This is a genomic window from Campylobacter hepaticus (assembly GCF_001687475.2).
GTDB lineage: Bacteria > Campylobacterota > Campylobacteria > Campylobacterales > Campylobacteraceae > Campylobacter_D > Campylobacter_D hepaticus.
In genome coordinates this window covers 1,038,086-1,268,771 of record NZ_CP031611.1, presented here as the reverse complement: position 1 = coordinate 1,268,771, position 230,686 = coordinate 1,038,086, and the positions used below count along the sequence as shown (strand labels likewise).

Below are 230,686 nucleotides of genomic sequence, written 5' to 3'. Positions count from 1 at the left end.
AAAATAAAAATGAAGTGAATGTGAATTTGATATAAATCTGTATAAATTTTAAAAAGTCCTATAGATATAGGACTTAAAAATGATTTTTAATCTAGTATTTTATACTCATAAGGTGTAAGCTTTTTATCATATTCTAAAAGTTCTTTTGGTGGCTTGATGTTAACTTTTTCATCTATATAATAACGTTGTTTTGCCTTATATCCATTCATATCAAATTGATAATAAAGCTCTCCAGGATTTAATTTTTGCATGTCTTTAAAACCTAAATGAGAAGTTTTAAAATTAGCAATATTATTAGCATTAGCAAGTTCTATAAGTTTAATTTGTCCTGTTTTAGCCATATCTATAGCTTGTAAAAGTATTCTTGAAGATTCACGCGGATTATGAAAACCTGTTGAATTTTCTGCATTTACAAAATCTACTCTCATTTGAGATTTACGGTGTAATGATAAAATTTCTTTAAGTTCTTCATTGATTTTTTTATCATCAATTTTTCCTTGAGTTTGAAATTTTTCCATGCTGGCTAATTCATCACGCAATTTTTTAATATCTATAATAAAGCTAGCTAAAGCATATTCAGCAGTTCTTTGTTTATATGCGATTGATTTTTGTATATCATGTACTTGCGCTTTTAAGTATTCTTCACTTTGTTGATGGCAAGCTTTGCAAGCAGCATTGATGTTTTTTAAAGGTGAGCTAAGATTATGCAAAGAAATTTTTTTAGCCCCTTGTCTAATATAGGGCATATGACAATCAGCACAACTTACTCCATTAGCAGCATGTACACTACCACTATAAAGTTCACTTTCTGGATGTTGAATTTTAATAATTTGAGCCTTTGTTAGTTTATGGATAAAATCTGCACTAAAAATATCATAAATTTTATCATAATAATCATCTAGCATTTCTATTCTAAAAGGCTTGTCTTTTTTCCGTTCATTCCAAGGAAATGTTAAAATGATACCTTTAGTTTGTATTTGTTTAGCTTTATTAGCATCCCTCCAAAATTCATGCTCATCATAAGTTTTATAAGTACCATCCCACCATTTTTTAGAACTATCATCCATAATGCTTTCTCCCATTACATTAACTTGCTCTTGAGTTGGTTTAAAATAGTATTCAACATGGCATTGTGAGCATACTAAGGTTCTCATTTCTTCTCTACTAGCTTTAATACCATAAATAGGATCTTTTTCATAGCCTCTAGCAAGCAAAGCATTAATGGCTGCTACACGGCTAATCCTTAAACCCATATCACCACTATTGTGACAATCAGCGCAAGTTATACCCATTTTTTTACCTCCATGAGCTTGTGCATGTATTAAAGAATTTTTTGTTTCATCTTTTAAATCGTGGATATTTTTAACCATGGTCCAATAATTAGTAGAATTAAAAGCCACAAAATCACCCTTAGCAATATTTTTTATAAGCCATGGAGCCCATCCACTATGACAATTCATACAAGCTGCTGGTTGAGCTTGAAAAGTAACTCCATGAGAATTTAGAAAATCTTTATGATTTCTTGCTGTGTCCATTTGATCTATGAAGCTATAAAAATGCCTGCGTTCTTCATTAAAATCTATACTAAAAGCATAGCCTGCCCAAAACAGACTTAATTGAGGAAAACGAATAAGTTTTGAATAAGACAAATTGCCCCCAAACTCTGTAGCTTGAGCTTGTTCTTCTTTATTTTCTAAATACATTTTAAGGTGATCTGGAAAGACTTTTCCCCATTCTTCAAAACTAGGATTATCATCACTAAGTAAAGAAAAATCAGCACTTGCTTGAAGAATGTTTTTATTTATTTGATCTTGTTTTTTTAAACTAATATCATGATTAAGCCATACAAGTGCCCCTATAAATAAAAATACCATAACAATACCCAAACGCAAAATATTTTTTTTCATATTCTCTCCTTAGTTAAAATCCATGCTTATGTCCAACATCTTTATGACAAGAAGTACAATTTAGTGATTTTTTTACATGTTGATTTGTTGTAGGATTGATCGCTGTTTTAGCAAAATCTTCATGACAACGCATACAATTTTCTTGTATCATTTTTTTACTTTTTGGACTTGCACTTAAATGAGTAGGAAGTTCATCAAGTTTAAAAGTAAAAGCATAAGCGTGCTCTAAACCACTTTATGCTTTTGCTATCCACTTAGAAAAAACACTATGTGGCAAATGACAATCAATACAAGTTGCCCTAACTTTTAAATCATTTTTATAAGAGTGTGGTGAACTTAAGTATTGATTATAAACTTCGTTCATAATATGACAATTGTTGCAAGATAAACTTGCATCACTTAAATAAGAAAAACCTTTAGCATTGTAAAAGGTATAAAAAGCTAACACAAAAAAGACAAAAAGTAGAATAAAAAAATATTCAAAAGATTCCAAGATTTTTTCAAAATCATCCTCCTTAGCTGTTTATTTTTAAACCCTAAATAAGACTTATATAAAATTTCTTAAAAAATCACTTTTTTATAATATTAACACAGATAAATTTAATAAAATTTTAAAGATATATTTACTCTTAATTAACCAAAACAAATAAAACTGTTGCTTTATACTTTGATAAAATAACGATAGAAAAGGAAATAAATGAATGCAAACAAGTCCTGATATGTTTATAAATCGTGAACTTTCGTGGCTTCGCTTTAATTCTCGTGTTTTAGACCAATGTTGTAAAGATTTACCTTTATTAGAGAAACTTAAATTTATAGCTATATATTGTACTAATTTAGATGAATTTTACATGATACGTGTGGCTGGCTTAAAACAACTTTTTTCAGCTGGAGTTAATGCAAGCAATAGTGATGAAATGACTCCTTTACAACAATTAAAAGCTATAAGAAAATATTTGCATGAAGAAAAAACATTAGTGGAGTATTTTTTCAATAAAATCACAAATCAATTAGAAAAAGAAAATCTTTTTATCAAACATTATGAAAAACTAGATTGCAATTTAAAACGCAAATGCGATGAGTATTTTTTTTCCAATATCTTTTCAGTCATAGTTCCAATAGCTGTTGATGCAACTCATCCTTTTCCACATTTAAACAATCTTTCTTTTTCTTTAGCAGTAAAAATTTGTGATAAAGCCCATCCTGAACTTGTTAAATTTGGTATGGTTAGAATACCAAGGGTTTTGCCACGATTTTATGAGGTTAATCCTAATACTTATGTACCTATAGAAAGTATAGTTCATCAACATGCAGAAGAAATTTTTCCTGGTTATAAACTTCTTGCTTCAGCTGCTTTTAGAGTAACTAGAAATGCTGATATGGTTATAGAAGAAGAGGAAGCAGATGATTTTATGATGATTTTAGAGCAAGGTTTAAAACTTCGTAGAAAAGGAGCTTTTGTAAGATTAGAAATCCAACAAAACGCAGATGAACAAATCGTAGAATTTCTTAATACTCACATGAAAATTTTTCATAAAGATGTTTATGAGTACTCTATTTTACTTAATCTTGCTGGTCTTTGGCAAATCGTAAATAACAAAAGCTTTACTCATCTTTTAAATCCTCTTTATACACCTAAAACTCTACCTCCTTTTGATAAAAATTTATCTATTTTTGATGCAGTAGAAAAAGAAGATATACTCATTATACAGCCTTTTGAAAGTTTTGATCCTGTTTATAAATTCATAAAAGAAGCAAGCAAAGATCCTGAAGTTATTTCTATAAGGATGACACTTTATAGGGTAGAAAAAAACTCTAATATAGTCCAAGCACTAATTGATGCAGCAAGCGATGGAAAACAAGTTACTGTTATGGTAGAGTTAAAAGCACGTTTTGATGAAGAAAACAATCTTCACTGGGCAAAAGCTTTAGAAAATGCTGGGGCACATGTGATTTATGGTATTACAGGTTTTAAAGTTCACGCTAAAGTTTCTCAAGTTATACGCAAACAAGGGGATAAACTTAAATTTTATATGCATTTAAGTACAGGAAATTACAATGCAAGCAGTGCTAAAATTTATACTGATATAAGTTATTTTACAAGTAAAAGCGAATTTGCAAAAGATACAACAAGTTTCTTTCATATATTATCTAGTTTTAGTAAAAACCGACGTCTTCAAACCCTTTGTATGAGTCCAAATCAAATCAAAGAAAAAGTTTTAGAAATGATACATATTGAAACAAGTAAGAAAAATGAAGGTGTAATTATTGCTAAAATGAATTCTTTAGTAGATAGTGATATCATACAAGCTCTTTATAAAGCAAGTATGCAAGGAGTGCAAATTGATCTTATTATACGTGGAATTTGTTGTTTAAAACCTGATGAAAAATACAGTAAAAATATACGTGTTAGAAGTATTATAGGAAAATACTTAGAACATGCTAGAGTGTTTTATTTTAAACATACTACGCCAAATTATTTTATTTCAAGTGCAGACTGGATGCCAAGAAACTTAGAACGCCGTTTAGAATTAATGACGCCTATATATGATGAAAGAAGTAAGGCTAAATTAGCACAATTTTTACGTTTACAACTTAGTGATAATGTTTTAGCTTACGAACTTAAAAACAATGCACAATACAAAAAAATACCTCTTTTAGATAAAAGTATCAATTCTCAAAAAATTCTAGAAGAATACGTAAGCCAAATTTACAAAACTTTAAAAAAAGATACAGATCAAAGTCGTGCAACACATTTAGCTTCTAAGCTTTTTAAGGAAAATTAAAAAACAAAGCATAGCTTTTAAAGCTATACTTTATTCTTTTAATACCTTATTCTTTTACCACAAATAACTAAATTGAGCATAAGCAGTATGAGTAGTAGCATCTTTACTATTTTGAGCATTATAATTCATACTCATAATAAAGCTTTGATTTAAAGGCAGTATTAAAGAAGCATTTGCAAATCTTTGTATTCTTGCTAAGTTTATTTCATCTTCTACTTTAATAGTACCAAAGCGTGCTTTAGTATGTATAGTAGTATTCATATAAAGTTTAGCTCCTAATTCTATAGAAGTCTTTAAATAAGGTAACCAGTCTTTAAAATAAGCAAAGCTAGCCTTAGTAGAAAAAAGATTATTGATATTTTTATATATTCTTTCTCCTTTTTGTACACTAGCCCTACCTTTAATATCTTTTATACTATAAGCTTGCATATAAGATCCTTCATAACCTAAACCTATTTGAGGAGTAAGCATATGAGATCCTAAGATAAAATTCATTCCTAAATCTATACCTCCTCCATAAGTATAAGCATTAGGATTAGCACTAGCTTCATTATTGGCTATTTTCTTTAAGAACTCATTTTTAATAAAAGCTGCTTTAGCTTGAGCTTTAATATAGACTTCTTGATTATTGTCTGTATAAAATAAGGTATTAAAATATTTTATACCTGTATAATAAGTACGGTTTTTTACATCAAAATAATAAGAGTTCATCTTAGTATCTTCATAACCTGCATAAAAACTATAAGTTCCACTTTCTTTTAAGGTAGAATAAGCAAGTATATTACCTTTAATATGTCCTTTACTTTTTTCATTTAAAGAAAGTTCTACACTTTGAGAAGAAAAATAAGGTAGTATAACTAAGGCATGTTCTTTAATATTATCATGAGTATAAGTTTGTATATCACTTTGTATATAATCATTAATACTAGCATATAAATTATCTTCATTAAAAGTAAGATTAGTATTAAGATTAAAATGATTAGGATTAAAAGTTAAACTTAAATTCATATTATTCATTAAGCCATCTACAAAAGCATTTCTTTTAATGCTAGAAGCATTTAAAGATCTAAAGCTTGCTCCTATAATAGAAGCATTAAGATTAAAGTCTGTAGAGATTTTTCCACTTAAAGCATCATAGTTTAATATCATTTCTCCACCACCATTAGTTTTTATTTTTTTTATATTATTTAAACTTACTCCCTTAACAAGATTTTTAATATCATTAAGTTCATCCATATTAAGATTACCTTGATCAACTATAAGGTTTCCAACCATAACAGAATTAGCACTTTTTCCTCCTACTGTAAGGGTTTGGAGTTTATTATTACTTCCTGTACGTATAGTCCAAGAAGTGATATTAACACTACCACTTCCTTCATTGCTTATGTTATAGCCATCAGTATTTGTTCCTATAGAGCCAAAGTTATTAAGCATTAGGGTGCCTGAGCCAGAGTTTGTTATACCTCCACTTATGGTGGCACCATTTTGATTATCTAGGCTAATGGTATTTGAACTTTTGCTTATGATATTACCTTCTATTTTTCCTTTATCTTTGTTTATTATGCCAGCTTTACCACTAGTTGAAGTGATTTGTCCTGATTCTTTTATAAGAATAGCTGCTTTGCTTTCTTCATCACTTTGTTGGCTTTCATCAAGGGAGCGGCGTTTTCTGCTTTTACCATTAGCATCAGCTTTTATGGTGCCTTCGTTGACTAATTGTCCTTGTATTTGAGCGTCATTTTGTATTGTTATGCCAGATGTTATAGTGCCTTTGTTTTGAATATCACCTATAATTTTGGTATTTGTTCCACTTATGGTTATTTTATCGATAGTTCCTAAATTACTTATAGCTGTATTAGAATATGATTGAATTAATGCTCCATTATTTACATTTATATCTGCTATTTTACCTTTTGCGTTTAAAATAGCTTCTTGTCCTGATTTTATTGTTGAGTTATCAATGTTAAGTCCGCTTAAATTAGCTTGATTTTCTAATTTAATCGCATTTTGTTTTGCTTGAACTACAGCTTGATTTTTTAGTTCTATTTTAGAAGCTTGAGATCCTGTGCCTAAAAAAATTCCATAATGATTACTATAAATTCCACTAGCTATTTGAGAGCTTCCAACTATAATAAGTTCATCTAAATTTTGCCACTGTGCTATGCAAACACCAAAATGTTCTCCATAAACTATACTACCTTCTTCTAAAGTAATGGTACCAAACTTACCATAAGTTACAGAGATGCCAGCTTTTTTGGAGGCTATAAGACCTGTATTGGTTATATGTTTTATGGTTCCACCATTTTCTAATTTTATAGCAGCACCGTAATTTACAGTTTTATCATTGGCAATGATGCCTTTATTGACAAAATGATCAATATTGCCACCATATACATGTACACTTGTGTTGCCACCATATATAATACTTGTATTATAAACATAATTAATTTTTGCTGTTTTGTTAAATCTAATAGTATCATTACCATAAATAGTCCCACTATTAATGAAATTGTTAATAGTTCTATTACCATTTACTTCTATAGCATTACTTTGATCGTTATTAGTACTCTTAATAGTCCCACTATTGATAAAGTTTTTAACATTTGAACCATTAAAAATAATAGCTTGTTTTTTACCTTCTATATTTCCTGTATTAAGAATATTATCAATAATTGAATGTGCAAACTTAATAGCTTCTTGACTTGAACTCTCACTTTTTATAGTCCCAGCATTAATAAAATTAGTAATTCTTGTTTGTTTTAAAGTTTCTATGGCTTTGCCATTTTCAGCTTTAATAGTATCCATATTTAAGAAATCAGTAATAGTAGTATTACTTAAATGCAATGCAGTGTCTTTAGCTTGTATGGTAGCAGTATTGATAAAATGTTTGACTGTAGCTTTGTGACGATTGTTATTGCCACCATTGCTATCATTACCACTATCAAACTTAACCCCATACTTAGCCATATTACTTCCTATTAGACCCTCATTTAAAAAAAGATCTATAGTAGTATTACCATGGTTTTTATCAGGTCTTCCTATAAGTACACTAGCATTATTAGAACTATTACTATGATTACCTACAATAATACCTGTATTAATGAAGTTTCCTATTTGTGTATCTTTGCCTTCAAATAAAATACCATCACCATTTGAAGCATATATAATACCTGAGTTTTTAAAAGAATCTAATTGTATCTTTCCATTATTTTCTCCTTGAAAATAGATTCCATAATTTTCATTTGAATTTGATGATTGTGAATTATGAAATATAAGACCTTCATTGGTGAAAGTATTTATATTAGTTTTATCTTTAAAATTAATACCTGAATTATTTTCACCTCCTATAATGCCTTTATTATTAAAAGTATCTATATTAGCTTGATTAATAACTAAACCTCTTTGTTGTCCAAATATGAGACCTTGATTATTAAAATGATTAATATTTACATTAGGTGCTATCCATATACCGTTATTGGTAGAAGCATAAATATATTGTTCATTATTAAAAGTATCTATATTAATTCTAATCAATATTCCTGCTTCATTTCCTTGTAATACACCTTCATTAGTAAAAAGATGTATTGTAGCTTGTTTTGGGAATTTATCATAAAGAGCAAGACCAAATTTACTTCCTCCTATAGCTCCTGCATTATAAAAGTACTTTATTGTGGCATTATTTAATTCATTATCCATTCCTATTTGTATACTAGAATAATTTCCTTGAGCTTGAATGATTCCTTGATTATAAAAAAGGTAAATATTAGCATCTTTTTCAATATTTATAGCTGGTGAGTTATTAACTCTTATATTGGCCATTTTTTCTATCCAAATAAGACCAGATTTGTCTTGACCTTTACCAGAACTTATGGTTTTTGAATTTGTTTGATGAGAATTAATATGAGTGTAACCTTCATAAATTTGAGCTAGGGCTAAAGAGCTTAAACAAGAAATAGTAGCTAAAGATAAAATAAGTTTTTTGGAAGAAGCCATTACCCCCCCCGTGTTGTATACACTAGACTTTAAATATAATTTTTTCATAAAATATTATCCTTTATTTTAAAAAAATACAAAAATTGTAAAAACTAAAATATTATAAAAACTAGATATTGATTTTTAGTGTTTAATAAATTATTCAAACACAAACTTAAATGAATCAATTTATATAAAATGTTTCATCTTAAAAGTAAGATAAAATACATAAAGTAAATAAGCAATAATAAGTAATTTTGTTTTAAAGGAAGGTTAATAAAAGCATAGAAAAATAGTTTTTTAATACCATAATGTGTTTCCAAAAAGTTTCCAACTTATGATTTAATTTTTAAAAATATAGGAGCTTAAATATGTTAAAAATTAAAAATCTTAATAAAAAATTTGGAAATCATGAAATCTTAAAAAACATCAATCTAAATATCAAAGAAGGTGAATTTTTAACCCTAGTTGGAGAAAGTGGAAGCGGTAAATCAACTCTTCTTAGAATTATAGCAGGTCTTGAAGAACCAAGCAAGGGGGAAATTTTAAATCTTAACAATCAAGATATAAGCAAACAAAGTCCAAAAGATAGAAATTTTTCCATGGTTTTTCAAAACTATGCCCTATATCCGCATTTAAGCGTAAAAGAAAATCTTGCCATGCCTATAAAAGCTAGGGCTAAATTGATGCATAAACTTCCTTTTGCATCTTTATATGTTAAATCTTATAAAAATTTCAAAATGCATTTAGAAGAAAAAATTGAACACGTGGCAAAAAAACTCAAAATCTCACATATTTTAGATAAAAAACCCAAACAGCTTTCTGGAGGGCAATGTCAAAGAGTTGCTTTAGGTAGGGCTATTATAAGAAAACCGAGCATATTTTTAATGGATGAACCTTTATCTAATCTAGATGCTAAATTACGCATACACACAAGAGCTGAACTTAGTGCTATACACAAGGAATTAAATAAAACTTTTATATATGTTACCCACGATCAAAGTGAAGCTATGACTATGAGTGATAGAATAGCTTTTTTAGTAGATGGTGAACTTTTGCAAGTTGGAAGTCCTGATGAAATGTATAATAATCCCAATCATTTAAAAGTCGCTCAATTTATAGGGACACCTACAATTAATACCTTATCTATTGAACTAAAAAGCTTTGGTTTTTCTTTAAGTAAAAAATATAAAACAAAAATTTTAGCTATAAGGGCTGAAAATTGTTTTATAGATCCTTATTCTAAAATTCAAGCTAAGATTTATAATATTGAAAATATGGGAAATGAATATTTAATTTATACCAAACTTCTAGAAAATGATAATGACTTTATTTTAAGTGTAAGTACACAAGAAGGCAAAAAACTTGAAATAAATTGTATTATAAATATTAATTTTGATTATCAAAAATCATTTATATTTGATGAAGAAGGCAAAAGAATGGATATTAAGCCTTATATTTTAAGTTTTGCAGCATGAAAAATTCACTTAATATTTTTTGCTACCTATCTCCTGCTGTTTTATTGATGATTTTATTTTTGATTTTTCCTATTGCATGGGTAATAATTTTAAGTTTTAGTGATTATCAACTTGGAAATGCTAATTTTCATTTCATAGGGCTAAATAATTATATAGCCTTGTTTAAAGATCCTGTTTTTTTATTTCAATAAAAATACTTTTATTTATACCCTCATAGTCTTACCTTTAAGTATTTTAGGTGGTTTAATTTTAGCCTTGATTATAGAATCTAGCAATAGTGCAAAATCATTTTATAGGGCTATATTTTTTTTACTTGTCATGGCAAGTTTAATAGCTATGAGTATAGTTTGGGAATACATTTTACATCCAAATATAGGAATTTTTAATAAATTCCTTGCTTTATTTGGAATTGATGCGATCAATTGGCTCTCAAACAAGGATACTGTTTTATATACACTTGCTTTTATTGGTGTGTGGCAACAACTAGGTTATAATATGATTTTATTTATAGCCGGGCTAATAAACATACCTACTTCAGTTTATGAAGCTGCAAAACTTGATGGCTTAAACTCGGTTCAAATTTTATTTAAAATCACTTTACCTCTACTTATGCCGGTTTTATTTTTTGTTTTAATTATAAGCTCTATAAAAGCTTTTCAAGTTTTTGATACCGTACAAATTTTAACGCATGGGGGACCAAATCACTCCAGTGAAGTTTTGTTATTTACCATTTATCAAGAAGCTTTTATATTTTTTAGAACAAATTATGCTAGTGCTATTTCTGTAATATTTTTATTTTTTGTTTTAGTTTTAACTCTGATTAAAATTAGATTTTTAGACAAAAAGGATTAATTCATGTTTAAAATTTTACGCCATGTTTTTTTAAGTATATTATCATTGTTTTTTATTTTTCCTTTTTTATGGATGCTTATAAGTAGTTTTAAACCTGAAAACGAATTTTTTCTAGTACTTTTAATTTTTTTCCACAGAATTTTTCCCTAATTGAAAACTATACAAAAGCTTTGGAAGAAAACAATTTATTGACTCTATTCCAAATGATATAATTTATGCTGCAAGAATGGACAGTTTAAGTGAATTAGGCATACTTTTAAAAATCATATTGCCCTTAAGTACGCCTGCTTTAATTTCCTTTGGAATTTTTTCTATAGTTGCGCATTGGAATGATTATTTTTGGCCTTTAATTGCTATAAGCTCTCCACAATATTTCACCCCAACTCTTGGAGTAATTTCTTTTAAAAATAACGAAGCGGGGACAGATTATGGTGCTTTAATGGCTGCATCAACAATAATAGTAACTCCTTTAATAATAAGTTTTTTAATCGTGCAAAAGAAATTTATACAAGGTATTGTAAATACGGGCATGAAATAACTTATTAAAATTTATTAAAATATTTTATTCTAATAAATTTTAATAATTTTTAAGGATTTATCATGAAAAAGACATTTTTGGCCTTAGCTATTTTTGGAGTTTTAAATATAGCCTTAGCAAAAACAGAACTTGTTGTCTCTTATGCCTATCCTTGGTTTAAAGATTTACACGAAAAACTTAAAGAAGATTTTGAAAAACAAATCAAGATATTAAAATAAAATTTCTAACACCAGCACAAAATTATGAAGATCAAAGTGCTAGACTTTTAAGAGAAAAAATAATCAACAAACTTCCTGATGTAAGTTTTAACAGTTATAGCTATCTAGCTACCCTAGTTAATAAAAATATCCCCAAAGATTTAACACAAAATCTTATCAATAAAAAAGAATTAGGATTTAATGATAATGCTTTTAAAGCAACGACTCTAGAAAATAAAATTTATGCTATTCCTTTTGCAAGTTCTTTACCTGTTGTGTATTACAATATGGACTTAGTCAAACAAGCAAAATGGAACAAAGAACTTCCTAAAACCTGGGAGGAAATTTTTGATTTAGCTCAAAAAATCAATTTACTGGAAGGGAAAAATGGGGTTTATTTTGGAGAAACAGATACTTGGCTTATTTTAGCCTTGAGTCTTCAAAGAGGTGGAAAGCTTATTAATGAAAAAGGTAAAGTAGATTTTAGTCAAGAGGCATGGCAAGAAACCTTTAAGCTTTTAAGTGATTTTCATACTTTAGCAAAGATGCCAGCTATAAAACGATCTGAAGCTATAAGTGCATTTTACGCAGGAAATTTAGGCATACTTATACAAACTTCAGCGGCTTTAAGTCAAACAGAAAAAAGTATCAATTTTCCCTTAAAAATTTCTCAATTTCCAGGGATGAAACCAGGAGGAGAATTACCAGTGGGTGGTTCTGTAGTTATGCTAACTAACGATAAAAATAAAGAAGCAGCTTTAAAATATATTCACTTTGTAACAGGAGAAGCTAATGCTTATGTACCTCAATATACAGGCTATATGACTAGCAATTTCTTAGCTAATGCTAAATTACAAGACTTTTACGATAAAAATTATAACCATACAATAGCTCCTTCTCAGATCAATCTAATGGGATATTGGCCTTCATTTCCAGGAGATAATGCACTAAAAGCCACAAATACTTTATGGAATTATGCTCAAAAACTTCTTATGGGAATAAGTATTAATTACCGTGATATTGCACAAGAAGCTCAAGAAGAAATTAATTTATTACTACCTTAAAAGAAAAATGCAAATGATATTTTTTGATTTTGATGGAGTTTTAATTGACAACTTAAAACTATGGGAACAAGCTTGTGAATTTAGTGCAAAAAAACTAGGTTTTAAAGGAATATTTCCTCAAAAACCTTATGCTAAACTAAATCCTGTTGCTCACAAAGAGATTGGTAAATTATTGGGCTTTGATGCTTTAGAATTTGAAAAAATAGCAGATAAATATTTTTTAGATCATATTCATACTTTAAATTTTTTGACAACATAAAAGAATTATTAAAAGATTTGAGTTTGGATTTTAAACTTTCTGTATTAAGCGCTAGTAATGAAAATTTAGTTCAGATTCTCCTTGAAAAAGAAAATATTTTACAATATTTTACAAATCTTCATTGTACTAGTTTAATACCAAAAGCACAAACGCTTAAAAATTTTAAACAAAAAAATTCTATTATGATAGGAGATTGTATTAGTGATATAGAAGCAGCATTAGAAGCTAATGTTTATTCTATAGGGGTTTTATGGGGATGGCAAGATAAAAACATGCTTAAAAAAGCTAATATTTTAGTTAAGGATACTGTTGAATTAAAAAATGCTATAAGGAACTTTTATGAAATTCATTCATTTAACTGATATACACTACGGGAATAAAAAAGAAGCTATTTACTCAAGAGAACCATCGGCCATGATGCGTTTAGCTATACAAGATATTAATCAAAATCACAATGATGCTGATTTTGTATTTATCACTGGAGATTTAACTCATAAAGGAAGCTTAGAGTCTTATGCGTTTTTAAAAAAGGATTTAGATACATTGCAAATTCCTTATTACTTAACTTTGGGCAATCATGATAATAGAACCAATGCTTTAACAATTTTTAAAAATTTAAAACAAGATGACAATGGTTTTATACAATATGAAATACAATGCGATAATAATAATGTTTTTTTAGTATTAGATACCATAAAACTTAAAAGTCATGGAGGAGAGTATTGTCAAAAACGTCAAATTTGGTTAAAAAATGCTTTAGAAAAAAATCTAAACAAAAATGTATTTATTTGTTTGCATCATGCTCCTTTTAAAACAGGTCTTAAAGCTATGGATCTTATAGGGATTGATGAAAAACATTCTTTAGATATTTATAAATTATTTAATTCATATAAAAATGTAAAACATTTATTTTTTGGACACTACCATAGTACTCTTTGTGGAAGATGGAAGGACATTTCTTTTTCGACTCTTAAATGGATTAATCATCAAGTTAAATTTGATTTAAATAGCCATAAAGTATTGCTAGAATTTAGAAGGCCCAGAATATGCTGTTGTTTTGCTTAATGATGAAGTTTTAAATATACATTATAAAGATTTTACTTTTGGTAAAAATTTGATTTTTTGTGAAAAATGAAAAACAAGTTATCAAGTAGAAAAATATTTTTCTACTTGAATAATTTTACAAGCCTATGGCATTTAAAGTTTGGTATTTACTCATATAAATTTGAGCTTCAATTTTTCTCATGGTATCAAGGGCAACTTGCACTACAATAAGAACTGAAGTGCCTCCAAAATGAAAAGGTATACCCATAAATTTAACCAAAACCCAAGGCAAGGTTGCAACAAGTCCTAAATAAATAGAACCTGATAAAGTCAAGCGTGAAGCTATATCATTAAGATAATTAGAAGTTCCTTCACCAGGACGAATTCCAGGGATAAAACCTCCTTGTTTTTTTAAATTTTCAGCTATATCTTTAGCATTAAAAACTATAGAAGCATAAAAATAAGCAAAGAAAATTACAAATAAGAAAGTTAACACATGAAATAAATAGCCATTAGGATTTAAAAAATCATTAATAGCTTGCAAATAAGGGTTTGTACTAGTTTGTAAAATGGTTGTTGGGAACATTAAAATCGCACTAGCAAAGATTGGTGGGATAACTCCACTAAGATTTAATTTAATAGGAATATAATTCATAATGCGTTTATTTTGATTTTGCATAACAACCTTACGAGAATAAGAAACAGGAATTCTTCTTTCTCCAAGTTCTACATAAATAATAATACCTATAGTAAGTAAAATCAAAAGTAAGATAGCAAAAGCGGTTAAAAAATTCATTTCTCCTGAATTAATCTGTCCTACAGTTCCTAAAATTGCTCTTGGAATACCTGAAACTATACCTGCAAAAATGATTAAAGAAATACCGTTGCCTATACCCCTTTGTGTGATTTGTTCTCCAAGCCACATTAAAAGCATAGTTCCTGCAAGCATAGATATGGCACAAAGAGCAATAAAGGTATTTAAATCTTCCACCATAATAGCTTGTGTACCCCCACGACCGTGTAAACTTTGCAAACCTATAGAAACTCCTATACTTTGCACTAAGGTAATGGCAATGGTTGCATAACGGATAATTTGCATATATTTTTGCATACCATCACGTTCTTTTTTCATTTTACCTATATTTGGGAAAGTTGCTGCAAGAAGCTCCATAATAATAGAAGCTGTAATATAGGGCATAATACCCAAAGAAATAATAGAAAAACGTTCAGCTGCTCCCCCGCTAAAAACATTGAACAAACCTAAAGCATTGTTTTGATTATTGTTAAAAAATTCTGCAATCACTTCAGCATTGACGCCAGGAACTGGTACATAAGCCAGAACCCTATAAGCAAACAAGAATGCTAAGGTGATTAAAATCTTATTCGTCAATGCTCTATTCATTATTTTAACCCGGTGACGCTAATATTTTCGTCTTTAATTTTTGAAGCTAAATCTTTTGCACTCGCACCGATTAATTTAATTTTACTTACAGATTTTGAAATTTTATGAACAGTTTTGATGCTTTCAAAACTTATTTCGCTTAAATCTTTTAAGGCTGTAATTTTTTCAACATTAATGATATAAGGTTTTGAAATTTTAGAAGTAAAACCTATTTTAGGCAATCTTCTTTGAAGGGGTTGTTGTCCTCCTTCAAAACCTCTTTTTTCATTATAACCTTTTCTAGCAGTTTGACCTTTACCGCCTCTAGTAGCAGTCTTACCCATACCACTGCCTTGACCACGACCTATTCTTTTAGTTTTGTGCGTTGAACCCGCTGCTTTTGTTAAATTCATATTTTATCCTTTTAGCATTGTTAAAGCTTTGATTGTAGCACGCACCACATTAGCTGAATTGTTTGATCCTAAAGATTTAGTTAAAATATCTTTAATGCCTGCAAGTTCAACAATAGGACGTGTAGAACCACCAGCGATAACACCTGTACCTTCGCTAGCTGGTTTTAGCAAAATTCTGCTTGCATTGTATTTGACTTCTACATCATGGGCTATAGTTGAACCTTTAATTTTGACTTCAACCATATTTTTAAATGCATCATCAACTGCCTTACGGATAGCATCTGGGACTTCTTTAGCTTTGCCATAACCAACACCTACTAAACCTTTACGGTTTCCAACTATGACTAAAGCAGTAAATCTAAATCTTCTACCACCTTTAACAACCTTAGTAACTCTACCTATATCAACGATTACTTCTTCAAATTCTTCTCTATTATATTTTTCCATCGATTTACCCCTTATAGCCTAATGCCATTTTCTCTTAAAGATTCCGCTAATGCTGCAATAACACCATGATACACATAGCCATTTCTATCAAAAACAGCTTGTTCTATATTTTTAGCTTTTAAAGTTTTAGCAAATTCAGCAGCGATTTTTTTAGCCCCTTCTTTATTTGCTTTAATACCGATTTTACGTCCATCAAGCGCTGCTAAAGTTATAGCTTTTGTATCATCAATCGCTTGGATATATAGAGTTCTGTTTGATTTAAATACAGAAATTCTTGGGAAATTTTCACATCCTGAAATTTTTGCTCTAATTCTTTTTTTTCTTTTGATTCTTAAAGTGAGTTTTCTTTTTAATACATTTGCTCTCATATTCTACCCTTACTTCTTAGATGTCTTACCAGCTTTGCGGATAATACGTTCATCAGCATACTTAACGCCTTTTCCTTTATATGGCTCTGGTGGTCTAAATTCGCGAATTTGAGCAGCTACTTGACCCACAACTTGTTTATCACTTCCTTTTACTATGACAGTATTTTTATCCACTACGATTTCAATTCCTTCTGGAATATCATAATTTATAGGATGTGAAAAACCAAGACTTAGTTCTAAAACTTTACCTTTTAAAGTTGCTTTATAACCTACACCGTTGATTTCAAGAGTTTTAGAAAAACCCTGAGTTAAACCTATAACAACATTATAAGCTAAAGCTCTATAAGTTCCCCAATACGCTCTACTTTGTCTATCTTCACCTTTTGGAGAAAAAACAATATTATTGTCTTTAATCTCAACATTAACATTTGCTTTTGTATCAAGCTCTTTTACCAAATTTCCTTTTTTAAATTGAAGTAAATTTCCTTCTAATTTTACTTCTACTCCTGCTGGAATAGTGATGGGTTGTTTACCTATACGAGACATGTTTTTCCTTTTTATTTGTCTAGGATATTTCTACTTTTTTTATAAAGAATGCATACCCAATGCCATAAAAAGCAGATTTTTTACCAAATAGTACATAAAATTTCGCCGCCAACACCTGCTTTATAAGCTTCATCATTAGCTAAAACGCCATGACTGGTGCTAACTACTATAGTACCATAACCATTTTTGAAACGTTTGATTTCATCTTTACCTTTATAAACACGACGACCTGGCTTAGAAATTCTTTTAAGCTCGTTGATAACACTTTTACCTTTTTCGTCGTATTTTAAAACCACATTGATAAATTTCTTTTTATCTTCTTGGGTAACATTAAAACTTTCAATATAACCTTTAGCTTGAAAAATTCCTACTAAAGCTTCTACAACTTTAGAATGTAAAAGTTTGGTTGTTTCAAGCTTTCTCATTCCTGCATTTCTAATGCGAGTGAGTGAATCTGAAATAATATCATTTATCATAGTTTATCCTTACCAACTTGCTTTTTTAAGACCTGGAATCAAACCTTCATTGCCCATTTTTCTTAAGCAAACTCTACAAATTCCAAAATCTCTATAAACTGAATGAGGACGCCCACAAATTTGGCATCTTGTATAAGCTCTAACTTTAAATTTAGCTTTACGCGCCGCTTTTGCAATCATTGATTTTTTAGCCATATTATTTTCCTTTTGCAAATGGCACACCCATAAGTTCTAATAACTTTTGTGCCTGTTTATCATTTTGTGCTGTTGTAACTATAGAAATATTCATACCGTGAGTTCTTAAAATTTTATCATACTCGACTTCTGGAAACATTAATTGTTCATCAAGTCCAAAATTATAATTTCCACGTCCATCAAAACCATCTTTGCTTAAACCTCTAAAGTCTTTAACCCTTGGCAAAGCAATAGAAATAAGCTTATCAAGAAAAGCATACATATTGTCTTTTCTTAAAGTTACCATTACGCCTACAGGAAAACCTTCGCGGACTTTAAATCCTGCAACTGATTTTTTTGCCTTAGTAATTACAGCTTTTTGACCTGCGATCAAAGAAATAGTATCTGCAATATTTTGCAATATTTTTTGATCTTTGGCTAATTCACCTGCTCCTACGCTAATGACTACTTTTTCTATTACAGGGATAAGTATAGGATTTTTAATATTAAATTCTTCAAGCAATGCAGTTTTAATGCTTTGATTGTATTTTTCTTTTAATCTCATCATGGCTTACTCCTGAATTTTTGCCACATTGGAAATATCCATTGGCATTTCTTTATTAATAAAACCACCGTTAGGATTTTTTTCACTAGGCTTAATAGCTTTTTTAGCAATCTTACACCCTTGAACAAGCACTTTAAGAGTTTTTGGATATACTGCTAAAACTTTGCCTGTTTTACCTTTATCATCACCTGTAATAACCTTAACATTATCACCTTTTTTGATTTTTAATTTAAGTGCCATTATAATACCTCCGGTGCTAGTGAAACGATTTTCATAAAACCACCATATCTAACTTCTCTTCCCACTGGTCCAAAAATACGGGTTCCTATAGGTTCTCTTTTGTTATCAAGTATAACAGCAGCATTTTCATCAAAGCGAATCAAAGATCCATTATCTCTATGAATTTCTTTTTTAGTTCTAACAATAACTGCTTTAACTACTTGACCCTTTTTAACTTTTCCATTTGGTAGGGCTTTTTTAACAGATGCAACAATAACATCACCTACAGTAGCATATCTTCTTTTACTACCGCCTAAAACTTTAATACACATTAATTCTTTTGCACCGCTATTATCAGCAACTGCAAGCCTTGTAAAACTTTGAATCATTACTCAACTCCTGTAGCTAATACAGATTTTAAGCGAAATGATTTTCTTTTTGAAAGTGGTCTACACTCTACTGCAACGATAGTATCACCCACTTTAACTTCATTTCTCTCATCATGAATTAGATATTTTTTAAAGCGTTTAACAATTTTTCTATATCTTGGATGAACCACTTTTCTTTCAACCAAAATACTTACGGTTTTTTCACCAGCGATTTTAACAACAACGCCTTGAATTTCTCTTTTAAATGCCATTTTTCATCCTTATTTTAAAGCGTTAATTGCTGTGTTGATTCTAGCAATATCTTTTCTAACTTGACTGATCTCTTTTGGATTAGTAAGCTGCATAGTTTTTAGCTTTTGTTTTAAAGTGAATAAAAGCACCTTTTTTTCTTTTAGCATTGTTGCAAGCTCAGCTGCTGTTTTATCTTTAATCTCAGTATATTTCATTTTGGCTCTCTCTTGTAATAAACTTAGTTTTAAATGGAAGTTTATGCATAGCTAAAGTCAATGCTTGTCTTGCAATTTCTTCATTTACTCCTGCCATTTCATAAATAATACGACCTGGCTTAATATTCATTACCCATTCTTCAACAGCGCCTTTACCTTTACCCATACGTGTTTCTAAAGGTTTTTTTGTTAAAGGTTTATCTGGAAAAACTCTAATCCAGGTTTTGCCTTGTCTTTTAACAAAACGGGTTAAAGCAATACGTGCTGCTTCAATTTGACGCGAGTTAATACGTCCTGCTTCGGTTGCTTTTAAAGCAAAATCACCAAAAGTAAATTCTGTTCCGCGATTAGCATAACCTCTGTTACGCCCTTTCATCATTTTACGATATTTAGTTCTTTTTGGCATTAACATGATTATTTACTCCTTCTTGTACGTCTTGGCTTTTTAGCTGGAGTATTTTCTTCAGTTTTTTCAGTTTGCATACCTTTGTGCAATACTTCTCCTTTAAAGATCCAAACTTTAACACCTATATTTCCATAAGTTGTTCTAGCTTCTGCAAAACCATAATCGATTTTTGCTCTTAAAGTATGAAGTGGAACACGTCCTTCAAGATACCATTCTGTTCTTGCCATTTCAGCACCACCTAAACGTCCAGAAACTGAAACTTTAATACCCTTAGCACCTGCTTTTTGTGCACTTTGAATCACTTTTTTCATTGCTCTTCTAAAAGCTATTCTTTTTTCAAGCTGAGTTGCAACACTCTCAGCAGCAAGTTGGGCTGAAGCACCTGCTTTTCTTTCTTCTTTGATATTGATATTTACGTCTTTATTGATTAAATCTTGTAATTCTTTTCTTAAATTATCAACATCACTACCTTTTTTACCTATAATAATACCAGGTCTTGCAGCTACAACAGTTACACGCAATTTTTTAGCAGTTCTTTCTACTAAAATTTGACTGATTCCTGCATAATAAAGCTTTCTTTTTAGAAAAGCTCTGATTTTATAATCTTCACCGATATTTTCTACTAAATTAGCTTTAGTTGGAAACCATCTTGATTCCCAGTTTCTATTGATTCCTAGTCTTAGACCAATTGGATTAACTTTTTGTCCCATTAGCTTTCCTTTTTCGCTCTTGTTTTTTTAGCTGCTGCAGTAGTTTTTACTGTTTTTTTCTCATCAGGCTTAAGTTCTACTTTTGCTACTTCTACTAAAATATGTGAAGTAGGTTTTCTAATACGACTTGCACTTCCTCTAGCTCTTGGTCTAAATCTTTTTAAGACAGCACCAGCATCAACACGACAACTTTTTACTACCACTTCATTAGCTTCAAATCCACCATTAGCTACGGCACTTGAGATTGCATTTGCAATGTATTTTGCACCTTTATTTGGCATGAATTTTAAACTAGCCATAGCTAATTCTGCGTTCATTCCTTGCACTTCTTTAGCAATTAATCTTGCTTTAGTTGGAGACAATCTTATAAATTTAATCAATGCTTTACTCATAAATATCTCCTACTTACCAATTTTCTTTTGCACAGAACCTTTATGGCCTTTAAATGTGCGGGTTGGAGAAAATTCTCCGAGTTTATAACCTATGTGATTTTCAGTTATATAAACTGGAATAAAGCTTTTGCCATTATGGACATTAAATGTAAGTCCTATCATATCAGGAATAATGGTACTTCTTCTTGACCAAGTTTTAATAGGTTTATTATCATTAGCCTTTTTAGCAGCGATAACTTTTTTCATTACATGATCGTCGACAAAAGGACCTTTTTTCAGTGATCTAGCCATCTTATTTTCCTTTTCTTCTTGAAATTATTAGCTTATCGCTAGCTTTTTTACGACGCGTTTTAGCTCCTTTAGTAGGTTTACCCCATGGAGTTACTGGATGACGGCCTGAATTTTTCTTACCTTCACCCCCACCATGTGGATGGTCTACTGGGTTCATAGCAGAACCTCTTGTTTGTGGACGAATACCTCTGTGACGGTTTCTTCCTGCTTTACCTATGGTTACATTTGCCCATTCTTCATTGCCAACTTCACCAATACTTGCCATACATTCAGCTAAAACTTGTCTCATCTCTCCGCTTGCAAGTCTTAAAATAACGTATTTTTCTTCTTTACCCATAAGCTGAGCATAAGATCCTGCAGAACGTATCATTTGGCCGCCTTTGCCTGGTTTTAACTCAACATTGTGAACTATACTACCTACTGGAATATTTTTAAGTTTCATTGCATTACCTGGCTTGATATCAAGTCCACTTTCAGCAGATGCAACAATATCTCCAACACCTAATCCACGTGGTTGAAGAATGTATCTTTTTTCACCATCTTTATAAGCAATTAAAGCTATTCTACAATTTCTATAAGGATCGTATTCAATAGCTTCTACCTTGCCTTCTATACCAAATTTACGACGTTTAAAATCGATGATTCTATAAAGTTTTTTAGCGCCTGATTCTTTATGACGACTTGTAATTCTTCCATAACTATTGCGACCTGCATGAGCTGGAAGTTTAACAAGCAAAGAACGCACACTTGGTTTAGCTGTAATATCTTCAGAACTTAAACCTGTGATATATCTTCTACTTGGAGTATATGGTTTATAAGTTTTAATTGCCATTTTAAGCCTCCGTATTTTCTAAGCTAACACCTTCAGGTAGCTTAACATAAAATTTTTTATAATCGTTTCTTTGACCTAAACGACCTCTAAAACGTTTAACTTTACCATCCATTCTTAAAGAATTAATACTTTTTGGAGTTACACCAAAATATTCTTTTAAAACTGCTTTTAAACCTGTTTTAGTCATTTTTGGTGAAGTTTGAATAACTACGACACCTTGCTCTTGCAAATTCAAACTTTTTTCTGTGTAAAGTATAGTCTTTATATCAGTAATATCTGCCATAATTATCCCTCTTTTGTAATAGATTCTAATGCTGATTTTTCTATAATAACAGCATTAAATACAGATACTAAATAAGCATTAACCTCACTTACATCAACCACATAAGAATTAGCTAAATTTCTGTAAGCTAGAAGGGTTTTTTCATCTAGTAAATCTTTAACAATTAAAACATCTTTCACGCCAAGCTTTTTAATGACAGCGTTTGCATCTTTTGTTTTACCGCTTTGAATGGCTAAAGAATCAGTAGTAAATAATACACCCTTAGCCGCTTTATCTGCTAAAGCCCTTTCAAATGCTAATCTTTTTTGTTTTTTATTAACTTTTTGAAAATAATTTCTTTCATTTGTTGGACCAAAAGCAACAGCACCACCTACCCAAACATTTGTCCTGGTTGAACCTGCTCTAGCACCACCACGACCTTTTTGTCTCCAAGGTTTTTTACCACCACCACTTACATCACTTCTACCTTTAGTATGAGCAGTATTTGCTCTAAGACTTGCAAGGTAAGATTTTACGTATAAATAAAGATTGTGTGGATTTACTTGTGCGTATTTTGAAGGTAAATCAAGTTCACCTGTTTTTTCTAATTTATCATTTAAAACAATTACTTTACTCATTTTGCGATCCTTATTCTACCCATAGCACCGTTATAACCTGGTACTGCACCTTTAAGTACTAAAATTTTATTTTCAGCATCATAAGAAATAACTTCGTTTTTAACACTTACTTTTGTATTTCCATAGTGTCCTGCCATTTTCATACCGGGTTGGACACGACCTGGCCATTCTCTATTACCTATAGATCCGTGGCGTCTGTGAAATCTTGAACCGTGGCTTGCTGGCCCTCCTGCAAAATTGTGTCTTTTCATAACACCACTATAACCTCTACCCTTAGTGTTAAAACTTACTTTTAAAATTTTTGCTTCGTTTAAAGGGCTTTCATCTAAATCTCCTGCCTCAGTATTTGCCACTTCTAAAGTTACAAATTTATTGTATTGTGCAGAAAGATTGTATTTTTTTTGTTGACCTGCAATGCATTTGTTGATTTTTTTACCTTTTGGATATGCTACTAAAGCCTTTCCATCTTGAACTTCACATACTTTTGCACTCACAACCCTTAGTAAAGTTACAGCAGTACTTGGATTAGTAATGGTTCTACTCATTCCAATTTTTTCTACAATATATTCCATGTTTTATCCTTATTTGCCCATAGCTCTTACTTCAACATTTACTTCTGGTGCTAAATCAAGCTTAGTTAAAGAATCAACTGTATCTGGAGTTGCTGCTACTATATCTAGCATACGCGCATGAATTCTGATTTCAAACTGCTCACGAGAATCTTTGTTAATATGTGGAGATTTTAAAACTGTATAGCGTTTGATTTTAGTAGGCATTGGTATAGGACCTCTAATATCCGCACCTGTTCTTTTGACAGCTTCTACTATTGCTGCAACTGTTCTGTCTAGTACTCGATGGTCATAAGCTTTTAACTTAAGCCTTATTCTTTCCATAATTTTTCCTTTAAAAAGAACTCGTTAGTTTTTAAATAACTAACCAAATAATTAAAAATTTAATAAAAATTGAAATGAGAGTATATAAAATCTTATTTTGAAAGTCAAGGAATTTTATCAAATTTTTATATTTTTTTCCTTTTAATAAGGACAAAAATATAAATTTTTATTTATTCGCATAAAATAAGAAATGATAAAATAAATAAAAATATTTCCTTGTGTTTATTTTGATTTTAAAAAATTATTTTGTTATAAATTAATATCTAATTTGATTTGATTTTAAAAAGTCTCTTAATTTTTCATATTCTGCATTTTCTAAATAACGGTATTTGCCTGCTTTTGAAAGACCAAGTTCTAAAACTCCAAAAGCAACGCGTTTAAGATCCATTACTTCAAGATCAAAATAAGCAAAAAAACGTCTAAGTTCTCTATTTTTACCTTCGTTAATAACCACTCTAAGTTTAGTATAACCCCCACTTGATCCAAAAATTTCAAAGTCTAAAAAAGGAGCAAAACTCATAGAAGTGATTTTTGTTTTTGCATGCGCACCTTTAGTTGCATTCTTAATTTCAAGCCCATTTTCCATAGCTTTTATAACTTGCTTATTTACAAGACCTTTGATTTTAAGATAATATTCTCTTTCTAAATCACTATGCATTAAAGCATGAGCAATCACAGGAGAATCAGTAAGCAAAAGCAAACCTTCGCTCGCATAATCAAGCCTTCCTATACTCAACCAAGTACTAAAAGATTTTGGCAAACTATCATAAATCGTTTTTCTTCCACGATCATCTTTTTTGCTAACAATTTCACCTTTTTGTTTATGATAGATTATAACGCTAAATTGTGTTTTCTTGTGTATTTTTTTACCCTTGATAAAAATCTTATCTTCATCTTTTATAGTATCACTTAAAAGGGCTATTTTATTATTTATCTTAACCAAACCTTGTTTAATAAGTTCATCAGCTTCACGACGAGAATAAGTGGTATTGTGTGATATGAATTGATTGATTCTCATTTAATTTTCCTAGATAAAGGTGCAAAAGCACCTTTTTTTACATCATAAAAATGGTTGGAACTATAGTTGGGTATTTTTTAATCTTTCTAAAAATATGTTTTCTTAAAACTTGACGTATTTGATTTTCTAAAAATTTTGGATCATTTAAAACTTCATCTTTAATATTAATAAAAAATTGCCCTAAAACTTCTGCCATATCTTTACTAAAAGCATGGTCGTGTTTATCAGCCACAAGACCATAACTAAATACCCTAGGCTTATTAATTAATGTTTTTGTAGCTTTATCAAGTTGAGCAATAATCACAACTATACCACTATCTGCAAGTTTTTGACGATCAATAACCACATCATCGGCAATTTGTTTATTGATTTGATTATCTACAAAAACCTTACCTGTTTTAACAGTTTTAACTCTTTTAATGTATTTTTGACAAAGTTCTACTTGATCTCCATCACTCATAAGATAAATATTTCTTTCAGGAACGCCACATTTTATAGCTGTTTCTTTATGTTTGTTGATATGGTTATACTCTCCATGTACAGGTAAGAAAAATTTTGGTTTAGTAAGAACAAGCATAAGTTTTTGCTCTTCTATACTTGCATGACCACTTACATGAATTTCACTAAATTCTTGATAAGCAACTTTAGCACCTGCTTTTAAAAGATAATCAAGCACCGCAGAAACACTTCCTTCATTACCAGGTATGGCTTTAGCTGAAATGATAATTTGATCTGTAGGTTTTATTTTTATAAATTTGTGCTCATCTGTAGCCATTCTATAAAGTGCACTCATGGTTTCACCTTGACTTCCTGTAGTCACTATAAGCACTTCATTATCTTTATACTTACTTACCTCATCTGCATCAATAAAAATTTTCCTATCAAGTTTAATATAACCTAACTCCATAGTAGTGTATAAATTTCTTTCCATGGATCTACCAATAACACATACTTTTCTACCGTATTTTAATCCATAGCTAATGGCTTGATAAACGCGGTGGATATTAGAACTAAAAGTACTCATAATCACTCTGCCTTTAGATCGCGAAAAAATCCGATCAAAAGTTGGTCCTACAGAACTTTCACTTTTAGTATAACCTTCTTTATAAGAATTAGTACTATCACTTAAAAGGCATAAAACTCCTTCTTCTCCATAGTGAGCTAAGCGTCCTAAATCTGTTGGATAGCCATCGATTGGGGTTTGATCTATTTTAAAATCTCCTGTGTGGATAATAGTTCCTGCTTTTGTTTTAATAGCCAAAGCAGAAGCATCGATAATAGAATGAGTAATATGCATCCATTCTATATCAAATTCTCCTATTTCATAAATACGGCGTTTTTCTACAGGACGAAACCATTTGCGTTCTGTTTTTAAACCATGTTCTTCAAATTTATTTGAAATCATACCCAAAGCTAAAGGGGTTGCATAAATAGGGAATTGGAATTCTTTAAAAAAATAAGGCACTGCACCTATATGATCTTCATGCGCATGGGTAATAACAATACCACGAATTTTATCTTTGATCTTTCTTACATAATCAAAATCAGGTATGATAATATCAACCCCATGCATTGTTCCATCTGGAAAACTCATACCAATATCTATAATAATAGCATCTTTATTAGTTTCAAAAACAGCAATATTTCCACCGATTTCACCCAAACCTCCAAGAGGAGTAATACGAATTTTATGTTCGCTAGAATTATTGTATTTTAAAGGGTGCAAGCGGTTTTCATGTGAAACACGATTAGCTTCTATAGACTCTGCAAGAGCGATTTGCCAGTCTTCATTTCCTGTAAGCTTAGAAGGAAGATTGCGATTTTTTTTCTTTTTTTTCTCGCTTTTATTTTCAAGATTTTCTTTATTTGCATTTTGAGCTGCATGAATTTTTGACTTATCGTTTTCATTTTGTAAAGAATCGAGTATTTTTTTTCTATGGTTTTTGTATTTATAACGTCTGTTGTTCTTTGAACTTGAGTTTGGATTTTGTTCGTTATTTATTTTTTTATTCTCGTCCATATTCATCCTTTAATTTATCATAAATTTTAAGGTATGAATCAACGCAAATTTCATGTGGTCTGATGTTTTCTTTTAAGCCAAGAGTGCCTAAAACTTCTAAAACTTTGCTTTTATGCATTTTTAAATTTCTTACAATCTGCTTCCTAGGCATACTAAAACAAGCTCTGAGAAATTTCTTAAAACTTTTCAACTCGCAAAGTTCATCAAAATCCCTAGTTTTAATCAAACTCATCACCGCTGACATAACTTTTGGCGGAGGAGTAAAACACTGAGGACCAACATCAAAAAGTATTTTTCTTTCACAAATCATCGCACTTAAAACGCTTAAGGAAGAAAAATCACTACTTCCTTCTTTAGCGCAAAATTTTTCAGCCATTTCTTTTTGCACCATCACAATGAGTCCTAAGCAATTTTTATCCTCTAAAGCTTTTAGTATAATATGACTTGCAACATAATAAGGCAAATTTGCAACTAAAAAATATGGTTTTTCATCAAGAGTATATTTAAAAACTTCATTTACATCTTGATGAAATAAGTTAAATTTTCCACATTCAAGTTCTTTTTGAAATTTCTTTTTTAAAATGGGTATGAGATCGCTATCGATTTCATAAGCTTTTACTTGAGAAATTTTTAAAAGTTCTTGCGTTAAATCACCTAAGCCAGGCCCAATCTCAATAATATTGTCTGCTTGTTTGGGTATGGCTTGGATGATTTTTACTAATACGCTTTTATCAATTAAAAAATTTTGTCCGTATTGCTTTTTTGCTTTAACCATAGAAAATAATTTTACCTAAAAATTCTTAATTAAGTCTTTTTGGGTAAAATTATTTTGTAAATTTTATAAGGATGAAGATGATTGTTTGTGCTGGTGGAAATGAAAATTTCTCTTTTGCAAAACCTATAGGCATAGGACTTGTAGAATCTGCCTTTCATTTAACACAACTATGTTTAAAAGAACAAGTTTTTAATATAATATTTATTGGAACTTGTGGTCTTTATAAAGAAGGAAAGATTTTAGAAATTTATAAAAGCTCACATGCTTTTAATATAGAATTTTCTCAAATTTCACATGCTTTTTATACCCCAACAAAAAATGAAATTGATATAACAAATAAAAATGTTTCGCGTGAAACTATTAAAATCAATTCATCAAATTATATTTGTCAAAATTCAAAAGCTGCAAAACAATTTGCAAAATTAGGCTTTTTTGCAGAAAATATGGAAGCTTTTTCAGTTTTAAGTGTAGCTCAAAATTTAGGCATTGAAGCAGAATGTATTTTATGTGCTACTAATTTTTGCAATGAAAATGCTCATAAAGATTTCATTAAAAATCATGAAAAAGCAAAAGAAAAATTAACAAATTATCTTAAAGAAAAGCACTATATTTAAAGGAAAATATTGAAAAAACTTATAAATATTTTAGATTTTTTACCTCAAGAATTAGAAGAAAAAATCAAACCCATGTTTCGCGTGAAACAAATTTATCAATGGATTTATCAAAAATATGCTGATGATTTTTCCCAAATGTCAAGCTTACCCAAAACTTTACGTTTAGAATTAGAACAAAATTTTCATTTTAAACCTTTAAAATGCATCAAAAGCGAAGAAAGTAAAGATGGAAGCATAAAATACCTTTTTGAGCTTATGGATGGTTTAAGAATAGAAAGCGTGCTTTTACCTATGAAAGAAGAAAAAGTAAATGAAGAAGGCAAAAGGATTGCCCATGCAAGATTTACTATTTGTGTTTCTTCTCAAGTAGGATGTAAAAGTGGTTGTAGTTTTTGTCTTACTGCTAAAGGGGGTTTAAAAAGGAATTTACAAGTAGGAGAAATAGTTGGACAAATTTTATGGATCAAAAAACACAATAACATTCCTTATGAAAGACGTGTAAATATAGTTTATATGGGAATGGGAGAACCTCTTGATAATCTTAAAAACGTTTCTAAAGCTATAAAAATTCTTTCACAAAATGAAGGACTTGCTATAAGTCCTCGCCGTCAAACCATAAGCACAAGTGGACTAGCAAAACAAATTGAAGAATTAGGAAAAATGAATTTGGGCATCTTACTTGCTATCTCACTTCATGCAGTCAATGATGAGCTTCGCACAGAATTAATGCCTATTAATAAAGCCTATAATATAGCTGCTATCATGGATGCTGTTAAATCTTTTCCTATAGATCAAAGAAAAAGGATAATGTTTGAATACCTTTTAATCGACAGTGTCAATGATAAAATAGAACATGCTAAAGAACTAGTCAAACTTTTAAACGGTATCAAGGCTAAGGTAAATTTGATACTTTTTAATCCTCACAAAGGAAGTATATATCAAAGACCTAGTTTAGAAAATGCTATTAAATTTCAAGATTTATTAAGCTCTAAAGGCATAACTTGTACTATAAGAGAAAGCAAAGGACTTGATATTTCAGCAGCTTGTGGACAACTTAAAGAAAGGATGAAAGATCAATGAGTGCATTGGATATTTTTGAAATTATTTTTATATCTATTGTTGTACTTGCAGGGTTTGGTGGGATTATTTTTGTTTTAAAAGAAGAAAAAAATAAAGATATTTGATATTTATTGTTGATATTTGAAAATTTAATTATAAAAGAATGTATTAGCATAAATAAAGTATTTTAAATATTTGATTTTCATAAAAGTATATCTAGCATATAATAAAAATTGCTTTTTAAATAAAAATCAGCATTTTATAAAATCAATGCTAAGCCATATAAAAATAAATTTAAAAAATGGTTTTAAAAAGCTTATAACCCTACATAAAATCTTGTTCTAATTTTTTATATTGATTATAAAGCCTTTTAACTGTAATACTTTAAAATAAAGATTAAGCAGTTATGAAATAAAAAGATATAAAAGCTATAAATAAATATATTTTAGCTTTTATATCTTGTATACCTTAATATGTTTTTCCTTTAGGTCAAGCAAATTTTATTCAAATCAATAAAAATATCTGTAGTAAATTAAAAATAATATAAAGTAATCACATATTTTAGTATTTTTGTAGCCAGAATTAGCTTTTTTACTTTGGCTACATAAATGGCTACACAATTATAAAAAATACAAAAAATTTCAATTATAATGAAAAATTTTAATGTAGAAAAGTTGTTAAAATAGTGTATTTTGCGTCTTAATATTGCTTAATGAATTACTACTTGGTGTCAAGAGGGAGACTTGAACTCCCGACCTCCGGCTTATGAGACCAGCGCTCTAACCAGCTGAGCTACCTTGACTTATAAAAAAGAAAAGCAATTATATTATTTTTTTACTAAAATTTTTCTGATTTTAAGAAAATATAATTTAAATTTTAAATTTCTTTATTTTTAAAGCTTTTATTAGGTATAATAATTTCTTTTTAGACAGGTGTCCGAGTGGTTGAAGGAGCACGCCTGGAACGCGTGTAAAGTGCAAGCTTTCGAGGGTTCAAATCCCTTCCTGTCTGCCATAATTAAACTTTTGATTTTATATATGGCAAATTTTATAAAAACTTAGAAAATAAATTTATTTTATAGGTTTAAAGTATGCTTTAATATAAAATATTTTTTAAGCCAAACTAAGTTATAATTCTATTTTTGGGGCATTAGCTCAGCTGGGAGAGCACAACGCTGGCAGCGTTGGGGTCAGCGGTTCGAGCCCGCTATGCTCCACCATAAGGTTCCGTAGCTCAGTTGGTAGAGCACTACCTTGACATGGTAGTGGTCGTTGGTTCAAGTCCAATCGGAGCCACCATGTTTTATTTCTTTGGATTCTTTAAGTTCTAAAAAATGCTTTAAAATACTATAAATTAAATGATTTTTTTAATGAATTGCTTTTTATGATTATTTTCAATTAAGAATTAAAATCTAACAAGATTCTTTAAAAGAAAATATTTGTGCTTAATATAAAGCAGACTTTTTTTAAAATGAAATATTAGTAAAAAAGCAAAGTATTTTACACGCAAAGAACTTAATCAAATCAATTTCTTATAAAAAAGGAATTTACATTCATTTTTGTCCAAACGTACATCAAAATCAAAACTTGTTCTTTTATAAGTCATAACTGATATTTTCAAAACTTCTGTTTTATTTTTTGCATTATCGATAAGTTTTATTAGAAAATCTGCATTTTCTTTTTCTAATATGTCATTACTTGCACGATCTAAAATTTTATTTTTTCTTCTTTTAATTCTTGTAAAATTTGTAATTTATTTCTTTCTATTTTATGCCTTTTTTAAATTTATTATCTAATAAATTAGTATTCATTTGTTGAGTAAAATCATGATATTTATTTTGTAAAATTATAATAAAAATACAATAAGATAATTATTTAAATATTTTTAGATATGCATAAAAAATTAATCTTAATTTTTATATTTATAAAAAATGCTACTCATCTACATAAAAAAACAAATTCATTTTCTATTTTTCGAAAAAGCTTAAAATGTTATGCGATAAAAATTAATTAATAATAAATTATTGATTAATAAACTATAGAATACACAAGGCTTGAAAAAATACCTATGAAAATCAAGATATTATAACCATAAAATAGAGTTTTATTCTCTTTTTATAAAAATAAAAATAATATAAAAATATATAAAAAATAAAATAAATTTCTTTTTATTATTAAATTATTAGAATAAAAAGCTATAATAAGCTCATCAAAGAAGGATAATAAAAACTAAGCCTTTTTTGGGTTTATTTAAAAAACATAAAAAAGTATAAATGCTTAAAAATAAGCATTTATATATGAGTTAACCCAAAATGAACTGCCATTTTTGGATTAGACGTTAATTTTATTTTAAAGTTAAAATACCTTTTTATATGTTTAAACTTATGGTTTTAATATAACTAAATGCAAATGAGGTAAAATGCAGACTTTAGATTTAATGTATAATATTATTATCGTTATTTGTATTATAGGATGCGTAGTTTTATATTTTTGGCCCAAAAAATACTGATTTTATGAGCCATTACAAAAAATAGCTTCAAACTAAGAAATTTTTTGAATTTCTTTCATAAGCTTTGATTTGATCTTGGTATTGCAAAGTTAAAGCTATATGATCAAGACCTTCTAAAAGACAAGTTCTACGAAATTCATCCAAATCAAAAGAAAAAACTTTATCTTTAAAAAACACCTTTTTTTCAAGTAAAGAAATTGCTATATTTTTATCTTGAGATTTTTTTAATTCATCAATAATGCTTTGAATTTCATCTTTAAGAAGCTCTATGGTAAGCAAACCATTTCCTAAAGCATTATTTTTAAAAATATCCGCAAAAGAAGGTGCAATAATAACCCTAATACCATAATCAACCAAAGCCCAAGGCGCATGTTCTCTTGAAGAACCACTACCAAAATTTTCATAAGTCAATAAAATAGAAGCATTTTGATATTCTTTTTTATTGAGATTAAAGTCCATATTTAAAACACTTTCTTTATCATCTAAATAACGCAAATCATGAAATAAATGCTTTCCAAAGCCCTGCTTTGAAACAGCTAATAAAAACTGTTTAGGAATGATTTGATCAGTGTCAATATTTGCATATTCTAAAGGGCAAGCTATACCCTTGTGTATAGTAAATTTTTGCATAATTAAACTCCTAAATATTTTCTATTATCACAAATAGCACCTTCTATGGCACAAGCAGCTGCACTTGCAGGACTCATTAAATGAGTAATGGATCCTTTGCCTTGTCTTCCTACAAAATTACGATTTGAAGTTGAAGCCACTCTTTGCCCAGGACCTGCTTTATCATCATTCATACCAAGACACATAGAACACCCTGCATACCTCCATTCACAACCTGCATCAATAAAAATTTTATCAAGCCCTAAATTTTCAGCTTCTTTTTTTACCTGCATTGAACCAGGAACAACTAAAGCTTTTATGTCTTTGTGAATTTTACGTCCTTTTAAAATATCAGCAGCAATTTTTAGATCTTCTAAACGCCCATTTGTACAAGATCCTATAAAAACGATATCAATTTTTACCCCTTTTAAGCTTTGATCTTGATTTAAATTCACATAAGCTAAAGCATCAAGCAAAGACTTTTGCTCGCTTTGATTTTTAAAATCACTCATTTTTGGAATATTTTCATCTATAGCAATCACTTGAGAAGGATTGGTTCCATAGCTGATTTGAGGTTTGATTTCACTCGCATCAAGAACAATAACTTCATCGTATTTTGCATCTTTATCGCTTTTTAATTTCTTCCATTGCTCGCAGTATTGATCAAATTCTTGTGCCTTAGGTGCAAATTCTCTATTTTTAATATATTCAAAAGTAATCTCATCAGGCGCTATCATACCCACTTTAGCTCCAAATTCTATAGCCATATTACAAAGTGTCATTCTAGCTTCCATACTTAAATTTTCTATCAATTCTCCGCAAAATTCTATAGCATAACCTGTACCTTTAGCTGTGCCGTATTTTGCTATTAAATACAAAATCAAATCTTTTGCATAAACCCCTTTTTGAAAACTACCTTTGCATTCTATTTTCATGGTTTTAAGCTTTGCTTGTTTTAAGGTTTGAGTTGCCATAACATGCTCAACTTCACTAGTACCTATACCAAAGGCTAAAGCCCCAAAAGCCCCATGCGTTGCAGTATGTGAATCCCCACATACTAAAGTAATGCCTGGTAAAGTAAAACCAAGTTCAGGGCTTACTATATGAACTATACCTTGATTTTTATCACCAAGACCTAAAAGTCTTATTCCAAATTCCTTAGTATTTTGCATTAAAGTTGTAATTTGCTCTTTAGCCATATTTGAACAAGCATCTAAATGCGTACTTTTAGTAGAAACATCATGATCTATAGTTGCTAAAGTCAAATCTGCTCTTGCCATTTTACGTTTAGCTGCTTTAAGACCCCAAAAAGCTTGAGGGCTTGTTACTTCATGGATTAAATGCCTATCAATGTAAAGGGTAGGCAATTCATTTTCAGCTTGATAAATCACATGAGAATCAAATACTTTTTCATATAAAGTCTTAGCCATTTTTACTCTCCTTTAAAAGCTTTAATATATAAGTACCCATTTCATCAGTATTTAAATACAATTTAGGGTTTAAATCTTTAGTCATTTTTCCATGTTCTAAGGCTAAAGCAACAGCATCTTGTATATCTTGTGCTGCTTTTTCTTCTTTAAAGGTATATTTTAACATTAAAGCTGCACTTAAAATTTGAGCTATGGGATTGGCTATATTTAAATGGGCTATATCAGGCGCACTTCCTCCTGCTGGTTCATAAAGCCCAAAAGCTTTATCATTTAAACTTGCAGAACAAAGCAAACCCAAAGATCCACTAATAGCAGCTAATTCATCGCTTAAAATATCTCCAAAAAGATTAGAACAAAGCATAACATCAAACATACTAGGATTTTTTATAATTTGCATGGCTGCATTATCTACATACATGTATTCTAAGCTAATATCTTCATACTCTTTAGCCACTTCTTTAACCACTTCACGCCATAAAATAGAAGTGGATAAAACATTTGCTTTATCGATTAAGTGTACTTTTTTTCTTCTTAATCTTGCACTTTTAAAAGCAACATGAGCTATTCTTTTTATCTCTTCTTTAGAATAACTTTCTGTATCATAAGCACTTTCTTGATTTAATTCTTGCTTACCAAAATAAATTCCTCCTGTAAGTTCTCTAACACATAAAATATCTATATCTTTTTGGATGATTTCATCTTTTAAAGGCGAAATATGTTTTAAACTTTTATAAATGGTGCAAGGACGCAAATTGGCAAATAAATTAAAATGTTTTCTTAAAGGCAAAAGTGAAGATCTTTCAGGTCTTTTATCTATAGGTAAATTATCCCACTTAGGTCCACCCACACAACCAAATAAAATCGCATCACTTTGCTCGCAAAGTTTTAAAGTTTCATCGCTTAAAGCTACCCCATAAGCATCTATACTTGCCCCGCCTATTTTAGCATGGTTTAATTCTAATTTAAAAGCATATTTGTCTGCGATAAAATCTAAAATTTTTAAAGCCTCTTTCATGATTAAAGGTCCTATGCCATCGCCTGCTAAAACTGCTATTTTATAGTTTTTCATGCCATTTTTCTTTCTTGTACTTTTAAAGAACGATAAATCGCATTATAAGCACTAATAAAAGCTTGCGCTGAAGCTTCTATAACATCTGTTGAAATGCCTTTGCCATGGAATTTTCTCCCTTGAAATTCTAAATCAACATCCACTTGACCTTGAGCATCTACACCTGAACTTTTAGCATTAATAGTATAAGCTTTTAAAACAGATTCTAAATCAGTAAGCTTAGCAATACAATTAAACACAGCTTCAATAGGTCCATTTCCTATACAAGCTTGAGTTTTTAACTCTTCTTTTATACGCATACACACACAAGCAGTAGGCATGCTTCCGCTAATAACATTTAATTTTTCAAGTTTAAACTCATGTTCTTCTTCATTTTCACAACTTAAAAACATTAAAGCTTCTAAATCATAATCATACACTTGCCCTTTTTTATCTGCAAGTTTTAAGAAATTTTCATAAACATCATCTAAATTATAAGTTTTTTCGCTATAACCTAAATTTTCAAGACAGGTTTTTATCATAGCCCTACCACTTCTTGCTGTCATTAACATACGATTTTCATGAAATCCTATACTTTTAGGATCTATAATCTCATAAGTTTTTCTATTTTTAAGTACCCCATCTTGATGAATACCTGAGCTATGAGAAAAGGCATTGCTTCCAACTATAGCCTTGTGTGATGGTATGCTTTCATTAGTAATAGCTGAAACTAATTTTGAAGTTTTAGCAATATTTTCACATTTAATATCAGTATAAAAACCCTTTAAATAATCTTTTCTAACTTTTATAGCCATAACCACTTCTTCTAAAGCACAATTTCCTGCCCTTTCTCCAAGTCCATTTATAGTACATTCTATTTGCCTAGCACCTTCTAAAATAGCACTTAAGCTATTACCTGTTGCCATGCCTAAATCATTGTGACAATGCACAGAAATAACTGCTTTATCTATATTTGGAACCCTATTAAATAAATTTTTTATAATATTTGCAAACTCAGCTGGTAAAGTATAACCTACTGTATCTGGGATATTTATAGTTGTAGCTCCTGCTTTTATGGCATTTTCAACCATAAAACAAAGATTATCTATAGAAGTTCTTCCTGCATCCTCGCAAGAAAATTCTACATCATCTGTATAAGATCTTGCCCTAAGTATAGCTTTTTTAGCCATATTTAAAATTTCATCAAAATCTTTTTTTAACTTATCTTGTATGTGCAAATTTGAAGTGGCGATAAAAGTATGAATTCTAAAATGAGAAGCCACTTTTAAACTTTCATAAGCTGCATCTATATCCTTATCTAAAGCCCTACAAAGTGCACAAACGGTAGAATTTTTCACCTTTGAAGCTATATTTTGTACGGCTTTAAAATCGCCTTGTGAAGATACAGGAAAACCTGCTTCTATAACATCAACCCCTAAATTTTCAAGGGCTAAGGCAATTTGTAATTTTTGATTCATATTTAATGAAGTGCCTAAAGCTTGTTCACCATCACGTAAAGTAGTGTCAAAAATAATAATTTTGTTATCTTTCATAATTTAATCCTTTTTAAAAAATAAACTTAATGAATTTAAAAAATTCAAAAACTTAAAATCAATGATAAAAAATATAAAAATTTAATGATAAAAATAAAAGTTTAGTTTAGAGTAGAAAGTTGCAGCAGTAGGTTAGTATGTTTACTTTGTTGTTTTTTAGTATAAGCTGAATTTGGAATTTTATAATTGTTTTGTTTCATCTTTTTTATCCTCCTTGTTTTAAGTGTTATAAAAATGTACTTTTAATTTAACATACTTTTAGTAAACGTGTTTACAAAAAATTCATAAATTAATGAAATATTGATATAATTGTTATTTTAAGTAACAAAAAAAGGATCTTTAATGCTAAAAGAACTCTTAGAAATTAAAAAAGAAATGGAACCTATTATCCATGAAGCTAATGTAAAATTAAATGTCTTAGCTCGTGAAGTAATAGTCCGTAAAAAAGAATATGAAATTTATGGTCCTATGGTAGATCGTGTTTATCTTGATAATGCCATTTATGTTAAGGTTATGGCAAGTGGACGCGACACGAAAAGTGATAATATACCTATAAAAAATGGTTTTTATATGGTATTTATAGCACCTGAAAAAGAAAGTGCAAAAGATATTAAAAATAAATTAAAACTTGCTTATGAAGAACTTGATAATAAATTCATTTCTACTCTAATTCGTTCTTGCCAACGCTTTAAAGAAATCACAAATAAAACCCAAGCCACTTTAGCTAAAGCATCTAAAATGAATGTCAATATAAAAACCAATCTAGGCGAAGCAAGTGCTTCTCTTAAATTTAATATCACTATAGAATACACTAAAGAAAATCAAAAATTAGATCGCGAAAATTCAAAATCAGCAGGAAGCTTTAGAGATACTAAAACCAATATCAATCTTGTAGTAGAAAAAACCACAGATTCTCAAATTTGTGAAAAATTACTTGATGATGTAGAAAAGTATTTTATAGGAGGAAGTTAAGATAATGCAAGTTAAACTTGCATTAGAATTTGTAATTATAAGCTAAATATACTCCATAATTTCTTTGGGTAGGATTATAAAAATTCGATCCCACTTCTTTTTGATAAAAATTCTTAGAATTATAACTTATTTGTTCTGCTTTAAAGCCTAGTTCTACTTCATTGTTTTGATTTAACTCATACATTGCACCTGCTTTAAGCCCATATACAAAACCATCAAAATTTCTACCTAAAGATGAAAAAGAAGTTTTTAAATCAATATTAGTTTTTGCATAACCTAAATACCCACCTAAAACTGCTCTTGTGCTTTCAAAAAGCTTAGGAGTAAAATCATAACCTAATAAAAACTTATGCGTAGTAAAATTACCCTGTATTTCAAACGAAGGTACTTTAATCAAATCGCTAAATTCATCTGAATAATTATAAGCAGAATAAATCCTATGAGTTTGATTTAAACGATAGCCTATTCTTAAGCCAAATACAGGAATATTCCCTGAAACATCTCCATTAAAGATAGCAGCCTTAGCTAAACCTCCTTTATGATCAAGATTACTTTTTACTTGAGCATGCATCCAAGCCGCATCAGCACCTATAAAAAAACCAGAATTTTCATCAGCTAAAGCCAAATTCGTAAATAAAAAAAGACTAGAAAACGCACTTAATAATTTTTTATTCATAAATTATCTCCTTCAAAACATTATTTAATTAAGATTTTTAAAATCTTTACATTATATACCTTTTAGAAAAACCTATGCTTTATTTATCCAAAAAATTTTATTTTTTAAATAAATATGCGAATATTTTACTCACTTTTTGGAATTACAATATCACTACGACATTCTATAAGGGTGTGAACATTTCCGCGTGGATTAAAATCTCCTACAACTTTGATCCATTTTGGTTTTAATTTTTCTTTTAAAGTAGTATAAATTTCATTAATACTTGCTTCATGTGAAACATTTTTATGCATGAAAGTATTAATGTATAATTTTATAGCCTTAAGTTCAATAACAAATTGATCAGGTATGTATTCAAGATAAATCTTTGCAAAATCAGGATAACCCGAACGAGGACAAAAACACATAAATTCAGGCAAAGTGATTTTTATAATATAATCATTTTTAGCCTCATTGGGCCAAATTTCCATATTCTCTACATCAAATTCTTTGATTTCTTTTTCTCCATAAAGCATGAAATTTCCTTATTAAAAATTTTTACAAATTATATAAAAAATTGCTTTTAGAATAATTGAAAAAGCAAGCTTTATTATAAGTTAGCTTTATCAAAGCACAAAAGGAGTACTTTGATAAACATCATAATTTAACCAATTAGAAAAAATGGTATTAGCATTTGAACGCCAATGATATTTTATATTGCCATTTTTATCATAATAATTTTTGGCTTTTTGCATGAAATTATCTCTTATGTATTCTTGATGCAAGGTATCTTTAAAATACTCTAAATGCCCTAAAATAAAAATATCCTTCTCATCTCTTAATAAGGCTGAACCTATTTTTTTATTTTTAAGTAAAACTTTTATTTTTCCTTGCTTTTGTAAGGATAAAATTTGTGCTTCATCCATACTAGAATGCCTTGAATGAGGCATTAAAACTTTTTCATCTAAATTAGTCAAAAGCAAATCAGGTACAATTTTATCATGTTTATAAACCCCAAAAATTTTCTTATTTAAAATAACTTTATCTATACCATAAAAATGCTTTAAAGCAGCCATAGCACCCCAACAAATATACATGGTACTTGTAACATTTGATCTTAAAAAATCAAAAATTTCTAGTAATTCTTCCCAGTAAGCAACTTTTTCAAATTCCATTTGTTCTACAGGAGCTCCAGTAACAATAGCACCATCAAATCTATATTTTTTACATTCTTTAATGCTTTTATAAAATTTTTCCAAATGCGTTATAGAAGTGTTTTTACCTATATAAGTAGCAGTAGCTAAAAGGGTAATATTTACTTGCAAAGGAGAATTTGCAAGTAAACTTAAAATTTGATTTTCTGTTTCGATTTTTTTTGGCATGAGATTGATGATTAAAATTTCTTGTGGACGTATATCTTGATGCTTTGCCCTCCTTGATCCCATGATAAAAGCATGATCTTTTAAAAGCTCATAAGCAGGTATATTTTCTGGAATAATAAGTGGCATTTTTTCTCCTTTTAAATTAATTACCATAAAATTTCAAAAATTCTTTGCCTAAAACACAAAAATTAAGCTTAAAAAATTTTAATCTTTTATGGCTTGTTTTAAATCCTGTATTAAATCATGAGCATTTTCAAGTCCTATACTCAAACGTAAAGTAGCCTTACTTATGCCTGCTTTTTTAAGTTCTTCTTCACTAAGTTGTGAATGAGTGGTTGAGGCAGGATGTATGATTAAAGACTTGCTATCGCCTAAATTTGCAGCAAGCAAAAAGAGTTTGGTTTTATTGCAAATGCTTTTAGCATGTTCATAATCTTTAGCTTCAAAACTTAAAAGACCACTAGCTAAATTTTTATCAAAATACTTTTTAAATAAATGATAATAAGCATTATTTTCTAAAGCAGGATAATTTACCCCTTTAATATCAGGATGAGAATTTAAAAAATGAGCAATTTCTTGAGCATTTTTACTGTGCTTTTCTATGCGTAAAGCTAAAGTTTCAAGTCCTTGTAAAAGCAACCATGCATTTTGTGGAGCTAAACTAGCTCCTAAATCCCTAAGATAAGTAATCATGATTTTAATGCTAAAAATAGGCAAATCAAGAGTGTTTAAATTTAATCCATGATAACTAGGATCAGGGGTATTAAAGGCTTGATATTTTTCATTGTTTTTAAGCAAATCATTTAAATTATTTCTTTCTATAAGCACCCCACCTAAAGCACTGCCTTGCCCATTGACATATTTGGATAAACTATGCACTATAATATCTACTCCAAATTTAAAAGGTTGCAATAAATAAGGGGTTGCAACAGTATTATCACATATGGTAAGGATATTATGTTTTTTTGCTAAATGGGTGATTTTTTCTATATCGGCTATAGCAATTTGAGGATTTGAAAGGCTTTCAAAAAAAATGGCTTTTGTGTTTTGATCTATAATTTTTTCTAAAGTCTTTATATCATCTATATCAAATTCTCTTGCTTGTATACCAAAATTTTTAAGAGTATGAGAAATCAAAGTTTGGGTTCCCCCATAAAGCTTGTTTGAATAAGCTATATTATCCCCACATTTTGCTAGATTAATAAGAGCATAAAAACAAGCTGCCATACCACTAGAAACAACAACTCCAAAAGCCCCACCTTCAATACTAGCAAGTCTTTGTCCTAAAACATCGCTTGTAGGATTACTTATCCTTGAATAAATATTGCCTAATTCTTTAAGATTAAAACGTGCTTGAGCTTGAGCTAAATTTTCAAAATTATAAGCAGTATTTTGATATATAGGCACACTAATACTTCTTTGAGTATCAAAATCATAAGATCCATGTAATGCTAAAGTTTCTTTACTAAAATTCATTTTTATCCTTTGTATAAATTAAAAAATATAAAAAAAGCTTTGTGCTTTAAACTAAAATATGAAGAATTTATATATAATAAGATTAAGTAAGATTAAGCGTGCCAAGCACGCATATAAAAAGGAGAAAGTATAAAAGTGATATAAGACATTTTTTCTCCTTTCTATAAAAATATTGACTATTTTATCTTTAAAAAGTAAAAGTAAAGTTAAATTTGCATTATTTATGAGGATTTTTACATTTTTATCGCAACTCACTTCCTTAATAGAAGCGAGTTAGCAATAAATTGAAGGCAGTTCAAGTCTAAGCCTAGTATTACAAAGCTACCAAGATAGACTTGTAAAACAAGGCTCTCCCTTTTAAGGGAGAAAAAACAATATTTTATAAATTCTAAAGCTTATTGTTTAAGCTGTATTAAGGTTTGTAACATTTGATCACTTGTTGAAATGGTTTTAGAATTTGCTTGATAACCTCTTTGAACTATGATAAGTTGGGTTAAAGAACGGCTTAAATCCACATTTGACATTTCAAGGGCTGCAGTTTTCATTTCACCCCTACCTCCTGTTCCTGCTTCACCTACTACTATATTGCCACTATTTGCAGTTACTTTAAAAAGATTGCCACCTATTTCTTCAAGACCTGAGTTATTTGCTACTGAAGCCATGGCTATTTTTGCTACGGCAAAGGTTTTGCCATTGGTAAACTCACCTAAGATATTTCCTTTATCATCCACACGTATGGCATCTGGTTTTAAATTTCCTGAAGGATAACCATCAGTTGCTTGACCTGTTAGGGTTGAAGCAGAATTAGAACTTACAAGACCATCATTGCTTCCACTAGTTCCAAAAGAAAGCTTGATTTGTTGGTTTGGAGCAGCTCCGTTATTTGGAGAAAAACTTATAGTTTTTGGACTATAACTTGCTAAAGATCCATCATTGTTAAATCTTGCTGTTCCTACTACTATGTTATTTGGACCTTCTCCTGTGGCATTGATTTCTGCAGGTTCAGGCACACGGATAATCATTTGCCATTCATTACCCCCATCTTGAGTAGTGCTTTGCTTAACAAATTGTACTTCTAAGGTATGTTTTGTACCTAAAGAATCATAAATTTCAAGCCCTGCTGAAAAAGCGCTGAGTTTGAGTTGTTCACTTTCTTTAATAGAAGCTCCTGTTACTAAAGGACCATCCCAAGCCTTAAATATAGCTGTAAAAGCATCATTTCTGCTTACTGTTCCTTCTTTGTTGGTATAAGCAGTAACGCTAAAATTCATATTTTTTGGTCCAACAAGAGTATCATTTGCTGGAATAGGATTATTGCCAACTCCATTTACACCTTTTCCACCAGCTGGTATGGTAGAGCTTTCTTTAGTATTAGAGATGGCAAAATGTCCGTTTTCATTAACCACAACCTTTACGCCTTGATTTACATCTTCATTAAGATCTAATTTACCATTACCACTATAATCTACCCCATATCTAGCATCTCTTTGTAAGAGCTCTCTTAAATCCTCTGTGGTTCTAAAAGTTCTTGCATTTGTATTTAAAAGTCCTCCATTAAGAGCATCTCTATAATTTTTAGATGCAGGATCGGTTAAATTAGCTCCTCCTGCGGTACTAAAAGAAGGACCCCCATCAGGATTATACATAGGAGGCAAGCTCACAGGGCTTGAACTATAAATATATTTATGGGCTGTAATGATTTGCACACTATTTCCATTATTTTGATTTGCTTGAGTCTTAACCCAATTGCTATTTCCATTAATAGGTGTTAATTGTACATTATCCCAATCAAATTCATCATTATTGCCATTTTTCATATTAATAGTAGCAAGCTCACCTGCTGTATTTCCATTATTTACAGTTAAATTAATATTTTTCATATTGTCTGTGGTGCCATTGCTATTATCATTGATAAATTCTATGCCTGAACCATCAGCCTTTTTAACTGCTCTTACCCCTGTTCCATCCCTAGTATCAGTTGGAGCGGTGAAAGTATTGATATAAGCTATAGCTTCATCTAAACTTGCAATACTATCATTTTGAATTTTTACCCCATTTAAGGTTATATCTAGGGTTACTTTTTTATCTTTATTACCCCAAAAAATTACATTAGTTTGTGCTTTTTTATCATTCTCATCAAAAACTGTTCCTGTTTGATTAGTAGTAAATTTTGCATCTGCAAAACTTACCCAAATACCTTGTCCATCTCTTAGATTTAACCCTTGTCCTTTAGCATTAAAAAGCGATCCTGCATCCACTCCTTTTTCAGTTACTTCTACAGAATTTTTAGAAGTAGTGTAAAATTGTGTTGTTCCTGGATCGTTTTCATCTTCAGCTTTGCTTATTCTTTTATTCCAACCATGTACTGAATCAAGAGCATAAAGATTTCTACTTGAAGTTCCTATGTTAAGCCCGCTATTAAGATTGGCTTTAATGGCTACTTCAGTAGATTTTGCCGCAGGGATATGCATACCAGGATCTATAAAAATATTTTGTGGGCTTCTTGAACTGTCTATGGTTTGATCATCCCAGTTGATATTCCAACCTTGTACAACAAAGCCTGCATTGTTTACAAAATTCCCATAAGCATCAAGTTTAAAATCCCCAGAACGCGTAAGATAATTAGTAAGGCCCCCATCATCACTTACCATAAAAAATCCATCCCCATTAATAGCCACATCAGTATTTTTATCCGTAGTTTGTACTGAACCTTGAGAATGTATTCTAGTCGTTGAATTAACTGAAGTTCCAAGTCCTATTTGAAGGGGATTTTGCCCTCCTCTTCCATCAGTTGGAGCCGTAGCGATTTTAACAGTTTGACTAAACATAGTGCCAAAGTCTGCACGAGAGTATTTAAAACCTGTTGTATTTACATTTGCGATATTATTACCCTCAACATCCATTGCAACTTGGTGTCCTTGTAGTCCACTCACACCCGACCAAAGTGATCTCATCATTTTTAATCCTTTATAAAATATTGCTTTTTATGTTTTAAACTTAAAAAAAGCTTTTACGTTTGAGGATTTAAAAGCAAATTCTGTTCCAACTTAAAAAAATTAAACTTTGATTCTTAAATTGGCTGCGTGAGTTAAAGCTATAGCAATAGCATCAGTAATGTCTAAAGGCTTGATATCCTTACTAAGTCCTAAAAGTCTTTTTACCATAAAAGCAACTTGTTCTTTACTTGCTTTAGCCTTACCTGTAACGGCTTTTTTAACTTGTAAGGGAGTGTATTCTTTAAAGTCTCCATGAATTTGTAAAATTTTTAAAGACAAAGCTCCGCGAAATTGTGCGAGTTTTAAAACACTTTTTGGATTGTAAGCAAAAAAGATATCTTCTATAGCCACCTCATCAAAAGAATGGTTTTTAAAAATAAGATCTAAGCCTTCACAAAGCTCTGTGATTTGGTATTGTAAAGTGCTAGGTTTTATCTTTATAAGTCCTGCTTCTATAAGGGTTTTTTTAGTTTTATTAAGCTCTATGATAGCATAACCACAATTTCTTGATCCTGGATCTATACCTAAAATCTTCAAATTTGATACCTTTAAACAATAATAAAAACAAATTTTAATCTTTTTTTATAAAATTTAAGATAAAATTTTTAAGTAAAAATTTTAAAGAGAGTTTATGGATCCAAGTCAAATACTTGAAAATTTCAAAAAAGAATTAAGCAAAAACGAATACGAAAATTATATTTCAAGTTTGAAATTCAATGAAAAACAAAGCAAAGCAGATCTTTTAGTTTTTAACGCTCCTAATGAACTCATGGCCAAATTCATACAAACAAAATACAGTAAAAAAATCGCCTATTTTTATGAGGTACAAAGTGGGAATAAAGCCATCATTAACATACAAGCACAAAATAATAAATCAAGCAATAAAAACTCAAAAATCGATATAGCACATATTAAAGCACAAAGTACTATTTTAAATCCTTCTTTTACCTTTGAAAGTTTTGTTGTGGGAGATTCTAATAAATACGCTTATGGATCTTGCAAGGCCATCACTCATAAAGATAAGCTTGGAAAACTTTATAATCCTATTTTTATCTATGGTACAACAGGACTTGGAAAAACACATTTACTTCAAGCAGTAGGGAATGCAAGTTTAGAAATGGGAAAAAAAGTTATTTATGCTACAAGTGAAAATTTTATCAACGACTTTACTTCAAATTTAAAAAACGGATCCTTAGACAAATTCCATGAAAAATACAGAAATTGTGATGTTTTACTCATAGATGATGTACAGTTTTTAGGAAAAACTGATAAAATTCAAGAAGAATTTTTTTTCATCTTTAATGAAATCAAAAACAATGATGGGCAAATTATCATGACCTCAGATAATCCACCCAATATGCTAAAAGGCATAACAGAACGTTTAAAAAGTCGCTTTTCACATGGCATTATAGCTGATATCACCCCTCCTCAACTAGACACAAAAATAGCTATCATTAGAAAAAAATGTGAATTTAATGATATTAATCTTTCTAATGAAATTATAAATTATATAGCCACTTCTTTAGGGGATAATATAAGAGAAATTGAAGGTATTATTATAAGTTTAAATGCTTATGCTACCATACTAGGACAAGAAATCACCCTAGAACTTGCTAAAAGTGTGATGAAAGATCACATTAAAGAAAAAAAAGAAAATATCACTATAGATGATATTTTATCTTTAATCTGTAAAGAATTTAACATTAAACCAAGTGATGTGAAATCAAATAAAAAAACGCAAAACATAGTCTTAGCAAGACGTATTATCATATACTTAGCAAGAACGCTAACTACTTTAACTATGCCACAACTTGCTAATTATTTTGAAATGAAAGATCATACTGCTATTTCACATAATGTTAAAAAAATCACAGAAATGATAGAAAATGATTCTAATTTAAAAACAAAAATCGAAGAATTAAAAAATAAAATTCTTGTAAAAAGTCAAAGTTAGGTGAAAAAATGTGAAAAATATAAAAAGCGATGTGAAAAAATAGAATTAAGCAAAGTATGATAAAATACAAATTTGATTATTTTGCTTTGAAAAATTTCACAATTTCAATAAGCTTATTATTACAATGAAATTTAAAATTAAAATAAACCAAGGAGAAAAAATGAAGTTAAGTATCAATAAAAATACTTTAGAATCTGCAGTAATTTTATGCAATGCTTATGTAGAAAAAAAGGACTCTAGTACCATTACTTCTCATCTTTTTTTTCATGCTGATGAAGATAAACTTATCATAAGAGCAAGTGATTATGAAATAGGGATTGATTATAAAATAAAAAAAATACGCATAGAATCAAATGGTTTTGCAACTGCAAATGCAAAAAGTATTAGTGATGTGATTAAAAATTTAAATAATGAAGAAGTAATCTTAGAAACCATAGATAATTTCTTATTTATAAGACAAAAAAGCACTAAGTATAAACTTCCTATGTTTAATTATGAAGATTTTCCTAACTTCCCTAATACAGAAGGTAAAAATCAATTCAATATTGACTCAAATGATTTAAGCAGATCTCTTAAAAAAATATTACCAAGTATTGATACGAACAATCCAAAATACTCTTTAAATGGTGCATTTTTAGATATAAAAACCGATAAAATTAACTTCGTAGGAACTGATACAAAACGCCTTGCTATTTATACTTTAGAAAAAACAAATAATCAAGAATTTAGCTTTAGCATTCCTAAAAAAGCTATCATGGAAATGCAAAAACTCTTTTATGAAAAAATAGAAATTTTTTATGATCAAAACATGCTTATTGCTAAAAATGAAAATTTTGAATTTTTCACTAAACTTATCAATGATAAATTTCCTGATTATGAAAAAGTAATTCCAAAAAATTTTAAACAAGAACTTAGTTTTTCAACAGAAGACTTTATAGATTCTCTTAAAAAAATTAGCGTTGTAACTGAAAAAATGAAATTGCATTTTAATAAAGATAAAATTATTTTTGAAGGTATAAGCTTAGATAATATGGAAGCAAAAACAGAACTTCAAATTCAAAGTCCTATTGATGAAGAATTTAGTCTTATTATAAAAATCAAATATTTACTTGATTTTTTAAGTTCTATAGAAGAAGAAAAATTTACCCTAGGTGTAAATGAACCTAATTCAGCATTTATAGTTAAATCTCAAGGGCTATCAGTAATTATCATGCCTATAATTTTATAAAAATTAAAACAAAGGAAGAATATGCAAGAAAATTATAGTGCTAATAATATTAAAGTTTTAAAAGGTTTAGAAGCAGTTAGAAAACGTCCAGGTATGTATATAGGGGATACAAACATAAATGGACTCCATCATATGATTTATGAAGTGGTTGATAATTCTATTGATGAAGCTATGGCAGGGTATTGTGATACTATAGATATAAAACTTACAACTCAAGGAAGTTGTATAGTTAAAGATAATGGTAGAGGTATTCCTGTTGATATACATCCAAGTGAAAATATACCAACTTTAACTGTTGTTTTAACCGTACTTCATGCAGGAGGAAAATTCGATAAAGACACTTATAAAGTTTCAGGGGGTTTACATGGTGTTGGAGTATCTGTTGTAAATGCTTTATCTAAAAAACTTGTAGCTACAGTTGAAAGAAATGGAGAAATTTATCGTCAAGAATTTTCAGAAGGTAAAATTACAAGTGAATTTGATACTATAGGAAAGAGTAAAAATACAGGAACTACTATAGAATTTTGGCCCGATGATAAAATTTTTGAACTTACTGAATTTAATTATGATATTTTAGCAAAAAGATTTAAAGAACTTGCATATTTAAATCCAAAAATCACTATAAATTTTGAAGATGAACGTATAGCTAAGAGTGAAAGTTTTCACTTTGAAGGAGGAATTTCACAATTTGTAAGCGATCTTAATAAAAAGCAAGCTTTAACTAAGGCTATTTTTTTTAGTGTAGATGAAGAAGATGTTAATGTTGAAGTAGCTTTGCTTTATAATGATACTTATAATGAAAACTTACTTTCTTTTGTTAATAATATTAAAACTCCAGATGGTGGAACACATGAAGCGGGTTTTAGAATGGGTTTAACAAGGGTAATTAGTAATTATATAGAAGCTAATGCTAGTGCTAGAGAAAAAGATAATAAAATCACTGGTGAAGATGTACGTGAAGGACTCATTGCAATAGTTAGTGTAAAAGTACCTGAACCTCAATTTGAAGGTCAAACTAAGGGAAAACTTGGATCAAGTTATGTAAGACCTATAGTTTCAAAAGCAAGTTTTGAGTATTTAAGTAAATATTTTGAAGAAAATCCTATAGAAGCAAAAGTTATTATGAATAAAGCTTTAATGGCAGCAAGGGGTAGAGAAGCAGCTAAAAAAGCTAGAGAATTAACGCGTAAAAAAGAAAGTTTAAGTGTAGGAACCTTACCAGGAAAATTAGCTGATTGTCAAAGTAAAGATCCTAATGAAAGTGAAATATATTTAGTAGAAGGAGATTCTGCTGGAGGTTCTGCTAAACAAGGTAGGGAAAGATCTTTTCAAGCTATTTTACCTTTACGCGGTAAAATTTTAAATGTTGAAAAAGCAAGATTTGATAAAATTTTAAAATCTGAACAAATTCAAAATATGATTACAGCTTTTGGTTGTGGTATAGGAGATGATTTTGATCTTTCAAAATTAAGATATCATAAAATTATCATTATGACTGATGCTGATGTAGATGGATCACACATACAAACCTTGCTTTTAACTTTTTTCTTCCGTTTTATGAATGAACTTATTAGTAATGGACATATTTATCTAGCACAACCGCCTTTATATCTTTATAAAAAAGCTAAAAAACAAATTTATTTAAAAGATGAAAAAGCTTTAAATGAATTTCTTATTGAAACAGGTATAGAAGGTTTAAATTATGAAGGAATAGGTTTAAATGATTTAAAAGATTATTTAAAAACTGTTGCATTATATCGTAGTGTTTTAAAAGAACTTGAAAAACGTTTTAATGTAATTTCTGTAATACGTTATATGATAGAAAATTCTCATTTAACTAAAAATAATAATGAAGAATTATTCCATCATATCAAAGAATTTTTACAAACAAAAGGGCATAATATTTTAAATTTCACTCTTAATGAAAATGAAATTCGAGCTTTTATCCAAACTCAAAATGGTTTAGAAGAACTTGTAATTAATGAAGATCTTTTTACTCATCCTTTATATGAAGAAGCAAATTATATTTTTGCTAAAATCAAAGACAGAGGTTTAGAATTTAATAAAGACATTTTAGAAGTGCTTGAAGAAGTTGAAATTAATGCTAAAAAAGGTGCTATTATACAACGTTATAAGGGTTTAGGTGAAATGAATCCTGAACAACTTTGGGAAACAACTATGGATCCAAGTGTAAGAAGACTTTTAAAAATCACTATAGAGGATGCACAAAGTGCTAATGATACCTTTAATCTTTTCATGGGTGATGAGGTTGAACCAAGACGTGATTATATCCAAGCACATGCTAAAGATGTTAAACATTTAGATGTTTAATCAAATATATAAAGTTATATTAAGATAAATAAACTTTTTATAACTTTATATTTTTTTTAATAAAATTAATTTTTTAAATGATTTAAATTTTGTTACTATTTTTCTCAAATTTATATTAAAGTGATAAATTTTCCCAATATTTTTTTACATAAATACACAAATTTCTTATTTTTAAAGCAATGCTTTTAAATTTTTCTTTAAAATACCTTTCAATTTATAGTATACTTAATTCCAAAAAGGTTACAAATTGAAAAGAGAAGAACAAATAAAAAATTTAAAAGATTTTTATGATCTTGTTATTATAGGTCGAGGTTCTACTGGGCTTGCTTTAGCACTTGATTCATCAAGTAGGGGTTATAAAACCTTACTTTTAGAAAGATATGATTTTGCTAAAGGTACTTCTAGCCGTTCTACTAAACTTTTACATGGAGGAGTAAGATATTTAGCTCAAGGTAATCTTACTTTAGTTTATGAAGCTTTACATGAAAGAAATCAATTATTAATTAATGCTTGCAATTTATCTAAAAAATAAAAATTTATCATACCAGCTAAATCTTTTTTAAGGCTTGTTATTATTTTATAGGTTTAAAATTATATGATTTTTTAGCAGGTAAATTTAATATAGGTAAAGCTAAGTACTTAAATAAAAAACAAGCAAAAAATTCTCTTAAAAATATCAAAAAAGAAGAATTACAATTTGGCGTAAGTTATTATGATGCTTGTTTTGATGATGCTAGAATGGCTTTTTCTTTAGCAAAAACTGCTTATGAATTTGGTGCTTGTGTTTTAAATTACATGAATGTGACTCAATTTATAAAAGATGATAAGGGTATTTTAAAAGGACTTTATGTTTTTGATGAATTAAATCAAAAAGAATTTAAAATTAATGCAAAATGTATTATTAATGCTACTGGAGTATTTAGCAGTGAAATTTTAAGAATGGATTCAAGTCCTAGTGATATAGTACCAAGTCAAGGAATTCATATAGTAGTAAATAAAGAATTCTTTCCTAATGAAAACGCTTTAATCATACCAGCTACTTCAGATGGGCGCGTTCTTTTTGCTATTCCTTGGTATGATAAAGTTTTAATAGGAACTACTGATACTAAAATAGAAAAAGTTACTTATGAACCAAAAGCCTTAGAAGAAGAAATAGAATTTATCTTAGAAAATGTAGCCAAATATTTTGAAAAAAAACCTAAAAGAGAAGATATTAAAAGTATTTTTGTGGGTTTAAGACCTTTAATTAATGATGCTAATAAAGATACTAAAAATCTTTCAAGAAGTCATAAAATAGAAGTTTCAAAAAGTAATTTAATAAGTATTAATGGAGGTAAATGGACTACTTGTCGTATTATGGCTGAACAAACTATAAATAAAGCTATTGATTTGGCTTTATTAAGTGATAAAAAATGTAAAAGCAAGGATATAAAACTTAGTACTTATGATAAGAACTTAACATTTGGAGAAAGATTAAGTGTTTATGGTTTAGATGCAAAGGCAATTTTAAATTTAGAAGTAAAGGGCTTAGATAAAAAAATACATAAAAATTATCCTTATACCTATGCTCAAGTATTTTGGGCTTTAGAAGAAGAAATGGCTCAAAAAATAGAATATGTTTTAGCTAGAAGAATGCGCTAGAGAACTTGGAGAATATTTAGGTAATTATTTTAAATGGAATAAAGAAAAAATAGAAAATGAAATTAATGAATTTATACATTTAACTAAACAATATCAAATTTAAGGAGAAAAATGAAAAAATATATCATGTCTTTAGATCAAGGAACAACTTCTTCAAGAACTTTAATTTTTGATGAGAATTCAAATATTATTTCTATAGCACAAAAAGATTTTACTCAAATTTATCCCCAACCTGGTTGGGTAGAACATGATCCAAAAGAAATTTGGAGTTCTCAAATTTCTACACTTACAGAATCTTTAGCAAGAGCTAATTTAAATGCTAAAGATATTGCAGCTTTAGGCATTACAAATCAAAGAGAGACTACTATTATTTGGGATAGAAATACTTTAGAACCTATATATAATGCCATAGTTTGGCAAGATAAAAGAACGGCTGATTTTTGTCAAGAACTTAAAAAAGATAAATTCGATTTAATACAAGCTAAAACAGGTTTGGTTATAGATGCTTATTTTTCAGCTACTAAAATAAAATGGATATTAGATAATGTAGAAGGTGCAAGATTAAAAGCTAAAAAAGGAGAATTGTGCTTTGGGACTATAGATACTTGGCTTATTTTTAATTTAACTAAGGGGAAAATTCATGTAACTGATGTAAGCAATGCTAGTAGAACCATGCTTTATAATATCCATACTTTATCATGGGATGATGAATTACTTGAATTATTTGATATACCAAGATCAATACTTCCTGAAGTTAAAAGTTCTAGTGAAATTTATGGGTATACAGCTACTAGATGGGTTGATAGTGAAATTCCAATAGCAGGTATAGCCGGAGATCAACAAGCTGCATTATTTGGTCAAATGTGTACTGAAAAAGGCATGATGAAAAATACTTATGGAACAGGATGTTTTTTATTGATGAATTGTGGTAAAACTCCTGTTTTAAGTAAAAACAATCTTTTAAGCACTATAGCATGGCAAATTAATGATGAAATAACTTATGCTTTAGAAGGTGGGGTTTTTATAGGTGGGGCTGCTATACAATGGCTAAGAGATGGACTTAGGCTTATAAGAACCTCAGCTGATATTAATACTTTAGCATCTACAGAAAAAGATAATGGTGGGGTATATTTTGTACCTGCTTTAGCTGGATTTGGAGCGCCTTATTGGGATCAGTATGCAAGAGGGGCTATTTTTGGTATAAGTAGGGCTACTACTGATGGGCATCTTGCTAGAGCTGTTTTAGAAGGAATAGCTTTTCAAGTTTATGATATAGTAAAAGAAATGGAAAAAGATTTAGGGTGTTCATGCACTGAAATTCGCGTAGATGGAGGTGCTAGTGCGAGTGATTATTTGATGCAAATTCAAGCTGATTTATTTGGTTTTGATATTAAAAGACCAAAAAGTGTTGAAACTACAGCACTAGGTGCAGGTTATTTAGCAGGTTTAGCTGTTGGGTATTTTAAGGATATAAAAACTATTAAAGAACAATATCAAATAGCTAAGATTTTTACTCCTAGTAAAAATAGTTTTGAAATAGAAACTATGTTTAAGTATTGACATAAAGCGGTTAAGAGAAGTTTAAACTGGATGGAGTAAGTCATGGGAATAATATTGGCTGAATTTATAGGCACAGCTTTACTCATACTTTTGGGAAATGGTGTGGTTGCAACTTGTTTGCTTAAAAATACTAAATGTGATTTTGGTGGATCGGCTCAGTGGCTTGTTATAACTACTGCTTGGTCTTTTGCTGTTTTTGTTGGAGTAACAGTAGCTGGACCTATAAGTGGGGCTCATTTAAATCCAGCGGTTACTTTAAGTTTAGTTATTACCCAAAAATTATCTTTAGCCTTAGTTCCTTCTTATTTACTTGGACAATTTTTAGGTGCTGGATTTGGAGCCTTGCTTGTATACATTTTTTATTATGATCATTTTAAAATCACTGAGGATGAGGGTTTAAAAAGGGCATGTTTTTGTACTGAACCTGCTATTAGAAATTATAAACTTAATTTTTTAGTGAATTTTTAGGCAGTTTTGTTTTGATTTTTGTTATTTTGTATATTACAGGGGCTAATATAGTTTTTCCAGATATAGAAGATGTTAAAATAGGTCTTGGTAGTATAGGGGCTTTACCTGTTGCTATTTTAGTGTGGGCTATAGGATTAAGTCTTGGATTTACTACTGGTTATGCTATAAATCCTTGTAGAGATTTATCTCCTCGTATAGTTTTAAGTATATTGCCTATGAAAGTAAAATGTGATTGGTCTTATGCTTGGATCCCTGTTTTAGGACCTATTTTTGGTTCTAGTGTAGCTTCTATTTTATATCTTTATTTATTAAAGGGCTATTTAGCCCTTTAATGCTTTATAGCTTCGCTTATATCTATACCGCTTTGTGCTTTAAAATCTTGTGCTTTAAAACCTTCTTTGTCTTTTTTAGCTCTTTTAGAATGATCAAGTTTTGAAATGATATAAATTAGTAAAAAACTTAAAGGCATTGAAAATAAAGCAGGATGATCATAAGGAAAAATTGCTTGATTAAAGCCAAAACTTTTAACCCATATACTAGGGCTTAAAATAACAAGGGAAAGAACAACGATAAGTCCTATAAGTCCACCCCAAAAAGCACCTTTTGTAGTAAGATTTTTCCAATAAATACAAAGTAAAAGTATAGGAAAATTTACACTTGCAGCAATAGCAAAAGCTAAGCCTACAGTAAAAGCAACAGCTGAAATAAAGCCTAAAAATATATCTCCACCTAAAACATCGGCTAAGGTTATAGCTATCATATTAGTAGATCCGTTAAAATTCCCATTACTTGTAAATTGAGTGTTTCCAAGTAAAAGTGCTATAGCTCCAAAACCTATAATAAAAGTAAGTATATAAAAATATCCTATAAATCCTGTTGCATAAAATACAGATTTTCTAGCTTCTTTAGCATCTTTTACAGTAAAAAATCGCATTAAAATATGTGGCAATCCTGCAGTTCCAAACATTAAAGCTAGTCCTAAAGAAAGAGCTGAAATAGTATCGGGTAAAAATGTTCCAGGTTTCATTATATTTTCACCTTTTGGATGATAAGATATGGCTAAATCAAAATAATATTTTAAATCAAATTTTGTAAGGTATAAGATCATAATAGTCATAAAACTTGCTCCTGATAAAAGTAAAATAGCCTTTATAATTTGCACCCAAGTGGTTGCATGCATTCCTCCAAAAGTTACATAACAAATCATTAAAATACCTACTAAAACAACTGCAAAAGTATAAGGTAAACCAAAAAGCAATTGTATAAGTTGTCCTGCTCCTACCATTTGAGCTATAAGGTAAAAAAATGATAACACTTAAAGCAGAAATAGCTGAAATAATACGTATAGGTTTAGCTTCTAAACGATAAGCAGTAATATCTGCAAAAGTAAATTTACCAAGATTTCTAAATTTTTCTGCAATTAAAAATAAAATAATAGGCCAACCTACTAAAAAACCTATAGAATAAATAAGTCCATCAAAGCCATTTGTGAAAACTAAAGCAGTGATCCCAAGAAAGCTAGCTGCACTCATATAATCCCCAGCTATAGCCATACCATTTTGTATACCTGTAATATTACCACCAGCTGTGTAAAAACCACTTTTAGATTTAGATTTTTTATTAGAATAATAAGTAATCAATAAAGTAGCTAAAACAAAGATTAAAAACATGCTTACTGCAGTTATATTTATAGGTTTTTGTTTAATATCTTCTAAATTAAATCTAGCACTAAAAGCTAAATTAAAAAATAAATTTATGAATATAAAAATTTTCATATTATTTCCTTATAATCGATTTTTCCGTTTTTTAATGCTTCAATTAAACCTTCATTTTTTAAGTTTTGAATGATGATTTCTTGTTCTTTATCTAAAAAATAATTTGCAATAAAAGTGTAAATTCCTGTAGATAAAATGCATAATAAAATCAAAGCTATACCTATTATAATACCAAGTGTTATACTACTAGGACCAAGTTTGTATCCTAAAATTTCTGGCATAAGACCTATACCTAAAATAAATATATAATAACAAATGATGATTATTAAAGATAGGTAAAAGCATATTTTGTTTCTAAAAGAAATAAAATTTTTAAACTTTAAAATAGAATTTTTTTTGTTTAGCGTTTAAATTCATATATACTCCTTAAATATTTATAAAAAATATAACAAAAAAATAATAATTTTTAAGATTTTAATTGAAAACAAAAAAGAATTTTTATTTTAAATATATAAAAAAGTAACATAGATTTAAAAATGTTACTAAAATTTACATTTTAAAGGGGTTTGAATTTTTATTACATTTTAACAAAAAATTATTTAGAATTAAAGCTTTACTAAATTTATTAAGGAAAAATTTTGACTTTACTTACAAATCCTATTATGATCAGTGTTGTTTTAATGACTTTACTTTGTTTATTTCGTTTTAATGTACTTTTAAGCCTTTTAATTTCAGCCCTTGTTGCTGGATTTTTTTCTCATCTTGGACTTGTAGATACTATGAATATACTCATAAATGGAATGAAAGAAAATCTAAAAACAGCTCTTAGTTATATACTTTTAGGAGCTATAGCAATAGCCATTTCAAAAACAAATTTAACAGCATATTTGATTAAATTAGTTAGTCATTTTATTTCACAAAAGAAATATTTATTGCTTTTATTTATTGCTTTAATTTCTTGTTTTTCTCAAAATTTGATTCCTATACATGTGGCTTTTATTCCTTTATTAATTCCCCCACTTTTAAGTCTTTTTAATAAATTAAAAATAGATCGTAGAGCAGTTGCTTGTGCTTTAACTTTTGGACTTACTACACCTTATATGGTTTTACCAGTGGGTTTTGGGCTTACTTTTCAAGATCTTTTAAAAGATAATTTAAACGCTAATGGTTTAAATGTAACTTTAAATGATGTTACAAGTATTATGTATTTAAGTGCTATTTGTATGTTAAGTGGGCTTTTTTTAGCTCTTTTTGTTTTTTATCGTAAACCAAGAACATATCAAGAAATAAAAGTATCTCAAACAAATTTAAAAGAACTTAAGATGACTTATAAGGAATGGGGTGTTTTAGCTGGACTTGTTTTAACTTTAGTTTTGCAAATTATTACTATGAATTTGCCTTTATCAGTACTTTTAGGCTTTATTTTGATGGTGCTTTTAAGAGGAGTTGAATTTTCTAAAGTTAATGAAGTGTTTGATGAAGGTCTTAAAATGATGGGTTTTATAGCCTTTGTTATACTTGTTGCTGCTGGGTATGCAGAAGTTTTAAAAGAAAGTGGTGCGGTAAAAGAACTTGTAAATTCATTGCTTCCTTGGATAGAACAAAATAAATTTTTATCTGTATTTTTAATGCTTTTAATAGGATTAATTATTACTATGGGTATAGGGACTTCTTTTGGGACTATTCCTATTATAGCTGCACTTTTTTGTCCTATTTGTTTGGAATTAGGTTTTAGTACAGCGCTTATTATATTTATCTTAGGTGTAGGTGGGGCTTTAGGAGATGCAGGAAGTCCAGCTAGTGAAACAACTATGGGGACAAGCATAGGTTTAAATGCTGATAAACAACACGATCATATTAAAGATACTTGCATTCCTACTTTTATTTTTTATAATGGATCCTTGCTTATTTTAGGAAGTTTTATCGCTATGTTTTTATAATTTTTATATAATTTATATAAATCTATTAAAATATTTTTTAATTTATTTATTTTTAAGATAAAAATTACATTGATTTTAAAAAATATTGTATACTGTAATTTTTATAAAGTTAATAGGATTTAAAATCAATCCTATTTAAGGAGATTAAGATGAATTTAGAAAATAGTCAAAGTATAGGTTTATATAATCCAAACAATGAACATGATGCTTGCGGTATTGCTGCACTTGTTAATATACGTGGCATTGCTTCTTATAAGATTATTTGTGATGCTTTAGAAATTTTGATGAATCTTGAACACCGAGGGGGTGCAGGAGCTGAAGAAAATTCAGGTGATGGAGCAGGAATTTTAATCCAAATTCCACATGATTTTTTTATGACTCAAGAATTAGGTTTTAAACTTCCTAAAAAAGGTCATTATGCAATAGCCCAAATGTTTTTATCGCCCAATAAAGATGCAAAAGAACAAGCAAAAGCGATATTTTTACAAGGCTTAAAAGATAAAAAACTTGAATTTTTAGGTTTTAGAGAAGTGCCTTTTAATCCTAGCGATATAGGTGCGAGTGCTTTAAAAACCATGCCTTATTTTTTGCAAGCTTTTATAAAAAAACCAAATGAAATAAGCGTTGGATTAGAATTTGAAAGAGTGCTTTATAGTGCACGCCGTCTTATAGAAAAAAGAGCTTTAAATATACCAAAATTTTATTTTTCAAGTTTTTCTTCACGTACTATAGTTTATAAAGGAATGCTTCTTTCAACTCAATTGAGTGATTTTTATCTTGATTTTAAAGATGTTAATATGAAATCAGCTATTGCCTTAGTGCATTCTCGCTTTTCTACTAATACTTTTCCAAGTTGGGAAAGAGCCCATCCAAACCGTTATATGGTCCATAATGGAGAGATTAATACTATACGTGGAAATGTTGATAGTATAAGGGCTAGAGAAGGTTTGATGAAAAGTGAGTATTTTGAGAATTTAGAGGAAATTTTTCCTATTATAGCAAAGCCTAGTAGCGATTCTGCTATGTTTGATAATACTTTAGAATTTTTAGCTCTTAATGGTCGTACTTTAGAAGAGGCTTTTATGATGATGGTGCCTGAACCTTGGCATAAAAATGAAAATATGGAAAGTAAAAAACGTGCGTTTTATGAGTATCATTCTTTATTGATGGAGCCTTGGGATGGACCTGCAGCTATTATTTTTACTGATGGAGTAATTGTAGGAGCGAGTTTGGATAGAAATGGTTTTCGTCCTTCAAGATACTATCTTACAAAAGATGATGTGCTTATACTTTCAAGTGAAACAGGAGTTTTAAAATTAGATGAAAAAAATATCAAAGCCAAAAAACGTTTAGAACCTGGGAAACTTTTACTTGTTGATACTGCACGTTCTAGGCTTATAGCAGATCAAGAAATTAAAGAACATTATGCTAATGCTAAACCTTATAAGATGTGGCTTAAAAATTTAGTAGAACTTGAAAAAGAGCATACTCAAATTTATAAGCATGAATTTTTAAAAGAAGATGAGGTTTTAAAACTTCAAAAAGCTTTTGGATGGAATTATGATGAACTTCAAATGAGTGTAAAAGATATGGCTCAAAATGCTAAAGAGTCTATTGCAGCTATGGGAGTTGATACACCTTTGGCTATACTTTCTAAAACTTATCAACCTTTATATAATTATTTTAAGCAACTTTTTGCACAAGTAACTAATCCACCTCTTGATGCCATAAGGGAAGAAATTGTTACTTCTACAAGAATTTATTTAGGAAGTGAAGGGAATTTATTAAAGCCAAATGAAAATAATGCAAAGCGTGTAAAAATTGCTTTGCCTATAATAAGCAATGAAGAACTTTTTGAACTTAAAAATTTAAGTAAATTTAAAGTTAAAGAATTGTCTATACTTTATGATTATTCTCAAAATACTTTAGAAAAAGCTTTAGATGATCTTTGTATTAGAGTGGAAAAAGAGGTTAAAGAGGGTACTTCTATCATGATTTTAAGTGATAAAGGAGTAGATGAAAAAAATGCTTATATCCCTGCTTTACTTGCAGTTTCTGGAGTGCACAATCATTTAGTAAGAAAAAATTTAAGAACCCACACAAGTCTTATTATCCAAAGTGGTGAGCCTAGAGAAATTCATCATTTTGCTTGTCTTTTAGCTTATGGTGCAACAGTGATTAATCCTTATTTGGTTTATGAGAGTATACAAAAACTTATAATGAATAAAGAGCTTGATTTAGCTTATGAAAAAGCAGTGCAAAATTTTATCAAAGCTTCTTCAAAAGGTATAGTAAAAATTGCTTCAAAAATGGGAGTTTCTACCTTACAAAGTTATAATGGATCAGCACTTTTTGAATGTTTGGGTTTAAGTTCTAAGGTGATTGATAAATACTTTACTTCTACAATTTCACGTATTGAAGGTATAGATTTAGAGGATTTTGAAAAAGAACTTATCAATTTACATAAAAATGCTTTTAATGATACGCATAAAGTTTTAGATTCTAAAGGAATTCATGGTTTTAGAAGTGCAAAAGAAGAGCATTTAATTGATCCTTTAGTGATTTTTAATCTTCAAGAAGCTTGCCGCAATAAAGATTATAAAATGTTTAAGAAATATTCAGCTTTAATCGATGAAAAGCAAATAAATTTACGTTCTTTAATGGAATTTGATTTTAGCGAAGCCATAAGTATAGACAAAGTTGAAAGTGTTCAAAGTATAGTAAAACGTTTTAAAACAGGGGCTATGAGTTATGGATCTATTTCTAAAGAAGCGCATGAGTGTTTAGCTTTAGCTATGAATAAAATAGGTGCTAAATCTAATTCAGGTGAAGGAGGAGAAGATGAAGAGCGTTATGAAATCAAGGATGGTTTAAATAAAAATTCTGCTATTAAACAAGTTGCAAGTGGACGTTTTGGTGTTGATTTAAATTATTTAATTCATGCAAAAGAAATTCAAATTAAAATTGCTCAAGGTGCAAAACCAGGAGAAGGTGGTCAATTAATGGGTTTTAAGGTTTATCCTTGGATAGCAAAGGCTAGACATTCTACACCAGGAGTAACACTTATTTCTCCACCACCTCATCATGATATTTATTCTATTGAAGATTTAGCCCAGCTTATTTATGATTTAAAAAATGCTAATAAAGATGCTAAAATTTCAGTCAAACTTGTAAGTGAAAATGGCATAGGAACCGTTGCTGCTGGTGTGGCTAAGGCAGGAGCTAATTTAATTCTTGTTTCAGGATATGATGGAGGAACTGGAGCAAGTCCTAGAACTTCTATAGCTCATGCAGGAATTCCTTGGGAATTAGGTTTAGCTGAAACGCATCAAACTTTGATTTTAAATAAACTTAGAGATAGGGTAAAATTAGAAACTGATGGAAAATTAATGAATGGGCGTGATTTAGCTATAGCTGCACTTTTAGGGGCTGAGGAATTTGGTTTTGCTAGTGCGCCTTTGATTGTTATGGGATGTACTATGATGAGAGTGTGTCATCTTAATACCTGTCCTTTTGGTATAGCTACTCAAGATAATAAACTTAGAAATCGTTTTAAAGCTAAAGTAGATGATGTGGTTAATTTTATGTATTTTATAGCTGAGGAACTTAGAGAATATATGGCAAAACTGGGTTTTGAACGTCTTGATGATATGATAGGGCGTGTGGATAAGCTCCGCCAAAAAAGTGTGCAAGGTAAAGCAAGAAAGCTTAATTTAGATAAAATCTTAAAATCCTTACCAACCTATAATAAAACGGCTATACATTTTAAAGATTATAAAGATAATAAATTAGAAAAAACCATTGATTATAGGGTTTTGCTCCCACTTTGTAAAAATGCTGTAGAGAAAAAAGAACCTATTAAGCTTTCTTTAGAAGTAGGAAATCAAAGCCGAACTTTTGCAACCATGCTTTCAAGTGAAATTTTAAAAACCTATGGAAAAAATGCTTTAGAAGAAGATAGTATTTATATCAAAGCTATAGGCAATGCGGGCAATAGTTTTGGAGCATTTTTATTAAAAGGTATTAAGCTTGAGATTATAGGTGATAGTAATGATTATTTGGGTAAGGGCTTAAGTGGGGGTAAGATTATTGCTAAAATTTCAAATGAGGCTACTTTTTCATCTGAAGAAAATATTATTGCAGGAAATGCGTGTTTATATGGTGCTACTGAAGGAGAAGTTTATTTAGATGGTATAGCTGGAGAAAGATTTTGTGTAAGAAATTCTGGAGCTCATGCTCTTGTTTTAGGAACAGGTGTGCATGGATGTGAATATATGACAGGTGGGCTTGTTGTTGTGCTTGGGGATGTGGGTGCTAATTTTGCTGCAGGTATGAGTGGAGGAGTTGTTTATATCTTTGGAAGACATAATGAGACTAATGTTAATAAAGAACTTGTTGATATTAAAGAACTTAATATTGAAGATGAAAAAGAATTAAAAAATATGATAGAAAAGCATATTTTTTATACAGATTCTAAAAAAGCTAAAGATATATTAGAAAAATTTGATAAAAAAGATTTTTTTAAAATAATGCCAAGAGATTATGAAAAGATGTTAAAAATGCTTGATCTTTGTAAAAATGAAAAAGATCCTAATTTAGCAGCTTTTTTGAAAATCACACAAGATAAGGAGTAAAAATGGGAAATATAAGAGGTTTTTTAGACTTTAAAAGAGTAGATTTTAAAAAACTTGCTCCTAAAGAAAGGGTCTTAAATTTTAAAGAATTTATAACACTTTTAGATAAAAAAGAACAAGAAATTCAAGGTGGACGTTGTATGAATTGTGGAGTAGCTTTTTGCCATAGTGGGGTAGTAAGTGAAGGTAAAGATGTGGGTTGTCCTTTAAATAATCTTATTCCTGAATGGAATGATTTAATCTATCGTTCTTTATGGGAAGAAGCTTATGAAAGGCTTAATCTTACTAATCCTTTTCCTGAATTTACAGGTCGTGTTTGTCCTGCTCCTTGTGAGGATTCTTGTGTGTGTGCGATTAATGATATTAGTGTAAGTATTAAAAATAGTGAATTAGCCATTATAGAAAATGCCTTTAAACAAAATTTAGTTCATTTAAATAAACCTAAAAAATATAATGGTAAAAAAATTGCCATTATAGGAAGCGGTCCTTCTGGACTTGCTTGTGCTAATACTTTAAATTCTTTAGGATATAAAGTAAGTGTTTTTGAAAGAAGTGATAAAATAGGTGGGCTTTTAATGTATGGAATTCCTGATATGAAACTTGATAAAAGCATAGTAGATAGACGTGTTGCTTTGCTTGAAAAAAGTGGTATTGAATTTAAAGTAAATGAAAATATAGATACTAAAAATAAGGTTTCAAAGCTTTTAAAGGAATTTGATGCTTTAGTTCTTTGTACTGGTGCTAACAGACCTGTAGATCTTGATATAGAGGGTAGAGAATTAAAAGGGATAGAATTTGCACTTGATTTTTTAATACAAAATACTAAGAGTTTATTAAAAACTGGTAAGGGCACAGATAAGGCTAAAGGGAAAAATGTTTTAGTTATAGGAAGCGGGGATACAAGTGTTGATTGTATTGGTGTTGCAATAAGGCAAGGAGCTAAATCTGTACTACGTTTACAAAGAAGCCCAAAAAGAGCCTTACAAAGAACTAAAGATAATCCTTGGCCTTTAAAAGCTGATATTTTTACAAATGATTATGGTATAGAAGAAGCTATTGCTATATATGGTAAAGATCCTAGAGAGTATCAAAAAATAGTAAAAAAATTCTTAGGAAAAACTCATATAGAAGGTGTTCAAACAAATGATTTAAGATGTGAATTTAAAAAAGGGCAATCTTTAGTTGTTTGGGCTATAAAAGATGGTATAGAATGCGCTTTAGCTTTACATAAAAAATTAATCATTTAATCATAAAAGCTTAAAGCTTGTACGGTGTAATTTGCAAATTCCAAATTGTGCTATGAGTGCTTTATGTGCTTTAGTACCATAGCCTTTGTTTTTTTCAAAATGATAATGAGGAAAGTCTTTAGCTAAATAGTTCATTATATTGTCTTTGCTAACTTTTGCAAGTATGCTAGCTGCACTTACTTGCAAAATATTTGTATCGGCTTTAACTTGTGTTTTAATTGCACTAATATTAAAATTTGTATTGCCATCATATAAAAAATTATTTTGTGTTTTAAAATGTTTTTTGATAAGGATTAAGCCTGTTTTTAAGCAAGCACTAAGTCCTAAGGTATCAATTTGTTGTGAAGAAAAAGCAAGTATAAGATAGTTTGAGTTTTTTAAAATAAGCTTATAGTATTCTTCGCGTTTTTTTTCACTTAGTTTTTTAGAATCACAAAGTCCGTGAAGTTTTTTATGCAATTGACAAGCTGCCATTACCATGGGTCCTGCTAAAGCACCTCTTCCTGCTTCATCAATTCCAATAAGATTGATATTAAATTCTTTTAAAAGTTCATCTGTATTAAATAAAGTTTTCAAATTTTACTACTTTTTTATATAGTTTAAAAATAATTATAATACTAGCTTAAAAAATCAATATTTGCAATATTTTTGCAGTTAAGAATAAGCTTAATATTCTTAATTTTAACCTTAAGATTAAGTTTTGCTAAATATAATATTAAAAAATAATAAGGAGTTTATTAATGAGAAGTGATGCTATAAAAAAAGGGCATTTAAAAGCACCTAATCGTTCTTTGCTTAGAGCTTGTGGTTTAAAAGATGAAGATTTTGATAAACCTTTTATAGGTGTAGCAAACAGTTATATAGATATTATTCCAGGTCATTATTTTTTAAATGAATATGCTAAAATCATTAAAGATGAAATCCGCAAAAATGGTTGTGTGCCTTTTGAATTTAACACTATAGGAGTAGATGATGGTATAGCTATGGGGCATGAAGGCATGCTTTATTCTTTACCAAGCCGTGAGCTTATTGCTAATTCTATTGAAACAGTTATGAATGCGCATCAACTTGATGCTTTAATTTGTATTCCAAATTGCGATAAAATTACCCCTGGTATGCTTATGGGGGCTTTAAGGGTAAATGTTCCAACTGTGTTTGTTAGTGGGGGACCCATGCGTTTTGGTGTAAGTAAAAAAGGTGAAAAAATTAGTCTTAGTTCTGTATTTGAAGCTGTAGGTGCTTATGAGGCTAATAAAATAAGTCAAGAAGAACTTAAAGATATAGAATGTTCAGCTTGTCCAAGTGGTGGATCTTGTTCTGGAATGTTTACGGCTAATTCTATGAATACCTTATGCGAGGCTATGGGTATAGCTTTAGAAGGAAATGGGACTATTTTAGCTTTAAGCAAAGAAAGAGAGGAGCTTTTAAGAAAAGCAGCGCGTCGCATTTGTGAAATTGCTTTAGATCAAAGATTTAAAATTCGTAATATTATCACTAAAAAGGCTATTTATAATGCTATGGTAGTAGATATGGCTATGGGTGGGAGTACTAATACTATTCTTCATATGCTTGCTATTTCTCATGAAGCAGGAGTAAAACTTGATCTTAAAGAACTTAATTTTATTTCAAGCAAGGTAGCGCATATTGCTAAGATTGCCCCATCGTTAAATACAGTTTATATGGAAGATATTCATAAAGCAGGAGGGGTAAGTGCTGTAATGGCTGAAATTGCAAGTAAAAAAGAGCATATTTTAGAACTTGATGCGCTTATGATTACAGGAGAAAGTTTAAAAGAACGTCTTAAAAATGCTAAAATTAAAGATGAAAATATTATTCGTAAGATTGATAATGCTTATTCAAATGTAGGTGGACTTGCTATTTTATTTGGTAATTTGGCTAAAGAAGGTTGTGTGGTAAAAACAGCTGGAATTACTGGGAGTAGAAAATTTATAGGTAAAGCAATTTGTTTTAATTCTCAAGATGAAGCTATTGAAGGTATTATTAAGGGCAAGGTAAAAAAGGGTAATGTATGTGTAATACGTTATGAAGGTCCAAAAGGTGGTCCAGGTATGCAAGAAATGTTAAGTCCTACCTCTCTTTTAATGGGAATGGGTTTAGGAAGTGAAGTGGCTTTGATTACAGATGGGCGTTTTAGTGGTGCAACAAGGGGTTTGAGTGTGGGACATATTTCTCCTGAAGCAGCTGAAGGAGGCTTGATAGCTCTTTTAAAAGATTCAGATTTAATAGAAATTGATGTTGATGCTTATACTATTAATGTGCTTTTAAGCGAAGAAGAGATTGCTAAACGTCAAGAAGAATTTGTTTTACCTAAAAAGGAAGTATCTTCTAAATGGCTTAAAATGTATCAAAAACTTGTTACAAATGCTAGCAAGGGTGCGATTTTGGATGTAGAATAATTTTTAAATCCACTAAGAATAATTTCTTAGTGGAAAGATTAAATTTTAAAGTATTCTTTAAATTCTTTACAAATATCAAAGAAATTTACTCCATCTATAGTAGGGTTTTCTTTAAAAAAATCATACATGCCCAAAAAACCATTTTCAAGTTCTTTAGATTTTACTCCATAGCTTATACTAAGTCCTGCTTCTATAAAAGCTGCTATTTTATCGCAATATTTCAAGGCTTTTCCATCAATAGCATTAAATTCATTAGTATTAAAAGAACTTAAACTCCCACTACAAAGTTCTATTTTAGCGTTTTTATAAGTGCGGTTTTCAAATTCATTTTTAACAAAAGCTGCTTCTTCATTTCTGCCTTCTCTAATACCTAAAATATAAGAAAATTCTGCTTTTAAATTTTCAGGTACAAAGGGTAAAATTCTTTCATTAATGAGTTTCATTTCATAATCATTGATAATATCATGAAGTCCATCTATGCCATATTTTACAGGGCTTATGATATCACGTGTTAAAGATTCTGGTAAATCATGAAATAAAGCACAATAAAAATTATTTTCAAGTCTTTTATCACAAGCTTTGATTTTTAGTGAATAAAAATACGCTAAAATGGCTACTACAAGCATATGTCCTAAAACAGCCGTTTCAGGTATACGTGGGGTTTGTGCCCAGCGTTTTTGAAAACGCAATCTTCCGCTTAAATCAATAATTTTGGCAATTTTTTGATTTAAAGCTATTTTTCTAGCACCTATGAGTTCATAATAATCTTCTAGTTCTTCTTCAACTTTGTTTTTAATCTCTTCTATATCATTTAAAAAAGCTGAGGTTTGATAAACTATATTAAATTCCCATTTTGTTGCAAAATAAGATGCTGCTTTTAAAATAAGTCTTTCTTTAGCATAAGTATTGCCTTTTAAGTATTCTTCAAAACGTTTTAAAAAAGCACCCTGTTCTATATCTTCTATCATGGGCTCTATTTTGCTTAAAACCCAAGCATTAACTTGATCTTTTTTTTGACGTACTATTTCATGATAGACATCAGGGCGTATATCAGTTACTACAACACGGCTTAAAAATTCAAAAATTCCTCCTTCTATAATAATTTTCATATCTACATTTTTTTCTGTTTTAGCAATAAAATAAGCAATAATAAATTTATGTGCTTGTTTATCAAGTTCAACTAAATTAGCCATTCTTGGATAATCATTCCAGCGACTAATAGAAGCAGCTTTAAAAATATGTTCTATAAGTTTTATATTAATCATTTTTTACCTTTTTTGGATTTAAATTTTAAAAAATTCGTTAAAATTACTAAATTATAGCAGATTTTAAGGATAAAAATGAATAAAAAAGCACTTTGTATCATTAGTGGAGGTATGGATAGTACGGTGTGCGCTTATTTGGCCAAAAAAGAAGGTTATGAAATCATTGCTTTACATTTTGACTATGAACAACGCACTCAAGTAAAAGAAAGAGAATGTTTTAGGCAAATTTGCAAAGCTTTAAAAGTGGAAAAATCTTATATCTTAGATGTAAGTTTTATTAAAAATATAGGAGGCAATGCTTTAACTGATAAAAGTATTCATATACCTAAAAATCAGCTTTGTTTAAGCAATGCTACCCCACCTATTACTTATGTGCCTTTTCGTAATGGAATTTTTTTAAGTATAGCAGGATCTTTGGCTGAAAAAGAAAATTGTGAAAGTATTTTTATAGGTGTTGTAGAAGAAGATGGAAGTGGTTATCCTGATTGTACAAGTGATTTTATAAAAAAAGCTCAAGCATTTATTAATGAGGGTACAAGTAATAAGTTTAAGGTTTGTTTAAAAGCTCCTCTTCTTCATTATAATAAAAGTCAAATTGTTCATATTGCTTTAGAAGAAAAAATACCTTTAGAATTAACTTGGTCTTGTTATGAAAATGAAAATGAAGCTTGTGGAGAGTGTGATAGTTGTTTATTGCGTTTACAAGGTTTTAAAAAAGCTGGATTTAAAGATAAGATTAAATATAAGTCCTAGTTTTATCTAGGACTTAATATTTAATTTAAAGTATAAAGTTTATTAGCCTTATCTTGATATGAAAGAATATTGATTTTTCCATCTTTAAAGAAAATACTTCTTGCATTTGTGATAGAGCTTGGGAAAGCGATAGTTTTTACTATTTCTTCTTTAAGTGGGTCAATTACTGCAATAACATTATGATTTTTGCTAAGCGCATAAATTACTCCATCTTTAAAAGTCATAGAAGTGATATAAAGATCACCTAGTGTTTTGCCTTCTTTAAGATTTGCTTTTGGAGTAAATTCTGCTGAAAGCATACGATCTTTTAAAGAAAATTTAGAAATTACAAAAGTTTTAGCATCCTTATTATTTGGAACAGTTGCAAGATAAAGATAATTTCCATCTGTACTCATGCTAGCTACATGATTAAATTTAGATCTTACTGTATCTAGTCTTCCTCGACCTAGATCCTCCCCTTGGCCTTTGAATTTATCATTACCTTTTATAAAATCAGCATATTGTTTGGCTATATCTTCTTCGCTTGCATTAGGATTTTTTTCAAATCTCAAGAAAGATTTATTTGAACCCATAAGGATGAATTTATCATTCATATAAGGAATAATTCCTATAATTGGATCAATAGTAGCTGAAAAATAAGGATCTAATTCAAAACTTTCTTTGACATTAAAATTTTTATCTAAAAATGCTACATCCCATTTAGAGCTTGCTATGAATTCTTCATTAATAAAATCAAGAGTGTTGATAGCTTGATCAAAATTAATGGTTTGTTCATTAATGATTTTAAGCTCTTCATTAATGTTTGTAAATGGAGAGTTGCTAATATCATTATCAAATTTGATATTTAATTTTTCACTAGCAGGTTTAAAAGCATAATCAGGAGCTTTAACATCACGTTTACCTAAGAAAGAGATATTTTGCCATAATCCATTCCAACCATGGGTGCTCCAAATGATGTATTTTGAATTTAAACTAAATCTTACAGGATCACTTTGTCCAACATAAGGAGGAACTCCTGTGCTCACAAAAGCTTGAAAAACATTTGATGCTACAATAATAGTACTAATAAGAACTGCAGCAAAAGAAAATTTAGTATATTTTCTAAATTTTTCACCATTTAGCTCAGCTTCAAAAGCATTGAATTTAGGAGCAAAAGCAAAAATAACGCCTAAAAGTAGTACAACAGCCCAAAATATTACTTCAGCCCAAAAATAAGTGTGAATACCAAAAACTGCTAAACCAAAACCTTGATCTAAGTCTCTATGAGCGTGATTACCATAATGAGCAAAAGATTGATAAAGACCTACAGCAGTCATGATTAAAAGAGCTGCAAGATATTTTCCTTTTACCCCATAGCGTACAATAAAAAGTGCCATTACACCAATAAAAATCATTGCTTGTCTTTGTCCCCAACAAAGTACACAAGGACTATCACCTAACATATAACCAAATATAAAATTTGCTATACCTACAGGTAAAAATATGATTAAAAAGCCTGCTAAACACATAAGAGTGTAGAAATTTTTTGTTTTATTGATTTCGTTCATTATAGCCCTTTCTTACAGATTCATTATTGTTAAAAGTGCGCCTGTTTTGTGGCCAACATAGAAAAAAACCATTAAAAGCCAAGCTACCATTACCAAACCAAAAGCTAAATTTTCTTTTTCTGGTTTTTTGATAATTAATATCAAGGCGATTAAAACTAATAAAAGCTCAAGAAACTCCATAGTATCTCCTTACAAAATAAAAACTTTCAATTTTACTTTAAAAAATATAAATTAAAAATAAATTTTTATTGAATTTGCATATTAGTTAATATAATTGTAAAAAAAAGTTACTAAAATATACTTAATTTATTTATGCATTTTGTGAAAATTTTTTATGATATTATGATAAAAATTATTATTTTCAATAGTAAGTTTTAAAGCTTTTATTGAGCATATTAGCTCTAAATTTATTTATTATTAAAAAAATATTGCTTTATTTTTGTGATCAATTTTTTATTTTTTTGTAATTATTTTCATTATGATAAAATCATTTAATTTAATCACTTTTTATTAAGTAATTTTTTTGTATTTTTTAAACTCATAACTAATTATTTCTTTTTTAGTGCTTGGGCAAAAATATTTTTTATGTTTATTCTTGAAGCAATATCGAAATTTTCCCCTTTGTATTGAAATTTTAAACGATAAGAATGTAAACATAAACGTTTAGCTTTAGTCAGGTTTATGCGTTGTTCTAAAGTTAATTTTTGATCCAATATATTTTTTATTTGATTTGTTGAAAGCCCATAAAGAGGATCTCCTAAAATAGTATGGTTTTTATAATGCAAATGTACTCTAATTTGGTGTTGTCTGCCAGTAAGAGGTTTGCAAAGTAAAAGTGTAATATTAAATAGATGAAAATATTTTATAGGTTCAAATTTGGTAAAAGCTTTTTTACCTTCTTTGCAAATTTGCATTCTAATTTTTATATCATCATAATTTTTTACTAAGTCTATGGCTTTATCCACACTAAAATTTTCTTTGACTTCTCCTTTTACAAGAGCTAAATATTCTTTTTGTATTAGTTTTTTTTCAAACATGCTTTTAAGTTCAATTTGTGCTTTTTTATGCTTAGCTACTAGTATAATCCCGCTTGTTTCTTTATCAAGTCTATGTGCTACACAAGCATCTTTACCCCAAAGATGCCAAATTTCATCGCTTAAACTGTATTGACAGTTTCTACCATTTGGATGAGTTAAAACACCACTTTCTTTTTCAAGTACCGCAAAGTCTTCATTTTCAAAAACAATGTTTACTCCTTTTGGTTTATTTTCATATATTATTAGTTCAACTAAACCATTTAAGATTTTATTTTTTTCTTTTACTAAAATTCCATTACAAAAAAGTCTTTTTTTGTCTATGAGTTTTTGGGCTTGGTTTATATCGATTTTTAAATTATCCATAAGGACTTCAAATGCCCTTTTTTCATTATTTAAAAGTTTTATTTTTATATAAGCCATTTTAACTTCTTCTTAAAAATTTTTTAGATAAAATTGAGTTTATTTTTCAAAAAATTATAGCTAAAAAGGGCTCAAATATGGTTGAAAGATATAGCAGAGAAATCATGGCTAAAAAATGGGACATTCAAGCAAAATATGATGCATGGTTGAAAGTAGAATTAGCTGCCATTAAAGCTTGGAATAAGTTAGGTCTTGTCAATGATATAGATTGCGAAAAAATTCTTAAAAATGCAAAATTTGATATTGCAAGAATTAATACAATAGAAAAAACTACAAAACACGATGTAATCGCTTTTCTTACAAGTTTGAGTGAAAGCTTAGGAGAAGAAAGTCGTTTTGTGCATTATGCTATGACAAGTTCAGATTGTATTGATACAGCTCTTGCTTTGCAAATAAAAGATAGTTTAGAATTGATTTTAGAAGATGTTTCTTTGATTTTAGAAACTATTAAAAAACGAGCCTTAGAACATAAAAATACTTTAATGGTGGGTCGCAGTCATGGAATTCATGGAGAACCTATCACTTTTGGTTTGGTTTTAGCTATTTGGTATGATGAAATTTTACATGCAAAAGAACTTTTAATTCATGCAAAAGAACTTGTAAGTTATGGTAAGCTTAGTGGAGCTATGGGAAATTTTGCTCATGCTCCTTTAGAATTTGAAGAAGAAGTTTGTAAAAATTTAGGTCTTAAGTGTGCTCCTGTTTCTAATCAGATTATTCAAAGGGATCGTTGTGCTCAAGTGATTTGTGCTATGGGTATTTTAGCCTCAAGTTGTGAGCAAATTGCTGTGGCAATAAGACATTTTCAAAGAACAGAAGTATATGAAGCAGAAGAATATTTTAGTGTGGGGCAAAAAGGAAGTTCAGCTATGCCACATAAAAGAAATCCGGTTTTAAGTGAAAATATTACAGGATTATGCCGTATACTTAGATCTTTTATAAATCCTGCTTTAGAAAATGTAGCTCTTTGGCATGAAAGAGATATTAGTCATTCAAGTGTAGAAAGATTTATACTTCCAGATGCTTTTATTACGGCTGATTTTATGTTAATCCGTCTTAATGATTTAATTGATAAGCTTTTAGTTTATCCTGAAAATATGATGAAAAATTTAAATCTTACTGGAGGACTTGTGTTTTCTCAAAGAGTACTTTTAGAGCTTCCATTTAAAGGTATTAGTCGCGAAGAAGCTTATAAAATAGTTCAAAGAAATGCTATGAAAGTTTGGGAAGATTTGCAAAATGGCAAATCAGCTATTAATGAAAAAAAAGAGAGTTTGTTTTTACTTGCCCTTTTAGATGATGAAGATTTAAGGAAAAGTTTAAGTGAAGAAGATATACGCAAGTGTTTTGACTATGATTATTATACAAAAAACGTTAATGCAATTTTTGCAAGAACATTCAAATAAAAAGCAAGGAAGGCAATGAAAGTTATTAAAAGAAATGGTCGTACGGAAGAATTAGATATTTCTAAGATCAAAAAATGTACTTTTGATGCAGTAAAGGATTTAGAAGGTGTAAATTTAAGCGAGCTTGAATTGGATGCAAAAATTCAATTTCGCGATGGAATTTCAACTGAAGAAATTCAAAAAACCTTGATTAAAACAGCAGTGGATAAAATCGATATTGATTGTCCAAATTGGACTTTTGTTGCGGCTAGGCTTTTTTTATTTGATTTATATAAAAAAGTTAATGGTATAAACCGTTATAATCATTTGCGTGAATATTTTGAAAAAGGTGAAAAAGAGGGTAGAATTTTACTAGGACTTAAAGAAAAATATGATTTAGAAGATTTAAACGCTTATATTAAACCTGAGCGCGATATGCAATTTACTTATCTTGGTATTAAAACTTTATATGATAGGTATTTGATTAAAGATAGCAAGGGAATGCCTATAGAGCTTCCTCAGCAAATGTTTATGGCTATTGCCATGTTTTTAGCACAAAATGAGTTTAATCCTCAAGAATGGGCAAAAAAATTTTATGATCTTATTTCCAAATTTGAACTTATGCTTGCAACCCCTACTTTATCTAATGCAAGAACCACACGTCACCAACTGAGTTCTTGTTATATAGGTTCAACTCCTGATAATATAGAAGGTATTTTTGATTCTTATCAAGAAATGGCTTTGCTTTCTAAATTTGGAGGTGGTATAGGCTGGGATTGGTCTAAAGTCCGTGCAATGGGTGGGAGTATAGATGGACATAAAAATGCTGCTGGAGGTATTATACCTTTTTTAAAAATTACTAATGATATTGCCGTGGCTGTAGATCAACTTGGTACTAGAAAAGGAGCTATTGCAGTTTATATAGAGCCTTGGCATATGGATATAGGGGATTTTATTGATTTGCGTAAAAATTCGGGTGAAGAAAGACGTCGTGCACATGAGCTTTTTCCGGCTTTATGGATTAATGATCTTTTTATGAAAAGGGTTAGGGCAAATGATAAATGGACTCTTTTTGATCCTGCTGATACTTCAGATTTATGTGATTTATATGGAGAAGCTTTTGAAAAACGTTATGAAGAATATGAAAAAAATGAAAGTATTGTTAAGGAAATAGTAGAAGCTAAAGAACTTTGGAAAAAAATACTATTAAATTATTTTGAAACAGGTTTGCCATTTTTATGTTTTAAAGACAGTGTTAATAAAGCAAATCCAAATGCTCATGTAGGCATTATTAGAAGTTCAAATTTATGCACAGAAATTTTCCAAAATACAGAGCCAAATTATTATCAAATAAAAGTAATTTTTGAAAATGGAGAGGAGATGCATTTCCATGAGGATGAAAAGGTGCTTATTGATGGAGCTTATGAAAAGCTTGCTAAAAAAATTTCAACTTTAGATAGTATTAATGGCAATAAAGTCTATATAGTAGAAAAATATAAAAATGATGGAAAAACTGCAGTTTGTAATCTTGCAAGCATTAATCTTAGTAAAGTATATTTAAAAGAAGATATTAAGCGCGTTGTACCTACTGCCATTCGTATGCTTGATAATGTGATTGATTTAAATTTTTATCCCCATAAAAAAGTTAAAGATACTAATTTAAAATCAAGGTCTATAGGTTTAGGTGTTATGGGTGAAGCTCAAATGCTTGCTGAAGCAAAAATTCATTGGGGAAGCGATGAGCATTTGTATAAAATTGATGAAATTATGGAACAAATTAGTTATGAAGCTATTAATGCAAGTTCGAATTTAGCCCTTGAAAAAGGTTCTTATGAAGATTTTCAAGGATCAAATTGGAGTAAAGGAATTTTTCCTATTGATATGGCAAATTCTAAAGCTAAAGCCTTGACTTTAAGAGAGGGTTTGTTTGATCAAAGTGAGTGTGATTGGCATAAGCTTAGGGAAAAAGTTAAAAAAGACGGTATGAGAAATGGTTATTTAATGGCTATAGCTCCTACTTCTTCTATTTCTATTTTGGTTGGAACTACTCAAACTATAGAACCTGTTTATAAACGTAAATGGTTTGAACAAAATTTAAGTGGGATGATTCCTGTGGTTGTTCCAAATTTAAGTCTTGAAACTTGGCAATATTATATCCCAGCTTATGAACTTGATCAAAGGATTCTTGTAAAAGCTGCAGCAGTACGTGGCAAATGGATAGATCAAGGGCAAAGTTTAAATATCTTTTTATCCCTTGATAAGGCAAGTGGTGGATATTTAAATGAAATTTATCAACTTGCTTGGGAGCTTGGGGTAAAATCAACTTATTATTTAAGAAGTGAAAGTCCTGATAGTGAAAAAGTTAATGTTGCAGATCGTACCATAGAATGCGAAGGTTGTCAATAATGTTTTAAAACCTAATACATAAATATTAGGTTTTAAATTACTAAGAATTATAAATTTTTTTATCTAAAGCTTTTAAATTTTTAGCTGTACAAAGTGCTGAGGTCATAGCTCCTGAAACATTGCTTGCAGTTCTTGCCATATCAATAATAGGATCAATAGCTAAAATAAGGCTTAAAGTTACAAAATTGTTACCAAATCCAATTCCTGCTAGCATAATTGAAGTTGCCATGGTTGCACTTCCAGGAACTCCAGCAATTCCTAAAGATCCAACAACTGCTACTAAAATTATCATTAAAGTAAAACTAAAATCTATAGGTGTATGGGTTGCAAAAGCTACAAAGATTGCTGCCATAGCAGGAAAATATCCTGCACACCCATTAAGACCAACGGTTGTGCCTATAGATGCTACAAAATTTGCAACCGCTGAGTTTACCCCAAATTTATTTTGTAAAGTTGAGATCGTCATAGGCAAAGTGCTTAAAGAAGATCTTGAACTAAAGGCAAATAGCCATACAGGTAAGGCTTTTTTTAGGTATTTTAGAGGATTTAATCCTTGAGAAAGAAGAAGTAAAAAATGTACTCCAAACATAATAAACATAGCAACGTAAATGAGTATAATAAAAAGTCCAGCAGTTTTAATGGTTTCAAAGCCATTGCTTAATATAACATTACCCATCATACAAACTACAGCATAAGGCATAAATCTAATAACAGTAGCTGTCATACTCATCATGATATTATAAAAAGTCAAGATGAAATTTTCAAAACTTTTAAAGCTTTGTGTGTATTCTTCTTTTTTTGAAATTTTTTTAGCACTAATTCCTACAAAAAAAGAAAAAATAATAATAGCTATAATATTTTCTTTATTTATAGCTGCTACTATATTGCTAGGTATTAATTCTAAAATAATATTTGAAAAAGTTTGAATTTCGCGAATTTGTCTACTTCCTTCATATAAGGCAAAATTACTTCCTAAATTAAAACTATAGCCTAAAATTATACCTAAGGTTGCTGCTATAGCTGTACTAAAGAGTATCCAAAATAAGCTTATACCAAGTAAGGAGGAAATTTTGATATTTTTATCAATTTCTATAATAACTTTAATAATACATATGCTAATTAGAGGCACAATAAGCATTTTTATAAATCCAATAAAAATAGAACTTATAAAAGTAAACCAGTGTCTTATTTCATTATACCAAGTGATATTATTTAGTTCTTTAATATTAGGAAAGTCTGCTAGATATTGTAAGATAAAACCAAAGCTTAAGCCCATTATAAGAGCAAAGATCATGCGAAAAGAGGAATTAATTTTGAGATTTTGCATTTTTTTTAAAATATAAAAAATGATTAAAAGTGTAAAAAGAGCAACTAGGGTTTGAGTTTGTGAGAACATTAAAAAATCTTGAAAAAATTGTTTATCCATAAAAAGTCCTTTCTTATAAAAAATTATAATCAAGTACAAAATATATGAAGATATATTTACATAAAAGCTTGATTTATAAATAATAACATAATAAAGTATTATTTATAATACATCTTTGTGTAAACAATGCTCAAAAATAAAATGATGATCTTGTGGCAAGGCTTTAAATAAAGCATTTGCTAAATTTCTAATCTCCCAAAGAGCGGATTTTGAGCTACGCAAAGAAATGAAATTTTGTAAACTTCTTGCATTGATTGTTAAAGTAAGCTCAGTTTTATAGCTTTCAGGCAGACAGTATTTTGCTATATCTAAACTAATGCTTTTTTGTAAAATAGAGCGTAAATTTTCTAAAGCTTTAATGCTTGCATTATCCACTTCTTCATTCCCACAAAGTACAAGATAACGGCTTGCATTTTCAAAGTCTCCTATTTTAAATTCATTTTCTTTTCGTAATTCTTTTAAGGTATAACGAGTACTTTTTACACTAGGGCTTGTATGGCGATGTCTAGAAATTTCTTGCAAACATGCTCTTGATACACCTTGTATGTAAAAGGTATAATTAAGATGTTCTAAGGTTGAAGCATGCTTAAATTTATTTCCTACACGATCAATAAGTTCTTTATCTTTTTCTCCACCGCAATCGCCTTTTTCAAAGCTTTGCCAGCAAGTTCTTGTAGCGTGAGAACAAACAAAAAGCGGGGTATGAAAAAGTAAAGTAATTTGCATAGTTATTCCTTATATTTATAAAATATTTTTATAATTCTTGCATTTTTTACTTAAAATTCTAATGAAATAAAAAGTTTTATTAAGTTATAATTTATAAAAACATAAGGCTTATTATCAAATGAAACAAACAAAATATATCTTTGTAACAGGCGGGGTTTTGAGTTCTTTGGGTAAAGGCATAGCTGCTGCTTCTATTGCAACTCTTTTGAAAAATTCAGGACTTAAAATAAGCATTTTAAAAGCAGATCCTTATATTAATGTTGATCCTGGAACTATGAGTCCTTTTGAGCATGGTGAGGTTTTTGTTACTGATGATGGAGCTGAAACAGATTTAGATTTGGGTCATTATGAACGTTTTTTAGATGAAAGTTTATCTCAGGATAATAATTTTACTACAGGGCGTGTTTATCAAAGTGTGATTGAAAAAGAAAGACGTGGGGAGTATCTTGGAAAAACCATACAAGTGATTCCTCATATAGTAGGAGAAATTAAAGATAGAATTAAAAAAGCAGGAGAAAATAAAGATATTTTAATAGTAGAAATAGGTGGTACAGTTGGAGATATAGAAGGTTTGCCTTTTTTAGAAGCTATTCGTGCTTTGCGTTTAGAAGTAGGTAAAAATAATGCTATGAATATTCATTTAACTTTGGTTCCTTTTATTAAAGCTGCAGGAGAATTAAAAACCAAGCCAACTCAACATAGTGTAGGAGAATTAAGACGCATAGGCATTAGTCCTGATATGATAATTTGTCGTAGTGAAAAGGCTTTAGATAGAGAATTAAAAGATAAAATTTCAATTTCTTGCGGTGTAGAAAAAAATTGTGTGATAGAAAGTATTGATGCGCAAAGTATTTATCAAATTCCATTAAATTTTTTAAAGCAAGATATTTTAAATCCTATTGCTCAGATTTTAGATTTAAAAAATTTAAAACCAAATATGGACAATTGGAATAGTTTGGTAAAAAGACTTATAGCTCCTACTCATGAAGTTAAAATTGCTTTTGTAGGTAAGTATGTTGATTTAAAAGAAAGTTATAAAAGTCTTACTGAAGGTATTATTCATGCAGGTGCTGCATTAGATACTAAAATAGAACTTAAATGGATAGATAGTGAAAAATTTGAAAATATGCTAAGTGATGAAGTATTTAAAGACGTAAATGGAATTTTGGTTGCAGGGGGTTTTGGTCATCGTGGTATAAAGGGGAAAATTAAAGCTATTCATTATGCAAGAGAAAATAAAATTCCTTTTTTAGGAATATGTTTAGGAATGCAACTAGCTTTGATAGAATTTGCTACAAATGTATTAAAATTAGAAGATGCTAATTCCACTGAATTTGATCATAATTGTAAAAATCCTGTGGTTTATCTTATTGATGAATTTATGGATACAAATGGACAAAAGCAAATTCGCACCTCAAAGACTCCACTTGGAGGTACTATGCGTTTAGGAGCTTATAAGTGTGATATTAAAGAAAATTCACTTTTAGCTAGAGTTTATAAGGGTTTAAAAAGTGTTAAAGAAAGGCATCGTCATCGTTATGAAGCTAATCCAAAATATAGAAAAGATTTTGAGGAAAAAGGACTTATTGTTTCAGGTGAATCACAAGGACTTATAGAAGCTATTGAGTTAAATAATCATCCGTTTTTTTTAGCTGTTCAATTTCACCCTGAATTTACTTCTCGCCTTGAGTGTGTAAATCCTGTAATTTGCGATTTTATAAAGGCTGCTAGTGGATATGAAAAAAATTAATAAAAGCGAAATTAAAAAAATTTTGGCCTTGCGTTTTGAAAAAGATCTGCATACAAAATTGTGTGATTTACCTTTACCTTGTTGCTTAAAAGATGCATATAAGGCAGCAAATCGCATCAAAGAGGCTATAGAAAAAAGTCAAAAGATTGCTATAGTAGGAGATTACGATGTAGATGGAGTCATTTCTTGTGTGATTATGGCAGAATTTTTTGATGATATAGGTTTTGACTATATAGTAAAAATTCCTAATCGTTTTAAAGATGGTTATGGTTTAAATGTCGAGATTATTAATGAACTTGATGTGAATTTAATTATTACTGTAGATAATGGCATAGCAGCTATTGATGCAGCTAAACTTTGTAAAGAAAAGGGAATCGATTTAATTATTACAGATCATCATATGCCTCAAGATATTTTACCTGATGCTTTTGCTATTGTTAATCCTAAGCAAAAAGATTGTGATTTTCCAGAGATTGAAATTTGTGGAGCACAAGTAGCATGGTATTTACTTGCAGCCTTAAAAGAAGTTTGTAAACTTAAATATGATATGAGTAAATTTTTAGAATTATTAGCTATTGCTATTATAGCTGATATGATGGAACTTAGAGATTTAAATCGTGCTTTAGTAAGGCGTGGGATTGAGTGTATTAATAAATCCAAAAGAGCTGCTTTTAAGGCTATTAAGCATTATTATCAAAAAGATAAATTTGCCCTTGATAATATAGGTTTTTTAATTGCACCTCTTATAAATAGTGCAGGTAGAATGGATGATGCAAGTGTATCTTATGAGTTTTTGCATACTAAAGATTTTAATAAAGCTTTAGAATATTTAGAACAAATTATCAGTTTTAATGAAAATAGAAAAGATGAAGAAAAACAGCTTTTTGAGGATAGTTTAAGTCAAATTGATGAAAAAGATGCTTGTGTTATAGTATCTGGAATAAATTGGCATGAAGGGGTTTTAGGGATAGTAGCAAGTCGTTTGGCAAAACATTTTAATAAACCAAGTTTTGTATTTTCTCAAAATGAAGATCGTTTAAAAGGCAGTGCTAGAAGTGTAGGTAAAATAGATATTTTAACCTTAATTTCTAAAGCCAATTCAATATTAAGTAATTATGGTGGGCATAAAGGTGCTGCTGGAATTAGTTTAAATCATGAAAATTTCGAACAGTTTAAAAATAAAATTAAACAAGAGTGTTCTCAAATTGCTCAAAGCGAATTTTTAGATACAGATGAAATTTTAGGTATTTTAGATCCTTGTGAAATTGATTTTGAAATGCTTGAAATTTTAGAGTCTTTTGAGCCTTTTGGGCATAAAAATCCACGTCCTTTTTTTGTTTTAAAAGATCTTTGTGTAAAAAATAAAAAGCTTTTAGGTAAAGATGAGAAACATTTAAAACTTATACTTGTAAGGGATAATAAAACTATAGAAGCTTTATTTTTTAATTTTGATAAAGAACCTCAATTAAATGAAAATATTAATCTACTCGGAAGTATTTCTAAAAATGAATTTAGAGGTTTAGTAACTCCGCAATTTGTTATTAAAGAAATTTTATAGAATTTTTTATCTTTTTATAAAAATTTTATTTATTATTTATTAATATAATATATAATTTTTATTATAAAATTGGCTTTTAGCAAAATAAAGGGGAGTATTGTGAAAAAGTTATTATTGTGTATAGGAGTTGTTTTATTTATGGGATCGTGTATAGTCCAAGCAAAACCAACAATTGCTATTTTAGCTACGGGAGGAACTATAGCAGGTTCTATTAATAGCGCTATAGCTACAACAGGTTATAAAGCAGGAGTTGTTGGCGTGGATGCTTTAATTAAAGCAGTTCCACAAATTAAAGATTTGGCAAATATTCATGAAGAACAAATTGCAAATATTGATAGTGCAAATATGAATGATGAAATTTGGTTAAAACTTGCTAAAAAGATTAATAAGCTTTTTGATGAAGGTATGGATGGAGTGGTTATTACCCATGGAACAGATACTATGGAAGAAAGTGCTTATTTTTTAAGTTTAACTCTTAGAAGCGATAAGCCTGTAGTTTTAGTAGGTGCTATGCGTCCATCAACTGCTATGAGTGCTGATGGTCCAAAAAACCTTTATAATGCTGTAGCATTAGCTGCAGATAAAAAAGCTAAAGGTGTTATGGTAGCAATGAATGATAGGATTTTAAGCGCTAGATCTGCAGTAAAAACGCATAGTTTAAATGTTGATGCTTTTTCTTCTGCTGATTTTGGAGATTTAGGTTATATTGTAGATGGAAAGGTGTTTTTTTATAAAAACATTGATAAACAACCTGTAGAAAATGCTCCATTTGATGTAAGCAAACTTACAAGTTTACCAAAAGTAGATATACTTTATTCTTATTCTAATGATGGTAGTGCTATTGCAGCAAAAGCTTTATTTGAAAATGGTACCAAAGGTATTGTTATAGCAGGAACTGGCGCAGGTAGCATACATCAAAACTCCAAATCCACACTCAAAGAACTCATACAAAAAGGTCTTTATGTGGTAGTAAGTTCAAGAGTATTATGCACTCATGTTGTACTCAATCAAACAGATTCTCAATCAGGTTTTATTAGTGCTAAAGATTTAAGTCCGCAAAAGGCTAGAGTATTATTAATGCTAGCTCTTACAAAAACCAATGATGCTAAAATTATTCAAGAATATTTTTTAAAATATTAATTTAAAAATATATTGAAAATATTTGGATTAAAAAAATTTTTGTATGCATTTAATTGATTTAATCCAAATATTAGTTTAAAAATCTTTGATTTTAAATCTTTATTTTATCTTTGATTTTAAATCTTATAAACAAACTTTATCTTAAAAAAACCAAGTATAGTAAGTTAATAAAATATATACTTACTATACATTAAAATTATACTAAGTAAATTACAATTACAATTACTAAATTATTAAATTACTAAATTTAAGTTTTTAAATATTCAATCAATGATTTAATATATACTTTTAAAAAATTATTGTTTTAATGATTAAAATAAGTGTTTTAAAAATTATTATTTTTTATAAAAAATACATTATAAGATTAAAAAAATATATTCTTATGAAATCTAAATATAGTGTTTTTATATTTTTAAGATTTAAAATATTGCATTGATTATTATTTTAACATTATCATTCAAATAATTTTAAAAGAAAAGTTTAAATTAAAAAAATAAGATTTATAAAAAAACTTTAAAAGATAAAGCCTAATTTATAAAATCTAGCTGATTGAATTTAATTTAAAAAAAAGAATATGATTTAAAATAATATTTTTAATCATTTTAGTTTTAATAAGTCTTTATTTTCTTTAATTCCTCTTTAAGCTTAATTAGTTATAATTTCATTTCCTTTTTTAAAAAAAGGACTTAAAATCTTTTAAATTATAAAGTTTCACCAAGCTAGATTTTATAAATTAGGCTTTATCTTTTAAAGTTTTTTTATAAATCTTATTTTTTTAATTTAAACTTTTCTTTTAAAAATGATTTTTTGTTTTTGTTCTTGTTCTTTATAATTTAATATTGTTATTTCAATTCTTATGAGTCAATCTTTAAAATCTAAATAAGTGATCGATTGAGCCAAAAAAGATTTAGGCATAAGCAATTATGTAAAATCTATCAATCTAATATTAAGAATAAAAATAAAATTTTATTCTTTAAATATACTTTTTCTTTGAAGAAAAAGATTAAACTATCTATAATTATTATGGAGAGTTTGATCCTGGCTCAGAGTGAACGCTGGCGGCGTGCCTAATACATGCAAGTTGAACGATGAAACTTCTAGCTTGCTAGAAGTGGATTAGTGGCGCACGGGTGAGTAAGGTATAGTTAATCTGCCCTACACAAGAGGACAACAGTTGGAAACGACTGCTAATACTCTATACTCCTACTTAACACAAGTTAAGTAGGGAAAGTTTTTTCGGTGTAGGATGAGACTATATAGTATCAGTTAGTTGGTGAGGTAATGGCTCACCAAGACTATGACGCTTAACTGGTCTGAGAGGATGATCAGTCACACTGGAACTGAGACACGGTCCAGACTCCTACGGGAGGCAGCAGTAGGGAATATTGCGCAATGGGGGAAACCCTGACGCAGCAACGCCGCGTGGAGGATGACACTTTTCGGAGCGTAAACTCCTTTTCTTAGGGAAGAATTTTGACGGTACCTAAGGAATAAGCACCGGCTAACTCCGTGCCAGCAGCCGCGGTAATACGGAGGGTGCAAGCGTTACTCGGAATCACTGGGCGTAAAGGGCGCGTAGGCGGATTATCAAGTCTCTTGTGAAATCTAATGGCTTAACCATTAAACTGCTTGGGAAACTGATAATCTAGAGTAAGGTAGAGGCAGATGGAATTGGTGGTGTAGGGGTAAAATCCGTAGATATCACCAAGAATACCCATTGCGAAGGCGATCTGCTAGAACTTAACTGACGCTAAGGCGCGAAAGCGTGGGGAGCAAACAGGATTAGATACCCTGGTAGTCCACGCCCTAAACGATGTACACTAGTTGTTGGGGTGCTAGTCATCTCAGTAATGCAGCTAACGCATTAAGTGTACCGCCTGGGGAGTACGGTCGCAAGATTAAAACTCAAAGGAATAGACGGGGACCCGCACAAGCGGTGGAGCATGTGGTTTAATTCGAAGATACGCGAAGAACCTTACCTGGGCTTGATATCCTAAGAACCTTATAGAGATATGAGGGTGCTAGCTTGCTAGAACTTAGAGACAGGTGCTGCACGGCTGTCGTCAGCTCGTGTCGTGAGATGTTGGGTTAAGTCCCGCAACGAGCGCAACCCACGTATTTAGTTGCTAACAGTTTGGCTGAGCACTCTAAATAGACTGCCTTCGTAAGGAGGAGGAAGGTGTGGACGACGTCAAGTCATCATGGCCCTTATGCCCAGGGCGACACACGTGCTACAATGGCATATACAATAAGACGCAATACCGCAAGGTGGAGCAAATCTATAAAATATGTCTTAGTTCGGATTGTTCTCTGCAACTCGAGAGCATGAAGCCGGAATCGCTAGTAATCGTAGATCAGCCATGCTACGGTGAATACGTTCCCGGGTCTTGTACTCACCGCCCGTCACACCATGGGAGTTGATTTCACTCGAAGCCGGAATACTAAAATAGTTACCGTCCACAGTGGAATCAGCGACTGGGGTGAAGTCGTAACAAGGTAACCGTAGGAGAACCTGCGGTTGGATCACCTCCTTTCTAGAGTACAAAGTAACTAGTCTCACAACAGTTGCTTCAATATAAACTCAATCATCCTTGTTTAGATTTTAAAGATTGATAAAACAATTAAGAGCAGATGAGTATATCATCTTCCTAATGGGGAATTAGCTCAGCTGGGAGAGCGCCTGCTTTGCACGCAGGAGGTCAGCGGTTCGATCCCGCTATTCTCCACCATACAAAGGGCCTATAGCTCAGCTGGTTAGAGTGCACCCCTGATAAGGGTGAGGTCACAAGTTCAAGTCTTGTTAGGCCCACCATAAATGTCAATCTTAGGCATAAAACTTAAAGCAAGTATATTTATTGCTTATAAAGATAAGTCAAATTCATATATAAGTTTATTTAAAACTTATTGTTTAATTTTGTAATGTATATTTTCTTTAGGTTTTACCTAAATGTTCTTTAACTTATCATTGTTAAGAGTCACAAGCAAGTTTTAATAAAAACAATTTTACTAAACTTGTTAAAGCATAAAATGCTTTTATCTTTTCTTTAGTTAGTACTATTAAGTATTATTAGCTAAATACTTATATAAATACTTATTGAAATTAAATACTTAAATATTTCTATAATTTATAGCAAATATTTCTATATTTATAGAATATATAATTATATGTATTTAAATTAGGAATTAAAATATTTCTATATTTAAATTAAGATTTATTAAGTTAATGCTAATACTATCAAAGAACTTAAACACTAAAGATAAGTTTCAAATTCACAGCTTATATTCTTTGCTTGATTATAAGTATTTGAATGCTTTCCGTCTTAAGATAAAAAACATTTTATTTAAATTATTTAAAAACTTTAACAAGGAAGTGATGCGTTTTAGAATAAAAAAGCTCAAAATAATATTTATATAATCTTTATATATAATCTAATGCTTATATATAAATATGCTTATATGAATCTATTTAATAGCTTTTATGCAAAAACTTTTTTAGTGAATTTAAAACTAAAAAAGATAAAAAGGTAAGCTACTAAGAGCGAATGGTGGATGCCTTGACTGGTAAAGGCGATGAAGGACGTACTAGACTGCGATAAGCTACGGGGAGTTGTCAAGAAACTTTGATCCGTAGATTTCCGAATGGGGCAACCCAATGTATAGAGATATACATTACCTATATAGGAGCGAACGAGGGGAATTGAAACATCTTAGTACCCTTAGGAAAAGAAATCAATAGAGATTGCGTCAGTAGCGGCGAGCGAAAGCGCAAGAGGGCAAACCCAGTGCTTGCACTGGGGGTTGTAGGACTGCAATGTGCAAGAGGTGAGTTTAGCAAAACATTCTGGAAAGTATAGCCATAGAGGGTGATAGTCCCGTATGCGAAAAACAAACCTTAGCTAGCAGTATCCTGAGTAGGGCGGGACACGAGAAATCCTGTCTGAAGCTGGGTCGACCACGATCCAACCCTAAATACTAATACCAGATCGATAGCGTACAAGTACCGTGAGGGAAAGGTGAAAAGAACTGAGGTGATCAGAGTGAAATAGAACCTAAAACCATTTGCTTACAATCATTCAGAGCACTATGTAGCAATACAGTGTGATGGACTGCCTTTTGCATAATGAGCCTGCGAGTTGTGGTGTCTGGCAAGGTTAAGCAAACGCGAAGCCGTAGCGAAAGCGAGTCTGAATAGGGCGCTTAGTCAGATGCTGCAGACCCGAAACGAAGTGATCTATCCATGAGCAAGTTGAAGCTAGTGTAAGAACTAGTGGAGGACTGAACCCATAGGCGTTGAAAAGCCCCGGGATGACTTGTGGATAGGGGTGAAAGGCCAATCAAACTTCGTGATAGCTGGTTCTCTCCGAAATATATTTAGGTATAGCGTTGTGTCGTAGTATAAGGGGGTAGAGCACTGAATGGGCTAGGGCATACACCAATGTACCAAACCCTATCAAACTCCAAATACCTTATATGTAATCACAGCAGTCAGGCGGCGAGTGATAAAATCCGTCGTCAAGAGGGAAACAACCCAGACTACCAGCTAAGGTCCCCAAATCTTACTTAAGTGGAAAACGATGTGAACTTACTTAAACAACCAGGAGGTTGGCTTAGAAGCAGCCATCCTTTAAAGAAAGCGTAATAGCTCACTGGTCTAGTGATTTCGCGCGGAAAATATAACGGGGCTAAAGTAAGTACCGAAGCTGTAGACTTGCACACAACTTAGATTATTTAAGTTTAAAATATAAAACAAGGTAAGTTATATTTTTACTGATTTTTATAGAATTAAAAACAGAAATAAAATTTAAGTCATAATATACTTAAAGCTAAGTAGTTTAAGTTGTGTGCAAGTGGTAGGAGAGCGTTCTATTTGCGTTGAAGGTATACCGGTAAGGAGTGCTCGAGCGAATAGAAGTGAGCATGCAGGCATGAGTAGCGATAATTAATGTGAGAATCATTAACGCCGTAAACCCAAGGTTTCCTACGCGATGCTCGTCATCGTAGGGTTAGTCGGGTCCTAAGTCGAGTCCGAAAGGGGTAGACGATGGCAAATTGGTTAATATTCCAATACCAACATTAGTGTGCGATGGAAGGACGCTTAGGGCTAAGGGGGCTAGCGGATGGAAGTGCTAGTCTAAGGATGTAGGAGCTTATACAGGCAAATCCGTATAAGAATACTCTGAGATCTTAAAGGCTTTTTGAAGTCTTCGGATGGATAGAAGAACCCCTGATGCCGTCGAGCCAAGAAAAGTTTCTAAGTTTAGCTAATGTTGCCCGTACCGTAAACCGACACAGGTGGGTGGGATGAGTATTCTAAGGCGCGTGGAAGAACTCTCTTTAAGGAACTCTGCAAAATAGCACCGTATCTTCGGTATAAGGTGTGGTTCGCTTCGTATTAGGATTTACTCCAAAAGCGAAGAAACTTACAACAAAGAGTCCCTCCCGACTGTTTACCAAAAACACAGCACTCTGCTAACTCGTAAGAGGATGTATAGGGTGTGACGCCTGCCCGGTGCTCGAAGGTTAATTGATGGGGTTAGCATTAGCAAAGCTCTTGATCGAAGCCCGAGTAAACGGCGGCCGTAACTATAACGGTCCTAAGGTAGCGAAATTCCTTGTCGGTTAAATACCGACCTGCATGAATGGCGTAACGAGATGGGAGCTGTCTCAAAGAGGGATCCAGTGAAATTGTAGTGGAGGTGAAAATTCCTCCTATCCGCGGCAAGACGGAAAGACCCCGTGGACCTTTACTACAGCTTGACACTGCTATTTGGATAAGAATGTGCAGGATAGGTGGGAGGCTTTGAGTATATGACGCTAGTTATATAGGAGCCATTGTTGAGATACCACTCTTTCTTATTTGGGTAGCTAACCAGCTTGAGTTATCCTCAAGTGGGACAATGTCTGGTGGGTAGTTTGACTGGGGCGGTCGCCTCCCAAATAATAACGGAGGCTTACAAAGGTTGGCTCAGAACGGTTGGAAATCGTTCGTAGAGTATAAAGGTATAAGCCAGCTTAACTGCAAGACATACAAGTCAAGCAGAGACGAAAGTCGGTCTTAGTGATCCGGTGGTTCTGTGTGGAAGGGCCATCGCTCAAAGGATAAAAGGTACCCCGGGGATAACAGGCTGATCTCCCCCAAGAGCTCACATCGACGGGGAGGTTTGGCACCTCGATGTCGGCTCATCGCATCCTGGGGCTGGAGCAGGTCCCAAGGGTATGGCTGTTCGCCATTTAAAGCGGTACGCGAGCTGGGTTCAGAACGTCGTGAGACAGTTCGGTCCCTATCTGCCGTGGGCGTAAGAAGATTGAAGAGATTTGACCCTAGTACGAGAGGACCGGGTTGAACAAACCACTGGTGTAGCTGTTGTTCTGCCAAGAGCATCGCAGCGTAGCTAAGTTTGGAAAGGATAAACGCTGAAAGCATCTAAGCGTGAAGCTCACTCTAAGATGAATCTTCTCTAAGCTCTCTAGAAGACTACTAGTTTGATAGGCTGGATGTGTAATGGATGAAAGTCCTTTAGCTGACCAGTACTAATAGAGCGTTTGGCTTATCTTTATAAAGCATCACTTCCTTGTTAAGGTTTTTAATAAAGCTTTAAATATTTTTATATGAAATCTTTTAGAAAAATTATATTTTTAAGCTTAATAGAAATCTTACAAGTAAAGTTTATATTAGAACTTGCTCTTAACATTGTTTTTTAAATATTCTAAAATAAAAACTTATTAAAGATAATAATAAATTTAAAAAATAAAAAAGAAGAAAAGAAATAAAAAAGAATAAAAACTAAAAAATAAAAGCTTTATTCTAAACTAGATTTTTCAAAGAATATTTAAATAACAATGTCCGTGATTATACAGATGTGGAAACGCCTTGCTCCATCCCGAACCAAGAAGCTAAGCACATCGTGGGTGATGATACTACGCCTTACTGGCAGGGGGAAAGTAACTCATTGCGGACTTGTTAGACTGCTTTATTATTCTTAGTTTTTCTTTCTTTTATTTCAATCTTTTAAATTATTATTGTGTAGAGGCTTATGGTTTATTTTATAGTATTTATACTTGTATAATATATTATTTATATTTTTAATATTTATGCTTATAGTATTTTTTATTTTTAAATTGAAAAATTAATTTATTTATTAAATAAGTTTTATGTATTGATAGAATTAAATGGTAATGATGAGAATATGAGTTGAATGGTTTTTAGCTTTAAGATTTTTTAATTTATATATTCTAACTTATTGGTTTTTTAATTTATTATAATTTTTAGTATCACTAAAATAGAATTCTTATATATTATTATTGTGTTGTTACTTGTTTATATATTCTTAGCACTTATAATTTATCATGCTTTGGTTTTAATATTTTAGTAAGCATGTTTAAAAGTTTATAGTGTTTTTAAATTTAAATTATTAAATGAGGATTTATAAAGTGTCTTGATAAAATATGAAAATTTATAATTTAAATTTTAAAGTATTTTTACTTGAAGCAAGGAGTAATAGTTTGATTATTAAGGCTTATGATTCTTGTGAAATAGTAGAGTTTAATAAAGAAATGATTGAAGGTTGAAGATAGGTAAAAGAATTATAGAAAAAAAGAAATGCATTGAGTTTAATTTCATCTTTTAAATCATTGGTTAAGGTTTTTAGTATTAATATTACTAAAAGATAGAATTCTTTTGAATTATTTCTTATTGCTTTTATAATAGAGTTAGAATACTTCTTTATTTTTAAAATTATTTTAGTTTTTGTATTTTATGATCAAAATAGTATTAATAATTTATATAAGTTAATAGATAAAAAAGTATTATTATAAATTATATATTTATTATAAAAGTAGAATAAAATTTATCACTTAAATTTTAAACAATGTTTAAGCTTTATTTTTAAAATTTCAATCTTTTATATAGTATTTAAAAAAATATAAAAGAATATTGCTATTTTACTTTTTAATGATATATTCAAATATAATTTAGTTATTTTTAAAAAACATAGTATAAGATTTTAGTATGTAGTTTTATTAAGATGTAATATTTTTTTTGATTAAAATATAACTATAAAAAATAAATGAATATAGCTTGTCTTTATATTTTAAAGACAAGCTATAAGTTTAAAATTCTTTTCTTGTATCCATAGACCCTAAGATTTTTCCTGTTTTTGGATCAACCATTATAGCATTTACATCTCCCATATAAGGTTTTTGCGTAATTTTATATCCCATTTTTTCAAGTTTAATTTGTACATCTTTGATGATTCCAAAAGGTTCTGTTCTTATTTCATCAGGTAACCATTGCATATGAAATCTTGGAGATTCTACCGCAGTTGAAATATCCATTTTGTGATCGATTACATTTGAAATTACTTGCAAGACAGTAGTAATAATTCTAGATCCACCTGGACTACCTACTACCATAAATACTTTTCCATCTTTAAGTATAATAGTTGGACTCATTGAGCTTAAAGGTCTTTTTTTAGGTTCTATGGCATTGGCTTGTCCTCCTACAAGTCCATATAAATTTGGAACTCCTGGTTTGATTGAAAAATCATCCATTTCATCATTGAGTAAAAATCCTGCACCTTCTACAGCAGCACCTGAACCATAACTTGCATTAATAGTATAAGTAATACTTACTGCATTACCTTTGCTATCTAGTACAGAATAATGAGTTGTGTTGGTACCTTCATGAATTTGCCCTAAACCTGGTTTAACTTGTGAACTTGGTATAGCTTTATCTTTTGGAATGTTTGTATAAATTTTTTTAGCATATTCTTTACTTGTAAGTTTATCAAGAGGAATATTTACAAAATCAGGGTCTCCTAAATATTCTGATCTATCTGCATAAACTTGACGCATTGCTTCTGCCATAATATGTAAGGTTTTAGAGCTTCCAAAACCTAAATTTTCTATATCAGCATTTTCCATAATGTTTAAAATTTGTACAATATGGGCACCACCACTACTAGGTGGAGACATGGAGATAATATCATAACCTCTGTAGCTGCCTTTTATGGGTTTTCTCCAAATGGCTTGATATGAAGCTAAATCTTCTTTGCTTATAATACCTTTGTTTTTAACCATATCAGCTACTATTAAATCGGCAATTTTTCCTTTATAAAAAGCATCTGGTCCTTCTTTAGCAATGAGTTTTAAGGTTTTTGCTAAATCTTTTTGAATGAATAAATCTCCGCTTTTATAAGTGCTACCATCCTTTTTAAGGAAATATTTACTTGAAGTACTAAATTGTTTAAATATATCTTTGACTTCTAGCATAGTTTGTTCTTGTCTATCATTGATAAGATAGCCTTTTTCAGCTAGTTTTATAGCAGGTTCTATTAAGTCGCTTAATTTCATGGTACCATAGCGTTCTAGCATTGCACTCATCCCTTTAACTGTTCCTGGTACACCAGCTGCTAAATAACCTATAGTAGAGGCATCTTTAATTACTTCTCCTTTGCTATCAAGATACATATCTTTGCTTGCTTTTAAAGGAGCCATTTCTCTAAAATCAAGAGTTGTATTTTCACCATTTGCTAAGTGGATAACAGCAAAACCGCCACCTCCTATATTACCTGCTGAAGGATGCACTACAGCTAAAGCATAGCCCACAGCAACAGCTGCATCTATGGCATTTCCTCCTTTGTCAAGAACAGATTTGCCTATTTTATTAGCTAGTTCATGACTTGATAAAACAAGTCCTGTGCCGCTTTTATCTTTTATGGGCGCATTAGCAGCACCAAAACCTAATGTGAATGAAATGATAAGCATAATCAAATAACGCATTTTAATCCTTTTTAGAATAATATGATAAGAATATATGATAAGAATAATTGTAACAAAACTAGTGACATTTATAAATTTAAAAATAAGATATTTTGGAAAATATATTAAAAAATCAATTTATAGTGTATCAAAATTTCTCATTATTAATAAGAAATTTTGCAAGAGTTGGATAGTTAAAATGATAGGTGATTTAAAAGATCAAATCTTGTAATTTAATCTTTTAAATAGTATTCTATGGTTGATACTACTCTTATAGTTTTGATATAAGGAGTATTTTTATCTCTATTGCTTATGCTAAATTGTCCCTGGGATGCTTTTTTTATTTTTCCTAAACTGCTTTTTGAATCTTGAGCAAATTTGATTGCTGAATTTCTTGCATTGATTGTAGCTTCTTCTATCATTTGTGGTTTTATGTCATTAAGTTTTGTGTAAAGATATTCTATATCATAATCATCAATTTTTAGCACTACCCCTTCTTTTATAAGTTTTGAAATTTTTTCTAATATGGTTTTACCAAGTTTTACATTGTTAGTATATAAGAGTAAATTTCCTGTGCCTACATATCTGTATATAGTTTGATTATCGCTACTATAAGGATCGCTTAATTTGTCTATAATATTTGGAGCACTATGACTTATTTCATTTGATTTTACACCTTGTTCTTCTAAGAATTTGATTATATTTTGCTTATCTTGATCTAGTTCTTGATATAAATTGCTAAGATTGTTGCTTGATCTTGTAAATTTTATAGGGAATATCAAAGTATCAGCCTCTACATCTTTTTGACTTAAACCTTTAACAGTTACACTTCTTTGTAGGCTTTTAAATTCACTAAAGCTTTTATAAAAACTTATAGCAAGTATTAAACTAGCTAGTATGATAGCTAATGATATTATAAAAGCATTTGTTTTCATTAATTTTTACTCCTTTAATATTTTAAATTTATTTAGAAAATATATCATATTTGCCATTAAAATACAAGTACACATTATAAAAGCAAGCATTACAGGTGTGTTAGCATTGGCAATTCCAACTATAAAAGAAATTAAACCTGCAAAAGCAAATTGTACCGTGCCAAGTGTAGCAGAAGCTGTTCCACTATGTTTTTTAAATCTTGCCATAGCTAAAGTTGTGGTATTGGGTGCAATAAAACCAAGCATGGCTATACTTGTAAAAATGCTTATTTCAAAAAGTAAAAAATGAGGATAAAAAAAGGCATTTATAAGTAAAATAATACTAGATATAAACATTATTATTAAAGCTTTTGCAAGTATTTTTTCATTTTTAAAATAATATATCAATCTTGTATTTATATTTGCACAAATGATAAATCCTAAAGCATTAATACCAAAAAATAAGGCAAATTTTTGTTCGTTTAAATTAAAAAATTGTGTAAAAACAAAACTTGAACCTGTAATATAAGCAAACATAGCTGCTAAGGCTAAGGAGGCGCAAAGTATATAGGTTAAAAATTGTTTATCATTTAAAACTAATTTATAGTTTTTTATTGTACTGTAATAAGAAAATTTTTGATTGATAAAATAAGATTTTGATTCTTTAAAGCTAAAAAATATCATTAAAAAAACTAAAATTCCTAAAATAAATAAAGTTATAAAAATGCTATGCCATGAAAAATATTTTAATAAAAACCCTCCAAAACTAGGTGCAAGCATAGGAGCAAGAGAGACAAAAACCATCATCAAAGCAAAAATACCAGTTGCTTCTTTAATTTCAAATAAATCATTTACAATTGCTCTTGCAATTACTACCCCAGCACAACCTCCAAGTGCTTGAAAAAATCTTAAAGCAATAAAAATGTAGATATTATCAATAAGTGCGCATAATAAGCTTGAGATAATAAAGATAAACATTCCTGTTAAAGCAGGAATTTTGCGTCCGTAAATATCGCTTAATGGGCCATATATAAGTTGTCCTATAGAAAAAGCAATAAAAAAACTTGCTATACTAAGTTGAGTTAAAAAGGAGTTGGTTTGAAAGCTTTGTTTTATATGAGTGAGTGCAGGTAAATACATGTCTGTAGAAAATGGAGCAATGCTTGACATTAAGGCAAGTATGAATATGAGTTTAAATTTTGTAAAGCCATGAATTTGAGTGTGTTTTTGCATTTTATAATCCTCATTACACTTTTAAAAAATGATTGTAACAAGTCAATCTTATAACAATCTTTGTTTTTGTATGTTAAATTTATATAAAATTTTTAAGGAAGTATGATGCAAAATTTAAATCAAAATGAACAAATTAAATGTCCAAATTGTATGAGTTTTATTGATATAAATGCAGTTTTGTATTCACAAATTTTAAATAAAGCAGAGCAAGAAATTCAAAAACGTAAGCAAGAATTTGAAAGTGAAATGAATGATAAAAAAATTAAATATGCTAAAGTTTTAAATGAGCTTAAAACTCAACAAATGAACCAAGAAAATATTATAAATGAACAAGTAAAGCAAAAAATTTCTATAGAGGTAGATAAGCTTAAACAAGAATTTTTTATGCAAACGCAAAATTTCCAAAAAGAATTTAGTGAAAAATTTAAAAAAGAGCATGAAGATGAACTTAAAACCATGCAAGAAGAATTAGATAAAAAAAGTGCAATATTAAGTCAATTATATAACATAAAAGCTGAAAATGAAAAACTTAAAAGAGAGCAAAAAGAAAACGAGGAAAGATTAAAATTGCAAATTAAACAAGAAGCTTTTAAAGAATTTCAAGAAGGAGAAAATAAGCGTTTTGAGATTGAAAGAGAAAAAATACGTTTTGATTATGAAAGGCGTATAGACGAAGAAAAAATGGAAGTTAAAAAGCTTCAAATACAGCTTAATAGTGTAAATCAAGAACTTGATGTAGCAAAACGTAAGATAGATCAAGGTTCGCAACAACTTCAAGGCGAGGTAGCAGAATTACTTGTTCAAGAATATATTCAAAATGAATATTTGGGTGATGAAGTTAAAGAGGTGCCAAAAGGTGTAAATGGAGCAGATTGTTTACATATAATTAAGGATAATTTTGGAAATGTTTGCGGCAGTATTTTATATGAGGTTAAACGTACGAAAGAATTTAATAAAGAATGGCTTGATAAACTTAAACTTGATAGTATAGCAGCAAAAAGTGATATAGCGGTTTTAATTACAAAAACTATGCCAAAAGAAAAAGAAAAAACGCATTATAAAGAAGGAATTTTAATTTGTACTTTTAACGAGTTTAAAGGGGTTTTAGCTGTGCTTAGAGAAAGTATTATGAATGCTTATAAATTAAAAAATACTTTAAAAAATAAGGATGAAAAAAATTATATTTTATATGAGTATTTAAATTCTAAGGAGTTTAATACTCAAATTACTTTTATACTTAAAACTTATCAAAAAATGAAAGAAGAATTAGAAGCTGAAAAAAGAGCCTTTCAAAATATATGGAAAAAAAGAGAAAAAGCTATAGAGCATTTAAGCTTTAATTCTACAGCTATAGTAAGTTCTTTAAATGCTATATTTAGTGATTTAAAAGGTGGAAATTTAATAGGAGAAGAAGGGCTTAAAAGTCTTGAAAATTTAGCTAAAGAAGAAGATTTGTTTTAAGGTATGAATTAAGTATAAAAAATATTTTTTATACTTAAAAAATTATAAAAAGCTAGTATCATTACCATGGGTTATAGAAATTTGTTTTTTATAGAATCTAAATTTTTTTCTAAAATTTTTAAATTATTTGCAAGATCTTTTTTAAAGTCTATAAAAAAAGGATTGCTTAAAGTGGCTATAAGATAATAATTTTGTTTAGAAAAAATATGATCAAGAGTAAAATTTTTATGCTTAAGTTTGGTATAAATTTTTTCTTTATCTTTAAATTGAGTATTTTTATTTGTTTTTATAATTTCAAGTAAAATTCCACAAAATAAGTTTTTATTTAGATCTAGAAATTGTATATCATAAATTTTAAAATCTTTCAATTCAAAACAATTTTGACTTTGGAATTCTTTTAAATTTTCTATAAGTTCTAGTTTAAGAAAATCTTTTTGGCTCAAACCTTCTTTTTTAAATTTTGCTCCAATGCGTCTTAAAAACAAATTTAATACTTTAATCTCCCAATCTTTTTTGGCTAGTTTAAGTTTTTTAGAGGTAAAATTAAAGAAAAAAATGCCTACAAATACACTTGCAATTATAGCAATTAAAATATCTTTTATAAAAACAAAAATTAAAAAAGCTATAAGTAAAGCCTCTAAAATACTTAAAAATTTTAAGATACCTAAACGTTTAAGTATATAGAATCTTTGATTTTCTAAATTTTTTAAATCCATTTAAGATTTTGTTTTTTCCATTCTTTTTCTTTGAGTTGGATCAAGATAACGCTTGCGAACACGAATATTTAAAGGGGTTACTTCAACAAGTTCATCTTCTTCTATCCATTCTAGTGCCCTTTCAAGGCTTAATTTTCTAGGGGGAACAAGTTTAATAGCATCATCGCTTCCGCTAGCTCTTACATTAGTAAGATTTTTTCCTTTAATAGGATTAACATCTAAATCATTAGGGCGTGAATGTTCGCCTATAATCATACCAGTATACACTTTAGTTTGAGGTTCTATAAAAAGCACTCCACGTTCTTGAAGATTAAATAAAGAATAGCCTAAAGCTACACCATTTTCCATAGAGATTAAAGCTCCATTATTGCGTTTTTCTACTGCACCGCTAAAAGGACGGAATTCTAAAAAGCTATGATTCATCACTCCTTCGCCTTTAGTATCGGTTAAAAATTGACTTCTAAAGCCTATAAGACCTCGTGCAGGGATTTCAAATTCTAATCTTGTTTGTCCATCTCCTGTAGGTGCCATGGTTTTCATTTCTGCTTTTCTTTTTCCAAGTTTTTCTATGACTGCACCGCTAAATTCTTCAGGTACATCAATCACTAAGTGTTCAAAGGGTTCTGTTTTAATCCCATTTTCTGTTTTTACAATAACCTCAGGTCTTCCCATGCAAAACTCAAAACCTTCTCTACGCATATTTTCAGCTAAAATAGTAATTTGAAGTTCACCTCTACCGCTTACTTTAAATTTACCTTCTCCTGTGCTTTCATATTTCATTGCTATATTCGTTTTCATTTCTGCTTCTAGGCGTTCAGAGATTTTATTTGAGGTTACATGTTTTCCTTCTGTACCTGCTAATGGTCCATCATTTACAGAAAAAACTATACTTAAAGTAGGTTCTTCAATGTGCAAAGGATCAAGAGGCATAGGATTGTTTGGATTTACTATACTATCGCCCACATCCAAAGCATCAAAGCCTGCTATAGCTACAATATCACCACTTTTTGCTTCTTCAATATCCATTTTTTCCAAACCCATAAAACCTATAAGTTTAGAAATTCTACCATTTACCTTGGTGCCATCAGCTTTTGCAAGCATAACATTTTGATTTTTTTTAACAATACCATTAAAAATTCTTGCAATACCTATTTTTCCTACAAAATTGTCATATCCTAAGGTGAAAACTTGAAGTTGCAAAGGATTATCATTTGTGCCACTTGGAGCAGGAACACGCTCAAGTATAGTTTTAAAAAGTGGTTCCATATTATCACTTGTATCATTTATGTCAAGTTTGGCATAGCCATTTTTAGCTGCAGCATAAACAATAGCAAAGTCAAGCTGCTCATCATTAGCATCAAGGGCTACAAAAAGATCAAAAATTTCATTAATTACTCTTTCAGGATCTGCAGTAGGTTTATCTATTTTATTGATTACAACTATGGGTTTAAGTCCTAAAGACAAGGCTTTTTTTACTACAAATTTAGTTTGTGGCATAACGCCTTCTTGTGCATCTACTAAAAGTAAAACTCCATCTATCATTTTTAAAACACGTTCAACTTCTCCACCAAAATCAGCATGCCCTGGAGTATCTATGATATTGATTTTTGTGCCTTTATAGTTGATGGCTGTATTTTTTGAAAGTATGGTAATGCCACGTTCTTTTTCTATATCGTTACTATCCATAACACGTTCTGATATTTGTTCTCTTTGACTAAAGGTACCTGATTGTTTTAATAATTCATCTACCATAGTAGTTTTACCATGGTCAACGTGAGCTATAACTGCAATATTTCTAATATTTTCCAAATTCTTCTCCAAAGCTAAATTTTAAAAGCTTAAATTGTACAAAAATTTAGCTTAAATTAAAAAGCAGCACAATATGGAACGTTTTTTGCTTTAATAAAGTTTAGTCAAGAAGGAGGCTAAAATGTCAAAACCATTAAATAAAGAGATTTTTATAGAATTTCAAAATGATTTGCTTAAGAGAAAAAATGAAATTTTATTGCAAGTTTTAAATCTTTTAGAAATTTTTAGATCAAATAAAATCGGGAAAATGGCTAGAATTTCAAGTGAACTTACAGAAATTTTAGAAAATGAAAACAATTTAGAACATATTTTAAAAGCTAAAAATTTAGAAGAGCTTTTAAATATTTTAAGCAATTTAAATAAAGATAAAATGATCAAAGTATATGAGATTGCTTATTTAAAAGAGCAGTTTCCCAATGTAATGGTGGATAAATTTTTAAAATAATTTTTTAAGGAAAAATAATGTCAAATTTAGCTCCGAAGCATGATGCTTTAAATCTTGTACCAAGTAAGGTTTCTACTAATACAAGTAAAAATAAAGATCACGAAGCTAATAATAAAAATTTAATGCAAAATGATACAGAAAGTTTTTTAAATTCTTTACTTGAATCTATTGATAAGAGTAATGAATTTTTACCTGATCATATGAAAATTAGTGAAAAGCAAGTGTTTAATGAGACTATGCCTAGGCTTAATCAAGACTCGTTTGATGAAAAGGATAAGATAAGTATTTTTGAATCTGCTTCTTTTATGCAAATTCTTTCTTTACTTGATAAATTACAAATTGATACAGTAGATATTAAACTAGGAAATCTTTCTTCTCAGCTTGTTGATTTAATTAAAACAGAAGAAAATTTTAATATCTTAAAAACTGCTTCTAATCTTGAGGATCTTTTAGATATTGCTAAAGAACTAGGCTTAAATGTAAAAAATATTAAAATTGATTGTGTAGATGAGCTTAAAAAAACTTTTCCCAATTTAGATAAGATCTACTTTTTTAAAGATATTAATAATAATGTTTTTAAAAAAGTGGTTGAAGATAAAATTAATCATATTCAAAAAAATTCACCGCATCATTTAGAGCATATAAACCATTTAAATCATACTGCTTCTAAAATAAGTCCCAAAGAAAGCACTTCTTTATTATCTCAAACCTTAAAAAATTTAGATTCTATACTTTCATCTAAAAAAAATAAAAACGAGAAAGATAATAAAACAAAACCAAAAATACAAGAGGATTTATCAGATCTAAAAAATGATTTAAAAAATATTAAAAGCGATGAAGCAGTAAAAAATCCAAGTAAAGAAGATTTAAATACAAAAGATAAAAAAAATCAAAACGATCATCCTAAAGAAAAAATAAAAGAGTTAAAACATGATCAAAAGCAATCAAATAATATTAAAGATGAATTTAAAGAAGTTAAAAAAGAAGAACAAACCAAGATTGTAAATAAAGAGTCAAAAGATAGTCCTGTAAGTGAAAATACTAAAGACTTGCAAAAAATAAACTCGCAAAATAAAACATTTAATCAAAATGAGAATAAAGTTCAAGAAAAAGAGAATTTAAAACAAGAAGATGCAAAAGATCAAAATAAAAATGTAAAAAATCAAAAAGATTTAAATGTTTATAAGCACTCAAATCAAGAAGTAATTAAAGAAAATCAAAATTTGACCCTAAATACTATGTCAAAAGACTTTATTCCGTCTAAAGAGCCTAAAACTAATGTTAAAGAAAATCAAGATTTAAAAGTAAATATTTTTGATCAAAAAGTTAATTTTGACAATTTGCAAAAAGATCAGATCGTACAAAATAAAGATAGTAATCAAAATCCTACTAATACAAATAAAGAAGTTTTTATTCAAGAACAAACAAAAATAAATACTGAAAATGGGGATAAAAATACTTTAGAAGAATTAAATTCTTTAGTTAAAGATTTAAATAAAATTACACATAATACTAATAAAAATATTATTCTTAAAGAAACTTTTCAACATTTTTCTCAAGATTTAAAAGATGCTTTAGATCAGTATAAACCCCCTGTCACTAAACTTAGCATTACATTAAATCCTAATAATCTTGGAGAAGTAGAAGTAACTTTAATTCAAAGAGGGAATAATCTTCATATTAATTTTAATTCTAATACAAATGCAATGAATTTGTTTATACAGCATCAAGCTGAGTTTAAAAATTCCCTTGTAAATATGGGATTTACTGGGCTTGAGATGAATTTTAGCGATCAAAGTAAAAAAGAACATAATCAAAATAAAGGTAAAAGTCGCAACGGTCAAGGTTTTAAAGAAGCTTTAGAGGGAAAAAATGAGAATGAAAAAATTAATCTAGAGCTTGTTTTAGCAAAATATTTTTAAGTTGGAATACTTATTGCTTTAGTTAAATATATTAAAGCATTAAAAGGAGTTTATAAATGATATCTTCAACAGATTGGAATAGTGCTTCAAATTCAAATCCTACTCATACTACAAGAGAAACCACTAATAATTCAGGTATAGTAAGTAATCCAAATGCCACTTTAGATAAGGATGCATTTTTAAAACTTCTTTTAGTAGAACTTCAACATCAAGATCCAACAGATCCTATGGATAGTGATAAAATGCTAACTCAAACTTCTCAACTTAGTGCACTTGAAATGCAGCAAAATACTAATATTACTATGCAAAAAATAGTTGAAGCCATGCAAAAACTCTCAGATTCTTTTAGTACAAGTATGAGTACTTCAGCCTTAGGAGCTATTGGAAAAATGGCAACGGTTGAAAATAATAAAATCAAACTTACAGGTCCAGATGAGCTTATTACTCTTAAAATGTATTTACCAGAAGATTCTGATAAAAATGGGGTAAGTTTAGAAATTTATGATAGCAATGATAAACTTGTTTTTAGTGAAAAAAGTGGTGCTGGATCTATTTCAAAAGGTTTATTTACTATGGAATGGCCAGGAAGAAATAATGATGGCGTTTATGCAGGAGACGGTGAATACACTGTTAAAATGGTTTATAATAATAAAAATGGCGAAAAAGTTACTGCAAGTTATGGAACTTATCCTATAGAAGGTATTAAATTTGTTGAGGGAAGAGCATATGCAAAAATGGGTGGTCAATATGTAAGCTTTGATGATATATCTGAGATTTCTGATTATAAATCTGGTCTTTCTTCATCTTTAAGGGGTAATATTTCAAATGATGATTTAAAACCAGATGATAGTTTAAACTCAGATTCTTCTGATTCTAAAGAAGATGAAGATCAAGAAGAAAAGGCATAAGACATGATGAATGCTTTTTATAACGGGATTAGTGGGGTAAAAAGCAATAGCTTTGGTATTGATGTTGGTGCTAATAATATTGCAAATGTTAATACTACGGGTTTTAAGCATTCTGATGCGCAATTTAAAGATATTTTTTATACAACTGTAATCACTCAATCAACTAATCCTGCTCAAGGAGGCTATGGTAGTGGAGCTTTAGCTTCTCAGACAATTTTTGAACAAGGAGCTCTTGTTGCTAGTGATGGAGAATTTGATGTAGCTTTATTAGGAAAAGGTTTTTTTGGAGTTTTGGGTTCTGATGGCAATGCTTATTATACTAGAAATGGAGTATTTAGAAGGGATGCTAATGGATTTTTAGTGGATTCTTATGGAAATTTTGTTTTAGGGACAATGAATCCTAGTTTTGTAGGTATTAATTATAGCGATAGAGTAGCTAAGCTTATGGGAGATTATCTTAATACTCAAGGTCCTGTAAATAGTGGTTTTACTGTTAATTCAGATGATTTTTTTGATTTAGGTACAACAGCATCACAAGGAGCAATTAAAGTTCCTAAAAATATGTATTTACCTCCTCAAGTAACTCAAAATGTAAAATGGAGCGGGAGTTTAAATACAAATACAACAACTGAAGTGGTTAAAGAAGAGCTTGATCCTAATCAATTTAGTATTACTAAAACCCAAGATGGAAAATACGTAGTTAGTGGTAGTGTGAGCAAAGAAGATGTTTTTAGTGCTAAGGCTGGAGATAGAATACTTTTAAATTTTGTAGATGCTAATGGTGTTAAAATGAGTTTTGAAACAAGTTTAGATGAAAATTTAAATTTTATAAGTAATGAGCTTGATTTAAAAGGTTTAGATGAAAATAGTCTTAAACTTGATACAGCACAAATTGCAACAGAACAACAAAAGGCTAATAAGGATGTTTTAGAATCTTTTATTTATAATGCAGATGGAAGTAAAAGTACTCTTAGGATCACTCTTGAAAGAATTTTACCTCAAGTAGGAGATGATATACAATATAAAGCTAGTGCACAAATTTATGATTCTGATGGAAATGCTATAGGTGATCATGTTGAAGGGACTATACTTTTTGATAAAAATGGAGCTTTGCTTAAAAATAGTATAGCAAGTATTACAAATCCTAATGGTGGAAGGATTAATATAGACTTAGGAAGTCCTTATGATGCTAATAAACCAGGGTCAGGCTATGCCGGACTTTATATTAAAGAAGGTTATTCAAATGATATTTTAGTTCAACAAGATGGGGTAGCTGAAGGTTTTTTTAGACAATATGGTATAACAGATGATGGTAGCATTATTGCACAATTTAGCAATGGTAAAAATGCTATAGTTGGAAAACTTGCTTTATATAATTTTATTAATGAACAAGGGCTTTCAGCTATGGGCGATAATATATTTACCCCAACAGCAAATAGCGGTGAAGCAAGTTTTATTTTTAAAGATGGGCAAGTTGTTAATACTGCTAAATTTAAAGGAGGTTATTTAGAGCAATCTAATGTCGATTTAAGTGTAGAGCTTTCAAATCTTATAGTTATGCAAAAAGCATTTGATGCTAATTCAAAAAGTATTACTACAAGTGATCAAATGATACAAAAAGCTATTAATATGAAAAGATAATTTAAAGATTGTTTTTTCGTAGATCTTTAAAAAGAGCTTTGATTTTTTTAATTTCATTTTCGTTATAATCATTATTAGATTTGATATAATTTTTTTCTTGTTCTTTTTCAAGGTAGAAAACCCTTTTATAATCTTTTGGACTTATAAGGTGTTTTAATTCGTTTTCGTTGTAACTTTTTGGATAAAATTTTAAAAAATTATTTTGACCTATATTTTGGGTTTGGATATAAATTTTAACCTTGTAAATCATTTCATCTAAACAGCTTAATTTTGTGCTAATATCATGTTTTAGTTTAATAAATCTTTTATATGAACTACTAAGTTCATTATATTTTTCTATAGTGTGTGGGTTTTTGATTTGTTGGAATTTTATGATTTTGATTTGATTTTTAATGAGATAATCATAATAATTGTGCATTTTATTAATGGTTGTATAAAGTTTATTTTTCACTTTAAGACATAGGTTTTTCATATTTTCGTATTCTTGATCATATTGATTTTTCATAGGAAATAATGGAAAAATATTAACACTATTATTAGATTTTAAATCATTAGCTATGATTAAATTTTTTCTAGGATATAAGATATTGTTTGTAAGTAAGTTATAAATATAAATATTTTCTGCTTTTATGGTTCCACCTGTACAATTTTCTACAAAAATATTTTTAGCTACAACATTCCCGTATTCTAAATTGTTTATATATACTGTATCAGCTTGTAAATTTCCTTTATGTGTTTTAATATAAATATTTTCTGCAAAAATTTCGCTATTTGTGTGAGTTGAGCCTTTTATACTCATATTTTTTGCATAAACTTGTACTGAACCAATGTTAGCATTTATTTTTATATTCGAAGCTTGTATATTAATAGTGTTTGATTTAGTGGTATTTTGATTTAAATAAGATATTTTCGATAAATTTGTATCATTAATAATACTATAGCCTATATGATCTTTATTTAAAAATCCGTGATTTGCGCTAAAATATTGAATTCTATCATCTAATTCTTGAGTATAAATACTTTCATCTTTTATAATAAAAGGGTTTTGAAGAAAATTGATAGGGTTTATATGAAGTATTTCTCCTTTTAAATTGCGTCCTTCTTTTCCAAGAATTTTATAAATATATTCAAAAAGTAGTTCATTTTTTTGAATACTCTTATATTTTTTTTCCTCTTCGGTCAAATTATTATTAGTATATATTTCATCTATATCTTTGTGAAAAATAATTTCATCAATTTTTTTATGTTCTATTTTATCCACCCCTTTGGCAATGGCAAGATTTAATTTTTTAATAGATTGATTTTTTTGCATAGATAAAACAAATTTATCAATTTTTTTGTATATTTTTTTATCCAATCTTAAAATTAAAAATTTACGCTTTATCATTGTTTTATAAATATTTTGTAAAAGATCGAATTTTAAATTCGGATAGTATTGGAAATCATCCATAAAAGTAATATAAGCTTTTAGATAGGTTAAATTAGCATTTGATTTAAATCGAATGATAAAGTTTTCTTTTTGTGTTTTTGGATAAATTTCTATAATAAATTTTTGAATTATAGTATCATAATTTTTTACAAAAAAATCATCTGTATAAAATAAGTTAAAATCTTTTCTTTCGTAAATTTTAGTTTTTGGTGGTTTTATATTGGAACATAAAAGTTTAAAATCAATAATTCTAAAATCAAGAATTTCATCTGTATTTTTTTGTTCATATTTTAAGCTTTCAAAAGGATCAAAAGTTTCTAAGGTTTTTATTTGAAAATCCATTCCTCCTCCCTATTTTTTAGAAAAATATAAACATTTTTAAAAATACTTTAAATAATTTTTATTACAAATTTTTAGTTTTAGTGCTATTGTTTTTATTAAAATATACTTTATATATTTAGCACTGAGAAATCTTTTATTTAAATTTATAAATTTCTCTTAATAATATAATAATAATTACTTTTTGGAAAATAAAACAATAATATTTAAAATCAATATGAAAAATTGATATAAAATATTACTAATTTGTTACTTTTTTATACACTAAAATTTTAGTTTTTATAATTTAAGCCTTTTTAAGTATAGTATGATATAATAATTAAGCCTTTTCTTAGACCTGTGCAATATTATTTTTAAGAATCGCTTCAGGGTGGGAACACAGCAGAGCACTTGATTTTAGTGTGTGCCGCAGTTATCTGGGGAAGGGTTTATTAATAAAGAAAATTCCTTTATTATTGTTTAGCTATATTTTAATTTATACTTAGTTTATTATATACTGCTAAAAATTTTTAAATGTATGTTTGACGATTGAGTTAGAACTTGTCTTTTTTTGTAATTATTAAATAAATCTTGTGAAATTTATTTAATTACATTATTAGGTTAATTTTCCTGGGTATTAATTTAAGATACATTTAATTTGCAATATAGGTTTTTTACTTTAGTAATATTTTAAATGAAAACTGCTTTGGTGAAAGATTTTAGATTTTATTAAATAATTTCTAGGATATTAATATCCTAGAAATTATTCTATAAAACCACTTGCTATAACTTTATCGGCATCATAAAAGACCGCCATTTGTCCACTAGCTAAACCATAAACAGGTTCTTTTAATGCAATTTGTGCGCTTTGATCTTCATTGATGATAACCTTACAAGAAGTTGATTTAGATCTATAGCGTATTTTAACTTCACAATCAAGTTCTTTAGCATCAATAAAAAGATTAATGTTTTTTAAGTTAAATTTGCTGATTTTAAGTTCTTCTTTGGTGCCCACTATGATTTGATTTTCTTTAGGATTAATTTTTAAAACAAAGTGCGGTTCGTGAGCTCCTCTTACTTCAAATCCACGTCTTTTTCCTATGGTGTAGTGCATATAACCTTCATGTCTTCCCACAATTTGTCCGCTACTATTTAAAACTTCACCTGGAATTTTTGTATCCATAAATTGATCTAATACTTGTATATAAGTATCTTCAACAAAGCAAATTTCAGAACTTTCTTTTTGGGTTGCAAAAGATTTTAAAACTTCTATAGTAGAGGCAAATTTTTTTACATCTTCTTTTTTCATTTCTCCAAGAGGAAAAATAAGATACTTTAAAGCTTCTTTGTCTGCATTAGCTAGAAAATAACTTTGATCTTTATTGGTATCTAGTGCAGTATGAATAAGATTATTTTTCACTCTTGCATAATGCCCTGTGGCAAGTTTTTCACAACCTAGACTTTTTGCAAATTCTAAAAGTTTGCCAAGTTTGATGAAGCGATTGCATAAAGCACAAGGATTGGGCGTTTTACCTTCTTTATAAGTGTCTACAAAAGGCATATAAACTTTATTTTTAAAATCTTGTTGAAGATCTAAAATATGATAAGGAATTTGTAAAAAATTTGCAACTTTTTCTACTTTTTTAATATTTTCTTCGTGATAATTAGCTTTGCCATGAAGTTTCATATAGCAAGCTATAATTTCATGTCCTTCTTGTTTAAGTTTATAAGCACTTACTGTGCTATCAACTCCACCACTCATAGCGACTAGAATTTTCATTAAATTTCCTTTAAAGTGTTTATTATAAAATCTAAGTCGTCAGTGATTTCATACTTTAACTCATCTCCTTTGGAAATTACTTCAAGTTTTAGCAAAGAATTTCTGACGAACTCATGAAAAGCTTGCCAAAATTCTTTCCCAAACAAAATAATAGGAACATCTTTTTTAAATTCAAGTTGTTTTAGTGCAAGAATTTCGCACAATTCATCTAGTGTTCCAAAGCCGCCTGGGAAAACCACAAAAGCTAGACTCTTTTCAATAAGAGCCATTTTGCGTATGGCTAAGCTCTCAAAAGTAATATTGTATTCTACAAAATCATTGAGTTTTTGCTCATGAGGCAAAAAGATATTAAATCCTATAGATCTCATTGAATTTGTATTATTTTTTTGCAAAAAAGCACCTTGGTTGGCTGCGCGCATAATGCCACCACCACCACCACTGATGACACAAAAACCGTTATTTACGCATTTTTGTGCTAAAATTTTGGCTTGTTGATAGTAAAAGCTATCCTCTTTAAGTCTTGCTGAGCCAAAAAAAGTAATAGTTTTTTTCAGTTGAGGTATATTTTTTAATTTCTCAACATCTTTTATAATTTTTGTATGCATTAAACACACCTTTGAGAAAAACTATGAATTTTGATTATAGCCAATTTTTTTAAATTTACAGAGAAATTTTATCTTAATTGTTCTAATCTTTCTTTTTTTGATCCAATTTCTGTAATTTGTACCCCAAAATTTCCATCTACAATTACTACTTCTCCATAAGCAATTCTTTTATCTCCTATGAGAATTTCAAGTGGATCATTTGCAAGTTGATTAAGTTCTACAACAGAACCTATATCCATAGTTAAAACATCTTTTAAAAGCATTTTTTTATTGCCAATTCTTACGCGAACAGGTAAGCGTACATCCATGATAAGACCAATATTTTTAAGTTCTTCATTAAGCAAAGTGGCTTTTTCTTCAGTATTGGTATGATTTTGAGTTTTGTTTTGAGTTTGAGTAGGTTTTCCACTTAAAATATCATAAAGAGTTTGATCCATTGTTAAAGAAATTTGTTCTTCTAAATCAGCTATTTTTATATCATATAAAAATAATTTTTTAAAATCTTTAAAATCAACATTTTCAGGAATAAATTCGCAAGATTCTATATTGAAATCCATTTTTGAAATATCTTTTTGGGCGCCTAAGGTTGTAGAAAAAGCCGAAATAATATTTTGAATAGCTTCTTTGGCTGCATCCATTTCATCAGACCTTAGTGTATCATTTTTAGAAATTTCTTCCTCGCCCATCATCCATTCTCCAATAGCACTCATTAAAATAGCTCCGGCTAAAATTCCTATTTTTCCACCATTTGTTATATTAAAAATAGCATATACTAAGGGCGCTTTTAAGGTATTAGATGTATCTACATCAAATTCTTTATATTCGCTAAATTGAGCACTTTTTCCTGTTAATCCTTCAATAGTGCTTATACATTCATTGGTAAATATTTTTAAAAAATCATTGATCATATTTCTTCCTCCTCTTCCTCAGGCTCATCATAAACACTTGCTTTGGCTTTACGTTCTTCTTCATATTTTTCTAGAATTTCTTTAATTTCATCTTTATCTGTACGTATAAGTTCTAAAATTTTAATTGATTTTCTAAAACGGTGTAAACCAATTTGTGCTAAAAAGACATCTTTTTTGTCTATGCTGACTATAGCTTTATCATCAGCTTCTCTGTCTAGGCGTAAAATATCACCTTGTTTGAGTTCTAAAAATTCGTGTACATTGATTAAGGTTTTTCCTAAAATTGCTTCATAAACTACTTCAGCACGACCAATAAGGGTTTTAAGCTCTTTGTTGCGTGATTTTTTAGCTGAGGTTTCTCCCATCATAATATCACGATTTGCCAAACGACTTAATATGCTTTCTAAATGTACTACAGGATAGCAAATATTGACCATTCCACTTGAATTTCCTATAATGATTTCCATTACTACCATAATAACGATTTCATTTTGCGATACAATTTGTACAACATTAGGACTTGATTCTTTTGCTTCTATACTAGGATAAATTTCAGTAACTGTTGCCCAACTTTCTTTTAGTCTTTGCATAATTATACGTAAGATAGAATCAAGAAGATTAAGCTCAATATCTGTAAGTTCACGAGAAGCTTCATAGCTATCTCCTTGACCTCCTAAAAGCCTATCTATCATAGGAAAAGCTATACTTGGATTAATTTCTAAGACACAATTTCCATCTAGGGGTTTAATGGAGAAAACATTAAAACTTGTTGGACTTGGTAAAGACATTAAAAATTCTCCATAAGTCATTTGATCGACTGAATGAAGTTTGGTTTCAACTATACTTCTCATCATAGATGAAATTTGAGAAGCTAAATTTCTTGCTAATTTATCATGAATACCTTTAATGGTTCTAAGTTGTTCTTTTGAAACTCTATTTGGACGTTTAAAGTCATAGACAATGATATTTCTTTCATCTTTTTCATCTTTTAAATTAGAATTGATATGTGTATCAGTATTATCATCAACGACTTCGAGTAAAGCATCAATTTCTTCTTGAGAGAGTATTTCTGCCATTATGCTAACCTTTCTCGAAGTTTTTTGAGAAGTTTTTTATGAATTTGAGAGATTCTACTTTCACTAATTTCTAAAATTTCACTAATTTCTTTAAGGCTTAATTCTTCATAATAATAAAGTTGAATGATAAGTTGTTCGCGTTCTTTAAGATTGTCTAATACCTTATGAATTTTTTCTACAAGCTCTTCTTTTTCAATTTTTTCTAAGGTATTATCTTCATTATAAAGTTCTAATTGTTCATCTATAGGTAAAGTATAGCTTATAGCATGAGCTGTTTTAACCTCTTTAATTTTTTCTATATCTAAGTTAAGTTTTTTTGCTAAGTACTCATCATCAGGTTCACATTCATGTTCAAGAAAATATTCATCTATAATTACATCTATGTCTTTGATAATTTTACGATTATTCCGACTCATGACATCTAAGCTTCTTAAATAATCAAGCATAGATCCATTAACTCTTTTTTTGGCAAAACCCCAAAAATTATCATTTTGCTCTTTATCATAACGGCGTGAAAGTTTAATCATTTCTTCAACACCTATACTAATAAGATCATTAACATCTATACTTGCAGGTAAGCGTTCTTTTAGTCTAAAAGCCATAGCGCGTAAAGCTGGCATATAAGAAAGAACAAGTTCATCTTGTTCTTTCTTGAGTATTTGGGCATAAGTTTTAGGCGGCTCTTTTAACATTTTTTCGCCTTTCTTTTGATTCGTTTTTCTTTAATTCTTCTCTTTCATCATTAAGTTTTTCTAAAATTACATCCATTTTCTTTTCACGAATAACTAAATCATTAATGATATTATTGCTGATTTTTTCGTAATCGAGTTTGTTAAAGATCCTACCACTGATTTTTTTTACATCTATAAAATTCATAATAGCAATATGAATGAAAACATAAAACATAAAAGTGATAAAGCAAGTAAAAATCACTATATCAAAAGCTTCTTTAATGCTAATAATACTAAATGCAAGTCCTATAAAAAACCCACAAACAGTAAAAAATGCTACATAATTTTCCGGTCTCATAATCTCTTCTTTTTATTGCTAGAATCTTTCGATAATTTTTCTAAAGAAACTTGAAAAACTACGACTTGAAATATTATCAAGCACTTTTCGTTCCAATCTATATAAAAGTTTAGATGCTATATCTTTGAGCTCATCGCTTGAGTTTGTATTTTCATCGCTAAATAAAGTACGTTTTTTAATACTATTGCTTACTTCTTTAGAGGCACTTAGGTGTCCTAAAAGTTCTAAATTTAAAGGATTTTTGATATTTGCGTCGGCAACTTTTTTGATATTTTCAAAAACTTTTAAAGCTTCATTTTTATTTTTTACTACATTAAATAGCATGAGTAAATTTTCTTTGGTTTTTGAAGTGGTTTTAATGGTAGCATAAGCATCTGTAATTGCAGCAGGATCTGGTACGGTGACAACTATTACTTCATCTGCCATTTCTAAGAAATTTAAAATATTGCCTCCAATACCAGCTCCTGTATCAATAATAAGAAAATCAAGTTCATCTAAAATGCTTGCTTGATTTAAAAATCTTTCATAAATATTTTTATCATTATATTTTAAGATTTCATCCCCACTTTCACCTGGAATAAGCCATAAATTAGGTTTAACTTCTATTAAAATATCTTCTAAAGAACATTCTCCGCGTAAAACATGTAAGAGATTTTTTTGTATATGTACATTTAAAATAACATCTAAATTGGCTAAACCTATATCTGCATCAAAAAGTCCTACTTTATAGCCATTATTAGCTAAAATATTAGCTAAATTTGCGCTAATAGTACTTTTTCCAACCCCACCTTTACCACTTGTAATGGCTATAAAATGAGTATTTTGAGATTTTTTTGTTCCATTTTCATTCATAAGATTGCGAAGTTTGTTTGCTTGATTATTCATCATTTGTTCCTTTATTAAACCCTTCTAAAATGCAATGAACTAAAAAATCACTATTTGCTACTTTTAAATCATCAGGAACTTCTTGTCCTATAGAAAAAAAACTTATAGGGATATTTGTTTCATAAATAAGCGAAAAAATATTTCCAAAAACTTTAGTTTCATCAAATTTTGTAATTATAAGAGTATCTATATTTAAAAATGAGAAGTTGGTATAAATTTCCATTAAATCTTCATGTTTTGTATTGGCTGAAACAACTAAATTTACATCTATTTCCGCATTAGAATTCATTAAAAACTCTTTAGTTTTAGCAAGTTTGTTGTGATCATATTGTGAATTCCCTATAGTATCAACTAAAATAACCTCACAATTATTTAAGCTTTTTATGGCTTCATCTAAATCTTTAGGTTCAATACTATCAATAATAGGAAGTTTCATCATTTTTGCATATTGAAAAAGTTGTTCAACCGCACCAATTCTATAAGTATCTAGGGTGATAATACCTGTTTTATAGCGTTTATCTCCATAGGCATAGCGGAAGGCAAGCTTTGCTAAGGTAGTTGTTTTACCAACTCCTGTTGGACCTACTAGCATCATAATTTTTTGTTTTTTAATTTCGCTTTCAACTCTACAAGGTAAGATATTTCTTAAAAGAGAATGAAAATATCTTTGTACAGCATCTTTATTTGTTTTCATGGTAGCTGGCATATTTTCAATAGTTGCTTGCATAATAGCTTGTAGATGTTTTTCAATCATACCGCTTTCTTTGGCTTGTTTATAAATACTTGCAAATTCAGGTGGAATTATAAGATTGTTTCTTGTTTGGGCTTTATCATCCCACATCATATCGGCTAAAAGATCTATTTTATCGTTTAGTTTATTAATTTGTTTTTCAAAGTTTTCTATTTTTTTGTTATAGTTTGGATTAGGGTTATCTTGTAAAGGCGTGTTGGTAAATTTAGCAATTTCATTGCTTGCTTGGCTAAGTTTTTCTTTAAAATTATTAAAATTTAAATTTTCATTTTGATGAGGATTGATTTTATTTTGTGGAAAAGTTTGATAAGCTTTTTTAGGTGTATCATTTTTTAAATTAGTGTTTAAAAGAGTATTTGAAAAATCTAGAACTACATCTTCATCTTCTTGAGGTGTTTGAGATATAATTTTTTCTTGCGTGGAAGAAATAGAAGAGGATTTAGGAATAGTTTTTTTCTTAGGTAGGGATTTGCCTTGTTTTTTAAGATGTTCTTCATAGTCGCTTTCTTCTACAGCTACCATGACTTCATATAGTGCACTACGATTTAAAGTTTTAGGACGGATTTGTTTATTGGTAATAATTAAAGCTTTATCTCCGTAGTCTTCTTTAACTTTAGGTATAATGTGTTCTGTATCTTCAACAGTGAAAGTATGTATAAGTTGTCCCATTTATATTCCTTATATCAAGCCTAAAGGCAAAATTACACTGACTCTTTTTTCAACCCCACTATGAGGTACCTCACACCATTTATCACGCTTGACTTTTTGCGAAAAGTATAAAAGATCTAAATCAAGCGTCCTAGGAGCATTTTTGAAAGTTCTTTTGCGTTTAAATTTTAATTCATAATAAAGCAAAATTTTCAAGATTGCTCTTGCATGTAAATTGGTTTGCAATAACATTATAGCATTGCTAAAATCTTTTTGCTCTTTAAAACCAAAAGCTTCATTAATTAATATAGGTGATGTTGATACAATTTGAAATCTTTGATCATTTTTCATCACTCGAAAAAGCATATCAAATCTCTTTTTTTCAGGTTCTATATTGCTTCCTAAGCCTATAAGAGCTAAATATTTAAAAGAACTAATATTTTTATTAGCAAAAGGAAAAAAACGACTTTTTTCAAAGCGTCTTGCCCCTTTGATTTTTAACATTCTTAATTATTAATTTGTTGTGCTTGCTGCATCGCACGTAAATTATTTATTTGTTTACAAATTTGAATAATCCCCATTAAAGCTAAGTGATAACTAAAAGGACCAAAACCTGTTATGCTTCCAGAGCAAACAGGAGCAATAAGACTTTTTTGACGGAATTCTTCTCTACGATGCACATTGCTAATGTGCACTTCAATTGTAGGTAAAGCTACAGCTGCAATAGCATCACGAATTGTTATTGAAGTGTGAGTATATCCTGCTGCATTGATAATAATTCCATCAACCGTTCCAAGACATTCTTGAATTTTATCTACAATTTCACCTTCAAAATTACTTTGGAAAAAATCAAGATCTACATTATTTTGTGCAGCTGCAATTCTCATTTGTTGATGGATTTCCTCCATTTTCATCGTGCCATAAATTCCTACCTCTCTTATGCCAAGCATATTGACATTTGGACCTTGGATAACCATTATTTTCATTGATTAAGCCTTAAAAATTTATTTTTTTAGCTTTTTATTATAACATTTTAAAAATAAATTTTTGCTACAATATATTTTTTGAAAGGAAATTCGTGTTTATAGTTGATGCAAAATATCTTTTCGTATGTGATGAAGATTTTACAATATTGCAAGATCAAGCTTTAGTTTTCGAAGATACAATTTTAGAATTAGGTGAATTAGCAAAGTTAAAAAAAAAATATCCTCAAGCTAAATATATAAAAACACCTGAAAATTCAGTTATTTTACCTGCTTTTATTAATCCGCATACCCATTTAGAATTTAGTGCAAATTCTACTACTTTACATTTTGGCGAATTTTTAATTTGGCTTAAAAGTGTTATTAAATCACGTTGCGTGTTAAATGCTCAAGCTAAAGAGGAATTGATTTTTAAAAATATTGTAAAAATGCAAAAAAGTGGTATAGCAACTATAGGTGAGATTTCAAGTTTTGGAAGTGATTTAGCTCCTTGTTTAAAAGCTGCTCAAAACGGGATGCGTATAATTTTTTTTAATGAAATTTTAGGTTTAAATGAGGCGCAAATTCAAGAAAAAAAACAGGAATTTTTGCAAAGATTTGAAAATTCTTTACAATTTAAAAATGAATTTTTTATTCCTGCTGTTTCTATACATTCGCCTTATTCTACTCATCCTAGTTTAGCTCATTTTGCACTTGATTTAGCACGAAAATATCATTTATTAGTAAGTACACATTTTTTAGAAAGTAAAGTTGAAAATTACTGGCTTAGATATGCAAAAGGTAAATTTTTAAAATGGCTTAATAATTTTATAATAAATCCCCAACCTTTTTATACTTTAGAAGAATTTTGTCAACTTTTTAAAGGGATACGAACTCTTTTTACTCATTGTGTATATTTAAAAGAATATGAATTGCTCGATAAAAAATTACATTCTATTAGTCATTGTGCTTTTTCTAATCGTCTTTTAAGTCAAAAAAGTTTTAATTTAAAAAAAGCTTTAAAAAGTAATTTGAATATTCATTTGGCAACAGATGGACTTAGTTCTAATATCTCTTTATCTTTGCTTGATGAAATGCGAGCTAATTTGTTTATCCATAAAGATTTTGATTTGCTAAAATTAGCACCTAAGCTTTTACAAATGGCAACTCTTTATCCTGCTAGAGCTTTAAATTTAAATTTAGGAGAGCTAAAAAAAGGTAAAATAGCTGATTTAAGTGTGTTTAAATTAGGAGAATGTGAAAAAAAACAAGCTCCATTGCAGTTTATTTTAAATGCGAAGGAAGTAGATATATTATTTATAAAAGGAAGAAAATGCAAATTATAAAATTATTTTTTAGGGTTTTGGCATGCGGTATAAAGTTTATTAATACTTATTTTAAAACTTTTGTTTTGTTATTATTTCTTGTATGGATTTTAATGCCAAGTGCTAATTCAGGTCTTGCTAATTTAGAGCGTATTGATTTAAAGGGTGGAATTTTTGATAATTCTATAGTTTTAGAAAAAATTATACATGCTAAAAATGATGATAATATTAAAGGCGTACTTTTTGTCATAGATTCTCCTGGAGGAGCTTTTGCACCTAGTATGGAATTAGCTTTAGCTATAAAAGATTTAAAACTTAAAAAACCTGTAATTGTTTATGCAAGTGGAACTATGGCAAGTGGAAGTTATTTAGCAGGTGTAGGAGCTGATAAAATTTTAGCTAATCCAGCAAGTTTTATAGGTTCTATAGGAGTGATTATGCAAGCAGCTGATTTAAGTGAATTGGCTCATAAATTAGGTATTAAAGAACAAACTATTCAAGCAGGTGAATTTAAAAGTGCTGGAACTTTTACAAGAGCTTGGAATGAGAAAGAAAAAGAATTTTTACAAAATTTAATTAATCAAAGTTATGAACTTTTTACAGATTTTGTTTCCAAAGAAAGAGGTTTAGATCTTAAGCAAAAAGATGGATGGGCAAATGCTAGAGTATTTTTAGCTGCTAAGGCTAAAGAGTTTGGACTTATAGATGATCTTAGTAATTATGAAAGTGCTAAAAAAGAATTAGAAAAACTTACTCATGTGTCAAATCCTATTTGGAAAGAAGAAGATAAAATTGATAAATTGCTTAATCGTTTAGAAGGACAAGCATCTATTCTTATTGGTAAAAGTTTAAATGACTTTGTTTATAAAATCAATAACAATGTTTTAAATGCTCAATAAATTAAATATATTTATTAATTTTTTGATGGAGTGGTTTAAAATATTTTAATTAAAACTATATTTTATTAAATATTAAAATATAGTTTTATGGATTAATTTTTGGAAAATTAATATATTATAATATGTGCAATTTGTGGTCCATGGACACCAAAAACTGTTATAAGTTCTATGTCTGCAGTTCTTGAAGGACCAGCTATGAATAAGATATTTGTAGGTAAAATTGCATTTTCTTCTTTAACTAAATTTAAAGCTTGAGAAAGACTTTTTACTACATTTTCTTTTTTAAGTAAGATAATGCAAAGCTTAGGTGCAAGACTTAGCATTCTAGGTTGTTCTTTGCTAGAAAGTACTAAAGCTACGCCATGAGAGCTTATTCCTGCTCTTGCGTGGATAATAGAAAAATCACTATGAAAGACCTCATGTCTTAAATTTTCTATATTCTCATTAAAACAGATTTTTTCTTCTGTTTTGATTTTATCAAGATTTAAGTTTAAATTTGAACCATAGATCATTTTTTTATAATTATATTTTGCAATGATTTCATTGATTTTTTCCTCTAAAGTATCTTTAGTAGCATCTTCAACAATATATTTGTTATCACTCATTTTTTGTTTCATTTCAGCTAGCATGTCATCACTAGTTTGAATATGTTCTACAGGATCTATGCTTTCAATACGAGTGAAATGGGTTTCTTTGTAAGCATTTTTAAGGTCGTTTAAAATATTTATTTTGCTTTTGTTTGAGATTTCATAGATTTTACTCATAGCTTACTCCTTCTAAATTTTGGATTTCTTTATAAAGATCTGTTTTTATTTGAGGTAATTCTTTAAAGGCGTGCCATTTTTTAATTACAGGTAATACTCCTGCAAAATTATGTACCATCCAGTTAAAATAATGTGCTTTTGAAATTGAAAAGCGCCATTTATCACCATGAGTTGCAATATATTGAAATTGTTTAAAAATAAATGATTCTAAAGTATTATGATTAATCTTGTTTGATCCTATAGGAGGATTTTTACCTTGTCCTATTTTATCACATCTTAGTTTTCTAATGAGATCTGCTAAGGGAATTTGTACAGGACAAACTTCAGAACAACGACCACAAAGAGAACAAAAATTTAAAATATCTCCTGTATTATCTATACCAAAAATATTAGGACTAATAACTTCTCCAATAGGACCTGGATAAGTAGTTTGATAGGCATGTCCGCCAATTTGATCATAAACAGGACAAAAATTCATACATGCCCCACATCTAATACAACGTAAAGCCTCATAATAATCTTCATGTGCAAGCATTTTAGAACGGTTATGATCAAATAAAATTACATGTACTTCTTTAGGGCCATCTAAGTCTCCATTTTTTCTAGGCCCTGTGATGATATTATTGTAAGTTGGGATAAATTGTCCTGTTGCTGAAGGGGTGAGTAAAGAAACCATAGTTGCTGCATCTTCAAAGCTTTCCATTACTTTTTCTATACCGCAAAGTGCTATATGAATATCAGGAGCAGTGGTACACATTCTACCATTACCTTCATTTTCTATAAGCCAAAAAGCGCCTTCTTTAGACATAGCAAAATTTACCCCACTAAGCCCTAATTTTAAATCTTCAAAATCTTTTCTTAAATGTTCTCTTGCTACTGCATTTAAATTTTTAGGATCATTATTTTCTAGTTTTACATTGAGCTTATCTTTGAAAATTTGTCCTATTTCATTGCGATTTCTGTGGATAGCAGGAACAACTATATGTAAAGGTGCTTCTTCATTAAGCTGTAAGATAAGTTCCCCAAGATCTGTTTCTATAGCTTTTAAACCTTTTTTTTCTAGATAGTGGTTTAAACCTATTTCCTCGCTAGCCATAGATTTACCTTTTAAGAGTTTAGTAATATTTTTTTCACGCATAATTTCATAAACTATTTCGCAAGCATCTTCACCACTACTTGCCCAATGTACTATAATACCATTTTTTGTAGCATTTTTTTCAAATTCTAAAAGTCTTTCTTCTAAACTCATTAAAGCATTATTTTTAGCTTGTTTGGCTTTAGCTCTTAAACCTTGCCAATCTTTAAACCTTGCATCTATAACATGAAGTCTATTTTTTTGTAGAGTATGCATTGCAGTTATTAAATTTTCTTGCATTTGTTTATCATTAAGTTTGATTTTGACGATTTGATCGTGAGGAATTTTTTGACTCATAATTTTTCTCCTTCTAAACGTTTAAGTAAAAAGTCATATAAATGTATCCCTTTAATATCTAAATTTGCTCTTTTCATGGTACCATCTATATTTAAAAGACATCCTCCATCACCACTAATAAGATATTTTACTCCTTGATTTTGTATATCTTTGATTTTACTTTTTACCATAGCATTAGAAATTTCAGGTTCTTTAATAGAAAAAGTTCCACCAAAACCACAACATTCTTCTTCATATTCTAGGTTGAGAAGTTCTACGTTTTTTAATTTTTTTATAAGATTTTTGCTTGCTTGTATACTTTTTTGTATTCTTAAGGCATGGCAATTAGAATGCCAAGTTACTTTTATAGGTTCACCTTTATCTTCATAATTGACATTTAAAACTTCATCAAGGTATTGTGAAAGTTCTATAACACGAGAACTAAAGTCTTTTATTTTGGATAATTCAGTTTTGTTTTTAAAAAGTTCTAAATAATCGTGACTCATCATACCAGCACAAGATCCACTGGGTACAACAATGGGATAGTCTTTATCAAATAAATTCGCATTGTATAAAGCAATTTCACGACTTTCATTAAAATATCCTGAATTAAAAGAAGGTTGAGCACAGCAAGTTTGATTTTTTTTAAAAATCACTTCCACTCCTTCGCGTCTTAAAAGTTTAATCGCATTTAAAACTGTATTTTGCATAGCAACGCTTCCTAAGCATGTGGCGTAAAAATATACCTTTTTCATTAATTACTCCTTATTTGTAGCATGGTAAGTTAGATATTTTGTTTTGTAAAATTCAATAAAGTAAATTTTGTTTACAAATATTTATTAAATAATTTTAAATTTTTGCAAGCTTTTTTGCTTGCAAAAATTTATTTTACTATAACATCAGGAATAATACCTTGCAAGAAAAAGGCTATAATGCAAGTCCAAATTCCTATTAAAATAATAAAAGCTATAGAATATTTTAGCGTAAATTTGAAAAGTTCAGATTCTCTACCTACAAGTCCTACTGCTGCACAAGCTATAGCTATACTTTGAGGACTAATCATCTTGCCAACAACGCCCCCAACAGAATTTGCTGCTAAGAATAAAGATTCGTTAATATTTAGTTTTTGGGCACTTATTTGTTGTAAAGTTCCAAAAAGTAAATTAGCACTTGTATCAGAACCTGTTAAAAAGACTCCTATCCAGCCAATAATTGGAGAAAAAAATGAGAAAGCACCACCAGTGTGTGCGAAAGCTAGACCTAAAGTTGTACTCATGCCACTGTTTTTAGAAATAAAGGCAAAAGCTACAACTAAACCTATAGTGATACAAGGAATTGCCATTTCTTTTAAGGTGGCCCAAAAACATTCTGCTGCCTCTTCAGCTTTAATGTTTAAAATAGCTATGCTTAAAAAAGCTGCAAGTAAAATTGCTGTTCCTGCTTGAGCAACTGTTTTTCCATTGATTAGATCTATTCCTAGGGATAAAGCTAAAGGTTTGCTTTCTCCTGTGCCTGTAATAGAAGGGCTTAAAATTCCATTAGTAATATTACTAAATTGTAAAGTAACACTAGTATAACTTAATATGCCGTCTTTATCAAAAAGGGCTTTAAACCAAGGTTGTGTCCAAATAATAATACAAACAATAAGTAAAATAAAAGGAGTCCAAGCTTTTAAAATTTGATTAAAACTTAAAGTGTTATCTTGATTAAAATTAGTTTCATTGTCAAATCTAAAAATATTTTTTGGTTTCCAAAATTTTAAAAAGATTGTTGTAATTGCTAAGGATACAATAGCTGAGATAATATCTGGAAGTTCAGCTCCTAAATGATTTGAGCTTAAAAATTGTGTTATTGTAAAACTTAAAGTAGCAACTAAAATAGCTGGAAAAGTTTCTTTAATACCTTTAAAACCATCCATTAAAAAGATTATAAAGAAAGGTATGGTTAAGCTTAAAGGTACGAGCATTCTACCCACCATAGCTGAAATAGAATGTTGTTCTATGCCAACAAGATTAGCCATAGCGATGATAGGAATTCCTACTGCTCCAAAGGCTACAGGGGCAGTATTGGCAATTAAGCAAAGTCCAGCAGCTTGCAAAGGACGTAGCCCAAGACCAACTAAAAGAGCAGCCGTAATAGCTACAGGTCCGCCAAAGCCTATGGCACCTTCTAAAAATGAGCCAAAGCAAAAGCCTATTAAAATTACTTGAATTCTATGGTCTGGAGTGATGCTCATTACGCTTTTTTTAATGATTTCAAAAGATCCAGATTTTATGGAAAGTTTATAAAGAAAAATTGCTGCAATAATAATCCAAGCAATAGGCCACATACCATTAGTAAAGCCTTGAATAAAACTTGCTCCAACTAAATTCCAGGGCATTTTGTATACAAATAAAGCGGTTAAGGTAGCAAATATAACAGTTAAAAAGCCTGCTTGATAACCTTTAAGTTTAAAAATAACTAAACAAGCCAAAAAGCAGAGTATAGGTAAAAATGCCATAAAAGCACTTAACCAAATATTTCCTAATGGGTCATAGATTTGCTGCCATGTTAAAATCTGTTCCAATTTTTCTCCTTCGATAATTTTATAATAAAGATATTGTAACAAAAAATTAAATATAAATAAGAAAATTATTAGATTAAGATAGATGAATTTTAATATCTATATCGATTTTGTGTATTTTTGTAATATTATTATAAACAAGTATAAAATTTTTTATTATTAGGTATTTAAGAATATTAATTTTTAGGATTTTTAATATAATTATTTTAATCATTTTGTTTTAGTTTTATTTTTTGATATATAATAATTTATAAAAGTTTATAAGATTGAAAATTGATTAATTTATCAAAGTTTTAATTTTGTTAAATCAGTATTTTAATAATAATTTTAATTATTATTAGTTTTAAGAAAGCAATAACATAAATTTAAATATAATTTTCGAACTCAAAATATTAAATTTCTTATATTTTTAAAGGTAAAATCATTATGTGTTATAAATATTTTAATATTTTTAGAATTTTTAATTTTTATAAAGAAGGTTTTAAAAATTTAACATTAGGAAAAACTTTATGGAAAATTATCATCATCAAGTTTATTATAATTTTTGTGATATTGAAATTATTTATTTTTGATGTAAATTTTAATTCTATGTTTAAAAGCGATAAAGAAAAAAGTTCTTTTGTGTTTGAAAATCTCATTTTAAATGAAAATAAAGGAAATATTAATGAATGAGCTTAGTAGTGTTGATTGGTCAAGGGCGCAGTTTGCTTTAACTGCACTTTATCATTTTTTGTTTGTACCTTTGACTTTAGGTTTGTCTTTTATAATTGCTATTATGGAGACTATTTATGTAAAAACTCATAATCTAAAGTGGAAGAAAATTACTCAATTTTGGTTATCTTTATTTGCTATTAATTTCGCTATTGGTGTAGCTACTGGCATTATTATGGAATTTGAATTTGGAACAAATTGGGCAAATTATAGTTGGTTTGTGGGTGATATTTTTGGTGCGCCTTTAGCTATTGAAGGTATTATGGCATTTTTTTTAGAGGCTACTTTTTTTGCAGTTATGTTTTTTGGATGGGATAAGGTTAGCAAAGGTTTTCATTTGCTTTCTACTTGGTGTGTTGCTATAGGAAGTAATCTCTCAGCTTTTTGGATTTTAGTGGCAAATGGATGGATGCAATATCCTCAGGGGATGAGTTTTAATCTCGATAGCGCAAGAAATGAAATGCAAAATTTTTTTGAAGTAGCGTTTTCACCTGTAGCTATTGCAAAATTTTTACATACTGTAGCTAGCGGTTATGTGATTTCAGCTTTATTTGTTATGGGGGTTTCAGCATGGTTTATATTAAAAGGACGTCATATTATAGAAGCTAAAAAAAGTTTAGTGGTTAGGGCTAGTTTTGGTTTAGTTTGTTCAATTTTTTTATTTTTTAGTGGGGATGAAAGCGCTTATCGTGTCACTCAAACACAACCTATGAAGCTTGCGGCTATGGAAGGCATTTATCAAGGAGAGCATCGTGCTGGACTTGTTCCTTTTGGAATTTTAAATCCTAAAAAAACTATAGATAATAATGAAAGTGTATTTTTGTTTGATATCACTATACCTTATGCACTTTCTATACTAGGAAATCGTGATTTTGACTCTTTTGTTCCAGGAATTGAAGATTTAATTTATGGGAATAAAAATAAAGGAATAAAACCTATGCAAGAGCGTATTGATAGAGGTAAAATCGCTATACAAGCTTTAAAAGATTATAAAATTGCTAAAGAGAATAATAATACTTCAGCAATGTTAAATCATAAAACTGTTTTAGAAAGCCATTTTAAAGATTTTGGTTATGGTTATTTGCAAAAGCCAAGTGATGCTATCCCTCCTATAGCTTTAACTTTTTATAGCTTTCATGTTATGGTAGCTTTGGGTAGTTTTTTCTTTATACTCTTTGTAGTGATACTTTATCTTACCATGGCTAATGATATTGAAAAATTTAAAAAGCTACTTTGGTTGTGTTTATTTTCTATTCCTTTGGGATATATTGCTGCTGAGGCAGGTTGGATTGTTGCTGAGGTAGGCAGACAGCCTTGGGCAATTCAAGATTTGCTTCCTGTGCATATAGCTGCAACGCATTTAGGTAAAATTAATGTTCAAATTTCATTTTGGATTTTTGCAGCATTGTTTAGCGCCTTGCTTATCGCTGAAATAACAATTATGTTTACTCAAATTAAGAAGGGTTTTAAAGCGCATGAATAGTATTTTTATAAGCAAAGGAGGAAAATAATGTTTTTTGGTTTAGAACTTCAAGCTTTGCAAATTTATTGGTGGTTGATTTTGAGTTTACTTGGAGGGCTTTTAGTATTTATGTTTTTTGTGCAAGGGGGTCAAACTTTAATTGATGAATTGAGTGAAAATGAGCTTGAAAAAACTATGCTGATTAATTCTTTGGGGCGTAAATGGGAATTAGGTTTTACAACTTTTGTGCTTTTTGGTGGTGCAGCTTTTCCGCTTTTTTATAGTACAAGTTTTGGAGGAGCTTATTGGATTTGGCTTTGTATTTTATTTTGTTTTATTTTACAAGCTATAGCTTATGAATACCGTAAAAAAGAAAATAATATTTATGGTTTAAAAACTTATGAAATTTTTTTAAAGATTAATGGTTATTTAGGTGTGTTTTTAATAGGAATTGTTATTAGTAGTTTTTTTAGTGGTTTGGAATTTACTTTAAATGAAAATAATTTCGTTTTTTGGCAAAATTCTTTACACGGTTTAGAGCTTTTATTTAATCCTTTTAATTATTTTTTAGCTTTGGCTTTGATATTTTTGGCTAGACTTTTAGGTGCTGCATATTTTATGAATAATATTAATGATGAAAACATTAAAATAAAAGCTATGAAAAAACTTACAATTAATGGTATTTTGTTTTTACCTTTTTTTCTAGCTTTTTTGGTTTGGATTTTTATAAAAGATGGTTTTGGTGTTGATAAAAATGGTTTTGTAAGCTTAAGCGCCAATTTATATTTATATAATTTTTTAAATGCAAGTTTTTTGGCTATTTTATTTTTAATGGGTATTGTTTTAGTATTATTGGGTGTATTTCAAGGGTCAAAAGGTTGTTCTAAGGCTATTTTTACTTTAGGACTTGGAACGGTTTTGACAGTTTTTTCTTTGTTATCAAGTCTTGGACTTGGAGAAAGTGCTTTTTATCCTTCTTTAAAGGATTTGCAAAGTTCTTTAACTTTAAAAAATGCCAGCTCTAGTTATTATACTCTTAGTGTTATGGCTTATGTATCTTTGCTTGTTCCTTTTGTTTTAACTTATATTATTTATGTTTGGAGGGCAATGGATAGGATAAAAATCACTCGCGAAGAAATGGAAAATAATGATCATACATATTAAGGAGTAATTGATGTTTCATATTTTGTTTTTATTATCTTGGCCTTTAACGCTTTATTTAAGCTATAAATTTATTATTTTAAATATCAATCAATTAGAAAAAGATAATAAATTATAAAATAGTATGAATTTGAGATTTTTTGAGAGGTCAAATTTATACAAGCATAAGTATTATTTTGTTAAGCCAAATAAAATATACTTAAGCTTTTTAAATCAAAATCATTCGTTTTGTCTAAAGTAAAATATTTCTTTAAGTAGGAAAAATTGTAAAATCTTAGTTTATTATTAAGCAGAGTTATTTAATTAATTTAAAGTATTTCCCAATTTATGGGTTTTTTGCTTAATTTTTTTAGAAATTCATTAGCTTGTGAAAAGTGTTTACAACCTAAAAAGCTATTTTTTGCTAAAGGACTAGGATGAGCAGCTTGTAGTATTAAATGTTTTTTATTATCAATTAATACTTTTTTGCTTTTTGCATAATTTCCCCAAAGCATAAAAACAAGTCCTGATGTTTCTTTGCTTAGTTTTAAGATTACTGCATCACTAAATTTTTGCCAACCCCATGAACTGTGGCTTGCTGCTTTATTGGCTTCTACGCTAAGTATGGAATTTAAAAGTAAGACACCTTGTTTTGCCCAAGGACTTAAATCTCCATTATTAGGCGGAGTAATATTTAAATCATTTTGTAATTCTTTATAGATGTTTTTAAGACTTGGGGGAATTTTTATTCCTTTAGGTACTGAAAAACTAAGCCCCATTGCTTGATTTGCTTGGTGATAAGGGTCTTGCCCTATGATAACTATTTTTAATTTTTTTAAAGGACATAAGTTAAAAGCATTAAAGATTAAATTAGCAGGTGGATAAATAGTGATATTTTTATTTAAAGCGTTGATATATTGTTTTTTAAGATCTAAAAAATATTGTTTTTTAAATTCTTCTTTTAGGAAATCTTTCCAATCATGATTCATTTTAATTTTGTCTATATTTATTTTTATTGTTGTCATAAATTTTTTCCATTATTTTAAAGTATTAAAGCTTTTTATTCTAACAAAAAAGTTGATAAAAATATATTAATTTTTTTTAAAACAAATAAAAATATTTATATTAATGAAAATTAAATGTAAGTATATAAATACCTAATTTAAAGTATTTTGAAACTAAGTTATTTATTAATCAATTATTAACTAAAAATGCAATATTATTATCGGGTGATTTAAATTGATTTTCGCGCCAGTTTAAATTCAAATACTTTTATGAAAGGTTTTTTAATATGGGAACAAGAAAAGAACATGACTTTATCGGTGAATTAGAAATTTCTGATGAAGTTTATTATGGAGTTCAAACTTTTAGAGCTATTGAAAATTTTAATATTTCTCATGATAGGTTAAAAGATTTTCCTCGTTTTGTTAGAGCCTTAGCTAGAGTAAAAAAAGCAGCCGCTATGGCAAATTATGAATTAGGGCTTTTGGATAAAAATATCCAAGATGCTATTATTAAAGCTTGTGATAAAATTTTAGAGGGTGGATATTATGATCAATTTGTAGTAGATATGATACAAGGAGGTGCTGGAACAAGTACAAATATGAATGCTAATGAAGTTATAGCCAATATTGCACTTGAACTTATGGGACATCAAAAAGGGCAGTATCAATATCTTCATCCAAATGATCATGTGAATTTAAGTCAAAGTACTAATGATGCTTATCCTACAGCTTTACATCTTGCTTTACATGATTATTTAAGTGATTTAGCAAAAGCTATGGAATATTTAAAAAAAGCTTATGAAAGAAAAGCTCAAGAATTTAAAGACATATTAAAAATGGGTAGAACACAACTCCAAGATGCTGTTCCTATGACTTTAGGTCGTGAATTTAAAACTTTTGCTGTGATGATAGGTGAAGATATACAAAGGGTTTTAGAAGCTAGAAAATTGATTTTAGAAATTAATTTAGGTGGAACTGCTATAGGAACAGGTATTAATTCTCATCCTGATTATCCAAAAATAGTGGAAAGTAAAATAAGAGAAGTAACAGGTTTTGAATATACTGTGGCTGAAGATTTAATTGAAGCAACCCAAGATACAGGAGCTTATGTGCAAATTTCAGGTGTTTTAAAACGGGTTGCAACAAAACTTTCTAAAGTATGTAATGATTTAAGGCTTTTAAGTAGTGGTCCAAAATGTGGCTTTAATGAAATTAATTTACCAAAAATGCAACCAGGCAGTTCTATTATGCCAGGTAAAGTAAATCCTGTTATTCCTGAAGTGGTTAATCAGGTTTGCTATGCTGTAATTGGTGCAGATGTTACAGTGACTTTTGCAAGTGAAGGTGGGCAATTACAACTTAATGTTTTTGAGCCTATTATTGCTTATAGTTTATTTAATTCTATTGTAATGCTAGAAAAAGCAATGTATACCTTAGCTGATAAATGTATTAATGGTATTAGTGCAAATGAAAAAATTTGTTCTGATTTTGTTTATAATTCAGTAGGTATAGTAACAGCTTTAAATCCTTATATAGGATATGAAAATTCAGCAAGTATAGCTAAAGAAGCTATGGCTAGCGGTAAAAAAGTAGCTGATATTGTGCTTGAAAGAGGACTTTTAAGCAAAGAACAAATTGAAGAAATTTTAACTCCATCAAATATGTTAAATCCTCATATGAAAGCTAAAAAATAAATAATTAGGATTTAATGATGGATATCGTGATAATTTTACAAGTAATTGTCCTTCTTGGTGCCATTTTTATAGGTATTCGTTTAGGTGGTATAGCTATAGGTTATGCAGGAGGGTTTGGTGTTCTTGTATTAGGGCTTATTTTGGGGATGAAACCAGGGAATATTCCTTGGGATGTTATTTTAATCATTGCTGCGGCTATTGGAGCAATTTCAGCTATGCAGCAAGCAGGTGGGCTTGATTATATGGTTAGATTGACAGAAAAAATTTTAAGAGCAAATCCAAAATTTATTAATTATTTAGCCCCTGCTTGTGGATGGTTGCTTACTATTCTTGCAGGAACAGGTAATGCAGTATTTTCTTTAATGCCTGTAGTAGTAGATGTTGCCAAATCGCAAAATATTAAGCCAAGTGTTCCTCTTTCTTTAATAGTTGTTTCATCTCAAATTGGAATTACTGCTTCTCCTGTAAGTGCTGCAGTAGTTTATATGAGCGGGGTTTTAGAACCATTGGGTTGGAATTATCCTACTTTGATTGGCATTTGGATAAGTACTACTTTTATTGCTTGTATGTTGACAGCTTTTATACTTAGTTTAATCACCCCTATGGATCTTAGTAAAGATTTTGTTTATCAAGAACGTTTAAAAGCAGGGCTTGTTAAAGATGCAGGTAATATTTTACATGGTGAAGATAAGCCAGGTGCAAAACTTTCAGTGGGAATTTTTTTGATTACAGTTTTATTGGTTGTACTTTATGCTACTGCAATTTCTAGTAATATTAAATGGATTGATCCTGTTATTGTTCCAAGAGATGCAGCCATTATGAGCTTTTTACTTGCTTGTGCAACTTTAATCACTTGGCTTTGTAAGGTTGAACCAAGTAAAATTCTTGATACTAGTGTATTTAAAAGTGGTATGACCGCTTGTGTTTGTGTATTTGGTGTAGCGTGGCTTGGAAATACTTTTGTTGGGGGACATGAGGATTCGATTAAAGAAATAGCAAGTGAATGGGTAAAACAAACCCCTGCTATGCTTGCAGTAGCTTTTTTCTTTGCAAGTATGCTTTTGTATTCTCAAGCAGCTACTGCTAAAGCTATTGTACCTGTAATCATTACTGCTTTGGGAATTTCAACAACAAATCCCCATGATTCTTACATGCTTGTTGCTTGTTTTGCTGCAGTTTCAGCTCTTTTTGTGCTTCCAACTTATCCTACTTTATTGGGTGCAGTACAAATGGATGATACGGGAACAACTAAAATTGGTAAGTTTATATTCAACCATTCTTTTTTTATCCCAGGTGTTTTAACTATTGTTATTGCTGTAAGTTTAGGTTTTGTTTTGGCTTCAATTTTAGCACAATAAATCCTAGGTTTTCCTAGGATTTATATCCATTAGCTTTTAAAGTATATACTAGCTTAATAATATTTGTTTTAATTTTCTTTGAAATAGAGAGTTTTTGATGAAAATAAAAGTTGGGTTGATTTTATTAAGTTTTTTTCTGTTTGCTTGCACTAATCAAATTAATCAAAATAAAGTATTTGATAATGCTTTGACTCAAAAATACTGTAAAGATGATTTTTTCAATCAAAATTTAAAAAAAATTCAAAATAATCATGATGTAATTTATATAGGATTAAATACAGCTTTAATTGCTAGAAATTGTGGTGATTTTAATCGAAGTAATGTATTTTTTGATGCTGCTGAAAAATCTTATAAATATGATGTAGATTTGGAAAACACGGCAAAAAAAGGTAGCAAATTTCTTGCAACAACTTTGTTAAATGATACTATAGTTGATTATGAAGGTTCTTTATATGAAAGGATTATGGTTAATGTTTATAAGGGTTTAAATTTTATGAGCTTGGGTGATTACATTAATGCTAGGGTAGAATTTAACCGTGCTTTAATGCGTCAAGATAAGGCAAAAGAATATTTTGCTAAAGAAATTGAAAAAAATCGCGAAAATATAGAAAAAGTTAAAAAGGATCCAAGTTATAAAAAAAATATGAATGATAATTTTAAATTTATACAAGGGCAGTATGATAATTTGTTTAAAGAATTTTATACAACAAAAGATTTTGTTAATCCTTATGCTACTTATTTAGCTTCAATCTTTTTTTTCTTAGATCAAGATTATCAAAAAGCAGCAGATTTATTTAAAGAAGTAGCTATTATTTACCCTAATAATAAAACTATAAAAGAAATGGCTATGATTTTTGAAAAATATGCTACAAAAACAAATGTTAAAGATTCGCTAAAATATATTTTTGTGGTTTATGAAAATGGTTTTGGTGTTATCAAAGATGAATTTAACTTAATTTTACCTTTTGTTATAGATCAAAAACTCCTTAGTGTGAATATGGCTTTACAAACTTTAAAAAAAAGAGCAATATCTTTTACGAATTTAAGTGTAAATGATGAAAATACAAATTTTTTTGTAGATTTAGATAATATTGTTGCTACAGAGTTTAAAATTAATATGCCAGCCATGATTATTAAAGCCTTGACTCAAACTATAGTTAAAATAACTTTAAATGCAGCTATTGCAAACAATGATTATACAGGAGGTTGGTTAAGTTTTGCAACCGTATTGACTAATGCTGCTATAAGTAAAGTTGATGTACGTTCTTGGAGATCTTTACCCAAAAATATAGGTATTGCAATAGTTGAAAATAAAGGAAATTTAAAGATTAAAGATCCTAAAGGCAATATTTTGTTTCAAAATGAAGTGAATAAAAATAAAAATATTCTTGTAATAGTGCGTTCTTTTGCCCCATATCTACCTTTGAGTGTTGTAATAATTTAAAAATAAGGTTAAAAATGAAAAAAATTGTTTTATTTATTTTAATGTTTTTATTAAGCGCTTGTGTTTCAAGTTATGAGATTAATTCTAATGCTCATACTTTAAGTTCAAAATTACCCAATGGTTTGGTAAAAAGTTTTAAAAAGCGTATTAATGTCAATGGTTTATTAGAAATAGAAATTATTTTAAAAAGTGCTTTCTCTCAAGATATAATTTATAAAATCAATTGGTTGGATGAAGATGGATTTGTTTTAAAAGATGCCATAAATCAAAATTATCAAACCTTAAGAATTTCAGCACAACAAGAGTTAATTCTTCATAAAGTTGCTCCTGATATAAGAATAAAAGATTTTACAATAGATATTAAAACAAGAAATTAAATTTATAGGAGGTATTATGAAAATAATAAAAATTTTGAGCATGACTTGTGCGGGAGTTTTATTTTTTAACGCTTGTGCAAAAAATGTTTATACAGATGGAAAAGCAAGTCAGGTTAAACAAGGTAATGCTTTGAGTTTAGGACTTGATAGGGAAGATTTTGAAAATGCAGCCCAAAGTATGATAAATAGCATGCTTAGTGATCCAGCTTTTGCAAATATTAAACCAGGTCAAAGAAAAGTCGTTGCTATGGGTAGAGTAATTAATGATACTCCGCAAAGAATTGATACTGAAAAACTTACTGCAAAAATTACTTCAGCTTTAAGAAAATCGGGTAAATTTATTTTAACTTCGGCAGTAGCAGCAGGAGGTGCACTTGATAGTATGAGTGAAGATGTAAGAGAATTAAGATATAATGATGAATTTGATCAAAAAACTATTGCAAAAAAAGGAACTTTGGTTTCGCCTGATTTTTCTCTTACAGGTAAAATCAGACAGGATGATGTAAGGCTTAGTAATGGTAAAACTCAAGTTGAATATTTTTTCTTGTTAAGACTTACAGATTTAAATTCAGGTTTGGTGTATTGGGAAGATGAGCAAACCATAGATAAAACAGGATCTACTAAATCAGTAACTTGGTAAAAATTTTTGGTTTTATCAATCAGAAGCTAATTTTTAAATTTAGTAGGAGATATGTTTTATAATTTAAATTTTAAAATTTTTCTTAAATTCATTAAGAATTAAACAAAAATTCTATAAAATAAAAATTTTATTAAGCCATTAAAGCTTTTAAATCCCTACTATAGGGTGCTTTATGGTACTACCAAAAATTAATTTTTAAGGAAAAGCAATGTATGCTATTATTAAGCACAGCGGAAAGCAATACAAAGTGAGCGTTGGCGATGAATTAAAGCTCGATCATTTTGAAGCTCAAAGCAAATCAAGTATTGAAGTAAGTGAAGTTCTTGCTATTAATGATAAAGAATTAAAGGTAGGTGCACCTTTTGTAGTAGGTGCAAAGGTTATTTTGGAAGTGATTAACCATGGAAAAGATAAAAAGGTTGTAATTTACAAAAAAAGACGCAGAAAAGATTCTAAGCTTAAAAGAGGTTTTAGAAGACAATTTACTCGTGTTATAGTAAGAGATATTAAAGTTTAAGGAGTAAAAAATGGCACACAAGAAAGGTCAAGGTTCAACTCAAAATAACCGCGATTCTATAGGTCGTCGTTTAGGTGTTAAAAAATTTGGTGGCGAGTTTGTTAGAGCTGGAAATATCATTATTCGTCAAAGAGGCACTGCAACTCATGCAGGTAATAATGTAGGTATGGGTAAGGACCATACTCTTTTTGCACTTATTGATGGTTTTGTAAAATTTGAAAGAAAAGATAAAGATAGAAAAAAAGTTTCTGTATATCCTGCATAAATTTTTAAGACGCTTTTTAGTGTCTTAAAAATTTTAAATTTGTAAATTTAGCTTCTTTTATACTTCGTTTAGTTTTAAATTTAAAATTAAAGGTAATTAGGATGTTTATTGATAGTGTTAAAATTACTTTAGCTTCAGGTAATGGTGGTAAAGGTGCTGTAAGTTTTCGTCGTGAAAAACATGTTCCATTAGGTGGTCCTGATGGTGGAGATGGTGGAAATGGCGGTGATATTATTTTTGTTTGTGATAATAATACCCATACACTTATTAATTTTAAAGGAAAAAGAGAATTACGTGCCCAAAATGGTGCTAATGGCATGGGTCGTAATAAAAACGGAAAAAAGGGTCAAAATTTAGAGCTTATTGTACCTGAAGGAACTCAAGTGATTGATGTTTACACTAATGAAATTTTACTAGATCTTACTAAAGAAGGAGAAAGAAAGCTTTTTTTAAAAGGTGGTAAAGGGGGTCTTGGAAATACTCATTTTAAACATTCTACTAATCAATGTCCTGATTATGCACAGCCTGGTATTGAAGGTCAAAGTCGTTTAGTAAGACTTGAACTTAAATTAATTGCTGATATAGGGCTTGTAGGATTTCCAAATGTGGGAAAGTCTACTTTAATAAGTGTAGTTTCAAATGCTAAACCTGAAATTGCAAATTATGAGTTTACTACTCTTACTCCAAAACTTGGACTTGTTGATGTGGATGAATATAATTCTTTTGTAATGGCAGATATCCCAGGTATTATTGAAGGTGCAAGTGTGGGTAAAGGTTTAGGACTCGCTTTTTTAAAACATATTGAAAGGACAAGTTTTTTACTTTTTGTTTTAGATCCTATGAGAGAAATATCTTTAAAAGAGCAATTTCTTGTATTAAGGAAAGAGCTTAAGAAATTTTCAAAAGAACTTTTTATCCGTAATTTTGGTATTATGATTTCAAAAAGTGATAGCATTAATTTAGGTGAAGATTTTGCTAAACAAATTGCTTTTAATATAGAAGAATTAGAGAATTATCTTAAAAGTGATAATAATCCTCAAAGTTTTTTAATAAAAGTATCAAGTCTTGAAAAAATAGGACTTAAAGAGCTTAAATTTCTGCTTTTAGAAGAAATTATAAAATTAAGAAAAAATATAAAACATTAAAATAATATTTGAAGCCTAATAATTATTTTGATATTTGTAAGATTTAATATATCAAAAATATAAAAGGTTTATAATTTCTTTATTTAACAAGTTGTTTATTCTCAATTTTTATCCTTTGTTTAAATTTTTATTTATTTTTTAAGTATATTTTAGTTTTTATATTTTAAAATATTACTTTTTGTAAAATATTTTTGTACTATAAGTCATTATTTGAAATATTAAGAGCTATAAATAGGAAATAGTTATTTTGATTAATTTAAAAATAGTTTCTAAAATAATAAAATTACATAAAATATAGCATATATGTGTAATAAAGTAACTATTTATCATAAATTAAATCTTTGTAATATTTATTAAGTATCCTTTTTAAGGAAACACAATATAATCAAGATAGTTTTGAATAAAAATGAAACAAATGACAAATTTAAATCAATTCCGAGAAAAGATAACTCCAAGAGGCATTAATGTTTTGTGTCAATGGTATGCTTCTAAAGCAGAAAATGCAACAATATGGGATGAAAATAATAAAGAATATATTGATTTTGCATCCGGCATAGCTGTATTAAATGTTGGCCATAGAAATCCAAGAGTGATTCAAGCAGTTAAAAAGCAACTAGAATTATTTACTCATACAGCTTATCAAATTACTCCTTATGAGAATTATTTACAATTAGCACATAAAATCAATCAATTAGCTCCTATTGAGGGTGATAAAAAAAACTTGCTTTTTTATAACAGGGGCTGAAGCAACTGAAAATGCAATAAAAATTGCAAAAGCTTATACTATAAAAGATACGGTATTATTTCTTTTGGAGGATCTTTCCACGGAAGAACAACTTTATCCATGAGTTTAACAGGAAAAGTTTCTCCTTATAAGGCGGACTTTGGAATAAGTTCTGTTGGAATTTATCATGCATTATTTCCTAATCAAATGTATGAAATTTCAACAAAAGATGCTATGAAAAGCATAGAATATATCTGTAAAAGTTCGATTTCTCCTTATGATATTGCTGCGATTATTTTTGAACCTGTTCAAGGTGAAGGGGGCTTTAATCAAGCTCCTCATGATTTTGTTCAAGAATTAAGGAAATTTGCTGATGAATATAAAATTGTATTAATAGCTGATGAAGTACAAACTGGTTTTGGAAGAACAGGAAAAATTTTTGCAATGGAACACTATGATGCAAAAGTAGATATGATTTGTATGGCAAAAAGCATGGCAGGGGGATTTCCTTTATCAGGAGTGGTTGGAAAAGCAAATATTATGGATTCTCCAAATCCAGGTGGATTAGGGGGAACCTATGCAGGCAGTCCAATTGGAATTGCTGCTGCATTAGAAGTTATTAATATACTTAAAGAAGATAATCTTCTTGAGCGTGCAAATAAATTAGGAGAACAATTAAAAGCTAATCTTAAAACTTTAGATTGCAAAGAGCTTGCTCAAGTAAGAGGCATAGGATCAATGGTTGCTGCTGAATTCTTTAAAGATGACAAACCAAGTCCAGAATTTGCAAAAGCTGTTCAAAACTATGCTATGGAAGAAGGTTTATTGTTGCTTACTTGTGGGACTTATGGTAATGTGATTCGTTTTTTATATCCACTTACAATACCTATGAACAATTTACTCAAGAATTAAATATTTTAAATAAGTCTATTAAAAAGGCAATTGCATGATTAATTATAATCTTTTAACTCATCCTTTTGTATCTCAAACACAAAAAGACAATTACACTGCAGTAAATAATCCTGCAAATAATGAAATTCTTGCTTATGTTTATAATATTACAGAAGAAGAACTTGAAAAAAATATTTTACAAGCTCAAACGGCACAAAAAGAATGGGAAAATCTTTTAGCATTGCAAAGAGCTGATATTTTATGGAAATGGTATATGCTTGTTTTAGAATATAAAAAAGATTTAGCTAAAATCCTGACTCTTGAAATGGGAAAACCCTTTGAGGAATCTTTAGGAGAAATCAATTATTCTGCAAGCTTTATCAGATGGTTTGCTGAAGAAGCTAGGAGAATTGAAGGTGATATTATTGCTCCAACTCAAAAAAATCAGAAAATTCTTGTTCTTAAACAAGCAATTGGAGTGTGTGCAGCAATTACACCTTGGAATTTCCCCTCAGCAATGATTACAAGAAAAGTTGCTCCTGCATTAGCTGCTGGTTGTTCTATGATAGTTAAACCAGCAATGCAAACGCCTCTTAGTGCTTATGCTTTGGAAATTTTAGCAAGAAAAGCAGGAATTCCTAAAGGAGTTTTTGAAGTGGTTACGGGTAAAGCTGAGTTAATTAGTAATATTTTTTGTAAAAGTAATATAGTTAGAAATATTAGCTTTACAGGTTCTACTGAAGTTGGAAGGAAATTAATGGCACAAAGTGCTCAGACAATTAAAAAATTATCTTTAGAATTAGGGGGTAATGCCCCTTTTATTGTGTTTAATGATGCAAAATTGAATCTGCAGTTAAAGGAATTTTAGCCTCTAAATTTAGAAATACAGGTCAAACTTGTGTTTGTGCTAATAGAATTTATGTACAAAGTGGAATTTATGATGAATTAACACAAGAATTAAAAAAAGAAATTGCTTTATTAAAAATAGGAAATGGCTTAGAAAATGGGATAACTCAAGGACCGCTCATTGATGAAAAAGCGCTTTTTAAGGTTAAAGAACATATACAAGATGCAATAAATAAAGGAGCTCAGCTTATTATTGGAGGAAAGCCCCATGAAAGAGGTTTTAATTTTTTTGAGCCTACAATTCTTACTGATGTAAATCAAAACATGCTTGTGGCAAAAGAAGAAACCTTTGGTCCTTTAGCCCCTTTGTTTAAATTTGAAACAGAAGAAGAGGTTATACAAATGGCAAATGATACTGAATTTGGCTTAGCATCTTATATTTATACAAAAGATTTATCGCGCTTGTGGAGGGTTTGTGAAGCTCTTGAATCGGGTATGGTAGGAGTTAATACAGGTATTATTTCAACAGAAGTAGCTCCATTTGGTGGAATTAAGCAAAGTGGTTTGGGTAGAGAAGGTTCTAAATATGGTATAGAAGATTATTTAGAGCTTAAGTATTTGTGCGTCCATCTTGATACAACTTGAATAAAATAAAAAAGGATAAACTATGGCAGCGATTAGTCATAATCAAAATGATTTATTACACGGACATTCAACAGATGAGTCAACATGCATTATTAAAGATGATCAAAAATCTTCAAGATTTTCTTTAATGATGGCTTGGTTTGGAGTATGTAGTGCTTTGTTTTATATTGTTGTTGGTGTAGCAATGGCACAAACATATGGAACTAAAAATGCACTTATTGGTTTAATCATCACAGTGGTAGCTTATTCTATAGTTAATGGTATTATTTCACAATATGCTATAAAAACAGGATTATTTGTAGCTCTTTTTTCAAGAGTTTTGTTTGGACATACAGGAGCTGCCTTGGCTACTTTTATATTTTTTGCAACAGCGATTTATTATGCTGTATTTGAGGGTTCTGTCATTGCTATTGCCTTGCACCATCAATTTTCTTCTCTTCCTTATTGGATTGCTGCATTTTTTGTTGTTCTTTATAGTGTACCACTTATTTTTGGTTCTGTGCAGCATTGGTTAGATAAATTTAATGGAATTTTACTTCCTTTATACATTGTTGGATTAATAGGTGCAGTCATTTATGCAACAATGTATTATGGATATAGTAATGCTTGGTTTAGTATGGGTCCAAAAGAAATACCTGAATATGGATGGTGGAATGCATCTGTATATTATATGGATGTTTGGATTTTGATGATGTTTACTTTTGATTTTGCACGTTTTGGAAAAAAAGAAGATTTAAAATTTCATTCTCTTATCACTTTTGGGATCCCTTTTTATTTGATTACTTTTGTTTTATCGGCTTTAGCGGGTATATATCTTGTTTTAATTGTTCCTACACAAACTACTAGTGAAATAGCAGTAGCATTTGTGTTTATTGATCTTATGGGTGTATTAGGTCTCATTTTTGTATGGATTACACAAACAAGAATTAATACGGCTAATTATTTTTTAGCCACAACAAATATGCAAGCATTTTTTGAAGAAATTTTAAAAATTAATCTTTCAAAGTATGTATGGGCAATTTTTGTTGGTATTACTGTTTTTCTTTTGATGCTTCTTGATGTATTTTCTTATCTTTTACAAGCCTTAGCTTATCAAGGTATTTTTGTTGTTTCTTGGGTAGCTATTGCACTTGCACATATTTTAAATCCTAAATAGAGAAAAATATTTTGGAATTGTTCCTGAGATAGATTCTAAAAAATTACCTGCTTTTGAAATAAGTGGTTTATTAGCTTGGTTTATTTCTAGTGGGATTGGAGTGTTTGTGTATCATTCTAGTTGGGGTGCTAATTGGTATGCTACTATTACATTTTTCATTGCATTTTTTGCTTATATTTTTATTTTAATGGGAAAAAGCCAAACAAAGGAGGATAAACATTAATTAGATTCTTTTGGGTTTAATATCCCAAAAGATCTTTTACTTTTTGTAATTTAGCTTGATATTGTTTTCTTGCTTCATAAGCTTCTTCTATGCTTATTTTTTTAAATTTGACTTTATGTCTAGGAGGTAGTTGTCCTAATTTATCCATATCACAACTAATTACAGTACAATACATAGCAAAACCTTCTCCACTAGGTGCATCACGTAATAAAATAATAGGTTCATTACCTCCTGGAGCTTGCATTGAGCCTACAGGATAACAAGCATCAGGAATATTGCTTAAATCACTTCCTGCTCCAAAAGGTTGAGGAAGATCTTTGTAATGTAATTTTTTACCTCCTTTAAAACGATATCCTGTTCTATCTGCTTGGCTTGATACGTTAAAAACATCGTCAAATAATCCTTCAAATGATTCTTGGGTTAATTTATAATCTTGTAAACCAGGAACCACTCTTAAATTTCCTTCATCTTTTAAATTGAGGTGGAATTCTTCAGGTATACTTTGATTAAGTTTAGGGTTAAAATTGAAATCACCTATAGGTAATATATCTCCTGATTCTAATTTTCTTCCTTTAAAACCACCTATACCACCTAAAGGATAGGTTGATCTTGATCCCATTACAATAGGAACATCAATACCACCTTTAACACAAATATAAATTCTAGCTCCTCCATATAAATAGTCAAAACTTAACCTTCCTCCTTTTGGAATCTCTATAACACTATAAGTATTTTTTCTTTCTCCATTTACTATGGGGGTGGTTTTATCCCCTGTAATACTTATATAGCTTTTTTCATTAAATTCTAAAACAGGTCCCATTAAGCAAACTTCTAATGCAGCTGCATTTTCATCATTTCCTAAAAGTAAATTGCCTATTTTAAAAGAAAATTGATCTAAAGCTCATCCTGGAGGAATACCTAGATGATAATAACCATATCTTCCTGCATCTTCTACATAAGTTGCTAAACCTGGTTCAATAATTTTTATATTAGCCATGAAGTACCTCCAAAAGTTTTTGATTGTATTGATTGGGATTTTCTTGCCAGTGTTTTAATGAAAATTCAACTTGTTTAATTTTTAATTTAAAAGTTTTATTTTCTACTTCTTTAAGCATTTTATCATACTCATTTTGAGTGCAAGGGGTAAATTTTATAATATCCCCTGGTTTTAAAAAAACCATAGAATCTTTAAAATAATCTAATTCTTGATTAGGATCCCAAATAGGCACTGGGGTTACACCCATCATTTGATAACCCCCACCGCCTCTTACAGCGTAAATGCATCCAAAACAACCTCCATGTCCAACGGTTAATTTAGGAGTATCAATTCTAGCTTTAAGATATTTTGGAACTTGGATTTGTTTTCATTTTTCTACTAATTGATAAAGCCAAGGTAATCCTGCCACAAAGCCTATCATACTTACAAACCATGGGCTATTAGAATGAGCTTGAATAAAATCGTCTACATCTTTATAGCCATTAATTTGGGCTGCATATTCTATATCTATTAAATTAGGATCAAATTGTGAATTTGGCGCTCTGCATTGGTGGTGATCTCTAAATTTAACTCCAACCTCATAAGTATAAGGATCCTTATAAAAGACAGGAAACTCAATAATTCTAGTTGTAATTGGAGCATTATTATCTCCAACTTCTTTTTCTAAATTCTGTAAAATTTCTAAAGCTTTTTTATAATGTAAAATATCTGGATTAAATCTTATCATATAAGAAGCATTTGCTGGACAAATTTCAATAATACCTTGAATTTTCATATTTTCAAGTTTAGAGCAAATTGCCATAGGACGATTTTCATCATGAATAATCATTTTAGCAATTAAAGAATCATAAAAAGGAGGAATTACTCTTCCATTATACAACATAGAATCTAGCCTTATTCCTGCTCCTGTAAGATAAGTTATGTTTTCAATTTTTCCAGGAGAAGGGAAAAAATTATTTTCAGGGTCTTCAGCATTAATTCTAATTTCAATAGAATGACCTCTAATTTGAATATCATCTTGTTTGTATTTTAAGGATTGTCCATCAGCAATTTTTAACATTTCTCTAACCAAATCAACCCCACTTATCATTTCTGTAATTGCATGTTCAACTTGAATTCTTGTATTCATTTCTAAAAAATAAAAAGCATTTTTATTTTCATCATATAAGAATTCTAAAGTTCCAGCTCCTTTATATTTTACAAGTTTTGCTAATTTGACAGCACTACTACAAATTCTTTCTCTAGTTTCGTGATTTAAACTTGGACTTGGGGCTTCTTCTACGATCTTTTGTCTTCTTCTTTGTAAAGAGCATTCTCTTTCATATAAGTGAACAACATTTTCTCCATCTCCTAGAATTTGAACTTCAATATGTTTTGCTTTAGGTAAATAGGATTCAAGATATATACTTCCATCACCAAAAATTGCTTTAGCTTCAGTGCTAGCTACTAAAAATTGATTTTCTAATTCTTGTGCGTTGTTAATAAGCCTTATTCCTTTTCCTCCTACACCTGAAGCGGCTTTAACAAGTAGAGGATATCCAATTTTTTTTGCTTCAAGTAGAGCTTCTTGTAAATTAGAAATAAGCTTACTTCCTGTAATCGTAGGAAGTAAAGCTTCTTTTGCTTTTAAAATCGCTTTTGCTTTATCTCCCATGGTTTCTATAATTTCAGCATCTGGACCAACAAAAATCATACCTTCTTCAATAACTCTTTTGGCAAATTCTGAATTTTCACTTAAAAAACCATAACCTGGATGAATAGCATCTGCCTTGACAGCTTTGGCAGCTTGAATGATCTTTTCAATATCTAAATAACTTTTTTTGGCTAAGTTTTCTCCTATATAAACAGCTTCATCTGCGAGTTGAGATGCTAAATTACCGCGATCAGCATCACTGTAAATTGCAACAGTTTGCATATTTAGTTCATGTGCTGCTTGAATAATTCTTACTGCAATCTCGCCTTGATTAGCAATAAGGACCTTTTTGATTTTTTTAGCTTTATAAGGCATACTAAACTCCTTTAAAATTCAATATTATTGCTCAACAATAAATAAAACATCGCCTGGATTAACAAAATCTTCGTTTTTATATTTGATCTCTACAATTTTTCCTTTGACTCCTGCTTTAATTTCATGAAAGGTTTTTAGTACTTCTATTAAGCAAACTACACTTTCTTCATCTACTTGTGTACCAATTTCTACATATGGGGCTGCATCAGGATTAACTTTACTATAAAATGTTCCAGGTATTGGACTAAGTATTTGTGCCATTTTTTCTCCTTTTAATTAAAAATTAAATTGTGGTGGTTTTACTTGGATATTATTTTTCTTTAAAATATCTTTGGTTTCTTTGATTAAAGATAATGCTCCAGGAGTATCACTATGAATGCAAATTGAATCAAAATCAATTGAAATATCATTTCCTGTTATAGTTTTTACAAGTCCTTTTACAAGCTTTTAAGACCCTATTTGCAACTTCTTTTGGATTATAAGTTTGAGCTTTTCTTACCATTACAATCATTCCATCATCTGCATATTCTCTATCTCCATAAAATTCCTTGACACAAGGATGTCCTTTTTGTTGAGCTGCTTCATAAAGAGCGCTTTTATCCATACAAAAAATAGGCAATTGATTATCAATTTTATGAAGAATATCAACTAATATTTGAGAAAATTCTTTGTCTTTGGCTGCAAACATGTATAATGAACCATGTAATTTAAAATGTGATAATTTTCCGCCTTCTAAATTAATAAATTCTCTTAAGGCCCCTAATTGATAAATACAATCATTAATTAATTCTTCATTTTTAGCAATAATTTGTCTTCTACCAAAACCTACTAGATCTCTATATCCAGGATGAACCCCTATGTTAACTTTATTTTCAATAGCATTTTTTACAGAAGTTCTCATAATATTGGGGTCGCCTGCATGAAATCCAGCTGCTATATTGCAACTACTTATATATTTCATGATTTGTTCATCAACTCCATCTCCAATAATCCAAGGACCAAAACTTTCACCCATATCACTATTAATATCTATTGTGTTTTTCATTATTTTTGCCTTTAATATTTAAAATCATATTTACATTCTATATTAAAAAGTAAAAATAATTACAAATATTTTCATTTAAAATGTGTAAATTTGTTAATTTAAATAAAAAACTTTACATTTTTAAACATAAATAAGATAAGATTAAATTATATATAAAAAATAAAGAGTGATTTTCTAATTTAACACAAGTATAAAAAATTTTTAAAATTAAAATATTGATTAATAAAAAAGCATAAATAAAATATTATTAAATGATACTTTTAATATTTGTGTTAAAAAGCAAGATTTAATGAATTTAAATTTTTTATTCTTGGAAAATATTAGAAAATATTAGAAAATATTAAGCAATAAAATCAAAAGATTTTATATAAATTTTTATATTAAATTAAAATATTTTTACTTAAAATAATATATACGTAATTCAATATTTAACTTAATTATTAGATTATTTTTTTAATTTATGTAAAAGCGATGAAATGAAAAAAATTATTTTTATGGGAACACCATTTTATGCAACTTGTATTTTAAAAGCACTTGTAGAAAATGATAATTTTGAACTTTTAGCTCTTTTTACTCAACCTGATAAGACTGTAGGTAGAAAGCAAACGATAAGCCCAAGTCATACTAAAGCTTTTTTAAGCCAACATTGTCCTAATATTCCTATTTTTACACCTAGTTCTTTACAAGATGAAAATATTGTGTGTTTAATTAAAAATCTAAATCCTGATTTTATCGTAGTTGCTGCTTATGGAAAAATTTTACCTAAGGCCATTTTAGATATTGCTCCTTGTATTAATTTGCATGCTTCTTTGCTTCCAAAATATCGTGGTGCTAGTCCTATTCAAAGTGCTATTTTAAATAAAGATGACAAAAGTGGGGTATGTACCATGTTAATGCAAGAAGGTCTTGATACGGGTGATGTTCTTGAGAGTATAGAATGCAATATAAAAGATAAAAATTCTATTGAAGTTTTTGAACTTTTAGCTCATTTGGCTGCAAAACTTATACTTACCACTCTTTTAAATTTTGATAAAATCATTCCTATAAAGCAAGATGAAAATTTAGCAACACTTTGTAAAAAAATTAAAAAGGAAGATGGGCTTGTTAATTTAGAAAATGCAAGAGAAGTATATCAAAAATATTTAGCTTTTACACCTTGGCCTGGAATTTTTTTAGAAAACGGTTTGAAATTTTTAGAACTTGATCTTGTGGATGAATTTGAAAAAAATCTTCAAATGGGTCAAATTTTAACACTTGAAAAGGAAAGTTTTTTACTTTCTTGTAAACAAGGAATAATACGTGTTAAAAAAATTCAAGAAAGTGGAAAAAAAGCTCTTGATGGTAGAACTTATTTAAATGGCAAAAGGCTTAAAAGTGCAGATTATTTGTGTTAAAAATATGGATTCAACACATATTTTTTTATGTGAGCAAATTCGTAAGGGTAAAATTACTCAAAATTGTGCTATTTATGCTTTAGAACAAAATGATGGAGTTGGAAGTAGAAATAATTTTTGGCAAAGTTCAAAAGGAAATTTACATCTTTCTTTTTGTATTAAAAAAAAAGATTTACCTAAAGATTTACCTTTGGTTTCTATAAGTATTTATTTTGCTTATTTATTTAAAGAAATTTTACAAGAAAAAGGTTCTAAAATTTGGCTTAAATGGCCTAATGATCTCTATTTAAATGATAAAAAAGTAGGAGGGGTTATAAGTGCTAAAATTGCAAATTTTATTATAGGAGGCATAGGTTTTAATCTTAAATTTGCTCCTGAAAATGCAGCTTTATGCGATATAAAAATTCCTCTTGAAAATTTGATATATGAGTTTTTAGAAAAAGTAGAAAAAAAAATTTTATGGAAGAATATTTTTAGCAAGTATATGTTAGAATTTGAAAAATCAAGAAAATTCAGCGTCCATTATAAAGATAAAGTTTTTTCACTTGAAGATTCTTTTTTGTACGAAGATGGTTCAATTTTATTAGGCGATAAAAGGGTGTATAGTTTAAGATGAGTGAAATTATTACAATAGCTAATCAAAAAGGTGGAGTTGGTAAAACAACTACAGCTGTCAATTTAGCAGCTTCTTTGGCGGTAGCAGAAAAAAAAGTACTTTTAATTGATGTGGATCCTCAAGCTAATGCTACTACAGGACTTGGTTTTAATCGTAATAATTATGAATATAATATTTATCATGTTTTTATAGGAAGAAAAAAATTATCAGATATTATTTTAAAAACGGAATTATCACAACTTCATTTAGCCCCATCTAATATAGGTCTTGTAGGTATAGAGCAAGAACTTGCTAAAGGGGAAAATAATGAAAAAAAAATGTTGCTTAAAAATCAAATTCAAGAAGTAATGGATGAATATGATTTTATTATTATTGATTCTCCTCCTGCCCTTGGTAGTATTACTATTAATGCTTTTGCAGCAAGCGATAGTGTTATTATTCCTATACAATGTGAATTTTATGCACTTGAAGGAGTGGCTATGGTTTTAAATACTATTAAGATCATAAAAAAAACTCTTAATCCTAGACTTAGAGTTCGTGGATTTTTACCTACAATGTATAGTTCCCAAAATAATTTATCTAAAGATGTTGTGGATGATTTAAAGCAAAATTTTAAAAAACAACTTTTTACTATTAATGGCAATGAAAATGATTTTATTGTTATCCCTCGTAATGTAAAGCTTGCTGAAAGCCCAAGTTTTGGTAAGCCTATTATACTTTATGATATTAAATCACCTGGTTCTTTAGCTTACCAAAATTTAGCGTATTCTATTTTAGGATAAGTAAATGGGGTTAAATAAAAATAAAAGTTTAAGTACTTTAATTAGTGATATGGATAGTGTATATAGTAAGGAATTAGGTTTTGATAAAAATCAAAGTATTATGATAGAAGTTAATAAAATTACACCCAATCCTTTTCAACCAAGAAAAAATTTTAATCAAGAAGCTTTAGAGGAGCTTGCTAATTCTATTAAAGAATTTGGGCTTATACAACCTATTATTGTGTTGAAAAAAAATGATGGATTTATTTTAGTTGCTGGAGAACGTCGTTTAAGAGCAGTTAAATTTCTTGAAAAAAAAGAAATTTTAGCTTTTGTAGCTGATGTTGATGAAAATAAGCTTAGAGAATTAGCTTTAATTGAAAATATACAAAGAGAAAATTTAAATCCTATTGAGCTTGCTAATTCTTATAAAGATTTAATGCAAGTTTATAAGATTACTCAAGAAAACCTAGCAAAACTTATTCATAAATCTCGTACTCAAATAACAAATACTTTAAGACTTTTAAATTTAGATCTTAAAACCCAAGAATTAATAGCTTTGGGAAAAATTTCACAAGGCCATGCTAAAGTTTTAGTAGGTTTAGATAAAAAACATGAAAAAACTTTAGTTGATAGTATAATAGGGCAAAAACTTAATGTTAGAGATACTGAGAAAATTGTTAAAAAAATAAAAAATAATGAAAATCTTCTTGATCAAGAATTCGAAAATGAGATGCAAAAATTAAAACAGATATTAAGCCGTTTTGGTTTTAGTTCTAAAAATAAGAATAGTGATTTTATAATTCATTTAGAAAATATTGATAAAATCCAGAAATTAATTAAAATGCTTGAAAAGCTTTAACCAAAGTCTTAGTTTTTTTATTGTAAAATAATTCTTCAAAAATTTTTTAAGGAGAATTATGTTTGAAGATATGCATCCTTCTATAATGCTTGCTACTATGGGTATTTTTTTGGCTATGATAATCATTTTAAATAGTATGCTGTATAAACCACTTTTAAAATTTATGGATGAAAGAAATGATTCTATAAAAAATGACGAAGACAAGGTAAAAGAAAATTCTCAAGAAGTTTTAGATGTTAATAATCAATTAGAATTAATTCACACTAATACTAAAGAAGAGATTTATAAAATCAAACAAGCTGCTATCATAGCTGCTAAAGAAGAAGCAGAACAAATTATTAGAAGTAAAAAAGAAGAACTAGAAAGGAAAATGCTTAGTTTTTATACAGAATTAAGCTCACAAAAAGAAGAATTAAGGGAAAATTTAAAAATACATTTACCTGAATTTAAGGAACTTTTAAAAACTAATATAAAGAAAATTTAAGGAGAAAGATGAACAAGTTATATTATCTTATATTTTCACTTCCTTTATATGCTTTTGGCGCATCAAGTGGTAGTGGAGAATATGATATTATTCCAAGAACTATTAATTTTTTAATTTTTATTGCTATATTATATTATTTTGCAGCAACCCCGTTTAAAAATTTTTATAAGAATCGTATTTTAAAGATTTCTTTTAAGCTTGACGAAATTCAAAAAAAACTTTTAGAAAGTAAGGCTAAAAAATTAGAAACAATGAAAAAACTTGAAGAGGCTAAAGCAAATTCTGCTGCAGCTTTAGTTATTGCAAAAAAAGAAGCAGAGATTTTAGTTGAGAATATTAAAAAAGAAACTCAAGATGAGTTAAATTTACTTCAAAAACATTTTGAAGAACAAAAAGATTATGAACTTAGAAAAATGGAAAAAGAATTAGTATCAGATATTTTAAATGAAATTTTTATTGATCCAAAAATGACATTAAAACAAAATGAAATTTTAGATCTTATGATGAAAAAGGTATCTTAAAATATGGAAAAATTAATTGCAAGAAGATATGCTAAGGCTATAATTTCAAGATCAGATATAGATGAATTTTATCATAATTTATGTATTATAAATTCTGTTTTTGCTTTAACTCAATTCAAAAATATAATAGAATCTAATCAAATTAATAAAATAAAAAAATTAGAATTGCTTATTTCTTTTTTTGAAGTAAAAAATTCTAATTTTGAAAATTTTTTGAAACTTTTAGTTTATAACTCGAGATTAGAATATATTCCCTATATTGTTAAAGAGCTTGAAAGAGAGAAAGCTATTAAAGAAAATATGTTTATGGGTGTAATTTATTCTAGAGAAAATATAAATGAAGAAAATCTTAAAGATCTTGAAATAAAACTAAGTAAAAAATTTAATACTAATATTAAATTAATCAATAAAATAACTCAAAATGATGGTATAAAAATAGAATTAGAAGAATTAGGTTATGAACTTTCTTTTTCTATGAAAGCTCTGCAAAATAAGTTAAATGAATATATATTGAAAATTATCTAAGGAGAAAAAGTAAATGAAATTTAAAGCTGATGAAATCAGTTCAATAATTAAAGAAAAAATTGAAAATTTTGATTTTAATCTTGAAATCGAAGAAACTGGAAAAATTATTTCTGTAGCTGATGGTGTTGCTAAAGTTTATGGCCTTAAAAATATTATGGCTGGTGAAATGGTAGAATTTGAAAATGGCGATAAAGGAATGGCTTTAAATCTTGAAGAATCAAGCGTAGGTATTGTAATACTTGGCAAGGGCGAAGGTTTAAAAGAAGGGATTTGTGTAAAAAGACTTAAAAAATTACTTAAAGTTCCAGTTGGAGAAACTTTAATCGGTCGTGTTGTAAATGCTTTAGGAGATCCAATTGATGCTAAAGGTGCTATTCATGCTAATGAATATCGTTTTGTTGAAGAAAAGGCAAAAGGTATTATGGCAAGAAAAAGTGTTCATGAACCTCTACATACGGGTATAAAAGCTATTGATGCACTTGTGCCAATTGGCCGTGGTCAAAGAGAGCTTATTATCGGTGATAGACAAACAGGAAAAACAACTGTTGCAATTGACACTATTATATCTCAAAAGGGTCAAGGTGTTATTTGTATATATGTTGCTATAGGACAAAAACAAAGTACAGTAGCACAAGTTGTTAAAAAACTTGAAGAACATGGTGCTATGGAGTATACCATTGTTGTAAATGCCAGTGCTTCAGATCCTGCTGCATTGCAGTATTTAGCGCCTTATACTGGTGTAACTATGGGAGAGTTTTTTAGAGATAATGCAAAACATGCTTTAATTGTTTATGATGATTTAAGTAAACATGCTGTAGCTTATCGTGAAATGTCTTTAATTTTGCGTCGTCCTCCAGGTAGAGAAGCTTACCCAGGTGATGTTTTTTATCTTCATTCAAGACTTTTAGAAAGGGCTAGTAAATTAAATGATGAATTAGGAGCAGGTTCATTGACAGCTTTGCCAATTATTGAAACTCAAGCAGGAGATGTTTCTGCTTATATTCCAACTAATGTTATTTCTATTACAGATGGACAAATTTTTTTAGAAACTGATTTATTTAATTCGGGTATTCGTCCAGCTATTAATGTTGGTTTATCAGTATCTCGTGTTGGTGGAGCTGCTCAAATTAAAGCTACAAAACAAGTTTCAGGAACCTTAAGACTTGATCTTGCTCAATATAGAGAACTTCAGGCTTTTGCACAATTTGCAAGTGATTTAGATGAGACAAGTAGAAAACAACTTGAGCGTGGTCAAAGAATGGTTGAAATTTTAAAACAAGCTCCTTATTCTCCTCTTAGTGTTGAAAAACAAATAGTTTTAATTTTTGCGGGAACTAAAGGTTTCTTAGATGATATTGAAATTTCGAAAATTAGAGAATTTGAAGAAGGAATTTATCCTTTTATTGAAGCGAAATATCCAGATATTTTTGAACAAATTCGTTCTAAAAAAGCTTTAGATTCTGAATTAGAAGAAAAATTAGCTAAAACCATTAATGAGTTTAAAGCAAATCATTTATAAGGTCTTTTATGTCTAATTTAAAAGAAATTAAAAGAAAAATTAAAAGTGTTTATAATACTCAAAAAACAACCAATGCTATGAAATTAGTCTCTACTGCTAAGCTTAAAAAAGCAGAAGAAGCAGCTAAAAGATCTAAAATTTATGCGCAAAAAATTGATGAGATTTTGAGTGAAATTTCGTTTCAAGTTAATAAAATCATTCATAATGAGCAAGATTCTCGATTGAGTTTATTTCATAAAAAAGAGCAAATTAAAACTATAGATTTAATATTTATTACAGCAGATAAAGGTTTATGTGGTGGTTTTAATATTAAAACTTTGAAAGCTATTAATGATTTATTAAGTGAGTGTCAAGCAAAGAATATAACTGTTCGTCTTAGAGCTATAGGTAAAACAGGAATTGAATATTTTAATTTTCAAAAAATTGAATTATTAGAAAAATATTTTCATCTTAGTTCTAGTCCAGATTATGAAAAGGCATGTGCAATAATTGATGCTGCTGTAGAAGATTTTTTAAATCAAAAAACAGATGAAGTGATTTTAGTGCATAATGGTTATAAAAATATGATTACACAAGAACTTAAGATTAATCATCTTATTCCAGTTGAGCCAAAAAGCATTAAAGAGGTTCATAATTCTCTTTTAGAATTAGAACCTGAAGAAAATGAACTTTTGCAAGATTTAATGAAAACGTATTTTGAATATAATATGTATTATGCTTTAATTGATTCTTTAGCAGCAGAACATAGTGCGAGAATGCAAGCTATGGATAATGCTACAAATAATGCTAAAGCAAGAGTTAAACAATTAAATTTAGCTTATAATAAAGCTAGACAAGAATCCATTACTACTGAGCTTATTGAAATTATCAGTGGTGTTGAATCAATGAAATAGTAAATTTAAGGAGAAGATAAATAATGCAAGGATTTATTTCACAGGTATTAGGTCCAGTAGTTGATGTAGACTTTAATGACTATTTACCTCAAATTAATGAAGCAATCGTTGTCAATTTTGAGAGTGAGGGAAAAAAACATAAACTTGTTTTAGAAGTAGCAGCCCATTTAGGAGATAATAGAGTTAGAACTATTGCTATGGATATGACAGATGGTTTAGTTAGAGGTTTAAAGGCTGAAGCTTTAGGAAATCCTATTAGTGTTCCTGTTGGAAAAAAAGTTTTAGGAAGAATTTTTAATGTTACAGGTGAGTTGATTGATGAGGGTGAAGATATAGTTTTTGATGAAAAATGGGTAATTCATAGAGATCCTCCAGCTTTTGAAGATCAAAGTACAAAAAGTGAAATTTTTGAAACGGGAATTAAAGTTGTAGATTTGCTTGCTCCTTATGCAAAAGGTGGAAAAGTAGGACTTTTTGGTGGTGCAGGTGTGGGAAAAACAGTTATTATTATGGAGCTTATTCATAATGTTGCTTTTAAACATAGTGGTTATTCAGTATTTGCAGGTGTTGGTGAAAGAACACGTGAAGGAAATGATCTTTATAATGAAATGAAAGAAAGCAATGTTTTAGATAAAGTTGCTTTATGTTATGGACAAATGAATGAACCACCAGGAGCAAGAAATCGTATTGCTTTAACAGGCCTTACAATGGCAGAATATTTTAGAGATGAAATGGGTCTTGATGTATTAATGTTTATTGATAATATTTTTAGATTTTCTCAATCAGGTTCTGAAATGTCAGCTCTTTTAGGAAGAATTCCTTCAGCTGTTGGTTATCAGCCAACTTTAGCTAGTGAAATGGGTAAATTTCAAGAAAGAATTACTTCAACTAAAAAAGGATCAATTACTTCAGTTCAAGCTGTTTATGTTCCAGCGGATGATTTAACTGATCCAGCTCCAGCAACTGTTTTTGCACATTTGGACGCTACAACGGTTTTAAATAGAGCTATTGCTGAAAAAGGTATTTATCCTGCAGTTGATCCGCTTGATTCTACTTCAAGAATGCTTGATCCAAATATTATTGGTCAAGAACATTACCAAGTAGCACGTGGTGTACAATCAGTGCTTCAAAAATATAAAGATTTGCAAGATATTATTGCTATTTTAGGTATGGATGAGCTTAGTGAAGAAGATAAAATAACAGTTGAAAGAGCGAGGAAAATAGAAAAATTCCTTTCTCAACCTTTTTTCGTTGCTGAAGTTTTTACAGGTAGTCCTGGAAAATATATTAGTCTTGAAGATACTATAGCAGGTTTTAAAGGGATTTTAGAAGGTAAATATGATCATTTACCAGAAAATGCTTTTTATATGGTGGGTAATATAGATGAAGTTATTGCAAAAGCTGATAAATTAAAAGGTTGATTAATGAATGATTTGATTAATTTTGAATTAATTACACCCATGGGTTTAATCTATCAAGGAGAAGTCAAATCTGTCACTTTGCCAGGTAGTGAAGGAGAATTTGGCGTACTAAAAGGACATGCTGCTTTAATATCTTCTTTAAAATCTGGAGTTATTGATATTGAAAAAGCTGATTTAAAACACGAATTAATTGCTATTGATGCGGGACATGCTAAGGTGGATGAGGATAAAATTTCTGTTTTAGCAAAGGGTGCAGTTTGTATTTGTGGAGATAGTGAAAGCGAGATAGAAAAAAATCTCGCTCAAGCTAAAGATTTAATTAAATCTATAAGTTCTGATAATACAGCTTTAGCAGCAGCTTTTTCAAAACTTGATAATGCAAGGATACGTTGATGAATTTTCAGGCTATATTTGATCTTTTTAATGGTTCAAGTGCTATTACTTATATAGTTTTATTATGGCTTTCTTTATATTTTATTTTAACTTTTAGTATTTTATTTGCTAGGTTAACTTATTTGGCTGCTTGGAAAAATAAAGAAAAAGAAAGTTTAAAAGTTTTACATTTGGGTGAAAAAGATTTAAATCATACAGATTCTATTTTAAGAAAATGTACTAATACAGCCCCATCTCATTTAGAAATTTATAAAAATTTAGCAAATCGTCGTGCTTCTATAGGGCTTACTTGGTTAAGTATTATCGCTTCTACTTCGCCTTTTATAGGTCTTTTTGGTACAATTATTTCTATACTTGAAACTTTTAGCGGACTAGGATCACAAAATTCTTTAGGTATTATTGCTCCTAAAATTAGTGAAGCTTTGGTTGCGACGGCTTGCGGTATTTTAGTGGCTATTCCTGCCTATACATTTCATCTTATTGTCAAAAGAAAAGCTTTTGAGGTTTTAAGTATTATTGATAGTGAGATTAAAATTTTAAGTTCTCAAAAATAAGGTTTTAATTATGCCATTTGATGATGAAAAGCCTGAATTAAATATCACACCTTTAGTAGATATTATGCTTGTATTGTTAGCTATTTTAATGGTAACAGCTCCAAGCATTACTTATGAAGAAAAGATTAATCTTCCTCAAGGTAGTCAAAAAAATACTAGTTCACCTACTGTTAAAAGTTTAATTATTAGTATTAACGCAAAAAGAGAAATTTTTTTAAATCAAGAAAAATATGATTTTATAAGTTTTACTGATAATCTTGCTCAAAGAAAGGCATACTTTGATACTCAAAATCCAGTTTATATACGTGCTGATAAAAGTTTAAAATATGATGATGTAATTTCAGTTTTAAGAAGTGTTAAAAATTTAGGGTTTAATAAAGTTGCCTTACAGACTGAGTAATCATGAAACATTATGGTTTAAGTAATTTTAACTCATTTTTACTTGCTTTAGTAATTTATTTTTGTATAGTTATTTTTGTTTTTTTTAAATTAATAAATGAAGTTCAAGTACTAACACAGTATACTGATACTAAAGATAGTTTCATAGATATTGAACTTGCAAAGCCTTTTACTCAACAAAGTGTTTCTAAACAAATACAAAAACCTTTAAATGAAGTTGATATAGAAAAACTTTTTGCCCAAACTACAAATAAGATGGTAAAAACTCAAGATATGGATCAAAAAGCAAGTAATTTTGATGAACTTTTTGGAAATATTAAAGAGATACAAGAGGAAAAAACAACAAAAATTCAATCTAGTGCTAAATCTGATATTCCAAAATCTTTAAGTCCACAAGCTTCTGAACTTATTAAGCAACTTAATGATAATTTGCTTCAAGAAGAAAGTTTGGTGCAAAGTGAAAATATAAAGCTTAAAAAAAAAGGAGTATATGATGAATTTTTAGGAAAAATTGTACGTATTATTACTCAAAGATGGACTCAGTATTATCCAAATAGTGAGAAAATTTCTGTTAAAGTGCAAATTTTTATTGATGAAAATGGAAATTTTGGTTATACTTCTGTTGAAAAAAGTGGAAATCCTTTATATGATGCTAAAGTAGCTGAATTTTTAGAAAATCAAAAAGGTAAATTTATTGCTTATCCTCCTCAAAACAATAAAATAAATATTATAATGAATTTAAGAGATGAAATAAAAGTTAAAAGTGATTAGGAGAAAAAATGAAAAAAAAATTACTAATTTTTTTAGTCTTCTTAGGAAGTCTTTGGGCTGAAGATCCCATTATTGATATTGTTAATTCTGGTGTTGTTTTGCCAAAAATTATTGTTAAAGACAATTCTAATTTAAATGATGCGGATTTGAAAAAAAGTTTTTATAATATTATTATCAATGATTTAAAGGTGAGTTCTAATTTTGAAATTGTTGATAATGCAATTGAGGCAAGTAATTATACTTTTGAGTATGATTTGAGTAAAAATGGTCATGTTTTGAATTTAAATGTTAGCATTAAAGTGGGAACTTCTAATAAATCAGAACAAACCTATACTTTAAGTGGCTTAGAACAATATCCTTTTTTAGCCCATAAAAGTGTTAAGGATTTTGTAAATGTTATAGGATTATCTCCTGTTGAGTGGATGGATCATAAAATTCTTATTGCAAGAAATTCTAGTTCTAAAAAAAGTCAAATTATTATGGCTGATTATACTTTAACTTATCAAAAAGTTATTATTGATGGTGGGCTTAATTTATTTCCAAAATGGGGAAATAAGGAGCAAACTTTGTTTTATTATACAGCTTATGATCATAATAAACCAACTTTATATTCTTATGATTTAACGACAAATAAAGCTAATAAGATTTTATCAAGTGGAGGTATGGTTGTAGCAAGTGATGTTAATTCAGATGGTACTAAATTACTAATTACTATGGCACCAAAGGATCAGCCTGATATATATTTATATGATTTAAATACTAAAAATTTAACACAATTAACTACTTATTCTGGTATTGATGTTAATGGAAATTTTATAGGTTTAGATGATAGTAAAATAGTCTTTGTTAGCGATCGTTTAGGATATCCAAATATTTTTATGCAAGATTTAAATAATAATAAAATTGAACAAGTTGTTTTTCATGGTAGAAATAATTCAGCTGTTTCAACCTATAAAAATTTTTTGGTTTACTCAAGTCGTGAACCAAATCAAGTTGGTGTTTTTAATATTTATTTAATGTCAATCCATAATGATTATATACGTCAGCTAACCGCAAATGGAAAAAATTTATTCCCAAGATTTTCAAGTGATGGTGGGAGTATAGTATTTATTAAATATCTTGGCTCACAAAGTGCTTTAGGTATTATTCGTGTTAATGCCAATAAAGCTTTTTACTTTCCTCTTAGAGTTGGTAAGATTCAATCAATTGATTGGTAAAATTTATATTTTAGGTATAAATTAATTAAAATTTAGATATAATAGTAAGAATTTATTAACTTTGAAAGGTCGTAAATGAAAAAAATTCTTTTTACTTCAATTGCAGTTCTTGCAGTTCTTATTAGCGGTTGTAGTACAAAAAGCACTAGTGTAAGTAGCGATAGTAGTGTTGATTCAAGTCGTGGTTCAGGTGGAATTGATGGCTGGGATATTGATTCTAAAATTTCTCAACTTAATGATACTTTAAATAAAGTTTATTTTGATTTTGATAAATTTAATATTCGTTCTGATATGCAAGGTGTTATTGCTACAAATGCTGATATTTTTAATACAGAAGTAAGCGGTGTTAGTATTACCGTTGAAGGAAATTGCGATGAATGGGGAACTGATGAATATAACCAAGCTTTGGGTTTAAAAAGAGCTAAAGCGGTAAAAGAAGCTTTGGTTGCTAAAGGTGTAAATGCCGATAGAATTGCAGTAAAAAGTTATGGAGAAACCAATCCTGTGTGTACAGAAAAAACTAAAGCTTGCGATGCTCAAAATCGTCGTGCTGAATTTAAATTATCAAGATAATTGATGAAAGAAATATTTTTGGTAGCTCTTTTTTGGGCTACTTTAGTTTATGCAGAAAATTCTGCTTTTGATGCAGGAGATATAAGTAGCAATTCTTCTTATGGTCTAACTTCGAATGAAAAATTTTTTAAAGAAAAATTAGATAGTTTAAGTAATGAAAATATACAGTTCAATGCTAAAATTAATGAAATAGACCAAAGGATAGAGGGTTTACAAAGTACTTTAGAAGGAGTAAATTCTCAATATGCTAAATCAAATATTCGATTAATGCAACTTGAAGAAAGCAATCAAAATATAGAAAATAATTTAAGTGCAGAAATTCAAAGATTAAAAAATTATGTTGAAGAAAGTAGAAAAATTCAAGAAGCTAATAATAAGCAAGTAAAAAAAATTTTAAGTGAACTTAGTTCTTTAGTAAGTACTATGAATGTTAATAATCTTTCTAAAAATGAATTAAATGATAATAATTTAAGTATTTCAAATAATTCTTCTATACCTATAAAGCAAGATTTTAATGCTAGTAATAATAAAGATAGTATAAAAGAAAATGAAACAAAACAAATTGATGATACTTGGAAAAATAAAAATAACAATGAAATTTTAGAATTAGCAATAAAAGATATTAAACAAAATGCTTTTGAGTATGCTAAAGTAAAATTAAATTTTCTTATAGAAAAACAACATTATAAACCTGCAAGAGCAAATTTTTGGCTAGGTGAGATAGAATATAAGAAGAAAAATTATAATAATGCAATACTTTATTATAAAAAGAGTTCTTCTTTAAGTACTAAGGGGGATTATTTTCCAAAGCTTTTATATCATACTGCTATTTCATTAGATAAAATAGGTGATATTAAAACAGCAAATAGTTTTTATAAAGCTTTAAAAAATAATTATCCTAATTCACCTGAAGCAAAAGATTCGCCTAATAGAAAATAAATTAAGGAGATAAAAATGGCTATAGCAAAAAATAGTGTAGTTTCAATGTATTATGAATTAAAAAATGCGAATACTAATGAAGTTTTGGAATCAAATCTTTATTCTCAACCTATTTCTTTTATTTTGGGCAAGGGTCAAATTTTAGAAAGTTTAGAAGAAGAAGTGATGAAGCTTGATTGTCCAAGTAATGCTGATATTGTGATTAAAAAAGAAAAAGGTTTGGGTGAGTATGATGAAAATGCTGTACAAACTTTACCAAAAGAACAATTTGCAGGAATTGATTTAAAAATTGGAATGGAACTTTTTGGTGAAGGTGAAAATGGTGAAACAGTGCGTGTGACTGTAAAAGAAGTTGGTGAAAAAGATGTAACGATTGATTATAATCATCCTTATGCAGGATGTGATTTACTTTTTTCTTTAAATATTGTAGATGTTAGAAAAGCTAGTGAGGATGAAATTTTAACAGGTATTATTGCAGGATCTAATAGTTGTGGTTGTCAAAGTGGACATAATCATGATCATGGACACGGTGGTTGTTGTGGCGGAGGTTGTGGTTGTCATTAATCAATGCTGCATTTATATTCCCTGGTCAAGGATCTCAAAATTTTGGCATGGGGAAAGATTTTTATGAAAATTCTGTAAAAGCTAAACAATTGCTTGAAAATGCAAGTGATTTTTGCAAAATTGATTTCAAATACTTGCTTTTTGAAGAAAATGATAAGCTTAATCAAAGTGAATTTACCCAACCTGCTATAGTTTTAAATTCTTTAATGGCTTATAGTGTTGTATTAGAAAATGTACCCGATTTATCTTTTAAATTAGCATTAGGACATTCTTTAGGAGAATTTTCAGCTTTAGCAGTAAGCGATGCTTTTAGCTTTTTAGAGGTTCTTTCTTTGGTAAACAAAAGAGGCTTTTTTATGCAAGAAGATTGTGCTAAAATTCAAGCAGGTATGATGGTGATTTTAGGACTTGATGATATTCTTATAGAAGAACTTTGTCAAAAAGCTAGAAAAGAGAATAAACAAATTTTTCCTGCAAATTATAATTGTGATGGACAAATTGTTATAGCAGGCTTAAAATCTGATTTAGCAGATTGTGAAAATATGTTTAAAAACGCAGGAGCTAAAAGAGTTATGCTTTTAAATATGAGCGTGGCAAGTCATTGCCCGCTTTTGGAAAATGCTTCTAATAAATTGTTTGTTGAGCTTGAGAAAGTTTTAAAGGAGGATTTTAAAACTGTATTATCAAATGTAAACGCTAAAGCTTATTCAAATAAAAAAGAAGCCCTTGCCTTATTAAAAGCACAACTTGTTTCTCCTGTTCTTTATAAACAAAGTATTAAAACTTGTGAAAATGAAATAGATTATTTTGTTGAGTTTGGTGCTAGTGTGCTTAAAGGTTTAAATAAAAAAATCAGTTTAAAAGAAACCTATGCTTTAACAAATATGAGTGATATTGATAAATTTTTAAAGGCTGTATTATGAAAATAGCAATTTTAGGTGCGATGAGTGAAGAGATTGATCCTTTACTTGAGATACTTAAAGATTATACTAAAATAGAATATGCAAATAATACTTATTATTTTGCTCAATATAAAAATCATGAACTTATTTTAGCTTATTCTAAAATAGGTAAGGTTAATTCTACTTTAAGCGCTAGTGTGATGATAGAAAAATTTGGTGCACAGATTTTACTTTTCACAGGTGTTGCAGGAGCTTTTAATCCTGAACTTGAAATTGGTGATTTGCTTTATGCAACTCAATTAGTTCAATATGATCTTGATATTACTGCTTTTGGTCATCCATTGGGTTTTGTCCCAGGTAACGAAATTTTTATCAAAACAGATGAAAAATTAAATACTCTTGCTTTGGAAGTTGCTCAAGAATTAAAAATAAAACTTCGTGCAGGTATCATTGCTACAGGCGATGAATTTATTTGCGATGAAGCAAAAAAAGCTAAAATTAGAAAAATTTTTAATGCTGATGCTTGTGAAATGGAAGGGGCAAGTGTAGCTTTGGTTTGTGATGCTTTAAAAATACCTTGTTTTATTTTAAGAGCTATGAGTGATAAAGCAGGAGAAAAAGCAGAATTTGATTTTGATGAATTTGTAATTAATTCTGCTAAGATTTCAGCTAATTTTATTCTTAAAATGTGCGATAAATTATGATAAATCTTAGTAAAAAACTTATACGGCAAGTCACACAAGCTAATGCTAAATTCAAACTCATTCAAGAGGGTGACCGTGTTTTATTAGGACTTAGTGGAGGAAAAGATTCATTAGCCTTAGCACATCTTTTAAAACGTATGCAAGCTCATGCTCCTTTTAAATTTGAGTTTGAAGCTTTAACTTTAAGTTATGGTATGGGAGAAGATTATTCTCATCTTCATTTACATTGTAAAGAACATGGTATTAAACATACTATTCTTGATTCTAATATTTATGAAATTTCAGGTGATACTATAAGGAAAAATTCTAGTTTTTGTAGTTATTTTTCAAGAATGCGTCGTGGAGCTTTATATACTTATGCACTTGAAAAAGGTTTTAATAAACTTGCTCTTGCTCATCATTTAGATGATGCAGCAGAGAGTTTTTTTATGAATTTTATCCATAATGGAGCTTTAAGAACTTTAGCGCCTATTTATCAAAGTAAACGCGGTGTAATTGTTATACGTCCTTTAATTTTTGTACGTGAAAGACAACTTAGGGATAATGCTATGCACAATGAGCTTAGCGTTATAGGTAATGAATTTTGTCCTGGTATGAAATTAAGCGAGAGAAATGTAAAATTTCCGCATGCAAGAGAAGAAAGTAAACAAATTTTGGCAAAGTTAGAAAAAGAATACCCTAAACTTTTTACAAGTTTAAAAACTGCTTTTGCAAATTTACATACAGGGAGTTTTTGGTTAGAAAAGGTATAAATGTAATGAATAAAGCTTTTGTTTTAGTTGATTATCAAAATGATTTTATTGATGGAAGTTTAGGTTTTGAGAAAGCTTTAAAAATAAAAAAAAATATACTTGAAGCTTTAAATCATATTGATTTTAATACTATGCATTTACTTGTAACTTATGATACTCATGATGAAAATTATCTTAAAACTAGAGAAGGTTTAAATTTACCTGTGAAACATTGCATTAAAGACAGTTTTGGTTGGTATATGCCACAGGAATTTGAACCTTTTTTGCAAAAAGCACATAAAATTTTTCATAAAAATGTTTTTGGAAGTTTAGAATTGGCCAATTTTATTGAAAAAAGTACTTATGAAGAAATTCATTTTGCAGGTTTGGTTTCTCATATTTGTGTATTTTGTAATATTATTTTAGCTTTTAATGCTAAGCCAAATGCAAGAATTATTTTGCATCAAAATTTAAGTGCAAGTTTTGATGAAAAATTAGAAGGATTTGCTTTTGATATACTTAGAGCTTATGGTATTGAAATACTTTAATGCAAGGTTTTATACTATATACTCAAAAAGTTAAAGACGAAGATTTAATCGTTTATGTTTTAAGTTCTAGGATGCTTATTAAAGCTTATCGTTTTTATGGACTTAGGCATTCTAATATTTTAAGTGGTTATAAAATTGATTTTGCTTTAGAAGAAAATCCTGCTTTTTTACCTAGACTTAAAGATGTTTTGCATTTGGGTTTTTTATGGATCATGCAAAGAGATAAAATGTTAATTTGGCAAGAATTTATTCGCCTTTTATATCAGCATTTAAAAGAAGTACAAGAGCTTGATAGTTTTTATTTTAATTTACTTGATGAATGTGTAAAAAGATTTCAAAAACAAAATCCAAAACGTGTGATTGTTGATGCTTATCTTAAAATTTTAGAATTTGAAGGGAGGCTTCATAAGGAATTTATTTGCTTTGCTTGTGATGAGAAAATTCACAATCGTATTACTTTAATACGGGCTTTATTGCCTTCACATGCATATTGTGCTTTGGGATTTGAATTTGAGGCAAAAAAATTAATGGAATTTTATAAAAGTAAAAATTGTGCTATTTTTAATGATGAAGAGATTCAAAATTTATACCATTTGATTAAAGAGGGTTTATGATACTAAGTGATGAAAAATGTGATTTTTTAGAAGATATAGCGTGTTTTTTAAGTCCTAAAGATGTAGAGCTTCTTTTTGTTGATGATAAAACAATGCAAGAGATTAATTTAAAACAAAGAAAACAAGATAAAACTACTGATGTACTTTCTTTTCCTTTGGAAAATATTCATGAGAATTTACCTTTAGGATCTATTGTTATTAATGTTGATTTGGCAAAACAAAAAGCAAAAGATTTAGGTCATACTTATGAAGAAGAACTCAGTTTGCTTTTTATACACGCTATGCTTCATTTATTAGGTTTTGATCATGAAAGAGATAATGGACAAATGCGAGAGAAAGAAAAAGAACTTATAGAATATTTTAAATTACCTAAAAGTTTAATCATACGAACTTTAGAATAGTTTTATAATAAAAAACTTTAAAAGAATAATTGTATTAATTCTCTCATTTTTTCTATATCATTAATGTGATTGATTTCATCTCTAAAAGCTGAAGCATCTTTATATCCTTTAGAGTATTCGTGTAGATGTTTACGAAAAAGGCTTGTACCTTGAGTTTTATAATGTTTTATCATTTCATCAAAATGTGTAAGTATGATTTCTTTTTTTAAATGTTCGTTAACTTTTTTATTATGTTTGATTTCATAAAATATCCAAGGATTCCCAATACTCGCACGTCCTATCATTAATCCATCACATTTTGTAATATTATAAACTTCACTAGCATTTTGTGCATTAATATCACCATTGGCAATTACAGGAATTTTGACGCTTGCTTTAGCTTTGGCTATAGATTCGTAATCAGCCTTGCCGCTATATAATTGTTTTCTTGTACGCCCATGAATGCTTATAAAATCTACCCCTAAACTTTGACAAATTTGAGCTATTTTTTCGGGATATTTTTCATTAAAACCGAGTCTAAATTTAACACTTGTTAGATTTTTTTTATTATTTTCTTTAATTACTCCTACAAGGGTTTTAAAAAGTTCTAAATTTTCTAATAAAGCACTACCTGCACATTGTTTTACAACTTTATTTACAGGGCAACCACAATTAAAATCAATTCCATCGATAAAATTGATTTCATTTAAAATTTGTACAGCTTTTTTGATAATTTCTTTATTAGATCCTGCAATTTGAACTATATAAGGTTTTTCAAGATCAGCACGTTCTAACATACGTAAGGTTTTAGAATTTTCATAAACTAAGGCATTAGAACTTATCATTTCACTTAAAGTTACATCAGCACCAAATTTTTTTACCACATTGCGAAAGGGTAAATCAGAAAAACCTGCCATAGGAGCTAAAAATAAAGGCTTTTGACTAAAATCTATCATTGTATAATTTGTTTAAGATCTATTTTGATATTTTTTTCGCGTAATATTAAAAAAGCTTGAAATTCATTAAATTGTTTGTCATTATGAATTTGATTTCTTAGTTCATCTAAAAGTCCAAATTCAGCTAAAAGATATAAATAAGCTTTTAAAGCTTCATTTTTTTCATTTTTAATTTTATTAAAAATTCCTATAAGAGCATCAGGATTTAAAAGTGTAGTGCTAAGTTTTGCTATATTAAGATAATCTTTTTGGCTAAGAGTTTGATGAGAAATTAAAACTTCATATTCTGCAGCATTTAAGTTTAAGCTACCTTCTTTGAAGCGTTTTATGAGATTAAGAATTTGAAAAGGTTTTTTGGTAATTTGTATATTTTTAATTTGTTCATAATTTGCTTTTTCTAATAAAGCGTTAAAGGCAATTTCTTCAAATTCATTTTTAATTTCATTAAGATTTTTAATTTTTGAATAAGCATAATTGATATCTTGTTTGAGATGATTTTTTTCATTTTGTATAAATAAAGCATTATTATTATCTAGTTTATATTTATTAAGATTAAAATATTCACTATGATTTAAACCATCAATGAGATCTAAAATTTCATTAATTTTATTTGAATGCGGGATTTTTTCATGGGTTTTTATAGTTTTAAAAAATTGTGCAACAGTTCTAAATTCTTTTGTTTGAAAAGTGATTTTAGAATCTTTTTGAAGCAATAAATCTTGTGTATAGTTTTCAAATTTAGCTGCATCTTTAAAAAAATGCTTAAATTTTAAATAACGCAAGAAACCATATAAACTTATATGGAAAACGCTTAAAATCATGTAAATGATTAAAGGAATAATTAACCATATCATTATAGGGAGTTCTAAGGTAGTATTTTTAATAGTTAAGGTATAATTACCTAATTCTAAATGCCAAGCAAAGCCAATAATAAGTGCTATATAAATAAAACTTGCAAATAAAAAAAGTTTAATTTTCATGTTTTTTTCCTTGTTCTGCAATTTGGCGGCAAGTGATGCAATATCTTGCATGTGGTTTAACCTTAAGTCTTTTGGTATCGATTTCATCATCACAGGATTCGCAAATTCCATAAGTGTCATTTTTAATTTTTTCTAAAGAATTTTTAATTTCTAAAAGTTCTTCTTTAAGATTAGTGCTTATGGTAAAATCAATTTGTGAACCTGTTTCTATAACAGAAAAATCAACACTATCGCTTGGGACACTATTGTGAAGTGCTTCTATTTCTTTAGAATTACTGTGCAAATTTTCTATAATGGTTTTTTGTCTTTCTTCTAAAATAATTTTAAAATTTTGTATCTCATTTTTTGTCATTTTAAAACTTTCTATTTGTGATAAGGATGATTATTATTAATACAAAAAGCACGATAAATTTGTTCTAAAAGTAAAATTTTAACAAATTGATGTGCTAGGGTAAGTTTACTTAATGAAAGTTTAAAATCTAAACTTTGAGTGAATTCTTCTCTTAGGCCATAGGCTCCACCTATGAAAAAACTAAGTTCATTTTTATTTTGAATGAGTTTTGCAAATTCTATACTTGTAAGATTTTTTCCTTTTTCATCAAGAACGATACAATAGCCTTTTTTATGAGGAATAAAAGCTTCTTCATAGCTTTTTTTAGCTTCTAAAATACCTAAATTTTGAGCAGAGGATATTTTTTTGTTAAAGATATGAATTTGTTTTAAAGTAGCGTATTTGGAAATGAGTTTGGAGTATTTTTCATTCCAGGTTTCTAATTTGTTATTTTTTTGAATACAAAAGATATTAATTTGCAAATTATTTTCCACTAAAAAATTTAAGCACATCATAAAGATATTGTTTTTGCTCTCCTCTTGGAATTATAGCATCTATAAGTCCATGTTCTAGCAAAAATTCTGCTTTTTGAAAACCTTGAGGTAAATCAGAACCTATGGTTTGTTTAATAACTCTTACACCAGCAAAGCCTACTAAGGCTTCAGGCTCAGCTATGATTAAGTCTCCAAGCCAGGCAAAAGAAGCGCTAACTCCGCCCATGGTAGGATCAGTTAAAATGCTGATATAAGGGAGTTTTTCTTTGCTTAGAAGTTTAAGTGCAGCGCTGGTTTTACTCATTTGCATTAAAGAATATGTGCTTTCTTGCATTCTGGCTCCACCACTTGCACTTACAATAACAAGGGGATTTTTGTTTGCAATAGCTCTTTGAATAGCACGAACAATCTTTTCTCCTTCAACTGAGCCTAAAGATCCCCCCATAAACGAAAAATCAAATACAACAAGTTGAATTTTTAAGTTATTAATTTCACATTCTCCACTAATTACTGAACTTTTTCTACCTGTTTTATTTTCTCCTTCATTGAGACGTTTTTTATAAGATTTACTATCAACAAATTTTAAAGGATCAATAGCTTCTAAATTAGCATCATATTCAATAAAACTATTTTCATCACTTAAAAGTTTAATGCGTTCATTAGCTGAAATTCTCATATGATAATTACATTTTGGACAAACATTAAAACAAGATTCTATTTCTTTATAATACATCAAAGCATGGCAACTTTGACATTTAACCCAATGATTAGGAGCTTCTTTAGTGCTAGGTTGTTGTCTTCTTATTTTCGAAAAAATATCTGCAAAATTCATTTATTTACCTAAAATATTGTTTTTTATAAATTTTAAGATTATATCAAAAATTTTCTTATCTTGGCTTAGGAGAATGAAATTTTCATTTTTTATATCATAAACTTTATAAGATTTTAATTATTATCTTATTTTTTAGGAAAAAATGATTTATTAAAAGCGTGTTCCAAGATTAAATTCAAAAGTACTTGTATTATCGCCTTTTTTATCATTAAGTGGTTTAGCAAAAACGAGTTGTAAAGGACCTATTGGAGTGATCCATTCAATACCAATGCCTGTACTCATTCTTTTTATTTCATCTAAATTTTTACGTCCTATCATACCATAATCAAAAAAGATACTACCACGAAGCTTAATTCTATCAATTAAAGGGAAGCTAAATTCTACAGAATTAGCAAAAGCTATAGTTCCTCCTATTTCATCTCCCCATTGATTTTTAGGACTTACGCTACGGCTTTCAAATCCACGAATTGATCTAATACCCCCTAAATAAATTCTTTGATTAATAGGTAAATAACCTTCATTCCATACTTTATAAAAACTTGCTTTATAGCGATAGATTACATCATATCCTATATAATCTTGCAAACCTTGGTAAAAACTGAATTTAGAACTTGAAGAAATAAATTTTTGATCCCCTCCAATTCCAGCATATTCTAAACTTGTTAGGGCAATAATACCTGATCGCGGTAGATAATAATCATCTGTATTATTAAAGCTAATTCCAGGAGTTATAGAACTTTTAATACTCTTTCCAAGTTCATATCCTGTTCTTAAAAGTGTTGGACTTAAATGATAAATATTGCTTTGTTCAAGATTATAAGTTAGACTTAGATTATAATATCTTGCAAATTGGTGTCCGATAGTAATATCAAAACCATAATTTTTTTCTGAATAATTATCCCATTCATAATCGTTTGAATAAAGTGTTCCACCTAGACTGTATTGACTATCAGCAACTCGTGGATTAACAAGACTGATTCTTCCTGATAAGGTATCATCGCTTTTGTCAATATTTATAGAACTTTTTATTCCTGATCCAAATATATTAGTATCTGATAATGAAGCATTGAGTAAAAGTCCATCGCTTGAACCATAGCCAATACCGCCAGAAATAGCACCTGTTGAGGCTTCTTTGACATCAACAATTAAATCAATATGGGTATTGTCAATTTTTTCTTCTTTAATATCTACATCATCAAAATAAGAGGTTCTTTTTAAAGCATTTTTTGATTCGCTTAAGTCTGTGCGATTGTATAAATTACCTTCTGTTATATAGAGTTCACGGCGTATAACGCGATCAACTGTGCGTGAATTTCCTGAAATAATCACATTTCTTATATAGACTTTATCATGAGGAATGACTTTAAATACAACGCTAGCTTCTTGTGTTTGATCATTTTTTTGGATATCAGGATAAACTTCTACAAAGGCATAGCCTAAGTCCGCACTTTGTATTTCTATAGTTTTTACGTCTTTTCTAATATTTTCTATATTGATGGTTTTATTAATTTTTGATTGTAGGTTTTTAAGCATTTGTGTATTTTCATCTAAGCTAAATAAAGGATTTTCTATGCTTATATTTTTAATTTTATAAGGCTTCCCTTCTTTGATAAAATAGGTTAAATTTGCTTTATAAGTGTCTGTATAGGTTTTAAGATAAGGAGGAGAAACTTGAATATCTAAATAACCTTTTTTCATGTATTCGTCAGTGATTCTTGAGCTATCATTAGCAAGTTCAAAAATTTTCAACTTACCATCATTGCGTCCCCACATCCAACCCATAAATTCCTTTTCTTTATTAACTATAGCTGGTTCTATATCAGAATAAGAAAAATTTTTAGCACCGCTTAAATGAACACTGTTAATAATAATATTTTCACCACGGTTAATGATAAATTCAAGTTCTAAACCATCAGTATTCTCTAAAGTCTTTTTTTTGTATTCTACGGTAGTATCAAAATAACTTTTTGTTTCATAATAAGCTTTAATGCGTTCAAGTGCATTTTTAATATTTGTTTCATCAAATAATGTCCCTTTTCTAATACCTAAAATATTTTCTATTTGTTTTCTATCATTTGATGCTATACCTGTTATAGTGATTTTTGCTATAGTTGGTTTTTCAGTAACAATGATATTTAAAATACCTTTGTTTTCTTCTATGGCAATATTTTCAAAATAATTTTGTTTGTATAAATTAAAAATAGCAGTATTAATTTTTGCAGGATCGATTTGATCTCCTATTTTAAGTCCCATAATCTTGATAGCACTTGTACTGGATAAATAATTTAATCCGCTAAATTGAATATCTTTAATGGTGCTTGCATTAGTTATTATGGCTAATGCACAAATACTAATAAAATGTTTTTTCATTGATTTTTAACCTAAAGCTTTATTAAAAGCTGTATAATAACAAATAAAATTTAACAACAAACCAAGGAAATTAAAGTATGAAAATAGTAATTATAGGACTTGGACTTATGGGAGGTTCTTTGGGGCTTTGTTTGAAAGAAAATCAACTTATATCTTGTGTATATGGTATGGATGCTAATAAACAAAATGAAGAAGAAGCCTTAAAATTAGGGCTTATTCATGAAGTGATAGAATTTGAAAATTTATATTTATGTGATGTTGTTTTTATTGCAACTCCTGTAGATGCCATTATAAAAATTTTACAAAAATTAATTATTTTGCCTTCTAGTACCACAATTATAGAGCTTGGGAGCACTAAAAGAAAAATTATAGAAAGTGTGCCTAATAATTTAATTAAACAAACTCTTTTTGCCCATCCTATGACAGGTACAGAAAATAGTGGCCCAAAAGCAGCTTTTAAAGAACTTTATAAGGATGCAGTTTGTGTGCTTTGTGATAGTGAGGCAGCTCATGATTTGCATCAAAAAAGAGCAGTGGAAATTTTTTCCCATTTGGGGATGAAAATTGTTTTTATGGATAGTAAAGACCATGATCATCATGCAGCCATCATTTCTCATTTGCCTCATGTTATTAGTTTTTCTTTGGCTAATTTTGTCATGAAAGAAGAAAATAAAAGAAATATTGTTCATTTAGCCGGCGGTTCATTTAAGGGTATGAGTAGAATTGCAAAATCTTCTCCGCAAATGTGGGAAAGTATTTTTTTGCAAAATAAAGACAATGTTTTAAATTCTATTGATTTTTTTCAACAAGAATTGGAAAAATGCAAGAAAATGATCCAGTTAAATCAAAAAAATGAATTGCAAGAATGGATGCAACAGGCTAATACTTTAAGGGAAATTTTGTAAATTTACTAGATATTTACTAAGAATATAATAGAATTTATATTAAAAATTTTTAAGGTAAAATTTGTGATAGGAAAAAAAACAAAGATTTATTTATTTATTTTATTTTTAATGATAATTTTATTTTTTTTTATTTCAAAATTAAGTATTTTTGAAAAAAACCCGCCACAAATTTTAATGTCTGATGTTATATATACAAATCTTAAAAAACCTATTTCAGTTCATATAAAAGATGATGAAAGTGCTATTAAAAATGTACAAATTATATTGCATAAAGATGATAATAACACTATGGTTATAGCCGATGAGAAAATATCTAATTTAAAAGATCTTACTTTACAAATTGCTTTGCCTAAATTAGGATATAAAGAAAATATAAAATCTTTGATTTTAGAAATAGTGGCTAAAGATAGTAGTCTTTGGAATTTTTTTGATGGCAATGAAGCAAGAAAGCAAATTGCTTTAATAATAGATAATACACCACCTAAAATAGATATTATAAGTAATTCTTATCAAATTGAGCAAGGTGGTGGGGCTGCTGTTGTATTTAAAGTTGATGATGATAATTTAGATAAAGTATATATACAAACTAATAAAGGAAAAATTTTTAAGGCTACTCCTTATATAAAGGATGGTTATTATGCTGCTTTGATTGCTTGGGATGCAAGAGATGATGAATTTCGTGCTTTTGTAGTTGCTAGTGATAAAGCAGGTAATATTTCTAAAGAACGTATAAAATATTATTTATTAAACCGAAAATATCGTATTTCAAATATTAATCTCACGGATAAATTTTTAGATGGAAAGATTGAAAATTTAGCTAATCAGTATGCTCCAGAGAATAGTAATTTTAACCGTTATGAAAAATTTAAATTTGTTAATGAAACTTTAAGAGATAGTAATGAAGCATTGATTCACGAAGTGACTTCAAAAGTTCCTGAAGAAAAATTAGAACATTTTGATTTAAATTTATTTTTGCCACTTAAAAATGGTATGAAAGTAGCTGATTTTGCTGATCATAGATATTATTCTTATAATGGGCAATTTATAAGTGATTCTTATCATATGGGACTTGATTTAGCAAGTGTAGCACAAGCTCCTATTATAAGCAATAATGAGGGTAAAGTGGTATTTGCTCAAGAAAATGGTATTTATGGACTTAATTTGATTTTATATCATGGTTTTGGTGTATATAGTCTTTATGGGCATTGTTCTTCTAAAAATATCAATTTAGATGAAGAAGTAGCTCGGCAAAGTATTATAGCAAAAACAGGAACAAGCGGTTTGGCATTAGGAGATCATTTACATTTTGGAATTTTGATTCAAGGGGTTGAAACGCGTCCTGAGCAATGGCAGGATAAAAAATGGATTGAAGATAATATTTATAATGTTTTAAATGAAGGTAAAAAGATAATTTTAGGAAAAAATTAATGAAACAATTAACTTTAGCAAAAACTGTAAAAGGTGTGGGTATAGGACTTCATAAAGGCGAACCTATAGAGATTATTTTAGAGCCTTTGGAATCTGATAGTGGTATAGTTTTTTTTAGGAGTGATTTAAATCTTAGTTATAAGGCAAGTCCTGAAAATGTTATTAATACACAAATGGCAACAGTTTTAGGCGATGAAAGAGGTTTTATTTCTACTATAGAACATTTAATGAGTGCAATTAATGCTTATGGAATTGATAATATTCGTATTGTTTTAAATGCTAATGAGGCTCCTGTAATGGATGGTTCAAGCATTAGTTTTTGTATGATGCTTGATGAAGCAGGGGTTAAAGAACTTGATGCGCCTAAAAAAATTATGGTAATTAAAAAAAATATAGAAATAAGAGATGGTAATAAATTTGTACGTTTAATGCCTAGTAAAAATCCTTGTATTAATTATACAATTAAATTTGATAATGCTGTAATAGGTGAACAACATTATACTTTTGAATTTAGCAAGAAAAATTATATAGAAAATATAGCAAGAGCAAGAACCTTTGGATTTTTAAAAGATGTTCAAGCTCTTAGAAGTATGAATTTAGGACTTGGTGGAAGTTTAGAAAATACTATAGTTGTGGATGAAAATCGTATTTTAAATCCTGAAGGTTTGCGTTTTAAAGATGAATTTGTAAGGCATAAAATTTTAGATGCTATTGGCGATTTAACCTTACTTGGATATCGTGTTTTTGGTGATTATGTTTCTTTTGCAGGAAGTCATCATTTAAATCATTTATTAACTAAAGAGTTGTTAAAAGATAAAGATGCTTATGAAATTGTAAGTCTTGAAAAATCAAATGAAAAAGCTTATGAAAAGGTGTTTGCATAAAAACCTCTTTTTTACTTAATGCCTTATCTAAGCCTTTGATGATAGGAATTTATCAAGATGATAAATTAATAAAAACTTATATAAGTGATGAAAAAATAAGTATTTTTTTACCAAAAATTTTAGATAAATTGATGCAAAAATATGATTTTACAGATTTAATTTATGCTAATGGACCAGGTTCTTATATGGGTATTAAAATTTCTTATGTTAGCTTAAAAACTTTAAGTATAATCAAAAATATCCCTTTATTTGCAATTAGTGCTTTTGAACTCAATAATTATGGTCCTATTAGTGCTAATAAAAATTTTTGTTTTGTGTATAAACAAGATCAAATTATTTTAGAACAAAATACCCCAGCAAAGTTTTTTTTACCTAAAAATTTACAAGATCTTAAACTAAATAATGATAATCTTCCTTTTTATTTTTTAAATGCAATTTAGGATAAATTTTGAAAATTTTAATTCCTGCTACAAGTGCAAATTTAGGACCAGGTTTTGATTGTTTAGGGCTTAGTTTACAACTTTTTAATGAAGTGCAAATTGAAAAATCAAGTGTTTTAAGTATTAGTATTACAGGAGAGGGTAGTGATATTATTTTTTTAAAAAAAAATAATATTTTTATTAATATTTTTTATGAAATTTATGAAAAATTAAGTGGTAAAAAAGAAAATTTTCGTTTTATTTTTCAAAATAATATCCCTTTATCTCGAGGTTTAGGTAGTTCTTCTGCAGTTATTGTAGGAGCAATTGCTAGCGCTTATTGTATGAGCGGGTTTAAAGTTGAAAAAGAGCGTATTTTAGATGAGGCTTTAAAATATGAAACTCATCCAGATAATATTGCTCCAGCAAGTCTTGGCGGTTTTGTGTGTTCTTTAGTGGAAAATAATAAAGTTTATAGCATTAAAAAAGAGATTGATAAAGATTTAGCAGCTATCATCGTAATCCCAAATTTAGCAATGAATACAGAACAATCACGTCAAGCTTTAGCAAAAAATTTAAGTTTTAATGATGCGGTTTTTAACCTTTCTCATGCTTCTTTTTTAACTGCTTGTTTTTTGGAAAAAAAATATGAATTTTTAAAATTTGCAAGTCAAGATAAATTGCATCAAATAAATCGTATGAAAAATTTACCCGAGCTTTTTATGGTTCAAAAATTTGCTTTAGAAAACAAAGCTTTAATGAGTACGCTTTCAGGTTCAGGTTCGAGTTTTTTTTCTTTAGCTTATAAAGATGATGCAAAAGATTTATTTTTAAAAATGCAAAAGCAATTTAAAGATTTTTGTGTACGATATTTGGAATTTGATAATAATGGCTTTGAAATTTGCTAAAAAATATAAAAAAAAGATATAATTTTGAAAAAACATATACCAATTAGAATGTGCATAGTGTGTAAAAATCGTTTTGAACAAAATGCATTATTTAGATTTAAAGTTGTTTTAGGAAATATTACAACTAAGATAGAATGTGGAAGAAGTGCTTATTTGTGTCAAAATTGTATTGAAAAAGACAATAAAATTTTACAAAAAGCATTTTCTAAAATGTATAAAAATTTAAATACTAAAATCACCCAGCAAGGACTTAAGGAGATATTTTTAAATGGCAAAAATTAGGATTCATGAAATTGCAAAAGAATTAGGTTATGATAGTAAAGAGATTATTGAAAAAGCGAATGAATTAGGGCTTGAAATAAAAACAGCTTCAAATGCTGTAGAACCAGAAATTGCAGCTGCTATTTATGAATATATACAAACAAGAGAAATTCCAGAAGCATTTAAAAAAAATATCAAAAATAATACAGCTAAAAAAAATAAAAAAGGGGAATTAAAAGAAGCGGTTCATTTTAATACACCTGAAGAAACTTCAATGATTAAAAAAGAAGAAAAACCTAAGCAAGAATTATTAAAAGAAGAAATACAAGTTAAAAAAAGGGATAATTTTAAAAGACAAGAAAATACAGATAATAAACCCCAAAGTCTTGCTAGTGCTACTTTGGCTAAAAGACGTGGTCTTGTTATTGTTAAAAAGAAAAAAGATATAGATGAAAGCGGTTTGAAAAAAGAAGAAAATAAAAATTTAAAGGATATTGTTGTTAATAATGAGGAGCGTTTAAGTTTAAAAACGATGTTTTCAAATGCTGATGAGAATTTAAAGAAAAAGAAACAAGAAAAAAAACCTTTCATTGCAACTAAAAAAGAAAGTACTCAAAAAATGAATTTTTTGGATGAGCATGATTTTGGAGATATTTCTTTAGATGATGAGAATGAAGTGGTTTTACCTGATTTTAGTACTAAAGAACAAGAAAAACCTCAAAATCTTATGAAAACGCAGCCTAATTTTTTACGTCAAGCTGTAGGTAATTCTGCTGGATTTGGTAATGAAGGGGGAATTCAAAGAAGAAGTCGTAAGAAGCCTCCTAAAAAAGTTGAAAAAAAAGAAGTTGAACAAGTAAGCAGTGTTTTTATCCCTAAAGAAATTCGTGTATATGAATTTGCAGATAAAATTGGTAAAAGCACAAGTGAGATAATTTCAAAACTTTTTATGCTTGGAATGATGACAACAAAAAATGATTTTCTAGATGAAGATGCTATTGAAATTTTAGCAGCTGAGTTTGGTATAGAAATTAATATTATTAATGAGGCAGCTGAGTTTGATTATGTAAAAGATTATGAAAAAGAAAATGATGAAAAAGATTTAGTTGCTAGAGCGCCTGTAATTACTATTATGGGGCATGTTGATCATGGAAAAACTTCTTTATTAGATTATATTAGAAAGTCACGTATTGCAAGTGGTGAAGCAGGTGGAATTACTCAGCATGTAGGTGCTTATATGGTAGAAAAAAATGGACGTAAAATTACTTTTATTGATACCCCAGGTCATGAAGCTTTTACAGCTATGCGTGCAAGAGGAGCAAGTATAACAGATATTGTTATTATTGTTGTAGCTGCTGATGATGGAGTAAAACCACAAACTAAAGAGGCAATTGATCATGCAAAAGCAGCGGGTGTACCTATTATTATTGCTATTAATAAAATGGATAAAGAAGGTGCTAATGCTGATATGGTTAAAATCCAACTTGCAGAGATGGAAATTATGCCAGTAGAATGGGGTGGTACTTATGAATTTGTTGGTGTTTCGGCAAAAACAGGAATGGGTGTTGAAGATTTGCTTGAAATTGTTCTTTTGCAAGCTGATATTTTAGAACTTAAGGCTAATCCAAAAAGTTTTGCTAAGGCTAGTGTTATTGAAAGTTCTATACAAAAAGGACGTGGTGCAGTAGCAACAGTTATTGTGCAAAATGGAACTCTTAGTGTCGGAAATACTGTTGTTGCAGGAGAGGCTTATGGAAAAGTGCGTGCTATGAGTGATGATCAAGGTAAGGTTTTAAAAGAAATTAAACCAGGAGAATGTGGGGTTATTGTAGGGCTTAGTGAAGTTGCGGATGCAGGAGAAATTTTAATTGCTGTAAAAACTGATAAAGAAGCAAGAGAATACGCTAATAAACGTCATGAATATAATCGTCAAAAAGAACTTAGCAAATCTACTAAAGTAAGTATAGATGAGCTTGGAGCTAAGATAAAAGAAGGCAATTTAAAAGCCTTGCCACTTATTTTAAAAGCTGATGTGCAAGGGTCTTTAGAAGCTTTAAAATCAAGTTTAGAAAAATTAAGAAATGATGAAATTAAAGTTAATATTATTCATAGTGGAGTAGGAGGTATTACTCAAAGTGATATTGAACTTGCAAGTGCGAGTGAAAATTCTATTGTATTAGGTTTTAATATACGTCCTACTGGTGAAATTAAAGAGCGCGCTAAAGATAAAGGGGTTGAAATTAAAACTTATAATGTAATTTATAATCTCTTAGATGATGTAAAAGCTTTACTTGGTGGGATGATGAGTCCTATTATTTCAGAAGAACAACTTGGACAAGCTCAAATAAGACAAGTAATTAATGTGCCAAAAATTGGGCAAATTGCAGGTTGTATGGTGACTGAAGGTGTTATTAATCGTGGAGCTAAGATTCGTCTTATTCGTGATGGAGTAGTTATTTATGAAGGTAATGTAAGTTCTTTAAAACGTTTTAAAGATGATGCTAAAGAAGTTGCAAAAGGTTATGAATGTGGTGTAGGTATAGAAGGATGTGATGATATGAGAGTGGGTGATTATATAGAAAGTTATAAACAAATACAAGAGCAAGCAAGTCTATGAATCCAAGTGAAATTAAAAAACTTCGCACAGAAAGTATTTTAAAAGAATTAATTCCCGAGGCTTTGGCGAATTTAGATGATGAAAATTTGAAAAATCTTTGCGTGGTAGATGTAGAATGTAAAAAAGGCAGATATGATGCTTTTGTATATCTTGATAAGATGTTTTTTAATATTCACGAACAAGAAAAAATTTTAAATTCTTTAAAAAAAGCAGCTAGAGCTTTGCAAAATTATTGTATGAGTGAACAAGGTTGGTATAGGTGTCCTAATTTTCATTTTAAATTTGATGATAGGCTTGAATATCAAAATCATATGGATGCTTTGTTTGAGAAAATAAAAAAGGATATTCATGAATCTTGAAGCTCTTTGCAAAGAAGTTGGACTTATTTTTTATGATGAGGAATTGCTTAGCGAAAATGGTAAAAAAATTTACCGTATTTATGTAATGAAAAAAGGTGGAGTTACCTTGGATGATTGTGCTAAGCTAAGTGAAATTTTATCTCCTATTTTTGATGTTGATCCGCCTATAAAGGGTGAGTATTTTTTAGAAGTATCTTCTCCAGGACTTGAAAGGAGTCTTAGTACTTTAGATCATTTTGCAAAAAGTATGGGAGAAAAGGTGAAAATTACTACTCATCAAAAAGAAAAAATTGAAGCTCAAATTATTCGAGTGGATAATGAAGATATATTTTTGCAAAATTTGCAAAATCAAGAACAAATTATTTTAAAGTTAAGTGATATAAAAAAAGCTAAGACTTTTGTTATATGGTAGTATTATAAGGGTATGGCCCTTATTTTCAACTTCCTCTATAAGTTGAATATCCAAATGGAGATAGCGTTAGGGGAACATGATAGTGTTTTTGATCTTTTGATGCTTCAAAGCCAACTTCTATATAAGGATAAAAAGATTTTGTATTTTCTTTGTCAAAATAGTCTTTAGTATAAAATTTCAGTTTATAAACTCCAGATACTGTATTTTGAGTATTTGTATAAGGTAAGAAATCTGTTATTCTCCCATTTTCTCCTGTGTATTTTTCATCTATTTTTGTCCATTGATTATTGTTTTCGAGTTTATACAATTCTACTTTAACATTTTTAGCATTTCCACCTTTGCTAATATCTAAAATATGTGTGCTTAATTGATATTCTGCAGCACTTAAGATAATAGGAAGGCTTGCTAAACTTAATAATATTTTTTTAATAGAAATCATTTATTCTCCTTGAATTAATTTTTTATATTTTAATGAAAATAATGTTTTATAAAATAAATAATTATTATCAATTAATATTTTTAAAAATTATTTTCTGTAAGTAGTATTACGTAAAAAAGTATATGAATAATTAAAAATCAAATCAAAATGTTTTTTTATAATTTTATTTTTTTAATAAAAATTTTACTAAAAAATGTATTAAAAAACTAAAGCAAGCTACAGTGATTATACAAGCACCGCTTGAGAGGTTAAGATAATAGCTAAATATAAGTCCTAAAATACAAAAAATTATACTTAAAAAACTTGCTAAAATCATAATAAAACCAAGTCTTTTGGTAAAATTTTCCGCGATAAAACTAGGAATACTTAATAAGGCCATAACTAAAATAAGTCCTACAAGTCTTATAGAAATCACTATACAAAAAGCTATTAAAGTAATGAGCAGATAATGGAAAAAATTGGTATTAATACCACAAACTTTAGTAAATTCAAAATCAAAACTTAAAGATTGAAATTGTCTATAAAATAATAATATTAAAACAATTACAATACCATCAACCATACCCATAAGCCATAAATCTTCTTTTCCAACGGCTAAAATGCTTCCAAAAAGATAGGCCATTAAATCTGTATTATAGCTTGGGCTTAGATCAATTAAGATGATGCCAATTGCCATACCAAAAGCCCAAATTACAGCAATAATACTATCGCTTCTGTGTTCAAAACGTTGGGATAAAAAGGCTATTAAAAAAGCTAAAAATAAAGTAAAAATTCCAGTACTAAGTAAAATAGGTAAGGAAAAATAAAAAGCTATGCCTATGCCACCAAAAGCCCCATGTGTGATGGCGCCAGCCATGGAAAAAAGACGGTTTATCATGATTAAAGTTCCTATAATCCCACAAGCTATACTTACTAAAATGGCTGCTAATAAGGCATTTTGAAAAAAGGTGAAATGTAAAATTTCAATCATGATTTTCCTTTATAAATTTAAGACAAAAGCTTTCTTTTTTAAATTCCGATTTTTTTAAATTTTTTCTTGTGAATTCTTGCATGCATAGTTTTTTGCTATCGCAATTTGCTTCGTCGCAAAGACAAGAATTTAAACTCATTTCAACATCACAAAAATGTGAGTGATTTTCGTATAAATGCTTCAAAAATATACTTTTTTCTTTTTCTTTAGTATTAGTATGTAAAAAAAGTTCTTTATTTAAATATGCAATTTTATCACTATAAGCAAGTACGAGATTAATATCATGACAAATAAGTAAAATTCCCATTCCATCATAATGTAAAGAGTTTAAAAGTTCTAAGATTTGTATGGCAGATTTACTATCAACACTGGCAGTAGGTTCATCTAAGATTAGCATTTTGCAATCACTAACTAAGGCTCTTGCAATAAAAACGCGTTGTCTTTGCCCTCCACTTAAAGAATTAATCGTTTTATTCCAAAAATCTTGCATGCCTACATTTTTTAAAGCTTGCATAGCCTTTTCTTTGTCTTTTTTGCTGTAAAAACCAAAAATTTTTTGATTAATAAGCCCCATAAGGACAATTTCTATTACTCTTGGATAAAAATTAGGATTTACTAAGCTGTGTTGAGGAACATAGCCAATTTCTTTTCTTTGTAGTTCTTGAAATTTTATTTCATTTTTTGATTTTAAAAGTCCTAAGATGAGTTTTATGAGTGTAGATTTTCCTGCTCCATTAGGACCTATGATAGAAAGAAAATCTTTACTATCATAGCTTAAATTAATATTATTTAAAACAGTTTGATTATCATAAGCATAGTTTAGGTTAGAAATTTCAAAAAAAAGCATAGATAAACCTAAAGATTTTTAGAAAGGGCATTAGCTGTTTTTAAAAGTTCATTTTCCCATTCATAAGATAAATGATTTATTTTGTAAATTTGTGCATGAGATTCTTTGGCTAATGCTTTAGCTGCATTTTCAGGGAAATTATTTTGTACAAAAATAATTGTAATATTTTTGTTTTTCATCATAGTGATTAAATTTTGTAAATCTTTACTTTTTGGTTCTTTACCTAAGATTTCTACAGGAATTTGGGTAAGATTATAGCGTTTTGCAAAATATGCCCAAGAAGGATGATAAACTACAAATTCCCTATTTTTTAATTTTTCTAGTTTGGAAGCAATTTGTAAATTTAAACTATCTAGTTGGGCTAAAAATTGATCTAAATTTTGTTTATATAATTTTTTGTTTTGAGGATATTTTTGAATTAAGACATTATAAATATTTAAAGCCATAGTTTGCACTAAAATAGGATCAAGCCAGGTGTGAGGATCAAAATTTTCATGTTTGTGAGAATGATGATCTTGTTCATGATTTACTATCAAAGCTATGTTTTTTTGCATATTCTCAATTTGTAATTTTGGAAAATTTTGTTTAAATTTACTCATAAATATTTTTTCAAATTCTAATCCTATGGTAAAATAAATATCACTTTTTTCAAGTTTTTTCATAGCACTTGCTTTGAATTCAAAATTATGTTCATTATTATTTTGCGGCAATAAAATATTAATATTTAAAGTATCTCCAGCTATTTTTTTAACAAAAAATGCTTGAGGCGGTATACTAACGCTAACTAAATGTGTAGAAGGAGTTTCATTTTTTAAATTTTTAGCCTGTATTAAAGTGCATGATAAAAATCCTAATAGAATAAAAAAAATTGATTTTTTCAAAATATTTCCTCGTTATAAAATTTTAGTAATTATAGCTATATTAAGCTTAATACATTGAATTTATTTAATAAAGTTAGTTATAAAATATAAAATTATTAATGATGTATTAGGTATTTTATCGTTTTTATTAATAACATAAGCTCTAGATCATATTTTAGTTTTATTTAGAGTGTGGTTTTTAAAGTTTCCAAAAAGTTTCCAAATATTTTTATACTTAAGATTATTTTAAAATTTTTAATATTGGAGTCAAAATGGAAAGAAGATTGTTTTTAAAAGGTTCTGTTTTAAGTTCTATGGTAGCTTTTTTTGCAAATTCAAATTTAAATGCTGCTATATTTAAAGATAAAGATTTATTAGGTTTTAAAGCTGTAAAAGCAAGTACAAAAGATGAGGTTATAGTACCTGAGGGTTATGAAGCTAAGGTTTTGATTTCTTGGGGAGATCCACTTTTTAGTAAGGCAAAACCTTATGATGAGAATAAAACAATCAATAAAAGTGCGGTTGAAAATGCTCATTTAGTTTTTGGAGATAATAATGATGGTATGAGTTTTTTCCCACTTTCTAAAACTAGGGGTATTTTAGTGGTCAATAATGAATATATCAATCCTGAAATTATGTTTAACCATCAAGGTAAAAATTTAAATAAAGAAGATGTTTTATATGAACAAGCTAGTGTAGGTGTAAGTATATTTGAAATTCAAAAAAATATAAATGATTGGACTGTAGTTTTAGATTCTAAATATAATCGTAGAATAGATGCAAATACTAAAATTAAAGTTAGCGGATCAGCTAAGTTAGCAGTTTTACAAAATGAAAAATTTGTTTATGGAACTTTTGCTAATTGTGCTAATGGGCAAACACCTTGGGGAACTTATATTACTTGTGAGGAAAATTTTGATGATTTTTTTGGAAGTTCTGATGAAAATTTAGAATTTAATGATGCGCTTAAACGTTATGGTTTTAAAAAAACTAGTCATTATGGTTGGGAAAAATTTGATTCAAGATTTGATTTAGCTAAAAATAAGAATGTTTTAAATCATTATGGCTGGATAGTAGAAATTAATCCTTATGATGCCAATAGCATTCCTATTAAAAGGACTTCTTTGGGGCGTTTTAAACATGAAAATGCTGAAATTATTGTAGAAGAAGATGGAAGTGTTATTGTTTATATGGGTGATGATGAAGCAAATGAATTTATTTATAAATTTGTAAGTAAACATAAATACAAAAAAGGTTTTGATACAAGTAAAATTTTAGATGAAGGTATTTTATATGTAGCACAATTTGATGGTGAAATAGGAGATTTTAAAGGAAAAGGGAAATGGTTGGCTTTAGAGTATGGAAAAGACGGTTTAGATGAAAAAAATGGTTTTAAATCTCAAGCTGATGTGTTAATTAATACCCGTATAGCAGCAAGTATAGTTGGAGCAACTCCTATGGATAGGTGTGAGTGGATAGCAAGCCATAAGCATAGTGGATCTAAGGAAGTATTTGCTACGCTTACTAATAATAAAAACCGTAAAGAAGCTAATGCTGTTAATCCTAGATTGAAAAATGTTTATGGACAGATTATAAAATGGATGCCAAAGCATTCCCATACACAAAGTGATTTTGAATGGGAAATTTTTATTCTTGCAGGAAATCCTGATAATCAAAAATCTTTATATAAGGGCTCAAATAATATTACAAGTGAAAATAAATTTAATTCTCCTGATGGTTTGAAATTTGATAGGGATGGTAGGCTTTGGATACAAACAGATGGATCTTATTCTAATAAAGGAGAATATGAAGGTATGGGAAATAATTGTATGCTAGCAGCAAATCCTAAAACAGGAGAAATTAAGCGCTTTTTAACAGGACCTATTGCTTGTGAATTAACAGGTATAGCTTTTAATGAAGATTATACCACTATGTTTGTAGGTGTGCAACATCCTGGAGAAGATTTAAAAGGAAGTACTTTTCCTTATGGGAAAACGCCTAGATCAAGCGTAGTGATGATAAGAAAGCTTGATAATGGGGTCATAGGAAGTTAGATAAATATAGAAGTTGTAAAATCAACTTCTATAATTTTTTAATGTAGACTTTCTATATAAGATATAGCACTAAGTGCAGCTATAGCTCCATCACCTGCAGCACAAATCACTTGTTTTGGAGCGTCTTTTCTAAGATCACCTGCAACAAAAAGTCCTGGAATATTTGTTTGCATTTTTAAATCTACGCTTACTTGTCCATTTTCTTCCATATTACATAAAAATTTTCCATTATCTTGTTTTAAAATTTCATTTCTTACATTTAAACCTACAAAGGTAAAAATTCCTGGAACATTTAAATTTTTTATGTCACCATTTTTTAATTTGACTTTTACACCCAAAACGCCTGTTTTATCTCCATATACTTCATCAATACTTGCATTGGTTATTAGTTCAATTTTTTCATTTTTCTTTGCTTTTTCAACAGTAGAAGGAATGGCTCTAAATTCATCTCTTCTATGAATAAGATATACTTTAGAACAAATATTGGCTAGATATAAAGCTTCTTCTAAGGCTGTGTCTCCACCCCCTAAAACTGCAACTTCTTTATTTTTATAAAAAAAACCATCACAAGTTGCACAAGTGCTTACACCTTTTCCAAAAAATTCTTCTTCGCCTTTAAAACCTGCTTTTTTAGGAGAGGATCCTGTGCAAACTATAACAGCTTTAGCAAGTTGCGATTTTCCTCCTCTAATGTTTATGGTAAAACTCCCATCATTATTTTGCAAAATTTGTTGTACTTCTACCATTTCATGTTTTAAGCCAAAACGCATACATTGTTCATTCCAAGGTGCCATAAAAGAAATTCCATCCATAACTTGTGCTACACCCGGGTAATTTTCTATTTCAGAGCTTAAGGTGATTTGTCCTCCAGGCATACCTTTTTCAAACATTACTACATTTTTAAGTCCACCTCTAGTAGCATAAAGTCCTGCACTAAGTCCTGCAGGACCTCCACCTATAATTGCTAAATCTAACATTGCTTTTCCTTTATTTTAAGTTTTTATTATTAATAATAATATAAAAATTATTCTTAACAGCAACTAATTATATTTAGTATACATAGAAATTTAAAGTAGTAGGCTAGTATAAAACTAGCCTTAAGGTTTTTTATAATAAAGAATTAAGTTTATCGCTAATTGCTTGTTTTGATTGTGCTCCAACTAATTGGTCTACTACTTCACCATTTTTAAAAAAAATCAGTGTTGGTATAGAACGAACACCAAATTGAGCTGCTAAATCACCTTGTTCATCTGTATTGACTTTGCAAATTTTAGCTTTACTATCAAAATCATTTGCAAGCTCATCTATAACTGGACTAAGCATTCTACAAGGTCCACACCATGGAGCCCAAAAATCAACTAAAGATACACCTTCTTTTGCTTGATCGAAATTATCACTTGTTAATTCGATATATTTTCCCATAATTTTTCCTTTCTCTAATTTTCCTCTAATTGTATTTTATTTTTTTAAATATCAGCTTAAAAATTAATATTTTCAAAAAATTGTATTGTGTCATTGTTGATACAAATAAGATCAACTTGAAAATCATTAAAATTCCCGTATTTAAGATGATAAAAATCTATAGTTTTTAAAATTTTTTCAAGTTTTTTAGAATTTAAACGCTCAGAAGTTTCATAATCATTTTGAGTGAATTTTACTTCTATAAAATGTAGAATTTCATCTTTTTTTGCAATAATATCAATTTCACCAAATTTAGAATGAAAATTTCTTTTAATAAGAGTGAAACCTTGTTTTTTGAGAAAATTACAAGCTTTATTTTCCCCTAAAATTCCACTTAAATAAGATTTTAAACCCATTATTCTATACGCATCATAAAAGGTTTTGTTTTTATGAAATCTTGTTGGTCTAAAATTTTAAGTAAATTTTGTATACTTTTTTCGTAGGTTAAGTGTGTAGTAAAAAATAAAGTGCTATAGTTTTCATCATTTTTTTTAGGTTTTTGCAAAAAACTATCAATGGAAATATCATTTTGACTCATCAATTGAGTAATTTTAGACAAAATCCCTATTTTATCTTCAACTTTCATTCTTAAATAATATTTTGTATAGATTTCATCTTTATCTAAAAGTTTATATTCTAAGGTATTTACAAAGCCCAACATAGGAGTTTTTGCTTGATCTTTGGCTATATCCATAAGATCTGAAATAACTGCACTAGCAGTAGCTTTACCTCCTGCTCCAGCACCATAATATAAACTTTCTCCTAATAAATCCCCATTAATGCTTATAGCATTCATTACCCCCTCAACTTTAGCAAGCATGGTGTCTTTATTGATCATAGTAGGATGTACTCTTAATTCTACTTTATTTTCGCGTACTTTTGCAATACCTAAAAGTTTGATAGTTAATTCAAATTCATTAGCAAAATATATGTCTTCAGGAGTGATTTGGCTAATGCCTTCAATTAGAATATTTTCAGGTTTAGCTTTAAGATTATAGGCTATACTTGATAAAACAAGAAGTTTATGGGCTGCATCTTGACCTTCTATATCAAAGCTTGGATTAGCTTCAGCATAACCTAAATTTTGAGCCTTTTCTAAAGCTTGTTTAAAGCTCATATTTTTCTCGCTCATAGAGCTTAAAATAAAATTGCTTGTACCATTTAATATGCCTTTAATAGTTAAGATATTATTTGCACTTAAACCCTCTTTTAAAACTTTAATGATAGGAATTCCACCAGCTACACTAGCTTCATAACCAAAGGCTATATCTTTGGCTAAATTTTCAAGTTCGTAACGATGGTAGGCTAGCATAGCTTTATTTGCAGTTACTACAGCTTTTTTCTTTTTTAAAATTTCACTAACTATTTTAAAGGTTTCATTAACTCCACCCATTAATTCTACAAAAACATCTACTTCAGCATTTAAAATTTCATCAATGTTTTGGGTTATGGGAATTAAAGCATTTTTTTTAGGAGTTCTAGTAAGAGCAATAACAGGAGTAATATTTTTTCCACATCTTGCACGTATAAGTTTTTGATTTTCTAAAAGAAATTGAACCACGGCACTTCCTACTGTACCATAACCAAGAATTGCTATTTTCATGATTTATTCTTTTAAATATTTTTTAATATTACGTGAAGCTTGTCGTATACGATTTTCATTTTCAATTAAGGCAATTCTTACATAATCATCTCCAGCTTCACCAAAACCTATACCAGGACTTACTGCAACATTAGCACGTTGTAGGAGTTGTTTAGAAAATTCTAAGCTTTTTAAATGTCTTTTATTTTCAGGAAGTTTTGCCCAAACAAACATACTTGCTTTAGGTTTTTCTAAATTCCATCCCGCATTTTCAAAAGCTTCAGTTAAAATATTCATTCTTTTATAGTAGGTATTGCAAATTGTATTTACACAGTTTTGATCCCCATCTAAGGCTATAGTAGCAGCCACTTGAATAGGTGTGTACATACCATAATCAAACCAAGATTTTATTTTTTTAAGTGCATTGATTAAGCGTTTATTTCCTACTACAAAACCTACACGCCAACCTGCCATATTGTAAGATTTGGATAGGGTGTAAGTTTCTACTGCTACATCTTTTGCCCCTTCAACTTCTAAAATAGAAGGGGTTTTATAATCATTATAGGTTAAATCTGCATAGGCTATATCTGAAATAATATAAAATCTTTCTTTTTTTGCTATTGTAATTAATCTTTGATAAAAACTTTTTTCACAAGTTACAGTTGTTGGGTTATGAGGGAAATTGACTACAATATATTTTGGACGTGGTATGCTTTCATTTAAGGTTTTATGCAAATCTTCAAAAAATTGATTTTCATTTAATTCAAATTTTTCATTATAAATTAATGGCATGGTTGCTACATTCCCTCCTGCTATAATAAAAGCTTGAGTATGGATGGGATAAGCAGGAGTAGGTACTATAGCAACATCACCTGGATTAATGATAGCTCTAGCAAGATTTACAAAGCCTTCTTTAGATCCCATAGTGGCTACAACTTCATTTTCAGGATCTAAAGTGACATTGTATTTTCTTTTATACCAATTACAAATTGCCAAACGAAGTTTATAAATTCCCATAGAAGTAGAATAACCTGAAGTTTTATCTTTGTTTGCACTTTGACAAAGTTTGTCAATAATATGTTGTGGAGTTTTGCCATCGGGATTTCCCATTGAAAAGTCGATGATATCTTCTCCAGCACGTCTTGCTGCCATTTTAATTGCATTTACCTCTGCAAAAACATAGTTTGGAAGTCTTTCTATAGTGTTAAAACGGATTTCATCGAACATTATTTTCCTTTATTTTTTTAAGGTAATTTTTAAACCTCTGCGAATATTGTCTAAACTATACATATCACTTATAATGGCATACATAGCACCGTTTGGAATGAGTTCTGAAAAGTGGTTATTTTTATTATTGCTTTTTATTGCTTTAATTAAATTAAGATTTTGATCTAGAAAAAAGATTTTAGGAAACCAATTGTCTAAATCATTTGCATCAACAATCAAATTTGTGGCATTTTTTAAATTTAATACATAATCTTTTAAAGGTTTTTCTAAAGATTTTGGAGTATTTAAAGTTAAATTGATATTAGTTTTTAATATAGCATTAGTGAAATTTAAATTATATTCATAATCATAAGTTCCAATACGTTTAATGTTATCTATATAAACAGAATTTTCTTTTAAAAGATTATAAAGGGTACCAGGATCTAGTATATATTGAGACTCTACTTGTATGGTATAATCAATATTACCTTCTCTTAATATTAAATCTGTAGGAATAAAATAGACATAACCAGCATCATTTAAAACATCTGATAAAATTTTAAAAAACATAATTTCATCAGCTTTTGCTTTAAAATTTAATCTTAAATTTTGTGGATTTGGTAGAACTAAAGTGATTAAAGAATTGGTTTTTAGTATTTGAGATATTTTAGCAATATTACAATTTCCATTATCATCTAAATAAGGATTATTTAAAAATAATAATTCAAGTTGAGAATTTTTTTTGGGATTGTTTACTAAATTTTTTGCTAATTCAAAACTTGAGCTTGCAAAAGATAAGTTAAGATATAAGGTAAGAATAATAATTTTTTTTACCATTCTTTACCTTTGTTTAATTTTATAAATTCAGCAGCTGAAATACTTGTGATTTTTCCATCTTTGATTAAAAAACGTTTTAAGTTGCCAGCAGGAAATTTATGTTCTTGATTTTCTTGATTGATCATGGTTAAAGAAGCAGCTCCTGTTAACATGAGTTGATCTTTATCTAAAGAAATATTAAAATCTTTTTCTTTAACAAAACTTGTTTTTTTAAGATTTTTTAAATCTATTAAGCCTATCCAAATTTTTGTAGAAGTTTGAAAATATGCTTGATTTAAAATATCAGTTTTTGTTGTTTTTGTATGGAGAATTTCCTCTTCATGGGTTAAAGTTTGGTTATTTTCAAGGGTGTGATTTTGTGTGCTAATATTTTGTTCATTTTCTTGCAATTGAATGTTTTGATTTGATGTAGTGATGTTTTGATAGCTTTGATTTGCTTCTTTAATTTTATCATTGTCTATGATAACAACATTATTTTCTAAAGATTTTAAATTTTCTTGAGCTTGACCTATAATATTAATTACTGTTGCACTAGTATTGTTTTGTTCATCTTTAAATAAGGTTTTTAATGTATCAAAATAATATATAGTTATTACTATAATAATTAAAATGATAAAAATAATAAAAAAGGGCCAAATAGAGGAAGTTTTTTGACTATAAGCTTCTAATTTTGTGATTATGATCTTTGATTTTTTTTGTGGATTGGGATTGTTTTCATTAAGGTAGTGTTCATATTCTTCATTAAAATCACTAAAATCAAGTTCATATTCTCGGCTTAAAATTTTAAGAAAACCTTTGACATTAAAACGACTTAAAACACTGAAGTTTTTTTCTACTAAAGCTTCTAGAAAATCAAGTTCTATCTGCGTTTTAGCCGCAACTTCTTTTAAATTTAATTCTTGTATTTTTTTCCAATTAAGCATTTATCATCCTATCACAAAGTATTGCAAAAGCAGCATTAACATTGAGGCTATCAAAATTATTTTTCATTGTTATGCCAACACATTCATCACATTTTTTTATAATTTTAGAACTTAGACCAAAACCTTCGCTGCCTAAAATCAAAACTTTTTTATTATTTATTGTAATGCTATGGATTGTTTTACCTGAGCTATCGCTAGCATAAAAGTAAAATCCTGCTTGTTTGAGTTCATTTATCACATCCAAAGCATTGTTACTTATTACAATAGGTAAATCAAGCGCTGCTCCACTACTTGTTCGAATCACACCTTGCATAGCTAATTTTTCACCAATAAAAATTAAAGCTCCTACTCCTAAAGCATAAGCTGTACGTACGATAGCCCCTATATTTCCAACATCACTAATTCCATAAAGCATTACAATAAAATCATTGTTTTTAACTTCATTTAAACTTGTAAAAGATTTTTGTTTAATATCAAGTAAAAAACCTTGATGATTTCCACCTTTTGCATAGGCTTGAGCACTTTTAAAATCAAGCTTTTTAATTTTAAAACCGCTTTTTAGAATTTTTGCAAAAGACATTTTATCACATTCTTTAGCTAGATAAAGTTCATTAATAAGATCTTTATGATGCTCTAAAATGTAAAAAAATATTTGTTTTCCATAAACTATCATTTTTTTATTCTACCTAATTTTGTCTTAAAAGCAGTTTTTGATAAAGTTCTTTTGGATTTTTTCCATTCATTTTAGCTAATAATTTTGCTTTATTTTTTAAAGGCAGATCAAGCTCTAAAATATCTTCTTCACAAAGAAGATTTTCAGAGAAATTTTCTTCTTTGGCTTTTACAACCACTACCCATTCTCCATTTAAATTGCTTGTTTTTAAAATATGCAAAAGTTCTTGTGCGTTAGCTTTAAATTTATTTTCAAATTTTTTACTGATTTCTTTGATGGCAAAAATTTCGCGTTGGGGATCTAAAAGGGCAATTTGTTCAATTAAAGATAAAATACGTTTTGGAGATTCATAAATAATGCTTACATAAGGATTATGTAAAACTTTTTTTATATCTTTTTGTCTTTCTTTGCCTTTGGGTGCTAAAAATCCCATAAAAATAAATTCTTTTTGACAAAAACTTGAACTTACAAGTGCAACTAAAGCTGCATTCGCACCTGTTAATACTTCATAAGCAATTTGGTGTTTTTGGGCAAATTCTATTAAAGTTCTTCCAGGATCACTAATGCCTGGCATTCCTGCATCACTTAAATACGCTATATTTTGTTTAAAAATATTTAAATCAATTTCATCTAGAACTTTTTTTTCATTATGAGAATGCAGAGGTATAAATTGAGAAATATTTATATTAGTATGAAATTTTGTATTCAATAGTTTAATTAAAGACTTACTTACTCTTGTATCTTCACAAAATATAATTTTGCAAGTCTTTAAAAGTTCTAAAGCTCTAAAAGAAATATCATTTAAATTTCCTATGGGAGTAGGAATAAAATAAAGCATAATTATTGCATTGAGTATTTTCTTTTAAATTTCTCTACACGACCTGTAGCATCTACTATTTTTTCACTACCGGTAAAAAAAGGATGACAATTTGAACAAATATCTACTTTTAATTCTGCTTTGTTTGATTTGGTTATGAAAGTATTTCCACAAGCACAATTTACTTTACATTCTATATATTCTGGATGTATTTCTTTTTTCATTAATTTTCCTTAAAAAATAAAACAATAAGCTGTAATTATATTTTATTTAATATAAAAAATATATTAATTTAAGAAAAAATTAAATCAAAATTTTTGCTGCTATTGCAATGACAGCATTTTGACTTTTTAAAATATTAGAAGTCTTAAGAGCGATTTTTTGATGAAAAAATATTTTTTCATCTTTGTTAAATCCCCCTTCTGGACCTATAAAATATAATTCCTCTTCTTTAAAATCGCTTTTTTGTTCCCCTTCAAAGTCTATCATAATTGCATTAGGAAATTTTTGAGCAAATTCTTGAGTACTTTTATAGATATTTAAATTCATTTTTACATTTCTTCCACATTGTTCACAAGAAGCAATAATAATTTTTTCTAATCTTTTTAAATCTATTTTAAAATTTCTTTGTGAAAAATGGGTAAAAACTAAATGTAATGTTTTTACCCCAAGTTCATTTAAAAAGGGTAAGGTTTTTTCTAAAACTTTAGTATCTATAACTGCTAAAGCCAAACTAAGCTTACTTTGTTCTTGATTTTGAATGAATTTATTGGATAATTTTAAAATACAAGAATTTCTTTTTAAATGAGTGATTGTGTATTCATAAAGGAAATGATCTTGTAAATTTCTTAGATTAAGTTTTGTATTTTCTTTAACCCTTCTTACTTTTAAATGATTAAAGTCTTTATCTTGAAGTTGTATTAGTTTTTGACCTGCTTGCTCATGATATAAAAATTGCATTTATATGTATCTTTTTATAAGAAAAGGTAAAAATAATAAAAAGATTTCGCAAAGCAAAATTAAAAAACTAAGCCATCTAAAATTCGTATATCTTCTAAATCTTCTTGCTTTTTTAAAACAAATAAAATGAAAAATAGCTAAAGCAAAGATTAAAATCCAAGAAAAAATCATAATCCAAATGTTTAAATTCATTTGAAATTGTTTAATAGATAATAATAAGCAACCTGTAAAAATTATTAAAGCTAAAAATAAATAATAAATTGGTAAAAATAATCTTATTCTACGTATAAAAATAAATTCAGTTTTAAAATTTCCTTGCGTTAAAATAAGATAAAAAAGCATTAAAAAACCACTTGCATAAAGGCTATAAAGATGTAAGGCTAAAAAAAACTCATAGCTTTGATTCATAATTTTCCTTTATTAATAAAATCAGCTAAATTATAGATTTGCTCTTGAGTTAAAAAACTATGATTTTTATCTTTTAATATTTTTATTTTTTGTATAAAAGTTTTATTATTAAGGGTTTTAATAGCTGGATTATGGTTGATTTGTAATTCTCCTTTTTCTCCATGACAAGAAGCGCATTTTTGTTTATATAAAGAGCTTATAACGCTAAGATTGACTTCATAGGTATTTTTTGAAGTTTGCATTTCATCATCAACAGGTAGAGGTAGGTTAGAATCGCTTAATTCTGTTTTTTCATCATTTTGTTCTATTTGGATGATTTCTTCAACTGTATTTTGAGTTTTAGAAGTATTTTTTTTATCATTAGAGCAAGCCATGAAAAATAATAAAAAAAAACTTAAAATAATTAATATTTTAGTTTTTTGCATTAAACCTCCTTCGGATTAATAAAAATTTCTTTATTTTTGAGTTTTTCGTAAAAATTTATATCATTCCATTCTGCTTTAATAGTGTCTGAAAATTCTATATCTTCAAAAGAAATTTTTGGCATATTAGGACTATAAGCATCTTCTTTGAAGCCTTGTGCATAACCTGTTCTTGTTTCATGAACGATAATGCTTTGTAAATTAACGCCTTGTTCCCCATTTATCATTTTAGTTTGTTGTAATAAAGTATCAATAAGTATAAAAAAAACACGACAAAAATTTTCTGCACTCACGTTAACAGGCAGGCAAACCCAACGATTTGAATACTTTTTCATTTCTTCTAAATATCTTTTATCATCATATTTAAAAAGAGTAATACTATGGTCAAAGCTATCAATAATTTGGCGTATATATGTTTTTAAAAGACCAAAGTCGTAAACCATACCAGCATTATCTAAGTATTGGCTTTGAAGTAAAACTTCTACCTTATAAGAATGCCCATGAATACTGCTTTTACAACGTTTAGATGAGCAAAATCTAACAATATGTGCGTTTTCAAATTCAAATAATTTTCTTATAATCATACACCCTCTTTATCATTCCAAAGACGAATATGAATTCTATCAGAATAATTATAACCATTTTTAATACAAAATTCAGCAATTTCTTGTGCATTTTTTCTTATACATTGTTCATTTTCACCCATAGGCATACAAAAAATTTGATTAGGAACTTCTTTTATGATTTCTTCAATTTCTAAAGATGAATGATTGAGTGTTTTAACATCTAGAACAAATTTGTAAAAGCTATCTTTTGCATGCATTTTAATTTCTTTTAAAGCTTTAAAATTAAATCGTTTATTTTTTGCAACTCCACTATTTTGTAGTTTTACACTTAAAGCAAAAATGCATTTTTTATAAAAAGGATATTTATCAAAATCAATTTCTATGCTACCATTGCTTTCAAAATGTATTTGTAAATTTGCTTTTATTAGCATTTTAATGAAATTTATAAATTCGGGGTTTTCATGATGGATTAAAGGTTCCCCACCTGTGATAACTACAATAGGATTAAAATGCTTTTTTAATGTTATTACTCTATCAAAGAGTTTTTGAGCATTTAAATTTTCATAATTTTTTTGAAATTCCTTAGTAAAGACAGCTTTTATGGTATCACAACCTAGGAGAACTTTATCATTTTTTGATATTTTTACACCAAAACCTGAACAATTAAAATTACATCCTGCAAAACGCATAAAAATAGCTAATTTTCCACTGTATTTTCCTTCTCCTTGTATACTTAAAAAACTTTCAACAAGATCCAATATTAACCTCCAATTTCATAAAAAGCACGTGAAGAAGTTTCATTGTCTATAATATTCCATTTATTTTTTTCTGGTTTGTTTTTTAAAACTTCTTGTAAAATTGCTAAAGCGGCTTTGATATCACCTTTTCTTACTGCTTTTTTTATACTTAAAGCTTCATCAAAATAAAGACATGGTATAAGTAGCCCTTCAGCACTTAAACGTATACGATTACAAGAAGTACAAAATTCATGACTATGTGGATCTATAATCCCAAATTCATAGTCATTTGCACTATAAATGCTTACAGGGGCTTTTTCATCTTTTTTTATCAATTTGATCTTATATTTTTGACTTAAAATTTGTATGATTTCATCTCTTGTTAAACCCTGCAATTTTCTATAAGCATGAGTATTTTCCATAAATTCTATAAATCGAATCTGACTATTTTTGGATTTTGCAAATTCTAAAAGAGAGATTAATTCATCGTGATTTAGATTTTTAAGAGCTACAGTGTTGAGTTTGATTTTTAAACCCATTTTTAAAGCTTCATCAATTCCTGCTAAAACACTATCTAAAACATCTTTTTGTGTAAGAGTTTTAGCCTTTTTCTTATCTAGTGTATCAAGCGAAATATTAAGACGTTTAAGTCCAGCATCTTTAAGATCTTTAGCAAAATCTTTTAGTAAAAATCCATTTGTGCTTATAGCAAGATCAATATCATTTTTATAATCATGAATCATTTTTATAAAAGTGCTTAAATCTTTTCTTAATAAAGGTTCTCCTCCTGTAATACGAATTTTTTCTATACCTTCATCAATAGTTGCTTTAACAAATAAAAAAAGTTCTTCAAAGCTTAATAAATTTTCTTTAGCTTGGTAATCAAAAGGAATTTTTGGCATACAATAAAGACAACGAAAATTGCATCTTTGTGTGACTGAAATTCTAAGATAATTTATTTTTCTACCAAATTGATCTATGAGCATGTTGTCCTCCTTTTTATTTTATTAATTTTTTAAATTTTAGAACAAGTTCTACATTTCCAGTACCAATACGCAAATCTTTTGCTATTTGTTCTATGCTTTTACCTTCTTTAAAAAGATTTTCGATTTTTTGTTCTTCTGTTTCAAAGTTAGGGGTTAATTTAATCATGCTCTGAGCTTTTTGTTCTAAATTTAAAAGGCGATTTTGTTGTTCATTTTGAAAATCCTCTATTATGTGTTCCATGGTTTTTAATGTTCTTAGTACAGGGGTTATTTTGGCACTAATTTGCTTATCAAGTTCAATTTTCATCTCTTCTTTTAATAAAGTGGTTTTATAATCTTCATCTTCTTCATCTTCTTTGAACCCTAGTTCTTTTCGAAAATAATGAAGTTCTTCGGTAATATCTTCTATAACATTTTGAAGTTTTATAATTTTGAGATTGTTTTCTTTTTCTTTTATGTTCATATAAGCTAATATTGCTAATAAAAGTATTATTGTAAAAATTAAATAAAGTACATCATCATACATTGCTTATCCTTTCTTGTTCCTTATGAGCTCTCTTTGAATTTCTACAACAAAGGCATCAAAGGCTATTTTATCTTCAGGCTTGATTTTAATGATTTTAGCCAATTTGTTATTTTGAGCTTTGATAAAAACAGCTATTTTTTGATTATTTAAATCAAATCTTAAATAATAATTGCTATCTTTTTCTAAAATATTGTCTGAAAAATTTAAATATTCAAAGTTTAAAGCTTCTATTATACCTTCTTGTTTAAGTTTTAAGAGTGTTTTATCGCGGTTTAGGGAATTTTCAAGTCTTAAAATATCTTCTTTTAAGCTTAAAAGTAAATCAAAAATTATCTTTTCACCTTCATCAAAGTCGGTATTTAAAGCAAGTTTTTTCCATTTTGCAATTTGAGCAATACTTCCAAGTTTTAAGTATTCTTCTAAAAAACGATTATTTTCTATTTCACAAGATTCTAAATCAGCTTTGCAATTTGTTTTAAATAAGGTTAATTCCATAATAAATCAATCCAAATAAAAATAAAAAATATAATACTTAAATATCCATTTAAAGTAAAAAATACTTTATTAATATGGATAAAATCTTTATGAATAATTTTATGTTCTAAAGCTAAGATTATAGCACTAATAATCACTCCAATAAGAGCAATATTTCCAAGAGCTATGCCCCAAACTTCCCACACAAATAAAAGCCAAAATAATACCGCTAATACATGGAAAAAAGCTGAAATAAATAGTGTGATTTTAAGACCAAATTTAGCTGGTATAGAATAAAGACCTACTTTTTTATCATAATCCATATCTTGTAAAGAATAAAGTAAATCAAACCCACTTGTCCAAAAGCTAACACCTAAGCATAAAATCACACTATAAAGGTGAATTTTTCCCATAACTATAATACTTCCTGCAATAGGTGCAAGCCCTAAGCAAAATCCTAAAACTAAATGGGCTAAAGAACTAAAACGTTTAAAAGCAGAATAAATAGCTAAAATAAAAAGTACAGGAAAAGAAAGATAAAAAGCTAGAGCATTGATAAAATAGGAGCATAGTATAAAAATAATAGCATTTAAAATGATAAATATCCATATGGTTTTACGCCCTATTTTTCCGCTAATATTGGGACGATTTGCACAGCGAGGGTTGTTTTTATCAATATCTTCATCCATTAAACGATTGCTTGCCATGGCAAAATTTCTTGCACTTATAGCACAAATAATGCCTAAAATTAAAGCTTTAAATCCAAACCAAGCGCTATCATAAGTAAGTTTTGAAGCAACCATCATTGATGAAAGTAAGAAGGGTAAGGCAAAAATAGAATGTTTAAATACAACAAGTTCTAAAATATGCTTAATTTTTATCCAAAATGTATTCATTTCTTTACTTTAAAATATTTTTTGTTATGATTTTACTAAAATTTTTATAAATTTTAGGATAAATATATTGAAATGTTTTTTGAAATAGCACTCATAGGAACAACAGCAAGTGGGAAAACTTATATCGCAAATACTTTAGCAAAAGAATTTAATGCTGTGATTTTAAGTCTTGATAGTCTTTGTGTTTATAAAGAGATTAATGTTGCTAATGCTAAACCAAGTTATGATGAGCTTTTAAATTTAAAATATTTTGGAATTAATTTATTAAGTGTGGATGAACATTTTAATGTTGAATTATTTATAAAAGAATACTATAAGGCAAAAGAATGTGCTTTGTTTTATAAGCTGCCTTTGATTATAGTAGGTGGGACAAGTTTTTATTTAAAAACTATGATAGATGGTTTAAGTCAGAAAATTTCTGAAATTGAAAGTTCTTTAAGTAATGAAGAAATTTATGCCCTTTTATCTAGCGTTGATCCAGAATATAAAATAGAAAAAAATGATACTTATCGATTGAAAAAATGGTTAAGTGTTTATCAACAAACAGGAGAAATTCCTAGCCAATTTTTAAAAAGGACGCATAAAAAAGGAGTGCTTGAAAATATAAAAATTTATGAGCTTGTGTGGGATAAGGAAATTTTAAAAAAGCGTATTAAAATGAGAACAAAAGATATGTTAAATAATGGTCTCATAGATGAAGCTAAAATGCTTTTTTCTCGTTTTGATAATAATCTTAAGGCTTTAAATTCTATAGGTTTAAAAGAATGTAAAGCATATTTAGATGGTAAAATTTCTTTAAATGAGCTTGAAGATCTTATTAGTATGCATACTATACAATTAGCTAAAAGACAAAGAACTTTTAATAAAAAATTTCAAAGTACAGCTTTGGAATTTGATAAAGCTTTAACATTGCTTAGAAGTAAATTCTAATTAATATTGAGCAAATTATTTTTTTAAGATTTAATAAAACATTTTCAAAATAAGCTTTATTAAATAATACAAAATTAAATTTTAGTATAAAAGTTAATCTTTAAGTTAGTAGCCATAATTAAGATAAAAAAGCTATTAATAATTTGTATTAGTAATTATATTATAAAAATAATTACTAATTAAAGTGAAAGTAAAATAATTTTTTTAATCAAGTTTAAAATATTAATTTTTCTTAAATTATTTAATGCAAATAAGAATCTTTATATTTAAATTATGATTAAAAATTTTATAAGTAAAATGAAGTAAAATGGATATAATTAATTAAATTTTAAGAAATAAAAATGTATAATTCTAACTTATTTTTATTTTTTTGGCCCATTCGTCTAGCGGTTAGGACATCGCCCTTTCACGGCGGTAACACGAGTTCGAGTCTCGTATGGGTCACCATTATGCTTTCTATAATTTTATGTCTTAAATCATAGTTTAAATGCTTTTAATATTAATTATCACTCCATGTTTGCATAAGATATTTTTTATAAAAAATTAAGTTTTATTTATGTTCTTTTTAAGATATTTTTACTCTTTTTAATTTTTATTATGGTAATATTTTTAATGCCAATTTAAAAATAGAAGGAGAATATCATGTTTGAATTAAGAAAATTGCCTTACGATATTAATGCTTTTGGTGATTTTTTAAGTGCTGAAACTTTTAATTATCATTATGGTAAACATCATAATACCTATGTAACAAATTTAAATAATCTTATTAAAGATAGTGAATTTGCAAACAAAGATCTTGTAAGTATTATTAAAACTTCAAGTGGAGCGATATTTAATAATGCAGCTCAAGTGTATAATCATGATTTTTATTTTGATTGTATTAAGCCAAGCTGTGGTTGTGGGGGTGCATGTGAAAGTATGGATACTAACTTAAAAGAAGCTTTAGAAAAAGAATTTACTTCTTTGGATAATTTTAAAGCTGAATTTATTAAAGGTGCAACAGGAGTTTTTGGTTCTGGTTGGTTTTGGTTAGTTTATAATACCAAAAATCAAAAATTAGAATTTGTAAGTACTTCAAATGCAGCTACTCCTATTAGCGAAGATAAAGTTCCTTTACTTGTTGTAGATGTTTGGGAGCATGCTTATTATATAGATCATCGTAATGCACGTCCTGCTTATTTAGAAAAATTTTATACTCATATTAATTGGGATTTTGTTGCAAAAGCTTATGAATGGGCTTTAAAAGAAGGAATGAACTCTGTTAGTTTTTATGCAAATGAACTTCATCCTATAAAATGATTTTAATCCTTTTTGTGTTAGAATGAATTTTATGTTTAATTCTACACAAAAAGGAAGAAAATGGATAATTCTTTAGCTGCTTATACTCAAAAATATGAACAAGAATCTTATGGATTGTAATACCCTGATGGACATGTTATAAGGTTTTATGAAAGAATTTTAAAATTTAAATTGCATAAAACTAGTGGCAAATTGCTTGATTTTGGTTGTAGAAATGGGGTGCATTCTAAATATTTTAGTAATGTAACTAAAGCAGACATTGAGCCTTATGGTATTGATATAGTTTCTAGTTTAAAAAATGTTTGGCAAAAAGATCCTATTTTAAATCCTAATAATTTTCATATTATATCTCCTAATTCTAGTTTTAAGCATTTATTTGATGTTAAAATGGATTTTATATTTGCAAATCAAAGTTTGTATTATCTTACAAAAGAAGCTTTTAATCAAACTATACAAGAATTTTATGATTTGTGTAATGATGGGGCTATTATATTTGCAACCATGATGAGCGATAAAGGTTATAGTATGTATGAAAGAGGAGAGCTTATGCCAAATGGATTGCGTGAGGTTAAAGGATGTCCAAGTGGTAGATTAAGTGGTTCTTCTTATATACGTTTTACTAAAGATGTAGAAGAATTAAAAAATGATTTTAAACCTTTTAAACCTTTATTTTGGGGAGATTATGAATTGATTAATTTATATAATTTTGAAGGAAGTGTAGAACATTTTATTTATATAGGACAAAAGTAAGTTAAACTTACTTTTGTCCTAAGCTTGGAGTCATTTGTATAATTTTCCAAGGAAGTCCTTGTGAGTTTAATTCTTCCATAAAAGGTTTAGCTTCAAATTCTTCCATATTAAATACACCTTTACCTTGCCAAATTCCTTTAGCAATAAGTTTAGCACCTATCATAGCAGGAACACCTGTTGTATAACTTACAGCTTGTCCACCTGTTTCTTCGTAGCATTTTTCATGATTGCAAACATTATAAATATAAATTTGTTTATCTTGACCGTTTTTAATTCCTCTAATGACGCAGCCTATGTTGGTATAACCTTTTGTGCGTGCCCCTAAACTTGCAGGATCAGGAAGTAGGGTTTTTAAAAATTCAATAGGAATGATTTCTTGCCCTTGATGCATTATAGGTTTTATTCCTAGCATGCCTACATTTTCAAGGCATTTCATATGAGTGAGATAGTTTTGACTAAAAGTCATAAAAAAGCGTATTCTTTTTAAGCCTTTAATATTTTTTACTAAACTTTCAAGTTCTTCATGATAGAGTAAATAGCTATCTTTGATACCAATTTTTGGATAATCCCATTCCATTTTTATTTCCATAGGTTTTGTTTCTATCCATTTTCCATTTTCCCAGTAACGTCCTTTAGCTGAAACTTCACGTAAATTAATTTCAGGATTAAAATTAGTCGCAAAGGCATAACCATGATCTCCAGCATTACAATCTAAAATATCTATATAAGAAATTTCATCAAATAAATTTTGTTGCGCATAAGCACAAAAAACATTTGTTACCCCAGGATCAAATCCGCTGCCTAAAAGTCCTAAAATACCTGCTTGTTTGAATTGATCGTTTCTTGCCCATTGTTCTTTATATTCAAATTTAGCTAAACTAGGGTGTTCATAATTTGCTGTATCTATATAGTGGATATTAGTTTGTATGCAAGCATCCATTAAGCTTAAATCTTGATAGGGTAAAGCTACATTAAGTAAAAGATCAGCTTTTGTTTTTTTAATAAGTTGCACTACTGCGGCAGTATCATTAGCATCAATTTGTGCTGTTTGAATTTGTATTCCTAAATGCTCTTTGATAAAAGCAGCGATTTGATCACATTTACTTTTTGTCCTACTAGCTAAGGTGATATTACTAAAAGTGTCTGAATTCATTGCACATTTTACACTTGCTACTTGACTTACTCCACCAGCACCTATAATTAAAAGATTTTTCATAAAATAAGTCCTTAAAGAATTTTTGTGAATTTTAGCTAAAAATTGATAATATCAAAATTTATTTTTTCTTCTAAATGATAATTTGAACTTAATAAAATAAAAAATTCTATATTTTTATAACTTGCTTTTATTCTATAAAAAGCACCTAAAAATTCTTTTTGTAAAATTTTCGCCTCAAAACGATTTCCTAGTTTAAATTCAGCATAACCAAAGGTATAATTTTTTGAAGCTATCCATTTGAAAAAATCATCTTCTAAATCAAGCTCTTGATTAATAATATTTAAATTAGGTAAAATATTAGCACTTTTATGAGTAGGGTTAAAATAAAGATCTTGTGGTTTTCCATGAGCTAAAATTTCTCCTTTATCTAAAAAAGCAATTTGATCAGACATGCAATAAGCATCTTCTATATCATGAGTAACCATGATAGCTGTAATGCCTTGATTTTGTATGAGTTTTTTTAATTCTGTTCTTAAATCTTGTTTTAAATTTTGATCAAGATTAGAAAAGGGTTCATCTAATAATAAAAGCTTATGACCTCTTGCTATAGCCCTAGCAAAAGCAACTCTTTGTGTTTGTCCTCCTGAAATTTCATTAATTTTTTTATATTTTAATTCTTCAATTTCAAAAGTTTTAAGTAAGTGATCTAAAATTTCTTTTTTATTTTTCTTATCATAAAGAGCAAAAAGTATGTTTTTTTCAACATTTAAATGAGGAAATAAAGCATAGTTTTGAAACATCATTGCTGCTTCACTTTTACAGGAAAACAATTCATAAGAACTTGCTTGTTCAAGCTGAGCGATAATTCTTAAAAGTGTACTTTTCCCACTTCCACTTCCTCCTAAAATACTTAAAAATTCTCCTTCTTTAATGTGAAGATTAATATTTTTTAAAGCTTGTATTTTTCCAAAATTTTTAGATAAATTTTTAATTATTAGCATTGTCTTTCCTTGTGATTTTATCTATCCATATAACAACTATTAAAGAAAGTAAAACAATAAGTAATGAAGGCAAGGCTGCATCATAAATTCTTTCATCACTTGCAAACCAAAAAGCTTTGACACTTAAAGTTTCAAAACCAAAGGGTGCTAAAATTCTACTTAAAGGTAATTCTTTTATAGTGTCAATAAATACAATAATAAAAGCTAAAAATAAAAAATGCTTCATTAAAGGTGTATGAATTTTTAAAAATAAAACAAGATAGCTAGGTCTTAAATTTAAACTGGCTTCATCTACATTTAAATGAATTTTATTATATCCTCCTTCTAAAGAATAAATTGCACTTGCTAAAAAGCGAATAATATAAGCAAAGATAAGAACAAATAAAGAATTTCCTAATAAAGTTATATGAAAAATTTTATCTAAAGATATAAAAAGTATGATCATACTAATACCCAAAACAGCAGCAGGTATAGAATAACCTAAAGAGCTTATTTTTAAAATAAATAAATTGAAAAAATGGTTTTTAATAATTCTTGAACTAAACATCAAAAAATAAGCCAAACAGCTTGTAATTAAAGCAGTGATTAAAGCTAAAACTATGGTTTGTAAACTAATCATATAAAATTCTAATTCAAAGAGTTTTGTATCTTTTAAACCCCAATAAACAAGCCAAATAAAAGGTAAAATAAAACCTAATAAAGCGATCATAAAACAATAAAAAGAGCACAAAATTTGTTTAGTGCGGTTTAAATTTCTTTTTTTAAGAAAAAGGACTAAGTTTTGATTAAAACTGTAATGATATTTGTTTTTATAATAATAATCTATGTATATAATTAAAAAAACAAAAAGCATTAAAATTCCTGATAAAACACTAGAAGAATAAGAATCATTTAAATCATACCAGAGTTTAAAAATTCCAGCTGAAAAAGTATCAACTCCCAAATAAGCAGAAGCACCATAATCACTTAAAGTTTCCATTAAAACTAGTAAGGCTCCAGAAATAATAGCGGGTCTAGCGCTTAAAAGTGCTACACGAGTAAAAATTCTAAATTCAGAATAATTCATAATTTTAGCTACTTCATAAGCTTCTATAGCTTCACTTTTAAAGGCTGTTTTAGCAAATAAATATATATAAGGATATAAAGAAATTCCTAAAACGAAAATAACCCCATAGTGGTTAAAAAAATTGATTCTAAAACCAAAATTTTCATGAAAAAAACCTTGAAAATCCATAATACCAACATAGACAAAAGCTAAAATGTAAGCAGGTATGGCTAAGGGTAAAATGAGTAATTTTTCTAAGATTTTACAAAAATAAAAATCATAATTTGCAATCAAATAAGCAGAACTAATTCCTAAAACTAAGCTTAAAAATAATACTCCTATGGTAATTATAAAAGTATCTTTAACAAATTTTAAAAATAAATAATTAAAAAAATGTTCAAGATTTGCTTTAATAGGTAAAAATGTGCTTGTATCATTTGTATTAAAATTTTGAAAAATGATATAAAAAAGCTCGATAAAAATACCAAAAACAGGTAAAGCAAGTAAAAGGGCAAGTAAAATTGCCCCTAATTTATAATATTTTAAATTTTTATACATTACCTAAAACCGATTTGATCATAAATTTTAATAGCTTCTTTAATATTTTCTGCTATTTCACTAACAGGAATTTGATCTTCTTTAAAATTGCCAAAATCTTTTACTGTTTGACTTAATTCTATATCGTTTCTTATAGGAAATTCATAATTCGTATCCGTAAGGATTTTTTGAATTTCAGGACTTAACATAAATTCCATGAATTGCTTGGCAGCTTCTTGATTTTTACTTGATTTTGTCATGGCAATACCACTAATATTAATATGAGTTCCTCTATTGTCTTGATTTGGGAAAATAATACCTAAAGAATTTCCAACTTCTACATCTTTTGGATTTTTAGAATTTTTTAAAAGACCTATATAATAGGTATTCATAACAGCAAATTTTGCTTCACCTGCAAAAACCTGTCTAGCTTGATCTCTATCGCCACCTTTTGGGTTTGTTGCAAGATTATCTAGTAAGCCTTTAGCCCAAGCTTTAGCATTTTTATCCCCATCATTTACTATAATAGAAGCTAGAAGAGTTTTACTATAAGGAGCAGTAGCACTTCTCATAACAATTTGTCCTTTAAATTCAGGTTTTGCTAAATCTTCATAATTTTTCATTTTGCTAATATCTGTATTTGCATTTTTATTATATGCAATAATTCTTGCTCTTTTTGTAATAGCAAACCATTGTTTATCTTTATCTCTTAAATGTTGCGGTATAGTTTTTTCTAAATACTCAGATTCTACAGGAGCTAAAATGCCTGAATTTTTAGCCTCTGCAAGATTAGAAATATCTGCTGTGATAAAAATATCTGCAGGAGAATTAGTTCCTTCTAGCGAAAGTCTTTTTATAAGTTCTGAAGCTTTAGCTTGAGTATGATTAACTTTAATACCTGTTTTTTCTTTAAATTTTTTGATAATTTGAAAATCAGCATCATAATGTCTTGCTGAATAAATATTAAGTTCTGTAGCACTTAATAAAGAAATACTTAATAAGAATGTAGAAAAAATTTTTTTCATTATTATCCTTTTTAAAAATATTTTTTGATAAGAAATATTAATATTAAAAAGTAAATACAGATGCAATTTAAATGATAAATAATTTTATTATCAAAATTAATTTTAATCTTAAAAATTTTTATAGATTTTTTATATAAAATAATATTTATGGTCATTTTTTGCTATAATAAAACTTTTTGTAAGAATTTTTTTTAAGGTAGTGTATTATGTTTTCTTCATTTTTTGGGAGTAAAAAATGGGCTTTATGGGCTTATTCGGGATTTTTTTTATTGCTTTTTTTTCTTTTTATTCAAACAAGTCTTAATGTAGCCATTAATTCATGGTATAGTGATTTTTATAATGTTTTACAAAAACCCAAAATACAAGCTTTGAATTCAAAATCTGCTCAAAATTTAGAAATAGATTTTGATAATAATGAAACTTTAATTCAAGAAGCTAATAAAAAAGCTGATGAAAATTTTAAAAAAGCTAATTTTATTAATAAAGGTGCACTTTATTATTATCAAAATTTATTAGAATATTTTTTCCATTCTAAAGCTATGGTTGAAAAACCTGATTATTCTATCAATGATTTTTATGCTTTAATCTCAGTATTTTTAGCTATTGCTATTCCTTATGTTTTAATTGCCACTATTAATATTTATTTTGCTAGTATTTATGCTTTTAAATGGCGTGAGGCTATGACTTTTGAGTATTTAAAATATTGGAAAAATAAAAATGACAATATAGAAGGAAGTTCTCAAAGAATTCAAGAAGATACTTATAATTTTTCTAAAATTGTTGAAAGTTTAGGACTTAGTTTTATAAAAGCTTTAATGACTCTTGTTGCATTTATACCAATTTTATGGACTTTAAGTGATGTTGTGAGTAAGGCTTTATTTGCAAATTTAAGTGAAAATTCCAGTTTTTATTTTTTAAAAAATATTGATGGTTTACTTGTTTATGTTGCTCTTATTATTTCTTTAGGGGGTTTGATTATATCATGGTTTGTAGGAATTAAACTTCCAGGACTTGAATATAATAATCAAAAAGCTGAAGCAGCATTTAGAAAAGAGCTTGTTTATGCAGAAGACAACCGTCAACAATATGCTAAAAATGAAACCATGATAGAGCTTTTTACAGGACTTAAATTAAATTATAAACGTTTATTTTTGCATTATGGTTATTTTAATATTTGGCTTATTTTATTTGAGCAAATGATAGTTATTGTTCCATTTTTAATTATGGCTCCAGGACTTTTTACAGGACTTATTGGACTTGGTATAGTCATGCAAATTAATAATGCTTTTGATCAAGTAAGGAGTTCTTTTAGTGTTTTTATTACAAATTGGACAACTATTACCCAGCTTAGAAGTATATATAAGCGTCTAAAAGAATTTGAAAAAAATATTTCTTATAAAGCTTAAATTGTTTCATAAATATATTAAGTGGGTAAATTAAATTTACTTTTAATTGTGTATAATTAGTTTTAATGATATTTGATTTTAAGGAGCTTCATTGGACCCCAGTCAGGTTTTAGATTTAAACCAAACTTTACCCACGGTATCTTTTGATATAGGGTATTCTATATTTATGATTGTTGTTGCACTAGCTTTAGTGTGTTTAAATGGCTTTTTTGTTTTATCTGAATTTAGTATTGTTAAAGTGCGCCGTTCAAAACTTGAAGAAATGATGAAGGAAAAAAAACCAGGAGCTAAAAAAGCTTTAGAAATTACTTCAAAACTTGATACTTATCTTAGTGCTTGTCAATTAGGAATCACTTTAAGTTCACTTGCATTAGGTTGGATAGGTGAACCTGCTATAGCAAAAATTCTAGCCATTCCTCTTCTTAATCTTGGTTTTAGTACAGTTTTTATCCATACTCTTGCTTTTATTATCGCTTTTAGTATTATTACTCTTTTGCATGTGGTTTTAGGGGAGCTTGTACCAAAAAGCATTGCTATTACCCTTGCTGATAAGATTGTGATTTTAATAGCTAGACCTCTTCATTGGTTTTGGATGTTTTTCTTGCCTTGTATTAAAATTTTTGATTTTTTAGCAGCTATGAGTTTAAAGCTTTTTGGTATAAAAGCTGTTAAAGAAAGTGAATTAACCCATAGTGAGGAAGAAATTAAAATTATAGCAAGTGAAAGCCAAAAAGGTGGAATTTTGGATGAATTTGAAACTGAGATCATACGCAATGCAGTAGACTTTTCAGATACGGTTGCTAAAGAGATCATGACACCTAGAAAAGATATGGTTTGTTTAAATAAGAAAAAAAGCTATCAAGAAAATATGCAAATTATTTGTAAGCATAAACATACACGTTTTCCTTATATAGATGATTCTAAGGATACGATTTTGGGTATGATACATATACGTGATCTTATACAAAATGAATTAAGTCATAAAAATGAAAATTTAGATGTTTTTGTTAAACCTTTAATTTTGGTTCCTGAGAACCTTAGTATATCAAAAGTACTTGTAATGATGAATAAAGAACGTTCTCATACGGCATTAGTGGTTGATGAATACGGAGGTACTGCTGGAATCTTAACCATGGAAGATATTATGGAACAAATTATTGGGGAAATTAAAAGCGAACATGAAGAAGATAGTTATAAAAAACTTGCTGAGAATATTTATCAATTTCAAGGGCGTTGTGATATAAAAACGGTTGAAGAAATGCTTTTAATAAGCTATGATGAAGATTTAGAACAAGTAACCATAGGAGGTTATGTTTTTAATCTTTTGGGGCGTTTACCTGTAGTAGGAGATCGTATAGAAGATGAACTTTGTTATTATGAAGTTAAAAAAATGAATGGTAATTCCATAGAGCGTGTTAAGGTTGTTAAAAAAACCCATAAAGATCAAGAATAGAGCATTTAGTAGATTAAACTTTTAAAATATTTATATATTTTAAAAGTTTTTTAAAACCATCTTCAAAACAGATTAAACATTATCTTTTACTTTAAATTGATGATATTTTTTAAAGTTTACTTTCATGCGTATTTTTATTCGTTTTTTTCTCATCTAAAATATTTAAAATTTGCACTATTAAAGCAAAGCCCATAGCTGTATAAATATAAGCTTTATTAATATGCAAATTAAAACCTTCGGCTACTAAAACTGCTCCTATTAATACTAAAAAGCTTAAAGCTAAAATTTTAATACTTGGATATTTGTCTATAAAATCTGCTATAGCCTTAGAAGCAAAAAGCATGATAATTACTGCTATGATTACTGCTATAATCATGATGCTAATATCTTGAGCAATACCTACTGCTGTAATTACACTATCAAGTGAAAAAACAATGTCAATTAAAGCAATTTCAATAACTACTATCCAAAGTTTAGTGCTAGCTTTAAAATGGTTATGATTTTCCTCTTGATGAGAAATTTGGTTTTTAATTTCTTTAATAGATTTGATAATAAGAAATAATCCACCACACAAAAGCACCAAATCTCTACCTGAAATTTCATTTTCAAATACACTAAATAAAGGAGTAGTAAGCTTCATAACCCAAAAAAGAGATAAAAGAAGTAAAATTCTAGTAATCATAGCAAAAGCTAAACCTAAAATGCGTCCTTTGTTGCGATGCTCTTGAGGCAATTTACTAACTAAAATTGCTAGAAAAATGATATTATCAATCCCTAGAATAATTTCAAGCGCACTAAGAGTGATTAAAGTAATCCAAGCATTAGGATTAAAAATACATTCAAACATTTTATTCCTTAATAAAACTAAAAAGTAATTTTATAGTTTTAAAGTAAATATTTTTAGCCATTAAGAAAAAATTTTTATTATACTTAAAGGTAAAATTTCATGTTCTAAAGCATGAATTTTTGCTTTAAATTCTTCAAAACTTAAATCTTGTTTTTCAAAAGCTTTTTGATCAATAATTTCCCCTGAATCTAATACTTCATTAACCCAGTGTACACTTACTCCAGCTATTTTCATGTCGCTTTCATAGCTTTGTTTTATAGCGTGTGCTCCTTTAAATAAAGGCAATAAAGAAGGATGTAAATTAATAGCTTTAATTTCTTTTGTAAAAACAGGGCTTAAAATTCTCATAAAACCTGCTAAAACGGTTAAGTCTACTTCACTTTCTTTGATTTTTTGTACTAAAATTCTATCAAAATCTTCTCGTGTTTTATAATTTTTATGATCAATAATAACACTTTCAAGATTATATTTTTTAGCTCTTTGTATGCCAAAAGCATTTTTATTATTGCAAAGGCAAAGCACAACTTCATAAGTATTTTCACCTATGGTTTTTTGATGAAGTTTTTCTAAAATATTTTCTAAATTGCTCCCATTTCCACTAAAAAGTACAGCCAATTTTATAAGCATTTTAATCCTTTTATAAGTTTTAAAGCATCAAAGCTATTGTGATTAAATTTATAATTTTTTGCAACAAGTGCATGAGCCAAACAGGCGTTTTTTGCTGCTTCTAAGGCATTAAAGCCTGATCCTAAAAGTGCAGCTATCATACCGCTTAAAACATCTCCACTACCGGCTTTAGCTAAACATGCATTGCCTATATTTAAAACAAAAAGTTTTTCTTTTTGGGCAATAATAGTATTAGCTCCTTTTAAAACAAGAACACAATTATATTTTTGAGTAAATGCCTTAGCATATAAGAAACGATTTTTTTGAAGTATTTCAAGATCTAAATTGTGATTAAAACACATTTTATAAAGTTTTATAAATTCTTTTGGATGAGGACTTATGATCACATCTTTTCTATTTAAATATCCTAGTAAAGTTTTACTTAAAAAAACATTAGCATCTAAAACCAAGGGGATATTTTGTAAAATTTCTTCTTTTAAAAAATCTAAATTTTCAAGTCCCATACCTAAAGCAATAGCATTTGCATTTTTTTCGATTTTTTCTTTTAGCATTAAAAGGGGTGAAAAACTTTTTTGTGCGATTAAAGATACAAGCCCTGCGCCAAAATTTAAAGCTCCAAGTCCTGCTAAAGTTCCAGCACTAGCACTTGCTACTATATAAACATGACCATAATTTCCCTTATGAGAATTAATCTTCCTTTTAATAAGTTTTAAATCTTTTTTTTCAAGCAAAAAATGAGTACTAGGAGCTTGAAATTGTTTAGTATGGATGCCTAAATTGCCTATTTTGATTTTACCTACAGATTCTTTGGCAAAATCTTCAAGTAAAATTGTTTTTAAAGCCCCCATGCAAACTGTTAGATCAGCTTTAAAACAAGGTTGAAATCCTAAATTAGTGGGTAAATCACAAGCAATTTTAAAAGCCTTGCTTTGATTAACTTTTTGTATTAAAGAATGGTATTTTTCATCTAAAGCACGATTACAACCTGTACCTAAAATACAATCAACAATGAGTTTGAATTTTTTTAATTTAGGCTCTTTTTGCATAAATTTAAAGCCAAAATTTTTTAAAATTTGTTCTTGTTTTTTAAAATAGGCATTTTCTTTAAAACCAAGTTTATAAGCCTTTGTTTGTTTAAGATGTCTTAGGGCTACTAAAGCGTCTACACCATTATTTCCCCCACCAAGTAAAAATAAAATTTCAGAATTTTTAATATTGAGTTTTTTGGCGTATTTTTTTACTATTTTAGCCAGTTTAATACCAGCATTTTCCATCAAAATAAGCTCATTTAAACCTTTATCTATAAGAGTTTTTTCTAAAGTTTTTATATCATCAACAATAGCTTTCATGCTTATCCAAAAATATTTTTTATCATTATAGGTTATTTAAATTAAAATTTCCCTATTTAATGCTTTATTCTAAAACCCAAAGCTTCTAAAACATGACTTTTATTAATATTTAGACTTTGATTTAAATCTGCTATACTTCTTGAAACTTTTAAAATTTTATTAAAAGATCTTAAAGACAATTTATAACGCGAAATAGCAAGATCTAAAATCTCTTTAGCATCCTTTTCTAAAGTACAGAATTGATTTAAATCTTCATCCTTTAGCTTAGCATTAAATTCTTTTTGCCCGCGTTTTTTACCAAAGATAAAAGCTTGTAAGATTTTATCACTCATTTCTTTAGAATCAATACTTGTTTTATCTTTTTGATCGATTTCATCCATAGCTACATAAAGATCAATTCTATCCATAATAGGAGCTGAGATATGGTTTTTGTATTTTTTAATTTCATTTTCTGTGCAAACACAAGTGAGTTTTTTAGAAAATAAATTCCCGCAAGGGCAAGGATTTTGAGCAGCTATAAAAATAAATTTTGTTTCATAGGTGATTTTTGAATTAACCCTTGAAATATGAATTTGATGATCTTCTAAAGGTTCTCTTAAGCTTTCTATGATTTGTTTATTAAAATGGGGAAATTCATCAAAAAACAATACCCCTCCATTAGCTAGCGCAACTTCGCCAATTCTTGCATTTTTTGTTCCCCCACCAAAAATACTTGCCCTAGTAGAAGTATGATGAGGATGGCGAAAAGCACGAATTTTGGTAAATTCACAATCTTTTGCATTTAAAGACATATAAGCGTTTTGCATTAAGATTTCATTTAAGCTTTGTGGAGGCATGATATAAACAAGACGTTTAGCACACATGCTTTTGCCACTCCCTGGGCTACCTTCTAGTAAAATATTATGCATGCCAAGTGCAGCTATCATACAGGCTTTTTTAGCCTTTTCTTGTCCTTTTATATCTTTAAAATCAAATTTAAATTCTGTATTTTGTAAAAAAATTTCATCTTGTATTTTTAAAGGATGATGAAATAAGGGATGATTGTGTGAAAATTTAAATTTTTCATAGTTTTTATTTTTAAAAAAATCTATGGTTTCATTAAGATTTTCAAGCCCATAAACTTCCAAATTAGGAATCATAGAAGCTTTTTGTGCTATGGTTTTAGGAACAACGATTTTAGCTTTTGTAATTTTAGTAGAAAGAAATAAAAGCAAAGAAAAAAGTTCATTAGTACTTTTAATGCTTCCATCAAGACCCAATTCTCCTACTACAAAAAAATCATCTAATGATTCATTTTGTAAAATGATAAGCAAGGCAATAGCTAAATCAAAATGTGAACCTTTTTTAGGGATGCCCGAAGGGCTAAGATTGATGGTGATTTTTTTAGCAGGAAAGCTAAAACCGCAGCTTAAAAGGGTTGCTTTAATACGTTCTATGCTTTCTTTAATAGTTGTATTTGCAAGACCTACTATACTTAAATTTGGCAACCCTCTTGTAAAAGTAGATTCTACTTCTATAATCTCTAAATTTTCATGAAAATTGATACATTTTAGTTTTTTCATTTTTCCTTATTTGTTTTTTTCTTTTTTTTGAATTCTTTATCAAATTTTTGGCGTTTGGCAAAAGAAATTCTTTCTATAAACAAATGTCCATCTAAATGATCATTTTCATGTTGAATAGCAACAGCTAAAAAACCTTGTGCTTGAAGTTCTTTAAAGGCACCAAAACGATCTTGATATTTTAATAAAATATGGCTATAACGTTTTACTTCTTCAAAAAAACCAGGTATACTCAAACACCCTTCTACACAAGTTATCATTTCATCACTTAAGGGAATGATTTGAGGATTTATAATTTCTAATAAATCTTCTTTTTTTTGCTCATCATTTTCATCAAAAATATTTACAAGCAAAACACGTAAAGGAATATCAACTTGAATAGCTGCTAAACCTACTCCATTGTCTGCTATCATAGTTTCATACATATCATCAAGTAAAACATGTAAAGAAGAATCAAACTCTTTTACAGGTTCTGAATTTAAAAAAAGCCTAGGATTGGGATAAGTTATAATTTTTCTAATCATTTAAAAACCTTTATTTTAAACAATATCAAGCAAATTATTTAAAATTTTTCTCCAAAATCTTATCGATTAGTCCATATTCTTTGGCTTCTTGTGCTGACATGAAAAAATCTCTTTCTGTGTCTTTTGAGATTTTAGCGATTTTTTGTTTGGTATTTTTTGCCAAAATATCATTAAGTATGGTTTTAAGTCTTAAGATTTCTTTTGCTTGAATTTCAATATCTGTTGCTTGACCTCTTGCCCCGCCTAAAGGTTGATGAATCATAATGCGTGAGTTAGGTAAAGCAAAACGTTTTCCTTCTGTGCCACAACTTAATAAAAACGCCCCCATTGAAGCAGCTTGACCTATACAAATAGTGCATACATCAGGCTTGATATAATTCATAGTATCATAAATGCTAAATCCACTTGTAATCACACCACCTGGAGAATTGATATAAAGATAAATATCTTTTTGAGGATCTTCAGCCTCTAAAAAAAGAAGTTGAGCTACAATAGAAGCAGCAAGTTCATCATGAATCTCTCCGCTTAACATAACTATTCTATCTTTTAAAAGACGTGAATAAATATCATAACTTCTTTCTCCACGGCTTGATTTTTCAATAACATAAGGAATAAACATTATTTATCTTCTTTCTCTTTTTTATTTGTTTTTTCAATCTTTGGTATGAAAATATCATTAAAAAGTTTTTCTTCAATTAAAGCCATTTTTACTGCAGGCAAGGCCCCTTGTTTTTTATAGTTTTCTAGGTGTTCTTTTGGGTTCATACCATAACGATAAGCCTCAAAATAAACCGCTTGAATAAGTTCTTGATCGTTAACTTGAATATTTCTTAGTTTTGCAAGTTCATCGATAATAAAAGTAAGTTTTACACTTTTTTGTGCTTCTTCTTTAAAAGAATCACGTTTTTCTTGATATTTTTCCTTACTTGTTTTAATTTCTTCAAGTTCTTGTTCATTAAAAGTATTTAATGCTGCTTTAAATTGTATATCAATTTCTTGTTCTACTATGCCGCGAGGCAGATCAAAATTAAATGTTTGTATTAAAGCATCTGCAAATTGAGCTTTTAATTCATCATTGATAAGTTTAAAAAGTTTTTCATTTTTAAGTTGTTCTTTGATTTTTTCATCTAAAAGTTCAATACTTGCTTTTTCTTCATTAGGCAGAAGTTTTTTAAGCATTTCTTCATCGAGTTTAGGAATTTTAAGTTCTTGAATTTCATGCAGTTTTACTTTAAATACCGCATCTTTTCCAGCTAGATGTGCTGCACCATATTCTTGAGGAAAAGTTACTTTGATATCTTTTGCTTCTCCTGCTTTCATTCCTATCATGCCTTCTTCAAAACCTGGAATAAATTGTTTAGAACCAATCTCTAAAACATAGTTTTCAGCCTTACCGCCTTCAAAAGCTTTATCATCTACAAAACCTTCAAAATCAAATTTTGCAAAATCACCTTCTTTTAAAGCCCTTTTTGTTTCAATAGCTTGAGCATTAGCAAAACGTTTTAATAATTCTTCTTTTTTTTCTTCAATTTCTTTTTTGCTTATTTTTGGAATTTCATATTTAGGAATCAGTTTTTCATAGCCATCAAGTTTAAATTCAGGTTTAAAAGAAAGTGCTAATTGAGCAACAATTTCTCCTTCTTTGCGGTCAAATTTTTCAAAATAAGGCTCTCCTACGAGTTCTTTTGCCTCTTTTTTTAATTCTTTTAAAATATCATTTATAGCAGATTTAAAAAGATTTTGTTCTGCATCTTGAGTTAATTCTTTTTCATATCTTTTAAGCACAGCAGCAATAGGAACTTTGCCTGGTCTAAAACCGTTCATTTTTACGCTTTTAGAAGCTTTTTTTGCTAAATTTTGTATTTCATTTTTAATCATTCCTGAAGGAATTGTCACACTAGCAGTAGCATTAACAGAGTCTAGTTGCTTTGCTTTTACTTCCATATATTTTCCTTAATATAAATTTTTACTTTAAATAATAACAAATTTTTCCTTATTACTTGCATAAAATTTTAAAGCAATTTATGATAAGATTACAATAATAACTTAAATGACTTAAAAATTTAAAATAAAATCGGAGAAAAATTTGCAAGAACAATTTGAAAATTGTATTAAAACTATGCTTGAAATTATAGGTGAAAATCCCACTCGTGAAGGACTGATAAAAACTCCAAATCGTGTTTTTAAAGCTTATGAATTTCTTACTAGTGGCTATAAACAAAATGCTAAAGAAATTTTAAATGATGCTTTGTTTGAAAGCTCAAATAAAGAAATGGTTTTAGTGCGTGATATAGAATTTTATAGTCTTTGCGAACATCATCTTTTACCTTTTTTTGGTCATGTTCATGTAGCTTATATTCCTGATGAAAAAGTGGTAGGATTGAGCAAAATTCCTCGTATTGTAGAAATGTATGCTAAAAGATTGCAGCTTCAAGAGCAACTTAGTGAGCAAATTGCACAATGCTTGATGGAAAATTTAAATGCAAAAGGTGTTGGTGTTGTTATACAAGCGCGTCATATGTGTGTGCAAATGCGTGGAGTGCAAAAGATCAATTCTACAACTTTTACTTCTTCTTTGCGTGGAGTTTTTTTAGAAGATGAAAAAATACGTAAAGAATTTTTTGAACTTATCAATCTTTCAAAACAGGTTAATTTGTTATGAATTTAGAAAAACTGCGTGCTAGACTTGGTAAAGAAAACTTAAGTGCGATATTTGGAGAGATTACTAAAATTTCTGCTACAAATATAGAAATTCGAGGATTAAAAACACGTATAGGTGATATTATCAAACTTGTTTCAAGTGAAAATGAAAATTTAAATACTCTAGCCATGGTAGTAGAAATTAAAGATCAAACAAGTTATCTTAGCCCTTTTTCTTTTATAGAAGGATTTAAGATAGGAGATCGTGCTTTTATCAGTGATGCGGGTATGCAAATAGGTGTTAGTGATGAGCTTTTAGGGCGTGTGGTAGATCCTTTTATGCGTCCTAAAGATGGTAAAGCTCCTATAGAAGTTAGTAAATATATGCCTATTATGCGTACGCCCATTGATGCTATGAAAAGAGGTATGATAGAAGAAGTTTTTCCTGTAGGAGTAAAAACTATTGATGGGCTTTTAACTTGTGGTGTAGGACAAAAGCTAGGAATTTTTGCAGGGAGTGGTGTGGGTAAATCTACTCTTATGGGAATGATAGTAAAAAATTCTAAAGCGCCCATAAAAGTTGTAGCACTTATAGGAGAAAGAGGACGCGAAATTCCTGAGTTTATACAAAAAAACCTAGAGGGTAAACTTGATGATACAGTGCTTATTGTAGCAACTAGTGATGATAGCGCTTTAATGCGTAAATATGGTGCCTTTTGTGCTATGAGTGTAGCAGAATACTTTAAAGAACAAGGCAAAGATGTACTTTTTATCATGGATAGTGTAACACGTTTTGCTATGGCACAAAGAGAAATAGGGCTTGCTTTAGGTGAGCCACCTACAACCAAGGGTTATCCCCCAAGCGTTTTAAGTCTTTTGCCTCAACTCATGGAAAGAGCGGGCAAAGAAGAAGGAAAGGGTACTATTACGGCTTTTTTTACTGTGCTTGTTGATGCAGATGATATGAGTGATCCTATTGCTGATCAAAGCCGTTCTATTTTAGATGGGCATATTGTTTTAAGCCGTGAGCTTACAGACTTTGGAATTTATCCACCTATTAATATACAAAATTCTGCTTCAAGAATCATGAATGATATCATAAGCCCTGAACATAAAATGTGGGTTAGAAAATTTAAGCGTTTAAATTCTATTTTAAAAGAAAATGAAGTTTTACTACGCATAGGGGCTTATCAAAAAGGAAGTGATAAAGAACTTGATGAAGCCATATCTAAAAAAGAATTGATGCAAAAATTCTTAGGACAAAATCCTGAAGAAAGTTTTACATTTGAACAAACTTTAGAGCTTTTAAGTCAAATTGATGCACCCATTAACCCAGTTTTAAATGTAAATGCGGGAAGTACAAGTGCAACCTTACCAAATCCTAATACAAAATGATATTATTTTATAAAATAATCTCCATTAAAACTGATTAAAGAATACTCTCTTTCATCTCCTATACTTTTAATGAGTTCTTCTATGCTTAAAAAACTAAGCGAGTCAGCGCCCACGTATTGACACACTTCTTCTATGTTTTTATTAGCACTAATGAGTTCTTCAAAAGTAGGAGTATCAATCCCATAAATATCTGGAAATTTGATCTCAGGACAGGCTATGGCAAGGTGAATTTTCTTTGCACCTGCACTACGTAGCAAGGAAATAATTTTTTTAGAAGTTGTTCCCCGTACCAAGCTATCATCAATCACAACAATCTCTTTATCTTGTAAAACCTTGTGCATAGGATTGAGTTTAAGTTTGACTTTTAAATTTCTAAGTTCTTGAGTAGGTTCTATAAAAGTTCTTCCTACATAGTGGTTTCTTACTATAGCCATTTCAAGAGGAATTTTTAAGTATTGAGCAAAACCTATGGCAGCGCTAACCCCACTATCTGGTATAGGTACGACAAAATCTACCTTGTGCATAAATTTTTTAGCTAAAGCTTCCCCCATTTTTTTGCGTATTTCATAAACACTTTTTCCCTCAACTATACTATCGGGTCTAGAAAAATAAATGTATTCAAAAGCACAAATTCTAGCGATCTTAGATCCAATTTGTATGCTTTTAAATTCATTATTTCCTTGGGTAAAAATCAACACCTCCCCAGGTTTTACATCGCGAATAAACTCTGCTTCTATAAGATCAAAAGCACAAGTTTCGCTAGCAACTATATAACCCCCATCTTTTAAACGTCCTAAAGATAAAGGACGCACTCCATAAGCATCTCTTGCAACATAAAGTTTATTTTTACTTACCAAAACAAAACAATAAGCACCTATGCATTTTTTTAAACTTTCAACCAGTCTATCTTCTAAGCTTTCTTTTTTGCTTCTTGCGATTAAGTGTATAACATTTTCTGTATCTGTATCTGTTTGAAAAATCACCCCATCTTTAATAAGCTTTGATCTTACTTCTTCTTTGTTGACTAAATTTCCATTATGGGCTAAAGCAAGATCACCTAAAACAGAATTAACAGCTATAGGTTGAGCATCATTTAAACTTGAATTTCCCGCGGTAGAATAACGATTATGTCCAATAGCAAGTTCACCTTCTAAGGTTTTAAGATTGTCAAGATTAAAGATCTGATTAACCTCGCCCTTAGCTTTAATAGTTTTAATATTATTGCCATTACTTACGCTAATACCACTTGCTTCTTGCCCGCGGTGTTGCATTGCAAAAAGCGCATAATACGCATAAGTGCTTGCATTTTTTGAATTAATAACTCCTACAATCGCACACATTTAAATTCCTAAAAAATCGTTAATCGAATACATTTTTGCTTTTTGCTTACTAAGCCAAATAGCAATCTTAATAGCACCCTTAGCAAAAGTTGCTCTTGAAGTAGCACTATGATGAAGTTCTAAAAATTCTCCCTCTTCATAAAAACCCACAGTATGGCGTCCTACTATATCACCACCTCTTAAACTCATGATGGCAATTTCATCTTCTTTTCTTTCTCCTATTATCCCATCACGCCCACTTATTTTAACATTTTTAAGATCTAAATTTCTAGCTTTTGCTGCACTTTCAGCCAAGCTTATAGCTGTACCACTAGGTGCATCTTTTTTGTGACGATGATGCATTTCTAAAATTTCTATATCAAAATTTTTTAACATAGTACTTGCTTGACTTACAAGATGGTTTAAAACTGCTACTCCCAAAGACATATTTGTTGCGTAAAAAATAGGCATAAGTTCGCTAATATTTTGCATTAGATGAAAAGTTTTTTCATCTAATCCTGTTGTACCAATCACTAAAGCTTTAGGTTTGCTTTTTGCATAATTTAAAAGCTTATAAGTGCCCTCAGCAGATGAAAAATCAATGATTACATCGCTTTGTTTAAAAAAGCTTTCTAAGTTCCCATCCTTATCATAAAGTGCTAAGTTTTTAACTTCTTTTTCATTTTTTAAGCATGCTTGAATTTCTTTTCCCATGCGACCCTTAGCACCATAAATTCCTATATTTACCATCTTATTCCTTGAAAATAAAATCTAATTTTAGCATTTATTTTGTAAATTTTAAATAAGAAAATCAAGTCTTAAAATTTTTCAACTCATTTAAATTATTTAACAATCTTTTTTCTTCACCAAAACCCTTGCTATGATAAAATTTTAAATCTTTGCTCATATATTTTTGCTTTACCCAGCCATTAAAATCATGGGGATAAAGATAGTTTTGTTTTTCTTTGTCATGGTTTTTTAGATAATTTGGAATGTCTAAAGCTTCATGATTTTTTACATAAGCTAAAGCTTTATTAATAGCCTTATAGCTTGCATTTGATTTTATAGCACTTGCTAGATAAATCACACATTGAGCTAAAATGATTCTTGCTTCAGGATAGCCTATACTTTTAACAGCTTTTAAACTTGAAACAGCTAAATTTAAGGCATTAGGATCAGCATTTCCTATATCTTCACTAGCAAAAATCACCAAACGTCTAGCGATAAATTCTGCACTTTCTCCTATATGAATCAATCTTGCAAGATAATAAAGTCCAGCATCAACATCACTCCCACGTAAACTTTTTATCAAAGCACTAATGAGTACATAATGTTCATCTTTTAAATCCATTCTTGGTGCATTAGAGGTATTTTGGAGTTTTTTAAGAGTATGAAGATGAACTTCTTTATCATTTAAAATTAAAGCAAATTCAAGTAAATTTAGCATAGTTCTTGCATCAGAACTTTTTAGTAAAAATTCTTTTGCATCTTTATCGATATTAAATTGTATCTTTTCTTGTACGCGCCAGAGTAAAATTTCTAATTCTTTTGATCTTAAAGCTTTAAATTCAAAAAACATAGAGCGGCTTTTTATGCCTGAACTTAAAACAAAATAAGGGTTTTGTGTGCTAGCACCCATTAAAATCAAACGGTAATTTTCCATAGGGATTAAAAACATTTCTTGTTGACTTTTATTAAGTCTGTGAATTTCATCGATAAAAATTAAAGGTTTATAAAGACTGTTTTTGTATTGATCTAAAATTTTTCTTAATTCTTCAAGTTTAAAATTCCCACCATCAAATTCGTAAAAATCTAGATGAAATTCTTTTGCCACCACTCTAGCAAAAGTGGTTTTTCCACAACCTGCACCACCAAAAAAAATGCTATGGGGAAGTTTTTGCATAGCAATAAATTTTTTAAACATTTCTACAAGCTCATCTTGCCCTAAAATATCATGAAAATGTTTAGGACGAAAAGTTAAAGCAAGATTCATTAGTTTAAGTCCATATTTGTAAATTCTTTACCATTGATTTTTAATTGAGGTTTTATGGTATTATCATAAATTAAATTCAATATAAAATGATGGTTTTCTTTAAAGAAATATTGATTTAAACCCCCATAATTTTGTGCCCAAATAAAAATTTCATCAGGTTGTTTTGAGCTTATAATTTGTAATTTTGCTTGATAAATATTTTCATGGATATGAATATGTCCTTGAGTTTTAATATCTTGTTTATTTTTTTCAAAATTAAGATTTTCTATATTTAAATTTATATTTTTTTCAAACAAATCTAAAAAATTAAAATTTAAATCAAAACTTTTATCCATGCTAATATTAAAATTTGTTTTTTCAAAATTAAGATTTTCATGAAATACACTTGGTAAATATATATTAACTTCTTTGCTTTGACCTTTTATTTTAAATTTTAATGTTTTAGCATCTTGCTTAAGTTGGCTTTGACTATGAAAAGCTTTGATTTTATTGTGATTAAAACTAAGAGAATCAAAGCTGATTTCTTGTTTACTATCGCTTAAAAAATTAAAATCATAAAGATAAATGCCATGATCAAAATTTTGTTCATAAGATAAATTTTCTAAGTTAAATTGAGTATAAAATTGAGAAAAGACTATATCTTTAAAATGCATTTTAATATCTGTAATCTCTAGATTTTCATTCAATACGCTTTCAATGCTCCCACCTTTTATCAAAGTATTTCCGCCTTCATGGTTTAAATTGATATCTTCAAGCTTTAGAAAAATTTTAATTTTATTTTTATTCCATTGTACGGTAAAAGCTGCTAATTTGTTGTTTTTTAAACTGTGATTTAAAAAATCAAAAGGATAAATTATTTCTCCTTTTATATCTTCTTTAAATAAAAGATTATAAAATTCAAGATTAACTTGGATTAAAAAATTAGGATGCAAACTATCTTTAAGTGTAAAACTTCCATAAGATTTTAAAAAACCTTTATGAAATTGAGCATTGCTTATTTGGGCATTATTGTTTTTGCTAAGTTTATCAAAAAATAAAGCATTAACATAAGCTATATAAGATATATAAATAATAAAACTTAATATCAACAAAATAACAAGAACAATCCATTTTTTCATTATTATCCTTGAATTTAAAATCATAAGCATATTGTATAAATTGCTCTCTAACAAAAAGTTTAAATTTTAAAATTAAAGTATTTTTTTAGATAAAAGTTATGATGCATATCCCTAAATTTATAGGGATATTAATAAGCTTTTTTATAACATTGAATCTCAATTTTTTTAGCAAGAGGAAGATTTTTTGAATTTTCATAAGCAATTTTGCTTTCTAAAAAATCTCCAATTTTCAAATCTTTAAAAGTTCCATCTTTATCTGTGCCAAAAATACCACAATCATCCATTTCTATTTTAGTATTTGGTAAAACTTTAATGGCTACTTGACCCCCATAGATAGAATCAATAAGCAAGGTTTTATTATTATCATAAATTTGTGCAATAGTGCCTTGAATTTTAACGCTTTGTCCAAAAAGCATGGAAGCTGTTAAAAGTGCTGATGCAATTAAAATATGTTTTTTCATTATTTTTCTCCTTTTTTAAAAAAATTATTCATATTTTAAACTATTTAAGTGAAGTGAATGTGAAATACAATTTTTATTAAAAATATCTATGATTTTATGATAAATTAATAATTTATAAGATAGCTAAAACCACAAAAATGAAAAACAAAGTCCCTTTTAACCTTCCTTTAAAACAAAATTACTTATTATTGCTTATTTACTTTATGTATTTTATCTTACTTTTAAGATGAAACATTTTATATAAATTGATTCATTTAAGTTTGTGTTTGAATAATTTATTAAACACTAAAAATCAATATCTAGTTTTTATAATATTTTAGTTTTTACAATTTTTGTATTTTTTTAAAATAAAGGATAATATTTTATGAAAAAATTATATTTAAAGTCTAGTGTATACAACACGGGGGGGTAATGGCTTCTTCCAAAAAACTTATTTTATCTTTAGCTACTATTTCTTGTTTAAGCTCTTTAGCCCTAGCTCAAATTTATGAAGGTTACACTCATATTAATTCTCATCAAACAAATTCAAAAACCATAAGTTCTGGTAAAGGTCAAGACAAATCTGGTCTTATTTGGATAGAAAAAATGGCCAATATAAGAGTTAATAACTCACCAGCTATAAATATTGAAAAAGATGCTAATATTTACCTTTTTTATAATCAAGGAATCATTCAAGCTCAAGGAAATTATTCTAGTATACAAATAGGAATGGATAATGAATTAAATAATGCCACAATAAAGTACTTTTATAATGCAGGAGCTATAGGAGGAAGTAAATTTGGTCTTGCTCTTTATGATAAATTCCCAAAACAAGCTACAATACATCTTTTTACTAATGAAGGTGTATTACAAGGAAATGAAGCAGGAATATTGATTAGAATTAATATAGATACTTTTAATAATGAACAATATATTTATGCTTCTACCAATAACGGTATATGGATAGCACCTAATGTAAATATTAATCATTTTAATAATCAAGGTCTCATATTTGGACAACAAAGAGGTTTAGTTATTAATCAAGCTAATATAGATACTTTTAATAATAAAGGCATTATAGGAGGTGAAAATAATTCAGGTATTAATTTTAAAGATAAAACTAATATAAATACTTTCACCAATGAAGGTCTTATATTTCATAATTCACAATCATCAAATTCAAATGAAAATTATGGAATCTATTTTCAAGGAGAAAATAATGGAAAGATACAATTAGATTCTTTTAAAAACTCAGGTATTATATATGCTTCAAATGGTGATGGTATTTTATTTGAAGGCAAAGATACACAAATAGGAAACTTCATTAATACAGGTATTATTGTAGGTAATCATAGTAATAGTTCTAATAATGCTAGTGTACTTATAGGAAGACCTGATAAAAACCATGGTAATACTACTATAGATCTTTTTTTAAATGAGGGTCTAATAGGAAGTAATATGGCTAAGTATGGGGTTAAGTTTGATAGTGGTAATGATAGCAATGGTGGCAATAACAATCGTCACAAAGCTACAGTCAAACATTTTATCAATACTGCTACCATACAAGCTAAAGACACTGCATTGCATTTAAGTAATACTACTATTACTGATTTCTTAAATATGGATACTATTAAAGCTGAAAATGGCAAAGCCATAGAAACTTTAAAACAAACAAGAATTACTAATTTTATTAATGCTGGGACTATAAAAAGTGAGAGTTCAAGTCAAGAAGCTATTAAGTTTGCACATTCAATTATTGATAATATTCTTAATACAGGAAATATAGAAGGTAAAAAACAAGCTATTATTTTTAATGGTTCAAATGTTAAAAACTTTATCAATAGTGGGACTATTAAGAGTACTAATAACGATCAAAGTAATGCTATAGAAGTAAATGGTAATAGAACTATTAACAATTTCATTAATAGTGGGACTATTTATGGTAATGATACTATTAGATTTAACAAAACAGCAAAAATTAATTATGTTTATAATACAAGTATTATATATGGTGGCAACACAAGTGTACATGTATATGGTGGCAATATTGATCATTTTGTCAATAAAGGCATCATTGCCAATGATAAAACTGTAAATTACGGTGCTGCTATAAAATTAGAAAATGGTGGAACCATAAAACATATAACCAATACAGGTCTTATAGCCTCCAAAAAAGCTGGCATCTCTGTAACTTATGGTAAGTTTGGTACCATTACTTTAGAAGAAGGTAGTATAGTTTATGGAGAACATTTTGGTGTTTGCATAGCACAGTGGCAAAATTTAGATGAACTTATTATAGTTGGAAGCTCTCAAATAGCTAGTGGAATTTATAGTAATCATTATGGAATTTTTTTAGGCACAGGATCTCAAGCTTCTAAAATAGAACTAAAAAATCAAGCTGTAGTTCAAGCAAAACAAAATGCGATTAAATTAGAAAATCAAGCTAATTTAAGCGGACTTAACATTGATAACTCAACAATAAAATCAGGACAAGAAGCTATTTTAAACGCAAAAGGTAAAATAGCAGATATAAATGTAAATAATGGAGCATTAATTCAATCATATTCTAATACAGCTATAAGTAATTTAGGAACTATCGATAAAATAACCATAAGTGGAACAAATACCAAAATTATAGGTGATATTCAAAACAAAGGCACTATAACATCTGGCATAACAATACAAAATGACGCTCAAATACAAGGACAATTAGTCAACGAAGGCACCATAAAAGCTGATGCTAATGGTAAAAGCAGAAAACGCCGCTCCCTTGATGAAAGCCAACAAAGTGATGAAGAAAGCAAAGCAGCTATTCTTATAAAAGAATCAGGACAAATCACTTCAACTAGTGGTAAAGCTGGCATAATAAACAAAGATAAAGGAAAAATAGAAGGTAATATCATAAGCAAAAGTTCAAATACCATTAGCCTAGAAAACCAAGGTAGTGTAACAGGAAATATATCTAACTCTGGAACAGGTAATTTAATGATAGAAAATAAAAACAATGGTAGCAATAGTGCCACCATCTCAGGTTCTATCATGAATACAAACTCAGGTAATGTAATACTTGATAATAGTGCTACTATAACTCAAGGCATCACAAATCAAGGAACAGGTAATTTAATGATAACTAACCAAAGTGGTGCTAGCATTGAAAATATTAGCAATGAAAGCTCAGGCGATGTAATGCTTAACAACACTGGTTCTATAACAAAAGGTATAACAAACTCTGGTAATGGTAATCTAAACCTAACCAACCAAGAAAATGCCACCATAAGTGGAGGTATAACAAACTCTGGCTCAGGCACCCTAATGCTTAATAACTTTGGCTCTATAGGAACAAATACTGATGGCTATAACATAAGCAATGAAGGAAGTGGTAGTGTTAATATCACTTCTTGGACTATACGTACAGGAAGTAATAATAAACTCCAAACCCTTACAGTAGGAGGAAAAAGTGCTAATTCTGTTATGGTTGGAAACCTTATAGTTGATCAAGGTAATCTTAATATGGATGAACTTAATGATATTAAAAATCTTGTTAAGGGAGTAAGTTTAAATAATATAAAAAAAATAAAAACTAATGGTGGTGGAGAAATGATATTAAACTATGATGCTTTAAGTGGAAAAATCTCTACAGACTTTAATCTTAATGCTTCTATTATAGGAGCAAGCTTTAGATCTTTAAATGCTTCTAGCATTAAAAGAAATGCTTTTGTAGATGGCTTAATGAATAATATGAATTTAAGTTTAACTTTTAATCCTAATCATTTTAATCTTAATACTAATCTTACTTTTAATGAAGATAATTTATATGCTAGTATTAATGATTATATACAAAGTGATATACAAACTTATACTCATGATAATATTAAAGAACATGCCTTAGTTATACTACCTTATTTTTCTTCTCAAAGTGTAGAACTTTCTTTAAATGAAAAAAGTAAAGGACATATTAAAGGTAATATACTTGCTTATTCTACCTTAAAAGAAAGTGGAACTTATAGTTTTTATGCAGGTTATGAAGATACTAAGATGAACTCTTATTATTTTGATGTAAAAAACCGTACTTATTATACAGGTATAAAATATTTTAATACCTTATTTTATACAGACAATAATCAAGAAGTCTATATTAAAGCTCAAGCTAAAGCAGCTTTTATTAAAAATGAGTTCTTAAAGAAAATAGCCAATAATGAAGCTAGTGCTAATCCTAATGCTTATACTTATGGAGGAGGTATAGATTTAGGAATGAATTTTATCTTAGGATCTCATATGCTTACTCCTCAAATAGGTTTAGGTTATGAAGGATCTTATATGCAAGCTTATAGTATAAAAGATATTAAAGGTAGGGCTAGTGTACAAAAAGGAGAAAGAATATATAAAAATATCAATAATCTTTTTTCTACTAAGGCTAGCTTTGCTTATTTTAAAGACTGGTTACCTTATTTAAAGACTTCTATAGAATTAGGAGCTAAACTTTATATGAATACTACTATACATACTAAAGCACGCTTTGGTACTATTAAAGTAGAAGATGAAATAAACTTAGCAAGAATACAAAGATTTGCAAATGCTTCTTTAATACTGCCTTTAAATCAAAGCTTTATTATGAGTATGAATTATAATGCTCAAAATAGTAAAGATGCTACTACTCATACTGCTTATGCTCAATTTAGTTATTTGTGGTAAAAGAATAAGGTATTAAAAGAATAAAGTATAGCTTTAAAAGCTATGCTTTGTTTACTTTTTAACCTTCCTTTAAAATAAAATTACTTATTATTACTTATTTACTTTATATATTTTATCTTACTTTTATTATATTAAAAGATGGATTGTTAAAACATTAAAGGTTACTCATAGGATTTGTAAAATCAATTATTTTTTTAGGTAAGATAAAGCATGAAATAGTATATATTTATTATAAATAAAGTTTAATGTAAAGGTTTTTATATAATGTTTGATAGAATATATTATTATTATTTTAATGCTAATTATCAAAAATGTCTTGAATTAAGTGAAATTTTATTAAAAGAAAATTCAGAATTTGCTTTAGAATTTGCTATGCTTGCCTCTTATAAGCTTTCGCTTTTTTCTAAAAGTCTGTATTATGCTTATGAACTTTTTTCTCTTAGTCCTACAAGTTTTCATGGTCTCATGCTTGCTAAAAATTATATTAAAAATCAAAAATTTGATGATGCTCTTGATTTATTGCAAAAACTTTTAGATCGCAAAGATGATTTATATAATGAAATTAAATTAGAATTAGCTTTTGCTTATGAATATGCTTATAAATTAGAAGAAGCTGAAAGAATTTTTAAGGAATTGCTCTCAGAAGATACATACAATTTAAACTTATGGAAGCATTATGCAGAAATTTATTTTAAAAGCGATTTTACAAAAGCCTTACATGCGCATGAACAATTATATGACTTCGCGCAAGAACTTATTAAAAAATTTCAAAGCAGTACTTTTATAGAACAAAATATTGATTTAAAAGATCTTGAAAATAGATTGCACAACAAAACGAAAAAAAATCTTAATATTTCTAAAATAGAAGATTTTTTAACGCAGCAAATTTTACCACAAAAAGCTTATTTGCTTTTCAAACTTTTTAAAATTTCCGAATCTTTGCGTCTTTTTCAATCTTTAGAAATTTATAATCAATACAGTGCACAATTTTGGCAAAATTATGCAAAAGTACTTGAATTTGACTCAAACTATCAAGGAGCTTATAATGCTTATCAAAAATGCTTAAGTTTAGAATCTCATGCAAGTTATCAATTTGATCTTGCTTATCTTTTGATGAGAATGGGTGTGAGTGATAATTTTGAAGAAGGTAAAAGATTATATGAAAGCAGACTTTTCTTTGCGCATCATGAAACTTTTTCTACTTACCATTATAACAAAAGTGTGCAAGCTTTTAACCAAGAAGGTCCAAATGCTTTTAAAGACAAAAAAATTTTAGTATTTTGTGAACAAGGTTTTGGAGATACTATTATGTACTCAAGATGCTTAGAAAAACTTTGTAAGATAGCACAAAAAGTTTTATTTGCTCCTCAAAGCGCTATGTATGAAATGTTTAAAAATCAAATCAAAATTTTAAATGAAGAAAATAATACTTTTAAAAATTTAAAAGTATTAAAAATTTTGCCTAAAAATTTTGATTATGCTATACCTATTTGTTCTTTACCTTTTTTAATAGATATTACATTAAATGAAATTAAAGAATTAAAAACACCTTTATTACCACAAATAAAACCTAAAAATAAAATAAAAAAAATAGGTATTTTTTATTTCACCCCTTATGCTCTTCATGCTGACTTATCTAGAAATTTACCAGCTGAATTTCTTCTTGATACTTTAGAAGAACTAAACTATAAAATTATTTCTTTTCAAATAGAAACTCATGAAAAACTGCCTAAAAATGTTGAAAATAGAGGTAAAATAATAAAAAATTGGAATGATACCTTAAACCATTTACAAGATATTGATCTTATCATAAGTATAGATAGCGCCATAGCACATTTAAGCTTAGCGATGAATATTCCAACCATAGTACTTTTACATCCTAGATTTGATTGGCGTTGGGGAAAATTTGAAGATCCTAAAAGTTATTTTTGGCCAAAAGCACAATGTTTTGTTGTAAAGGAAGAAAATGCCAAAAAAGATTTACAAAGCTTAATACGAAGAATTTTAAATTAAATTATTTTAACTTATCAAGTTTAAGTTTATAAATTTCTTTATCTATAGCTTGAGCTAACATTTTTGGCATTTGTTTTATTATATCTTGATAGTTTTCTTTGGTATTTTTTCCTTTTAGCGCTAGTTTTAATTTTATATTTTTTGCTACAAGAATTTTTCCATTGCTTGTAGATAAAAGCTTAAAATTGATCTTAGCAACACCTTCTTGAGTTTTAGTAATAAAATAATTAGTAGAATTTATATAAAAATCTTGCAAATTGATTATTGCAAGATAGGTTATAAAATCAGTATAAATTTTAGATTTATCTTTTTCTTCTTTTAAAAAAGCGCTGATATTAACAAGCTTTGCATCTTTTGAGCTCAATAATAAGGTTTTAGAATTTTGATAAAGATTATTAGCTGTACGGTTAGCTAAATTTAATTTTAAGTTATTGATAAAATTTTTAGAAAAGGATCTAGAAAAATTTTTAGCATCGACTTTAAAATTTTCTAAAAAATAAGCAAAATTTTCCCTAAAAGTTAAAGCTATAGCAAAATTTTTATTCTTACTTTTAATATTAGATTCTTTTTTTAATAAAATAGAACTATCAAATAAAGATTTTTGCTCATCTAGTTTTGGGTTTAAAAACTTTTGATTAAGATCAATAAGCTCAAAATGATCACTTTCGCCTTTCATTTTAATGATTTTCTTTTGAGAAAAATCACTTCCTAAAAGATAAGGATTTAAAAACAAACTTATACACAAAATAAAAAAATATCTCATCATTTTGCCCTAATTTTATAAAAAATCTTCCAAAAAGTCTTTAGAAGAAACACAAATAAAAGGTCTAGCTTTATGATTTAAAGGATGATAGGCGATGTATTGCTTATGAAAATCTCCCATAAATCCTCCGTTTTGATTAACTAAAAAATCTCCTGCTACGATATCCCAAATATGAAGATTTTCAAATCTTTTATAAACTCCAGCCCTACCTTCTAAAATAGCACAAAATTTAAGTCCTGATCCTATATTAAGAGCTTGTAGTTTATGTTCTTTGGCAAAATTTTCATCTTCTTTGCTAAGATGGTTTACACTAAGCAAAGCTTTGAATTTGTTTTTTTGGTATTGTTCTTGATGAATGTGTAATACTGTATCGTTTTTATAAACCTTAGTTTTTGCATGGGCATAAAAAATCTCTCCTTTTGAGGGATTTTCTATAAGAGCTAAAACAGGACGGTTTTCATAAATCAAGCTTATCATAACACAAAATTCATCACTTCCTTTTAAAAATCCACTGGTTCCATCAAGAGGATCAACAAGCCAAAAAAGCTTTAAATTTTCACATTTTTGCGGTGCAAGTAAATTTTCTTCAGATAAAATCTGAATATCTGTAGATCCTAAAACATCGCTTAAAATTTGGTTAGAAGCAAGATCAGCTGAAGTTAAAGGACTTTTATCTTCTTTTTTCCAAATTTGTAAATTTTTTCTTTCTTTTAAAATCGCTTTAGAAGCTTGTTTACTAGCTTTTATAGCAATTTGTAATAATTTATCAAGATTAAGCATAATAAGACCTTATAAAAATATTTTTATAATTATACAAGCAAGATGATATGGAATTTTTTAAATTCCATAATTTTTGAAAATTAAATAGTATGCACTGGACCTAAATAAAGTTGTCTTGGACGAACGATTTTAAGATTTTCTTGTTCTTTTTGTTCTATCCACTGGGCTATCCAACCTGGAGTGCGTCCTATAACAAATAAGGTAGCAAACATTTCATTTGGAATACCCAAAGCCTTTAAGATAAGCCCACTATGAAAATCTACATTAGGATACAAACCTCTTTTAACAAAATACTCATCTTGCAAAGCGATCTCTTCTATGCGGGTTGCTACTTTGATTAAATTAGTATCAATGTCTAACTCATCAATAAGTTGATCACGAAGTTTTTTAAGCACTTTAGCACGAGGATCAAAGTTTTTATATACCCTATGACCAAAACCCATTAAACGAAAAGGATCATTTTTATCTTTAGCTTTTTTAATGTATTCATCAACTTTATCTACACTAGCTATTTGTTCAAGCATTCTAATAACACCCTCATTAGCTCCACCATGGGCATGTCCCCAAAGTGCTCCAATACCCGCTGAAATACAAGCATAAGGATGTGCATGAGTAGAACCTACTGCACGCACAGTAGAGGTTGAAGCATTTTGTTCATGATCTGCATGCAACATAAACACCGTATCAAGTGCTTTAACTTCTATAGGTTTAAGTTTTACATGATTATAAGGATAGGTCCTTAACATATATAAAAAATTTTCGGTAAAGCCTCTATCTAAATTAGGATAAGCCATAGGAAAACCATGTTTATAACGATAAGCCGCGGCCACTATAGTTGGAATTTTTGCGATAATACGTGCGGCCATTTCCATGTATTCTTTTTTAACGTTCATGTTTAAATGATCAGGATAAAAAGCACTTAGCGATGAAACCGCACCTTGTAGCACAGCCATAGGGTGCGCATTATCAGGAAAAGAATCAAAAAGACGGTGCATACCCTCATGAATAAAAGATCGTTTTTTCATTTCATAGCGAAAAGCTTCAAGACGTGGTGCATCTGGAAGTTCTTTATAAAGCAAAAGATATACTACATCTAAATAAAGTTTATTTTGTGCAAGCCATTCTATAGGATAACCACGATGCATCAAAATTCCATTTTCTCCATCAATATAAGTGATTTGAGATTTGCAAACCGCCGTAGAAGTTAAACCCTCATCATAAGAAAACATTCCTGTTTGTTTATAAAAATTTGACATATCTACAACACTTGGACCAATAGTGCCTTCATATATGGGAAATTCATAACTTTTTCCATTTCTATTATCAGTTATGGTAATGGAATTTGACATTCTTGCTCCTTTTTTCTGACTTTTATTAATTTTAACAAAAAAGACCATTATAAGTTTTCGCATGATTAAATTTTTAAGATTTTATTTGTTTTTTGAGTAAAAAAGTAATTTTATTTTTTATTATGAGAAAGAAATTTAACCATACTCATTACAATAATAGCTTCAAATAAAGCAGTCAAAATAAGTGCTGAATAAAGTTTTTCATCAATAACTTTTCCAGAATACCCTAAAGTAGCAGTAGCAATAAGCAAGGTCAAAGGCATAGAATGGCTAAGTGCAAATAAAATCATATTTTTAAAACCAATTTTTTTAAAAAAAATCCCTGCGCATAAAATTCTTAAACCCACCATAATAAACATTAACAAAAAAGCATCTAGTACAATTTTATAATTTAAAATCATTTTAAGATCAAAAGTAGAACCTATATGGATAAAAAAGATAGGAATTAAAAAACCATATCCAAAGCTAGAAAGTTTATGTTCAAGGTCTTTTTTGTGGTCAAAAAAAGTAGCAATAAAAGATCCAGCAATAAAAGCACCAAGAACAATTTCTAATTTTGTGATTATCATGGCAACGATAATCAAAATGAAAATTGCCATGCAAAATCTTATATCTTTTTCATTTTTATCCTCCCAAGGCATTAACACTACTTTAAGTTGTGGATACCACCAAAAAAGCACTCCAAGCATTTTAAAACAAAGTAAACAAAGTCCCAAGAAAACGTTAAGATATAAAATACTTTGAGCCACATCAATAAAACTTGCATCTTCACGTAAAAAAGCATCTGCTATGGTTAAAAGTACTATAGAAGTCACTTCAGCTAATGTAGCCACTATCATAGCTATATTAAGCCAATAACAATCTTTGCCAAAATCTTTAAAGAGTAAAGATAAAAGCCCTACACTCATCACAGGTATAATGATAATAAAGACTAAAGAAAGATGAAAAATCCACACTACAAAAGAGGATAAAAGATAAAGCAAAAGGATATAAAAAAAGCTTTTTTTAGCTATTTGTTTATCCATATTAAAAAAATCTCTTAAATTAACCTCCATACCCGCTATAAACATAAGATAGTAAAAGCCTACATTTGCTAAAAGACTAAAATTTTCACTCTTTCCTATAAATCCAAAATACCCTATTACAGCTCCTAGTATGATTTCAGTAGCTGAAAGAGGTAAGCGTAAAATTTTTGCAATATGAGGTGAAAAAAGCAAACATAAGGCAATAACAATAAGTATTTTTAAATCGATTAAAGCTTGAGGATCAATGACACTCTGATGCAAAAGTAAATCCCATTTGTTTTAGCTTAACAATATCACGACTTGGATCTTCACCTTTAGTAGTTAAATAATCTCCTATAACTATAGCACTTGCTCCTGCTTGAAAAATTTCATATTGCCTTTCTTTTAAAACAACTTCACGACCCCCTGCTACCATTACTACACAATCAATCAAGGCTTGTTTGGTATCGCTTATGATTTGTAAAGCTTCATCAGCACTGAGCTTAGGAGCTTTTAATTTTAAGTTTTCATTAGGAATAAAAAAATTAATAGGACTTGAAAAAGGTTGTAATTCTTGTAAAGATTTTCTTAAACTCAATCTATCTTCTTGGCTTTCGCCCATTCCATAAATTCCACCACAACAAAGCATAAGTCCTGCTTGCTTTGCATTTAAATTGGTTTGAAATCTACTCTCCCAGGTATGAGTAGTACAAATTTGAGGAAAAAATTCTCTTGAAGTTTCAAGATTATGATTATAAGAAAAAAATCCTGCTTTTTTAAGTTCTTTAAGTTGTTCTACACTAGCCATGCCATTACAGGCTATAAGAAGTAAATTAGGCACTTCTTTTTGTATAGCTTTTGCGGCTTTACAAACATATTCTAATTTTTCATCATCAAGCCCAAGTCCTGCACTTACTAAACAAAAACCTAAAGCTTCATTTTTTTTTGCTATTTTAGCTTCAAGAACAATTTGTGAAATTTCTTTACAACGATATTTTTGAATATCTGTTTTTACATAAGCACTTTGAGTGCAGTATTTACAATCTTCAGAACAATTCCCACTAGCTATATTTGAAATGGCACAAAGCATAATTTGCATTTTAATCCTTTATTTCTTTTTTAATTTTACATTTTAAACATTCTAAAAATATCCCCTTTTTAAGTTCTTTTATAACTAAATTTTCATCACATTGTTCACATTTTTCATCACTTGGTTTATATTTGCTTACAAAATTACATTTTGGATAAGCACTGCATCCATAAAATTTGCCACGTTTAGAAAAACGTTCTACAATTTCACCTTCTTTACAATTTGGACACATCATACCTATAGCATTTGCCTTAGTTTTTGCAAAAGTATTTTCTACCTCGTTTTTACTTTCATTTTTCAAATTCCTAGAATACTTACATTTTGGAAAATTTAAGCACGCTACAAATTCCCCAAAACGCCCTTTTCTAATAGCAAGCTCTCCTCCACATTCAGGACAAGCTTCTCCTAGTTTAGTCACAGTTTTTTGACTGGCTATTTTTGTTTTTCCTTCTTCTATTTTTCTCATAAAAGGATAATAAAATTCTTTTAAAGTTTCTTGCCAATCTGCTTTATCTTCAGCAATCTCATCTAAAGTATTTTCAAGATTTGAGCTAAATTGAATATCTACTATATCGCTAAAATTTTTTTCAAGCACCTCAGTAACATTAAAAGCTATTTCACTAGGAATAAGTTGCTTTTTATCAATTTTTACATAATCTCTGCTTGTAAGTATAGAAATCGTTGGAGCATAAGTAGAAGGTCTTCCTATACCTAAGCTTTCAAGTTTTTTTACCAATCCCGCTTCAGAATACCTTGAAGGTGGTTCAGTAAGATGGGTATTCATTTCTAAATTTTGTATACTTAGGCTTTCTCCTATTTTAAGATTTGGTAAAATTTTATCCTTATCCATATCTCCATAAACTTTATAATACCCTTCAAAAAGAATTTTTCTTCCACTTATTTTAAACACGGCCCTATCATTTTTTACAAAAACATTTTGAACTTGAGAAACAGCAGGATTCATTTGACAAGCTAAAAAACGATTATAAATCAAGGTGTAAAGATTTAATTCATCCTTGTCTAAAAATTTACTTGCAATCTCTGGAGTGAAATTTAAATTCGTAGGACGTATAGCCTCATGAGCTTCTTGTGCACCTTTGCTCTTAGTAAGATAAATATTTGCTTTATTTGGAAGATAATCTTTACCAAAATTAGTCTGTATAAATTTTCTTGCACTATCTAAAGCTTCTTTGGCTAAATTTAAACTGTCTGTTCTCATATAAGTGATAACTCCCATAACTCCTTCATGAGTATTTACTCCTTCATAGAGTTTTTGGGCTATCATCATGGTTTTTTTAGGATTAAAGCCAAGACGATTGCTAGCACTTTGTTGCAAGGTTGAAGTCATAAAAGGCGGTGGTGGAGAAATTTTTCTTTCTTTGCTTTGAATATCAAAGATTTCATAAGTTTCATCTTTACATGCTTGAAAAACAAGTTTAGCACGGTCTTTATTAGTAATACTAAGTTTTTCTATTTTTGCTTTATCAAATTCTACAAGTTCTGCATCTAAATCTTTTTGAAAAATCATATCTATGCTAAAGTATTCTAATGGAACAAAAGCACGAATTTCTTTTTCACGATCAACAATGATTTTTAAAGCAGCACTTTGAACACGACCTGCGCTAAGTCCTTTTTGAATTTTTTGTCCAAGCAAAGGACTTAATTTGTATCCTACTATGCGATCTAGTAAACGTCTTGTTTGCTGAGCATTTATAGAATGTATATTAAGTTTTCTAGGATTTTTTAAAGCATTTTCTATAGCACTTTTAGTGATCTCATGAAAAACAATACGCGGTAAAGTTTCTTCATCTTTACCAATAGCCTTAGCAATGTGATAAGCTATGGCTTCCCCTTCTCTATCTTCATCGGTTGCAAGATAAATTTCTTTTGCATTTTTAGCTTTAGTTTTAAGTTCTTTAACCAAGGCGCTATGATCGCTTGTTATTCTATACTCTGGAATAAATATATCATCTTGTATTTTGATTCCAAAACTTGATTTAGGTAAATCTCTAATGTGTCCTTTAGAAGCAATAACTTCATAATCTTTACCTAAAAAATTAGCTATGGTTTTAGCTTTAGCTGGAGACTCTACTATGATTAAGTTTTTTTTCATTTCACACCTTGTTTTATATAAAAAGCTGAATTTAACTAAAAATGTTTAAAATTCTACTTATAAAATGAATTTTCACTAAATTAAATATTTTATATAATAAAATTATCACACTAAAACTAATAAATCTTCAACCCATCCTTCCTACCACAAATAACTAAATTGAGCATAAGCAGTATGAGTAGTAGCATCTTTACTATTTTGAGCATTATAATTCATACTCATAATAAAGCTTTGATTTAAAGGCAGTATTAAAGAAGCATTTGCAAATCTTTGTATTCTTGCTAAGTTTATTTCATCTTCTACTTTAATAGTACCAAAGCGTGCTTTAGTATGTATAGTAGTATTCATATAAAGTTTAGCTCCTAATTCTATAGAAGTCTTTAAATAAGGTAACCAGTCTTTAAAATAAGCAAAGCTAGCCTTAGTAGAAAAAAGATTATTGATATTTTTATATATTCTTTCTCCTTTTTGTACACTAGCCCTACCTTTAATATCTTTTATACTATAAGCTTGCATATAAGATCCTTCATAACCTAAACCTATTTGAGGAGTAAGCATATGAGATCCTAAGATAAAATTCATTCCTAAATCTATACCTCCTCCATAAGTATAAGCATTAGGATTAGCACTAGCTTCATTATTGGCTATTTTCTTTAAGAACTCATTTTTAATAAAAGCTGCTTTAGCTTGAGCTTTAATATAGACTTCTTGATTATTGTCTGTATAAAATAAGGTATTAAAATATTTTATACCTGTATAATAAGTACGGTTTTTTACATCAAAATAATAAGAGTTCATCTTAGTATCTTCATAACCTGCATAAAAACTATAAGTTCCACTTTCTTTTAAGGTAGAATAAGCAAGTATATTACCTTTAATATGTCCTTTACTTTTTTCATTTAAAGAAAGTTCTACACTTTGAGAAGAAAAATAAGGTAGTATAACTAAGGCATGTTCTTTAATATTATCATGAGTATAAGTTTGTATATCACTTTGTATATAATCATTAATACTAGCATATAAATTATCTTCATTAAAAGTAAGATTAGTATTAAGATTAAAATGATTAGGATTAAAAGTTAAACTTAAATTCATATTATTCATTAAGCCATCTACAAAAGCATTTCTTTTAATGCTAGAAGCATTTAAAGATCTAAAGCTTGCTCCTATAATAGAAGCATTAAGATTAAAGTCTGTAGAGATTTTTCCACTTAAAGCATCATAGTTTAATATCATTTCTCCACCACCATTAGTTTTTATTTTTTTTATATTATTTAAACTTACTCCCTTAACAAGATTTTTAATATCATTAAGTTCATCCATATTAAGATTACCTTGATCAACTATAAGGTTTCCAACCATAACAGAATTAGCACTTTTTCCTCCTACTGTAAGGGTTTGGAGTTTATTATTACTTCCTGTACGTATAGTCCAAGAAGTGATATTAACACTACCACTTCCTTCATTGCTTATGTTATAGCCATCAGTATTTGTTCCTATAGAGCCAAAGTTATTAAGCATTAGGGTGCCTGAGCCAGAGTTTGTTATACCTCCACTTATGGTGGCATTTTCTTGGTTGGTTAGGTTTAGATTACCATTACCAGAGTTTGTTATACCTTTTGTTATAGAACCAGTGTTGTTAAGCATTACATCGCCTGAGCTTTCATTGCTAATATTTTCAATGCTAGCACCACTTTGGTTAGTTATCATTAAATTACCTGTTCCTTGATTTGTGATGCCTTGAGTTATAGTAGCACTATTATCAAGTATTACATTACCTGAGTTTGTATTCATGATAGAATTAATAGTAGCACTATTTTTATTTTCTATTTTTAAATCGCCACTTCCATAATTGTATACACTTTTTAAAGTGGAGGAGTTATTAAGCATTAAACTACCTCCTCCTATATTATAAGCACTTCCACTAATGCTTGCATTATTCATGAGTTCTAATTGACCCATTCCTATGTTTGCAACATAACCTGAGATGGAAGTATTGCCATTTTGAGTATTAGTTTGGTTTTCTATAGTTAATTTACCACTTCCATAATTGTATATATTTCCTGTTAAAGTGGAGGAGTTATTAAGCATTAAACTACCATCTCCTGTGTTGGCTATATTTCCACTTATAGTAGCAGTACTACTACCATTGTTTTTATTTTCTATCATTAAATTACCTGTTCCAGAGTTAGATATATTTCCTGTTACACTACCTTGGTTTTCTAGGCTAATGGTATTTGAACTTTTGCTTATGATATTACCTTCTATTTTTCCTTTATCTTTGTTTATTATGCCAGCTTTACCACTAGTTGAAGTGATTTGT

The 230,686-nt window shown here is 28.8% G+C and carries 211 protein-coding genes, 7 tRNA genes, 3 rRNA genes, 1 other RNA gene and 11 pseudogenes (1 of these 233 only partly in view); 107 read left to right on the top strand and 126 right to left on the bottom strand.

Annotation, left to right across the window (positions count from 1 at the left end; genetic code table 11):
• Positions 1-86: 86 nt before the first annotated feature.
• Positions 87-1,907, bottom strand: coding sequence for an ammonia-forming cytochrome c nitrite reductase subunit c552 (locus A2J15_RS06215; RefSeq protein WP_066778130.1), 1,821 nt, complete (start codon positions 1,905-1,907; stop codon positions 87-89).
• 13 nt (positions 1,908-1,920) lie between these two features.
• A pseudogene (gene nrfH / locus A2J15_RS06210) lies at positions 1,921-2,403 on the bottom strand (cytochrome c nitrite reductase small subunit).
• 205 nt (positions 2,404-2,608) lie between these two features.
• Here nrfH and A2J15_RS06205 point away from each other — a divergent pair.
• Positions 2,609-4,693: an RNA degradosome polyphosphate kinase gene (locus A2J15_RS06205; RefSeq protein ID WP_066778127.1), complete on the top strand. Its 2,085-nt coding sequence runs from the start codon at positions 2,609-2,611 to the stop codon at positions 4,691-4,693.
• A gap of 54 nt (positions 4,694-4,747) precedes the next feature.
• Here the strand turns inward: A2J15_RS06205 and A2J15_RS06200 are convergent, their stop codons facing one another.
• On the bottom strand, positions 4,748-8,734 hold the full coding sequence (locus tag A2J15_RS06200; RefSeq protein ID WP_116980505.1) for an autotransporter outer membrane beta-barrel domain-containing protein: 3,987 nt from the start codon (positions 8,732-8,734) through the stop codon (positions 4,748-4,750).
• A gap of 302 nt (positions 8,735-9,036) precedes the next feature.
• Between A2J15_RS06200 and A2J15_RS07985 the strand changes: the two are divergent.
• From A2J15_RS07985 to A2J15_RS06170, 9 genes and pseudogenes are all read left to right on the top strand, one after another.
• A pseudogene (locus tag A2J15_RS07985) lies at positions 9,037-9,507 on the top strand (ATP-binding cassette domain-containing protein); the annotation flags it as partial.
• A gap of 632 nt (positions 9,508-10,139) precedes the next feature.
• Complete coding sequence (locus tag A2J15_RS07790; protein ID WP_227655873.1) at positions 10,140-10,334, top strand: hypothetical protein; 195 nt, start codon at positions 10,140-10,142, stop codon at positions 10,332-10,334.
• Positions 10,335-10,398: 64 nt separating this feature from the next.
• On the top strand, positions 10,399-10,995 hold the full coding sequence (locus A2J15_RS06190; RefSeq protein WP_240621316.1) for a carbohydrate ABC transporter permease: 597 nt from the start codon (positions 10,399-10,401) through the stop codon (positions 10,993-10,995).
• Between the two features lie 226 nt (positions 10,996-11,221).
• A complete protein-coding gene (locus A2J15_RS07785) occupies positions 11,222-11,533 on the top strand; it encodes an ABC transporter permease subunit (RefSeq protein WP_227655872.1) in 312 nt (103 codons plus the stop codon).
• Positions 11,534-11,595: 62 nt separating this feature from the next.
• A complete protein-coding gene (locus A2J15_RS07595; RefSeq protein WP_162876100.1) occupies positions 11,596-11,751 on the top strand; it encodes a hypothetical protein in 156 nt (51 codons plus the stop codon).
• Positions 11,742-12,794, top strand: coding sequence for an ABC transporter substrate-binding protein (locus A2J15_RS06180; RefSeq protein WP_167557632.1), 1,053 nt, complete (start codon positions 11,742-11,744; stop codon positions 12,792-12,794). Before A2J15_RS07595 ends, A2J15_RS06180 begins: the two co-directional genes overlap by 10 nt.
• 7 nt (positions 12,795-12,801) lie before the next feature.
• Positions 12,802-13,053, top strand: coding sequence for an HAD family hydrolase (locus A2J15_RS07640; RefSeq protein WP_167557626.1), 252 nt, complete (start codon positions 12,802-12,804; stop codon positions 13,051-13,053).
• A gap of 23 nt (positions 13,054-13,076) precedes the next feature.
• Entirely contained in the window at positions 13,077-13,415 is a 339-nt protein-coding gene (locus A2J15_RS06175; RefSeq protein ID WP_240621315.1) for an HAD family hydrolase, read from the top strand.
• Complete coding sequence (locus A2J15_RS06170; RefSeq protein WP_167557624.1) at positions 13,393-14,118, top strand: metallophosphoesterase; 726 nt, start codon at positions 13,393-13,395, stop codon at positions 14,116-14,118. Before A2J15_RS06175 ends, A2J15_RS06170 begins: the two co-directional genes overlap by 23 nt.
• 115 nt (positions 14,119-14,233) lie before the next feature.
• Here the strand turns inward: A2J15_RS06170 and secY are convergent, their stop codons facing one another.
• The 24 genes from secY to rsmA all read right to left on the bottom strand — a co-directional run bounded on the left by secY (position 14,234) and on the right by rsmA (position 27,758).
• On the bottom strand, positions 14,234-15,499 hold the full coding sequence (secY, locus tag A2J15_RS06165; RefSeq protein ID WP_066779308.1) for a preprotein translocase subunit SecY: 1,266 nt from the start codon (positions 15,497-15,499) through the stop codon (positions 14,234-14,236).
• A complete protein-coding gene (gene rplO / locus A2J15_RS06160; RefSeq protein WP_066779307.1) occupies positions 15,499-15,891 on the bottom strand; it encodes a 50S ribosomal protein L15 in 393 nt (130 codons plus the stop codon). Before rplO ends, secY begins: the two co-directional genes overlap by 1 nt.
• A gap of 3 nt (positions 15,892-15,894) precedes the next feature.
• On the bottom strand, positions 15,895-16,338 hold the full coding sequence (rpsE, locus tag A2J15_RS06155) for a 30S ribosomal protein S5 (RefSeq protein ID WP_066779304.1): 444 nt from the start codon (positions 16,336-16,338) through the stop codon (positions 15,895-15,897).
• A gap of 11 nt (positions 16,339-16,349) precedes the next feature.
• Complete coding sequence (rplR, locus tag A2J15_RS06150) at positions 16,350-16,706, bottom strand: 50S ribosomal protein L18 (protein ID WP_066779301.1); 357 nt, start codon at positions 16,704-16,706, stop codon at positions 16,350-16,352.
• 9 nt (positions 16,707-16,715) lie between these two features.
• A complete protein-coding gene (gene rplF / locus A2J15_RS06145) occupies positions 16,716-17,252 on the bottom strand; it encodes a 50S ribosomal protein L6 (protein WP_066779299.1) in 537 nt (178 codons plus the stop codon).
• An 80-nt stretch (positions 17,253-17,332) separates the two neighbouring features.
• A complete protein-coding gene (gene rpsH / locus A2J15_RS06140; RefSeq protein ID WP_066779296.1) occupies positions 17,333-17,728 on the bottom strand; it encodes a 30S ribosomal protein S8 in 396 nt (131 codons plus the stop codon).
• Between the two features lie 9 nt (positions 17,729-17,737).
• Positions 17,738-17,923, bottom strand: a complete 186-nt coding sequence (locus A2J15_RS06135) for a type Z 30S ribosomal protein S14 (RefSeq protein ID WP_066779290.1) — start codon at positions 17,921-17,923, stop codon at positions 17,738-17,740.
• A gap of 1 nt (position 17,924) precedes the next feature.
• On the bottom strand, positions 17,925-18,470 hold the full coding sequence (gene rplE / locus A2J15_RS06130; protein ID WP_066779288.1) for a 50S ribosomal protein L5: 546 nt from the start codon (positions 18,468-18,470) through the stop codon (positions 17,925-17,927).
• Positions 18,471-18,473: 3 nt separating this feature from the next.
• Positions 18,474-18,707, bottom strand: a complete 234-nt coding sequence (gene rplX / locus A2J15_RS06125) for a 50S ribosomal protein L24 (protein ID WP_066779286.1) — start codon at positions 18,705-18,707, stop codon at positions 18,474-18,476.
• Entirely contained in the window at positions 18,707-19,075 is a 369-nt protein-coding gene (rplN, locus tag A2J15_RS06120) for a 50S ribosomal protein L14 (protein WP_002779438.1), read from the bottom strand. The genes rplX and rplN overlap by 1 nt, the downstream gene beginning before the upstream one ends.
• Complete coding sequence (gene rpsQ, locus A2J15_RS06115) at positions 19,075-19,326, bottom strand: 30S ribosomal protein S17 (RefSeq protein ID WP_066779280.1); 252 nt, start codon at positions 19,324-19,326, stop codon at positions 19,075-19,077. Before rpsQ ends, rplN begins: the two co-directional genes overlap by 1 nt.
• Before the next feature lie 9 nt (positions 19,327-19,335).
• Positions 19,336-19,521 (bottom strand): 50S ribosomal protein L29, encoded by a 186-nt coding sequence (rpmC, locus tag A2J15_RS06110; RefSeq protein WP_066779278.1) that lies wholly within the window; start codon positions 19,519-19,521, stop codon positions 19,336-19,338.
• Positions 19,508-19,933, bottom strand: coding sequence for a 50S ribosomal protein L16 (gene rplP, locus A2J15_RS06105; protein ID WP_066779275.1), 426 nt, complete (start codon positions 19,931-19,933; stop codon positions 19,508-19,510). The genes rpmC and rplP overlap by 14 nt, the downstream gene beginning before the upstream one ends.
• 2 nt (positions 19,934-19,935) lie before the next feature.
• A complete protein-coding gene (gene rpsC, locus A2J15_RS06100; RefSeq protein ID WP_066779272.1) occupies positions 19,936-20,637 on the bottom strand; it encodes a 30S ribosomal protein S3 in 702 nt (233 codons plus the stop codon).
• Positions 20,637-21,029 carry a 50S ribosomal protein L22 gene (rplV, locus tag A2J15_RS06095; protein ID WP_066779268.1) on the bottom strand — a complete coding sequence of 131 codons (393 nt, stop codon included), beginning with the start codon at positions 21,027-21,029 and terminating at the stop codon, positions 20,637-20,639. Before rplV ends, rpsC begins: the two co-directional genes overlap by 1 nt.
• Positions 21,030-21,038: 9 nt before the next feature.
• The gene (rpsS, locus tag A2J15_RS06090) at positions 21,039-21,320 is read right to left on the bottom strand and encodes a 30S ribosomal protein S19 (RefSeq protein ID WP_066779266.1); all 282 of its coding nucleotides are present in this window, start codon (positions 21,318-21,320) and stop codon (positions 21,039-21,041) included.
• 1 nt (position 21,321) lies between these two features.
• Positions 21,322-22,152, bottom strand: coding sequence for a 50S ribosomal protein L2 (gene rplB, locus A2J15_RS06085; protein ID WP_066779263.1), 831 nt, complete (start codon positions 22,150-22,152; stop codon positions 21,322-21,324).
• Between the two features lies 1 nt (position 22,153).
• Positions 22,154-22,435 (bottom strand): 50S ribosomal protein L23, encoded by a 282-nt coding sequence (locus A2J15_RS06080; RefSeq protein ID WP_002856384.1) that lies wholly within the window; start codon positions 22,433-22,435, stop codon positions 22,154-22,156.
• A 2-nt stretch (positions 22,436-22,437) separates the two neighbouring features.
• Entirely contained in the window at positions 22,438-23,052 is a 615-nt protein-coding gene (rplD, locus tag A2J15_RS06075; protein ID WP_066779260.1) for a 50S ribosomal protein L4, read from the bottom strand.
• On the bottom strand, positions 23,049-23,624 hold the full coding sequence (gene rplC / locus A2J15_RS06070; RefSeq protein WP_066779254.1) for a 50S ribosomal protein L3: 576 nt from the start codon (positions 23,622-23,624) through the stop codon (positions 23,049-23,051). The genes rplD and rplC overlap by 4 nt, the downstream gene beginning before the upstream one ends.
• A gap of 9 nt (positions 23,625-23,633) precedes the next feature.
• Positions 23,634-23,945, bottom strand: a complete 312-nt coding sequence (gene rpsJ / locus A2J15_RS06065) for a 30S ribosomal protein S10 (RefSeq protein WP_066779250.1) — start codon at positions 23,943-23,945, stop codon at positions 23,634-23,636.
• 256 nt (positions 23,946-24,201) lie between these two features.
• Positions 24,202-24,963 (bottom strand): pseudouridine synthase, encoded by a 762-nt coding sequence (locus A2J15_RS06060; protein WP_066779247.1) that lies wholly within the window; start codon positions 24,961-24,963, stop codon positions 24,202-24,204.
• Between the two features lie 37 nt (positions 24,964-25,000).
• Complete coding sequence (locus A2J15_RS06055) at positions 25,001-26,989, bottom strand: ribonuclease J (protein ID WP_116980504.1); 1,989 nt, start codon at positions 26,987-26,989, stop codon at positions 25,001-25,003.
• Positions 26,970-27,758: a 16S rRNA (adenine(1518)-N(6)/adenine(1519)-N(6))-dimethyltransferase RsmA gene (rsmA, locus tag A2J15_RS06050; RefSeq protein ID WP_066779241.1), complete on the bottom strand. Its 789-nt coding sequence runs from the start codon at positions 27,756-27,758 to the stop codon at positions 26,970-26,972. The genes A2J15_RS06055 and rsmA overlap by 20 nt, the downstream gene beginning before the upstream one ends.
• A gap of 77 nt (positions 27,759-27,835) precedes the next feature.
• Here rsmA and A2J15_RS06045 point away from each other — a divergent pair, with 77 nt between their 5' ends.
• The 3 genes from A2J15_RS06045 to A2J15_RS07780 are packed head-to-tail and all read left to right on the top strand — an operon-like array spanning position 27,836 to position 29,556.
• Positions 27,836-28,372 carry a nucleoside phosphorylase-I family protein gene (locus tag A2J15_RS06045; RefSeq protein ID WP_066779238.1) on the top strand — a complete coding sequence of 179 codons (537 nt, stop codon included), beginning with the start codon at positions 27,836-27,838 and terminating at the stop codon, positions 28,370-28,372.
• 9 nt (positions 28,373-28,381) lie between these two features.
• Entirely contained in the window at positions 28,382-29,452 is a 1,071-nt protein-coding gene (rlmN, locus tag A2J15_RS06040; protein ID WP_066779235.1) for a dual-specificity RNA methyltransferase RlmN, read from the top strand.
• Entirely contained in the window at positions 29,449-29,556 is a 108-nt protein-coding gene (locus A2J15_RS07780; RefSeq protein ID WP_227655871.1) for a hypothetical protein, read from the top strand. The genes rlmN and A2J15_RS07780 overlap by 4 nt, the downstream gene beginning before the upstream one ends.
• Positions 29,557-30,156: 600 nt before the next feature.
• Here A2J15_RS07780 and A2J15_RS06035 read toward each other — a convergent pair.
• Positions 30,157-30,233: transfer RNA gene (locus tag A2J15_RS06035), tRNA-Met, on the bottom strand.
• 124 nt (positions 30,234-30,357) lie between these two features.
• Here A2J15_RS06035 and A2J15_RS06030 point away from each other — a divergent pair.
• The 3 genes from A2J15_RS06030 (at position 30,358) to A2J15_RS06020 (ending at position 30,729) form a co-directional block, all read left to right on the top strand.
• Positions 30,358-30,445 (top strand) — tRNA-Ser (locus A2J15_RS06030).
• Positions 30,446-30,574: 129 nt separating this feature from the next.
• Positions 30,575-30,650 (top strand) — tRNA-Ala (locus tag A2J15_RS06025).
• 3 nt (positions 30,651-30,653) lie between these two features.
• Positions 30,654-30,729 (top strand) — tRNA-Val (locus tag A2J15_RS06020).
• Positions 30,730-31,966: 1,237 nt separating this feature from the next.
• Here the strand turns inward: A2J15_RS06020 and leuD are convergent.
• Genes leuD through leuA form a run of 4 tightly spaced genes read right to left on the bottom strand, consistent with a single transcriptional unit; the run spans position 31,967 to position 36,579 of the window.
• The gene (leuD, locus tag A2J15_RS06015) at positions 31,967-32,569 is read right to left on the bottom strand and encodes a 3-isopropylmalate dehydratase small subunit (RefSeq protein ID WP_066779232.1); all 603 of its coding nucleotides are present in this window, start codon (positions 32,567-32,569) and stop codon (positions 31,967-31,969) included.
• Between the two features lie 2 nt (positions 32,570-32,571).
• Entirely contained in the window at positions 32,572-33,978 is a 1,407-nt protein-coding gene (gene leuC / locus A2J15_RS06010) for a 3-isopropylmalate dehydratase large subunit (RefSeq protein ID WP_066779229.1), read from the bottom strand.
• The gene (gene leuB, locus A2J15_RS06005) at positions 33,971-35,047 is read right to left on the bottom strand and encodes a 3-isopropylmalate dehydrogenase (protein ID WP_066779227.1); all 1,077 of its coding nucleotides are present in this window, start codon (positions 35,045-35,047) and stop codon (positions 33,971-33,973) included. The genes leuC and leuB overlap by 8 nt, the downstream gene beginning before the upstream one ends.
• Positions 35,044-36,579 carry a 2-isopropylmalate synthase gene (leuA, locus tag A2J15_RS06000; protein ID WP_066779224.1) on the bottom strand — a complete coding sequence of 512 codons (1,536 nt, stop codon included), beginning with the start codon at positions 36,577-36,579 and terminating at the stop codon, positions 35,044-35,046. Before leuA ends, leuB begins: the two co-directional genes overlap by 4 nt.
• A gap of 342 nt (positions 36,580-36,921) precedes the next feature.
• Here leuA and A2J15_RS05995 point away from each other — a divergent pair, with 342 nt between their 5' ends.
• Positions 36,922-37,551 carry a hypothetical protein gene (locus A2J15_RS05995; protein ID WP_066779221.1) on the top strand — a complete coding sequence of 210 codons (630 nt, stop codon included), beginning with the start codon at positions 36,922-36,924 and terminating at the stop codon, positions 37,549-37,551.
• A 22-nt stretch (positions 37,552-37,573) separates the two neighbouring features.
• Here A2J15_RS05995 and A2J15_RS05990 read toward each other — a convergent pair whose 3' ends face one another.
• The 6 genes from A2J15_RS05990 to ruvC form a co-directional block, all read right to left on the bottom strand.
• On the bottom strand, positions 37,574-38,227 hold the full coding sequence (locus tag A2J15_RS05990; protein ID WP_066779217.1) for an outer membrane beta-barrel protein: 654 nt from the start codon (positions 38,225-38,227) through the stop codon (positions 37,574-37,576).
• Between the two features lie 125 nt (positions 38,228-38,352).
• Complete coding sequence (gene queF / locus A2J15_RS05985) at positions 38,353-38,742, bottom strand: preQ(1) synthase (RefSeq protein ID WP_066779215.1); 390 nt, start codon at positions 38,740-38,742, stop codon at positions 38,353-38,355.
• Between the two features lie 90 nt (positions 38,743-38,832).
• Entirely contained in the window at positions 38,833-39,714 is an 882-nt protein-coding gene (locus A2J15_RS05980) for a homoserine O-acetyltransferase/O-succinyltransferase family protein (RefSeq protein ID WP_066779213.1), read from the bottom strand.
• A 78-nt stretch (positions 39,715-39,792) separates the two neighbouring features.
• Positions 39,793-41,064: an aminotransferase class I/II-fold pyridoxal phosphate-dependent enzyme gene (locus tag A2J15_RS05975; protein WP_066779210.1), complete on the bottom strand. Its 1,272-nt coding sequence runs from the start codon at positions 41,062-41,064 to the stop codon at positions 39,793-39,795.
• Positions 41,065-41,459: 395 nt separating this feature from the next.
• A complete protein-coding gene (gene flgE, locus A2J15_RS05970) occupies positions 41,460-44,021 on the bottom strand; it encodes a flagellar hook protein FlgE (RefSeq protein ID WP_066779207.1) in 2,562 nt (853 codons plus the stop codon).
• A 99-nt stretch (positions 44,022-44,120) separates the two neighbouring features.
• Positions 44,121-44,597, bottom strand: a complete 477-nt coding sequence (gene ruvC / locus A2J15_RS05965; protein WP_066779204.1) for a crossover junction endodeoxyribonuclease RuvC — start codon at positions 44,595-44,597, stop codon at positions 44,121-44,123.
• A 94-nt stretch (positions 44,598-44,691) separates the two neighbouring features.
• On the opposite strand from ruvC, the gene dnaA reads away from it, so the two are divergent.
• From dnaA to A2J15_RS07890, 8 genes are all read left to right on the top strand, one after another.
• Positions 44,692-46,014 (top strand): chromosomal replication initiator protein DnaA, encoded by a 1,323-nt coding sequence (dnaA, locus tag A2J15_RS05960; RefSeq protein ID WP_066779196.1) that lies wholly within the window; start codon positions 44,692-44,694, stop codon positions 46,012-46,014.
• A 160-nt stretch (positions 46,015-46,174) separates the two neighbouring features.
• Complete coding sequence (dnaN, locus tag A2J15_RS05955) at positions 46,175-47,242, top strand: DNA polymerase III subunit beta (RefSeq protein WP_066779193.1); 1,068 nt, start codon at positions 46,175-46,177, stop codon at positions 47,240-47,242.
• 21 nt (positions 47,243-47,263) lie between these two features.
• On the top strand, positions 47,264-49,573 hold the full coding sequence (gene gyrB, locus A2J15_RS05950; protein WP_066779190.1) for a DNA topoisomerase (ATP-hydrolyzing) subunit B: 2,310 nt from the start codon (positions 47,264-47,266) through the stop codon (positions 49,571-49,573).
• Positions 49,574-49,820: 247 nt separating this feature from the next.
• On the top strand, positions 49,821-50,105 hold the full coding sequence (locus tag A2J15_RS07905) for an FAD-dependent oxidoreductase (RefSeq protein ID WP_253689760.1): 285 nt from the start codon (positions 49,821-49,823) through the stop codon (positions 50,103-50,105).
• A 20-nt stretch (positions 50,106-50,125) separates the two neighbouring features.
• Positions 50,126-51,214 (top strand): glycerol-3-phosphate dehydrogenase/oxidase, encoded by a 1,089-nt coding sequence (locus A2J15_RS07900; RefSeq protein ID WP_311394729.1) that lies wholly within the window; start codon positions 50,126-50,128, stop codon positions 51,212-51,214.
• Positions 51,215-51,325: 111 nt separating this feature from the next.
• Positions 51,326-52,774 carry a glycerol kinase GlpK gene (glpK, locus tag A2J15_RS05940; protein WP_066779187.1) on the top strand — a complete coding sequence of 483 codons (1,449 nt, stop codon included), beginning with the start codon at positions 51,326-51,328 and terminating at the stop codon, positions 52,772-52,774.
• Between the two features lie 42 nt (positions 52,775-52,816).
• Positions 52,817-53,242 carry an MIP/aquaporin family protein gene (locus A2J15_RS07895; protein ID WP_227655870.1) on the top strand — a complete coding sequence of 142 codons (426 nt, stop codon included), beginning with the start codon at positions 52,817-52,819 and terminating at the stop codon, positions 53,240-53,242.
• Between the two features lie 11 nt (positions 53,243-53,253).
• Complete coding sequence (locus A2J15_RS07890) at positions 53,254-53,574, top strand: aquaporin (protein WP_253689758.1); 321 nt, start codon at positions 53,254-53,256, stop codon at positions 53,572-53,574.
• Here A2J15_RS07890 and A2J15_RS05930 read toward each other — a convergent pair.
• Positions 53,571-55,017, bottom strand: a pseudogene (locus A2J15_RS05930) (sodium:solute symporter family transporter). The gene A2J15_RS07890 and the pseudogene A2J15_RS05930 overlap by 4 nt on opposite strands.
• A pseudogene (locus tag A2J15_RS05925) lies at positions 55,014-55,374 on the bottom strand (DUF485 domain-containing protein). The pseudogenes A2J15_RS05930 and A2J15_RS05925 overlap by 4 nt, the downstream one beginning before the upstream one ends.
• 245 nt (positions 55,375-55,619) lie before the next feature.
• Here A2J15_RS05925 and A2J15_RS05920 point away from each other — a divergent pair.
• The 3 genes from A2J15_RS05920 (at position 55,620) to A2J15_RS05910 (ending at position 62,778) form a co-directional block, all read left to right on the top strand.
• Positions 55,620-56,897, top strand: coding sequence for a Na+/H+ antiporter family protein (locus tag A2J15_RS05920; RefSeq protein ID WP_066779318.1), 1,278 nt, complete (start codon positions 55,620-55,622; stop codon positions 56,895-56,897).
• 149 nt (positions 56,898-57,046) lie between these two features.
• Positions 57,047-61,531, top strand: coding sequence for a glutamate synthase large subunit (gene gltB, locus A2J15_RS05915; protein ID WP_066779179.1), 4,485 nt, complete (start codon positions 57,047-57,049; stop codon positions 61,529-61,531).
• A 2-nt stretch (positions 61,532-61,533) separates the two neighbouring features.
• Positions 61,534-62,778, top strand: a complete 1,245-nt coding sequence (locus A2J15_RS05910) for a glutamate synthase subunit beta (protein WP_066779176.1) — start codon at positions 61,534-61,536, stop codon at positions 62,776-62,778.
• On the opposite strand, the gene A2J15_RS05905 is transcribed toward A2J15_RS05910, so the two are convergent.
• Complete coding sequence (locus A2J15_RS05905; protein ID WP_066779174.1) at positions 62,779-63,354, bottom strand: ribonuclease HII; 576 nt, start codon at positions 63,352-63,354, stop codon at positions 62,779-62,781. It abuts the gene before it with no gap.
• A gap of 164 nt (positions 63,355-63,518) precedes the next feature.
• Here A2J15_RS05905 and ilvD point away from each other — a divergent pair, with 164 nt between their 5' ends.
• A complete protein-coding gene (gene ilvD / locus A2J15_RS05900; RefSeq protein ID WP_066779171.1) occupies positions 63,519-65,195 on the top strand; it encodes a dihydroxy-acid dehydratase in 1,677 nt (558 codons plus the stop codon).
• A gap of 38 nt (positions 65,196-65,233) precedes the next feature.
• Here ilvD and A2J15_RS05895 read toward each other — a convergent pair whose 3' ends face one another.
• Complete coding sequence (locus A2J15_RS05895) at positions 65,234-66,460, bottom strand: HD domain-containing protein (protein ID WP_066779169.1); 1,227 nt, start codon at positions 66,458-66,460, stop codon at positions 65,234-65,236.
• Positions 66,461-66,535: 75 nt separating this feature from the next.
• On the opposite strand from A2J15_RS05895, the gene queC reads away from it, so the two are divergent.
• Positions 66,536-67,213 carry a 7-cyano-7-deazaguanine synthase QueC gene (gene queC, locus A2J15_RS05890; protein ID WP_066779166.1) on the top strand — a complete coding sequence of 226 codons (678 nt, stop codon included), beginning with the start codon at positions 66,536-66,538 and terminating at the stop codon, positions 67,211-67,213.
• 20 nt (positions 67,214-67,233) lie between these two features.
• On the opposite strand, the gene dsbI is transcribed toward queC, so the two are convergent.
• The 3 genes from dsbI to A2J15_RS05875 all read right to left on the bottom strand — a co-directional run bounded on the left by dsbI (position 67,234) and on the right by A2J15_RS05875 (position 70,217).
• Complete coding sequence (dsbI, locus tag A2J15_RS05885) at positions 67,234-68,760, bottom strand: disulfide bond formation protein DsbI (protein WP_066779163.1); 1,527 nt, start codon at positions 68,758-68,760, stop codon at positions 67,234-67,236.
• Between the two features lie 12 nt (positions 68,761-68,772).
• The gene (gene dba / locus A2J15_RS05880; protein WP_002779270.1) at positions 68,773-68,940 is read right to left on the bottom strand and encodes a disulfide bond formation protein Dba; all 168 of its coding nucleotides are present in this window, start codon (positions 68,938-68,940) and stop codon (positions 68,773-68,775) included.
• Positions 68,941-69,308: 368 nt separating this feature from the next.
• Positions 69,309-70,217, bottom strand: coding sequence for an RluA family pseudouridine synthase (locus A2J15_RS05875; protein WP_066779161.1), 909 nt, complete (start codon positions 70,215-70,217; stop codon positions 69,309-69,311).
• 77 nt (positions 70,218-70,294) lie between these two features.
• On the opposite strand from A2J15_RS05875, the gene purB reads away from it, so the two are divergent.
• Positions 70,295-71,623 carry an adenylosuccinate lyase gene (gene purB / locus A2J15_RS05870; protein WP_066779158.1) on the top strand — a complete coding sequence of 443 codons (1,329 nt, stop codon included), beginning with the start codon at positions 70,295-70,297 and terminating at the stop codon, positions 71,621-71,623.
• Between the two features lie 15 nt (positions 71,624-71,638).
• Positions 71,639-74,008, top strand: a complete 2,370-nt coding sequence (locus tag A2J15_RS05865; protein WP_066779156.1) for a ribonucleoside-diphosphate reductase subunit alpha — start codon at positions 71,639-71,641, stop codon at positions 74,006-74,008.
• A 40-nt stretch (positions 74,009-74,048) separates the two neighbouring features.
• Here the strand turns inward: A2J15_RS05865 and A2J15_RS05860 are convergent, their stop codons facing one another.
• Together A2J15_RS05860 and thyX are read right to left on the bottom strand one after the other, a co-directional pair.
• The gene (locus tag A2J15_RS05860; RefSeq protein WP_066779154.1) at positions 74,049-75,434 is read right to left on the bottom strand and encodes a cation:dicarboxylate symporter family transporter; all 1,386 of its coding nucleotides are present in this window, start codon (positions 75,432-75,434) and stop codon (positions 74,049-74,051) included.
• 102 nt (positions 75,435-75,536) lie between these two features.
• The gene (gene thyX / locus A2J15_RS05855) at positions 75,537-76,160 is read right to left on the bottom strand and encodes an FAD-dependent thymidylate synthase (RefSeq protein WP_066779151.1); all 624 of its coding nucleotides are present in this window, start codon (positions 76,158-76,160) and stop codon (positions 75,537-75,539) included.
• Between the two features lie 118 nt (positions 76,161-76,278).
• Here thyX and A2J15_RS05850 point away from each other — a divergent pair, with 118 nt between their 5' ends.
• The 9 genes from A2J15_RS05850 (at position 76,279) to A2J15_RS07885 (ending at position 88,177) form a co-directional block, all read left to right on the top strand.
• The gene (locus tag A2J15_RS05850; protein WP_066779148.1) at positions 76,279-77,910 is read left to right on the top strand and encodes a CTP synthase; all 1,632 of its coding nucleotides are present in this window, start codon (positions 76,279-76,281) and stop codon (positions 77,908-77,910) included.
• The gene (gene recJ / locus A2J15_RS05845) at positions 77,897-79,468 is read left to right on the top strand and encodes a single-stranded-DNA-specific exonuclease RecJ (protein WP_066779145.1); all 1,572 of its coding nucleotides are present in this window, start codon (positions 77,897-77,899) and stop codon (positions 79,466-79,468) included. The genes A2J15_RS05850 and recJ overlap by 14 nt, the downstream gene beginning before the upstream one ends.
• Before the next feature lie 138 nt (positions 79,469-79,606).
• A complete protein-coding gene (locus A2J15_RS05840) occupies positions 79,607-80,608 on the top strand; it encodes a type II asparaginase (RefSeq protein WP_152778863.1) in 1,002 nt (333 codons plus the stop codon).
• Between the two features lie 1,020 nt (positions 80,609-81,628).
• Positions 81,629-83,142 (top strand): 16S ribosomal RNA (locus A2J15_RS05835).
• Positions 83,143-83,261: 119 nt separating this feature from the next.
• Positions 83,262-83,337 (top strand) — tRNA-Ala (locus tag A2J15_RS05830).
• Between the two features lie 6 nt (positions 83,338-83,343).
• Positions 83,344-83,420: transfer RNA gene (locus A2J15_RS05825), tRNA-Ile, on the top strand.
• A 710-nt stretch (positions 83,421-84,130) separates the two neighbouring features.
• Positions 84,131-87,164 (top strand): 23S ribosomal RNA (locus A2J15_RS05820).
• A gap of 286 nt (positions 87,165-87,450) precedes the next feature.
• A 5S ribosomal RNA gene (rrf, locus tag A2J15_RS05815) occupies positions 87,451-87,567 on the top strand.
• The 16S, 23S and 5S rRNA genes sit together here with 2 tRNA genes alongside, the layout of an rRNA operon.
• A 487-nt stretch (positions 87,568-88,054) precedes the next feature.
• Positions 88,055-88,177, top strand: a complete 123-nt coding sequence (locus A2J15_RS07885; protein ID WP_260338681.1) for a hypothetical protein — start codon at positions 88,055-88,057, stop codon at positions 88,175-88,177.
• Between the two features lie 540 nt (positions 88,178-88,717).
• Here the strand turns inward: A2J15_RS07885 and ggt are convergent.
• The 3 genes from ggt to A2J15_RS05800 all read right to left on the bottom strand — a co-directional run bounded on the left by ggt (position 88,718) and on the right by A2J15_RS05800 (position 92,514).
• Positions 88,718-90,388 carry a gamma-glutamyltransferase gene (gene ggt, locus A2J15_RS05810; RefSeq protein WP_066778386.1) on the bottom strand — a complete coding sequence of 557 codons (1,671 nt, stop codon included), beginning with the start codon at positions 90,386-90,388 and terminating at the stop codon, positions 88,718-88,720.
• A 212-nt stretch (positions 90,389-90,600) separates the two neighbouring features.
• Positions 90,601-91,302, bottom strand: coding sequence for an SIMPL domain-containing protein (locus A2J15_RS05805; RefSeq protein ID WP_066778389.1), 702 nt, complete (start codon positions 91,300-91,302; stop codon positions 90,601-90,603).
• A 6-nt stretch (positions 91,303-91,308) separates the two neighbouring features.
• Positions 91,309-92,514: a multidrug effflux MFS transporter gene (locus A2J15_RS05800; protein WP_066778391.1), complete on the bottom strand. Its 1,206-nt coding sequence runs from the start codon at positions 92,512-92,514 to the stop codon at positions 91,309-91,311.
• Between the two features lie 105 nt (positions 92,515-92,619).
• Between A2J15_RS05800 and A2J15_RS05795 the strand changes: the two genes are divergently transcribed.
• Positions 92,620-93,975: a DUF2130 domain-containing protein gene (locus tag A2J15_RS05795; protein ID WP_066778393.1), complete on the top strand. Its 1,356-nt coding sequence runs from the start codon at positions 92,620-92,622 to the stop codon at positions 93,973-93,975.
• 71 nt (positions 93,976-94,046) lie between these two features.
• Here the strand turns inward: A2J15_RS05795 and A2J15_RS05790 are convergent, their stop codons facing one another.
• Together A2J15_RS05790 and typA are read right to left on the bottom strand one after the other, a co-directional pair.
• Positions 94,047-94,691, bottom strand: coding sequence for a poly(A) polymerase (locus A2J15_RS05790; protein WP_066778395.1), 645 nt, complete (start codon positions 94,689-94,691; stop codon positions 94,047-94,049).
• Positions 94,692-96,500, bottom strand: coding sequence for a translational GTPase TypA (gene typA, locus A2J15_RS05785; RefSeq protein ID WP_066778397.1), 1,809 nt, complete (start codon positions 96,498-96,500; stop codon positions 94,692-94,694).
• A 121-nt stretch (positions 96,501-96,621) separates the two neighbouring features.
• Between typA and A2J15_RS05780 the strand changes: the two genes are divergently transcribed.
• The 4 genes and pseudogenes from A2J15_RS05780 to A2J15_RS05765 all read left to right on the top strand — a co-directional run bounded on the left by A2J15_RS05780 (position 96,622) and on the right by A2J15_RS05765 (position 101,416).
• Positions 96,622-96,945, top strand: coding sequence for a hypothetical protein (locus A2J15_RS05780; RefSeq protein WP_066778398.1), 324 nt, complete (start codon positions 96,622-96,624; stop codon positions 96,943-96,945).
• 17 nt (positions 96,946-96,962) lie between these two features.
• Positions 96,963-98,867, top strand: coding sequence for a flagellar hook-length control protein FliK (gene fliK / locus A2J15_RS05775; protein ID WP_066778401.1), 1,905 nt, complete (start codon positions 96,963-96,965; stop codon positions 98,865-98,867).
• A 128-nt stretch (positions 98,868-98,995) separates the two neighbouring features.
• Positions 98,996-99,775 (top strand): annotated as a pseudogene (locus tag A2J15_RS05770) (flagellar basal body rod modification protein); the annotation flags it as partial.
• A 3-nt stretch (positions 99,776-99,778) separates the two neighbouring features.
• A complete protein-coding gene (locus tag A2J15_RS05765; RefSeq protein ID WP_066778406.1) occupies positions 99,779-101,416 on the top strand; it encodes a flagellar hook-basal body complex protein in 1,638 nt (545 codons plus the stop codon).
• A 1-nt stretch (position 101,417) separates the two neighbouring features.
• On the opposite strand, the gene A2J15_RS05760 is transcribed toward A2J15_RS05765, so the two are convergent.
• The gene (locus A2J15_RS05760) at positions 101,418-103,187 is read right to left on the bottom strand and encodes a flagellar assembly protein A (RefSeq protein WP_066778408.1); all 1,770 of its coding nucleotides are present in this window, start codon (positions 103,185-103,187) and stop codon (positions 101,418-101,420) included.
• Positions 103,188-103,512: 325 nt separating this feature from the next.
• Between A2J15_RS05760 and ffs the strand changes: the two genes are divergently transcribed.
• Positions 103,513-103,610: signal recognition particle sRNA small type (gene ffs / locus A2J15_RS05755), an RNA gene on the top strand.
• Between the two features lie 316 nt (positions 103,611-103,926).
• Here the strand turns inward: ffs and mnmA are convergent.
• The 10 genes from mnmA to aroQ all read right to left on the bottom strand — a co-directional run bounded on the left by mnmA (position 103,927) and on the right by aroQ (position 111,831).
• Entirely contained in the window at positions 103,927-104,943 is a 1,017-nt protein-coding gene (gene mnmA, locus A2J15_RS05750; RefSeq protein ID WP_066778411.1) for a tRNA 2-thiouridine(34) synthase MnmA, read from the bottom strand.
• Positions 104,943-105,548 (bottom strand): LOG family protein, encoded by a 606-nt coding sequence (locus A2J15_RS05745; protein WP_066778414.1) that lies wholly within the window; start codon positions 105,546-105,548, stop codon positions 104,943-104,945. The genes mnmA and A2J15_RS05745 overlap by 1 nt, the downstream gene beginning before the upstream one ends.
• A 68-nt stretch (positions 105,549-105,616) precedes the next feature.
• Positions 105,617-106,456, bottom strand: a complete 840-nt coding sequence (gene fliY, locus A2J15_RS05740) for a flagellar motor switch protein FliY (protein ID WP_066778416.1) — start codon at positions 106,454-106,456, stop codon at positions 105,617-105,619.
• Entirely contained in the window at positions 106,453-107,532 is a 1,080-nt protein-coding gene (gene fliM / locus A2J15_RS05735; RefSeq protein WP_066778418.1) for a flagellar motor switch protein FliM, read from the bottom strand. The genes fliY and fliM overlap by 4 nt, the downstream gene beginning before the upstream one ends.
• Complete coding sequence (locus A2J15_RS05730; protein WP_066778419.1) at positions 107,532-108,224, bottom strand: RNA polymerase sigma factor FliA; 693 nt, start codon at positions 108,222-108,224, stop codon at positions 107,532-107,534. The genes fliM and A2J15_RS05730 overlap by 1 nt, the downstream gene beginning before the upstream one ends.
• Positions 108,205-108,561 carry a hypothetical protein gene (locus tag A2J15_RS05725; protein WP_066778420.1) on the bottom strand — a complete coding sequence of 119 codons (357 nt, stop codon included), beginning with the start codon at positions 108,559-108,561 and terminating at the stop codon, positions 108,205-108,207. Before A2J15_RS05725 ends, A2J15_RS05730 begins: the two co-directional genes overlap by 20 nt.
• A gap of 18 nt (positions 108,562-108,579) precedes the next feature.
• Positions 108,580-109,446, bottom strand: coding sequence for a flagella biosynthesis ATPase FlhG (gene flhG, locus A2J15_RS05720; RefSeq protein ID WP_066778421.1), 867 nt, complete (start codon positions 109,444-109,446; stop codon positions 108,580-108,582).
• Positions 109,439-110,866, bottom strand: coding sequence for a flagellar biosynthesis GTPase FlhF (gene flhF / locus A2J15_RS05715; protein ID WP_066778423.1), 1,428 nt, complete (start codon positions 110,864-110,866; stop codon positions 109,439-109,441). The genes flhG and flhF overlap by 8 nt, the downstream gene beginning before the upstream one ends.
• A 9-nt stretch (positions 110,867-110,875) precedes the next feature.
• A complete protein-coding gene (gene folK, locus A2J15_RS05710; protein WP_066778426.1) occupies positions 110,876-111,349 on the bottom strand; it encodes a 2-amino-4-hydroxy-6-hydroxymethyldihydropteridine diphosphokinase in 474 nt (157 codons plus the stop codon).
• A 2-nt stretch (positions 111,350-111,351) separates the two neighbouring features.
• A complete protein-coding gene (gene aroQ, locus A2J15_RS05705; protein ID WP_066778428.1) occupies positions 111,352-111,831 on the bottom strand; it encodes a type II 3-dehydroquinate dehydratase in 480 nt (159 codons plus the stop codon).
• Between the two features lie 92 nt (positions 111,832-111,923).
• Between aroQ and mqnF the strand changes: the two genes are divergently transcribed.
• A complete protein-coding gene (mqnF, locus tag A2J15_RS05700; protein WP_066778429.1) occupies positions 111,924-113,153 on the top strand; it encodes an aminofutalosine deaminase family hydrolase in 1,230 nt (409 codons plus the stop codon).
• A complete protein-coding gene (sppA, locus tag A2J15_RS05695) occupies positions 113,141-114,031 on the top strand; it encodes a signal peptide peptidase SppA (RefSeq protein ID WP_066778430.1) in 891 nt (296 codons plus the stop codon). Before mqnF ends, sppA begins: the two co-directional genes overlap by 13 nt.
• Before the next feature lie 107 nt (positions 114,032-114,138).
• On the opposite strand, the gene A2J15_RS05690 is transcribed toward sppA, so the two are convergent.
• The 4 genes from A2J15_RS05690 to A2J15_RS05675 all read right to left on the bottom strand — a co-directional run bounded on the left by A2J15_RS05690 (position 114,139) and on the right by A2J15_RS05675 (position 118,772).
• The gene (locus tag A2J15_RS05690) at positions 114,139-114,795 is read right to left on the bottom strand and encodes a LutC/YkgG family protein (protein WP_066778432.1); all 657 of its coding nucleotides are present in this window, start codon (positions 114,793-114,795) and stop codon (positions 114,139-114,141) included.
• On the bottom strand, positions 114,788-116,227 hold the full coding sequence (locus A2J15_RS05685; protein ID WP_066778434.1) for a LutB/LldF family L-lactate oxidation iron-sulfur protein: 1,440 nt from the start codon (positions 116,225-116,227) through the stop codon (positions 114,788-114,790). The genes A2J15_RS05690 and A2J15_RS05685 overlap by 8 nt, the downstream gene beginning before the upstream one ends.
• Positions 116,224-116,961 (bottom strand): (Fe-S)-binding protein, encoded by a 738-nt coding sequence (locus tag A2J15_RS05680; RefSeq protein ID WP_066778436.1) that lies wholly within the window; start codon positions 116,959-116,961, stop codon positions 116,224-116,226. The genes A2J15_RS05685 and A2J15_RS05680 overlap by 4 nt, the downstream gene beginning before the upstream one ends.
• Before the next feature lie 128 nt (positions 116,962-117,089).
• Positions 117,090-118,772, bottom strand: a complete 1,683-nt coding sequence (locus A2J15_RS05675) for an L-lactate permease (RefSeq protein ID WP_066778438.1) — start codon at positions 118,770-118,772, stop codon at positions 117,090-117,092.
• A 423-nt stretch (positions 118,773-119,195) separates the two neighbouring features.
• Between A2J15_RS05675 and A2J15_RS05670 the strand changes: the two genes are divergently transcribed.
• Genes A2J15_RS05670 through A2J15_RS05660 form a run of 3 tightly spaced genes read left to right on the top strand, consistent with a single transcriptional unit; the run spans position 119,196 to position 122,106 of the window.
• Positions 119,196-119,441, top strand: a complete 246-nt coding sequence (locus tag A2J15_RS05670) for a DUF4492 domain-containing protein (RefSeq protein WP_066778439.1) — start codon at positions 119,196-119,198, stop codon at positions 119,439-119,441.
• Positions 119,434-120,963, top strand: a complete 1,530-nt coding sequence (locus tag A2J15_RS05665; RefSeq protein WP_066778441.1) for a cytochrome ubiquinol oxidase subunit I — start codon at positions 119,434-119,436, stop codon at positions 120,961-120,963. Before A2J15_RS05670 ends, A2J15_RS05665 begins: the two co-directional genes overlap by 8 nt.
• Before the next feature lie 27 nt (positions 120,964-120,990).
• Positions 120,991-122,106 carry a cytochrome d ubiquinol oxidase subunit II gene (locus A2J15_RS05660; RefSeq protein WP_066778444.1) on the top strand — a complete coding sequence of 372 codons (1,116 nt, stop codon included), beginning with the start codon at positions 120,991-120,993 and terminating at the stop codon, positions 122,104-122,106.
• A 305-nt stretch (positions 122,107-122,411) separates the two neighbouring features.
• Here A2J15_RS05660 and ung read toward each other — a convergent pair whose 3' ends face one another.
• On the bottom strand, positions 122,412-123,107 hold the full coding sequence (gene ung, locus A2J15_RS05655; protein ID WP_066778446.1) for a uracil-DNA glycosylase: 696 nt from the start codon (positions 123,105-123,107) through the stop codon (positions 122,412-122,414).
• A gap of 266 nt (positions 123,108-123,373) precedes the next feature.
• Between ung and aspA the strand changes: the two genes are divergently transcribed.
• The 11 genes and pseudogenes from aspA to A2J15_RS05600 all read left to right on the top strand — a co-directional run bounded on the left by aspA (position 123,374) and on the right by A2J15_RS05600 (position 134,788).
• On the top strand, positions 123,374-124,780 hold the full coding sequence (gene aspA / locus A2J15_RS05650; protein WP_066778448.1) for an aspartate ammonia-lyase: 1,407 nt from the start codon (positions 123,374-123,376) through the stop codon (positions 124,778-124,780).
• Between the two features lie 17 nt (positions 124,781-124,797).
• Positions 124,798-126,138: an anaerobic C4-dicarboxylate transporter gene (locus A2J15_RS05645; RefSeq protein ID WP_066778450.1), complete on the top strand. Its 1,341-nt coding sequence runs from the start codon at positions 124,798-124,800 to the stop codon at positions 126,136-126,138.
• Positions 126,139-126,235: 97 nt separating this feature from the next.
• Positions 126,236-127,582 (top strand): COG3014 family protein, encoded by a 1,347-nt coding sequence (locus A2J15_RS05640; RefSeq protein ID WP_066778453.1) that lies wholly within the window; start codon positions 126,236-126,238, stop codon positions 127,580-127,582.
• A 14-nt stretch (positions 127,583-127,596) separates the two neighbouring features.
• Positions 127,597-127,959, top strand: a complete 363-nt coding sequence (locus A2J15_RS05635; protein ID WP_066778455.1) for a DUF1425 domain-containing protein — start codon at positions 127,597-127,599, stop codon at positions 127,957-127,959.
• A 16-nt stretch (positions 127,960-127,975) separates the two neighbouring features.
• Positions 127,976-128,599 (top strand): penicillin-binding protein activator LpoB, encoded by a 624-nt coding sequence (lpoB, locus tag A2J15_RS05630; protein WP_066778457.1) that lies wholly within the window; start codon positions 127,976-127,978, stop codon positions 128,597-128,599.
• Between the two features lie 208 nt (positions 128,600-128,807).
• Positions 128,808-129,116, top strand: a complete 309-nt coding sequence (gene rplU / locus A2J15_RS05625) for a 50S ribosomal protein L21 (protein WP_066778459.1) — start codon at positions 128,808-128,810, stop codon at positions 129,114-129,116.
• A gap of 10 nt (positions 129,117-129,126) precedes the next feature.
• The gene (gene rpmA, locus A2J15_RS05620; protein WP_066778460.1) at positions 129,127-129,381 is read left to right on the top strand and encodes a 50S ribosomal protein L27; all 255 of its coding nucleotides are present in this window, start codon (positions 129,127-129,129) and stop codon (positions 129,379-129,381) included.
• Positions 129,382-129,482: 101 nt separating this feature from the next.
• The gene (gene obgE / locus A2J15_RS05615) at positions 129,483-130,526 is read left to right on the top strand and encodes a GTPase ObgE (protein ID WP_066778461.1); all 1,044 of its coding nucleotides are present in this window, start codon (positions 129,483-129,485) and stop codon (positions 130,524-130,526) included.
• Positions 130,527-130,932: 406 nt separating this feature from the next.
• Positions 130,933-132,162, top strand: a pseudogene (locus tag A2J15_RS05610) (aminotransferase class III-fold pyridoxal phosphate-dependent enzyme).
• Positions 132,163-132,196: 34 nt separating this feature from the next.
• A pseudogene (locus A2J15_RS07970) lies at positions 132,197-133,632 on the top strand (NAD-dependent succinate-semialdehyde dehydrogenase).
• A gap of 22 nt (positions 133,633-133,654) precedes the next feature.
• On the top strand, positions 133,655-134,788 hold the full coding sequence (locus A2J15_RS05600; RefSeq protein ID WP_124134791.1) for a purine-cytosine permease family protein: 1,134 nt from the start codon (positions 133,655-133,657) through the stop codon (positions 134,786-134,788).
• Between the two features lie 239 nt (positions 134,789-135,027).
• Here A2J15_RS05600 and A2J15_RS05595 read toward each other — a convergent pair whose 3' ends face one another.
• The 5 genes and pseudogenes from A2J15_RS05595 to pxpA all read right to left on the bottom strand — a co-directional run bounded on the left by A2J15_RS05595 (position 135,028) and on the right by pxpA (position 139,031).
• The gene (locus A2J15_RS05595; protein WP_240621321.1) at positions 135,028-135,888 is read right to left on the bottom strand and encodes a 5-oxoprolinase subunit C family protein; all 861 of its coding nucleotides are present in this window, start codon (positions 135,886-135,888) and stop codon (positions 135,028-135,030) included.
• Positions 135,889-136,000: 112 nt separating this feature from the next.
• Complete coding sequence (locus tag A2J15_RS07675) at positions 136,001-136,258, bottom strand: hypothetical protein (RefSeq protein WP_240621324.1); 258 nt, start codon at positions 136,256-136,258, stop codon at positions 136,001-136,003.
• A 15-nt stretch (positions 136,259-136,273) separates the two neighbouring features.
• A pseudogene (locus A2J15_RS05590) lies at positions 136,274-138,016 on the bottom strand (ATP-binding protein); the annotation flags it as partial.
• A 24-nt stretch (positions 138,017-138,040) separates the two neighbouring features.
• Positions 138,041-138,277 (bottom strand): acetyl-CoA carboxylase, encoded by a 237-nt coding sequence (locus tag A2J15_RS05585; protein WP_066778463.1) that lies wholly within the window; start codon positions 138,275-138,277, stop codon positions 138,041-138,043.
• A 15-nt stretch (positions 138,278-138,292) separates the two neighbouring features.
• Positions 138,293-139,031 (bottom strand): annotated as a pseudogene (pxpA, locus tag A2J15_RS05580) (5-oxoprolinase subunit PxpA).
• A gap of 506 nt (positions 139,032-139,537) precedes the next feature.
• Here pxpA and fmt point away from each other — a divergent pair.
• The 24 genes from fmt (at position 139,538) to ybeY (ending at position 157,367) form a co-directional block, all read left to right on the top strand.
• Positions 139,538-140,455, top strand: a complete 918-nt coding sequence (gene fmt / locus A2J15_RS05575) for a methionyl-tRNA formyltransferase (protein WP_066778465.1) — start codon at positions 139,538-139,540, stop codon at positions 140,453-140,455.
• The gene (locus A2J15_RS05570; protein WP_066778467.1) at positions 140,418-141,071 is read left to right on the top strand and encodes a biotin--[acetyl-CoA-carboxylase] ligase; all 654 of its coding nucleotides are present in this window, start codon (positions 140,418-140,420) and stop codon (positions 141,069-141,071) included. Before fmt ends, A2J15_RS05570 begins: the two co-directional genes overlap by 38 nt.
• Positions 141,068-141,853 (top strand): ParA family protein, encoded by a 786-nt coding sequence (locus A2J15_RS05565; RefSeq protein ID WP_066778469.1) that lies wholly within the window; start codon positions 141,068-141,070, stop codon positions 141,851-141,853. The genes A2J15_RS05570 and A2J15_RS05565 overlap by 4 nt, the downstream gene beginning before the upstream one ends.
• Before the next feature lie 4 nt (positions 141,854-141,857).
• Complete coding sequence (locus A2J15_RS05560; protein ID WP_066778477.1) at positions 141,858-142,694, top strand: ParB/RepB/Spo0J family partition protein; 837 nt, start codon at positions 141,858-141,860, stop codon at positions 142,692-142,694.
• Positions 142,695-142,752: 58 nt separating this feature from the next.
• Positions 142,753-143,178 carry a FoF1 ATP synthase subunit B' gene (locus A2J15_RS05555; protein WP_066778480.1) on the top strand — a complete coding sequence of 142 codons (426 nt, stop codon included), beginning with the start codon at positions 142,753-142,755 and terminating at the stop codon, positions 143,176-143,178.
• Between the two features lie 8 nt (positions 143,179-143,186).
• On the top strand, positions 143,187-143,699 hold the full coding sequence (locus A2J15_RS05550) for a F0F1 ATP synthase subunit B (protein ID WP_066778481.1): 513 nt from the start codon (positions 143,187-143,189) through the stop codon (positions 143,697-143,699).
• A 3-nt stretch (positions 143,700-143,702) separates the two neighbouring features.
• Positions 143,703-144,224 carry a F0F1 ATP synthase subunit delta gene (locus A2J15_RS05545; protein ID WP_066778482.1) on the top strand — a complete coding sequence of 174 codons (522 nt, stop codon included), beginning with the start codon at positions 143,703-143,705 and terminating at the stop codon, positions 144,222-144,224.
• A gap of 13 nt (positions 144,225-144,237) precedes the next feature.
• A complete protein-coding gene (gene atpA, locus A2J15_RS05540) occupies positions 144,238-145,743 on the top strand; it encodes a F0F1 ATP synthase subunit alpha (protein ID WP_066778485.1) in 1,506 nt (501 codons plus the stop codon).
• Positions 145,744-145,751: 8 nt separating this feature from the next.
• Positions 145,752-146,636, top strand: a complete 885-nt coding sequence (gene atpG / locus A2J15_RS05535; RefSeq protein WP_066778487.1) for an ATP synthase F1 subunit gamma — start codon at positions 145,752-145,754, stop codon at positions 146,634-146,636.
• Between the two features lie 23 nt (positions 146,637-146,659).
• On the top strand, positions 146,660-148,057 hold the full coding sequence (gene atpD / locus A2J15_RS05530; protein WP_066778490.1) for a F0F1 ATP synthase subunit beta: 1,398 nt from the start codon (positions 146,660-146,662) through the stop codon (positions 148,055-148,057).
• A 3-nt stretch (positions 148,058-148,060) separates the two neighbouring features.
• Positions 148,061-148,450, top strand: coding sequence for an ATP synthase F1 subunit epsilon (gene atpC, locus A2J15_RS05525; protein WP_066778492.1), 390 nt, complete (start codon positions 148,061-148,063; stop codon positions 148,448-148,450).
• Positions 148,450-149,004: a MotA/TolQ/ExbB proton channel family protein gene (locus tag A2J15_RS05520; protein WP_066778494.1), complete on the top strand. Its 555-nt coding sequence runs from the start codon at positions 148,450-148,452 to the stop codon at positions 149,002-149,004. Before atpC ends, A2J15_RS05520 begins: the two co-directional genes overlap by 1 nt.
• A gap of 10 nt (positions 149,005-149,014) precedes the next feature.
• The gene (locus A2J15_RS05515) at positions 149,015-149,404 is read left to right on the top strand and encodes an ExbD/TolR family protein (RefSeq protein ID WP_066778496.1); all 390 of its coding nucleotides are present in this window, start codon (positions 149,015-149,017) and stop codon (positions 149,402-149,404) included.
• 2 nt (positions 149,405-149,406) lie between these two features.
• Positions 149,407-150,174: a TonB C-terminal domain-containing protein gene (locus A2J15_RS05510; RefSeq protein WP_066778498.1), complete on the top strand. Its 768-nt coding sequence runs from the start codon at positions 149,407-149,409 to the stop codon at positions 150,172-150,174.
• An 8-nt stretch (positions 150,175-150,182) separates the two neighbouring features.
• Positions 150,183-151,391 (top strand): Tol-Pal system protein TolB, encoded by a 1,209-nt coding sequence (gene tolB / locus A2J15_RS05505; RefSeq protein ID WP_066778504.1) that lies wholly within the window; start codon positions 150,183-150,185, stop codon positions 151,389-151,391.
• 75 nt (positions 151,392-151,466) lie between these two features.
• Entirely contained in the window at positions 151,467-151,964 is a 498-nt protein-coding gene (gene pal, locus A2J15_RS05500; RefSeq protein ID WP_066778510.1) for a peptidoglycan-associated lipoprotein Pal, read from the top strand.
• A 3-nt stretch (positions 151,965-151,967) separates the two neighbouring features.
• The gene (locus tag A2J15_RS05495; RefSeq protein WP_066778512.1) at positions 151,968-152,903 is read left to right on the top strand and encodes a tetratricopeptide repeat protein; all 936 of its coding nucleotides are present in this window, start codon (positions 151,968-151,970) and stop codon (positions 152,901-152,903) included.
• A 15-nt stretch (positions 152,904-152,918) separates the two neighbouring features.
• The gene (locus tag A2J15_RS05490) at positions 152,919-153,467 is read left to right on the top strand and encodes an FKBP-type peptidyl-prolyl cis-trans isomerase (protein WP_066778514.1); all 549 of its coding nucleotides are present in this window, start codon (positions 152,919-152,921) and stop codon (positions 153,465-153,467) included.
• Complete coding sequence (gene fabD, locus A2J15_RS05485; protein WP_066778639.1) at positions 153,467-154,390, top strand: ACP S-malonyltransferase; 924 nt, start codon at positions 153,467-153,469, stop codon at positions 154,388-154,390. The genes A2J15_RS05490 and fabD overlap by 1 nt, the downstream gene beginning before the upstream one ends.
• Positions 154,384-155,073 carry a 5'-methylthioadenosine/adenosylhomocysteine nucleosidase gene (locus A2J15_RS05480; protein WP_143297961.1) on the top strand — a complete coding sequence of 230 codons (690 nt, stop codon included), beginning with the start codon at positions 154,384-154,386 and terminating at the stop codon, positions 155,071-155,073. Before fabD ends, A2J15_RS05480 begins: the two co-directional genes overlap by 7 nt.
• Entirely contained in the window at positions 155,070-155,825 is a 756-nt protein-coding gene (locus A2J15_RS05475; RefSeq protein WP_066778518.1) for a tRNA 2-thiocytidine biosynthesis TtcA family protein, read from the top strand. Before A2J15_RS05480 ends, A2J15_RS05475 begins: the two co-directional genes overlap by 4 nt.
• Before the next feature lie 5 nt (positions 155,826-155,830).
• Positions 155,831-156,352 (top strand): cysteine hydrolase family protein, encoded by a 522-nt coding sequence (locus tag A2J15_RS05470; protein WP_066778640.1) that lies wholly within the window; start codon positions 155,831-155,833, stop codon positions 156,350-156,352.
• On the top strand, positions 156,352-156,966 hold the full coding sequence (gene recO, locus A2J15_RS05465; protein ID WP_066778519.1) for a recombination protein RecO: 615 nt from the start codon (positions 156,352-156,354) through the stop codon (positions 156,964-156,966). The genes A2J15_RS05470 and recO overlap by 1 nt, the downstream gene beginning before the upstream one ends.
• The gene (gene ybeY / locus A2J15_RS05460; protein WP_066778520.1) at positions 156,963-157,367 is read left to right on the top strand and encodes an rRNA maturation RNase YbeY; all 405 of its coding nucleotides are present in this window, start codon (positions 156,963-156,965) and stop codon (positions 157,365-157,367) included. Before recO ends, ybeY begins: the two co-directional genes overlap by 4 nt.
• A gap of 17 nt (positions 157,368-157,384) precedes the next feature.
• Here ybeY and A2J15_RS05455 read toward each other — a convergent pair whose 3' ends face one another.
• The 7 genes and pseudogenes from A2J15_RS05455 to bamA all read right to left on the bottom strand — a co-directional run bounded on the left by A2J15_RS05455 (position 157,385) and on the right by bamA (position 163,309).
• Positions 157,385-158,302, bottom strand: coding sequence for a tRNA dihydrouridine synthase (locus A2J15_RS05455; protein WP_066778522.1), 918 nt, complete (start codon positions 158,300-158,302; stop codon positions 157,385-157,387).
• Complete coding sequence (locus tag A2J15_RS05450) at positions 158,299-159,282, bottom strand: hypothetical protein (protein WP_066778524.1); 984 nt, start codon at positions 159,280-159,282, stop codon at positions 158,299-158,301. Before A2J15_RS05450 ends, A2J15_RS05455 begins: the two co-directional genes overlap by 4 nt.
• Positions 159,272-159,634, bottom strand: coding sequence for an RNA polymerase-binding protein DksA (gene dksA, locus A2J15_RS05445; protein ID WP_066778527.1), 363 nt, complete (start codon positions 159,632-159,634; stop codon positions 159,272-159,274). Before dksA ends, A2J15_RS05450 begins: the two co-directional genes overlap by 11 nt.
• Positions 159,635-159,645: 11 nt before the next feature.
• Positions 159,646-160,095 (bottom strand): 23S rRNA (pseudouridine(1915)-N(3))-methyltransferase RlmH, encoded by a 450-nt coding sequence (locus A2J15_RS05440; RefSeq protein ID WP_066778641.1) that lies wholly within the window; start codon positions 160,093-160,095, stop codon positions 159,646-159,648.
• Between the two features lies 1 nt (position 160,096).
• Complete coding sequence (gene accD, locus A2J15_RS05435) at positions 160,097-160,939, bottom strand: acetyl-CoA carboxylase, carboxyltransferase subunit beta (protein ID WP_066778528.1); 843 nt, start codon at positions 160,937-160,939, stop codon at positions 160,097-160,099.
• Positions 160,940-161,041: pseudogene (locus tag A2J15_RS07755) on the bottom strand (hypothetical protein); the annotation flags it as partial. It lies immediately after the preceding gene.
• A 48-nt stretch (positions 161,042-161,089) separates the two neighbouring features.
• The gene (gene bamA / locus A2J15_RS05430) at positions 161,090-163,309 is read right to left on the bottom strand and encodes an outer membrane protein assembly factor BamA (protein WP_066778533.1); all 2,220 of its coding nucleotides are present in this window, start codon (positions 163,307-163,309) and stop codon (positions 161,090-161,092) included.
• A gap of 77 nt (positions 163,310-163,386) precedes the next feature.
• On the opposite strand from bamA, the gene A2J15_RS05425 reads away from it, so the two are divergent.
• The 9 genes from A2J15_RS05425 to rimP all read left to right on the top strand — a co-directional run bounded on the left by A2J15_RS05425 (position 163,387) and on the right by rimP (position 171,502).
• On the top strand, positions 163,387-164,214 hold the full coding sequence (locus A2J15_RS05425; protein ID WP_066778535.1) for a prephenate dehydrogenase: 828 nt from the start codon (positions 163,387-163,389) through the stop codon (positions 164,212-164,214).
• A gap of 108 nt (positions 164,215-164,322) precedes the next feature.
• A complete protein-coding gene (gene pgp6, locus A2J15_RS05420; RefSeq protein ID WP_066778643.1) occupies positions 164,323-165,642 on the top strand; it encodes a peptidoglycan metallopeptidase Pgp6 in 1,320 nt (439 codons plus the stop codon).
• On the top strand, positions 165,642-166,526 hold the full coding sequence (lpxC, locus tag A2J15_RS05415) for a UDP-3-O-acyl-N-acetylglucosamine deacetylase (RefSeq protein ID WP_066778537.1): 885 nt from the start codon (positions 165,642-165,644) through the stop codon (positions 166,524-166,526). The genes pgp6 and lpxC overlap by 1 nt, the downstream gene beginning before the upstream one ends.
• Before the next feature lie 38 nt (positions 166,527-166,564).
• Positions 166,565-166,966, top strand: coding sequence for a glycoprotease (locus tag A2J15_RS05410; RefSeq protein WP_066778539.1), 402 nt, complete (start codon positions 166,565-166,567; stop codon positions 166,964-166,966).
• An 8-nt stretch (positions 166,967-166,974) separates the two neighbouring features.
• Positions 166,975-167,853 (top strand): homoserine kinase, encoded by an 879-nt coding sequence (gene thrB / locus A2J15_RS05405; protein WP_066778541.1) that lies wholly within the window; start codon positions 166,975-166,977, stop codon positions 167,851-167,853.
• A 24-nt stretch (positions 167,854-167,877) separates the two neighbouring features.
• On the top strand, positions 167,878-168,135 hold the full coding sequence (locus A2J15_RS05400) for a YlxR family protein (RefSeq protein ID WP_083074297.1): 258 nt from the start codon (positions 167,878-167,880) through the stop codon (positions 168,133-168,135).
• Positions 168,122-170,731 (top strand): translation initiation factor IF-2, encoded by a 2,610-nt coding sequence (gene infB / locus A2J15_RS05395; RefSeq protein WP_066778542.1) that lies wholly within the window; start codon positions 168,122-168,124, stop codon positions 170,729-170,731. The genes A2J15_RS05400 and infB overlap by 14 nt, the downstream gene beginning before the upstream one ends.
• Complete coding sequence (rbfA, locus tag A2J15_RS05390; RefSeq protein WP_066778544.1) at positions 170,728-171,090, top strand: 30S ribosome-binding factor RbfA; 363 nt, start codon at positions 170,728-170,730, stop codon at positions 171,088-171,090. The genes infB and rbfA overlap by 4 nt, the downstream gene beginning before the upstream one ends.
• On the top strand, positions 171,080-171,502 hold the full coding sequence (rimP, locus tag A2J15_RS05385) for a ribosome maturation factor RimP (RefSeq protein WP_066778546.1): 423 nt from the start codon (positions 171,080-171,082) through the stop codon (positions 171,500-171,502). Before rbfA ends, rimP begins: the two co-directional genes overlap by 11 nt.
• Before the next feature lie 25 nt (positions 171,503-171,527).
• On the opposite strand, the gene uraH is transcribed toward rimP, so the two are convergent.
• The 4 genes from uraH to A2J15_RS05365 all read right to left on the bottom strand — a co-directional run bounded on the left by uraH (position 171,528) and on the right by A2J15_RS05365 (position 174,639).
• Complete coding sequence (gene uraH / locus A2J15_RS05380; RefSeq protein ID WP_066778548.1) at positions 171,528-171,941, bottom strand: hydroxyisourate hydrolase; 414 nt, start codon at positions 171,939-171,941, stop codon at positions 171,528-171,530.
• Between the two features lie 163 nt (positions 171,942-172,104).
• Complete coding sequence (locus tag A2J15_RS05375) at positions 172,105-172,911, bottom strand: metal ABC transporter permease (protein WP_066778550.1); 807 nt, start codon at positions 172,909-172,911, stop codon at positions 172,105-172,107.
• Complete coding sequence (locus tag A2J15_RS05370) at positions 172,904-173,758, bottom strand: ABC transporter ATP-binding protein (protein ID WP_066778551.1); 855 nt, start codon at positions 173,756-173,758, stop codon at positions 172,904-172,906. Before A2J15_RS05370 ends, A2J15_RS05375 begins: the two co-directional genes overlap by 8 nt.
• An 8-nt stretch (positions 173,759-173,766) precedes the next feature.
• Entirely contained in the window at positions 173,767-174,639 is an 873-nt protein-coding gene (locus A2J15_RS05365; protein ID WP_066778553.1) for a metal ABC transporter solute-binding protein, Zn/Mn family, read from the bottom strand.
• 251 nt (positions 174,640-174,890) lie between these two features.
• On the opposite strand from A2J15_RS05365, the gene A2J15_RS05360 reads away from it, so the two are divergent.
• Positions 174,891-176,672: a PhoX family protein gene (locus A2J15_RS05360; protein WP_066778554.1), complete on the top strand. Its 1,782-nt coding sequence runs from the start codon at positions 174,891-174,893 to the stop codon at positions 176,670-176,672.
• A gap of 38 nt (positions 176,673-176,710) precedes the next feature.
• Here the strand turns inward: A2J15_RS05360 and trxB are convergent, their stop codons facing one another.
• The 19 genes from trxB to mqnP all read right to left on the bottom strand — a co-directional run bounded on the left by trxB (position 176,711) and on the right by mqnP (position 190,146).
• On the bottom strand, positions 176,711-177,649 hold the full coding sequence (trxB, locus tag A2J15_RS05355; protein WP_066778556.1) for a thioredoxin-disulfide reductase: 939 nt from the start codon (positions 177,647-177,649) through the stop codon (positions 176,711-176,713).
• 130 nt (positions 177,650-177,779) lie between these two features.
• Positions 177,780-178,094, bottom strand: a complete 315-nt coding sequence (trxA, locus tag A2J15_RS05350) for a thioredoxin (protein WP_066778558.1) — start codon at positions 178,092-178,094, stop codon at positions 177,780-177,782.
• A gap of 56 nt (positions 178,095-178,150) precedes the next feature.
• Positions 178,151-178,489 (bottom strand): YraN family protein, encoded by a 339-nt coding sequence (locus A2J15_RS05345; RefSeq protein WP_066778561.1) that lies wholly within the window; start codon positions 178,487-178,489, stop codon positions 178,151-178,153.
• A complete protein-coding gene (locus A2J15_RS05340) occupies positions 178,489-179,736 on the bottom strand; it encodes a homoserine dehydrogenase (RefSeq protein WP_066778563.1) in 1,248 nt (415 codons plus the stop codon). Before A2J15_RS05340 ends, A2J15_RS05345 begins: the two co-directional genes overlap by 1 nt.
• Before the next feature lie 3 nt (positions 179,737-179,739).
• A complete protein-coding gene (locus tag A2J15_RS05335) occupies positions 179,740-180,942 on the bottom strand; it encodes an LL-diaminopimelate aminotransferase (RefSeq protein ID WP_066778565.1) in 1,203 nt (400 codons plus the stop codon).
• 9 nt (positions 180,943-180,951) lie between these two features.
• The gene (locus tag A2J15_RS05330) at positions 180,952-181,758 is read right to left on the bottom strand and encodes a hypothetical protein (protein WP_066778567.1); all 807 of its coding nucleotides are present in this window, start codon (positions 181,756-181,758) and stop codon (positions 180,952-180,954) included.
• Entirely contained in the window at positions 181,752-182,681 is a 930-nt protein-coding gene (locus tag A2J15_RS05325) for a helix-turn-helix domain-containing protein (RefSeq protein ID WP_066778570.1), read from the bottom strand. The genes A2J15_RS05330 and A2J15_RS05325 overlap by 7 nt, the downstream gene beginning before the upstream one ends.
• The gene (locus A2J15_RS05320) at positions 182,674-183,354 is read right to left on the bottom strand and encodes a TrmH family RNA methyltransferase (RefSeq protein WP_066778574.1); all 681 of its coding nucleotides are present in this window, start codon (positions 183,352-183,354) and stop codon (positions 182,674-182,676) included. Before A2J15_RS05320 ends, A2J15_RS05325 begins: the two co-directional genes overlap by 8 nt.
• 13 nt (positions 183,355-183,367) lie before the next feature.
• Complete coding sequence (gene rsmI, locus A2J15_RS05315; protein WP_066778576.1) at positions 183,368-184,192, bottom strand: 16S rRNA (cytidine(1402)-2'-O)-methyltransferase; 825 nt, start codon at positions 184,190-184,192, stop codon at positions 183,368-183,370.
• 2 nt (positions 184,193-184,194) lie between these two features.
• Positions 184,195-184,395, bottom strand: a complete 201-nt coding sequence (gene rpmE, locus A2J15_RS05310; RefSeq protein ID WP_066778577.1) for a 50S ribosomal protein L31 — start codon at positions 184,393-184,395, stop codon at positions 184,195-184,197.
• A gap of 79 nt (positions 184,396-184,474) precedes the next feature.
• Positions 184,475-185,131: a 16S rRNA (uracil(1498)-N(3))-methyltransferase gene (locus tag A2J15_RS05305; protein WP_066778578.1), complete on the bottom strand. Its 657-nt coding sequence runs from the start codon at positions 185,129-185,131 to the stop codon at positions 184,475-184,477.
• Positions 185,132-185,539, bottom strand: coding sequence for a hypothetical protein (locus A2J15_RS05300; protein WP_066778579.1), 408 nt, complete (start codon positions 185,537-185,539; stop codon positions 185,132-185,134).
• A complete protein-coding gene (locus A2J15_RS05295) occupies positions 185,536-185,964 on the bottom strand; it encodes a c-type cytochrome (RefSeq protein WP_066778581.1) in 429 nt (142 codons plus the stop codon). The genes A2J15_RS05300 and A2J15_RS05295 overlap by 4 nt, the downstream gene beginning before the upstream one ends.
• Positions 185,964-186,545, bottom strand: a complete 582-nt coding sequence (locus A2J15_RS05290) for a 6-pyruvoyl trahydropterin synthase family protein (RefSeq protein ID WP_066778583.1) — start codon at positions 186,543-186,545, stop codon at positions 185,964-185,966. The genes A2J15_RS05295 and A2J15_RS05290 overlap by 1 nt, the downstream gene beginning before the upstream one ends.
• Positions 186,542-187,285 carry a 7-carboxy-7-deazaguanine synthase QueE gene (locus A2J15_RS05285; protein ID WP_066778587.1) on the bottom strand — a complete coding sequence of 248 codons (744 nt, stop codon included), beginning with the start codon at positions 187,283-187,285 and terminating at the stop codon, positions 186,542-186,544. Before A2J15_RS05285 ends, A2J15_RS05290 begins: the two co-directional genes overlap by 4 nt.
• A gap of 2 nt (positions 187,286-187,287) precedes the next feature.
• Positions 187,288-188,250: a GTP 3',8-cyclase MoaA gene (gene moaA, locus A2J15_RS05280; protein ID WP_066778588.1), complete on the bottom strand. Its 963-nt coding sequence runs from the start codon at positions 188,248-188,250 to the stop codon at positions 187,288-187,290.
• A 13-nt stretch (positions 188,251-188,263) separates the two neighbouring features.
• Positions 188,264-188,776 (bottom strand): hypothetical protein, encoded by a 513-nt coding sequence (locus A2J15_RS05275; protein ID WP_066778589.1) that lies wholly within the window; start codon positions 188,774-188,776, stop codon positions 188,264-188,266.
• A gap of 3 nt (positions 188,777-188,779) precedes the next feature.
• Positions 188,780-189,271 carry a hypothetical protein gene (locus A2J15_RS05270; RefSeq protein WP_066778590.1) on the bottom strand — a complete coding sequence of 164 codons (492 nt, stop codon included), beginning with the start codon at positions 189,269-189,271 and terminating at the stop codon, positions 188,780-188,782.
• Complete coding sequence (mqnP, locus tag A2J15_RS05265) at positions 189,262-190,146, bottom strand: menaquinone biosynthesis prenyltransferase MqnP (RefSeq protein WP_066778591.1); 885 nt, start codon at positions 190,144-190,146, stop codon at positions 189,262-189,264. Before mqnP ends, A2J15_RS05270 begins: the two co-directional genes overlap by 10 nt.
• Positions 190,147-190,218: 72 nt before the next feature.
• Here mqnP and miaA point away from each other — a divergent pair, with 72 nt between their 5' ends.
• The 4 genes and pseudogenes from miaA (at position 190,219) to A2J15_RS05245 (ending at position 193,125) form a co-directional block, all read left to right on the top strand.
• Complete coding sequence (gene miaA, locus A2J15_RS05260; RefSeq protein ID WP_066778593.1) at positions 190,219-191,076, top strand: tRNA (adenosine(37)-N6)-dimethylallyltransferase MiaA; 858 nt, start codon at positions 190,219-190,221, stop codon at positions 191,074-191,076.
• Positions 191,077-191,448: 372 nt separating this feature from the next.
• A tRNA-Glu gene (locus tag A2J15_RS05255) sits at positions 191,449-191,523 on the top strand.
• A gap of 195 nt (positions 191,524-191,718) precedes the next feature.
• The gene (gene sodB, locus A2J15_RS05250) at positions 191,719-192,375 is read left to right on the top strand and encodes a superoxide dismutase [Fe] (RefSeq protein ID WP_066778596.1); all 657 of its coding nucleotides are present in this window, start codon (positions 191,719-191,721) and stop codon (positions 192,373-192,375) included.
• Between the two features lie 60 nt (positions 192,376-192,435).
• A pseudogene (locus A2J15_RS05245) lies at positions 192,436-193,125 on the top strand (class I SAM-dependent methyltransferase).
• A gap of 7 nt (positions 193,126-193,132) precedes the next feature.
• Here the strand turns inward: A2J15_RS05245 and A2J15_RS05240 are convergent.
• Genes A2J15_RS05240 through A2J15_RS05225 form a run of 4 tightly spaced genes read right to left on the bottom strand, consistent with a single transcriptional unit; the run spans position 193,133 to position 197,889 of the window.
• Positions 193,133-194,341 (bottom strand): saccharopine dehydrogenase family protein, encoded by a 1,209-nt coding sequence (locus tag A2J15_RS05240; protein WP_066778598.1) that lies wholly within the window; start codon positions 194,339-194,341, stop codon positions 193,133-193,135.
• 35 nt (positions 194,342-194,376) lie between these two features.
• The gene (locus A2J15_RS05235) at positions 194,377-195,282 is read right to left on the bottom strand and encodes an ABC transporter ATP-binding protein (RefSeq protein ID WP_066778600.1); all 906 of its coding nucleotides are present in this window, start codon (positions 195,280-195,282) and stop codon (positions 194,377-194,379) included.
• Positions 195,269-196,885, bottom strand: coding sequence for an ABC transporter permease (locus A2J15_RS05230; protein ID WP_066778602.1), 1,617 nt, complete (start codon positions 196,883-196,885; stop codon positions 195,269-195,271). The genes A2J15_RS05235 and A2J15_RS05230 overlap by 14 nt, the downstream gene beginning before the upstream one ends.
• The gene (locus A2J15_RS05225) at positions 196,885-197,889 is read right to left on the bottom strand and encodes a Fe(3+) ABC transporter substrate-binding protein (protein WP_066778603.1); all 1,005 of its coding nucleotides are present in this window, start codon (positions 197,887-197,889) and stop codon (positions 196,885-196,887) included. Before A2J15_RS05225 ends, A2J15_RS05230 begins: the two co-directional genes overlap by 1 nt.
• 206 nt (positions 197,890-198,095) lie before the next feature.
• On the opposite strand from A2J15_RS05225, the gene A2J15_RS05220 reads away from it, so the two are divergent.
• Positions 198,096-199,295: a putative transporter gene (locus A2J15_RS05220; RefSeq protein WP_066778605.1), complete on the top strand. Its 1,200-nt coding sequence runs from the start codon at positions 198,096-198,098 to the stop codon at positions 199,293-199,295.
• A gap of 91 nt (positions 199,296-199,386) precedes the next feature.
• Positions 199,387-200,748 (top strand): hemolysin family protein, encoded by a 1,362-nt coding sequence (locus A2J15_RS05215; RefSeq protein ID WP_066778608.1) that lies wholly within the window; start codon positions 199,387-199,389, stop codon positions 200,746-200,748.
• Positions 200,749-200,857: 109 nt separating this feature from the next.
• Here the strand turns inward: A2J15_RS05215 and A2J15_RS05210 are convergent, their stop codons facing one another.
• The 7 genes from A2J15_RS05210 to tig are packed head-to-tail and all read right to left on the bottom strand — an operon-like array spanning position 200,858 to position 207,598.
• A complete protein-coding gene (locus A2J15_RS05210) occupies positions 200,858-201,595 on the bottom strand; it encodes a TerC family protein (protein WP_066778609.1) in 738 nt (245 codons plus the stop codon).
• Positions 201,596-201,655: 60 nt separating this feature from the next.
• On the bottom strand, positions 201,656-202,222 hold the full coding sequence (gene purN, locus A2J15_RS05205; protein ID WP_066778610.1) for a phosphoribosylglycinamide formyltransferase: 567 nt from the start codon (positions 202,220-202,222) through the stop codon (positions 201,656-201,658).
• Positions 202,213-203,571, bottom strand: a complete 1,359-nt coding sequence (locus tag A2J15_RS05200) for a bifunctional ADP-dependent NAD(P)H-hydrate dehydratase/NAD(P)H-hydrate epimerase (RefSeq protein ID WP_066778612.1) — start codon at positions 203,569-203,571, stop codon at positions 202,213-202,215. Before A2J15_RS05200 ends, purN begins: the two co-directional genes overlap by 10 nt.
• Positions 203,572-203,627: 56 nt before the next feature.
• Entirely contained in the window at positions 203,628-205,133 is a 1,506-nt protein-coding gene (locus tag A2J15_RS05195; RefSeq protein WP_066778614.1) for a YifB family Mg chelatase-like AAA ATPase, read from the bottom strand.
• The gene (def, locus tag A2J15_RS05190) at positions 205,130-205,654 is read right to left on the bottom strand and encodes a peptide deformylase (protein ID WP_066778616.1); all 525 of its coding nucleotides are present in this window, start codon (positions 205,652-205,654) and stop codon (positions 205,130-205,132) included. The genes A2J15_RS05195 and def overlap by 4 nt, the downstream gene beginning before the upstream one ends.
• Before the next feature lie 34 nt (positions 205,655-205,688).
• Complete coding sequence (clpP, locus tag A2J15_RS05185) at positions 205,689-206,273, bottom strand: ATP-dependent Clp endopeptidase proteolytic subunit ClpP (RefSeq protein ID WP_066778617.1); 585 nt, start codon at positions 206,271-206,273, stop codon at positions 205,689-205,691.
• Positions 206,273-207,598 carry a trigger factor gene (tig, locus tag A2J15_RS05180; protein WP_066778620.1) on the bottom strand — a complete coding sequence of 442 codons (1,326 nt, stop codon included), beginning with the start codon at positions 207,596-207,598 and terminating at the stop codon, positions 206,273-206,275. Before tig ends, clpP begins: the two co-directional genes overlap by 1 nt.
• A gap of 142 nt (positions 207,599-207,740) precedes the next feature.
• Here tig and folE point away from each other — a divergent pair, with 142 nt between their 5' ends.
• Together folE and fliI are read left to right on the top strand one after the other, a co-directional pair.
• A complete protein-coding gene (gene folE, locus A2J15_RS05175; RefSeq protein ID WP_066778622.1) occupies positions 207,741-208,316 on the top strand; it encodes a GTP cyclohydrolase I FolE in 576 nt (191 codons plus the stop codon).
• Entirely contained in the window at positions 208,313-209,689 is a 1,377-nt protein-coding gene (fliI, locus tag A2J15_RS05170) for a flagellar protein export ATPase FliI (RefSeq protein ID WP_066778624.1), read from the top strand. The genes folE and fliI overlap by 4 nt, the downstream gene beginning before the upstream one ends.
• A gap of 2 nt (positions 209,690-209,691) precedes the next feature.
• On the opposite strand, the gene purF is transcribed toward fliI, so the two are convergent.
• The 5 genes from purF to A2J15_RS05145 form a co-directional block, all read right to left on the bottom strand.
• Positions 209,692-211,029: an amidophosphoribosyltransferase gene (gene purF / locus A2J15_RS05165; protein ID WP_066778626.1), complete on the bottom strand. Its 1,338-nt coding sequence runs from the start codon at positions 211,027-211,029 to the stop codon at positions 209,692-209,694.
• On the bottom strand, positions 211,030-211,758 hold the full coding sequence (gene dapB / locus A2J15_RS05160; protein WP_066778628.1) for a 4-hydroxy-tetrahydrodipicolinate reductase: 729 nt from the start codon (positions 211,756-211,758) through the stop codon (positions 211,030-211,032). It lies immediately after the preceding gene.
• Between the two features lie 61 nt (positions 211,759-211,819).
• The gene (locus A2J15_RS05155) at positions 211,820-213,001 is read right to left on the bottom strand and encodes a replication-associated recombination protein A (RefSeq protein ID WP_066778630.1); all 1,182 of its coding nucleotides are present in this window, start codon (positions 212,999-213,001) and stop codon (positions 211,820-211,822) included.
• Positions 213,001-214,119: a hypothetical protein gene (locus A2J15_RS05150; protein ID WP_066778632.1), complete on the bottom strand. Its 1,119-nt coding sequence runs from the start codon at positions 214,117-214,119 to the stop codon at positions 213,001-213,003. The genes A2J15_RS05155 and A2J15_RS05150 overlap by 1 nt, the downstream gene beginning before the upstream one ends.
• A 128-nt stretch (positions 214,120-214,247) precedes the next feature.
• Positions 214,248-214,580, bottom strand: a complete 333-nt coding sequence (locus tag A2J15_RS05145) for a hypothetical protein (protein WP_066778635.1) — start codon at positions 214,578-214,580, stop codon at positions 214,248-214,250.
• 411 nt (positions 214,581-214,991) lie between these two features.
• Between A2J15_RS05145 and A2J15_RS05140 the strand changes: the two genes are divergently transcribed.
• Together A2J15_RS05140 and A2J15_RS05135 are read left to right on the top strand one after the other, a co-directional pair.
• Positions 214,992-219,251: an autotransporter outer membrane beta-barrel domain-containing protein gene (locus A2J15_RS05140; RefSeq protein WP_116980502.1), complete on the top strand. Its 4,260-nt coding sequence runs from the start codon at positions 214,992-214,994 to the stop codon at positions 219,249-219,251.
• 264 nt (positions 219,252-219,515) lie between these two features.
• A complete protein-coding gene (locus A2J15_RS05135; RefSeq protein WP_066777686.1) occupies positions 219,516-221,264 on the top strand; it encodes a hypothetical protein in 1,749 nt (582 codons plus the stop codon).
• A 1-nt stretch (position 221,265) separates the two neighbouring features.
• On the opposite strand, the gene A2J15_RS05130 is transcribed toward A2J15_RS05135, so the two are convergent.
• From A2J15_RS05130 to A2J15_RS05100, 7 genes are all read right to left on the bottom strand, one after another.
• Positions 221,266-222,027, bottom strand: coding sequence for a hypothetical protein (locus A2J15_RS05130; RefSeq protein ID WP_066777684.1), 762 nt, complete (start codon positions 222,025-222,027; stop codon positions 221,266-221,268).
• Positions 222,028-222,042: 15 nt separating this feature from the next.
• The gene (locus tag A2J15_RS05125; RefSeq protein ID WP_066777682.1) at positions 222,043-222,807 is read right to left on the bottom strand and encodes a 3'(2'),5'-bisphosphate nucleotidase CysQ; all 765 of its coding nucleotides are present in this window, start codon (positions 222,805-222,807) and stop codon (positions 222,043-222,045) included.
• A gap of 80 nt (positions 222,808-222,887) precedes the next feature.
• The gene (locus tag A2J15_RS05120; RefSeq protein ID WP_066777680.1) at positions 222,888-224,156 is read right to left on the bottom strand and encodes a citrate synthase; all 1,269 of its coding nucleotides are present in this window, start codon (positions 224,154-224,156) and stop codon (positions 222,888-222,890) included.
• 110 nt (positions 224,157-224,266) lie between these two features.
• Positions 224,267-225,442, bottom strand: a complete 1,176-nt coding sequence (locus A2J15_RS05115) for a cation:proton antiporter (protein ID WP_066777677.1) — start codon at positions 225,440-225,442, stop codon at positions 224,267-224,269.
• On the bottom strand, positions 225,423-226,259 hold the full coding sequence (locus tag A2J15_RS05110) for a biotin synthase (RefSeq protein ID WP_066777673.1): 837 nt from the start codon (positions 226,257-226,259) through the stop codon (positions 225,423-225,425). Before A2J15_RS05110 ends, A2J15_RS05115 begins: the two co-directional genes overlap by 20 nt.
• A gap of 1 nt (position 226,260) precedes the next feature.
• Entirely contained in the window at positions 226,261-228,363 is a 2,103-nt protein-coding gene (gene topA, locus A2J15_RS05105; protein ID WP_066777670.1) for a type I DNA topoisomerase, read from the bottom strand.
• Positions 228,364-228,504: 141 nt separating this feature from the next.
• Positions 228,505-230,686 carry the final stretch of an autotransporter outer membrane beta-barrel domain-containing protein gene (locus tag A2J15_RS05100; protein WP_116980501.1) on the bottom strand. 2,447 nt of this gene lie beyond the right edge of the window, so the window shows 2,182 of its 4,629 coding nt (coding positions 2,448-4,629); its start codon lies off the right edge, out of view; the stop codon is at positions 228,505-228,507.

What these genes read in the sequence shown, in the direction of transcription:
- A2J15_RS06215 (WP_066778130.1), bottom strand. Translation starts at nt 1,907, where the DNA reads ATGAAAAAAAATATTTTGCGTTTGGGTATTGTTATGGTATTTTTATTT.
- A2J15_RS06205 (WP_066778127.1), top strand. Translation starts at nt 2,609, where the DNA reads ATGCAAACAAGTCCTGATATGTTTATAAATCGTGAACTTTCGTGGCTT.
- A2J15_RS06200 (WP_116980505.1), bottom strand. Translation starts at nt 8,734, where the DNA reads ATGAAAAAATTATATTTAAAGTCTAGTGTATACAACACGGGGGGGGTA.
- A2J15_RS07790 (WP_227655873.1), top strand. Translation starts at nt 10,140, where the DNA reads ATGAAAAATTCACTTAATATTTTTTGCTACCTATCTCCTGCTGTTTTA.
- A2J15_RS07785 (WP_227655872.1), top strand. Translation starts at nt 11,222, where the DNA reads ATGGACAGTTTAAGTGAATTAGGCATACTTTTAAAAATCATATTGCCC.
- A2J15_RS07595 (WP_162876100.1), top strand. Translation starts at nt 11,596, where the DNA reads ATGAAAAAGACATTTTTGGCCTTAGCTATTTTTGGAGTTTTAAATATA.
- A2J15_RS07640 (WP_167557626.1), top strand. Translation starts at nt 12,802, where the DNA reads ATGCAAATGATATTTTTTGATTTTGATGGAGTTTTAATTGACAACTTA.
- A2J15_RS06170 (WP_167557624.1), top strand. Translation starts at nt 13,393, where the DNA reads ATGAAATTCATTCATTTAACTGATATACACTACGGGAATAAAAAAGAA.
- secY (WP_066779308.1), bottom strand. Translation starts at nt 15,499, where the DNA reads ATGAATAGAGCATTGACGAATAAGATTTTAATCACCTTAGCATTCTTG.
- rplO (WP_066779307.1), bottom strand. Translation starts at nt 15,891, where the DNA reads ATGAATTTAACAAAAGCAGCGGGTTCAACGCACAAAACTAAAAGAATA.
- rpsE (WP_066779304.1), bottom strand. Translation starts at nt 16,338, where the DNA reads ATGGAAAAATATAATAGAGAAGAATTTGAAGAAGTAATCGTTGATATA.
- rplR (WP_066779301.1), bottom strand. Translation starts at nt 16,706, where the DNA reads ATGAGAGCAAATGTATTAAAAAGAAAACTCACTTTAAGAATCAAAAGA.
- rplF (WP_066779299.1), bottom strand. Translation starts at nt 17,252, where the DNA reads ATGTCTCGTATAGGTAAACAACCCATCACTATTCCAGCAGGAGTAGAA.
- rpsH (WP_066779296.1), bottom strand. Translation starts at nt 17,728, where the DNA reads ATGATAAATGATATTATTTCAGATTCACTCACTCGCATTAGAAATGCA.
- A2J15_RS06135 (WP_066779290.1), bottom strand. Translation starts at nt 17,923, where the DNA reads ATGGCTAAAAAATCAATGATTGCAAAAGCGGCGCGTAAAGCTAAATTT.
- rplE (WP_066779288.1), bottom strand. Translation starts at nt 18,470, where the DNA reads ATGATGAGATTAAAAGAAAAATACAATCAAAGCATTAAAACTGCATTG.
- rplX (WP_066779286.1), bottom strand. Translation starts at nt 18,707, where the DNA reads ATGGCACTTAAATTAAAAATCAAAAAAGGTGATAATGTTAAGGTTATT.
- rplN (WP_002779438.1), bottom strand. Translation starts at nt 19,075, where the DNA reads ATGATTCAAAGTTTTACAAGGCTTGCAGTTGCTGATAATAGCGGTGCA.
- rpsQ (WP_066779280.1), bottom strand. Translation starts at nt 19,326, where the DNA reads ATGGCATTTAAAAGAGAAATTCAAGGCGTTGTTGTTAAAATCGCTGGT.
- rpmC (WP_066779278.1), bottom strand. Translation starts at nt 19,521, where the DNA reads ATGAAATATACTGAGATTAAAGATAAAACAGCAGCTGAGCTTGCAACA.
- rplP (WP_066779275.1), bottom strand. Translation starts at nt 19,933, where the DNA reads ATGTTAATGCCAAAAAGAACTAAATATCGTAAAATGATGAAAGGGCGT.
- rpsC (WP_066779272.1), bottom strand. Translation starts at nt 20,637, where the DNA reads ATGGGACAAAAAGTTAATCCAATTGGTCTAAGACTAGGAATCAATAGA.
- rplV (WP_066779268.1), bottom strand. Translation starts at nt 21,029, where the DNA reads ATGAGTAAAGCATTGATTAAATTTATAAGATTGTCTCCAACTAAAGCA.
- rpsS (WP_066779266.1), bottom strand. Translation starts at nt 21,320, where the DNA reads ATGGCTAGATCACTGAAAAAAGGTCCTTTTGTCGACGATCATGTAATG.
- rplB (WP_066779263.1), bottom strand. Translation starts at nt 22,152, where the DNA reads ATGGCAATTAAAACTTATAAACCATATACTCCAAGTAGAAGATATATC.
- A2J15_RS06080 (WP_002856384.1), bottom strand. Translation starts at nt 22,435, where the DNA reads ATGGCAGATATTACTGATATAAAGACTATACTTTACACAGAAAAAAGT.
- rplD (WP_066779260.1), bottom strand. Translation starts at nt 23,052, where the DNA reads ATGAGTAAAGTAATTGTTTTAAATGATAAATTAGAAAAAACAGGTGAA.
- rplC (WP_066779254.1), bottom strand. Translation starts at nt 23,624, where the DNA reads ATGGAATATATTGTAGAAAAAATTGGAATGAGTAGAACCATTACTAAT.
- rpsJ (WP_066779250.1), bottom strand. Translation starts at nt 23,945, where the DNA reads ATGGAAAGAATAAGGCTTAAGTTAAAAGCTTATGACCATCGAGTACTA.
- A2J15_RS06060 (WP_066779247.1), bottom strand. Translation starts at nt 24,963, where the DNA reads ATGAGAATCAATCAATTCATATCACACAATACCACTTATTCTCGTCGT.
- A2J15_RS06055 (WP_116980504.1), bottom strand. Translation starts at nt 26,989, where the DNA reads ATGAATATGGACGAGAATAAAAAAATAAATAACGAACAAAATCCAAAC.
- rsmA (WP_066779241.1), bottom strand. Translation starts at nt 27,758, where the DNA reads ATGGTTAAAGCAAAAAAGCAATACGGACAAAATTTTTTAATTGATAAA.
- A2J15_RS06045 (WP_066779238.1), top strand. Translation starts at nt 27,836, where the DNA reads ATGATTGTTTGTGCTGGTGGAAATGAAAATTTCTCTTTTGCAAAACCT.
- A2J15_RS07780 (WP_227655871.1), top strand. Translation starts at nt 29,449, where the DNA reads ATGAGTGCATTGGATATTTTTGAAATTATTTTTATATCTATTGTTGTA.
- leuD (WP_066779232.1), bottom strand. Translation starts at nt 32,569, where the DNA reads ATGCAAAAATTTACTATACACAAGGGTATAGCTTGCCCTTTAGAATAT.
- leuC (WP_066779229.1), bottom strand. Translation starts at nt 33,978, where the DNA reads ATGGCTAAGACTTTATATGAAAAAGTATTTGATTCTCATGTGATTTAT.
- leuB (WP_066779227.1), bottom strand. Translation starts at nt 35,047, where the DNA reads ATGAAAAACTATAAAATAGCAGTTTTAGCAGGCGATGGCATAGGACCT.
- leuA (WP_066779224.1), bottom strand. Translation starts at nt 36,579, where the DNA reads ATGAAAGATAACAAAATTATTATTTTTGACACTACTTTACGTGATGGT.
- A2J15_RS05995 (WP_066779221.1), top strand. Translation starts at nt 36,922, where the DNA reads ATGCTAAAAGAACTCTTAGAAATTAAAAAAGAAATGGAACCTATTATC.
- A2J15_RS05990 (WP_066779217.1), bottom strand. Translation starts at nt 38,227, where the DNA reads ATGAATAAAAAATTATTAAGTGCGTTTTCTAGTCTTTTTTTATTTACG.
- queF (WP_066779215.1), bottom strand. Translation starts at nt 38,742, where the DNA reads ATGCTTTATGGAGAAAAAGAAATCAAAGAATTTGATGTAGAGAATATG.
- A2J15_RS05980 (WP_066779213.1), bottom strand. Translation starts at nt 39,714, where the DNA reads ATGCCACTTATTATTCCAGAAAATATACCTGCTTATGAGCTTTTAAAA.
- A2J15_RS05975 (WP_066779210.1), bottom strand. Translation starts at nt 41,064, where the DNA reads ATGAATTTTAGTAAAGAAACTTTAGCATTACATGGATCTTATGATTTT.
- flgE (WP_066779207.1), bottom strand. Translation starts at nt 44,021, where the DNA reads ATGATGAGATCACTTTGGTCGGGTGTGAGTGGACTACAAGGACACCAA.
- dnaA (WP_066779196.1), top strand. Translation starts at nt 44,692, where the DNA reads ATGGATCCAAGTCAAATACTTGAAAATTTCAAAAAAGAATTAAGCAAA.
- dnaN (WP_066779193.1), top strand. Translation starts at nt 46,175, where the DNA reads ATGAAGTTAAGTATCAATAAAAATACTTTAGAATCTGCAGTAATTTTA.
- gyrB (WP_066779190.1), top strand. Translation starts at nt 47,264, where the DNA reads ATGCAAGAAAATTATAGTGCTAATAATATTAAAGTTTTAAAAGGTTTA.
- glpK (WP_066779187.1), top strand. Translation starts at nt 51,326, where the DNA reads ATGAAAAAATATATCATGTCTTTAGATCAAGGAACAACTTCTTCAAGA.
- A2J15_RS07895 (WP_227655870.1), top strand. Translation starts at nt 52,817, where the DNA reads ATGGGAATAATATTGGCTGAATTTATAGGCACAGCTTTACTCATACTT.
- A2J15_RS05920 (WP_066779318.1), top strand. Translation starts at nt 55,620, where the DNA reads ATGATCAGTGTTGTTTTAATGACTTTACTTTGTTTATTTCGTTTTAAT.
- gltB (WP_066779179.1), top strand. Translation starts at nt 57,047, where the DNA reads ATGAATTTAGAAAATAGTCAAAGTATAGGTTTATATAATCCAAACAAT.
- A2J15_RS05910 (WP_066779176.1), top strand. Translation starts at nt 61,534, where the DNA reads ATGGGAAATATAAGAGGTTTTTTAGACTTTAAAAGAGTAGATTTTAAA.
- ilvD (WP_066779171.1), top strand. Translation starts at nt 63,519, where the DNA reads ATGAGAAGTGATGCTATAAAAAAAGGGCATTTAAAAGCACCTAATCGT.
- A2J15_RS05895 (WP_066779169.1), bottom strand. Translation starts at nt 66,460, where the DNA reads ATGATTAATATAAAACTTATAGAACATATTTTTAAAGCTGCTTCTATT.
- queC (WP_066779166.1), top strand. Translation starts at nt 66,536, where the DNA reads ATGAATAAAAAAGCACTTTGTATCATTAGTGGAGGTATGGATAGTACG.
- dsbI (WP_066779163.1), bottom strand. Translation starts at nt 68,760, where the DNA reads ATGAACGAAATCAATAAAACAAAAAATTTCTACACTCTTATGTGTTTA.
- dba (WP_002779270.1), bottom strand. Translation starts at nt 68,940, where the DNA reads ATGGAGTTTCTTGAGCTTTTATTAGTTTTAATCGCCTTGATATTAATT.
- A2J15_RS05875 (WP_066779161.1), bottom strand. Translation starts at nt 70,217, where the DNA reads ATGGCTTATATAAAAATAAAACTTTTAAATAATGAAAAAAGGGCATTT.
- purB (WP_066779158.1), top strand. Translation starts at nt 70,295, where the DNA reads ATGGTTGAAAGATATAGCAGAGAAATCATGGCTAAAAAATGGGACATT.
- A2J15_RS05865 (WP_066779156.1), top strand. Translation starts at nt 71,639, where the DNA reads ATGAAAGTTATTAAAAGAAATGGTCGTACGGAAGAATTAGATATTTCT.
- A2J15_RS05860 (WP_066779154.1), bottom strand. Translation starts at nt 75,434, where the DNA reads ATGGATAAACAATTTTTTCAAGATTTTTTAATGTTCTCACAAACTCAA.
- thyX (WP_066779151.1), bottom strand. Translation starts at nt 76,160, where the DNA reads ATGCAAATTACTTTACTTTTTCATACCCCGCTTTTTGTTTGTTCTCAC.
- A2J15_RS05850 (WP_066779148.1), top strand. Translation starts at nt 76,279, where the DNA reads ATGAAACAAACAAAATATATCTTTGTAACAGGCGGGGTTTTGAGTTCT.
- recJ (WP_066779145.1), top strand. Translation starts at nt 77,897, where the DNA reads ATGAAAAAAATTAATAAAAGCGAAATTAAAAAAATTTTGGCCTTGCGT.
- A2J15_RS05840 (WP_152778863.1), top strand. Translation starts at nt 79,607, where the DNA reads ATGGGATCGTGTATAGTCCAAGCAAAACCAACAATTGCTATTTTAGCT.
- A2J15_RS07885 (WP_260338681.1), top strand. Translation starts at nt 88,055, where the DNA reads ATGAAAATTTATAATTTAAATTTTAAAGTATTTTTACTTGAAGCAAGG.
- ggt (WP_066778386.1), bottom strand. Translation starts at nt 90,388, where the DNA reads ATGCGTTATTTGATTATGCTTATCATTTCATTCACATTAGGTTTTGGT.
- A2J15_RS05805 (WP_066778389.1), bottom strand. Translation starts at nt 91,302, where the DNA reads ATGAAAACAAATGCTTTTATAATATCATTAGCTATCATACTAGCTAGT.
- A2J15_RS05800 (WP_066778391.1), bottom strand. Translation starts at nt 92,514, where the DNA reads ATGCAAAAACACACTCAAATTCATGGCTTTACAAAATTTAAACTCATA.
- A2J15_RS05795 (WP_066778393.1), top strand. Translation starts at nt 92,620, where the DNA reads ATGCAAAATTTAAATCAAAATGAACAAATTAAATGTCCAAATTGTATG.
- A2J15_RS05790 (WP_066778395.1), bottom strand. Translation starts at nt 94,691, where the DNA reads ATGGATTTAAAAAATTTAGAAAATCAAAGATTCTATATACTTAAACGT.
- A2J15_RS05780 (WP_066778398.1), top strand. Translation starts at nt 96,622, where the DNA reads ATGTCAAAACCATTAAATAAAGAGATTTTTATAGAATTTCAAAATGAT.
- fliK (WP_066778401.1), top strand. Translation starts at nt 96,963, where the DNA reads ATGTCAAATTTAGCTCCGAAGCATGATGCTTTAAATCTTGTACCAAGT.
- A2J15_RS05765 (WP_066778406.1), top strand. Translation starts at nt 99,779, where the DNA reads ATGATGAATGCTTTTTATAACGGGATTAGTGGGGTAAAAAGCAATAGC.
- A2J15_RS05760 (WP_066778408.1), bottom strand. Translation starts at nt 103,187, where the DNA reads ATGGATTTTCAAATAAAAACCTTAGAAACTTTTGATCCTTTTGAAAGC.
- mnmA (WP_066778411.1), bottom strand. Translation starts at nt 104,943, where the DNA reads ATGAAAATTCTAGTCGCTATGAGTGGTGGAGTTGATAGCACAGTAAGT.
- A2J15_RS05745 (WP_066778414.1), bottom strand. Translation starts at nt 105,548, where the DNA reads ATGCATACAAAAATTATAAAAGATGTTGAGAAATTAAAAAATATACCT.
- fliY (WP_066778416.1), bottom strand. Translation starts at nt 106,456, where the DNA reads ATGATCAATGATTTTTTAAAAATATTTACCAATGAATGTATAAGCACT.
- fliM (WP_066778418.1), bottom strand. Translation starts at nt 107,532, where the DNA reads ATGGCAGAAATACTCTCTCAAGAAGAAATTGATGCTTTACTCGAAGTC.
- A2J15_RS05730 (WP_066778419.1), bottom strand. Translation starts at nt 108,224, where the DNA reads ATGTTAAAAGAGCCGCCTAAAACTTATGCCCAAATACTCAAGAAAGAA.
- A2J15_RS05725 (WP_066778420.1), bottom strand. Translation starts at nt 108,561, where the DNA reads ATGAGACCGGAAAATTATGTAGCATTTTTTACTGTTTGTGGGTTTTTT.
- flhG (WP_066778421.1), bottom strand. Translation starts at nt 109,446, where the DNA reads ATGAATAATCAAGCAAACAAACTTCGCAATCTTATGAATGAAAATGGA.
- flhF (WP_066778423.1), bottom strand. Translation starts at nt 110,866, where the DNA reads ATGGGACAACTTATACATACTTTCACTGTTGAAGATACAGAACACATT.
- folK (WP_066778426.1), bottom strand. Translation starts at nt 111,349, where the DNA reads ATGTTAAAAATCAAAGGGGCAAGACGCTTTGAAAAAAGTCGTTTTTTT.
- aroQ (WP_066778428.1), bottom strand. Translation starts at nt 111,831, where the DNA reads ATGAAAATAATGGTTATCCAAGGTCCAAATGTCAATATGCTTGGCATA.
- sppA (WP_066778430.1), top strand. Translation starts at nt 113,141, where the DNA reads ATGCAAATTATAAAATTATTTTTTAGGGTTTTGGCATGCGGTATAAAG.
- A2J15_RS05690 (WP_066778432.1), bottom strand. Translation starts at nt 114,795, where the DNA reads ATGAGTAAAATCTATGAAATCTCAAACAAAAGCAAAATAAATATTTTA.
- A2J15_RS05685 (WP_066778434.1), bottom strand. Translation starts at nt 116,227, where the DNA reads ATGAGTCAAAAAATTCCTCACGATCAAATCGTCAAAATCAAACTTAAT.
- A2J15_RS05680 (WP_066778436.1), bottom strand. Translation starts at nt 116,961, where the DNA reads ATGAAAAAGGTATATTTTTACGCCACATGCTTAGGAAGCGTTGCTATG.
- A2J15_RS05670 (WP_066778439.1), top strand. Translation starts at nt 119,196, where the DNA reads ATGTGTTATAAATATTTTAATATTTTTAGAATTTTTAATTTTTATAAA.
- A2J15_RS05665 (WP_066778441.1), top strand. Translation starts at nt 119,434, where the DNA reads ATGAATGAGCTTAGTAGTGTTGATTGGTCAAGGGCGCAGTTTGCTTTA.
- A2J15_RS05660 (WP_066778444.1), top strand. Translation starts at nt 120,991, where the DNA reads ATGTTTTTTGGTTTAGAACTTCAAGCTTTGCAAATTTATTGGTGGTTG.
- ung (WP_066778446.1), bottom strand. Translation starts at nt 123,107, where the DNA reads ATGACAACAATAAAAATAAATATAGACAAAATTAAAATGAATCATGAT.
- aspA (WP_066778448.1), top strand. Translation starts at nt 123,374, where the DNA reads ATGGGAACAAGAAAAGAACATGACTTTATCGGTGAATTAGAAATTTCT.
- A2J15_RS05645 (WP_066778450.1), top strand. Translation starts at nt 124,798, where the DNA reads ATGGATATCGTGATAATTTTACAAGTAATTGTCCTTCTTGGTGCCATT.
- A2J15_RS05640 (WP_066778453.1), top strand. Translation starts at nt 126,236, where the DNA reads ATGAAAATAAAAGTTGGGTTGATTTTATTAAGTTTTTTTCTGTTTGCT.
- A2J15_RS05635 (WP_066778455.1), top strand. Translation starts at nt 127,597, where the DNA reads ATGAAAAAAATTGTTTTATTTATTTTAATGTTTTTATTAAGCGCTTGT.
- lpoB (WP_066778457.1), top strand. Translation starts at nt 127,976, where the DNA reads ATGAAAATAATAAAAATTTTGAGCATGACTTGTGCGGGAGTTTTATTT.
- rplU (WP_066778459.1), top strand. Translation starts at nt 128,808, where the DNA reads ATGTATGCTATTATTAAGCACAGCGGAAAGCAATACAAAGTGAGCGTT.
- rpmA (WP_066778460.1), top strand. Translation starts at nt 129,127, where the DNA reads ATGGCACACAAGAAAGGTCAAGGTTCAACTCAAAATAACCGCGATTCT.
- obgE (WP_066778461.1), top strand. Translation starts at nt 129,483, where the DNA reads ATGTTTATTGATAGTGTTAAAATTACTTTAGCTTCAGGTAATGGTGGT.
- A2J15_RS05600 (WP_124134791.1), top strand. Translation starts at nt 133,655, where the DNA reads ATGGCAGCGATTAGTCATAATCAAAATGATTTATTACACGGACATTCA.
- A2J15_RS07675 (WP_240621324.1), bottom strand. Translation starts at nt 136,258, where the DNA reads ATGATGGGTGTAACCCCAGTGCCTATTTGGGATCCTAATCAAGAATTA.
- A2J15_RS05585 (WP_066778463.1), bottom strand. Translation starts at nt 138,277, where the DNA reads ATGGCACAAATACTTAGTCCAATACCTGGAACATTTTATAGTAAAGTT.
- fmt (WP_066778465.1), top strand. Translation starts at nt 139,538, where the DNA reads ATGAAAAAAATTATTTTTATGGGAACACCATTTTATGCAACTTGTATT.
- A2J15_RS05570 (WP_066778467.1), top strand. Translation starts at nt 140,418, where the DNA reads ATGGCAAAAGGCTTAAAAGTGCAGATTATTTGTGTTAAAAATATGGAT.
- A2J15_RS05565 (WP_066778469.1), top strand. Translation starts at nt 141,068, where the DNA reads ATGAGTGAAATTATTACAATAGCTAATCAAAAAGGTGGAGTTGGTAAA.
- A2J15_RS05560 (WP_066778477.1), top strand. Translation starts at nt 141,858, where the DNA reads ATGGGGTTAAATAAAAATAAAAGTTTAAGTACTTTAATTAGTGATATG.
- A2J15_RS05555 (WP_066778480.1), top strand. Translation starts at nt 142,753, where the DNA reads ATGTTTGAAGATATGCATCCTTCTATAATGCTTGCTACTATGGGTATT.
- A2J15_RS05550 (WP_066778481.1), top strand. Translation starts at nt 143,187, where the DNA reads ATGAACAAGTTATATTATCTTATATTTTCACTTCCTTTATATGCTTTT.
- A2J15_RS05545 (WP_066778482.1), top strand. Translation starts at nt 143,703, where the DNA reads ATGGAAAAATTAATTGCAAGAAGATATGCTAAGGCTATAATTTCAAGA.
- atpA (WP_066778485.1), top strand. Translation starts at nt 144,238, where the DNA reads ATGAAATTTAAAGCTGATGAAATCAGTTCAATAATTAAAGAAAAAATT.
- atpG (WP_066778487.1), top strand. Translation starts at nt 145,752, where the DNA reads ATGTCTAATTTAAAAGAAATTAAAAGAAAAATTAAAAGTGTTTATAAT.
- atpD (WP_066778490.1), top strand. Translation starts at nt 146,660, where the DNA reads ATGCAAGGATTTATTTCACAGGTATTAGGTCCAGTAGTTGATGTAGAC.
- atpC (WP_066778492.1), top strand. Translation starts at nt 148,061, where the DNA reads ATGAATGATTTGATTAATTTTGAATTAATTACACCCATGGGTTTAATC.
- A2J15_RS05520 (WP_066778494.1), top strand. Translation starts at nt 148,450, where the DNA reads ATGAATTTTCAGGCTATATTTGATCTTTTTAATGGTTCAAGTGCTATT.
- A2J15_RS05515 (WP_066778496.1), top strand. Translation starts at nt 149,015, where the DNA reads ATGCCATTTGATGATGAAAAGCCTGAATTAAATATCACACCTTTAGTA.
- A2J15_RS05510 (WP_066778498.1), top strand. Translation starts at nt 149,407, where the DNA reads ATGAAACATTATGGTTTAAGTAATTTTAACTCATTTTTACTTGCTTTA.
- tolB (WP_066778504.1), top strand. Translation starts at nt 150,183, where the DNA reads ATGAAAAAAAAATTACTAATTTTTTTAGTCTTCTTAGGAAGTCTTTGG.
- pal (WP_066778510.1), top strand. Translation starts at nt 151,467, where the DNA reads ATGAAAAAAATTCTTTTTACTTCAATTGCAGTTCTTGCAGTTCTTATT.
- A2J15_RS05495 (WP_066778512.1), top strand. Translation starts at nt 151,968, where the DNA reads ATGAAAGAAATATTTTTGGTAGCTCTTTTTTGGGCTACTTTAGTTTAT.
- A2J15_RS05490 (WP_066778514.1), top strand. Translation starts at nt 152,919, where the DNA reads ATGGCTATAGCAAAAAATAGTGTAGTTTCAATGTATTATGAATTAAAA.
- A2J15_RS05475 (WP_066778518.1), top strand. Translation starts at nt 155,070, where the DNA reads ATGATAAATCTTAGTAAAAAACTTATACGGCAAGTCACACAAGCTAAT.
- A2J15_RS05470 (WP_066778640.1), top strand. Translation starts at nt 155,831, where the DNA reads ATGAATAAAGCTTTTGTTTTAGTTGATTATCAAAATGATTTTATTGAT.
- recO (WP_066778519.1), top strand. Translation starts at nt 156,352, where the DNA reads ATGCAAGGTTTTATACTATATACTCAAAAAGTTAAAGACGAAGATTTA.
- ybeY (WP_066778520.1), top strand. Translation starts at nt 156,963, where the DNA reads ATGATACTAAGTGATGAAAAATGTGATTTTTTAGAAGATATAGCGTGT.
- A2J15_RS05455 (WP_066778522.1), bottom strand. Translation starts at nt 158,302, where the DNA reads ATGATAGATTTTAGTCAAAAGCCTTTATTTTTAGCTCCTATGGCAGGT.
- A2J15_RS05450 (WP_066778524.1), bottom strand. Translation starts at nt 159,282, where the DNA reads ATGAAAATTAAACTTTTTTTATTTGCAAGTTTTATTTATATAGCACTT.
- dksA (WP_066778527.1), bottom strand. Translation starts at nt 159,634, where the DNA reads ATGACAAAAAATGAGATACAAAATTTTAAAATTATTTTAGAAGAAAGA.
- accD (WP_066778528.1), bottom strand. Translation starts at nt 160,939, where the DNA reads ATGAATTTTGCAGATATTTTTTCGAAAATAAGAAGACAACAACCTAGC.
- bamA (WP_066778533.1), bottom strand. Translation starts at nt 163,309, where the DNA reads ATGAAAAAACATTTTATTAGTATTTGTGCATTAGCCATAATAACTAAT.
- A2J15_RS05425 (WP_066778535.1), top strand. Translation starts at nt 163,387, where the DNA reads ATGAAAATAGTAATTATAGGACTTGGACTTATGGGAGGTTCTTTGGGG.
- pgp6 (WP_066778643.1), top strand. Translation starts at nt 164,323, where the DNA reads ATGATAATTTTATTTTTTTTTATTTCAAAATTAAGTATTTTTGAAAAA.
- lpxC (WP_066778537.1), top strand. Translation starts at nt 165,642, where the DNA reads ATGAAACAATTAACTTTAGCAAAAACTGTAAAAGGTGTGGGTATAGGA.
- A2J15_RS05410 (WP_066778539.1), top strand. Translation starts at nt 166,565, where the DNA reads ATGATAGGAATTTATCAAGATGATAAATTAATAAAAACTTATATAAGT.
- infB (WP_066778542.1), top strand. Translation starts at nt 168,122, where the DNA reads ATGGCAAAAATTAGGATTCATGAAATTGCAAAAGAATTAGGTTATGAT.
- rbfA (WP_066778544.1), top strand. Translation starts at nt 170,728, where the DNA reads ATGAATCCAAGTGAAATTAAAAAACTTCGCACAGAAAGTATTTTAAAA.
- rimP (WP_066778546.1), top strand. Translation starts at nt 171,080, where the DNA reads ATGAATCTTGAAGCTCTTTGCAAAGAAGTTGGACTTATTTTTTATGAT.
- uraH (WP_066778548.1), bottom strand. Translation starts at nt 171,941, where the DNA reads ATGATTTCTATTAAAAAAATATTATTAAGTTTAGCAAGCCTTCCTATT.
- A2J15_RS05375 (WP_066778550.1), bottom strand. Translation starts at nt 172,911, where the DNA reads ATGATTGAAATTTTACATTTCACCTTTTTTCAAAATGCCTTATTAGCA.
- A2J15_RS05370 (WP_066778551.1), bottom strand. Translation starts at nt 173,758, where the DNA reads ATGCTTTTTTTTGAAATTTCTAACCTAAACTATGCTTATGATAATCAA.
- A2J15_RS05360 (WP_066778554.1), top strand. Translation starts at nt 174,891, where the DNA reads ATGGAAAGAAGATTGTTTTTAAAAGGTTCTGTTTTAAGTTCTATGGTA.
- trxB (WP_066778556.1), bottom strand. Translation starts at nt 177,649, where the DNA reads ATGTTAGATTTAGCAATTATAGGTGGAGGTCCTGCAGGACTTAGTGCA.
- trxA (WP_066778558.1), bottom strand. Translation starts at nt 178,094, where the DNA reads ATGGGAAAATATATCGAATTAACAAGTGATAATTTCGATCAAGCAAAA.
- A2J15_RS05345 (WP_066778561.1), bottom strand. Translation starts at nt 178,489, where the DNA reads ATGGGTTTAAAATCTTATTTAAGTGGAATTTTAGGGGAAAATAAAGCT.
- A2J15_RS05340 (WP_066778563.1), bottom strand. Translation starts at nt 179,736, where the DNA reads ATGAAAATAGCAATTCTTGGTTATGGTACAGTAGGAAGTGCCGTGGTT.
- A2J15_RS05335 (WP_066778565.1), bottom strand. Translation starts at nt 180,942, where the DNA reads ATGTTCGATGAAATCCGTTTTAACACTATAGAAAGACTTCCAAACTAT.
- A2J15_RS05330 (WP_066778567.1), bottom strand. Translation starts at nt 181,758, where the DNA reads ATGGTAAAAAAAATTATTATTCTTACCTTATATCTTAACTTATCTTTT.
- A2J15_RS05325 (WP_066778570.1), bottom strand. Translation starts at nt 182,681, where the DNA reads ATGCTTAATTGGAAAAAAATACAAGAATTAAATTTAAAAGAAGTTGCG.
- A2J15_RS05320 (WP_066778574.1), bottom strand. Translation starts at nt 183,354, where the DNA reads ATGATAGTTTATGGAAAACAAATATTTTTTTACATTTTAGAGCATCAT.
- rsmI (WP_066778576.1), bottom strand. Translation starts at nt 184,192, where the DNA reads ATGCTTTATTTTATTCCTACTCCCATAGGAAATTTAAATGATATTTCT.
- rpmE (WP_066778577.1), bottom strand. Translation starts at nt 184,395, where the DNA reads ATGAAAAAAGAAATACATCCAGAATATATAGAATGTAAAGTAAATTGT.
- A2J15_RS05305 (WP_066778578.1), bottom strand. Translation starts at nt 185,131, where the DNA reads ATGCAATTTTTATATCATGAGCAAGCAGGTCAAAAACTAATACAACTT.
- A2J15_RS05300 (WP_066778579.1), bottom strand. Translation starts at nt 185,539, where the DNA reads ATGAATCAAAGCTATGAGTTTTTTTTAGCCTTACATCTTTATAGCCTT.
- A2J15_RS05295 (WP_066778581.1), bottom strand. Translation starts at nt 185,964, where the DNA reads ATGCAAAAAACTAAAATATTAATTATTTTAAGTTTTTTTTTATTATTT.
- A2J15_RS05290 (WP_066778583.1), bottom strand. Translation starts at nt 186,545, where the DNA reads ATGATTATAAGAAAATTATTTGAATTTGAAAACGCACATATTGTTAGA.
- moaA (WP_066778588.1), bottom strand. Translation starts at nt 188,250, where the DNA reads ATGCTCATAGATCAATTTGGTAGAAAAATAAATTATCTTAGAATTTCA.
- A2J15_RS05275 (WP_066778589.1), bottom strand. Translation starts at nt 188,776, where the DNA reads ATGTATGATGATGTACTTTATTTAATTTTTACAATAATACTTTTATTA.
- A2J15_RS05270 (WP_066778590.1), bottom strand. Translation starts at nt 189,271, where the DNA reads ATGGAATTAACCTTATTTAAAACAAATTGCAAAGCTGATTTAGAATCT.
- mqnP (WP_066778591.1), bottom strand. Translation starts at nt 190,146, where the DNA reads ATGAATACATTTTGGATAAAAATTAAGCATATTTTAGAACTTGTTGTA.
- miaA (WP_066778593.1), top strand. Translation starts at nt 190,219, where the DNA reads ATGTTTTTTGAAATAGCACTCATAGGAACAACAGCAAGTGGGAAAACT.
- sodB (WP_066778596.1), top strand. Translation starts at nt 191,719, where the DNA reads ATGTTTGAATTAAGAAAATTGCCTTACGATATTAATGCTTTTGGTGAT.
- A2J15_RS05240 (WP_066778598.1), bottom strand. Translation starts at nt 194,341, where the DNA reads ATGAAAAATCTTTTAATTATAGGTGCTGGTGGAGTAAGTCAAGTAGCA.
- A2J15_RS05235 (WP_066778600.1), bottom strand. Translation starts at nt 195,282, where the DNA reads ATGCTAATAATTAAAAATTTATCTAAAAATTTTGGAAAAATACAAGCT.
- A2J15_RS05230 (WP_066778602.1), bottom strand. Translation starts at nt 196,885, where the DNA reads ATGTATAAAAATTTAAAATATTATAAATTAGGGGCAATTTTACTTGCC.
- A2J15_RS05225 (WP_066778603.1), bottom strand. Translation starts at nt 197,889, where the DNA reads ATGAAAAAAATTTTTTCTACATTCTTATTAAGTATTTCTTTATTAAGT.
- A2J15_RS05220 (WP_066778605.1), top strand. Translation starts at nt 198,096, where the DNA reads ATGTTTTCTTCATTTTTTGGGAGTAAAAAATGGGCTTTATGGGCTTAT.
- A2J15_RS05210 (WP_066778609.1), bottom strand. Translation starts at nt 201,595, where the DNA reads ATGTTTGAATGTATTTTTAATCCTAATGCTTGGATTACTTTAATCACT.
- purN (WP_066778610.1), bottom strand. Translation starts at nt 202,222, where the DNA reads ATGCTTATAAAATTGGCTGTACTTTTTAGTGGAAATGGGAGCAATTTA.
- A2J15_RS05200 (WP_066778612.1), bottom strand. Translation starts at nt 203,571, where the DNA reads ATGAAAGCTATTGTTGATGATATAAAAACTTTAGAAAAAACTCTTATA.
- A2J15_RS05195 (WP_066778614.1), bottom strand. Translation starts at nt 205,133, where the DNA reads ATGAAAAAACTAAAATGTATCAATTTTCATGAAAATTTAGAGATTATA.
- def (WP_066778616.1), bottom strand. Translation starts at nt 205,654, where the DNA reads ATGATTAGAAAAATTATAACTTATCCCAATCCTAGGCTTTTTTTAAAT.
- clpP (WP_066778617.1), bottom strand. Translation starts at nt 206,273, where the DNA reads ATGTTTATTCCTTATGTTATTGAAAAATCAAGCCGTGGAGAAAGAAGT.
- tig (WP_066778620.1), bottom strand. Translation starts at nt 207,598, where the DNA reads ATGGAAGTAAAAGCAAAGCAACTAGACTCTGTTAATGCTACTGCTAGT.
- fliI (WP_066778624.1), top strand. Translation starts at nt 208,313, where the DNA reads ATGAATTTAGAAAAACTGCGTGCTAGACTTGGTAAAGAAAACTTAAGT.
- purF (WP_066778626.1), bottom strand. Translation starts at nt 211,029, where the DNA reads ATGTGTGCGATTGTAGGAGTTATTAATTCAAAAAATGCAAGCACTTAT.
- dapB (WP_066778628.1), bottom strand. Translation starts at nt 211,758, where the DNA reads ATGGTAAATATAGGAATTTATGGTGCTAAGGGTCGCATGGGAAAAGAA.
- A2J15_RS05155 (WP_066778630.1), bottom strand. Translation starts at nt 213,001, where the DNA reads ATGAATCTTGCTTTAACTTTTCGTCCTAAACATTTTCATGATATTTTA.
- A2J15_RS05150 (WP_066778632.1), bottom strand. Translation starts at nt 214,119, where the DNA reads ATGAAAAAATGGATTGTTCTTGTTATTTTGTTGATATTAAGTTTTATT.
- A2J15_RS05145 (WP_066778635.1), bottom strand. Translation starts at nt 214,580, where the DNA reads ATGAAAAAACATATTTTAATTGCATCAGCACTTTTAACAGCTTCCATG.
- A2J15_RS05140 (WP_116980502.1), top strand. Translation starts at nt 214,992, where the DNA reads ATGGCTTCTTCCAAAAAACTTATTTTATCTTTAGCTACTATTTCTTGT.
- A2J15_RS05135 (WP_066777686.1), top strand. Translation starts at nt 219,516, where the DNA reads ATGTTTGATAGAATATATTATTATTATTTTAATGCTAATTATCAAAAA.
- A2J15_RS05130 (WP_066777684.1), bottom strand. Translation starts at nt 222,027, where the DNA reads ATGAGATATTTTTTTATTTTGTGTATAAGTTTGTTTTTAAATCCTTAT.
- A2J15_RS05125 (WP_066777682.1), bottom strand. Translation starts at nt 222,807, where the DNA reads ATGCTTAATCTTGATAAATTATTACAAATTGCTATAAAAGCTAGTAAA.
- A2J15_RS05120 (WP_066777680.1), bottom strand. Translation starts at nt 224,156, where the DNA reads ATGTCAAATTCCATTACCATAACTGATAATAGAAATGGAAAAAGTTAT.
- A2J15_RS05110 (WP_066777673.1), bottom strand. Translation starts at nt 226,259, where the DNA reads ATGCAAATTATGCTTTGTGCCATTTCAAATATAGCTAGTGGGAATTGT.
- topA (WP_066777670.1), bottom strand. Translation starts at nt 228,363, where the DNA reads ATGAAAAAAAACTTAATCATAGTAGAGTCTCCAGCTAAAGCTAAAACC.